We start from the raw sequence: 169,099 nt of genomic DNA on the forward strand, positions 1-169,099 counted from the left end.
GGTGGTCAAGGTGCTGGGCTCCGCGCCGAGCTGCGCCCGCCGCATCGAGGGCTCCGGCTTCGTGTACGCCGACGACCGGGTGATGACCAATGCGCACGTGGTGGCCGGCACCCGATCGGTGGCCGTGGAGCTGGACGGCAACCGGTACGACGGAGAGGTCGTCGTCTACGACCCCGACCGGGATCTGGCCGTGCTGCGGGTGCCGGGCCTGCCCGGCCCGTCCCTGCGCTTCGCCGCCGGCAACGCGGGCAGCGGAGCGGACGCGATCGTGCTGGGCTTCCCGCTGGACGGGCCGTACAACGCCCAGTCGGCCCGGGTGCGGGACGTCGACCGGATCACCGGCCCGGACATCTACTCCTCGGGCGACGTCACCCGGGAGATCTACACGATCCGGGCGCTGGTCCGCAGCGGCAACTCCGGCGGCCCGCTGCTCTCCTCGAACGGCCTGGTGCTCGGGGTGATCTTCGCGGCGGCGGCGGACGACCCGAACACCGGCTTCGCGGTGACCGCGGCCGAGGCCCGCCCGGTGGCGCTGGCCGGCGCCGAGCGTACCCGCGCCGTCGGCACCGGCGACTGCACCTGACGCGACCCGGCCCCGGTCAGGAGGCGGTGACCTTGGCCGTCCGGCCGGCGGCGGGCAGCTTCTTCCGGCCCCACCGCACCCCGCGGTCGAGCATCGCCCGCGCCATGATCAGCACGCAGGTGCCGCCGTTGAGGAACGACGCCACCACGTCGCTCGGGTGGTGCATGCCCCGGTACATCCGGGTCAGCGCGACGCCGACGGGCACCAGCACCAGCAGCGTCCACCAGGCGACCTTCGCCGGGGTACTGCGCGCCCGCAGGGCCAGCAGCACCGCGATGCCGACGTAGAGCGCCACCGCGGCCGAGGTGTGCCCGGACGGGAAGCTGGAGGTGGGCGGGGAGGTGTCCATGTGCTCGACCGCCGGGCGCCGGCGGTCGATGGCCATCGTGGTCAGCAGGAAGACCAGGGCCTGCGCGCTGACCGCCGCGCACAGGAAGACCGGTTCCCGCCAGCGGTGCAGCACCAGCCGCAGGACCACCGCCACGATCGCGGTGACCAGCACGATGGCCGGGGTGCTGGCCAGCGTGCTGAACACCAGCGAGACGTGGTTCCAGCCCTCCGTGCGGTCGGCGGCCAGCTCGCGGTTGACCGCGTCCTCGACGGTGAACGGCCAGGTGCGCTCGAACACCCGCGTGACGAGCACCCCGAGCAGCACCATGACGGAGAGCAGCAGGCCCACGGGGAGCAGCACCCGCTTGAGGCTTTGAACCAGCACATCGGACATGGCCCCGCCAGTACCCGACGGGGTCTGCCGCTACGCCTGCCCGCCGCCCGGGCCCGGCAGGCTCGCCCCGTCGGCCAGTTCGGGCTCGACGCCCTCCGTCGCCGGGTGCGACGGGCGGCGGCCCGTGCGGGCCCGCCAGGTGCGGAAGGCGGCCGTCGTGGCGGCCACCGTCGCAGCGCCCAACAGCCAGCCGCCGACCACGTCGCTGGTCCAGTGCACGCCCAGCGCGACCCGGCTCACTCCGGTCAGGCCGGCGACCACGACGGCGGCGGCCCACAGCGTCCACCGCGTGGCGGGACGCTCCCGGGCGTACGGGAGGAAGATCAGCAAGAGCACCCCGGCGGTCAGGGTGGCGTTCAGCGCGTGCCCGGAGGGGAACGAGTAGCCGGCGGCCCGGGCCACCGGGTCGAGCAGGTCCGGCCGGTCCCGGCCGACCAGCAGCTTGAGCAGCGCGTTGAGCAGCCCGCCCACGGCCATCGTGGTGACCGCCCACCAGGCCAGCCGCGGGGCGTGCCGGGCGAACAGCCACACCACCACGGCGAGCACGGCGACCCGCAGCGGGCCGGGGCCGAAGGCGTGGGTCCACACGGTCATGAATCCCACCCAGCCGGGATGGTCGACGGCATAGCCGTGCAGGGCGTGGGTCACCGAGGAGTCCAGCCGGTGCAGCGGTGCCCAGGAACCCAGCACCAGCAGGGCGAGCAGGGCGAACGGCACCAGGACCAGGAAGGCCGCAGCTGCGGCGAGGGTGAGCCGCAGCCCCAGCGACCGGTCCTGGTCGAGGCGGCGGGCCCGCCACGAGGGGGACGTCGACCCGGGGGCGTGCTGACCGGACGTGCTCATGCCATATCCCTACCCGGTCGGGTGCCGGATCAGGCCGACCGGCGCCGATGGAACCCGACGGCGGCGACCGGTCAGCGGACCGACCGGCGGAGGCGACGGGCCACCAGCACGGCCCCGGCGGCCAGGGCGGCGGAGACGGCGACGCTCGTCCAGACCCGTTCCGGGTCGGAGCCGTCCGGCCCGCCGGCCGGCCGGGCCGTCCAACGGGTCTGCTGTCGGGGCGCGGTGAAGCCGAGCGGGTCCGCGCCGGCTCCGGCGACCGGCTCCTCCTCGGTGGTGCCGGGTGCCGGGCCGAAGCCCACCACGCCCGGGGAGGAGTGGTCGTCGAGCGGGTTACGCCGCACCGACGGCACGTCTGCGGTGAGCGCGACGACCGGATCGACCATGCCGTACCCGAAGCGGTCGTCGCGGCCGGCGGGCCCGATGTCCCGCGCGGTGCTGATCAGGCGGTTGACCACCTCGCCGGCGGACATCTGCGGCCAGCGGGCCCGGACCAGGGCGGCGGTGGCGGCGACGAGCGGGGTCGCGAAGCTGGTGCCCTGCACCCGCCAGTACCCGCCCGGCCGGGCCCCGACCAGGCCGGTGGCCGGCGCGGTGAGGATCGTGGCGCGGCCGGTGATCGAGCCGGACCAGAGGTTGTCGCTGGCGCGTTCCAGGCCGGCGACGGCGATCACGCCCGGCTCGCGGGCCGGGTACCAGACCTTGGTGTCGGAGGACGCGGCCAGGTTGCCGGTGCAGGCGACCACCACCACGTCCCGGGCGAACGCGTAGTCCAGCGCCGCCGCCAAGGCGGGGCTGTCGCCGCCGCCGCCGAGGGACAGGTTGATCACCCGGGCACCGTTGTCCACGGCCCAACGGACCCCCTTGGCGACGATCATCGCGTCGTCGTACCGGTTCTCGTCGTCGAGGACCCGCACCGGGAGGATCTTCGCGTCGGGGGCCAGCCCGACCGCGCCGCGTTCGTCGTCGTCGCGCCCGGCGATCAGGCCGGCCACCGTCGTGCCGTGCCCGACCGGGTCCGGGCCGTCGTCGGTGTCGCCGTCGTCGACCAGGTCGATGCCGGGCAGCACCTGACCGGCCAGGTCCGGGTGCGAACCGTCCACCCCGGAGTCGATCACCGCCACGGTGACGCCGCGCCCGGTCGAGGTGCGCCAGGCGGTCGACGCCCGCAGCTCGTCGAGCTGCCACTGCTCGTCGCGGACCTGGTCGACCCGGGCCGGCGCGTCCACCGGCGACACCCGCCAGGGCGTCGCCCCGACCGGCGGCGCGGCGAGCGGGGCGTGGCGGGCCGGCGCGGCGAGCGCCGACGGCGGAACCGGACCGACGAGCGACACCGCGAGCGCCGTCGCGCCGAGCAACGCGTGGCGGGTGAGCCGTCGCGCCGTCGTCGAACAGCCCTGCCGATCCCCAGTCACATTCCCAGCCATTCATCGCGGCGGACACATGCTGCTCGGAGATTACCGGTTTTCCCCTCCGCCACACGCCGATCCCGCAACAGGTCACCGGAACGCCGCCGGCCCGGGGCGGTGCCGGCGTTCACTGCGGAGGGAGATGGGCGAGCTGGACCAGGCGTACGCCCTCCCGCCGGGTCACCAGCCGGGCCCGCCCGGGCGGGAGCGGGCCGGGGCGGACCTGGCCGACCAGCGGCCCCTCGTCCGGGCTGCCGGCCATCACCAGGCCGGGGGCGGACAGCTCGCGCAGCTGTTGGAGGAACTGGTCGTAGCCGCGGGTCGCGCCGCCGGCGCGGCGGGCCAGCACCAGGTGCAGGCCGATGTCCCGGGCCTGCGGCAGGTACTCCTCCAGCGCGCGTAGCGGGTTGACCGGCCCGCTGGCCACCAGGTCGTAGTCGTCGACCAGCACGAACAGTTCCGGCCCCGACCACCACGACCGCTCCCGCAGCTGTGCCGGGGTGATGTCCGGGCCGGGCAGCCGGCGCTGCATGTGCCCGGCGGCCGCCTCGACCAGATCGACGGTGCGGGCGGCGTCGGTGCCGTAGCCGATCTCGTGCTCCGTCTCGATGGCGCCGAGCAGGCTGCGCCGGTAGTCCACCAGGATCACCCGGGCCTGGTCGGGGGTGAACCGGTCCACGACGGTGGCGGCCAGCGCCCGCAGGAACGACGACTTGCCGCACTCGGCGTCCCCGAAGACCAACAGGTGCGGTTCGGTGGCGAAGTCGAGCACCACCGGGCGCAGGTCCGCCTCGGCGATCCCGACCGGCAGCGCCAGCCCGGACGTGCCGGCCAGGTCCAGCTCCGCGTACGGCAGCACCGGCGGGAGCAGCCGGACCCGGGGCGCGACCGGCCCGGTCCACGCCCCGGCGACCGCCTTCACCAGCGTGGCGGTCTCCCCGTCCGGCCCGGCCAGCCGGGGCAGCGCGGCGAGGAAGTGCAGGCCCTCACCGGTGATGCCCCGGCCGGGCGTCTTCACCGGCACGCCCGCCGCAACCGCCCGCCGGACCAGCAGCGAGTCCGACGGGTCGCCGAGCCGCAGCTCCAGTCGGGAGCCGAACAGGTCCCGGACGGCGGGGCGGAAGTCCGTCCAGCGCAGCGAGCCGGCCACCACGTGCAACCCGTACGACAGGCCCCGGGTGGCCAGCTCGGTGACCAGGGGCTCCAGGTCGTCGTACTCGGCGCGCAGGGCGCCCCAGCCGTCCACCACCAGGAACACGTCGCCGAACGGGTCGGTGGTCGGCTGGCCGGCGACGGCGAGGGCGGCCCGCCGCTGCCGGTACGCCGCCATCGACTCCACCCCCAGCGCGGCGAAGCGGCGCTCCCGGTCGGCCAGCAGCGTGGCCATCTCACCGACGGTGCGCCGCACGGCGGTCGGGTCGGTCCGGCCGGACACCCCGCCGACGTGTGGCAGGTCGCGCAGCGCGGCCAGCCCTCCGCCGCCGAAGTCCAGGCAGTACACCTGCGCCTCGCCGGGCGTGTGGGTCAGCGCCAGCGCGAGGACCAGCGTGCGTAGCAGGCCCGACTTGCCGCTCTGCGGGCCGCCGACCACGCCGACGTGCCCGGCCGAGCCGCCGAGAGCCAGCCAGAGCAGGTCCCGACGCTGCTCGAACGGCTTGTCGACGACGGCCACCGGCACCTGGAGCGCGCCGTGCAGCTCCGGGTTGGCGGAGCCCAGCCCGCGCGTCGGGTCGGCGCCGACCGGCCCGAGCAGCTCGTCGAGGGTGGGCGCGTCGCCCAGCGGTGCCAGCCACACCTGATGGGCCGGCGGGCCCTGCCCGGCCAGCCGTCCCACCAGCACGTCGAGCAGGCTCGCGGCACCGGTGTCCGCCGCGGCGGCGGCCGTCAGGGCGGGGACGGCCGGCTCCGACACCGGCACCGCATGGGTGGAGAAGGCGAGCAGACGGGGCACGCCGGCCCCGCCGCGCCCCGCCGCGCCGTCGGGGCGACGTAGCGCCCCGGACACGTACGCGGCCTTGAAGCGCACCAGCGGCTCGGTGCCGAAGCGCAGGTAGCCGTGTCCCGGCGAGCGGGGCAGCTCGTGCGCGTCGGGCACCCCGAGGACCGTCCGCGACTCCAGCGCCGAGAAGGTGCGCAACCCGATCCGGTACGACAGATGGGTGTCCAGGCCGCGCAGCCGTCCCTCCTCCAGCCGCTGACTGGCCAGCAGCAGGTGCACCCCCAGCGACCGGCCCAGGCGGCCGATCTGCACGAACAGGTCGATGAAGTCCGGCTTGGCCGAGAGCAGCTCGGAGAACTCGTCGCAGATCAGCAGCAGCGACGGCAGCGGGGCCAGCGGGTTGCCGGCGGCCCGGGCCCGCTCGTAGTCGCGCAGGCTGGCGAAGTTCCCGGCCCGGCGCAGCAACTCCTGGCGGCGGACCAGCTCCCCGTTGATGGCGTCGACCATCCGGTCCACCAGCGGCAGCGCGTCGGCCAGGTTGGTGATCACCGCGGCGGTGTGCGGCAGCCGGTCGAACGAGGCGAAGGTTGCCCCGCCCTTGAAGTCGACCAGGACGAAGTTGAGCTGCTCGGAGCTGTGCGTGGCGGCCAGCCCGAGGACCAGGGTGCGCAGCAGCTCGGACTTGCCGGAGCCGGTTGCCCCGATCAGCAGCCCGTGCGGGCCCATCCCGTCCTGGGCGGACTCCTTGAGGTCCAGCTCGATCGCCCCGCCGTCGGTGCCCACCCCGATCGGCACCCGTAACCGGTCCCGGGCCGACCGGGGCCCCCAGCCCTGCTCGGCGCTGAAGCCGGCCGGGTCGCCGATGCCGAGCAGCTCGGGCAGGCCCAGTTCGGCGTTGACCGGGGCGTCCGGCCCGCGTACGGCGGTGGCCAGCCGCAGTGGGGCCAGCCGGCGGGCGACCGCCTCCGCGTCGGCGAGCGCCAGCCGGTCGGCCGCACCCACCTCGGCGTGCCCCTCGACGGAGTGCGAGTCCAGCCGGCCGCCGCGCAGGTCGAGCAGGAGGGCGTACCGGTCGAGCAGGCGCGGCGGCGGGGTGTCCAGGTCGACGATGGTGACCGCGTCGATGCCGCCGTCGCCGACCAGGTCGGTGGCGCCGGTGAGGTCGCCGCCGTCGAGCACCACCACGACGTGCGGGCCGTCGGTGGCCGGGCCGGCCGGGCTGAACCGGGACCGGCTGGCCAGCACGTCGTCGAGGAGCCGTTCCAGCTCGGGGGCGGAGCTGGTGACCAGGCGGACCGCACCGACGGCGTCGACGCGGGTGGGGTGATGGGCGTGCGGCAGCCACTTCACCCACTCCCAGAGGGCCCGCCGCTCCGGGCCGGCGCAGACCGCGACCAGCAGCTCGTCCGGGGCGTGGAAGACCGCGAGCTGGGTGAGCACGGCCCGGGCCAGGGCCTGGGCGTCGGGCGAACCGGTGTCGGGCCGTACGCGCCCGTCGACGCGCCGGACGGCCGACTCGCCCCGGACGTAGACCCGGGCGAAGCTGCGCAGCGACAGCGCCACCGGCAGGCCCGGCACCACCGAGTACGCGTCCAGGAACCGGCGCAGCGCGCCGGCGGTCATCGGCTCCAGCTCCTCCAACGGCCGGGTGACCGGCGGGACCAGCGGGGTGGCCAGGGTCTGCGGGCCGAGGCCCACCCGGACCACGGCGAAGTCGGGGTCGGCCGGCCGGCGCTCCCAGACCCGGTGGCTGTCCACGGTCGACCAGAGCCGGCCCGGGTCGGGGTGCCGGTAGTGCAGCCCGGCCCGTTGCTGCCCGGCGGTCCGCCTGACCCGGCGGCGCAGCGCGGTGAGGTGCCGCAGGTACTCCCGCCGGGCGGCCATCATCTCCGACTTCTTCGGGGTGCCGGAGGCGCTGCCCCACGAGGTCACCAGCATCGCCACGGAGGACAACCCGAACATCCCCCCGACGACGTACGAGTAGGCCCCGCCGCCCCGCCCGAACATCATCGCCATCGCGACCGTCCCGCCCAGCATGGGCAGCACCATCAGTGCCTGCTGCCAGCGGCTGCCGGTGACGGCGGGGATCTCCGGCGGCGCCTCGACGGGCAGCTCGCCGAACGGGATCTCCGGCGCGGCACGCCGGGGCGGTCGCTTGATGACGACAGTGGACATACGCCCTCCCCAGAGCGCTCGGTAACCCGAGCCTGGCTCATCGTAGGTAAAGTCCTGTCGTCCGCGCAGCCGCCATCCCCCTCGATACGGAGAAGCGTCGATGACTACCGGGCTGGCCCGTGTCACGATCAGTGCCCCCCAGCGCCGGGTCGACGTCGCCCTGCCGGAACAGGTCCCCCTCGCCGAACTGCTGCCCGAGGTGCTCCGGCACGCCGGCGAGGGGTTGGCCGACGACGGGGAGCGGCACGGCGGCTGGGTGCTGCGCCGCACCGACGGCGCGGTACTGCTCACCGCCCAGGCGCTGCTGCCCCAGGGGGTCCGCGACGGCGAGGTGCTGCACCTGGTGCCGGCCCGCGCCGAATGGCCCGAGCTGGAGTACGACGACGTGGTCGAGGCGATCGTCGACGGGGCCCGCCGCCGGGGCGCGGCCTGGTCGCCGGCCGCCACCCGGGCCGCGGCCCTGGCCGGGGCGGCCGTCCCGCTCGCCGTCGGGCTGCTCGCCGTGCTCGCCGCCGGGCCCGGGCACCGGGCCGGCTGGCCGGTCGCGCTCGCGGTGGCGCTGCTGCTCACCGTCGCCGGCGCGGTCGCCTCCCGGGCGTACGGCGACGGCGCCACCGGTGCCACGTTGGGCGGCTACGCCCTGCCGTACGCCGCCACGGCCGGCGCCCTCGCGGTCAGCTCCGGCGACCAGGTCGGCGCGTTTGCGCCGCTGCGCTGGCTGGGTGCCCCCGAGCTGCTGGCCGGCTCGGTGGCGCTGCTGCTGGTGGCGATGCTCGGCCTGCTCGGGGTGGCCAGCCGGGTCCGGGTCTTCGTGGCCGGCGCGACCGTCGGGGCGGCCGGCGCGCTCGTCGCGCTCGGTGGGCTGGCGCTGCCGGCCGAGGGCGCCGCGTCGGTGCTGGTCTGCGTCCTGGTCTTCGCGCTGGGCGGGCTGCCGCTGCTGGCCATCCGGCTGGGCAGGATGCCGCTGCCGCCGATCACCCTGCCCGGCGACGGGAGCCCCGGTGCCGAGACCGCCCGGGACCTGCCGGACCGGGCTCGGGTGTACGCCGCCGTGGCCCGGACCGAGGAGATGCTGACCGGGATGCTGATCGGACACGCCGTACTGGCGGCCGGGGCGGCGGCGGTGCTCGCCGCGACGGGCGGGACGGCCGGCCGGTTGCTGGTGGCGGTCGCGTCCGTCGTGCTGCTGCTGCGTTCCCGGCTGTTCGTGGCGCTGCGCCACCGGGTGCCCCCGGTGGCCGCCGGGCTGGCCGGGGCCGCCCTGCTCGGCGGGGTGCTCGCCGTGGGCCCCGGTCCGGCCGGAGGGCTGCTGCTGGCCGTCGGCGGGCCGGTCGTGGCCCTGGTCGCCGTGGTCACCGGCACCACGTACGCCCGGCGGCCCGTGTCGCCGTACGTCGGTCGGCTGGCGGACCTGACCGACACCGCGCTGGTGGTCTCCGTGGTGCCGGTGGCCTGCGCGGTGCTCGACCTGTACGAACGGGCCCGGGGGCTGCTCGGCTGAGCGGCTCCCGGGCCCGTCGACGTCTGCCGGTGGTCAGTGCAGGGTCTCGCCCCGCTCCTCGGCCTCCTTGGCGCGCCGGTACGAGTTGTGGATCTCGGCCTCGGCCTCGACCCGGCCGACCCAGGTCGCGCCCTCGACCGACTTGCCGGGCTCCAGGTCCTTGTACACCTCGAAGAAGTGCTGGATCTCCAGCCGGTCGAACTCGCCCAGGTGGTGGATGTCGCGCAGGTGCTCCTGACGCGGGTCCTCGTAGGGCACGCAGAGGACCTTGTCGTCCCCGCCCTTCTCGTCGGTCATCCGGAACATGCCGATGGTGCGGCAGCGGATCAGGCAGCCGGGGAAGGTGGGCTCGGGGACCAGCACGAGCGCGTCCAGCGGGTCGCCGTCCTCGCCCAGGGTGCCCTCGATGAACCCGTAGTCCGCCGGGTACTGCGTGGACGTGAAGAGGGTGCGGTCCAGCCTGATCCGGCCGGTCGCGTGGTCCACCTCGTACTTGTTGCGGTGACCCTTGGGGATCTCAACCGTGACGTCGAAATCCATCTTCCACGCTCCCTCGTCTGCCCACGCTGGCTAACGGAAACCAGTGGCGCCGCTCTCCAGACAGGTGAATGCACACCCGCCTGCTCCGGCCGCCGCATAGTCTTCGGACCGAAGTAGTGTCACCCAAGCTGTTTTCCACCCGGGAGGAGGGGGCTGTGGGGAGGGAAGATTCACACTATCGCCCGGAGGGGGTTGACGGGCGGAAGGGCGGGCATCCGGGTTCCGGGAGCGCGACCGGGCGGGTCCCGGTGCCCGAGGCGCACCTGCCCCGTACCCCCGTGCCGCCCCCTGCCGACGACTTCGACCCCGAGGCCACGGCCCGGATAGTCGGGGCCGGGGAGCGGCCCTCGCCGCCCGTGTGGCGGCCCTCGGACCGGACGCCCGTGGCCGACTGGGCACCGGCGCCGGCCTTCCCGGCCGCCGGCTTCGACGCACCCAGGCCGGAACCGGCAGCGGCCGGTGGCGCCGGCGGCGGGCCGCCGGTCGGGCCGACTCCCGGGTACGACCGGCCGCCGGCCCGCCGCCGGCGTCTCCCGCTGGCCGTGCTGGCCACCGTGGTGCTGCTCGCCCTGGTCGGGGCCGGGCTGGCGGTGGTCCGGCCCGGTCCGGTCGCCGGTTGGCTCGGCGCGGACCGGGCCACCCCGCAGGCGACCGGCGAGGCCGCCGAGCCGGAACCGGTCCCGGTGCTCTCCGGCCCGGACGCCAACGCCCCCGAGCCCACCCCGGACGGGGTGCGCGCCGCCCTCGAACCGCTGCTGCGGGCCCCTGAGCTGGGCGGCCGGGTCAACGTGTCGGTGGCCGACGTGACGACCGGCCGGTCGCTCTACTCACAGGGCGGCGACGCCGGCACCGTCCCCGCCTCGGTGACCAAGCTGGCCACCGCCGTCGCCGTGCTGGAGGCCCGCGGGCCCGGCCACCGCATCCCCACCCGGGCGGTGGCCGGCGCGAATCCGGGCGAGGTGGTCCTCGTCGGCGGCGGCGACCCGACCCTCGCGGTGGACGGCGACGGCTTCTACCCCGACGCGGCCCGCCTCGACGACCTGGCCAAACAGGTCAAGCAGGCGCTCGGCGGCACCGCGCCGACCCGGGTCACCGTCGACTCCTCGCTCTTCCCCGGCCCGGTGTACGGCCCCGGCTGGGACTCGGACATTCCCACCGGCGGGTTCGGCGCGGCGATCAGCGCGCTGATGACCGACGGCGCGCGCCGGGACCCGCAGGCCGCGAAGAGGAACTTCGACGCCGGCCACGGCGGGGCGGAGCGGGTTCCGCAGCCGGACCTGGTGGCCGGCCGCGCCTTCGCCAGGCTGCTCGGGCTCACCGGCGCCGCCGCCGAGGTGAAGCGGAGCACCGCCCCGGCAGCCGGCGCGGCCTCGTCCGCCGCTGCCCCCGCGCCCGGCGCCGAGTTGGGCAAGGTCGAGTCGCTGCCGGTGATCCGGCTGGTGGATATTATGATCACCGACAGTGACAACGTGATCGCCGAGGCGATGGCCCGGCAGGTCGCGTTGTCCCGCGACCAGCCGGCGTCCTTCGTCGGCGGGGCGGCGGCGATGGACATCGTGATCGGCGAGCTGGGCCTGTCGGCCAACGAGATCACCCTCGCCGACGGCAGCGGGCTGTCCCGGAGCAACCGGATCAGCCCGTCCCTGCTGACCGACCTGATCTCGCTCGCCGGCAACGGCACCCATCCGGAGTTGGCCGCTGTCTTCGGCGGCCTGCCGGTCGCCGCCTGGTCGGGCACCCTCGGCGGGCGGTACCAGGTGCCGGCCACGGTGGCCGGGGCCGGCGTGGTCCGGGCCAAGACCGGGACGCTGACCCGGGTGCACGCCATCGCCGGGCTGGTCACCACCGTCGACGGCCGCCTGCTCACGTTCGCCGTGCTCACCGACCAGGCGCCGTCCGACTCGCTCGACGACACCCGGCGGGCCCTCGACCGGATCACCTCCGCGCTGGCCCGCTGCGGCTGCCGCTGAACCGGCCCGGCACCCTTTTGTGGAGGGATGTCCTGTCATCGGCGAAAGGTGGGGGTGTTCCGGCGCGGGTACGGTGGGGTGCATGGCGCAGTTCGTGGACTGGGATCTGGCCGCCGCGACCGCGGGGGCGTTGAGCAAGTCGGGGCCCCGGGTGTCGTACTCCGAGGCCACCGAGGTGGTTTCCGAGCTGCGGCGACTGACCGACGAGGCGGCCGGGCACGTGGCCGACTACACCGGGCTCCGCTCGCAGGTGGTGCACCCGCCGGTGCGCGTGGTGGACCGACGGGACTGGGCGGCGACAAACATCGCCGGCCTGCGCGAGGTGATCACCCCGCTGGTCGGCCGGCTCGCCGGCGACAAGCAACCCGGCCCGCTCACCGAGGCGATCGGCTCCCGGGTCACCGGAATCCAGGCCGGCACCGTGCTGGCGTACCTGTCGGGTCGGGTCCTCGGCCAGTACGAGGTCTTCTCCGGTGACCCCGGCCAACTGCTGCTGGTCGCGCCGAACATCGTCGAGGTGGAGCGGAAGTTGGGGGCCGACCCGCGTGACTTCCGGCTCTGGGTGTGCCTGCACGAGGTGACCCACCGCACCCAGTTCACGTCGGTGCCCTGGATGCGGGCGTACTTCCTCGGCGAGGTGCAGGCGTTCGTGGACGCCTCGCAGGGCGGCGAGCACCTGGTCGAGCGGCTGCGCCGGGGGGTGGCCACCCTCTCCGACGCGGTCAAGGACCCGGAGAGCCGGGCCAGCGTGCTGGACATCGTGCAGACCCCCGCCCAGCGGGCCGTGCTCGACCGGCTCACCGCGCTGATGACCCTGCTGGAGGGGCACGCCGAGTTCGTGATGGACGGCGTCGGCCCGCAGGTCATCCCCAGCGTCGAGCGGATCCGGGCCGCGTTCAACCGGCGTCGGGAGACGGGCAACCCGCTGGAGAAGGCGATCCGCCGGCTGCTCGGCGTCGACGTCAAGATGCGCCAGTACGCCGAGGGCCGCAAGTTCGTCCACGGCGTCGTCGAGCGGGTCGGCATGGACGGCTTCAACAAGATTTTCAACTCCCCGCTGACCCTGCCCCGGCTCGACGAGCTGGGCGACCCGGACGCCTGGGTCGCCCGGGTGCACGGGCCGGCCGGCGCCACCCCGACCGTCGGCTGACCGTACGCCGATGGCCGCGCTCGCCCCGTCGGTCGCCGCGGTCCGGCTCGCGGTCCGCCGCGCGCTGACCGGGCTGGTCGGGGACGGGCCGGTGCTGGTCGGCTGCTCGGGCGGGGCCGATTCGCTCGCCCTGGCCGCCGCCACCGCGTTCGTCGCGCCCCGGCTCGGCCGGCGGGCCGGACTCGTCACCGTGGACCACGCCCTCCAGGCCGGCTCCGACCAGCGGGCCGCCGCCGTGGCGGCCTGGGCCGCCACGGCCGGGTTCACGCCGGCCGAGGCGGTACGGGTCGACGTCGACGGCCGCCCCGGGGGGCCGGAGGCAGCCGCCCGCCAGGCCCGCTACCAGGCGCTGGTCGAGGCGGCCCGGCGGCACGGGGCGGCGGCGCTGCTCACCGGGCACACCCGCGACGACCAGGCCGAGACGGTGCTGCTCGCGCTGGCCCGGGGCGCCGGCCCGCGTGGGCTGGCCGGGATGCCGCCCCGACGGGACCTGTCCGGCGTGCCGCTGCTGCGCCCCCTGCTCGACGTGACCCGCGAGCAGACCCGCACAGCGTGCGCCGCCCTCGGGCTGACCCCGTGGGAGGACCCGCACAACACCGACCCGTCGTACGCCCGGGCCCGGGTCCGGTCCGACGTGCTGCCCGCGCTGGTCCGGGCGCTCGGCCCCGCCGTGCTGGACAACCTCGCCCGGACCGCCCGCCTGGTGGCCGCCGACACCGCCGCCCTCGACGCCCTGGCCGCCGACGCCCTGACCACGCCTGCACCTGCGGTACCGGCCGGTCCGGCTGCCGTCGGCGGGGCGAGGGGTCAGACGCCGGCGGGTGTGCGGGTGCCCGAGGGCGGGTTGTCGGTCGAGGCGCTGGCCGGGCTCGCCCCGGCAGTCCGGACCCGGGTGCTGCACGCCTGGGCCCGGGAACTCGGCGCGGCACCCGCCGCGCTGTCCCACCGGCACGTCGCCGCGCTGGACGCACTGGTCACCGACTGGCGGGGGCAGGGCGCGACCCATCTGCCCGGCGGCATCCGGGTGGTCCGCAGTGCCGGCCGGCTAAGCGTCGCCGACCCGCTCGCCTGACGGCTCGCCGCCGCAGGCCAGGGCCCGGCCTGCGGGATGGTCAGCCGATCGTGGCGCGGTCGCGAAAGGTGGCCCGGTAGGCGTGCGGGGTGGTGCCCAGCCGGCGGGTGAAGTGGTGGCGCAGGGCAGCCGCGTCGCCGAAGCCGGCCCGGCCAGCCACGCCCTCCACGCTCAGGCCGGTCTCCTCCAACAGCCGCCGGGCCAGCAGCACCCGCTGGTTGGTCAGCCAGTCGTGGGGCGTGGTGCCGGTCTCGGCGCGGAACCGGCGGGCGAAGGTGCGCGGGGTCATCCCGGCCCGGGTGGCCAGCCCGTCGACGGTGACCGGGCGGTCCAGGTGACCCATCAGCCACTCCAGCACGGGTTCCAGGGTGGGTGCCTCGGGGGCCTTCGGGATGGGTGCCTCGATGTACTGGGACTGGCCGCCGTCGCGGTGCGGCGGGACGACCATCCGGCGGGCCAGCCGGGTGGCGGTGGCCGAGCCGTGCTCCTGGCGTACCAGGTGGAGGCAGGCGTCGATGCCGGCGGCCGTGCCGGCGCTGGTGAGCAGCCGGCCGTCGGCCACGTAGAGCGAGTTGCACCGGACCCGGGCCCGGGGGTGGCGGCGCTGCAACTCGTCGACGTACCGCCAGTGGGTGGTGCACTCCCGGTCGTCGAGCAGCCCGGCCGCACCGAGCACGAACGCCCCGGAGCAGACGCTCAACATGTATGCGCCACGCGCGTCGGCCCGGCGCAGCGCGTCCAGTACGGCGGGGGACACGGTCGTGCAGTCGTTGTGCGCGGGCACCGCGACCAGGTCGGCGTCCTCGATGGGCCCGAGGTCGGCGTGCGGGGTGAGGTGGAACCCGGCGGAGGTGCGCACCTGGGCGCCGTCGGACGTACAGACGGTGAACCGGTAGCCGGGAAAGCCGTCGGCGGTCCGGTCGGTGCCGAAGACTTCGGAGAGCACTCCCAGCTCGAACGGGGCCACCCCGTCGAGCGCGAGGATGGCGACGGATCGGAGCATGTGACGAGGGTAACCGTGCTGGTGGCAGGAAATCGAGGCCCGGTGGCATAACTGCCACTGTCTGACAGGTGGGCAGGCGCGCAGACTGGTCCCAGTCCGGTGCGCACCGGCGGCGAAAACATCCGAGAACCCCGCGAAAGCGAGCGCCGCCATGGCATTCCTGTCGTTCCTGCTCTTCCTGCTCCTCCTCGTCGCCGCGTCGGCCTCCGGCCTCGGCGCCGACACCCGGGACTCGGCCGACTGGAAGCCCACCGACGAGGGCCGCCGGTGGCGATCCAGTATCTGCTGACCCGGTTCGCGCCGGATGTGGAGAAAATCCCGGCGGGACCGCGTCGAAAGGGGCGGCCCCGCCGACGGAGGGCATCCGGCATACGGCAGGCTAGGAGCCATGGCTGACGGCTCCTGGTACGACGCCGACATCGACCACGTGATCATTTCCGAGGCACAGATCCGCGAGAAGACGGCGGAGCTGGCCAAGCAGGTCTCGGCTGACTACGCGGGCGTCGACGGGCTCCTGCTCGTCTGCGTGCTCAAGGGCGCGGTCATGTTCATGGCCGACTTCGCCCGGGCGCTGGGCCGGCACGGTCCCCCCGCCGAGCTGGACTTCATGGCCATCTCGTCGTACGGCCAGGGCACCACCTCCTCCGGCGTGGTCCGGATCCTCAAGGACCTGGACCGCGACATCGCCGGACGGCACGTGGTGGTCATCGAGGACATCGTCGACTCCGGGCTCACCCTCTCCTGGCTGCTGCGCTACCTGGAGTCGCGCTCGGCGGCCAGCGTCGAGGTCGTCGCCCTGTTCCGCAAGCCGGACGCGGTCAAGGTCCCGGTGCCGGTGAAGTACGTCGGATTCGACATCCCGACCGAGTTCGTCGTCGGCTACGGCCTCGACTTCGGCGAGCGGTACCGCGAGCTGCCCTACGTCGGCGTGCTCAAGCCCGAGGTCTACGCACGGGCGTGAGGCCCGTTCGTGTCGGTACCCGTCAAGCGGACGTTCAGCGCGTTCTCAGCTGATCGGTCTACGGTAGGGGGCGGTGGCGTGGAGTAGCTCTCCACGCCCGGCCCTTCGACCCGTGTGACCGGGCGGTCGGGTGGCCGGGCGCGGAACTCCCGCCACGCCGGCTGAAACCCGGTTCGCCTTACGCGTAACTGCTGGGCTCGCAAGCTCACATGTCGCGCGCACGGTGTACCGTCGAGTGACCGTGGCGCGGCAGTTGCGCGCCCCGGGGTCGAGGCCGGCCCGCACGGCGGCTGCGGCTGCCGCCTCGGCGGCAACAAGCCATTCAGACGGTCAGGACGTCGATCAGGAGGATGCGGGCGTCTCGGCGCTCGACGACAGTATGGAACGTACGCGTTTCTTCCGCCGACCGGTGGTCTGGATCATCCTGGTCATCCTCGGCGCCGTTGTGCTCAGTCAGCTGTTCACCGCTGGTCCCAGCTACCACCGCGTGGACACTTCCGTTGCGCTCGACCAGCTGCATACCGCGAAGATCAAGAAGGCGGTCTTCCAGGACAAGGAGCAGACGCTCCAACTCGACCTGGAGAGCAAGACCAAGTTCGGTGACACCGACACCGACCGGATCGAGGCGCAGTTCCCGTACGAGGTGGGCGGCCAGGTCTGGAACGAGGTCCTCGACGCCAAGGCTGCCAACCGGATCACCGGACCGGCCGACACCAAGGTGTCGTCCGACAGCATCTGGGTGAGCCTGCTGGTCAACCTGCTCCCCATCGCGCTGCTCGTGCTCCTGCTGCTGTTCTTCATGTCGCAGATGCAGGGCGGCGGCTCCCGGGTGCTCAACTTCGGCAAGTCCAAGGCGAAGATGATCACCAAGGACACCCCGAAGACGACCTTCGCGGACGTCGCGGGCGCCGAGGAGGCCGTCGAGGAGCTCCACGAGATCAAGGACTTCCTGCAGAACCCGGCGAAGTACCAGGCCCTGGGCGCCAAGATCCCGAAGGGTGTGCTGCTCTTCGGCCCGCCCGGCACGGGTAAGACGCTCCTCGCCCGCGCCGTCGCCGGCGAGGCCGGGGTGCCGTTCTACTCGATCTCCGGATCCGACTTCGTCGAGATGTTCGTCGGTGTCGGGGCCAGCCGGGTCCGCGACCTGTTCGAGCAGGCCAAGACGAACGCCCCGGCGATCGTCTTCGTCGACGAGATCGACGCCGTCGGTCGTCACCGCGGCGCCGGCATGGGCGGCGGCCACGACGAGCGCGAGCAGACGCTCAACCAGCTGCTCGTCGAGATGGACGGCTTCGACACCAAGGGCGGGGTGATTCTGATCGCCGCCACCAACCGGCCGGACATCCTCGACCCGGCGCTGCTGCGCCCGGGCCGCTTCGACCGGCAGATCCCGGTGGACGCTCCCGACATGGAGGGCCGCAAGGCGATCCTGCGGGTGCACGCCAAGGGCAAGCCGTTCGCCCCCGACGTCGACCTCGACGCGGTGGCCCGGCGGACCCCGGGCTTCAGCGGCGCGGACCTGGCCAACGTGATCAACGAGTCCGCGCTGCTTACCGCCCGTAAGGACGAGCGGGCGATCAGCAACGACTCCCTGGAGGAGTCGATCGACCGGGTGATCGCCGGTCCGCAGCGTCGGACCCGGGTGATGGGCGACCAGGAGAAGAAGATCACCGCGTACCACGAGGCCGGGCACGCGCTGGTCGCCTGGGCGCTGCCGCACGCCGCGCCGGTGCACAAGGTGACGATCCTGTCCCGTGGCCGCTCGCTGGGCCACACCCTGGTGCTGCCGACCGAGGACAAGTACACCCAGACCCGCGCCGAGATGATCGACACCCTGGCGTACGCGCTGGGCGGTCGGGCCGCCGAGGAACTGGTGTTCCACGAGCCGACCACCGGCGCCGGCAACGACATCGAGAAGGCCACCGGGCTGGCCCGCGCGATGATCACCCAGTACGGCATGAGCTCCAAGCTCGGCGCGATCAAGTACGGCACCAGCGGGGACGAGCCGTTCCTCGGCCGGAACATGGGCCACGAGCGGGACTACTCCGACACGGTGGCCGCCGAGATCGACAACGAGATGCGGGCGCTTATCGAACTGGCCCACGACGAGGCCTGGGAGATCCTGGTGGAGTACCGGGACGTCCTGGACAGCATCGTGCTCGAGCTGATCGAGAAGGAGACCCTCTCCACGGCCGACATGGCCCGGATCGCTGGTCGGGTGGTGAAGCGCCCGCCGATGGCCCCGTACAACGGCTTCGGCAAGCGTCAGCCCTCCACCGAGCCCCCGGTGCTCACCCCGACCGAGAAGGACGCGCTCAAGGCGCAGGCCCAGGCCGACGGCGCGTCCGTCGGCGGCGGCACGCCCAGCTCGAACAACTCGGACGGTACGCACTGAGTACCGACCCGAAGGTCGGTCCCGAGGTCGTCCCCGCCCAGGGAGCCTCGTCGACCGAGCCCGACACCGATGGGCTGGACTACCTCGCCGCGCGCCTGGTCAACGGAAGGTTGACCGGGCGCCCGGTCGAGGAGGCCGTCGACCTGGCCCGGATCGAGAAAGCGGTACGCGAGATCCTGATCGCGGTCGGGGAGGACCCCGACCGCGACGGGCTCGTCAAGACGCCGGCCCGGGTCGCCCGCGCGTACGCCGAGCTCTTCGCCGGCCTGCGCGTCGACCCGGCGCAGGTGCTCAGCACCACCTTCGAGGCCAACCACGAGGAGTTGGTGCTCGTCAGAGACATCGACGTGATGAGCCTGTGCGAGCACCACCTGCTCCCGTTCCGGGGCAGCGCTCACATCGGCTACATCCCCGGAACGGACGGCCGGATCACCGGCCTGTCCAAGCTGGCCCGGCTGGTCGAGGTCTTCGCCCGCCGTCCCCAGGTGCAGGAGCGGCTCACCTCGCAGATCGCCGACCTGCTGATGAGCAAGCTGGCCCCGCGCGGCGTCGTGGTGGTGCTCGAGTGCGAGCACATGTGCATGGCGATGCGCGGCATCCAGAAGTCCGGGGCAAAGACGATCACCTCGGCGGTGCGCGGCACGCTCCAACACGACGCGAAGTCCCGGGCCGAGGCGATGGCGCTGATCATCCACCGCTGACCGCGGGGATTCCTCGGCGGACGACGCCGGGTCGCTGGACCTTCAAGGGGCCGCCCAGGACGGGACGGCCACGCCGCGTCCGGCCCGGCGAGCGGGTCAGCCGGCCAGCATCGCCAGAACGAGTCCCGCCGTGGTCGACACCGCCGGGACGAGGCAGACCAGGGCACCCCACCGGGGGGTCCGGTCCGACCGGCCACCGGTCGTCGGGTTCGGCACCGCCCCGAGGGTCATCGCCGTCGGATCGCCCACGGCACCGCCCCCACCGATCCGACCGCCTGACGCACGGACCGCCGCCAACGTCACGCCCGTCGGGTCTACCCGACGACGGGAGCCGGCAACCACCGGGACAGCGGGAGCGGACTCCGTCGGGCCGCCGGGCGTACCCGGGCTCGGCGTCCGGCGGGTGGCTTCCCCGGCCGCCGCGGGACCGGTCGGCCCGTCGAACAGCCGGCCGACGGCGAGCCAGCCGGTGACGAAGGCAGCAGCCGGCATCGGCACCCCACAGATCAGCGCGACCACGCTCGCTGGGCCGGTGCCGGTGGCCAGGTAGAGCACCACCTGGAGCAGCGGTACGACCAGGGCCAACGGCCCGTACACCAGCAGGTTGCGGACCTTCGGTGGCCAGGCCGCCGGGCGGAGCGGGCTGCGCGCGGCCAGCACGCCGTCCGCCGCGTCCGCCCAGCCCCGGGCCGACCGCAGCGTGCCCAGCACCGCCGTCGGCCCACCCACCATGCTCCGGGCCGCCTCCGTCAGCTCGGGCGGCGACGGCACCAGCACCATCGGGGGTACGCCAAGCTCTCGCAGCCGGGACCGCTGCGGGGCGAGTCGCTCGCGTACCGCGGTCAGTTCCTCCCGGGCGGCCCGGACCGCGCGGGCCTGCTCGGTCGCGGCGGTCGCCGCGCTCCGGCGCACCCCGTCGAGCTGCCGGGCCGCAGCGACGTACTCCGTCCAGGAGGTCGCGCCGTCGGCCGGACGGGGCGGCGCGGGATCGGCACCGGAACGCTGCCTGACCGGGGCGGCAGCCGTCGCCGCATCGGCGATGCTGGTCGGCTCCCGGCTCATGCGCTCTCCCCAGTCCCTGCGGCGTCGGCCCTGCTGCCGTTGCCGGCACTGCCTGTGGCCTCGGCCGCGTCCCCGCCTCCGGCTTCGATCGCGGCGTCGGTCTCGTTCGTGGCGTCGGTCTCGTTCGTGGCGTCGGTCTCGTTCGTGGCGTCGGGTCTGTTCGTGGCGTCGGTCTCGTTCGTGGCGTCGGGCCCGTTTTCGGTGACGGCCACCGCCGGGGACTCGGCGAACGGCACCAGGAGGACGCCCCGCTCGTCCGGGCCGTCCCAGAGCACGGCCCGGTTTCCGCGGGGACGCCACTGCACCGGGTGGCCCAACACCGCCGTGAGCTGCGTCCCCGGCACGCCCACCGCCACGACGGCAGCGAGTTTGTCGACCTCTTCCTCGGCCTCGACGACCGCCGTGAACGACGGCACCGTGCGCCACCAACCGAGCAGGTGCCGGCCCGTCGGGGGGCCCTCCCGCAGCAGCGTCCGCAGCCGGTCCGGCGGCAGCTCCTGCGGGGCGGGTCCGTCGAGACCGAAGACCACCAGGTAGCCCGGCTCGTCGGCGTCCAGCGCGGCGAGCAGGCCCGGCAGGCCGACCCGATAGACCCGGTGCTGGCCGGCGAGGTCGGCGGCGAGCGCGTCGGCCACCGGCACCGCATCGGCGCCGAGCGCGGCCACGACGAACCGTCCCGTGCCGGGCCGGTGGTGCGCGGCGACGCTGCGGGCTGCGGTCGCGAGCAGCGCGGCGGCCTCCACCCCCGGGCCCAGGACAGCGATGTTGCGGCCGGCGGCCGGGCCGAACGGCACCGCCACCGTCGACCGGGAGAGATCCACCGCACGGCCGAGCAGGGCGGCCGGGCCACGTACCCGGCCCGCGAAGGCTGCCCGGTAGCGGGGGTCGTTGCGCAAGAGCGGACGCGCCCAGCCGGCGAAGACGACCGGAGGCGCGGACCGCTCCGCCCGGGTCTCCCAGAGCCGGTGCCGCAGCTCCGCGATGCTCTCCGGGACCTCGTGCGGGTCGGGGAACCGGACCATCCGCTCGTGCCCCCGGGTCGCGCCCCGAGGCCCACCGAGCCCGCCCGCCGTGTTCACCACCGCGCTGCCCACCGGCAGGCCGGCGGCGGCGTCGTTGCTCGGCTCCAGCACCGGGCCGCCGCCGGCCAGCGCCACCCGCACCGGAAACTGCCCGAGCATCGAGTCCCGGGTCGTCTGCCCACCGGCGATCCCGACGTCGGCCTCCCCGGCCAGGACCAGGTGGACGCCGTACGCCCGACCCGAGCGCGCCAGGGCGTCCAACCGGGCTGTCGCCTCGGCGGCCAGCCGGTCCCGGTCCGCGAGGAGCAGCGGGAGGTTGTCGATCACGCACACCACGCGGGGCAGGGACTGGTGCTCCCGCAGCGCGGTGAACCGCTGCCCGCCGGCGCGCTGCCCGGCCTCCTCCCGACGCTGGACCTCCGCGGCCAGTTCACCGAGGAGGTCCAGCACGTACTCCCGGTCGGCGGCCATCCCCGCCGTACGGACCTGGGGCACCCAGGACCGGTCCCGCTCGGTCTGGAGAAACTCCGCGAACGACTCACCATCGCCGAGGTCGGCCAGGTGCAGGACCAGCTCGTCCGGGCCGTACCGGGCGGAGAGACCGAGCAGCACGTTGGTGAGGAAGGCGGCGCGGCCTGCGGCGGACCGGCCGCTGACCAGCCAGTGCGGGGTCAGCTCGGTGAAGCCGACGGTCACCGGCCGGCCGCCGGCGTCCCCGACAGTGGTGGCGATCCCCTCCGCCGAACTGGCCGTGCACAGTGGCTCGTCCGGGTCGGGGAGCAGGTCGGCCAGGCTGAGCCGGGAGCCGGCCTCCACCTCCTCGGCGAGCCGCCGGCAGACCTCGCCGACCAGCGCCGGGGGTGGATCCTCGTCGACGAAGACGGGCGAGTTGAGCCCCCCGGGCGGCTCCGCGCCCGGGCCGGCGAACGAGGTGCCGGGAGGGTCGCCCAACAGCGAATACGCGTTGCGTACGGACAATGTGGTGGCCTGCGGCAGGGGGGCGCGGGTCGCGTACGGACCGGCCGGGGGCCAACCCGCCACGACGAGGTGCAGCCCGGCGGCGCGTCCCTGCTCGGCCAGCGCCTCGATCCGCCCGAGGTCGGTCGGCCCGGTCAGCTCGGGTAGCGCGGCGACGACCAGCAGCAGCGTGCGGTCGTGGCGGCGCGGCCGGCCGGTGCCCGGAGCCACCCACTGTTCCGCCTCGGTGAGTACCGCCCGCAGCCCGGCGACGTCCACCGCCGGCGGGGGCAGCAGCCCGGCGTCCGCGAGCGCCGCGAACGGCGCGAAGGTGCCGGCCAGCGCCGCGGCCGGCCCGGCACCCGCGCTGGTGCGAATCGTGTCGTTGGTGCGGACCGTGTCGTTGGTGCGGACCGTGTCGTTGGTGCGGACCGCGTCGATGGTGCGGACCGCGTCGATGGTGCGGACCGCGTCGATGGCGCGGATCAGCAGGCAGCCGGCGGGCGTCGCGGCGAGCAGTCGAAGCAGGATCGCCCGGAGCAGCCCGGCCACCCGCGGGTCACGGACGTCGGTGTCGATCGCCAAGTGTCCGGTTCCGAGCAGCGGCACCAGCGCGGGGAAGCGCGCGTCCTCCAGCGGGGCGGCGGTGCCGACCCGGACGAAAGCCGGCGGCCCTTCGCCCGAGGGAGCCTCCGCGGCGACCGTCTCCAGTGGCTCCCCCGCCCAGCCGGGCGCCAGCAGGGCCGCCGCGCTACGGAGCCGGTCCGCGAGTTCGTACTGCCGGCGCTGGTCGGCAGGCGCGGGCCGGGTCTCGTCCAGAATGCCGGCCGCTGCGGTGGCCGTCGCCTCCGCCCTCCTGTGCAGGGCAGCAGCGCGGCTTGTGCGTGTCCTCGGACCGGCCACCGCGTCCACCCCTCTTCCCGAGGCTGGCAACCCCTCCCCGCGCAGTGACCGTATCCCAGGTCCGAGCCCCCCTCCGGGATGCGCCACGGCGCTGCGGCCACGTGCCGGGTGATTACCGGCACGGCGCTTCCCACTGATGGTGGTGGTGCGGGGCGGTTCCTCGCGTCGACAGCGCCGGTCCCCTCATCACGGCGCGGCCACGCCCCCGTCATCGGCGATCGGGCGCGCGGCGGGCCGGGCCAGTCGTGCCCGGTCATGATCGGTGGCGGCTGGGGCATTGGGTACGAGGCGTCCAGCCGATAGCCTCAAGGGGTGGAATCAGTGCAGCCCTCCGCCGGTTCCCAGGTCTCCCGCGTACCGGCGCAACGGACCCCGCCGGAGCAACTGGCGCCCCCGTCCGGGGCGCCGGCGCCGGTCCGTCCGCCGCGTCGGTGGCGCACCGTCCTCACCGTGGTCGCCGGGGTGGTCGGCCTGCTTATGCTCGGAGGCGTGGCGACCGCCTTCGTCCTGTATCAACGCGCCACCACCCCGGACCGCAGCGCCCCCGATGTGGTGGTCGACAACTACCTGCGCGCCTTCCTGGTAGACGGCAACGATGTCAGAGCCGAACAATTCACATGCTCCGCTAACCCTCCGCAGCTGAACGAGCTTCGCGCACTTCGCGACGACCTGCTCGCGCGAGAGAAGCGCTTCGCCACGACGATCTCGGTGAGCTGGGGCAGATTGGACGTCCAAGACCAGGGCGACATGGCTCAGGTGGATGTCGACTTGATCATCTCTGCGCACGTGGACGGGATTTCACAGAGCGATCGACAACCGTGGCAGTTCAACGTCAGTCGTGCGGATGACGGCTGGAAGGTGTGTAACGGAACTCCCGCTGGCTGAGGTGCGTCACTCGATCCAAAGCAGGTGAACCGGGACCTCCAGGGTCGTCGGGGGTTGTCCCCGCCAGGCCCAGCGGTACCACTCCAACTCCGGAGTGACCCGCACGCAGATGTCTCCGTCCGTGCCCGAGTAGGTCTCGGTCACCGCACGCAGGTCCCGTTGCTCGCCGGTGTCCCTGGCGTGCACGACTCGTCGCCCGGTGACGGTGCCGGCATCGAACACCGGGGTCGGCGCGCGGTGGGTCGGTGCGTCCAGGGACACCAGGTGGACACCGGATTCCTGGGGCGCTCCGCCGCCCGGCCGGGTTCCGACGGCCTCCACCCAGACCCGCTCGACCGGCACGAGCGGGGCGAACACCTCGACCTGCTCGGACTCGGCGCGATACCACTCCTGCTCCGGAATGACCGGAACGTACGTGCGGCTGTTCTGCACCACCCGCTCGTCGGCACGTAGGTCACCGCGCCAACCGAGACCCGGTAGCCCGATCAGGACCCGCTGGCCGCGCAGGTCGACCCGGACGGTCGCGGGCACGATCTCGATCGGCCGGGGTGGCAGAGGTGCCCAGTCGGGTTGGTCGGCGAAGGGGTCGGGGAATGGCCCGGTCATACGCGCCGGGGCCTCACGCCTTGCCGTTCAACGGCGCGCCCCGGTCCCGCATGAACGACACCGGGTTGACGGCACCTCGGCTGGACCGATCCCCGTCGAGGTGCACCTCGAAGTGCAGGTGTGGTCCGGAGGAGTTGCCGCTGGAGCCGACCTCCCCGATCACCTCGCCGGCCTTCACGAGCTGACCGGGAACGACCCGGGGCTTGACGATCATGTGGCAGTACCGGGTGACGTAACCGCCGGCGTGCAGCATGTCGACGAACCAGCCGCACCCGCCCTTGCCCGGCCAACCGTCCACGTCGCAGCTCCGGCCGCCGCGGTGGTCGGGGTCGCAGCGGGCTACCAGCACCCGGCCGGTGGCGGCGGCGCGGATCAGAGTGTGCTTCGACGCGCCGATGTCCACGCCGTTGTGGCTGGGCCGACTCGCGGTCCGGAACCCGGACCCGACGCCACCCGGGATCGGCGCGGTCCAGCCCGAGGCGGCGATCTGACCCCGGGTGGCCGCGTTGCAGATGTTCTGCTTCGCCACCTGCACCGTGCGGGCCGCGCCCCCGGCGAGCGCGTCCACGATCTTGCTGGCCAGTTCCTCGTGCTTGGCGTAGGCATCCGGGAAGGCGCTGACCTGCACCCGCTGGGCGGCCCGGGTCAGCGGTATCTGCTCCCAGTTGGGGACCTTCACCAGCTTCTCGTAGAACTTCCGGGACGTGTAGGCCGGGTCCTGCAACTGTTCCGGTGAGCCCCAGCCCTGGCTTGGGCGTTGTTGAAAGAGGCCCACGGAGTCGTGGTCGTTGCGGCTGCCGAGGTGGGGGAGGTTGCGCAGACCGGACTCCTGCATGGCGGTGGCGATCGCGACGACCCATCCCCGGGGCGGAACCTTCATGTCGGAGCCGACCTTGATGATGACGGCGGCGTTGCGGATCTGGCTGTCGCCGTACTGGGCGAAACGCGGCATCTTTCCTGACACGTTGACCTGGTGCGTCCGTCCGCAGCCGGACCGGGCCTCGGGGGAGAGGTCGTCCCCACCGCCGCTCAGTTCGGTGAGGAAGAACGCCGCCGTGCCGCCGGTGCAGCAGAGCAGCGTGAGGGCGGCAGTCAGCGCGGCGGCCAGGGCGCCGACGCGCAGTTGCCGGCGGCGGGGGGCCCCGCTTTCGAGGTGATCGCTCATGTCCGCTCCCAGTCCACAGCGTCGACCAGCCACTGCCCGTCCGGGGCCACGAGCTCCAGCCGTAGGCGCCCCGAGTCGAGCGGCACCAACACCTCCACGAAGCGCTCCGTCCGGAGCCGGAGGCTCGGTTCTCCGGTCGTCCGCTCCGCCGGGACCCCAACCGGATCGGCGCCGGCGAGCTCCTCGGTCAGTTTCGGCGTGGAGAGCGGGCGTAGGGCGGCATGCCATTGGTCGGCCCCGCCGTCGCGACCGCCGAGCCAGGCGGCGGTGAACCTGTCCGCGATCTGCTCGGGCGGCGGTGCACCCGGCCGGCTCACCGGTGACGGGGGCGTGGTGCTCCCGACCACCCCGTCGTCACCGGCAGTCGGGTCGACGGTGGTGATCGGCTCACCCGGTCGGTTGCTCAGGCCCGTCGCCGGGCCCACCGAACCGGAGAAGAGTCGCGCCGCCCCGAGAACGCCGACCACGAGGACGCCGATGGCCAACGCGATGCCCAGCCGGGACCTCAGCGCCTTCGTGAACAGAAATTCAATCGCCCGTCGCATCACCCTCACCGCGCCTCGGTGCGGATCCGCGGCGCGGTGGGCCGAGAGGTCGCGGGCTTGGTGGAGCCGGGACGGTAGATGACGAAGGACGGGTTCTCCTCTGGCACGTCCGGCTCGGTCCAGGTCGCTGGCTGGCGACGCCGGGGCTGGGGCGTGGTGGGACGCGCGGTGCCCCGCTGTTCGGGCGAGGCGGCCTCATCCGAGCGGTCGCTGCCGTCCGGCCGCTGTCGCTCGCTGGCCGTGCCGGTGGCGGTGGCGGTGGCGACCTTGGCCTGGCTCGGATCCTCGTGCCGGGCCTCCGGCCGGAGGCTGCGCTGCTCCAGCCCCACGCCTCGTCGCCGAGCCGGGGCCGGCTCGGCGGTGCCGCCCGGCTCGGCCACGTCCAGCCGGGCGGCCGTGCGCATGTCCCGGAAGAACCGACGATGCCACGAGCCGGCCGAACTGACGGCCTCGCTGCTGTCCTTGCCGCCCAGTTGGGTGATTCGCCGGTAGGGCCGCAGCAGCAGCCAGCCGACCACCCCGCAGAGCCACACCAGCACCACCTGGAGCCAGCCTGGCAGGGTCGCCGTGCTCATGATCAGGTCCACGGCGAAGAGGTAGATGGCGGCCCCGGTGCCGAAGATGGCGATGTTGAACACCGCGGCGACGACGGCGTTGGCCAGCCGCCGCAGTCCGGCACTCGCCGGACGCATCAGGCCCACGGTGCCCAGGATCGGGGCCGCGATCACCGCCCACCGGAAGATGAGGAAGCCCAGCAGGACCAGCAGCGAGGCGGTGAGGTCGAACATCGCGAAGAGCAGCGCGGCGAGCACCGCGATGAAGCCGGAACCGACCCGGTCCATGTCCCGGACGCCCTGGAGGTACTCGTACGCCTCCCGGTCCTCGTCCTTGATCTGCTGTGCGACCCGCGCCCACTGTTGCTGCTTGGCGTCGATGGTCGCGTCGCGCGTCTTCGGATTGGCCCGGAGCTTCTCCGCCTCCTCCCAGGAAATCGACTTCGCGTCGTAGAGCGCCGGCCCGTACTTCTTGGCCGTCTCGCTGTCGGCCGATCCGAGCACTCCACGCAGCCAGTTCCGGTAGAGCATGGACTCGGTGGCGGTGTCGCTGGCCCGGACCGCAGGGGGGCGCTTGTCGATGCAGGCATCAGGGCTCGGTAGAGCGCACTTGTCCGCTGGAATGTCTCTGGTCGCGGGTCCGACCGCGTCGTGGACGACGCCGAGGGTGGTGACGAGCGTGCCGTCGGCGATGTTCGCGGACTTGACCGGCCAGGCGGCCAGGGCCGTCACAGCCACCATCACCAGCAGGGCCCAGCCCGCAGTGGTCATGGCGTTGCTCATGTCGGACTGGCGGGAGCGCCAGAGCAGGTAGAGACCCACCACGCACAGCGTGACGATGCCGAAGACGCTGAACACCTTCTGGTAGACGGCCTTGGTGGCCTGCTCGACCAGCGGGTCGGCCCAGCCCCACATCGACCTGGGGTCCCAGGCCCGTTCTCTTAGCGCGTTCGAGCCGCCGATGATGGCGGTGGCGATCATGAACTCGCCGTTCGCCACGGTGGTGGTGAACTTGTATTCCGGGTGGATGATTGCAGAGGCGCAGCCGCCGATGTCGTACGTCGGGTAGCTGTACCCCGCGTACCCGTAGTCGCTGTAGAGGCCCTTCGGGCCGGGCAGCTTGGCGGAGTCCGGACGGGCGGCGAACCAGCCGGCGAGCCCGGAGTCGGGTGCCGCGGGGACCGGTGCGTTGAGGCACTTGACCTGGTCTTTGCTGACCGCGGTCAGCTTGTCGACGCAGGTGCGGAAGTTGGCCTGCCACTCCTGGGTGGTGCACAGATCCGCGCGGGCCTGGGCTGTCGGCGGCGCGGCGTACGCTGGGTCGCCCCCCACCACCGGCCAGGCGACGGTGGCCCCGGCGAGTACGCCGAGCGCGAGCAGGAACGCCGCTAACCGGGCCCGCACCCTCGCCATGTCACGCCTCCAGGTCCGGGAGATTGGTCGGCAGTTGCCCAGCCCTCGCGGCGACCGCGGCGGGGGTGGTGTCCAGGTGATCCAGCAGCCCGTCGACGTACGACACGTCCACCCGGACCTTCTGCACCCGCCCGTCGACGTCGCGCATGACGAACTCGCGGAAGCCGAGCCGGACGGACGAGGTGGCGTCCGCGGCCGACAGCGAGGCCAGGGTGGCCTCGTACCCGTCGTTGACCGGGACGCGGAGCAGCCGTAGCGCCTCGGAGGCGATCTCGGCGTCCTCGGCGATCCGGCCGACGAAGACGGTGGAGACGAGGTTCTGGACGTCGAGGCCGAGGATGTCCCGCGGGTTCTGCGAAGCGACCAGGGCGGCGAGGTTCCACTTGCGGGAGTCGCGGGCGAGTCGGACCAGGAAGGAACGGCCGGAGCGCCAACCCTCCATGAAGTGCGCCTCGTCCAGGCCGACCAGTTTCCGGGACGACATCGAACCGCCGTAGCAGCGGCGTACCGCCAGCCGGTGGGCGGTGTGCAGCATGGGCAGCGCGAGGGCCTCCTCGGCCGACCAGTACTCCCGTTCGATCTTGAGGTCGGGCAGCCGCAGCCCGGCCATGGTGATCACGGTGAGCGCCGCGTCGGCGCCGAGCAACCCCTCCGGCGGCCGGCCGAAGAAGAGCATGGCCAGCGGCATCTCGGCCGTGTCCAGCAGGAGGTTGGCGAGTTCCTTGCCGGCGTCGTCGTCGAGCTGACCCAGACAGGCGACCACGTCGTCCAGGGTGGACGTCTCCTCTGCCGGCACCTGGCGCACGGCGTGCCGGAACAGGGTGGCGGTGGATGCCTCCCGGGCCACCTGCGGCGGCACCAGCATCATGCAGATGTCCTGTACCAGCATGCGGCGCTCGGCGCGGGCGTTGGAGATCGCGATCTCGAATTCCCGGTCGCCGGTCGCGCCGGCGCTGAACTCGCTGCGTAGCGGGGTCGGGATGAGCGCGTACGGTGCCAGCGTCCCCTGCTCGGAGCCGGTCAGGTTGAGCACCCGCGAGTACGGTCGCAGCTCCGGCATGTTGCACAGCCGGGCCAGTGGCCCGGACGGGTCGAGCAGGGTCACCTGCACCCCGCGCCGGGCGGCGAGGTAGCCCAGCGCGCCGAGCAGCGTCGACTTGCCACCGCCCGGCTCGGCGACGAAGACCGCGAGCCCGGAGCGTTCCCGCACCTCCATCGGGAAGTGCATGTCGAGGAAGACCGGCCGGCGGCAGGTGCCGGCGGTCCGCCCGATGAGGTCGCCGCGCCGGTCGCCCACCGTCGACGCAGCCTGTGGCAGCGCGGCGGCGAGCAGGTTGACCGGCATCCGACGGACGTACCCGGTGTTGGCGATCGGCTCGCCGGGGATGAACTCCCGGGCCAGCCAGTCCTGGTTCTTCGGGTGTTGCAGCGAGACGCGCAGCTCCCGGGAGTAGAGCTGAATCAGCCGGCGGGCCCGTTCCAGGCACTCCTCCCGGGTCCGGCCGCCGACCGCGATCCGGTGCCAGCCGTGCGCCCGGGCGGAGTCCACCGGCAGGCCGGTGGTCATCTCGTCGCCGATCACCAGCGCCCGCTTGGCCAGTCGCTCCAGCTCGGGCGGGGCGTCGATGCCGTGTTCGGCGTAGTCGAGCTGCTGGGAGCGGATCATCCGCAGCCGGTGCTCAAGGTTGCGGAACGAGTCACCGGAGCCGAGGATGTCGACCCTGGTGGAGATCTCCATCGGCCAGGGCAGTCGCTCGTGGAAGTGCAGCCAGGGCTCGTGCCGCTCGGGGATCTCCAGCGGCTCCATCCGGCCGACCGCGAGCACGGCCACGTGCCGCTCCTCGCCGGTCATCCGGTTGACCAGCTTCACCGTCGACCCGTACGGGGTGCGGTAGCGCTCGACCTGCTCGGTGAGGGCGAGCAGGTCTCCGCGCTCCCACCGGCCGTCGGTGATCGGGGAGAGGGTGCCGGGTGGTGCCATGCACAGCGCGACCGAGCGGTAGAGCAGCCACTCAAGCTCCTGCGCGGTCACCCGCCGCCCGCGCATGCCGAACGCGCCCAGCACCTCGTCGAACTGTTCGACGGTGCGGCCGAGCTTGCGGCGCTCGCCTTCGGCGACGCCCCGACCGAAGGTGCGCAGCAGTCGCTCGGTGAGCGAGTCGCCGAGGGAGCGCCGGGCGAAGGTGACACCGAGGTACGTCTGCCCCTCGGCGTGGTTGACGGAGAGCAGGTGCCGCTGGGCCGCCACCAGGTGGTCGCCCCAGCCGGCGGTGCCCGGCACGTCGGGCAGCGGGGCCGAGGTGTGCGCGTCGATGGTGCGGGCCCACTCGTCGGCGGGGAAGGGCCGGGTGGTGCGGCGCAGGTGCAGCCGGAACCCGGCGAGCCCGGCGTACTGCTCGGAGATCGCGGCGAGCAGCGCCTCCCGTTCGGCGTCCGGCCGGAACGCCCAGCGCACCTCGGGCAGCCAGTACCAGGCGGTGACGGTGTTGGGGGTGAACGTCAGGTGGCCGGCGATCTCGGTGATGGCCAGCTCGACCGACGGGTCCCGGTCCCCGAACTTGATCTTCGGTGCCCGGACCGGCTTGGCCTGTCCGGCCGGCTTCGCGGCCTTCCCGGCCTTGCCGGGCCTGGCCGGCTTGCCTGGCCGGTCGCGCCGGTCGGCCGTGCGCTGGCGGGGTGGCGCAACCTCCAGGCCGGCAGGTGCCGGTTCGGGCGCGGGGCGGGTCGTCCGCTCCGGTTCCCGGTGCGGTTCGGGCACCCGGTGCGGGGGCAGCTCCGGCTCCCGGACGGCGGGCGGCGCGACGTCGCGCCAGCCGTACGTCTCGTCGTCGGGGTCGGCGACCTGGGTGACCTGGGCGACCGGGGGCGGAGGTAGATCGGGGGCCACGGCGGGACGGACCGCCGGGAGCCGGTCCGCAGGCTGCTGGGGGACCCGGGCCCGGCTCTGCGGGGCGGTCACCGGTGCCGGGGTGCGCTCGACCGGCGAGGGGGACCGCTCGACGGGGGCCGGCTGCACCTCCGCGCGGGCGGGCGGCGGCACGGCGGCCGTCTGCTGGTGGGGGATCGCGGGAAGGTCCCGGCCGGTCGGTCGGGGCGGGGTCGGCAGCGCGGGCCGGGACGCCCCCGGGTGGGCGCCGCCGAACAGGTCGAGGAACGGGGAGTCGATGTCCGCGTTCTCGGCGACCATCGGTGCGGGCGGCTCCGGTGGAGCCGGGCGTCCCGGCGCGGGACGTGGCGCCTGGAAGACCCCGACCCGGCCGTGACCGGGCGTGGTGGCGAGCGCCGGGTCGAGGGCGACTTCGTCCAGCTCCTCGCCCGCAGGGTAGTCGAACGAGCGCGCACGGTTACCCTGCGGTGCGGTGTGGCGTCCTGCCGGGGAACCCGGCGTGGAAGAGCGGCTCATGCCACCGCCTCACCCGAGTGCCACGACCGCCCGATCGGTGTACGCCCGGTCATGCCAGTTCCTCCCGGATCCTGATCCGGCTCGCCACCATGCGCGGGTCGCGCTGCTCGACGGCCGACTCCCGGGTGCGTCGCCAGTCGGTCAGCGCGGTACGGATCACCATGCGCGCGGGCCGGTCCGGGTCGACGTACCGGAAGATGAACGAGGTGCTCACGATGGCGAGGGCGATCTCCCAGGCCGGGAAGAGTTCGACCCGCAGCGTGAACAGCCAGTGGATGAACATGTAGAGGGGTACGAGCAGCATGAACAGGCCGTACTGGGCGTACGGCAGGTGCACGGGCAGGGTGTAGCCGGGCGGCCCGAGGTAGACCAGGCGGGCCCGGTAGATGTCGTCGTCGGTGCGCAGCCGCATTTGCCCGCGCCTATTCGAAGATCAGGTCGATCAGGTAGTCACCGATGAAGAAGAGTGTCGCCGCCCCGGCGATGAAGGCCAGCCCGACGATCGCGATCGCGGAGCTGGTCAGCACCTTGGAGATCTCGCCGCGGCTGGCCCGGCCGATGAAGATGACGCCGAGCACGGCCAGCAGGATCGGAGCGATCTTGCTGGCGAAGAAGGTGACGATGTTGTTGGTGTCGATGCCCTTGGGCGCCGGCTCGGCGAGTGGAGTCGACGCCAGGGTGTGGAGCGCGTGGCTGACGGCGGACGTCGTCGTCTCCATGAGCTCGATGGCGATCACTGGAACCTCCCCATGTCGCGGCCGGCGAAGCCGCGGCGGTGCAGTAGGCAAGCCTGGCGGGATGGTGCTCAAGAGGCGCAGCGTCGGCGACCCTGCGTCCGTTGCCCACCACGGAGGGTGGTGAGCTTTGGGGGGATTTTTCCCGCTTTGGCCCTCCCCTCCAGGCTTCGCCGTCTCACTGCTGGGCAATTCCAAAGGGTACGGGCCGCCCCCCTTTGCGACAAGCCGTGAAGACTCGACCCGGAACGACCCGGGCGTCCGATCGTACACCTGTTCCAATGCGCATGTCAGGGCCGTTCGCGTTGCGACGGACCGGGCCGCCGGGAGCCGCCGGAACGACCGGTACCGTGCAGTCGTGACCGATCTGGTGCGGGTGCAGGCCCCGGTGGTGATGGGTGTCCTCAACGTCACGCCCGACTCGTTCTCCGACGGCGGCCGGTACGCCGATTTCACCGCCGCCGTCGCACACGGGGTGCGACTCGCGATGGACGGCGCGCACCTGGTGGACGTCGGGGGCGAGTCGACCCGCCCCGGCGCGGACCGGGTGGACGCGGCGACGGAGGAGGCCCGGGTGCTACCGGTGATCCGGGAGCTCGCCGCCGCAGGCGTCGCGGTCAGCATCGACACCAGCCGTTCCCGGGTCGCCGAGGCCGCCCTCGCGGCCGGGGCCGCCGTGGTCAACGACGTGTCCGGCGGTCTGGCGGACCCGGACATGGCCCGGGTGGTCCGCGACGCCGGCTGTCCCTGGGTGCTGATGCACTGGCGGGGGCACTCCCGGGGGATGCGCGAGCTGGCCCGCTACACCGACGTGGTGATCGATGTCCGGGCAGAGCTGGCCCAGCGGATCGACGCCGCGCTGGCCGCCGGGGTGCCGGCCGATCGGATCGTCGTCGACCCGGGCCTCGGCTTCGCCAAGACCGCCGAGCACAACTGGCAGCTCACCGCCCGCCTGCCCGAGCTGCTGGAGCTCGGTTTCCCGCTGCTGTTCGGGGCCAGCCGCAAGTCGTACCTGGGCCGGCTGCTCGCCGACGCCGACGGCGTCCCCCGGCCGACCGCCGGGCGGGAGGCGGCCACCGTCGCCACCAGCCTGCTCGCGGTGGCGGCGGGCGCCTGGGGGGTACGCGTGCACGACGTGCTCGGCACCGTCGACGCGCTGGCCGTCTGGCGGGCCGGCGGCCGTCCCCGCCTCGTGTCCGACCGGGCCGGCGGGAAGCGGGCCGACGGAATCCAGACGGAGGGGGACCGGTGACCGACCGGATCACGCTGACCGGCCTGCGGGCGCACGGGCGGCACGGCGTCTACGACTTCGAGCGCGAGCGGGGGCAGGACTTCGTCGTCGACGCCGTCCTCGAACTGGACCTCGCGCCGGCCGCCCGCTCCGACGACGTGACCGACACGGTGCACTACGGCGAGCTGGCCGACCGGCTGGTCGAGGTGCTCACGGGGGAGCCCGTGAACCTGATCGAGACGCTCGCCGACCGGCTCCTCGCGATCTGTCTGGCCGACCCCCGGGTGGTCCGGGCGACGGTGACCGTGCACAAGCCCGAAGCCCCGGTCCCGCACGCCTTCACCGATGTCGCGGTGACCATGACCCGGACCCGTCCCGGCCCGCCGGCCCACCCGCCCGGCGGCGGCCCGGCATCGACCACCGGCGGCCCGGCGCCGGCGCAGCCCCAGCCGCAACCAGAACCGCCACCCCCGTCCGCCGGGAACGGGGGTGCGGTGTGACCCGCGCCCTGCTCTCCCTCGGCAGCAACCTCGGCGACCGCCTGGCCCACCTCCGCTCGGCCGTGGACACCCTCGGCGAGGCGGTGCTGCTGGTCTCCGGCGTCTACGAGACCCCGCCGTGGGGCGACGCGGACCAGCCGGCGTACCTCAACGCGGTGGCGCTGGTCGAGGACCCGGCGGCGGCCCCACGGGACTGGCTGACGCGGGCCCGGGCTGCCGAGCGGCGGGCCGGCCGCGAGCGCGACCCGCAGCGCCGGTTCGGCCCGCGCACGCTGGACGTCGACGTGGTCGCGGTGTGGGACGACGCGGGGGAGCCGGTGTGCAGCGACGACCCCGAGCTGACGCTGCCGCACCCCAGGGCCCACCTGCGGGCGTTCGTGCTGCGGCCGTGGATCGACATCCAGCCGTACGGGCGGCTGCCCGGGCACGGTTGGCTGACCGATCTGCTGAACGCCGAACCGTTGGCCGGTGACGCCCTGGAACTGAGTCCCCGGCCGGATCTGGCGTTAGAGTCGTCGACATGAGCCAGTGGAGCCGGCCGGCATGACCCAGGCACAGTCCCCGCCGCCGCGCGGGACGGACCCCGAACGGTCCCGGATGGGCCCCACCCGGATCTCCACCCTGGTCGTCGCAGGACTGGCCGCCGCGGCGGTGGCCTGGCTGGCGATCAGCGGCTTCTACTACGAGGGCTTCCCCCGCCTGCCGTGGCTGCCCGTCGTCACGCTGGCCGCGCTGGCGGTGCTCGAGGCGTACGCGGCGGTCAACACCCTGGGTCGGATCAAGCGCAGGCCGGGCCGCGACCCGGTCAACCCGCTGCTGGTGGCCCGGTTCGTGGTGCTGGCCAAGGCGTCCGCGTTGGCCGGGGCGATCTTCGCCGGCTGGTGCGCCGGGCTGACCGGGTGGCTCTTCGTGGAGCGCACCCAGGCAGCCACCGCGGACCGCCCGGCTGCCGGGGCGGGGCTGCTCGCCTCGCTCGCGCTGGTGGCCGCCGCGCTCTGGCTCGAGCGGGCCTGCCGGGTGCCGGACCAGCCGGAGGACGAGCGCGACACCGGCGACCGGGAGAGCCGCCCGGGTCGACGCTGAGCGCGGGGGTTACGCCCGGCCCGGCGCGCAGGTACCGTGCCTGGCGACCGGTGAGCAACGGCCGCCCCGGTCCGCCCGCGTCGGACCCTGCGGCCGTGACCTGGGGAGGGCACGCGTCATGGGGTACGACGATCCGGTGCAGCCCTCGTCGGGCGTGCCCGCGGCGGTGCTGGAGAACGTCTTCGACGACCCGACGCACGGCGAGCCGGGGCGGGATCGCGTCGCCGTGCACGTCACCTGGGAGCTGGTGCTCGCCGCCGGCCTGGCCGTGCTGACCTGGCTGCTGTGGCGGGACGACCCGGCCGCGCTGCGCGACGACGGCCTGCGGGTCCTGCTGGTCGACGTGGTGGCGGTGGGGCTGCTCGTCCTGGCCGCCGGCCTGAGCCTGCGGACGGCAGCGGTGAACCTGGCGGTGGGCCCGGTCGCGGTCGCCGCCGCACTGCACTTCGCCGAGCAGGGCGACCGGGGGGTCGAGGTCGCGGTGGGCCACGCCGCGGCGGTGGCCGCCGTCGGCGGTCTGCTGGTGGGGCTGGCCGTGGTCGTGCTGCACGTGCCGGGCTGGGCGGCGAGTCTGGCCGGCGCGGCCGGCGTGGTGGTCTACATCGAGCGGCGGGCCACGCCGGTCCTCGTGCAGGGCGGGTACGACCCCCGCGACAGCGCGTTCTACCTCTTCGTCGGCTTCGCCGCGGTGGCGGTGCTCGGCGGCTTGTTCGGGGCGATCCGACCGGTGCGCCGGCTGGTCGGGAGGTTCCGGGCGGTGGCCGACCCGGCCCGCCGCCGGGGCGGGGCGGCCGGTGCCGTCGTCGTGGTCTCGTTCGTCCTGTCCACCGTCCTCGCCATGCTGGCCGGCATCCTGATCGCCGGCAACGGCGCCGGGACGGTCGTGCCGACCGAGGGACTGGGCTGGACGGTGCTCGCCGTGGGCACCGCGCTGCTCGCCGGCACCAGCGCGTACGGCCGGCGCGGCGGGATCTTCGGGACCTTGCTCGCGGTGAGCCTGGTCACCGTCCTGCTCGCCTGGTCCGGGGCCCGGGGCTGGCAGGTCAGCCGGTGGACGGTGGGCGGGGCCGCGCTCGGCGTCGGCCTGGTGGTGACCCGGCTCGTCGAGGCGTACGGGCGACCCCGGTCGGCGGGTGCCGACGTGGAGGCCCGTCCGAGCGGCGACGGCGCCATCAGCTCCGGCTGGTCGGTGCCCCGGCCGGCACCGGTCGAGGACTGGCCGCCCGCCCTGCCCACCCGCTCCGACGACACGCCCGCGGACCCCTGGGACGCGTCCCGTTGGGACACCCAGCCTCCGCGCTGGGACGGCGGCGACCGCTGACGCCCGGCCCGTGCACCGCCGACGGACGCCCGGTGTCGGCGTCCGCCGGGTGGCCGCCCACGCCCGGCCCGCGCCGCGTCCGCCGCGCCCCCGGTGATCTCGGCGGTTAGGCTCGGCGGCATGACCGAGACACCTTCCACCGGTACCGGCAGGAACACGTTCGAGGAGCTGGACGCGCTCTCCACCGAGGAGCTGCGGGAGCGGGCGTTCGCGCTGGCCCGGGAGCGTCGCGACGTCGGGTTCTACTGGTCGGTGCTGCGCCACCTGCCCAACGCCGACGAGGCCGCCGCGCTGGACGGTGCGCCGAACTCGGTCGGTCCGACCATCGACGAGGCGGCCGCGCTGTGGCGGGAGCTGACCGGGCACGGCTACGAGGAGTCGGCTCCGCTGCTGCGGGCCAAGTTCATCGACTACCTGATGAAGCGCTAGCCGGGCCGACCATGGTGGCCCGCAGGTTTGCCAGTCGGGGCGCACCGGGAACTGGTCGCGCCATGCCTCCCACCAACCGCTCCGCGGCGGTCAGCAGGTACGGGACCGCGGCCGGCACCGGCATCCTCGCGGTGCTGGTGCTCGTCGGGGTCTGCGGCAGCCCGTTGTACGTCGGGTGGGCGGAGGACAACACCGACCCGAACGGGGCCGGCGGGTGGTTCCTGCGGCTGCTCGCCTGGCCGGCCTGGCGTCTCAGCTCAGACGACCCGGGGCAGGGGGTGTTCGCCACCGACCTGCGGGCCATCCTGCTGGTGATCCTGGCGGGGGCCCTGCTCTACCTGCTCCCGGCCTCGCAGGTGGCCCGGGTGCAGGGGTCGTTCAGCCAGTTCTTCTCCGGCTGGGGGGCGTACGTGCTGGCCGCCGGCCTGGCCGCGCTGGTCAGCACGCTGCTGGGGCCGGACCCGTCGCTGCTCGCCGCGCTTCAGGCTGCCGGCACCGGTGCCACCTACGGCTTCCTCTCCGGCTGGATCATCGGAACCGCCAGCCTGGGCGGCCGGGCCTGACCCGGCGGCCGGGGCCGGACTGCGGGCGGGGGAGCCGGCCGCCCGGCGCGGTCAGCGTCCCGCCCCCAGCGCGCGTTCCCGGGTGAGCACCCCGGCCGGCCGGCCGTCGGCGGTCACCAGCGCCCGGTCCGCCCCGGCGGTGAGCATCACGGCCAGCGCGTCGTACGCCGACGAGCCCAGCGCCACCTCGGGCAGCCCGGCGGGGTCGGCCGGTGCCGGGTCCAGCGCGTCCCGGGTGACCGGGGTCACGGCGAGCGCCCGGATGCCCCGGTCCTCGCCGACGAACTCCCGGACGAACGGGGAGGCGGGCGCCCCGAGCAGGGCCGCCGGGGTGTCGTACTGCTCCAGCCGGCCGCCCTCGGAGAGCACCGCGATCCGGTCCCCGAGCCGGACCGCCTCGTCCAGGTCGTGGGTGACCAGCACGATGGTCTTGCGAACCTCCGCCTGGAGCCGGAGGAACTCCTCCTGCAACCGGGTTCGCACGATCGGGTCGACGGCCGAGAACGGCTCGTCCATCAGCAGCACCACCGGGTCGGCGGCCAGCGCCCGGGCCACCCCGACCCGCTGCCGCTGGCCGCCTGACAGTTCGTGCGGGTAGCGGCGACCGAACTGCCCCGGGTCCAGCCCGACCAGCTCCAGCAGTTCCTCGGACCGGCGGCGCACCCGGTCCCGGGCCCAGCCGAGCAGCCGGGGGACGGTGCCGACGTTCGCCAGAACCGTCTGGTGCGGGAAGAGGCCGACGTTCTGGATCACGTAACCGATCCGGCGGCGCAGCTCGACCGGGTCGACCCGGGTCACGTCCTCGTCGCCGAGCAGGATCCGGCCGCCGGTCGGCTCGATCAATCGGTTGATCATCCTGAGCACGGTCGACTTGCCGCAGCCGGACGGGCCGATCAGCACCACCAGCTCTCCGGCCCTGACCTCCAGGCTCAGCTCGCGGACCGCCTCGGTGCCGTCCGGGTAGCGCTTACGGATGCCCTCCAGAGCGATCGACGCGGCACTCTGGCCGGCGTCACCGGTGGTTCCCGGGGTAACGTCCACGCATGTCCTTCCGCCTGAGCTACCGGGCCGACCCGGGTAACCCGTGGTTCTCCTGGCAGTTCGTGCGGGACAACTCTGACACGATCCTCGCCGCGCTGCGCGACCACGCCTCGCTGACCGCGCGGGCGGTGCTGATCGCCGCGCTGGTGGCCCTGCCGCTCGCCCTGGTGGCGCACCGGTTCCGCCCGCTCGCCGGCCCGATTCTCGCATTCACCGGCGTGCTCTACACGATCCCGTCCCTGGCGCTGTTCGCCTTCCTCGCGCCGTACCTGGGGATCGGGGCGGTGACGGTGCTCAGCGTGGTGGTGCTGTACGCGCTGATGGTCATCGTCCGCAACGCCGTCGCCGGGCTGAGCCAGGTCCCGCCCGAGGTCCGCGAGGCCGCCGAGGGCATGGGATACGGCCGGTGGGGCCGGCTGCTGAGGATCGAGCTGCCGCTGGCCCTGCCCGGCATCCTCACCGGTCTGCGGCTGGCCACCGTGTCGACCGTGGCGCTGGTGACCGTCGGGGTGGTGGTCGGCCGGGGCGGGCTGGGACAGCTCATCTTCGCCGGCTTCCAGAACAACTTCTACAAGGCCCAGATCATGACCGGCACGCTGCTCTGCGTCCTGTTGGCCCTGGTGCTGGACCTGATCCTGGCCGGGATCGGTCGGGCGGCCACCCCCTGGCTGCGCGGGACGCGATGAGCGGCCACCGGACGGGCCCGGCGGGCAGCCATGACACGCCCCCGGCGGGCAACCTGGGGGCGGGGCCGACGAACGACCGCGGGAGGACAGCCCGGTGAGCAACCCGGTCGGCCAGGCGGTGCTCTGGCTCAACGACCCGCTGAACTGGACCAACCCGGGCGGCGTCCTGGACCGGCTCGGCGAGCACCTGAGCATCTCGGCGGCGGCCGTGCTGCTCGGTTGCCTGGTGGCCTGGCCCGTCGGGCTCTGGCTCGGGCACACCGGGCGGGGCGGCGGGCTGGTCGTGCTCGTCTCCAACGTCACCCTCGCCGTGCCGACCCTGGCCCTGCTGACCATCCTGCCGCTGACCTTCCTCGGCTTCGGCCGACCGTCGGTGGTGGTCGCGCTGGCCGTCTTCGCGGTGCCGCCGCTGCTGGCCAACGCGTACACAGGGGTGCGCCAGGCCGACCCGGAGGCCCGGGACGCCGCGCGCGGAATGGGGCTGTCCGGCGGGCAGGTGCTGCGCCGGGTGGAGCTGCCGCTTGCGGTGCCGTACCTGGCGGCCGGCTTCCGGACCGCGACGGTGCAGGTGGTGGCGACGGCCGCGCTGGCGTCGTTCGTCAACGGCGGCGGCCTCGGCCAGATCATCCGGGCCGGCTTCGGCCTGGACATCGCCGCCGGGGGTGGGCAGATCATCGCCGGCGGCCTGCTGGTGGCCGGGCTGGCGGTGCTGGCCGAACTGGTGCTGGCGCTGGTCGAGCGGGTGGTCACCCCGCGCCCGCTGCGCCCGGCCCGGCGCCGGGCGAATCGCCGCGCCGCGGACGCAGTCGCCGGCACCTGAGGGCGGGGCCGTCCGACCGCCTCGTACGCCTCCGTTGTGACGATCCGGTGACAAAGCGCGCCTCGGGTTGGCGGGGTCGGCCGTCAGGATGTTGGGTGGGAGATCGCGGGCGATGAACAAGAGGGATCGCCCGTCGGACACGCGGCCGGCCCGAACGGGCCGCGCCGGGACACGGAAGGCGGGCTTGATGCGCGCACGTACACGCCTGGCAATCGGCGCGATCGGCGTCCTTACCGCGGCCGGGTTTCTCACCGGTTGCGGGGACGCCGGGTCCTCCGGGACCGAGGCGCCCGAGCAGGGCGCGTCGGGGGTCGGGTGCGCCCCGGTGGCTGGCGATCAGCTGGTCGTCCTGACGGATGACAAGAAGCTGCAGAACAGCGACAACATCCTTCCGGCGATCAACGCGAAGGTGGCCAAGCCGCAGCTGGTCGCGGCGCTCGACAAGGTCTCCGCGGCGCTGGACACCCCGAAGCTGATCGGCCTCAACAAGGCCGTCGTCGTCGACCGCAAGACCTCCAAGGTCGCCGCGGAGGAGTTCGCTGCGGCGAACAACCTCGCTCAGGGGCTGGAGAAGGGGCCGGGCGGCACGATCGTGGTGGGCGCCGGCAACTTCAGCGAGAGCGAGACCCTCGCCGAGCTCTACCGGATCACCCTCACCGCCGCCGGCTACCAGGTCAAGGTGCAGCAGATCGGCAACCGGGAGCTCTACGAGCCGGCCCTGGAGAAGGGCGAGATCCAGGTCGTCCCGGAGTACGCGGCGACCATGGCCGAGTTCCTGAACACCAAGGCCAACGGCAAGGACGCCCCGGCGGTCTCCTCGCCCGAGCTGGAGAAGACCGTGGCCGCCCTCAAGGCCGGCGGCGAGAAGGCCGGCCTCGCCTTCGGCGCGCCGTCCGCCGCCCAGGACCAGAACGCCTTCGCCGTCACCAAGGCCTTCGCGGACAAGTACGGGGTCACCACCCTCTCCGACCTGGCCGCCAAGTGCTCCGGCAGCGCCACCGTGCTGGCCGGCCCGCCGGAGTGCCCGCAGCGGCCGATGTGCCAGGCCGGCCTGGTCAAGGTCTACGACTTCAAGGCCGGCTCCTTCAGCTCGCTGGACGCGGCCGGTCCGCAGACCAAGAACGCCTTGACGACGGGGAACGCGAGCGTCGGTCTGGTCCTCTCCTCCGACGGGGCCCTCGCGGTCGGCTGATCCACCACCGGTCGTCGGCGGCCCCGCGCCGCCGGCGACCGGCACCCCTCAGGGGGCCGCCCCGTTCCCAGCCGCTGGAACTCTCGGTAGGCTGCACACCCATGCCCGACCCGGTTGCCGTCACCGACAGGCGTGAGTCCCGTCTGCTGCCCGTGCTCTTCTGGATCGGCGTGGCGTTCGCCCCGGTCGCGGCGCTGATCCTGTTGGTCGCCGACGGCAACGGGCCGCTTCGGTTCGCTGCCGTGCTCGCCGTCACGGCCGTGGTGCTGATCGGTCTCTCGATCGCACTGCGCCCGGACGGCGGCGGCAGCCGGGCCGAGATCGAGGCCCTGCACGACGACATCGAGGCCCTCCACGACGACATCGAGGAGCTGCGCCACGAACTGCGCGGCGAGATCGTCGCCGCCGCGCAGCGCGGCAACCAGGCGCTCGACGCGTCCCAGCGGGCCCAGGACCAGGCTGCGGCGCTGCGTCGCCGGCTCGACGCCGTGGCGACCGCCGCCGCCCCTGAGCCGTCCGCCGAAAGGCCGGCCGGCACCGGCCGCGCCCGGGTCCCGCTCGCCGAGGCGTACGACGACGCGCACCGCCCCCAGGACATCGACGAACCTCATTCCGGGCGGGTCCGGGTGCCCGGGACGGCCCCCGACGACGAGCCGCCCGGCCGCCGGCCCCGGCCGACCCCGCGTTACGGGGCCGAGCGGCCCGCCCAGCCCGGCGGCCCCGGACCGGCCGAGCCCGATGCCCGATCGTTCGGACCGGCCGCTCCCCGCCCGGTCGCCCCCGAGCCGGCCGCCCGCCCGGTCGGCGTGGTCCGGCACACCGAGACCGTGCACGTCACCACCCGGCACACCGTCGTCGACGGGCCGGAACCGGACATGGGCCTGTACGGCGCCGCTCCCGCCGGCCGGTGGCCGGTTACGCCGCAGGAGCGGCCGTGGGCCAGCGCGGTCGCCCCCGAGCCGGAGGATCACTGGGCCGGGCACGCCGGCTCGTCCGCCCGCGCCCGTCCCGAACCGCCCGACGACCGCCCCCGTCCGCCGCAGCTGCCCGAACGGCACGCGCCCGGCCGCCCCGCCGCCCGTGCGACACCCGCCTGGCCTGTCCCGGGCGAGGAACCCGCCTGGCCCGTCCCGGGCGAGGAACCCGCCTGGCCCGTGTCACGGGACGAACCGGGCCGGGCGTCCCCGCGCGGCGAGGCTCCGCGCGGGCCGGCATCGCGCGGGCCGGCATCGCGCGACGACGCCGGGTGGGCCGGCCGGCCCGACGACAACGGCGGGGCGCCGCACGCCGACCGGGGCTCGTGGGGTCCGCCGGGCGGGTCCGCCGGTGCTGGGCGTGCCCGCCCGTACCAGCCCGAGCCGGCCCCCGCCGGCCCCGGCCAGTGGTCGGAGCTGCGGGCCGGGGACCGCTGGGCGGAGGTGCACGACGACGATCGGGGCCGGGAGGTCCGGGTCGGTGAGCGGCGAGCCACGGCACACGCCGACGCCGACGGCAGCGGGTACCGGGTCGAGGACCGCTGGTCGTCGGTGCGGCGGAGCGAGTCCGGCCCCGGGCGGGGCCAGGGCGAGCGGCGGTGGGACGAGGATCCGGGCGGGCGACGACCGGACCCGGACCGGACCGGCCGGCATCAGCACGCCGACGGGGAGTGGTATCCGCCCCGCGACGACACGCCCCGCGCCGGTGGCGCCCGCTCGGCGGACCGCCGGCCCTGACCGCCGGCCGACCGGCCGCCGACGGAGCGCGGCGCACAGCACCCGGCTACTTGTCGATGTCGCCCACCACGAAGAACATCGAACCGAGGATGGCGATCAGGTCCGGCACCAGGCAGCCGGGCAGCAACGTGGCCAGCGCCTGCACGTTCGCGTACGACGCCGTGCGCAGCTTCAACCGCCACGGCGTCTTCTCGCCCCTCGACACGAGGTAGTAGCCGTTGATGCCGAGCGGGTTCTCCGTCCACGCGTAGGTGTGCCCCTCCGGGGCCTTCACCACCTTCGGGAGCCGGGTGTTCACCGGACCGGTGAGCCGGTCCACCCGGTCCAGGCACTGCTCGGCGAGGTCGAGTGAGGCGTACACCTGGTCGAGCAGCACCTCGAACCGGGCGTGGCAGTCCCCGGCGGTCTTGGTGACCACCGGCACGTCGAGCTGGTCGTACGCCAGGTAGGGCTCGTCGCGGCGCAGGTCCAGGTCCAGCCCGGAGGCCCGGGCGACCGGGCCGGACGCGCCGAACGCGGCGGCGTCGGCGGACGACAGCACCCCCACCCCGACCGTGCGGGCCAGGAAGATCTCGTTGCGTCGGATCAGGTTGTCCAGGTCCGGCATCCGGCGGCGCACCTCGCCGATCGCCGCCCGGGCCCGACCCGTCCAGCCGGCCGGGACCTCCTCCTTCAGTCCGCCGACCCGGTTGAACATGTAGTGGATGCGGCCCCCGGAGACCTCCTCCATGACGGCCTGGATGGTCTCCCGCTCCCGGAACGCGTAGAACATCGGCGTGATCGCGCCGATCTCCAGCGGGTACGAGCCGAGGAACATCAGGTGGTTGAGCACCCGGTTCAGCTCGGCCAGCGCCATCCGCAGCCAGGTGGCCCGCTCGGGCACCTCCATGCCCATCAGCCGTTCGACGGCCAGCACCACGCCCAGTTCGTTGGAGAACGCCGACAGCCAGTCGTGCCGGTTGGCCAACACGATGATCTGGCGGTAGTCGCGCACCTCGAACAGCTTCTCCGCGCCCCGGTGCATGTACCCGACGATCGGCTCGGCGGCGATCACCCGTTCCCCGTCGAGGACCAGCTTCAGCCGCAGCACCCCGTGCGTGGACGGGTGCTGCGGGCCGATGTTGAGCACCATGTCGGTGCCGAGCTGCTCCCCGCCGGCCCCGGTGCCGACGGTCAGCTCGCGCAGGTCACCGGTGTCCGTGGTCATGCCCGTCATCGTGCCATGAGCGGATCGACGGTGACGCCGACCGGCTGGAGCAGCCACTGGTGCCCGCCGAGCCCGGCCGGGTCGGTCAGCTCGGCGACCGCCGACGCGGCGGCGAGCGCCCGCACGTACCGGGCCGGGTCGGTGGCGGCCAGGCTCAGCGGCGGTCGCCCGCCGTCGGCCCCGAGCGCCCGCAACGCCTCCCGCTGCGCGAGCAGGGTGTACGCGCGACCCGCGACCCGCGCGCCGGCGGCGGCCACGGAGTCCATGGCGACGTGCGCGGTGACGTCGCAGGAGCCGTCGGGCACCGGGGGCACCTGTCGCCCGTCCCGGTAACCGGTCAGCGTCCGGCCGACGGGCCGGGACCGGCGCGCGTGCCCGTAGTCGACGGCCACGGCCAGCCCCCGGTCGAGGTGGCCCACGGCGCGGGCCCAGGCCTCGTCGCGTTCCCTGCCCAGCTCGACCTCCACCCCGTCGAGCGGGGGGCGCGTGGGCGCCCCCGGGACGGGCCACCACCGGGCGAGCCAGTCGGCGTCCTCGGCGCTGAGCGGGTCGCCGGTGGACTCGTCGCCCGTCGCCGGGTCCACCAGCAGGTAGCGCCAGCCGTCCCCGGTGGGCACGGCCAGGTCCAGCGGGACGTTGTCGAGCCACTCGGTGGCCACCAGCAGCCCGGTGATCCCGGCCGGGATCTCGTCCACCCAGCCGATCCGCGCCGGCAGGCCGTCCGGGCGGGGGGCCCTCTCGACGGCGGTGAGCCGGAGCCGTCGGGCCAGCGGCGCGGGCCCGTCGGGTTCCTCGGGAAGCGCCGCAAGCAGCGCCCGCAGCAGTTCGCCCCGGCCCGCGCCCACGTCCACCAGGTCCAGGGTGGGCGGTCGGCCGAGGGCCCGGTCGACGGCGCGCACCAGGCGCAGGAGGCAGGAGGCGAGCACCGGGGAGGCGTGCGTGCTGGTGCGGAAGTGGGCCGCCGGCCCGGGACCGGAGACGAAGAAGCCGCCGGGGCCGTACAGCGCCCGGTCCATCGCGTCCCGCCAGCGCGGCGACATCAGTTCATTCCACGTTCAGGGGCCGTCATCGTGCCGACCCTACGGTCTGGTGGCATGAGACGAATCGTGATCTCCGCGCTGGCGGTCGTACCCCTGCTGCTCGCCGGCCCCGCCGCCGCCGCGCCGCCAGCCGGCGGCACGCCGCGTCCGGTGCGGGCGGTGGTCGAGACCCCCGCCCTGTTCGACGACGCGGCCGGTGGCGACGCGGACGCCGACGACCCCGCGATCTGGGTGCACCCGACCGACCGGGGCGGCACGCTGGTGGTCGCCGCCGCCAAGAACGGCGGCCTGCGGGTGTACGACCTGGCCGGCCGCGAGCGGCAGGCGATCCCCACCCCGCCGGCCCCGGGCCCGGACGACGAGGCCGGCCGGTTCAACAACGTCGACCTGGTGGCCGGCTTCCGGCTGGGCGGCCGGCGGGTCGACCTGGCCGTGGTCACCGACCGGGGCCGCGACCAGCTCAGGTTCTACCGGATCGACCCGGCCACCCGGCTGCTGACCGACGTCACCGCGCCGGACGTGCCGTTCGCGTTCAGCCGGGACCAGTCCGAGGTGAACGAGCAGCGCACCGCGTACGGGCTGGGCACGCACGTCGACCCCGCCGGGGCCGCGTACGCGGTGGTCAGCCGGCGCAGCACCTCCCAGGTGGGGACGTTCCGGCTGGTCGAACGGGCCGGCCGGGTCTCCTACCGGCCCGTGGACCGGCTCACCCTGCCCGCCACGTTCACCCTGCCCGACGGCACCGCCTGGTCGCCGTGCACCGACCCGGGCGACGGGCCGCAGGTCGAGGGGACCGTAGTGGACCCGGACACTGGCGTGGTGCACCTGGCCCAGGAGAAGGTCGGCCTGTGGCGGACCCGGCTGGTCGGCGGTCGGTTCGCCGAGGCCCCCCGGTCGGTCGAGCGGGTCCGCGAGTACGGCGTCCCGGCCGCGTTCGACCCCGTGGCGGACGACTGCGTGACCGACCACGCGGCCGATCCCGGCTTCGGCGGCCGGATCGCCCAGGACGTGGAGGGGCTGACCATCCACCGGACGGGACGCTTCGCCGGCACCCTGATCGTCTCCAGTCAGGGCGACGACACCTTCTACACGTACGACCGGCGCACGGGCCGGCCGGTCGGGCGGTTCGCGGTGGTCGACGGGGCGGTGGACGGCTCCCAGGAGTGCGACGGGGCCGCCGTGGTCGCCACCGGGCTGCCGGGCTTCCCCGGCGGCCTGCTGGTGGTGCACGACGGCCGCGAGACCCCCGGGACGCCGGGCGCGGACGGCGCGGTCCGGCCGGCGACCAACTTCAAGTTCGTCGACGCCGGCTTCCTGCGTCGCCGCTGACCCCCTGGCCGGGTCGCCGCGCGTCCGCGCGGTGACCCGGCCCCGGCGGTGAAGGTTTTCACACACTCTTGTTCCGGCTCCTTGACCACGGCGCATACTTGCCATCGACCGGTACCCCCTTTTCGAGGACTGGATCGTTGCCATGAGCGCACCGCTGCGCCCGCGTCCGGCCGTCCCCTCCCGGGCCGCCGTACCCGCGGGCGGCGCCCCTGCCGGCGCCCCGCTCGTCTTTCCCCGCGTGCTCACCGTCGGCGTCATCGGCGCCGGCCGGGTCGGTGCCGTGCTGGGCGCCGCGCTCGCCGCCGCCGGGCACCGGGTGGTCGCCGCCTCCGGCGTCTCCGGGGTGGCCAAGGCCCGGATCGCCCTGCTGCTCCCCGACGCCCGCAACCGCTCCGCCACCTCCGTGGCCCGGGCCGCCACCGACCTGCTGCTGATCGCCGTTCCCGACGACGCGCTGGCCGGGGTGGTGGCCGGGCTCGCCGAGACGGGTGCGCTGCGGCCCGGCCAGGTGGTCGCGCACACCTCCGGCGCGCACGGGCTGGGCGTGCTCGCCCCGGCCGCCGCCGTCGGGGCCCGTCCGCTGGCCCTGCACCCGGCGATGACCTTCACCGGTACGCCCGACGACCTCGGCCGGCTCGCCGGAATCTCGTACGGGGTGACCGCCCCGGCCGAGCTGCGTCCGTTCGCCGTCCGGCTGACCGCCGACCTCGGCGGGGTGCCGGAGTGGGTGGCCGAGGTCGATCGCCCGCTGTACCACGCGGCGCTGGCGCACGGCGCGAACCACCTGGTCACCCTGGTGAACGAGGCGGCCGACCGGCTGCGCGACGCGGGGGTGGGCCAGCCGGAGAAGGTGCTCGCCCCGCTGCTGCGGGCGGCGCTGGAGAACGCGCTGCGGCTCGGCGACGACGCGCTGACCGGCCCGGTGTCCCGGGGCGACGCCGGCACCGTACGCCGGCACCTGGAGCGGCTGGCCGCGACCGCGCCCGAGTCGGTGGCCCCGTACCTGACCCTGGCCCGGCGGACGGCGGACCGGGCAATCGCGGCGGGCCGGCTGCGACCGGCGGACGCCGAGTCGCTGCTCGACGTGCTCAGTGGAACCCATCGGGAGGTGGCGGCACAGTGACCGAGTTGGTGCGGACCCGCGAGGAGCTGGCGAAGGCGCGCGCCGGCCTGACCGGCACGGTCGGGGTGGTGATGACCATGGGCGCGCTGCACTCCGGGCACGAGACGCTGCTGCGGGCCGCCCGGGAACGGGCCGACCACGTGCTGGTGACGATCTTCGTCAACCCGCTCCAGTTCGGCCCGAGCGAGGACTTCGACCGGTACCCGCGCACCCTGGCGGCGGACCTGGAGTCCTGCCAGCGGGCCGGAGCGGATCTGGTCTTCGCGCCGGACCGGGAGGAGATGTACCCGGACGGTGAGCCCCGGGTCCGGGTGAACCCGGGCCTGCTCGGCGAGGACCTGGAGGGGCTGAGCCGGCCGGGCTTCTTTGACGGGGTGCTCACCGTGGTGCTCAAGCTGTTCCAGCTCACCCGCCCCGACCTGGCGTTCTTCGGAGAGAAGGACTACCAGCAGCTCACCCTGGTCCGGCGGATGGCCCGGGACTTCGACGTGCCGGTCGAGGTGGTCGGCGTGCCGACCGTCCGGGAGCCGGACGGCCTGGCCCTGTCGAGCCGCAACCGCTACCTCTCGGCGCAGGAGCGGGAGGCGGCGCTGAGTTTGTCGGCCTCGCTGCGGGCCGGCGCGGACGCCGCCGACCGGGGACTGGACGCCGGCGCGGTGCTGGCCGAGGCCCACCGGGCGTTCGGCTCCGGCGCGGCCGGGGCCCGGCTCGACTACCTGGTGCTGACCGACCCGGACCTGGAACCCGGCCCGGTCGCCGGCCCGGCCCGGCTGCTGGTCGCGGCCTGGGTCGGCGCCACCCGGCTCATCGACAACGCGGCGATTCGGCTCGCCCCCCGCTCCTGACCTCTGCGCGCGCGAAAGGCACCCCGATGTTCCGCACCATGCTCAAGTCGAAGATCCACCGCGCCACGGTGACCCAGGCCGACCTGCACTACGTGGGCTCGGTGACGGTGGACCAGGACCTGCTCGACGCGGCCGACCTGCTCCCCGGCGAGCAGGTGGCGATCGTGGACGTCACCAACGGGGCCCGGCTGGAGACGTACGTGATTCCCGGCGAGCGGGGCAGCGGCGTGATCGGCATCAACGGCGCCGCCGCGCACCTGGTGCACCCCGGCGACCTGGTCATCCTGATCTCGTACGGGCAACTGGACGACGCCGAGGCGCGGGCGTACCGGCCCCGGGTGGTGCACGTGGACGCCGACAACCGGGTGGTCGAGCTGGGCGGCGACCCGGCCGCGGTGGCGCCGGGCACGGCCGGCGACCCGGTCCCGAGCCCGCTCGCCGTCGTCGGCTGACCGGCCGGTCGGGTCGGCCGTCCGGAACTTCTGCTCGTACGCGGTCTGTCACCGATGGTCATCTGTGGTTAGTCTGGGGTCGCCGTCGTGAGCTGGTGGCTGGGGAGGCCCGATGCGCCGTGCGATGACGACCCTGTGCGCGGCTATGGCCGTGGCGGTCGTGCTGGTCGGTTGTGGCACCGCCACGGGGCTCGACGGCGACCTCACCGACGACTGGGCGGTCCTCGCCCCGGCCAAGCCGTTCACCCCGGCCGCGGGGGTGTGTCAGGTCGCCGACTTCACCGAGACGGTCACCCTGGCGGCGTACGCGCCGGTGGACTGCGCCGTCGCGCACCGGGTGGAGACCGTGCACGTGGGCGCGTTCCCGGCGGAGCGGGCCGCCCCGCCGGCCGGGGGGTCGACGGAGCTGCGCGGCGCGTTCGCGGACTGCGACGCGAAGGCCACCGGGTACGTGGGCGACGACTGGCGGGCCGGCCGGCTCCGGCTGGCCGTGGCGCAGCCGTCGAAGCCCGGCTGGGCGTCCGGTGCCCGCTGGTACCGCTGCGACCTGACCGAGGTGAGCACCGCCGAGGCGGGGGCCGTGCCGGTCACCCGCACCGGCAGCCTGCGCGACGCGCTGAAGGTGGCGTCGCCGCTGCGGCTGGGCTGCCAGCGCACCAGGTTCGCCGGGACACGGGGGGCGCAGGTGCTGACGCCGGTCGGGTGCGCCACCCGGCACGACGCAGAGTTCGTCGGGGTGTGGAAGGCGCCGGACCGGCCGTACCCGACCCGGGACGCCGACTGGGCCCCCTTCTACGTCGGCTGCCGTTCCGTGCTCGCCCGCTACGTCGGCGTGCCGGACGACGGCGACCTGAGTTACCGCAGTGGCGTGATGATCCGCCCGCCCGGGGCGGGCCGGTGGCGGGTGGGCGACCGGGGCGTCCGTTGCTACCTGTGGCTCAGTGACCGATCGGTGACCGCTTCGCTCAAGGGGGCCGGCCCGGCGGGGATCCCGGTCCGGACGAAGTAGCGGCCCCGGGCGCGGTAGCCGAACCGCTCGTCGTGCCCCCGCCGCCCGGGGCGAGGAACCTTCGGGTTGACTGTGCCCATGGACGTACCGACCGTCGACCTGCCCGCCCTGCCGTCGCTGTTGGCCGCGCCCGCCCCCGGTTGGGTGGAGACCACCGACGTGGTCGTGGTCGGTTCCGGGGTGGCGGGGCTCACCGCCGCGCTGCACCTGCGCGAGGCCGGCCTGCACGTCACCGTGGTCACCAAGGTCAACATCGACGACGGCTCGACCCGCTGGGCGCAGGGCGGCATCGCCGCGGTGCTCGACCCGGCGGACACCCCGGCGGCGCACGCCTCGGACACCGAGCTGGCCGGCGTCGGGCTGTGCGACCCGGCTGCCGTGCGGGCGCTGGTGGCGGAGGGGCCGACCCGGCTGCGGGAGCTGATGCGCATCGGCGCGGAGTTCGACCGCCATCCGGACGGCTCGCTCATGCTCACCCGCGAGGGCGGGCACCGGGCGGACCGGATCGTGCACGCCGGCGGGGACGCCACCGGCGCGGAGGTGCAGCGGGCGCTGCACGCTGCGGTCCGCCGCGACCCGTGGATCCGGCTGTTCGAGCACGCCCTGGTGCTGGACCTGCTGCGCGCCCCCGGTGACGGCGCGGGCGGGCTCGGCCCGGCCTGCGGGATCACCCTGCACGTGCTCGGCGAGGGCAGCGAGGACGGCGTCGGGGCGATCCTGGCCCGGGCCGTGGTGCTGGCCACCGGCGGGATGGGGCAGATCTTCTCGGCCACCACCAACCCGGCGGTCTCCACCGGCGACGGGGTGGCCCTCGCCCTGCGGGCCGGTGCGACGGTCACCGACGTGGAGTTCGTCCAGTTCCACCCGACCGCGCTGATCACCCCGGCCGGGGCAGGGGTGCCCGGGGCCGGCCGGGCCCAGCAGCCGCTGGTCTCCGAGGCGTTGCGCGGTGAGGGCGCGCACCTGGTCGACGGCGACGGCAAGCGGTTCATGGTCGGCCAGCACGAGCTGGCCGAGCTGGCTCCCCGGGACGTGGTGGCCAAGGGCATCCACCGGGTGCTGCTGGCCACCGGCGCCGACCACGTGTACCTCGACGCCCGGCACCTCGGCGGGGACTTCCTCGCCGGGCGCTTCCCCACCATCGTCGCGTCCTGCCTGGCCATCGGGGTGGACCCGGCCACCGGCCTGATCCCGGTCGCCCCGGCCGCCCACTACGCGTCGGGCGGCGTCCGCACCGATCTGCGCGGTCGCACCTCCATCCCCGGCCTGTACGCCTGCGGCGAGGTGGCCTGCACCGGCGTGCACGGCGCGAATCGGCTGGCCAGCAACTCGCTGCTGGAGGGGCTGGTCTTCTCCCGCCGGATCGCCGAGGACATCGCCGCCGGCCTGCCCGACCAGGCCCAGCCGGCGGCCACCGGCGCGTGGGCCGGCGGGGGCGGCTGGGTGCTGCCCGCCGACGGGACGCCGGCCCTGCAACGGGCGATGACCCGGGGCGCCGGGGTGCTCCGCTCGGCGCGGACGCTCGCGGGCACGGCCGAGGACCTTCGCGAGCTGGGCGTCGGCCGGGGTGTGCCCCGCACCGTCGACTGGGAGGCGACGAACCTGATCACCGTGGCGTCGGCCCTGGTCGCCTCCGCGTACGCCCGTCAGGAGACCCGGGGCTGCCACTGGCGGGAGGACTTCCCGACGGCGGACGAGCGGTGGCTGGGCCACCTGGCCGGCGCGATCGGGTCACAGGGCCGGTTGACGTCCCGGTGGGAGGGGACATGGTGAGTTCTTGCGAGCCCCGTAGTCGCGAACCGAGGGAGTTTCAGTGAGGGAGACGACGGAGCAGGCGCTGCGGGCCGGCGGGCTCGACCCGGCCGATGTGCGGCGGGTGATCGTCAACGCGTTCACCGAGGACCTCGGCCCGGACTTCCTGGACGTCACCAGTGTCGCCACCATCCCGGCCACCCAGACGGACACCGCCGACCTGGTCGCCCGCGCCGACGGGGTGGTGGCCGGGCTGGCCGTCGCGGCGGCCGTGTTCGAGGTGGTCGGCGAGGTGACCGGGGCCGACGGGGGCGCAGGTGCCGCCGAGGTGTCGCTGGTGGCCCACGACGGCCAGCGGGTGGCCCGCGGCGACGTGCTGGCCACCGTGACCGGGCCCACCCGGCTGCTGCTCACCGCCGAGCGGACGGCGCTCAACCTGCTCTGCCGGCTGTCCGGGGTGGCCACCCACACCCGGGCCTGGGCGGACGCGCTGACCGGCAGCAAGGCGATGGTGCTGGACACCCGCAAGACCACCCCGGGCCTGCGGGCGCTGGAGAAGTACGCGGTGCGCGCCGGCGGCGGCACGAACAAGCGGATGGGCCTGTACGACGTCGCGATGATCAAGGACAACCACAAGTTCGCGGCCGGCGGTGTCGCGGCGGCCTACCACCGGGTCCGGGCGGCCTTCCCGGACGTGCCGGTGCAGGTGGAGGTGGACACCCTCGCCGAGGCGCTGGAGGCGGTCGAGGCCGGCGCGGACTTCCTGCTGCTGGACAACATGACCCCGGCCATGCTGACCGAGGTGGTGGCCGCGGTGGGCGACCGGGCCGAGCTGGAGGCCACCGGCGGGCTGACCCTCGATGTGGCCGCGCGGTACGCGGCGACGGGGGTGGACTACCTGTCGGTGGGCGCGCTGACCCACTCCTCGCCGATCCTGGACGTGGCGCTGGACCTGCGGACGGAGTGAGCCGGGCCAGGGTGCTGCCGTCGGCGTGCCGCCCGCGGGCGGCCGGTCCGTGCCGTCCGGCGGGCCCGGCGTCTAGGCTGCGTGCGTGCTGCTCTGCATCGACATCGGAAACACCAACACCGTGCTGGCGACCTTCGACGGCGACAAGCTGGTGCACTCCTGGCGGGTCAAGACCGACGCCCGCTCGACGGCGGACGAGCTCGGGCTGATGTTCCGGGGGCTGTTGGCCGGTGACGCCGTGGAGATCACCGGGGTGGCAGCCTGCTCGACGGTGCCGGCCGCGCTGCGCTCGCTGCGCAACATGCTGGCCCGGTACTACGCCGACCTGCCGAGCGTGATCGTCGAGCCGGGGGTGCGCACCGGCGTGCAACTGGCGATCGACAACCCCAAGGAGGTCGGCTCGGACCGGGTGGTGAACACGCTCGCCGCGTACACGCTCTTCGGCGGGCCGTCGATCGTGGTGGACTTCGGCACCACCACCAACTTCGACGTGATCAGCGGGCGGGGGGAGTTCCTCGGCGGCGCGTTCGCCCCGGGCATCGAGATCTCCTTCGACGCGCTCGCGGCCCGCGCCGCCCAACTGCGCAAGGTGGAGGCGACCAGGCCCCGGTCGGTGATCGGTAAGAACACGGTCGAGTGTCTCCAGTCCGGCCTGTACTTCGGCTTCGCCGGCCAGGTCGACCGGATCGTCGAGCGGATGGTCGAGGAACTGGGCGAGGTGAAGGCGGTGATCGCCACCGGCGGGCTGGCGTCGGTGGTGATCGGCGAGTGCCGGACCATCACCCACCACGAGCCGATGATCACCCTGATCGGGCTGCGGATGGTCTACGAGCGCAACGTCTGACCCGCTACCCGCCCTCCCGACGTGAGCGGGGACCCGCACCGCCCCGTTCCCGCCACCACGCGGCGACACCGAACGGCAGGGCGGCGGTGGGGCCGGTCATGGCGGGCAGGTTATCCCGTAACGACCGCCGGGGCGCTTGAGTACGCTCGGTCCTGACCCCGCCGAAATCTCCCTACTGAGGAAGCGTGCCGTGACCGAGCAGAACGCCGTGCCAGTCGACCCCGCCGATGACCTTCCCGAGCAGATGAAGGTCCGCCGGGAGAAGCGGGACCGGATGCTCGCCGAGGGCGTCGAGCCGTACCCCGTCGGATACCCCCGGACCAGCACGCTGGCGGAGATCCGTGAGAAGTACGCCGACCTGCCCACCGACACCGCGACCGGCGACCGGGCCTCGGTCACCGGACGGGTGATCTTCGTCCGGAACACCGGCAAGCTGTGCTTCGCCACCCTGCGCGACGGCGACGGCACCGAGCTCCAGGCGATGCTCTCCCTGGACCGGGTCGGCGCGGAGCGGCTGGAGGACTGGAAGCGCCTGGTCGACCTGGGCGACCACGTCGGGGTGACCGGCGAGGTGATCACCAGCCGTCGGGGTGAGCTGTCGGTGCTGGTCGAGCAGTGGGCGGTCACCGCCAAGGCGCTGCGCCCGCTGCCGGTGGCGCACAAGCCGCTCAGCGAGGAGGCCCGGGTCCGTCAGCGGTACGTCGACCTGGTCGTCCGCCCCCAGGCGCGGCAGATGGTGCGGACCCGGGCCGCCGCGGTGCGCAGCCTGCGTGACTCGCTGCACCGGCAGGACTTCATCGAGGTGGAAACCCCGATGCTCCAGTTGCTGCACGGCGGGGCCGCCGCTCGGCCATTTGTGACCCACAGCAATGCGTTGAACACTGATCTGTATCTCCGAATCGCGCCGGAACTGTTTCTCAAGCGGGCCGTCGTGGGCGGCGTCGACCGGGTCTTCGAGATCAACCGCAACTTCCGTAATGAGGGTGTCGACTCTTCGCACTCGCCCGAGTTCGCGATGCTCGAGGCGTACCAGGCGTACGGCGACTACGACACCATGGCCGCGCTCACCCGCAATCTGGTGCAGCAGGCGGCGATCGCGGTCGCCGGGTCGACCGTGGTGACGCACGCGGATGGTCAGGAGTTCGATCTGGGCGGCGAGTGGCGTTCGGTGACGCTCTTCGGGGCGCTTTCCGAGGCGCTCGGCGAAGAGGTCACGGTCCACACCGAGCGGGCCCTCCTGGTCGAGTACGCCGACAAGGTCGGCCTGGCCGTCGACCCGAAGTGGGGACCGGGGAAGCTGGCCGAGGAGCTCTTCGAGGAGCTGGTCGTGCCGGGGCTGCGAGCGCCCACCTTCGTTCGGGACTACCCGGAGGAGACCAGCCCGTTGACCCGGGCGCACCGCAGCGAGCCGGGCCTGGCCGAAAAGTGGGACCTGTACGTCCTCGGGTTCGAGCTGGGCACGGCGTACTCGGAGCTGGTCGACCCGGTGGTGCAGCGGGAGCGGCTGGTGGCCCAGGCGCAACTCGGCGCCCGGGGCGACGACGAGGCGATGCGGCTGGACGAGGACTTTCTCCGGGCCATGGAGTACGGAATGCCGCCGGCCGGGGGTATGGGAATGGGAATCGACCGGCTGCTGATGGCGCTCACCGGCCTGGGAATTCGGGAAACCATCCTCTTCCCGTTGGCCCGGCCCGAGTAGGGGTTCCGGGCCCCGGACGGTGTCGGATACCGCATCCTATTGACGTGACAAGCGTCGGGCGGGTTATTGTGCTGTCAGTTTGCAGGAACACCCTGCTCGAAAGGAATGTGGGACGTGGCCAAGCAGATCATTCACAAGCTGGTCGATGACCTGGACGGCGGGGACGCTGACGAGACAGTCAAGTTCGCGCTCGACGGTGTTCAGTACGAGATCGACCTCTCCAAGGTGAACGCCGAGAAATTGCGTGACGTTTTCGCGCCGTACGTCGCCGCGGGCACCAAGGTGGGCCGGGGCGGCGTGGTGGTCGGCGGCCGGGCCGCGCGCGGCCGGGGCGGCGCGACCGCCGACCGCGAGCAGAACAAGGCGATCCGGCAGTGGGCCAAGGGGAAGGGCAAGGACATCTCCGACCGGGGGCGCATCCCCCAGGAGATCGTCGACGAGTTCCACGCCACGCGCTGAGCGAGGACGTCGCGGGGTCACGGCCCGGGCGCCGAAGGGCGTGCCGGGGATCTCGGGGGCGGACCCGACACGGGGGACGCGGGCGACACCGACGCCGGACCGGAGCATGTCTCCGGCCCGGCGTCGCCGTTCCCGGGCCTGGCGTCCTCGTCGTCCCGACGGCTTGTCGGGTGGGAAGGACCGGGCCGGTCCGGGCGTTGTCCACAGCCGGTGGAGAATCTGTCCACAGCCTGTGGACAACCGTTCGTAGGGGCGACCGGAGCCGCCGCAGGGCCCCGGCGGGGCCTGTGGGGGGCGCGGAAGCCGGCCCGACCGGCGGTCCGAATTTCGCTCTGCGCGTACAGCCGGGGGTACCGGAACAGCGCCTGAGCGCGGACGGTTGTCAGAAAGGACGCTTACCGGGCTCCCGCCGAGGACACACGACCTCAGCGGAGTCGGTCCGCGGCGATAGAGTAAGGAGGCACGGACGCCCATCCCGGACGTCCGCGCACCGGCCCCGCCGAGATCTGACATCAAGGCGCACGGCACGTGAGGAGCACGAGGGCATGTTCGAGCGGTTCACCGACCGAGCGCGACGGGTTGTCGTCCTGGCCCAAGAAGAGGCCCGGATGCTCAACCACAACTACATCGGGACGGAACACATCCTGCTGGGCCTGATCCACGAGGGTGAGGGTGTCGCGGCAAAGGCCCTGGAGAGCCTCGGCATCTCCCTGGAGGGCGTCCGTCAGCAGGTCGAGGAGATCATCGGCCAGGGCCAGCAGGCGCCGAGCGGGCACATCCCGTTCACGCCTCGGGCGAAGAAGGTGCTGGAGCTGTCGCTGCGCGAGGCGCTGCAGCTCGGCCACAACTACATCGGCACCGAGCACATCCTGCTCGGCCTGATCCGCGAGGGCGAGGGCGTCGCCGCCCAGGTCCTCGTGAAGCTCGGCGCTGACCTGAACCGGGTCCGCCAGCAGGTCATCCAGCTGCTCTCCGGCTACCAGGGCAAGGAGCCGGCCGCCGCCGGGGCCGCCCCGGGCGAGGCCGCGCCGTCGACCAGCCTGGTGCTGGACCAGTTCGGCCGGAACCTGACCCAGGCCGCCCGCGAGGGCAAGCTCGACCCGGTCATCGGGCGCGAGAAGGAGATCGAGCGGGTCATGCAGGTGCTGTCCCGCCGCACCAAGAACAACCCGGTCCTGATCGGTGAGCCCGGCGTCGGCAAGACCGCCGTGGTGGAGGGCCTGTCCCAGAAGATCATCAAGGGCGAGGTGCCCGAGACGCTGAAGGACAAGCAGCTCTACACCCTCGACCTCGGCGCGCTGGTCGCCGGCTCCCGCTACCGCGGTGACTTCGAGGAGCGGCTCAAGAAGGTCCTCAAAGAGATCCGCACCCGCGGCGACATCATCCTGTTCATCGACGAGATCCACACCCTCGTCGGAGCGGGTGCGGCCGAGGGCGCGATCGACGCGGCGAGCATCCTGAAGCCGATGCTGGCCCGGGGCGAGCTGCAGACCATCGGCGCGACCACCCTGGACGAGTACCGCAAGCACCTGGAGAAGGACGCCGCCCTGGAGCGGCGGTTCCAGCCCATCCAGGTGGGTGAGCCGTCGCTGGCCCACACCATCGAGATCCTCAAGGGCCTGCGCGACCGCTACGAGGCGCACCACCGCGTGTCGATCACCGACGCCGCCCTGGTGGCCGCCGCGACCCTGGCCGACCGCTACATCTCCGACCGCTTCCTGCCCGACAAGGCGATCGACCTGATCGACGAGGCCGGTGCTCGGATGCGGATCCGCCGGATGACCGCGCCGCCAGACCTGCGGGACTTCGACGAGCGGATCGCCCAGGTCCGCCGCGACAAGGAGTCCGCGATCGACGCGCAGGACTTCGAGCGGGCGGCCCAGCTCCGCGACAAGGAGAAGCAGCTCCTCGGCCAGAAGGCGCAGCGGGAGAAGGAGTGGAAGGCCGGCGACCTGGACGTCGTCAGCGAGGTCGACGACGAGCAGATCGCCGAGGTCCTCGGCAACTGGACCGGCATCCCGGTCTACAAGCTGACCGAGGAGGAGACCTCCCGCCTGCTGCGCATGGAGGACGAGCTGCACAAGCGCGTCATCGGCCAGGAGGACGCGGTCAAGGCGGTCTCGAGGGCGATCCGGCGGACCCGGGCCGGCCTGAAGGACCCGAAGCGGCCGTCCGGCTCGTTCATCTTCGCCGGCCCGTCCGGCGTCGGTAAGACCGAGCTGTCCAAGGCGCTCGCCGAGTTCCTGTTCGGCAGCGAGGACGCCCTGATCCAGCTGGACATGTCCGAGTTCCACGACCGGTACACGGTGTCCCGGCTCGTCGGCGCCCCTCCCGGCTACGTCGGCTACGACGAGGGCGGGCAGCTGACCGAGAAGGTGCGCCGCCGGCCGTTCTCGGTGGTCCTGTTCGACGAGATCGAGAAGGCCCACCCGGACGTCTTCAACACCCTGCTCCAAATCCTGGAGGACGGGCGTCTGACGGACGGTCAGGGCCGGATCGTGGACTTCAAGAACACGGTCATCATCCTGACCACCAACCTGGGCACCCGTGACGTGGCCAAGGCGGTGTCGCTGGGCTTCCAGGCGTCGGACGACTCCGAGTCCAACTACGACCGGATGAAGCAGAAGGTCAACGACGAGCTCAAGCAGCACTTCCGGCCCGAGTTCCTGAACCGGATCGACGACACCATCGTCTTCCACCAGCTGCGTCAGCAGGAGATCCTGTCGATCGTTGACATCATGATCACCCGCATCGAGAGCCAGATGCGCAACAAGGACATGGGCCTGGAGCTGACCGACAACGCCAAGAAGTACCTGGCGCTCAAGGGCTTCGACCCGGTGCTCGGGGCGCGTCCGCTGCGTCGGACGATCCAGCGCGACATCGAGGACAACCTGTCCGAGCGGATTCTGTTCAACGAGCTGACCCCGGGTCAGATCGTGGTCGTGGACTGCGAGGGCGACCCGAACAACATCGACAAGTCCCATCTCGTCTTCCGGGGCACCGACCGGCCGGACGCCGTGCCGGACGCCGTGCCGGCCGACCTCGGCGGTACCGCCGCCGGTACCGCCGCCTCAGGCGCGGACGAGTAGACGACAGCGCTGGGGTAAAGTACCGCCGCCTCGGGCGCGGACGAGTAGACGACAGCGCTGGGGTAAACCGCAGCGCAAGAGGGCGACGGCCCCGGTCGGCGAGAGCCACCGGGGCCGTCGCCTTTCGTCGTGCGGCCTTGTCGTGCCGTTCCCACCCCGACGGGTCGTCCGGGGCGGAGGGCCGGGCCCTGGCCGGGGGTGGGTCAGCCGCCCGTGGGCAGCGCCGGTGCCGTGGGGCCGTCGCCAGCCAGACGGAACTCCGCCTCGCCGACCGGCTCCACCAGCCCGTCGGTGACCAGCCCGGCCAGCGCCCGGGAGCGCTGCACGTCGTCGGTCCAGACCTGGTCCAGCCGCTGGTGCGGCACCGGGCCGGTGGCCTCCCGCAGCACCGCCAACAGCAGCCCGCGTACCTGCCGGTCGGTGCCGGCGTACCGCTGGGGCCGGCGGGTCGGGCCGGCCGGGGCCGCCTGGCCGGACGCCCGCCAGGCGCAGACGGACTCCACCGGGCACCCCGGGCAGCGGGGCGAGCGGGCGACGCAGACCATTGCCCCCAGCTCCATGAACGCGGCGCTCGCCAGGGCGGCGGCGGCCGGCTCCGAAGGCAACAGCTCCTCGGTGGCCACCAGGTCGGCGGGGCGGGTGGCCGGGCCGGCGTCCGGCTCCCCGGCGATCGCCCGGCAGACCACCCGGCGCACGTTGGTGTCCACCACCGGGTGCCGCTGGCCGTACGCGAAGACGGCCACCGCGCGGGCCGTGTAGGTGCCCACTCCGGGCAGCGCCAGTAGCTGGTCCAGCCGGTCCGGCACCGCGCCGCCGTGCCGCTCGACGATCGTCACCGCGCAGTCGCGCAGCCGCACCGCACGGCGGGGATAGCCGAGCCGCCCCCACATCCGGATCGCCTCGGCGGGCGTGTCGTCGGCCAACGCGGCGGGGGTCGGCCAGCGGGCCAGCCACGCCTGGAAGGCCGGCAGCACCCGTACCACCGGCGTCTGCTGGAGCATGACCTCACTGACCAGGATCGCCCAGGCGCCCACACCGGGCGCCCGCCACGGCAGGTCGCGGGCGTTCTGCTCGTACCACCGGCTGACCAGGGTGGCGAAAGTGGGTTCGGACATCGCGTCGCCGATCATGTCACGGGCGATCTTCCCGTAGGTTGGGCGGGCCGGGCGGGGCGGTGCGGGGGACCGGACCGGATCGGGCAGAATGCCCGGATGAACGAGCTCGCGATCACCGTCATCGGCCGGGACCGGCCCGGCATCGTGGCCGACGTCGCCGAGGTGCTCGCCCGGCTCGGCGCGAACCTCACGGACTCCACGATGACCCGGCTGCGGGGTCACTTCGCGATGACCCTGATCTGCGTCGGTCCGGCCGCCGCCGACGTCGAGGCCGGGCTGGCCCCGCTCGCCGCCGACGGTCAACTCCTGGCCACCGTGCGGGCGGTCACCCCCGACGGCGCGACGCCGCCGACCGGTGAGCCGTATGTGCTCTCGGTGCACGGCGCGGACCGGATGGGCATCGTCGCGGCGATGACCCGGGTGCTGACCGACGTGGGCGGCAACGTCACCGACCTGAGCACCCGGCTGACCGGCTCGCTCTACGTGGTGGTGGCCGAGGTCGAGCTGCCGCCGGGTTCCTCCGACGAGGTGGCCGGCCGGCTGGCCCGTAAAGCCGCGGAACTCGGCGTCGGGGTCAGCCTCCGCCCGGCGGACTCGGACCTGTTGTGACCGCGGAGTACGTCGGCCTCGGCGACTGGACAGCCGAGGCGCTGGCGGCGTCCGGCGAGGTGCGCCCGGTGGTCTCCGCCCCGGACCCGGTGCTCGGCAGGCCCGGGTCGGAGGTGGACCCGACTTCCGACGAGGCGGTCCGCCTCGCTGCTGACCTGGTCGCCACGATGCGCGTCTCGCCGGGCTGCGTGGGCCTCGCCGCGCCCCAGGTCGGCGTGAGCGCCCAGATGTTCGCGGTCGACATCACCGGGCACCCGAAGGCGGTGACCGTGCACGGGACCTTCGTGCTGTGCAACGCCCGGGTGATCGAGGCGAGCCGGTGGAAGGCGGGCCGGGAGGGCTGCATGTCGGTGCCCGATCTGACGGGCGACGTCAAGCGGGCCAGCCGGTTGGTCGTCGAGGGGGTGCTCCCGGGCACCGGCGCGCCGGTGCGGCTGGTCACCGACGGGTTCGAGGCGCGGGCGTTGCAGCACGAGATCGACCACTGCGCCGGCCTGCTCTTCCTCGACCGGGTGGCCGGGGCGCACGCGATCTACCAGCGCAAGGTGTACCTGTGAGCCTTGCCGGGCGGGGCCCGGGCCTGCAGGCCGCCCGCCCGGCGGCGCGGGCGGCCCGGGGCGGGCGGTCGTCGTGAGTGGAGAGTCGTGCCGGTGAGCGGAGGGTGGTCCGGCGCGTCGCGCCGGACGAGGGTGGGGCACGCCGTTACGGTGGAGGCATCATGCGTCTGACGGTCGGCCCCCTGCCATCCGCTGTGTACTGGCGGCGTCGAGCCGTCGTGGTCGGAGCGGGGCTTCTCTTCCTGATTGTCCTGCTCTATTCCTGCAACAATGCGGGTAGCACCGGCACCCCGCAGTCGAAGGAGACCCCGACGCCGACTGCGGCCCCGGTGGCCGGCGACCCGTCCGCGGCCCCGGCCCCGAGCGGCTCGGTGCTGCCCCCGCAGACCGGCACCCCGTCCGGCGGCTCGGACGACTCCGGCTCGTCCGGCGCCCCGCGCGACCCGGGATCCTCGGCGGGTCCGGTCGGGAACGACGCTCCGGCAGCCCCGGACGCCGACGTCGGGGCGTGCACCGACGCGGAGATCTCGGTGACGCCGGTGGCGGCGCCGTCGTCGGCGCAGCGGGGTGCCGTGGTCAGCCTCCAGCTCAAGATCAAGAACAGGTCGAACCGCACCTGCAGCCGGGACGTCGGCGCGGACTTCCAGGAGCTGTACGTGAAGTCCGGCGCGGAGAAGGTCTGGTCCTCCGACACCTGCGGCAACGTGAAGGGCTCGGACGTGCAGTCGTTCACCCCGGGCTTCGAGCGGTCGTACCAGGTGGACTGGAACGGCAAGGACACCAGCCGCTGCAAGGACGGGCTGGCGAACGGCCCGTTCCCGCCGGCCGGGAGTTACCAGGTCTTCGGGCGGCTGGACACCAAGCTGAGCGAGCCGGTGAAGTTCACCGTCACGGGCTGAGCCGAACGGCCCGCCGCGCGGGTCGGGGCAGGCGGGGCGGGTCAGGGCGGGTCAGGTCAGACGTAGCGCTCCAGGATGGACGCCTCGGCGAGCCGGGACAGCCCCTCCCGGACGCCCCGGGCCCGGGCGTCACCGACGCCCTCGACGGCCTGTAGGTCCTCCACGGTGGCCCCGAGCAGCCGCTGGAGGCTGCCGAAGTGCAGCACCAGCCGGTCGACGATCGCCACCGGCAGGCGGGGGACCTTCGCCAGCAGCCGGAACCCGCGCGGGCTGACCGCCGCGTCCAGCGCGTCGGAGGCCGCCGGGTAGCCGATCGCCTTGGCCACCGTGACCAGGTCGATCAGCTCGGTGGAACCCAGCAGGTCCAGCTCGACCAGCGCCTCGTCCAACGTGCGGGGCTTGCGGCCGGCGGGCAGGTAGTCCCGGATGACCAGGGTGCGGTCGGCGTCCACGCCGGCCATCAGCTCGTCGAGCTGGAGGGCGAGCAGCCGGCCGTCGGTGCCCAGTTCCACCACGTAACCGGCGATCTCGTCGGCGATCCGGCGGACCATCTCCAGCCGCTGCACCACCGCCACCGCGTCCCGGACGGTGACCAGGTCCTCGATCTCCAGGGCGGACAGGGTGCCGGATACCTCGTCGAGGCGCAGCTTGTAGCGCTCAAGCGTGGCCAGGGCCTGGTTGGCCCGGGACAGGATGGCCGCCGAGTCGTCCAGCACGTGCCGCTGGCCGTTGACGTAGAGGCTGATGATCCGCATCGACTGGCTGACCGAGATGACCGGGTAGCCGGTCTGCCGGGCCACCCGCTCGGCGGTGCGGTGCCGGGTTCCGGACTCCTCGGTGGGGATCGAGGGGTCCGGCATCAGGTGCACGGCCGCCCGGACGATCCGGGTGCCGTCGCTGGACAGCACCACCGCGCCGTCCATCTTGCACAGCTCGCGGACCCGGGTCGCCGAGAACTCCACGTCCAGCGGGAAGCCGCCGGTGCACAGCCCTTCGACCACCTTGTCGTAGCCGAGGACGATCAGCGCGCCCGTCCGGCCGCGCAGGATCCGTTCCAGGCCGTCACGCAGCGCGGTGCCGGGCGCCATGAGCGCCAGGTTGGCCCGTAGCGGGTCGCCGCTCGCGCCGCTGGCACTCCCGGTCACGCTGACGCTGATCGGACGGGCGGGCGAGCCCAGGGCGCCGCTACGGGCGTGGGGTGTCGCGCCGGCGGTTTTGCTGGCATCGCGGTCGATCGGCACCCGCACAGTCTACGGACTGGCGTGCGGTGGGTGCTGTCGTGGTTACTGTGATGTGTCACGACGGCCCCCGACAGCCACGCCGGGCGCTCTGCCGCGCTTGTCCGGTATCGCACGTGCGGGTCCCGTCCGGCGGCCACCGTCGGTCACTCCGCGGATGCGCGGGCGGCACACTGGAGCGCCGAGCGCACGTCGGTGACCTCCATCACCCGCATGTTCTCCGGACCCGCCCCGACGCTCTCCGGGCCGCATCCGGTGGGGACGAGCGCCACCCGGAACCCGAGCCGGGCCGCCTCGGCCAGCCGGCGTGGCACCGCGCCGACCCGGCGCACCTCTCCGGTCAGCCCGACCTCGCCGATCGCCACCAGGTGCGGGTTGATGGCCAGGTTGAGCCCGCCGGAGGCGACCGCCAGGGCGACCGCGAGGTCGGCCGCCGGCTCCACCACCCGGATGCCGCCGACGGTGGCCGCGAAGACCTCCCGGTCGTGCAGGGTCAACCGCTCGGCGCGACGTTGGAGCACCGCCAGCACCATCGCCAGCCGGGCCCCGTCCAGCCCGGACACCGTGCGTCGGGGCGAACCCGCGACCGTCGCGCCGATCAGCGCCTGGACCTCGGTGACCAGCGCCCGCCGACCCTCCATCGCCACCGTGACGCAGGTGCCCGGCGTCGGCTCCGAGTAGCGGGTCAGGAACAGCCCGGACGGGTCGGCGAGGCTGCTGATCCCGCCCTCGTGCATCTCGAAGCAGCCGACCTCGTCGGCGGCGCCGAACCGGTTCTTCACGCCGCGGACCATCCGTAGCGAGGAGTGCTTGTCGCCCTCGAAGTGCAGCACCACGTCGACCAGGTGCTCCAACACCCGGGGGCCGGCCACCTGGCCGTCCTTCGTGACGTGACCGACCAGCACGGTGGCGAGGCCGCGCTCCTTGGCCACCGCGACCAGGGCGGCGGTGACGGCCCGGACCTGGGTCACCCCGCCGGGCACCCCCTCGGTGCCGGGGGTGGAGATGGTCTGCACCGAGTCGAGCACCAACAGGCCCGGCTTCACCGCGTCCAGGTGGCCGAGGACCGCGCCCAGGTCGCTCTCGGCGGCCAGCCAGAGCTGGTCGTGCAGGGCGCCCATCCGCTCGGCGCGCAGCCGCACCTGGCTGACCGACTCCTCGCCGCTGACCACGAGCGACGGGCTGCCGGCGGTGGCCGCCCACTGCTGGGCCACGTCGAGCAGCAGTGTGGACTTGCCCACGCCCGGCTCGCCGGCGAGCAGCACCACGGCGCCGGGCACCAGGCCGCCGCCGAGCACCCGGTCCAGCTCGCTGACCCCGGTCGGCCGGGCCTTGGCGGGGGCGGCGCTGATGGTGGCGATGGGACGGGCCGGCTCGGCCGGCATCCGGGAGCTGACCACCCGGCCGGAGACGGTCGGACCGGTCACGGTGCACTCGACCACCGAGCCCCACTCGCCGCACTCCGGGCAGCGCCCCACCCACTTCGGGGGCTGGTGCCCACAGGCGTCGCACTCGTAGGCCGGACGGGGCTCGCGGGCGGCCCGGCCCGCGCGCGGGGTCGCTCGGGAGGGTGTCGATCGGGGCGTCGTCACACCGGAACGCTAGTCCCCCCGTACGACGAAACACCGCCGGCGTGGCGGGTGCCACGCCGACGGTGCCGTCGACGGTCGGTGGTGCGGGTCAGCCGCCGTGGCCCGCGCCGGCCTCGGTGCCACCCTCCTGGCCGTGCGAGCCTTCGCGCTCGACGATCTGGGAGGGCTGCGGGAGCGGGGTCAGCGGGACGCCGATCGGGGCCGGGGTGCTGAGGGTCGTGCCGTTGCCGAAGTCGAAGGTCAGGTTGACCTGCTGCCCGACGAGCAGGGCCTCGTTCAGGCCGACGAGCTGGAGGGCCCGGCCGCCCTGCACGTTGAGCTGGACGTAGCCGAGGGCCGGGATCTCGATCCGGGCGGGCGCCCCGGCGGGGGCCGAAGGGCTGGCCGAGGCGGACGGGCTCTCCGACGCGCCCTCGGACGGGGACGGCGAGCCGCCCTCCGACGGGCTGGCCGACCCGGACGGGCTGGCGCTGCCCGACGGCGACGCGCTGCCCGACGGCGACGCGCTGCCCGACGGCGAGGCGCTCGTCGACGCGGACGGGCTGGCCGACCCGGACGCGCTGCCGGTGATCACGATCTCCCGCGCGCTGTCCGTCGTGACGGTCACCGTCACCGGGCTCTGCGTGTCGTTGTAGAGCACCGCGTTGACGGCGGCGTTCCCGCCGGACTGGTAGCCACCGCCGCCCGGGTGCTCGACGTACAGGCCGCGGACCTTGTAGGCGTTGTCCGGAGTCTGGACGTTGACGCCCTGGACCGACGGGCTCTTCTTGGCGGTCTCGGCCACCTGGCCGGCGCCGCAACCGGTCGCCAGCAGGCCGGTCGCCGCCGCCACGCCGGACAGCAGCAGGGCCGCCCGCCGGGAACCCCTGATCGAGCGCGTCACGTCGGTCCTCCTCGTCACGATCTTCACCCGGCCGTCACCGGGCACGGTGGCCATACCCGCGCAGACCGGCTTCAGGGTAGTTGGGGTTGATCGGGAGCCGCACGCCGACCCGGCACCACCACCTTCCCGGGGGCGCTCAGACCACCCGGCCGTTCGCCACCAGCAGCACCACGTCGATCAGCGCCACCAGCATCACCGCCCGGAAGGCGGCCACCCCCCGGCGGGCGCCGCGGCCGGCGTACCAGGTCAGGGGCGGCACCAGTGCGGCGGTCGCGACGGCCGACAGCCCCGCCCACGACGGCGGCCCGGGCGGCCCGGCGACCAGGGTGACGGTCGCCGCGAGCAGCAGCCCGGCGGCGGCCACGCGGCTGCCGGCCGGGCCGAGCCGGTGCGGCAGCCCGCGCACCCCGGTCCGGGCGTCGTCGGCCAGGTCCGGAAGCACGTTGGCGAAGTGCGCCCCGGCCCCGAGCAGGGCGGCGGCGGCCACCAGCCAGGCCGGCGGGGCGGGCGCGCCGGGCAGGGCCAGCACCACGAAGGCCGGCAGCGCCCCGAAGGAGACCGCGTACGGCAGCACCGAGACCCGGGTCGACTTCAGCGGCCAGTTGTAGGACAGCGCGGAGACCAGGGCCACGACCGCCCAGACCGCCGCCGTCCGGTTGGTCGTTGCCGCAGCCAGTCCGAAAGTGGCCAGGGCCGCCGTCCCCGCTGCCAGGCCGACCGCCCGCGCGCTGACCGCGCCGCTCGCGACCGGCTTGTCGGTACGGCCCACCGCGGCGTCCCGGTCGGCGTCCAGGTGATCGTTGGACCAGCCGACCGCGAGCTGGCTGGCGAGCACCGTCAGCGCCACCACGGCCACCCCGTACGGGCGGTGCCCCACTCCCTGGGCGAGCAGCCCGGCAACCACGGTCACCGCCACGGCGGGCTCGGGATGACTCGCCCTGACCAGCCCTAACACCGTCGTCGACATAAGGGAAGTCTGGTCGTTACCGTCCAGTCGTGCCACGCTCGGTGCCATGCGCGACGGTTCGTCCCGGGTGTCCGACCGCCCCCGCCTGCTACCCCCGAACGATCCACGGCAGTACGACGACCTGGCCGACGAGTGGTGGCGTCCCGACGGGGCGTTCGCCATGCTGCACTGGCTGGCCCAGGCCCGGGCGGCCCTCGTGCCGCCGGCCGCCCGGCCCGACGCACTCCTGGTCGACCTGGGCTGCGGCGCCGGGCTGCTCGCCCCGCACCTGGCCGGCAAGGGCTACCGGCACGTCGGGGTCGACCTCACCCGCTCGGCCCTGGCCCAGGCCGCGCGGCACGGGGTGACCCCCGTCAACGGCGATGCCACCGCCGTGCCGCTGGCCGACGGCTGCGCCGACGTGGTGGCCGCCGGCGAACTGCTGGAGCACGTGCCCGACTGGCGGCGGGCGGTGGCCGAGGCGTGCCGGCTGCTCCGTCCGGGCGGGCTGCTGGTCCTGGACACCCTGAACGACACCGCGTTGAGCCGGCTGATCGCGGTCGAGATCGGCGAGCGGCTGCCGACCGTGCCCCGGGGCATCCATGATCCACGGTTGTTCGTGGACCACCGGGAGTTGGTCGCCGAGTGCGCCCGGCACGGCGTCGACCTGCGGGTCCGGGGCATCCGCCCGGGGTTGGTCGGGACGCTGGCCTGGCTGCTGCGCCGGATCCGGTCCGGTGGTCGTCCACAGCCGACGACGGTCGGGCGGGTGCCACGGATCAGGCCGACATGGTCGACTTCGGTGCTGTACCAGGGGCGGGGGGTCCGGCGCGGGTAGCCGGGTCGGCATCGGGGTAGTGGGGGCGCCGGGAAGGCGCCACACGAGTGTCCCGCCCGCGACCCGGGCGGCGTCCCGGACCGCGCCGGCCCGGCCCCTCGTTGGTGAACGTGAGGAAGGCGGTCCCGTGGTCGTCGGACGGAGGCGACGCGGGGACGACATGGTTCGCGGACGAGAGGTGGGAACGTGGCCGTACCGGTGATCGCGGGCATGGGGACGGCGCAGCCGCCAGGTGCCGCGCAGGACGAGCTCTGGCAGGGCTTCTTCTCGAAGCACTTCTCGGGCCGGACCCGGGCGCTGGCAGAACGGATCTTCGCCAACTCCGGGGTGAACCGGCGGCAGGCGGCGGTCAACCCGTTGCTGGAGGACGTCTCGGACTGGTCGACCGAGCGCCGGCTGCGCCGCTACCAGGTCGAGGCGCTGCCGCTGGGCAAGGAGGCGGTCGGCCGGGCGCTCACCGCCGCCGGCCTGGACGCCCGCGACATCGGCCTGTTCGTGGTCTGCTCGTGCACCGGGTACGCCACCCCCGGGCTGGACATCCTGCTCGCCCGGGACCTGGGCATGGCCCCGGACACCCAGCGCATGTTCGTCGGGCACATGGGCTGCTACGCCGCCCTGCCGGGGCTCGGCGCGGCCGGTGACTTCGTCACCGCACGGCAGCGCCCTGCGCTGCTGCTCTGCGCCGAGCTGACCAGCCTGCACATCCAGCCGGCCACGGCCCGGCTGGACACCCAGCAGATCGTCTCCCACGCGCTCTTCTCGGACGCCGCCGTCGCCGCCGTGGTCCGCCCCGGTGGCCGGGGGTACGCGCTGCGCGAGGTCACCTCGGTCACGGACACCTCCACGGCCGACCACATGACCTGGGAGGTCACCGACACCGGCTTCCGAATGGGACTGTCGCCGCAGGTGCCGCAGGTGCTCTCGACCCACGTCCGGGGCCTGGTCGACGGCCTGCTGGCCCGGCACGGCACCCGGCTCACCGAGGTGGACGGCTGGGCGGTGCACCCGGGCGGCCCGCGGATCCTCGACGTGGTGGAACGCGAGCTGGCGCTGCCGTCGCAGGCGCTGGCCGCGTCCCGGGCGACGTTGCAGGAGCACGGCAACTGCTCCTCGCCGACGGTGCTGCTGATCCTCGACCGGCTGCTGCGGGCGGCGCAGCCGCCCGACCGGGTGCTGATGCTCGCCTTCGGCCCGGGCCTGACCCTCTACGCGGCCCTTTTCGAACGCTCCGCCTGACCGTTGCTCCGCCTGACCGCCCCGCCGGTTGCCCCGAGTGGGGCGCAGCCGGTCCGTTGGCGGCGTCGCGCGGTCGGCGGGGTGGCGGCGGTGGCGCATCCCGCGTCCCGCATCCCGCGTCCCGACGGCGGGCCTCGCGGTCTACGGGACCGGTGCCGGATGGCTAGGCTCGACCGCATGGTGGGCGGCGACGTGGTTGACCGGCTCCGGGGCGGAGGGCTCGCCGCGCTGGCCGTCCTCGTCGTGGCCGCCGGTGCCGGCTGGTGGCGGGCCGTGGCCCCGGCGGTCGGTTCGCCCGTCGGCCCCGCTGTGGCGGCCGGGGCCGACGAGCGGGCGCGCGATCCCGGTGACGGGACCGGGCGGACCGGGTCCGGGGCGACGTCCGGCGACCTGGGCCGGGTGCCCCCGGAGGAGGCTCCGCTGGTCATCACCGTCGACCCCGGCGGCCGGGTGACCTCCGGCATCGTCGCCATCGATCCGGCGACCGGGCGGGCAATCGAGCGGTACGACGCGGGCACCGGCTACGGCGAGGGCCCCGACGGCGGGCTCGGCGGGGTGACGGGGACCGTCTGGCAGACCCGGCTGGCGCTGCGCCCCGGCCAACCCACGCAGCGACGGGCCGTCGAGGCCACCACGGGAGCGCACCTGGTCCAGTACCGGTGCGTCGGTCCGGGGCAGCTCCTGCTGGTGGCCGACCGCTCCGGCCACCGAGACATCCGTCGGGCGACGTGCGACGGCTCGCTCACCACGACGTGGCTGAGCCGCGGGAACGGCCCGATCCGGATCGAGCTGGCCGCCGCCGCCCGGGGAATCGCCCCGATCGTGGTCGACGCCCGGGTGGTGGCCCTGGCGTTCTGGCGAGTCAACGGTCAGGAACCGAGGCGGGCCAGGTCGGCGCGGTAGTCGTCGGCGGAGCGCAGGTCCGGCACCACCCGGACCGGGTTACCGGTGCGGCCGACCAGCAGCGCGGTGGCGGTGCCGGGACGGGGCGGCACGCGCAGGAACGCGCGCAGCCCGCCGCCCGGATCGGCGAGTGGGCGCACGGTCGCGCCGGCCGGCACCGGGGTGGGACGCAGCGCGCGGGTGCCGTGGACGGTGACCACGGTGACCCCCGGCGGCGCGAGCGCGGCGGCCTCGGCCACCCGGTCGGGGCAGGGGCAGGCGTCCACCAGGATGATCACCGCGGGGAGCAGCGCGCGCAACGACACGATCGAGTCGTCGGCGTCGACCAGTTCCAGGGCGGGCAGCGCGCGACCGGTCAGGTCGGTCGCCGTCGGGTACGGCACGACGGTGGGGCGGTCGCCTGAGCGGGACGTGCGGGGCCAGGTGACGGCGAACAGTCCGGCGGCGGTGGTGAGCAACGCCACGAGCAGCACCAGCAGCGGCAGCCCGAGCGGCATCCGACCGTCCGGCCGGGAGGCCAGGCCGAGCAGCCGCCGCCACCGGTTCCGGCCGGCCCGCGGGCGCAGCTCGAGCCGGACCTGCGCAGCCTCCTCGGCCAGCGCGGATGCGTCGTCCGGCACCACCACCCGGCCCCACTCCGGGGGCAGACCGGGGAGCCCGTCGGAGGGGCCGTGACCATCTGCGTCGGGCATGCCCATCGGACCCCCTCGAACCGGCTCGGTGTGCGGACAGCGGTTCGCCTCAAGGGTCCCGCACCGGCCCCTCCTCCCGCTACATCTGAGCGGGGCTGGTGCGGCCGGGCTACCATGGAAAGAGCGCATCGCCCACAAATCCACGCTCCGCCAACCCTCCACCGGGGGGTCACCTAGCGATTACGGAGCGTGTTCAGACCATCGGTTTGGCCGCCTGTCAAGCTGAAGAAAGACCTCTCACAGGGCCCCTGAGCTGCGCCAACGGTCAGGACAGCGGTGGGACATCGGTGCCTGAGCGTGTTACCCTAGACACAGCGAAAGGGGTTTCGAACCTATGGTTTTCAGTGTCGGCGAGACCGTTGTTTACCCCCACCACGGGGCCGCACTCATCGAGGCAATCGAGACTCGGGTCATCAAGGGCGAGCCCAGGGAGTACCTCGTCCTGCGGGTCGCGCAGGGTGACCTGACGGTCCGGGTGCCCGCTGAGAACGCCGAGATCGTGGGCGTGCGTGAGGTGGTCGGCGAAGAGGGCCTCGGCAAGGTCTTCGACGTTCTCCGGGCTCCGCACACCGAGGAGCCGACCAACTGGTCGCGGCGTTACAAGGCGAATCTGGAGAAGCTGGCCTCCGGCAACCCGCTGAAGGTGGCCGAGGTCGTCCGCGACCTGTGGCGTCGGGAGCGGGAGCGGGGCCTGTCCGCGGGCGAGAAGCGCATGCTCGCCAAGGCCCGCGACATTCTCGTCGGCGAGGTCGCGCTGGCCGAGAAGAGCACCAAGGACGGGGCGGAGACGTTGCTCGACAAGGTGCTGACCGAGGGCTAGTCCGCACAGCTTCGTCGTACCCACTCCGCAGCAGAGAAACCCGAGGACCGCGACGTGACCGCGCAGCTCAATCCGCGCGGTGACGTCGCGGTCCTCGTGCCTGCGGCCGGTGCCGGCGTACGGCTCGGCCCGGGTGCCCCCAAGGCCCTGCGCCTGCTCGCCGGGGAGCCGCTGCTCGTGCACGCGGTACGGCGGATCGCCGCCGCCGGCTCCGTGCACACCGTCGTGGTGGCCGCGCCGGCCGGGGAGGTCGGGGCGGTCCGCCGCCTCCTCGCCCCGATAGCCCCGGTGCTGGTCGTCCCCGGCGGGGCGGAACGGCAGGCGTCGGTGGCCGCCGCGCTCGCGGCCGTCCCCGCCGGCCCGGGGATCGTGCTGGTGCACGACGCGGCCCGCGCCCTGACCCCGCCCGATCTGGTCGAGTCGGTGGGCGGGGCGGTCCGCTCCGGCCACGACGCGGTGATTCCCGTCCTCCCCGTGGTCGACACGATCAAGGAGGTCGGTGCCGGCGATTTGGTCCTCGGCACCGTGGACCGGTCCGCCCTGCGGGCCGTGCAGACGCCGCAGGGTTTCCGCCGGTCGGTGCTGGCCGCCGCCCACGCGGCGGCCGGCGACCCGCTCACCGACGACGCCGGCCTCGTGGAGAAGCAGGGCATCCCGGTGGTGTGCGTCCCCGGCTCCGAGTACGCGTTCAAGGTCACCCGCCCGTTCGACCTGGCGCTCGCCGAGCACCTGCTGGCTGCGGGCGCGTGACGCGTACCCTCGGCGCATGATCGTTCCTCGGGTGGCCATCGGCACCGACGTGCACGCCTTCGAGGCCGGCCGACCCTGCTGGGTGGCCGGCCTGCACTGGCCCGACCAGGACGGCCTGGCCGGTCACTCCGACGCCGACGTGGCCGCGCACGCGGCCTGCAACGCGCTGCTCTCCGCCGCCGGGCTGGGCGACCTCGGGTCGAACTTCGGGGTGGCCGAGCCGGAGTGGGCGGGCGCGTCGGGGGTGGCGCTGCTGACCGAGAGCGCCCGCCGGGTCCGGGCGGCCGGCTTCCAGATCGGCAACGTGTCGGTGCAGGTGATCGGCAACCGGCCGAAGATCGGACCGCGCCGGGCCGAGGCCGAGGCGGTGCTGTCCGAGGCGGTCGGCGCCCCCGTCACCGTCTCCGCCGCCACCACCGACGGGCTGGGCTTCACCGGGCGCGGCGAGGGGCTGACCGGGATCGCGGTCGCCCTGGTCCACCAGGCCCCTGCCGCCTAGGCCCGCGATGTCCAGCGACGCCACCGCCGAGGGGTATCTCCAGCGCGCCCAGCTTCTGGCCGACCTCGGGCGCTACGACGAGGCGGCCGGCGAGGTCGGCTTCGCGCTGGCCCTGGAACCGGCGAACGCCGCCGCGCTGACCACCCTCGGCCGCGTGCACCTCGCCGCCGGGCGGCCCGCCGAGGCGCGCGCCGCCGCCGACGCGGCCCTGGCCGTCGCCCCGGACGCGGTCGACCCGCTGGTGGTGCGCGGGCTGGCGCTGGCCGACCTGGGTGAGTACGCCGAGTCGGCGGGGACCGCCGACCGGCTCCTCACCGTCGGCCCCGCCGACGCGTACGCCCAGCGCAGCGCCGCCGGGATCCTGTCCGGCTCGCGCGGCGGGCAGGCGGCCCTCAACGCGGCCTGGCGGGGCGTGGAGTTGGCCCCGGAGGAGCCACAGGGGCATCTCGTCCTCGCCCTGGTCGCCGGCCGCCTGCGGCTCTTCGACCTGGCCGAGCGGGCGTACCGGGAGGCGCTGCGGCTCGACCCGGGGCTGGCCGGGGCCGGCGACGAGCCGGGCATCGTCCGGCTGGAGCGGCGCCGGTACGCCGAGGCGCTGGCGGAGCTGGCCGAGACCGTCCCGTTCACCCCAACGCCGTCCGACCCGAGCCGGAGCGGTGCCGACCCGCGTCGGGGCGAGGCCGACCCGCGGCGGGGCACCACCGATGAGCTGCGCCGCCTGGTGCTGTACGGGGCGGGCTGGTCGCTCGTGGGCACCGTCCTGGTGGCGATCGCGGCGGCCGGCGCGGCCGGCCCGTCCCGCTTCCTCGCGGTGCTGGTGGCGCTGAGCGGGGCGTTGGTGGGCTGGCTGCTCGCGGCGCGGGTGCCGGGGCTGACCCGTACCGTGCTGCCGGGCCTGCTGCGCTCGGACCGGTCGCTGGCCCTGGCCGTGTACGGGGTGGCCGCCGCGCCGGTGCTGCTCGTGCTCTACGCGGCGGTCGGCACGCCCTGGCCGCTGGTGCTCACGATCGCCGTCACCGCCGTGGCCGAGCTGGCCGTGTTCTCCCGTACCGTGCGCTGAGGCCGTGGCCGGCGGGCCGGGCCGGCCTCCTCGGCGCCCGTCCGCGCGGGTCCGGCGCAAGGCCGCCGATCGAACCTTCGTTGCGGACCAGCTCTGGACATTGACAGTTAACAAACCTAATAATTAGCCACCCGTCGATACGCCTCCGGCGGGGCGATCCCCTACCGGGAGGACCGGATGCAGCGCAGTCCCCGAACACCGCTCCTGGCCGTCCTGGCGGCCCTCGCCACCGCCGCCGCAGCGACCCTGACCCTCGCGACCCCGGCCCTGGCCGCCGGTCCCACGGCCGCCTTCACCAAGACCTCCGACTGGGGATCCGGCTGGGAGGGCCGCTTCACCATCACCAACGGCGGCCCGGGCGCCATCAACGGATGGCAGGTCGCCTTCACGCTGCCGACCGGCACGACGCTCGGCTCGTACTGGGACGCCACGGTGAGCAGCGCCGGCCAGCGGCACACCTTCACGAACCGGTCCTGGAACGGCACCGTCGCCCCCGGCGCCTCGGTGTCGTTCGGCTTCCTGGCCACCGGCGCGGGCTCCCCCACCGACTGCACCCTCAACGGGGCACCGTGCGGCGGCGGCACGCCTACCTCCCCGCCCACCACGACGGCGTCCCCCACCACCCCGCCGCCGACGACCCCGCCCCCGACGACCCCACCCCCCACCACTCCGCCCCCGACCACCCCACCCCCGACGACCCCGCCGCCGACGACCCCGCCGGGCGGTGGGCTGCCCAAGCACGCGCTGATCGGCTACCTGCACGCCAGCTTCGGCAACGGTGCGGGCTACGTGCGGATGGCCGACGTGCCCGCCGACTGGGACGTCATCAACCTCGCCTTCGGCGAACCCACCTCGGTCACCTCCGGCGACATCCGCTTCCAGCTCTGCCCCGCCACCGAGTGCCCCGGCGTGGAGACCGAGGCGGAGTTCACCGCGGCGATCCGGGCCAAGCAGCAGCAGGGCAAGAAGGTGCTGCTCTCGATCGGCGGCCAGAACGGGCAGGTGCAGCTCACCACCACCGCCGCCCGCGACACCTTCGTCCGATCGGTCTCCGCGATCATCGACCGGTACGGCCTCAACGGCCTGGACATCGACTTCGAGGGCCACTCCCTCTACCTCAACACCGGGGACACCGACTTCCGTAACCCCACCACCCCGGTCGTGGTCAACCTGATCTCGGCGATCCGCTCCCTCAAGCAGCGCTACGGGGCGGGCTTCGTGCTCACCATGGCCCCGGAGACGTTCTTCGTGCAGCTCGGCTACCAGTTCTACGGGTCGGGCCCGTGGGGCGGACAGGACCCCCGCGCCGGGTCGTACCTGCCGGTGATCCACGCGCTGCGCGACGACCTCACCGTCCTGCACGTGCAGGACTACAACTCCGGCCCCATCGTCGGGCTGGACAACCAGTACCACACCATGGGCAGCGCGGACTTCCACATCGCGATGACCGACATGCTGCTCACCGGGTTCCCGGTCGCCGGGAACGCCAACGCCGTCTTCCCCGCCCTGCGCGAGGACCAGGTCGCCTTCGGCGCACCCTCCTCGACCAGCGCGGGCAACGGATACCTCGCCCCCGCGGGCGTGCAACAGGCGGTGACCTGCCTGGTCAAGGGCCAGAACTGCGGCGGGTACGTCCCGCGCAGCGGGACCAACCCCGCCTTCCGGGGCCTGATGACCTGGTCGATCAACTGGGACCGGTTCTACTCCTGGGAGTTCCGGCTCAGCCACGGTCCGTTCCTCAAGGCGCTGCCCTGACCCGGAGCCCGAAGGGGACGCCCTGACCCGTCGCCGGCCGCCGCCCGCAGTGGTGGCGGCCGGCGACGACAGTCGGCCCGGTCACGGACCCCCGAGACCGGATGCGTCCTAGCCGCGGCGAGCCCAGGTCCAGGCGTAGCCCGGGTCCTCGCACTCGGTCGCGGCGTCGCACAGGTCGAGGGGGCGGAACGTGTCGACCATGACGGCCAGCTCGTCGAAGAAGTCGACGCCGATCGACCGCTCGACGGCCCCGGGCTGGGGGCCGTGGGTGAAGCCGGACGGGTGCAGCGAGATCGAGCCCTGCTCGATGCCGGAGCCGCGCCGGGCCTCGTAGTTGCCGCCGGTGTAGAAGAGCATCTCGTCGGAGTCGACGTTGTGGTGGTTGTACGGGACCGGAATGGCGTCGGGGTGGTAGTCGACCTTGCGCGGCACGAAGGAGCAGATCACGAAGTTCGGGCCCTGGAACGTCTGGTGCACGGGCGGCGGCTGGTGGATCCGGCCGGTGATCGGCTCGAAGTCGTGGATGGAGAACGCCCACGGGTAGAGGTGCCCGTCCCAACCGACCACGTCGAACGGGTGGTTGGCGTAGACGTACCGGGTCCACCCGCGCCGGTGCCGGACCAGCACCTCCACGTCCTCGCCGTCCACCTGGAACGGCGCGTCCGGCCCCCGGACGTCCCGCTCGCAGTACGGCGAGTGCTCCAGGAACTGGCCCCGCACCGACAGGTAGCGCTTGGGCGGGCCGATGTGCCCGGTGGCCTCGACGGCCAGCAGCCGGACGGGTCGGTCGCCGGTCGGCACGAGGCGGTGGATGGTCGAGGTGGGGATGACGACGTAGTCGCCGGCGACCGCGTCCAGCACGCCGAACGGCGACTCCACCCGCAGTGCGCCGGACTCGACGTACAGACACTCGTCGCCGGTGGCGTTGCGGTAGAGCGGGGACGGCCGGTCGGCGAGCACGTACGCGATCCGGACGTCGTCGTTGGCGAGCAGGTACCGCCGGCCGAGCACCGGGTCGGCCCCGGTCCCGTCGAGCTTGTGGGTGCGCAGGTGGCGGGGCTTGAGCGGCAGGTTCGGCGCGCGGGTGACGGCCTGCGGGGTGTACTCCTCGGCGGCGACGATCGCGGTCGGGGCGTACCGGTGGTAGAGCAGGGACGAGTCGGAGGAGAAGCCCTCCTGGCCCACCAGTTCCTCCGCGTAGAGGGTGCCGTCGGGTTGCCGGAACTGGGTGTGCCGCTTCCGGGGCACCTCGCCGACGCTGCGGTAGTACGGCATGTTGCCTCCCGATTCGTCCCGTTCACCGGCCGTTGATGTCCGATAATCGGACACTATTGTCCGTTCCTTGTAGCGTCCCGTAAGTTCTTGTGTCGTGTCAACGCAGGTGCCCCGCCTCTTCGCCGGACTCGTCGACGACGCCGCCGTCTTCCCGCCCGGCAGCGCGACGCTGCCCGACGCGGTCGCCGCGCACCGCGGGCACCGCGACTCCTGGCATGCCGGCCTGGTCGGCCCGCTGCTCGTCCCCGCCTCGGCCGTCGTCGCCGGCGAGCTGGACCCGCTCGTCGATCCCGCCGAGGGTTTCGTGGTCGGGCTGATCGGCGACACCGGGGTCGAGGGGCTGCCCCTCGCGCTGTCGTTCCTGGCCCCGGCCGGCGTCACCGCCCGCCAGGTCGAGGTGGCGGTCGCCCGGCGCGGCGAGGACCCGCAGCCCGGCCTGACCGAGCTGCTGAGGCTGACCGGGCGGTGGGACGGCGTCGACGTCTACGCCGAGATCCCGCTGACCTTCGGGCTGATGGGGGCGCTGGACACGGTCGCCGCCGCCCGCGCCGAAGGGCTGCCGGTCGCGGCCAAGTTCCGCACCGGCGGGCTGGCCGCCGAGCTGTTCCCGACCCCCGTCGAGCTGGCCGCCGTCATCTGCGCCTGCCGGGACCGGGAGCTGCCGTTCAAGCTGACCGCCGGGCTGCACCACGCCGTGCGGCACCGGGACCCGGAGACCGGCTTCACCCACCACGGCTTCGGCAACGTGCTCGCCGCGACCCTCACCGCCGCCGACGGGGCCGAGGTTGCCGAGGTGGCCGCCCTGCTCGCCGCGACCGACCCGGTGCCGCTGGTCGAGCGGGCCCGCGCCGGGCGGGACGGCGACCGGCCGCTGTGGGTGGGCTTCGGCTCGTGCAGCATCGAGGAACCACTGACCGATCTGATCCGGCTGGGGCTGGTGAACGGGGGGTACGACGCATGACCTGGGTGACGGAGGCCGAAGGTTCGGCGTACGGGGTGCGCAACCTGCCGTACGGGGTGTTCCGGTGGGGCGGGGACGATCCCCGGATCGGCGTACGCATCGGGAACTTCGTGCTCGACCTGGCCGGCGCCGAGGCGGCCGGGCTGGTGCTGGCCGCCGGCGCGTTGGGCCGGCACTCCCTCAACGCGTTCCTGGCGCTGGGTCGTCCGCAGTGGACGGCCGTGCGGCAGCGGGTGACCGAGCTGCTCACCGACGAGGCTCACCGGGCGGCGGTGGAACCGCTGCTCGTCCCGCTCGCCGAGGTCGAGCTGTTGCTGCCGTTCGAGGTGGCCGACTACGTCGACTTCTACTCCTCCGAGCACCACGCCGGGAACGTCGGGCAGATCTTCCGCCCCGGCCAGCCGCCCCTGTTGCCGAACTGGAAGCACCTGCCGATCGGATACCACGGCCGGGCCGGCACCGTAGTGGTCTCCGGCACCCCGATCGTCCGCCCCACCGGGCAGCGGGCCACCCCGCAGGGCCCGGTCTGCGGCCCGTCCGTACGCCTCGACATCGAGGCCGAGGTCGGCTTCGTCGTCGGCGTGCCGAGCGCGCTCGGTGACCGGGTCGCGGCGGCCGACTTCGCCGACCACGTCTTCGGGGTGGTGCTGGTCAACGACTGGTCCGCCCGGGACATCCAGGCCTGGGAGTACCAGCCGCTCGGGCCGTTCCTCGGCAAGTCCTTCGCCACCTCCGTGTCGGCCTGGGTGACCCCGCTCGACGCGCTGGCCGATGCGTTCGTGCCCGCGCCGGACCAGGACCCGCCGGTCGCGGAGTACCTGCGCGACGTGCCGCACGTCGGGCTGGACCTGCGGCTGGCAGTGGAGTGGAACGGTGAGCGGGTCAGCGAGCCGCCGTTCGCCACGATGTACTGGACCCCCGCTCAGCAGCTCGCCCACCTCACCGTCAACGGCGCGTCCCTGCGCACCGGCGACCTGTACGCCTCCGGCACCGTGTCCGGACCCGAGCGGGGGCAGGTCGGCTCGTTCCTGGAGCTGACCTGGGGCGGTGCCGAGCCGGTCAAGGTCGGTGGCGAGACCCGGACCTTCCTGGAGGACGGCGACACCGTCACCCTCACCGCCACCGCGCCCGGCCCGGACGGCACCACCGTCGCCCTCGGCGAGGTCACCGGGACCGTGCGCCCGGCCCGCTGACCGGGGGCCGATCCGCCCCGCCGCGCCACCGGAACGCCGCTTCGACGCATCACCGAACCCCGATCGCACCCGCTGTGCGACCGGGGTTCGGCGTATCCGCGTTGACCGTCCGGGCTCGTCCGTCGCGGCGGCCCCCGGCCGGTGGCCCAGCGGCGCCGGCCGTCGTGGACGTCTCAGCGGACAGAAGGTAACGAGCATGACCGATCTTGCGGGCGCCGTCTGGCGCACCAGCAGCCGCTCCAACGACCAGGGACTGTGCGTGGAGGTGGCGGACAACCTGGTCGACACCGTCGGCGTGGTCGCGATACGCGACTCGAAGAACCCGGCCGGGCCGGCACTGGCAGTGAGCCCGCCGGGCTGGACCGCCTTCGTCGACGCCATCCGGGTCGGGCGGTTCCGGGTCTGATCATCACCCCGGGGGAGGCCCGGTGCCGCCTCGTCCCGGGACGGCCCCCAGCGGCGGAATTCCCGCCGCTGGGGCCCCGCCGTGCGCTCACTCACCGTACCGTGGAGGACACGGGAGGTGTCATGTCGACGGTCACGGTCACCCAGTTCATCCAGGCGCCCGCCGTCGACCTGTGGCGGATCCTGGTCGACCTGCCGGCCCGCGCGGACTGGCTCTGCACGGTCGGCCAGGTCGAGCTGCTCACCCCGGGCCGGCTCGCCCCGGGCACGGCCTGGCGGGAGATTCGCACCCGGCCGGACGGCGGCGGGCAGGCCGAGGAGTTCGTCGTGCTGGAGGCTGTGCCACCCCGCCGGCTGGTGCTCACCTCGCTCGGCACCGGCGTGAGTTACCGGACCACCTGGACGCTGCATACCGTGCGGCGCCGCCGCCGGTCCTGCACCGCCGTCACGGTGCGCCAGGAGGCGGCGTCCACCGCCCCGTACGGTCGCGTCCTGGCCCTGCTCTTCGGCGGCTTGGCCGCCCGCGCGGTCGAGGGCGCCTTCCGCCGGGACCTCGCCGACCTCGCCCGCGCCGTCGACCCGGCGGCTGCCGCGGAGGCGGCCTGACCGGGGCGACGGCGGCCCTTCTGGGTAGGGTGCCGGTCGGAGGTGCGGCATGGGGTTCGCGAGGGGGCGGCGGCGGGTCGCGATGGCGGTCGCGGCGCTGGTCGGTGCCGGGGCGGTCGCGGTGGTCGTGCACCGGGTGCTCGCTCCCGCCGAGGTCGACACGCCCGCCCGGGCCGGCTACCCGGCGGCGGTCACCCCCGCGGTCGGGGTGGTGGGCCGGCTGCCGGTGGCCCCGCTGATCGTGGACGGCCGGCTCCGCGTCTACGCCGCCACCCGTCAGGTGTACGCCGACCAGCCGGCCGACAGCCGGTACCGGGTCACCCCGTACTGGTCGTACCGGCGCTGGCCGGCCGAGGTCAGCGGGGTGGTGGCGGAGGGGACCACCGTGGTCAGCCGATGGTCGGACGGGAAGCTGGTGGCGCTGGACGCGCGTACCGGCGGGGTGGCCTGGGAGGCCGACGGCCCCGCGCCCGCCGAGGGCTGGACCGCCCGCCGCACCGGGGCCGGGGCGGTCTGGGACCCGCCGGGGCTCTACCTCGCCCGGGCCGCCGACAGCCGGCCGGTGCTGGTGGTCTCCGGGGCGGACGGGGTGCGCGGCATCGCGCTCGCCGACGGCCGGCAGCTCTGGTCGGCGGACGTGGACGGCGGGTGCCGTACCGACGTGGCCACCACGGCGGCCGGGCAGTTCGTCGCCGTGGACCGCTGCGCCGCCGGGCCGGCCACCGTGGAGTTCCGAGACGTGGTCACCGGGGCGCAGACCACCCGCTGGGCACCCCCGGGGGCGACCGCCGAACTGGCCGTCACCCCGGTCGGGTGCGTAAGCCACCGCTCCCGGTGCCGGGGCCTGCGGACCACCGGCCCGGCCGACGGGGCGGGGCATGGCTGGCTGGTCGGCGAGGGATCGCCGGTGGCCGCCCCGGCCCTGGATCCGGCGGGGTCCGAGCTGGACGGTGAGCGGGTCGTCGCGGTGGCCGACGGGGCGGTGACCGGGCGGGCGGCCCGGACCGGCGAGGAACTGTGGCGTCGGGCCGACCTGGGGTCGGCCCGGATCGTCGCCGCCCAGCCCGGCCGGGTGCACCTGCTCACCGAGGCGAACGACCTGGTCACCCTGGACCCGAGCTCGGGCGCGGAGCGCTCCCGCTTCTCGCTGGACGTGGGCCGGGACGGCATCGGCTGGGCACCGGGTCTGGCGTACGCGGGGGGCGGCTACGTGGCGGTCGAGCGGCTCCGCGAGCCGGTCGACCCGGACGCCGACGACCAGCGCTACTTCCTGACGTCCGAGCCGGTGGTGCTCGCCGCCACCTGAACGGGCCACATCTTCGACAAATCGGACATCAGCTTCTAAAGTGTCACCCGTGCGAGTGTTTCCGGCCGTGCTCGGCCCTCTGTTGCTCCTCGGCGGCGTGCCCCCGCTCGGCCAGGCGGTTGGCCATCGGGTCGCGGCGCTGGCCCGGGTGGAGGGGATCGACATCACCGTGCCCGTGTCCGTCAGCCTCGGCTCGGGATTCGTCGGCGGCACGCTGACGGAGAGTCTCGGCACGGTGGAGGTGACCGACTTCCGCGGCCCCGTCAATCCCAACACCTGGATCGCCACCGTCACCGCGACCGCCTTCGTCGCCGGTGCCGGCGGTGCCGGTCGCACGATCGCCAACGGTCGGGTCTCCTACTGGTCGGGGCCGGTGGTCAGGAGCACCGGGGGTGGCACGCTCGTTCCGGGGCAGGTCACCTCGGCGCAGGCGGTCACCCTCGGCGTCCCCAGGCCGGCGTTCAGCAAGACCTCGGGAAACGGCAACAACAAGGTGAGTTGGGCGCCGACCCTCCGGATCGCCATCCCCTCGGGCGTGGTGGCGGGCACCTACATCGGCACGGTGACCCACTCTGTCGCTTAAGGGAAAAATGGTTGGTCTGTCCGGTTAATGACTTGATGTCCGTTAGGCTGCTGGCCATGAGGAAACCACTTCTTGCCCTGGCAGCCGGGGCCGCGCTGCTGGCCGTGGCGTCGCCAGCGGCAGCCGCGCCCTCGGGCGACACCATCGTCACCTTCACCGTCTCTACCGCCAACCTGGACATCAACGTGCCGCCCGCGGTCAACCTCGGCGCCGTGTTCGCCGGTTCCACCGACACCGGCCAGCTCGGTAACGTCACCGTCAGCGACAACCGGGCGGCGCTCTCGGCCACCTGGCGGGTCACCGTGAGCAGCTCCGCGTTCACCACCGGCGGCGGCACCGGGCCGGAGACGATCCTGCCCAATCTCGTGGCCTACTGGTCGGGCCCCGCCGTGGCCACCACCGGCGGCGGAACCGTCGTGCCGGGGCAGCCCACGGCCGCCGACGCCGTGACGCTCGACGTCCCCCGGATCGCCTTCTCCAAGACCTCCGGCAGCGGCGACAACACCGCCACCTGGAACCCGACCCTGCGCATCACCGTCCCGGCCGGCGCGGTCGGCGGCACGTACACGGGGGTGATCACCCATTCGGTGGCATGACCGCACGCTCGTCCGATCCCTTGCCCTGGCCGTGACCGCAGTGGTCGCGGCCGGGGCGCCGATGCCGGCCCTCGCCGGCCCTGCGGCCCCCGGCCGCGCGCCGGCCGCCCCGCCCGGCCCTGTGCTGCCCGAAGCCGGGCGGCCCGACGTCGAGGAGGCTCATCGGGACGGGCCGGCGCAGCCCACGGCCGAACCGGGCGGGCAGCCGGCCGGCCGGGTCGGCATCCGGCTGCTCGACGCCCCGCTGGACCGACGGGACGACAGCCGGGCGCACAAGTACATCGTCGACCACGTCCGTCCGGGTACCACTGTCAAGCGGCGCATCGTGGTCAAGAACTCGTCGGAGATCCGCCGGAAGATCACCGTCTACGCCGCCGCGGCCGACGTCGGCGGGCAGGGTTTCGAGTTCGCCCCCGGGCACACCCAGAACGAGCTGAGCAGCTGGGTCCGCGTGGAGCGCGGCGAACTGGAGCCCGCCCCGGACGAGGAGGTCGTCCTCCCGGTGACGATCACCGTGCCCGCGCGGGCCTCCGCGGGCGAGCGGTACGCGGTGGTCTGGGCCGAGCTGTCCGACGTCGGGGGGCGGAGCGTGCGCCAGATCGGCCGCGCCGGCATCCGGGTCTACCTGTCGGTCGGGCCCGGCGGCGAGCCGCCGTCCGGCTTCGAAACCGGGCCGCTCGGCGGTGCCCGGGACGCCGACGGAGTTCCGGTGGTCACCACCGAGGTACGCAACACCGGCCGGCGCGCTTTGGACCTCACCGGCGAGCTGTGGCTCTCGGACGGGCCCGGCGGGCTGTCGGCCGGGCCGGTGAGAGCCGAGGCGAAGACCCTCGCCGTGGGCGACACGACCACCGTCCGGGTCGTGCTGGACCGCCGGCTGCCCGACGGCCCGTGGGCGGCGAAGCTCGACCTCGCCAGCGGCTGGACGAAGCGCACCACCTCCGGCACGGTCGCCTTCGGCGGGCAACCCGTCGCGACCGGCGGCACCGACCGGTCGTCCCAGGTGCTCACCGGGGGACTCGTCACCTCCGGCCTGGTGCTGGCCCTGTTCGCCGCGTACGCGTACCGCAGGCGCGGCCGGTTCCGGGCCCCCGTGCCGGCGGCGTGACGGCACCCGTGGCGTCCCTGACGGGCAGGGGCCGGTCGACCGGCTCACGGACGGGCAGGGGCCGGTCGACGCGAGGCGTGGACCGGCCGGCCCCTGCCGTCACGACAGGGCGGACTCGGCCACCGCGAGGAAGGCGTCGTTCTCCGCCGGGGTGCCGATGGTGACCCGGACACCGTCGCCCGCGAACGGCCGGACGATCACCCCGCGCGCCTCGCAGGCCCGGCCGAACTCCACCGCCCGGTCGCCCAGCGGCAGCCAGACGAAGTTCGCCTGGCTCGACGGCACGTCCGGGACGAACTTGCGCAGCGCCTCGGTGACCCGGTCGCGCTCGGCGACGACCAGCGCGCATCGCCGCTGGACCTCGTCGGCCTGGGCCAGCGCGGCGAGCGCACCGGCCTGGGCGGCCATGCTCGTGGAGAACGGGGTGACCACCTTGCGCACGGCGGCGGCCACCTCGGGGGCGGCGACGAGGAAGCCGATCCGTAGGCCCGCCAGCCCCCACGCCTTCGACAGGGTGCGCAGCACCACCACGTTCGGCCGGTCCAGGTAGGTCAGGCCGTCCGGCACCTCGGGGTCGGTGACGAACTCCCGGTACGCCTCGTCGATGACCACCAGCACGTCCTCGCCGACCGAGTCGAGGAACCGGTCCAGCTCCGGCCCGCGCGCCGCCGTGCCGGTCGGGTTGTTCGGGTTGCAGACCAGCACCATCCGGGTCCGGTCGGTCACCGCCGCGGCCATCGCCGTCAGGTCGTGCCCGTGCCCGACGTCGTTGGGCACCCGCACGCTGGTCGCGCCGCTGGTCGCCGCGATGATCGGGTACGCCTCGAACGAGCGCCACGAGTACAGCAGCTCGTCGCCGGGCAGGCAGGTGACCCGGACCAGATGCTCGGCCAGCGCCACCGACCCGCAGCCGGTGGCGATCCGGTCGGCGTCCACCCCGTACCGCTCGGCGAGCGCCGTGCGGAGCGCCACCACGCCCATGTCCGGGTACCGGTGCGAGCCGGCGACCGCCTCGGCGACCGCCTCCACCACGCCGGGCAACGGGCCGTACGGCACCTCGTTGCTGGCCAGCTTGATCGCCTCGGCCAGGCCCAACTCGCGGGCCAGATCGGCGGGGCTGCGGCCGGGCACGTAGTTCGGCAGCGCGTCGAGGTCGGCGCGGGTCAGCCGCAGCGGCGGCCGCTGACGTCCGGTGTCGGTCATGAGGTGTCTCCCGGGGGGTTGGCGGGGTCTTTCGGGGCGGCGGAGCCACTGCGGGCACGGGGGACGCGGGGAAGCTGGACCACCACGGTCTGCGCGCGCTTGTCGTGCAGCGCCTGGCGCAGCGGATGGTCGAACAGCGGCGACAGCGCGTCGACGAGCTGGAGCAGCAGGCCGAAGCCGCAGCAGTACCAGAGCAGGGTGGGCAGGCCCAGCGTGCTCCACCGGCGCAGCGCCCGGCCGAAGCCGAGCGGCTGGTCGGCCTCGACCGGCACGGCCCGCACGCCCACCATCCGCTTGCCGAGGGTCTGGCCGTTGCCGGCCATCGTCGGCACCTCGTAGGCGAACCAGAGCGCGGTGGCGATCAGCAGGATGGCGACCTGGAGCCCGCCGGCCTGCTCGCCCGGTTGGGGCAGCCCTTCGGTGGACGAGTCGCCGGCCATGGCCCGGCGCAGCACCTCCCGGAAGTACGGGGTGATCTCCTCGACGTACCGGTAGACGAACCAGCCGTTGACGACCGCGTTGAGCAGGAACACGACGCCGAAGTCGATCAGCCGGGCGACCAGCCGGGCACCGAAGGAGGCCAGCGGCAGCCCGTGCGGGCGGGGCACGGGCGGGCGCCCGGGCCAGTTCGGGTACGGCCAGCCGGGCGGCGGCCCCTGCGGGTGCCCGTACCCGGGTGGCGGGCCGTACCCGTGTCCCGGACCCTGCGGTGGACCGCCGACCGGTCCCTGCTGCGGGCCGGGTCCCGGCCAGCCGGGGAACGGGCCGGGCCCGGACGGCCCAGGGGCGCCGGGCGGCGCGGGGTGCTGCCCCGGGGGCGTTGCCTGCTGGCCGTGCGGTGCGGCGGGGCTGGCCGGGGGCGGGGGCTCGACCGGGGGTGGGCCCTCCGGCGGGGTGGCGTCGACCGGGATCGGCGCACCGATCCAGCCCGCACCGTCCCAGTACCGCCTGGTCTCGCGGTCGGCGGGGTCGACGTACCAGCCTGGTTGCACGCTCACGGAGCAACCTTAACGACGACCGTCCGGGCGAACTTGTCGTGGAGGCACTGCTGCCAGGGCTTGTCCCACAGCTGCCAGAGCCCGTCGACGTAGCTGAGCCCGGGCACGAACATGCTCCCGACGAACTGCACCAGGTACCGCCGGCCGGCAATGCCACGGTCCAGCGTCCGGGTCGGGTCGAGCGGGACGACCCGGATCTTCATCACCTTCTTGCCCAGCGTCTGCCCGGTCCGGCGCAGGTACTCGACGTGGTAGAGCCAGTAGAGCCCGAGCATCAGGACCAAGAGCCCCAGCTCGACCAGGAGCAGCGGCAGTATGAAGCCGGTGATGAAATCGCCCGCGTCGGCCGCGTAGTACGTGCCGGCCGGGTGGGCCTGGTCGATGCCGCCGAGGATCCTGAACGAAAAGATCATGATGACCGGCACGAACAGCACCGCGGCGACCACGCTGGCGAGAGCGCTGTCGATCAGGAAGGCCAGCAGGCGGTCGCCGAAGCTGGCCAGCGGCTGCCCGCCGGGGCTGACCGGTACCGGCGCGAACCCGGGACGTGGCGGCGGCGGGGCCCAGCCGGGGGGCGGGGCGTAGCCGGGCGGGCCGGTCCAGCCGGGCGACGGCGGCGGGCCGGCGGAGGCGCCCGGCGGGGCGTAGCCGGTGGGGCCGGGCTGCGCCGGAACGGCGTACCCCGGCGGGGCCGGGGCGGGGGGCGGCGCGACGCCACCGGCGGCGGGCGGCTGCCCACCGGCCGGCGGCGTCGGGTACGTCGGAGGCTGGGTCACGCTGGACAGTGTCGCAGGTGGGCTACAGGTTGCCCCGCTTCTCCTGCTCCCGCTCGATGGCCTCGAACAGGGCCTTGAAGTTGCCCTTGCCGAAGCCCAGCGAGCCGTGCCGCTCGATCAGCTCGAAGAAGACCGTCGGGCGGTCCTGCACCGGCTTGGTGAAGATCTGGAGCAGGTAGCCGTCCTCATCCCGGTCGACCAGGATCTTGCGGGCCTTCAGCTCCTCGATCGGTGCCCGGACGTTGCCGATCCGGGCGCGCAGCTCCGGGTCCTCGTAGTACGAGTCCGGGGTGTCCAGGAACTCGACGCCGGCCGCGCGCATCGCGTCGACGCTGCCCAGGATGTCGTTGGTGGCCACGGCGATGTGCTGGGCGCCGGGCCCCTGGTAGAACTCCAGGTACTCGTCGATCTGCGACTTCTTGCGGGCCACGGCCGGCTCGTTGAGCGGGAACTTCACCTTCCGGGTGCCGTTCGCGACGACCTTGCTCATCAGGGCCGAGTAGTCGGTGGCGATGTCGTCGCCGATGAACTCCGCCATGTTGGAGAAGCCCATCACCCGCTTGTAGAACTCCACCCATTCGTCCATCCGGCCCAGCTCCACGTTGCCGACCACGTGGTCGACGGCCTGGAAGAAGCGCTTCGGCTGGAGGCCGGCGTCGATCATCGGCTGCCGGTCCACGATCGGCCCCCGGGCCACGAAGCCGGGCAGGAACGGGCCGGTGTACCGGGACCGGTCGACCAGGGTGTGCCGGGTGTCGCCGTACGCGGCGATGGCCGCCATCCGTACGGTGCCGTGCTCGTCGGAGACGTCGTGCGGCTCGATCAGGCCGGTCGCGCCCTGCGCGGTGGCGTGCGCGTACGCGGCGTCGACGTCCGGCACCTCCAGCGCGATGTCGCTGACGCCGTCGCTGTGCTTCGTCACGTGGTCCGCGCCGGCCGCGTCCGGGCGCACCGCGCCGGTCAGCACGAACCGGGCCGAGCCGCTGGTCAGCACGTACTCGGCGTGGTCCCGGTAGCCCTGCTCCGGCCCCCGGTACGCCACGCAGGTCATGCCGAACGCGGTCGAGTAGTAGTGCGCGGCCTGCTTGGCGTTGCCGACCAGGAAGTGCAGGTGGTCGAGCCCCCGGACCGGGAACGGGTCGCGGCTGATGTCGTGGTCGACTGCGCCGACCAGCACGTCGACGTCGAAGTCCTCGGTCGACTGGGGTCGGTCGATCGCCTGGGTCATGGTGACCTCCCTTGCGTACCGGCCGGCCTCGCGGGCCGCCGTCGGTGGGTTGTCTGGCGAGGATCGCCGGATTGCGGGTGATTGGGCAACAGTTAGCCGAATCCCTGGTCAGGTTGCGCATTCGGTATGGTCTGCACCCGTGACCGCTGTGCAGGGTGTCCAGCTCGACGAACTCGACGCGCGACTCATCGGGCTGCTCGCCGACGAGCCCCGGATCGGGGTGCTGGAGTGCTCCCGGCGGCTCGGGGTGGCCCGGGGAACCGTCCAGGCCCGGCTCGACAAGCTCGTCGACCGGGGCGTGATCGGCGGCTTCGGGCCGGACGTCTCCCCGGCCGCGATCGGCTTCGGGGTGACCAGCTTCGTCACCCTGGAGATCAGCCAGCGGCTCGGGCACGACGCGGTCACCGCGCACCTCGCGGCGATCCCCGAGGTGCTGGAGGCGCACACCATCACCGGCTCCAGCGACCTGCTCTGCCGGATCGTCGCCCGGTCCAACGCCGACCTCCAGCGGGTGATCGACCAGATCGTCTCGTACGAGGGCATCCGCCGGGCGTCGACGATCATCGCGCTCGCCCAGCAGATCCCGTACCGGGTGCTCCCCCTCGTCCGCTCCGCGGCCCGGGAGACGAGGGCACCCGCTTGACGCCTCCGGTGGAGCAGGGGCCCTCTTAACACGTCCGCGGCGCAGAAAGCACCGCGACACGGGCGCGTGGGCATTCGGCCCGGCGGTGATCGTCGTTACCGTGTCCGGTGTGGCGAAGGTGGGCGGCCTCAGGTTGCGTGGCTGGCTGCTGCTCGCCCTCGTCACGGTGGTCGTCCTCGCCGCCGCCGGGGTGTGGAACCCGTGGCCCGGGGTGTGGGACTGGGTCGACCGCAGCGAGCCGATCTCCGAGCCCGACGTGGTCTGGCAGCAACGGATCGGCGGGACCCCGAAGAGCGTCACGATCGCCGGCGGCGCCGTCGTCGTCGAGCAGCGCACCCGGGTCGAGGCGCGCAGCCTCGCCACCGGCGTCCAGCTCTGGGAGCGCAAGGCCGACTGGTCCGCCGTGGCCGGCGGCGACCGCGACCCGGTCGTCGCCGTGGGAAAGCTCCTGGTCAAGGGGTACGAGCTGCTCGACCCGACAACCGGGGCGACCCGCCGCCGCGACGCCGACGCGGTGGCCGTGTGGACGTACCGGAACCTGCTGCTCGACGCCCGGTGCACCGAGGCGACCGACTGCACACTGAGCGCCTGGGACCCGCGCGGCACCGCGCCCCTGTGGACGGCGTTCCTGCCCGGCGTCAGCACCGGCCTCTTCGCCGACAACCCGGACCTGCTCGGCACCCGCCGGCTGAGCACCACCCGGGTCGACGACGGGGTGGCCGGCCCGGAGGCGGTGCCCCCGCTGCTCGGCTTCCCGGTCGACGGCCGGGTGCACGTCGTGGACACCGCCACCGGGCGGGTGCTCCAGGACGTCGAGCCCGGGCGGGACGAGCGGCTCGCGGTGGTCGGCGGCCGGATGCTGCGGATCCGGGCGGTCTCGCAGGACGGCGCGTGCGCGTTCACCCTCACCGCCCACGACCCGACCACCGGCCGGCAGGTGTGGCGGCGCACCGGGATCAACCTGCGCACCGCCGACAGCGCCGGCTGCGCCCAGCGGGAGGACCCGCAGGGCGCGCGGAACGTGTTGATCGGCGTCGCCCCGAACGGTCGGGAGGCCGTCATCGACGGGTACGACGGCCGGCTGCTCCAGGTCAACGGCGAGGGGGAGAAGCTGATCGCGGTCGACGACCGGTACGCGCTGGTCCGCACCGCCGACAAGCGGTCGATCGTCGCCCGGGAGTTGGGCGTGGACCGGACCCGGTGGACCCGGGCGGCCGGTGGCCGGAGCGGTGGGACGCTCACCCCGTACGCGGCGGTGCTCGCCGAGGAGAAGCCGAACCGGCTGATCGCGCTGGACCCGCGTACCGGAAAGGAACTGGTGGTGCTGCGGACCTCGGCGAACGCCCTGGCCATCGGCCCGGCCGGCATGGTCATCGGCGAGGGGCGGGAGATCGGCTACGTCCGCTTCGGCGCGGGCGGGACGGCCCCCACGCGGCCGCCGGGCGACGGTGGCGTCCCCGGCCCGGGTGACCGCGGCCCGGGTGACCCCGGCGGGGGCACCGACGGGGGCCCCGGCGACGACGGCGACTGCGGGCCGAAGCGGGAACTCTGCCCCGAACAGGACGACAAGGACGGCTGAGCGCGACGGGTGAGAGCGGCGTCCCAGGACCGACCCGTCGGGTGTCCCCGATCCACCCGCCTGCCCTAGGCTTTCCGCTCATGAGCAGTGCCGCGTTCTCCTACGCTCCCTTGCTGCCGACCGGGCCCGACCAGACCGAGTACCGCCTGGTCACCGACGAGGGCGTCGACGTCGTCCACGGGCCGGGCGGGCGCCGGTTCCTGACCGTGGAGCCGGCCGCGCTGACCGCGCTGACCGCCGAGGCGATGCACGACATCGCCCACTACCTCCGCCCCGCGCACCTGGCCCAGCTCCGGTCGATCATCGACGACCCGGCGGCCTCGCCGAACGACCGGTTCGTCGCGCTGGACCTGCTGCGCAACGCGAACATCGCCGCCGGCGGGGTGCTGCCGATGTGCCAGGACACCGGCACGGCCATCGTGATGGGCAAACGCGGCCGGCACGTGCTGACCGACGGCGGCGACGCCGAGGCGATCTCCCGGGGCGTGTACCAGGCGTACACGAAGCTGAACCTGCGCTACTCGCAGCTCGCCCCGCTGACCATGTGGGACGAGCGGAACACCGGCAGCAACCTGCCCGCGCAGGTGGAGATCTACGCCGAGGACCCGGACGGCCATCCGGACGCGTACAAGTTCCTGTTCATGGCCAAGGGCGGCGGCTCGGCCAACAAGTCGTACCTCTACCAGGAGACCAAGGCGCTGTTGAATCCCACGCGGATGATGCAGTTCCTGGAGGAGAAGCTGCGGCTGATCGGCACCTCGGCCTGCCCGCCGTACCACCTGGCCGTCGTCATCGGCGGCACCAGCGGCGAGTACGCCCTCAAGACCGCCAAGTACGCCTCGGCGAAGTACCTCGACGCGCTGCCCACCTCCGGTTCGATGACCGCGCACGGCTTCCGGGACCTGGAGCTGGAGGCCGAGGTGCTGGAGCTGACCCGCAACTTCGGCATCGGCGCGCAGTTCGGCGGCCGGTACTTCTGCCACGACGTGCGGGTGGTCCGGCTGCCCCGGCACGGCGCGTCCTGTCCGGTGGCGATCGCCGTGTCCTGCTCGGCGGACCGGCAGGCGGTCGCCAAGATCACCCCGTCGGGCGTGTGGCTGGAGCGCCTGGAGACCGACCCGGCGCGGTACCTGCCCGACGTCACCGACGAGACGCTCGACGCGTCCGAGGTGGTCCGGGTCGACCTCAACCGGCCGATGGACGACATCCGCGCCGAGCTGTCCAAGTACCCGGTGAAGACCCGGCTGTCGCTGACCGGCCCGCTGGTCGTCGCCCGGGACATCGCGCACGCGAAGATCGCCGAGCGGCTGGACGCGGGCGAGGCGATGCCGCAGTACCTGCGCGACCACGCCGTCTACTACGCCGGCCCGGCCAAGACCCCCGAGGGGTACGCCTCCGGCTCGTTCGGCCCGACCACGGCCGGCCGGATGGACGCGTACGTGGAGAAGTTCCAGGCAGCCGGGGGCTCGATGGTGATGCTGGCCAAGGGCAACCGGTCCGCCCAGGTGACCCGCTCCTGCCAGCGGCACGGCGGCTTCTACCTCGGCTCGATCGGCGGCCCGGCGGCCCGGCTCGCCCAGGACTGCATCCGCCACGTCGAGGTGCTCGAGTACGCCGAGCTGGGCATGGAGGCGGTCTGGAAGATCGAGGTGGAGGACTTCCCGGCCTTCGTCGTCGTCGACGACAAGGGCAACGACTTCTTCGCCGAGGTCACCAAGCCCGTGCTCACCGTCGGCCGCCGCTGACCGGTCGGGCCACCGAAGTCGTCGCACGCGAAAGGGGCGCCGGGCGGAAGCCCGACGCCCCTTCGTCGTCAACCTGCGTCAGGTCGCCCGGCCGACGAGGAACGTGCCGCTGAGGGTCTCCGACACGACCCCGTCGCCGGTGCGGGTGTAGACGGCGACCCGGTGGATGGTGGCGGTCGTCGGGGTGTAGGTCACCGACGCGGAGCCGTCCGTGCCAGCGGCGACCGTCTGGGCGGGGCGCCCGTCGAACGAGTAGACGTACTCCGTCACCCCGGCCATCCCGGGCCCGAAGACGAACGTGCCGGGCGTTCCGGCCACCGCGCCCAACTTGCCGATCGGGTACTCGACGGAGCTGACGGTCGGCTTGGTCGCCAGGTAGAAGCGATGGTGGGCCTCGCCCGAGGGCAGGTCGCCGGCCGTGCGGCTGCGCACGTACACGTCGTTGTAGCCCGGCCGGGTCGGCGTGACCGTGACCGTGGCCGTGCCGTCGACGGCCGCGCCCACAATCTGCTCCGGCCCGTCGTTGAGCCGGTAGGTGTACTCGGCCACGTCATCCATGCCCGGCGCGAAGGTCAGGGCACGCGGCTGGCCGTACCCGGCGGTCGGGTTGCCGTCGGTGATCATCGGGCTGGTGACGCGTACCCGGAACGTGTAAGTGGTGGCGGGCGACACGTTGCCCGCCCGGTCCACCGCCCGCACCGACAGGACCCGCGGCCCGTCGTCGTCCGGCGTGATGGTGACCGTCGCCGAGCCGCCCGGCTGGTCGGGGGCCACGTAGCTCGTCGGCCCCCCGGACAGGTCGTATCGGAACTTGTCGGTGTCGGTGTCGCCGTTCGCCGCGAAGGTGAACTGGCCCGGGATGCCCGGCCCGCCGTACCAGCCCAAGTCGGCCGGGTAGTCCGGCGAACTGACCGTCGGCTGAGCCGGTTGGGTGGTGTCGACGGTGAACCGACACTCCGCCGACCAGGCCGAGGCGGCATCGGCCGAGTCGGTGGCCCGCACGGCGAACGCGTACGTCCCGCCGTCGACCAGGGAACCAGCCGGGACGTCGTACCGGAACTGGCCCGGCGCGGCCTTCGCCGAGGACGTCCACTCGGTCCGCTGCGTCGGCTGCTCGACGGGCCACCAGGCGAAGGTCGCGGTGACCTGTTCCATGGCCGCCGGCTGCGCGTCCGGGTCGCTGACGGTTGCCCTGAAGTACGGCGTGGTGGTGCTCACGGCCAGGCCGGCGGCACAGGTCAGGTCGGCAACGCTGAGGTTGCCCGGCACGTCGGGCGCGGTGTTCGCCGACGCGGTGGCCGGGCCTGCGGTGGCCAGTGCCCCGGTGCCGGCGAGTAGGGCGGCGAGCCCTACGGTGACGAAGCGGCGCGGCATGCGCCGGGGACGTTTGGAAGGTACCCCGCTGGAACCCCCGTTGACCTGCACGATGCTGCCCTCCACTGAGGTCGAGATGGTTGAACGATCTTAACTTCGTGAGTGTTTTTCCGTGCAGATATTTCGGCTGGCATCGATGCTTCGGCCATCTGGGAAGGAGATGCGGTGGGGCCGGTGAAAGAGGGAGAAAGTCAGGCGGCGACATCGGTGCGCCCGCCCACCTAAGTGGACGGGCGCACCGCCCCCGTCGGATGCCGTCGCCGACAACCGTGACCGATTGTGCGGTTTGGCGCTGCCGATCCGCTCTCATCTCGCTATCGGCCTGCACGTGGCGGCCCGTTATCATCGGGTTACGCTGCTGGAAGTTCCACGAGGTCAGCGGGGGGCATCCGGTCATGCGGTTCGGAATCCTGGGACCACTGCGGGTGGGCGGCGGCGAGGCCACCGTCACCGCGGCCCGGGACCGCACCGTGCTCGCACTGCTCCTGCTGCGTTCCGGCCGGGTGGTGCCGGCGGAGGAGCTGATCGACGCGGTGTGGGAGGACCGGCCCCCGGCCACCGCCCGGGCGCAGCTCCAGACCTGCGTGTCCCGGCTTCGCCGGCGCCTCACCGAGTTGGGCATGCCCGCCGACCTGATCCTCACCGACCCGGCCGGCTACGGCATCCGGGTCGCCCCGGCCGAGCTCGACGCGGAGCTCTTCGCCGAGCGGGTCGACGCCGCCCGGGCCGCCGTGGCGGCCGGCCGGCTGCCGGAGGCGCAGCGCCTGTTCCGGGCCGCGCTCGGCCTGTGGCGCGGGGCCGCCCTGAGCGGTGTCACCAGCCGCACGGTCCGACGCCGCGCCCAGGTCCTCGACGAGCAGCGGACCGCCGCGCTGGAGGAGTGCGTCGACGTCGAGCTGCGGCTCGGCCACGCCGCCGATCTCGTCGACGAGCTGACCGAGGCGGTGGACCGCAACCCGCTGCGGGAGCGGCTGCGCGGCCAGTCGATGCTCGTCCTCTCCGCGGTCGGTCGGCAGGCCGACGCCTTGGCCGTCTACCGCGAGGGCCGACGGCTCTACACCGAGGAGCTGGGCATCGAGCCCGGCCCGGCGTTGCAGGAGCTGCACCAGAGGGTCCTCGCCGGCGACCTGGCGCTGGCCGGGTCCGGTCGAGGGCCGGCCGCCCCGGTGCGGGGTCTGCCCCGGGCGATCAGCGACTTCACCGGCCGGCAGCAGACAATCGCCCGGCTGGTCAAGGAGATCGAGGAGGACGACGCCCGGGTCCAGCTCATCGACGGGATGGCCGGCAGCGGCAAGACGACCCTCGCGGTGCACCTGGCTACCGCCCTCGGCGACCGCTACCCGGACGCGCACCTGTTCGTCGACCTGCACGGGCACAGCGAGCGGGAGCCGCTGTCGCCGGCCGCCGTGCTGGCCGGGCTGCTGCGCCAACTCGGCGTGCCCGGCGAGCGCGTCCCCAGCGACGCCGACGAGCGGGCCGCGCTCTGGCGCAGCGAACTCGCCGGCCGGCGGGCCGTGGTGGTGCTCGACAACGCGGCCAGCGCCGCGCAGGTGGCACCGCTGCTGCCAAGCGGCCGGGGCTGCCTCACCCTGATCACCAGCCGGCGGCGGCTGACCGGTCTGGACGGCGGGAAGCCCTCCTCGCTGACCGTCCTGGAGCCGGACGAGGCGGTCGAGCTGCTCGCCCGGGTGGTGGGCGTCGACCGGGCGGCCGCCGAGCCGGTCGCCGCCGCCGAGGTGGTCCGGCGTTGCGGCCACCTCCCGCTGGCGATCCGGCTCGCGGGCGCCCGGCTCGCCCACCGGCCGAGCTGGCGGGTCGCCGACCTCGCCGGCCGGCTGGCCGCCGGACGCGACGCCCTCACCGAACTGGTCGCGGGCGAACGCTCCGTCGGCCAGGCCTTCGCCCTGTCGTACGCGCAGGTGAGCCCGGCGGCGCAGCGGATGTTCCGGCTGCTCGGGCTGCACCCGGGGGCGTTCTTCGACAACCGGGTGGCGGCGGCGGTGGCGGACCTGCCCCTGTCCGACGCGCAGGACCTGCTCGACGACCTGGTCGACGCGCACCTCGTCGAGGAGCCGGAGCGGGGCCGGTTCCGCTTTCACGACCTGGTCCGCGACTACGCCCGGCACCGGCTGGCCGAGCCGGGGGCGGTCAGGGCGCGGGGGGCGGCGTTGGAGCGGCTGCTCAACTTCCACCTGCACACCGGCGCGGAGCTCGCCCGCCTGGTCAACCGGTCGGCCAGCAACGCCCCCTTCGCGCTGCCGCCGGTGGGGCGTCCCGACCTGGTCCGCTCCTGCCTGACCGATGGCCAGGACTGGCTCGACGAGAACCGGGCGACGCTGGTGGCGCTGGTACGGCTGGCCGAGCAGGAGGGCCACGACCGGTACTGCTGGCAGTTGGCGCGGGCCTGTTGGAGCTACTGGTTCTCCGAGGGGCACCTCGACGAGCTGATCGAGGCGCACGAGGCCGGGCTGCGCGCCGCCGAGCGGCTGGGCGACGACGTCGCGATCGCCACCATGCACAACTACCTCGCCTCCGGCCACCACCGCCTCGGCCGCTACCCGGAGGCGCTGGCGTCGATGAAGGTCGCCCTGCGGTTGAGGGAACGCCTGGGCGACCGGATCGGTCAGGCGGGCACCCACAAGAACGTGGCCGCGGTCCTCTCGGTCACCGGCGACCTCACCACGGCACTGGCGCATCTGGACATGGCGCTGGCGCTGCTGCGGGCCGAGGGGCACGACGGCGGAATCGTCGCCACCTTCACGAACCAGGCGTCGATCCTGCTGATGGCCGGCCGGCCGGAGGAGTCACTGGCGGTCTCCCGCCGGCAGCTCGCCCTGGCCCGGTCCGGCGGCACCCTCTACGACGTGGCGAACGCGGTGGGACACGTCGGCATGGCCCGGGCCCGTCTGGGGCACGGCGAGGTGGCCGTGCGTCGCCTGCACGTCGCGCTGCGACTCAAGCACCGGCTCGGCAACCGGTACGGCGTCGGCGAGCTGCTCAACGAGATGGGCGTCATCGAGCGTGCGGCGGGTCGTCCCGAGGGCGCGGCGGCCCGGCACCGGGAGGCGCTGGTCGCCATGACCGAGGTGGGCGACCGGGCCGGGCAGTGCGCGTCCCGCAACCTGCTGGCCCGGGCGCTGCTCGACGAGGGGGACCGGGCCAGCGCGCTGGACCTGTACCGCCGGGTGCTCGGCGACGCGCTGCGGCTCGACGTCCGCTACGAGCAGGGCCGGGCGCTGGACGGCATTGCCCGCTGCCTGCGGCCCGTCGACCCGGCCGCCGCCCGGTCCCACTGGCACCGGGCCCTGGGACTGTTCCGGCAGCTCGGCTCACCGGACCGGCACGAGGTCGAGCGGCTGCTCGCCGGGTTGGACTGAGCGATCATCTGCGGCCCGGCGGCGGTCGGGGCAGGATGGTGGGCGTGACGACTCCAGAGGCAGCGGGCTACCGGATCGAACGCGACTCGATGGGCGAGGTGGAGGTGCCCGCCGAGGCGTTGTGGCGGGCGCAGACCCAGCGCGCGGTGCAGAACTTCCCGATCTCCGGGCGGGGGATCGAGCCGGCCCAGATCAAGGCCCTGGCCCAGATCAAGGGCGCGGCTGCCCAGGTGAACGGCGAGCTGGGCGTGATCGACGCGGACGTGGCCGCCGCCATCGCCGCCGCCGCCGCGCACGTGGCCGACGGCGGGTACGACGACCAGTTCCCGATCGACGTGTTCCAGACCGGCTCGGGCACCTCGTCCAACATGAACACCAACGAGGTGATCGCCACGCTGGCCGGCCGGGAGCTGGGCCGGGACGTGCACCCGAACGACGACGTGAACGCTTCCCAGTCCAGCAACGACGTCTTCCCGTCCTCGATCCACCTGGCCGCCACCCAGTTCGTCGTGGAGGATCTGGTGCCGGCGCTGACCCACCTCGCCGAGGCGCTGGAGGCCAAGTCGGCCGAGTTCGAGACCGTGGTCAAGGCCGGCCGCACCCACCTGATGGACGCCACGCCGGTCACCCTGGGTCAGGAGTTCGGCGGGTACGCCGCCCAGGTCCGCTACGGCGTCGAACGGCTGGAGGGGGCGCTGCCCCGACTGGCCGAGCTGCCGCTCGGCGGCACCGCCGTGGGCACCGGGATCAACACCCCGTTCGGCTTCGCCGCGGCGGTGATCGCCAAGCTGCGCGAGTCCACCGGCCTGCCGCTCACCGAGGCCCGCAACCACTTCGAGGCGCAGGGTGCCCGGGACGCGCTGGTGGAGACGTCCGGGCAGCTCCGGACCATCGCGGTCGGCCTCTACAAGATCGCCAACGACATCCGGTGGATGGGCTCGGGCCCCCGGGCCGGCCTGCGCGAGCTGCGCATCCCGGACCTCCAGCCCGGCTCGTCGATCATGCCGGGGAAGGTGAACCCGGTCGTCGCCGAGGCCGTCCGGCAGGTCTGCGCCCAGGTGGTCGGCAACGACGCCACGGTCGGCTTCGCCGGCTCACAGGGCGACTTCGAGCTGAACGTCATGCTGCCGGTGATGGCCCGCAACCTGCTGGAGTCGATCCGGCTGATCGCCGCGTCGAGCCGCCTGCTCGCCGACCGCTGCGTGGCCGGCCTGGTCGCGAACGCCGACGTCTGCCTGGCGTACGCCGAGGGCTCGCCGTCGATCGTCACCCCCCTGAACCGTCACCTCGGGTACGACGAGGCCGCCTCGATCGCCAAGGAGGCGCTGGCCAAGGAGATGTCCATCCGGGACGTGGTGATCGCCCGGGGCCACGTGGCCGACGGCAGGCTCACCGCGGACCAGCTCGACGAGGCCCTCGACCTGCTCCGGATGACCCACCCCTGACCCCGGCCGCCCGGCCTGGCTCGGGTTCTGCCTGGCGGGGGGTGCAACCCCCCGGTCGTGCGGGGGCCGGGGCACGGATCGGCCTCCCTCGACAGTCAGATGATCGGTAAAGTAGCCGACGGCTGCGGGATCCGTTTTGTGCCGGGCCTTCCGCAGGCTGCGGAGCGTCGGCGTGGATCACTATCGGTGTGGAGGGCGGTTGCCGATGATCGATGAACAGACGACGGCGTCGGCCTTCCTGGTGGCGGAGCCGGGCCGGCCGCGGATACGTCACGGCCGGAGTAAGGACCCGACGGGGCCGGTGCTGACCGTCGGCCCGGCCTCGTGGCTGGCCCTCGTCGCGGCGATGCCGCAGTGATCGGAGAGATAGTGCTCGATCCGGAGATCCTGGAGCGGCTCGAGCGGGAACGGATCGTCTGGCTGTGCACGGTGCGACCGGACGGATCGCCGCACGTCACGCCGGTCTGGTTCCTGTACCGGGACGGCGAGTGGTGGATCTGCACGCAGGAGCGGAACCGGAAGACCCGTAACATTGTTGCCGATCCCCGGGTGTCGCTGGCGCTGCCGGACGGCGTGTACCCGGTGGTGGCGGAGGGCGCGGTCACCATCGTGCGCTCGTCCTTCCCGGAGTGGGCCGTCGACGGGTTCCGCCGCAAGTACGACTGGGACGTCACCGCCCCGGCCGGGCCCGCCGGGGACAATGTCCTGCTTCGCGTCGCCGTCTCCCGTTGGCTCATGACGGATACTTCCTCCTGACCACGCTTCCCCGGCCGCCTGCCGATTGATCGACTCCGCGTCGATGACGCGGCGGCATCAAGGCGTCGCGAATCCCGCCTTGAGGGCGGGTGGCGGCGCGACGTGGGTCAGGGGCGGGCGGTGGCCCTGCGGGCCCGGTAGGCGGTGACCGCGGCGCGGTTCCCGCAGCTCGCGTCGCAGTACCGCCGGGAACGGTTCTTCGACAGGTCGACCAGCACGTTGTCGCAGTCCGGGTGGTCGCACCCGCGCAGCCGGCCCAGCTCGCCGCTGCGTACCAGGTCGGCCAGGGCCATCGCGGCCTCGACCGCCATCCGGGTGGCCAGCGGTGCGTCCCTGGGCACGGCGTGCAGGTGGTACGGCTCGTCGTCGTGCCGGACGAGCTGCGGCAGCGCCCCGGCCTCGCGCAGCAGCCCGTTGACGATGGCGACGATCCCGTCGGTGTCGGCGTGCCAGATCCGGCGCAGCCGGGGGCGCAGTTCTCGGACGGCCCGCAGCTCCGCCTCGGTGTGCTCGTGCCGGCCGGTCCAGCCGTGCGCGGCGAAGAACGCGTCCAGGGCGGCCACGTCGGGTAGCGCCTCGCCGTGGCCGCCGGTGGTGTTGACCAGGGCGGCGGCGGCGATCAGCCCGCACTCGGTGTCATGGGCGAAAAGCAACTTGACCCCTGTCAGGTGACCCGCCTAGCGTCATTGGCGTAAGGCTACTTCACTCATGACGTACTGGGGAATTCGATGCGTCCACGACCCGCCGCCGGCACCGGTCTCGGCCTGGTGCTGCTGTCGGCCGTCACGTTCGCCACCTCGGGCACCTTCGCCCGGTCGCTGATCGAGGCCGGGTGGTCCGCGGAGGCTGCGGTGGTCGCCCGGGTCGGCCTCGCCGCCGCCGTCCTCGCGGTGCCCGGGGTGCTGGCCGTGCGCGGCCGGTGGGGCGTGCTGCGGCGCAACCTCGCCCCGGTCGGCGTCTTCGGGCTCCTCGGCGTCGCGCTCGCCCAGGCGTGCTTCTTCAACGCCGTCCGCTACCTCCCGGTCGGCGTGGCGCTGCTGCTGGAGTACCTGGGCATCATCCTCGTGGTCGGCTGGATGTGGTTGGTCCACGGGCAGCGCCCGCGCCGGCTGACCGTGGCCGGGGCGGTCGCGGCGCTGGCCGGCCTCGTCGGCGTCCTCGACCTGACCGGCGCCGGCCGCCTCGACCCGGTCGGCGTGCTCTGGGGGCTGGGCGCGGCGGTCGGGCTGGCCGGGTACTTCGTGATCGCCGGCCGCCTCGACGACGGCCTGCCGTCCGTGACGATGGCCAGCGCCGGTATGGCCGTCGGCGCGGCGGTCCTGCTCCTGCTGGGCCTGGCCGGGGCGCTGCCGCTGCGGGCCACCTTCGGTGAGGTGACCTTCGCGGGGCAGCGCACCAGCTGGCTGGTCCCCATCGCCGGCCTGTCACTGGTCGCCGCTGTGGTCGCGTACCTGGCCGGGATCGCCGGGACCCGGATTCTCGGGGCCCGGCTCTCCTCGTTCGTCGGGCTGACCGAGGTGATGTTCGCGGTGCTCATCGCCTGGCTGGTGCTGGGCGAGCTGCCGACCGTCGTGCAACTGTTCGGCGGCGCCCTGATCGTCGCCGGGGTCGCCCTGGTCCGCCTCGACGAGCTGCGCGGGTCGCCCGTCGACGACCGGCCGGGCCGCCGTCCCGTCGAGCCCGCGCTCGCCGCCGAGGGCTGACGCCCCCACGATCGCGCCGGTGGGTGGAAGTCTGGCCGGATGCTGACCCATGTCGTGTTCGACGCCGACGAGACCCTGATCGATCTGCGCCCGGCGGTCACCGGCGGGCTGGTGGCCGTACTGGAGGAGATGCGGAGGCTGACCCCGGCGGCGGCCGGGATCAGCCTCGCGGAGCTGGAGTCCGACTGGCACGCGGTGTTCGCCGCGATGAGCGCCGCCCCCGTCCTGGAGATCCGGCGGGCCGCGCTGGCCCGGTCGCTCGCCCGGGCCGGCCTCGACGCGCACCTGGACGACATCGCGGCGGTCTTCTTCGCCCGGCGCTTCGCGCTGACCCGCCCCTTCCCCGACGTGCTGCCTGCGCTCGCCGCGCTGCGCGGCCGGTACGCCCTGGGCTACGCCACCAACGGCAACAGTCGCGCCGAGCGCTGCGGCCTCGCCGGCGAGTTCGCCTTCGAGTTGTACGCCCACGAGAACGGCCTGCCGAAGAAGCCCGCCCCCGAGTTCTTCGCCGCGGTGGTCGAGGCTGCCGGGGTGCCGCCGGAGCGGATCGTGCACGTGGGCGACTCGCCCAACCTCGACGTGCTCGGGGCCCGGCGGGCCGGCCTGCGGGCGGTCTGGCTCAACCGCCTCGGCCTTCCCCGCCCGCCCGGTGTGCCGGCCGACGCAGAGGTCTCCACCCTGGCCGACCTGCTGGACGCGGTCGACCGGCTCTGCGCCGGCCGCGAGATGAGCGAGGCGTAGCTCCTCCCACGCCGGGACGCCCGTTTGACGCCGCGACGACAGCGAGCCGACGAAAGCCTGAATGACGTGCAATACGGACTCCCAGCTGGCGGAACGCCCATCGGTGATATGGGATGACTGCCACGTCCCTCAACGAGAGGATCTGATGTGGTGAGCAAGCGCTTCACCGCCGGTGCCGTCGCGACCGCAACGGCGTTGGCACTCACGGTGACCGGCGTGGTGGGCACGGCGAACGCCGAGCCGACCGCGACCCGGGAGTTCACCGTCGTCGCGAAGGCCGGCGTCTCCGCCGACACGGCGATCGCCGCCATCACCGCCGCGGGCGGCACCGTGGTTTCCCGCACCGACGAGGTCGGGCTGTTCCAGGTCACCAGCGACCGCACCGACTTCGCCGGCCGGGCGACCGCGAACGCGGCCCTGCTCGGCGCGGCCGAGCGGAAGGCGATCGGCCGCAAGCCCAAGCTCGACCGGGTCGAGCAGGAGCACCTCCTCGCCCAGGCCAAGGCCAAGGCCAAGGGCGCCGTCGCCAAGCGGGGCAAGAAGATGGACCCGCTGGACGAGAAGCTCTGGGGACTGGAGATGATCCGGGCCGACGAGGCCCGCAAGGTGGAGCCGGGCGACCGTCGGGTCACCGTCGGCATCCTGGACACCGGTGTCGACGCCACCAACCCCGACCTCGCGCCGAACTTCAGCTGGTCCCTGTCGCGCAACTTCGCCCCGGACATCCCCGAGGTCGACGGGGAGTGCGAGGTGGCGAGCTGCCTCGACCCGGTCGGCACCGACGACGGCGGCCACGGGACCCACGTCGCCGGCACCATCGGTGCCGCCGCGAACGGGTTCGGTCTCTCCGGCGTCGCCCCGAACGTCACCCTGGTCGAGCTGAAGGGTGGCCAGGACTCCGGCTACTTCTTCCTCGACCCGGTCGTCAACGCCCTGGTGCACGCGGGCAAGGTCGGTCTCGACGTGGTGAACATGTCCTTCTACGTCGACCCGTGGCTCTACAACTGCACCGCGAACCCGGCCGACTCGCCGCAGGCGCAGACCGAGCAGCGGGCGACCATCGAGGCCATGAAGCGGGCGCTCGACTTCGCCCACCGCAAGGGCGTCACCCTGGTCGGCTCGCTGGGCAACAACCACGAGGACCTGGGCGCGCCGCGCACCGACACCTCCAGCCCGGACTACGGCGCCGACCCGTACGACCGTCCGATCGACAACGCCACCTGCTGGGACCTCCCGGTGGAGGGCCCGCACGTGATCGGCGTGTCGGCGGTCGGCCCCTCCGGCAAGAAGGCCGACTACTCGAACTACGGCACCGAGCAGATCTCGGTCGCCGCGCCGGGTGGCTGGTTCCGCGACGGTTTCGGCACGGACACCTACCGCCTCGACGCCAACATGATCCTCTCCACGTACCCGAAGCACGTGCTCCAGGAGGAGGGGTCGGTCGACGAGAACGGCAACATCGTCGAGGGCTTCGAGGAGTCGGTGTTCAAGCAGTGCAAGGCCAACGGCGACTGCGGGTACTACACCTACCTTCAGGGCACCTCGATGGCGTCGCCGCACGTCAGTGGCGTCGCCGCGCTGATCGTCAGCAAGTACGGCAAGAAGACCCGGGACGGCCTGGGCATGGACCCGGCCAAGGTCGAGCGGCAGCTCTACCGCACCGCCACGGAGCGTGCCTGCCCGGAGCCGCGTCTGCAGACGTACACCAACGAGGGCCGGGACGCCGAGTTCAACGCCTACTGCGCGGGTGACTCGAAGTTCAACGGCTTCTACGGCCACGGGATCATCGACGCGTACGCGGCGGTGAAGACCCGCGGGTGACCACCGGTGCCACCGGGAGGGCCCGGGCGACCACGGTCGTCCGGGCCCTCGTCGTCCCGGGGATCAACGCCGCCAACCCCGGGCGGCCAGGGCGGCATGGACCTCCCGCGTCAGCGCGGGGAAGTCGTGCCGTAGGCGGCGGCCCGGCGCGTGCAGCACGATCCATCCCGCGCAGACGAGCTGGTTGAGCCGCCGGCGGTCGCGGTGCAGCTGCTCGGCGTCGGCGTGCGGGTTGCCGTCGTACTCGACCGCGACGCGGAACTCCGGCCAGGCCAGGCCCGGGTGCAGGACGAGCCCCGGGGCCAGCCGGACCGGGTGCCGGGCGACCGGGCGGGGCAGCCCGGCGAGCACCAGCCGGACCCGCAACTCGGACTCCGGCGGTGACTGCGCCCCGGGATCGGCCAGGCCGAAGACCCACCTCGCCCGCCGGCCCCCGGGCCGGTCCGCGTGGCGGACCCCGATCGCGGTCAACGCGTCCCGGGTGGTCAGGCCCTTGCGGAGCAGGCTGTCGACGATCCCGACGGCCCGGAGGGGCTCCAGCCAGACGGCGGTCTCCCAGGCCGCCGTCGCCGGATCGGTGCGGGGGAGCGCCCACGCCGCCGCCGCGACCGCGATCGGCGTCGCCCCGGCAACGGTCAGGTCTTCCGGACGCACCGCGACAGCCGCGCCACCCTCCCCACCCGCGGCGCCCCGGCCGATCCGCAACCCGACGGCGCGAGCGGCGTCGCGCGGTGGTGGCGTCGATCGGGTGGCGCCGCGCGGCTGTGGCGCCGTGCGGACGGCACCCGGGGCGGGCGATGGTGCTGCCCCGATCGTGGCCGGACCGTGGGCCGGCAGCGAGGAGCGGGCGGACAGCGGTACGTGGGCGGACAGCGGGGCAGGGGCGGGCAGCGGGACGGGAGTGAGCAGCGCTGCGGGGGCCGGTGGCGGGGCGGGGGGCCGCAGGTCGGTCAGGTGCACCCGGAGCCCCCGCTGGCTGCGCAGCCCCGCTGTGCGGGGGCTGGCCACGTGCACCTCGTCGGAGAACTCGGCGGCGTGCTCGACCCCGTACAGCAGCGCCGCCGACGGGCCGGCGAGCGCCGAGCCCGGGGGCAGTTGCAGGGACGCCGCGCGGCAGGCCAGCGTGTGGTCCAGGTCGAGGCGCGAGTCGGCGTAGATGTCGCGGCGCAGGTTGACCCACGCCGAGCTGCGTAGCTTGTGGGCGGTGACGAGGCCCAGCCGGATCGCCTCGGAGGCACGGAAGACCTGCCAGGCGAGGGCGGACGGGCGATCAGGGTGTCGGGGCATGCGCCCAGGCTCCCGGCAGCCGCCGCGCCTGGATACCCCTGTGGACAACGCCTCGCCCGGTCGACCCATCCCCCTGTGGACAACCAGCCGGGTGCCCTCCGGCTGTGCTAATGGCGTCCTCCCGACCGACGCGTCGGGCCCGGCGGCCGGCGTCAGAAGGCGAGGGCGGTGGCGACGGCGGTGGCCGCTGCGAGCACCTGCCCGCCGACCACCTCCGGGTCGAGCGGGGCCAGCGCGACCACCCCGACGCTCGCCTCCAGGCCCGGTACGCCGAGTACCGGCGCGGCCACCCCGTACGCGCCGGGCTGCAACTCGCCGCTGGTACCCACCGGCTCGGCGGAGCCCGACCGGCCGCCGAGGATGGCCCGACCGGCCGCTCCCCGCTCCAGCGGGTGCCGCGTCCCCGTCCGGTACGCCACGTGCAACGACGTCCAGCTCGGCTCCACCACCGCCAGTGCGACCCCCTCGCCGCCCTCGACCACGGTGAGGTGGGCGGTCGCGCCGGCCTGCTCGGCGAGCCGGCGCAGGGCGGGCAGCGCGCCCTCGGCGAGCAGCGGCTGGGCCCGGCGGGCCAGGTTCAGCACCCCCGCGCCGAGGCGCAGCCGGCCGTCGCCGTCCCGCCGCACCATGCCGTGCCCGCTCAGCGCGCCGACCAGCCGGTAGACGGCCGCCCGGCCGATGCCCAGCAGGTTCGCCGCCTCGGTGACGGTCAGCCCGCCCGGGGCGTCGGCGACCAGGTGCAGCAGCCGCAGCCCCCGGTCCAGCGTCTGGGCCGTCTCGCCCCCGCGCAGCCCGTCGCCGGGTCGGGCCGTCGTGCCGTACTCCCGTGCCGCCTCATCCACGAGGGCAGCGTACGACCCGGCACCGGGCGACCCGGGAATGCGTGGACGGCTACGCTTGTGAGGTGACGCTACGCCTGTATGACACCGCCACCCGATCGGTGCGGGACTTCGTCCCGCAGGAAGCCGGCAAGGTGGGGGTCTACCTGTGTGGTCTCACCCTCCAAGCACCCCCGCACATCGGTCACCTTCGCTCCGGCGTCAACTACGACGTGCTGCGCCGCTGGCTGCTGGCAAAGGGGTTCGAGGTCCGGTTCATCCGCAACCTGACCGACATCGACGACAAGATCCTGGTCAAGGCCGTGGAACAGGGCCGGCCGTTCTGGTCGATCGCGTACGCCAACGAGCGGGCACTGACCGGCGCGTATCAGGCGCTGAACGTGCTGCCGCCGACGTACGAGCCGCGGGCCACCGGGCACGTCCCGGAGATGCACGAGCTGATCGCGAAGCTGATCGACACCGGGCACGCCTACCCGGCCACCGACGGCTCCGGCGACGTCTACTTCGACGTGGCCTCCTGGCCGGCCTACGGCGCGCTCTCGGGCCAGTCGCCCGACGCCATGCAGGCCGCCGGCGACGCCCCGGAGCGGGGCAAACGTGACCCGCGCGACTTCGCGCTGTGGAAGGGCGCGAAGCCCGACGAGCCGGCCGACGCGTACTGGCCCTCACCGTGGGGCCGGGGGCGGCCCGGCTGGCACATCGAGTGCTCGGCGATGTGCTGGCGCTACCTGGGCGCCGAGTTCGACATCCACGGCGGCGGGCTCGACCTGACCTTCCCGCACCACGAGAACGAGGTCGCCCAGTCGCAGGCCGCCGGCCTGCCGTTCGCCCGCTACTGGGTGCATCACGGGCTGCTCAGCATCGGCGGCGCGAAGATGGGCAAGTCGGCCGGCAACGCTCTCGACCTGGCGTACGTCGCGTCGCTCGGGGTGCGCCCGATCGAGCTGCGCTACTACTACGCGGTCGCGCACTACCGTTCGTTGATCGACTACACCGAGGACTCGCTGCGCGACTGGGCGACCGGCTTCCGGCGGATCGAGGGGTTCGTCCAGCGGGCCGCCGAGCGGGTCGGCCCGGGTGACTTCGGGGAACTGCCGGAGGCCTTCGTCGCGGCGATGGACGACGACCTGAACACCTCGGCCGCCTTCGCGGTGCTCCAGGAGGTGACCCGGGACGGCAACAGCGCGCTGACCTCCGGCGACGATGTGACCGTCCGCACGGCGCTCGCCTCCGTGCGGGCGATGCTGGATATCCTCGGGATCGACCCCCTGGACGAGGCCTGGACGGGCGGCGGTCGCGTGGATGACCTGCGCGACGTGATGGACTCGCTGGTCGCGCTGGCCCTGGAGCAGCGCGCGCAGGCCCGCAGCCGCAAGGACTGGGCCGCCGCGGACGCCGTCCGCGACCAGCTCAAGCAGGCCGGCGTGATGATCGAGGACACCCCCCAGGGCCCCCGTTGGACTATTGGAGAGCAGGACTGATGGCCGGCAACTCGCAGCGCCGTGGCCGGCGACTGACGTCGAAGGCAGGCGCCCCGAAGGGCTCCGGAGGCAAGAACAAGGACTCCCTCGCGGGCCGGGGCAGGACCCTGCCCGCCGACGAGCGCCCCTGGCACAAGGGGTACTCGGGCACCGAGAAGCTGCCGCAGCGCACCGCCTGGAAGCAGGACAAGGAGCTCCGGGCGGCGAGCGAGGAGGGGCGTGCCCCGAAGATCGGCAAGCCGGGCACCAAGGACACCACCTGGGGCAGGGGCGGCGGTCGGGGCGTTCCGGTCGGTCGGGGCGGCGGGGCCGCCGGCCGGGGCGGCAAGCCGACCGGCCGCACCGGCCCCCGGGTCGCGCCGGGCCGCAAGTCCAACCCGGCGAAGGACAGCCCCGAGCTGCTGGTCGGGCGGAACCCGGTGCTGGAGTCGCTGCGTACCCAGGTGCCGGCCACCGCGCTCTACATCGCCCAGGGCATCGAGAGCGACGACCGGATCAACGAGATCGTCCGCACCGCCGCCGACCGGGGCATCGCCCTCCTGGAGATCAGCCGCGCCGAGCTGGACCGGATGACCGGCGGCGTGCTGCACCAGGGCGTCGGCCTCCAGGTGCCGCCGTTCGCGTACGAGTCCTTCGACGACATGGTCGCCGCGTCGCTGGAGCAGACCGCCCCGCTGCTGGTGGCGCTGGACGGCGTCACCGATCCGCGCAACCTCGGTGCGGTGATCCGGTCCGCCGCCGCGTTCGGCGCGCAGGGTGTCTTCGTACCGGAGCGGCGGGCTGCCGGGATCACCGCGACCGCCTGGCGGACCAGCGCCGGCGCGGCGGCCCGGGTGCCCGTCGCCCAGGTCACCAACCTGACCCGGTCGCTCAAGGCCTGCCGGGACGCCGGCTTCATGGTCGTCGGCCTGGACGCCGACGGCGAGACCGACCTGTACGACCTGGAGGCCGCCGTCGGGCCGCTGGTCGTGGTGGTCGGCTCGGAGGGGCGTGGGCTGTCCCGGCTGGTCGGCGAGACCTGCGACCTTACCGTGAGCATCCCGATGATCTCCGAGGTGGAGTCGCTCAACGCCAGCGTCGCCGCCGCGGTGGCCCTCGCCGAGGTGTCGCGCCGCCGGGCCGCCGAGGGCTGATCCCGCAGACACGGAAAGGGGCGGTCCGCCGAGATGCGGGCCGCCCCTTCCGCCTGTCCGGGGCCTACAACTGCCGGCTCCGTTCCACCACCCCGCGACCGACCGCCCCTGGCCGTGCCGGCGTACCGGCACCTCGATGATCACCCGGATACCGGCCCGGAGACGACGATGGGGGCGCCCACCGATCGGCGGGCACCCCCATCTTGCGTCGTACGTCAGATCCGCTTGCCGGTGGCGGCGTTGAAGACGTGGGTACGGCCGGTCCGCGGCTTCACGAACACGGTGTCGCCCATGTTCGGCATGGTGCGCCGGTCGGTGCGGACCACGAACCGCTCGTTGTGGCCCTCCATCGCGGCGTGGCCGTAGACGTTGACGTCCGAGCCGAGGTCCTCGACCAGCTCGACCACGACGGGCATGCCGCCCTCGGTCGGGCTCACCATCTCGCAGTCCTCCGGGCGGAAGCCCACGGTCACCTTGCGGTCGCCGCCCTCGGCGCGGGCCGCCTCGACCTGCTCGCGGGTCAGCGGGATGTTCAGCTCCGCGAACGTCGCGCCCTGCTCGTTCAGCGGGACGGTCTTGATGTTCATGGCCGGGGAGCCCATGAAGCCGGCGACGAACACGTTGGCCGGGGTGTCGTAGAGCGCCCGGGGGGTGTCCACCTGCTGGAGGACGCCGTCGAGCATGACGGCCACCCGGTGGCCCATGGTCATGGCCTCGACCTGGTCGTGGGTGACGTAGACCATGGTGATGCCGAGCTTCGCCTGCAGCGACGCGATCTGGGTACGGGTCTGCACCCGGAGCTTGGCGTCGAGGTTCGACAGCGGCTCGTCCATGAGGAAGACCTGGGGCTCGCGGACGATCGCCCGGCCCATCGCGACCCGCTGGCGCTGGCCGCCGGAGAGGGCCTTCGGCTTGCGGCCGAGGAAGTCCTCCAACTGGAGGAGCCCGGCCGCCTCCTTGACCCGCCGGTCGATCTCGGCCTTGGGGGTCTTGCGCAGCTTCAGCGCGAACGCCATGTTCTCGTACACCGACATGTGCGGGTAGAGGGCGTAGTTCTGGAAGACCATCGCGATGTCGCGGGACTTCGGCGGGAGGTGGGTGACGTCGCGCTGGTCGATGTAGATCGCGCCGTCGTCGACGTCCTCCAGGCCGGCGAGCATGCGCAGGCTGGTGGACTTGCCGCAACCGGAGGGGCCGACGAGGACGAGGAACTCGCCGTCGCCGATCTCGAGGTCGAGCTGGTTCACTGCGGGACGCTCGGTGCCCGCGTAGATGCGGGACGCCTTCGCGTAGGTGACCGTAGCCATGGTGGAGCGCTTCCTTTCACCGGCAGGAACGTGCCGGACGATCCGAGTGAAGGAGCAACCGGCGCCCTGTGACGCCGGCGGTCCGGGCGACGCTCCGGGCAGCGGGGGCCGCCGGAACTGTCATCCGTGTCACTGCACCGTAAACGGCTTTCCGCAACCTGCCAACACGAGAAGCGTCGGATGGGACGGACGGCATTCACATTCCGGGCAGTCGGGCACAGCCAGGCATCAATCTCCGCGTGGTTCCGCCCGCCCGCCGGCGGATGACAGCCGACAGGGTCGGCAAATCGGCGTTTTCCGTGCTGGGAGGGCCTGCCGAGGGACAACTCCCGAGGTCTGTCGCTTATGCTGGCCACGCACGACCTGCCCCTGTAGCTCAGCTGGCCAGAGCACTCGCCTTGTAAGCGAGATGTCGCCGGTTCGATCCCGGCCGGGGGCTCCAATTTCACAAGGCGTTCGGTGGCACTCGCCGCCGTTGCTCGCCGGAGTGTCGGCAGCGCCGACAGTAATCGGGCTCACGGGCGGCGGGACGGACAAGCGGCTGCGGTTGGTTGACCCCTTCGGGGTGCCGCCACCTCTGCCAATCAGATCGCCGGTCCGATCCCGGCCGAGGCTCCACAGTTTTGCCGGTGTCCTGGAGAACGGCATGCCGGTGCCGCGTCGGCGTTCGCCCGCGCAGGACGGAGGTGGGATGAGCCGCGCGGTGGAGGAGTCCAACCGGGCCATGCTCCGCGCCCGGGACGCCATGGACCGGGCGTACGCCGAGTTGCTCGACATCCCCGCCCTGGCCCGGATCGCGCACGTCTCCGAGGCGCACTTCATCCGCACCTTCCGCGCCACCTTCGGCGAGACCCCGCACCGGTACCTGCAACGGCGTCGGGTCGAGCGGGCCATGTACCTGCTCGCCCAGACCGACCGGGACGTCACCGAGGTCTGCTTCGCGGTGGGGTTCAACAGCCTCGGTACCTTCAGCCGGACGTTCCGCCAGATCGTCGGCGAGTCACCGACGGAGTACCGCCGGCGCAGGGTGCCGGCGGACGTGCCCGCGTGCTTCGCCAAGGCCTGGATGCGACCTAGCAGTTTTGGATAAGCAGCAGGTCGGGGCGGTCGAATAGCGTTCTCGGCATGACGATGAACGCGATCAGCCGCTCCCAGATCTACGTGCTCGACCAGGACGAGGCCCTCGACTTCTACGTCGGCAAGCTCGGCATGGAGGTCAACACCGACCAGGACCTCGGCTTCATGCGCTGGCTGACGGTCAACCTGCCCGGCGACCCGGAGCGGGAGATCCTGCTGGAGACGCCCGGCTCGCCGGCCCTGGACCCGGCCACGGCCGAGCAGGTCCGCGAGCTGCTCACCAAGGGGGCGCTGGGCGGCTACCTCTTCATGACCACCGACGACGCGCACAAGACGCACGAAGACCTGGTCGCCAAGGGCGTGGAGATCACCGACGAGCCGACCGAGCGCCCGTACGGCATCGACTTCGGCATCCGGGACCCGTTCGGCAACAAGATCCGTATCGGTCAGATGTTCCCGCGCGGCTGAGCGGGGCGGGCGGGTCGGGAGGCGCGGGTTAGCATCGCGCCTCCCGACCCGTACGAGGTGACGATGGCGAGCCGCCTGCTGTTCCTGGCCCGGCACGGTGAGCAGGACCGGCCCGCCGGCGCTACGGACGACCCGCCGGAGGTGGGGCTCTCCGCCCGGGGCCGGCGGCAGGCGGCCCTGCTCGGCGAGCGGCTGGCCGGGGTGCCCTTCACCGCCGTCCACCACGGGCCGCTGCCCCGGGCCGCGCAGACCGCAGGCCTGGTCGCCCGGTCCCTGCCCGGGATCCCGGTGTACGCGACGGAGCTGGCCGGCGACCACCTGCCGCACGACACCGACCCGGCCGGCCTGCCTGCGGCGTACGCGAGGCTTCTGGCGGGGTTCTCCGCGAGCGAGCGGGTCGACGGGCCGCGGCTGACGGCGGCGGCCGTCGCGCGCTTCGCCGCCCCGCCGGCCGACGGAGACGACCTGGTGCTGGTGGTCACCCACACGTTCCTGATCGCCTGGCTGGTCCGGCACGCGTTGGACGCCCCGCCCGGGCGTTGGCTGGGGCTGAACCACCACAACGCCGGGCTGACCGTGATCCGTTACAGCTCGGCCGGGCCGCCGACCCTGGTCGCCGTCAACGACGTCGCCCACCTGCCGGCCGAGCTGCGCGGCACCGGGCTGCCCCCGGACTACCGGTTCTGACGCCCGCCGGGTTGGAGCCCGCCTCGATGAAGCGCTCCTCCGGCCCGGCGGCGGGTCAACCGGCGGCGGTGAGCACGAGCGCGGCCAGCGCCGAAGCGGCCTGCGGTGGCGTGCCCGCGACCGGGCAGTCGGTCCAGTCGATCGTGGCGGTGCCGACGGTGAGTCGGTATTCGTAGGCGTCGGAGCAGCGGCCGGCGGCGTCGGCGGTGCCGCCCTCGGTGAGGCGCGGCTCGGCGGCGAGCCGCCGCAGCCGGTCGAGGTCCGCGGCCGTGAGCCGGCCGGTGCGCCGGGTGCCGGCGCGGTCGACCGCCGTCCATCGGCCGTCCGGTTCGACGGTGACCGTGTCGCTCTGCCCGGCGAAGCCGCCCGTGCGTCGGACGACCACCCGGGCGGCCCGGGACGCCTCGGGCGGGGCACTGGCGTCGGGGGTTCCGGCGGTGGGGCCCGGGGAGGCGGTCGCGGCGGGCGGCGAGACGGGAGCGGACGGTGGCGGCGCGGGGGTGCCGGGATCGCCGGCCGCGCACCCGCTCGCCGCCAGCAGCGCGGCGATCATGGCGATGCGGAGGGGGGTCGATCTCATGCCCGTCGGACGTGTCCGGACTCCGCCCGGTTCCGTCACCTTGTCCTCCTCATCCGTTCGGCCAGTGTTGGAGTCCGGAAGTGGTCGCCCCCTTCCCCTTTCGTCGGGAGATCACTATATCTACATGCGTGACTACCCCCGTCACACATTCCTTGCCAGGAGGGCACGTGAAGAAAACCCTCGCCGCCGCTAGCGCAGCGCTGCTTACCGGCGGCCTGCTCACCTGCGTCGCCACCACGGCGCAAGCGGCAGCCCCCACCCCGGACCCGTCGGCGGCCCGTGCCGACTCGGTCCTCCGCAGCAACCCCGGCGCCGTCCAGGGTGCCAGCGGAGAGGCATACCAGGCTGTTCGGACCAAGGTGGACGCCGACGGCGCTTCGCACACCCGCTACTCCCGGACCTACCAGGGCCTGCGGGTCTACGGCGGTGACTTCGTCATCCACGCCAAGGCGAACGGCGAGTACGCCGGGGCCTCGGTGGGCCTCGCCGCCCCGCTGACCCTCGCCGCCAGCCCGAAGGTCACCTCGGCCAAGGCCAAGGAGGCCGCGCGCAAGGAGTTCTCGGGCTCGCTCACCGCCGTGGGCGTCCCGGAGCTCTTCGTCGACGCCAGCTCCGGCAAGGGCCGGCTCGCCTGGGAGACCGTCGCCTCCGGCTGGAAGGCCGACAAGCAGACCCCCTCGAAGCTGCACGTCATCACCGACGCGGTCACCGGCAAGGTGATCGGCTCGTACGACGAGATCGAGACGGTCACCGGCAGCGGCACGGGCATCTACACCGGCACGGTCAGCGTCGACACCACGCTCTCCGGCAGCACGTACCAGATGATCGACCCGGTGCGCGGCAACGGCCGTACCTGTGACATGAACAACGGCACGTCGACCTGCACCACGTTCACCGACGCCGACAACGTCTGGGGCACCGGCGCCAACACGAACCGGCAGTCCGCCGGCGTGGACGCCCACTTCGGCGCCGCGATGACGTTCGACTACTTCAAGAACGTGCACGCCCGCAACGGCATCTTCGGCAACGGCGCCGGCGTGCCGAGCCGGGTGCACTACGGCAACGCCTACGTCAACGCGTTCTGGGACGGCGCGCAGATGACCTACGGCGACGGTTCCGGCAACTCCCGCCCGCTGGTCTCCCTCGACGTGGCCGGCCACGAGATGAGCCACGGCGTCACCGAGGCGGTCGCGGGCCTGGTGTACTCCGGCGAGTCCGGTGGCCTCAACGAGTCCACCAGTGACATCTTCGGCAACATGGTGGAGTTCTACGCCAACGCGCCGAGCGACCCGGGCGACTACCAGGTCGGCGAGAAGATCAACATCAACGGCAACAACACGCCGCTGCGCTACATGTACAACCCGACGCTGGACGGCTCGTCCGACTCGTGCTGGTCGACCAGCACGAAGAACAAGGACGTGCACTACTCCTCCGGCGTGGGCAACCACTTCTACTTCAACCTCGCCGAGGGCACCGGCGCCACCGCGTACGGCACCTCGCCGGTCTGCGGCTCCGCCCCGGCGGTGACCGGCATCGGCCGGGCCAAGGCCGAGAAGATCTGGTTCCGGGCGCTCGACGTGTACTTCACCTCCAACACGTCGTACGTCAACACCACCACCCCGGCGAACACCTCCCGCGCGTACACCCTCAAGGCAGCGACCGACCTGTACGGCAACTGCTCCACGGAGTACAAGGCCGTCCAGGCGGCGTGGACCGCGGTGAACGTGGCCGGCAACGACGCGCCCTGCTCGTCGACCGGTAACGACTTCTCCGTCACGCTGTCGCCGACCTCCGGTTCGGTCGCCCCGGGCGGCTCCGTCGCCACCACCGTGGCCACCGCCACCACCAGCGGCACCGCCCAGACCGTGACGTTCTCCGCGTCCGGCCTGCCGACCGGCGCGACCGCGTCGTTCAACCCGGCCTCGGTGACCTCGGGCGCCTCGTCGACCCTCACCATCGCCACCACGTCCGGAACCCCGGCGGGCACCTACACCGTCACCGTCACCGGCACCGGGACGGTGCCCCACAGCGCCACCTACACGCTGACCGTCACCGGCACCGGCGGCTGCACCGGCGCGGGCCAGAAGCTCGGCAACCCCGGCTTCGAGTCCGGCAACACGGTGTGGACGGCCAGCTCCGGCGTCATCGCCCAGCACGGCACCAGCCAGCCGGCTCGCACCGGCACCTACAGCGCCTGGCTGAACGGGCGCGGCACCACCAACACCGAGACGCTCTCCCAGTCGGTGACCCTGCCGGCGGGCTGCACCTCGTACAACTACAGCTTCTGGCTGCACATCGACACGACCGAGACCACCACCAGCATCCAGTACGACAAGCTCTCGGTGCAGGTGCTCAACTCGTCCGGGACCGTGCTGGCGACCCTGGCCACGTACTCGAACCTGAACAAGGCCGCCGGGTACAGCCAGAAGTCGTTCTCGCTGGCCTCGTACGCCGGCCAGACCGTCACCCTGAAGTTCACCGGCACGGAGGACGTCTCGCTCCAGACCTCCTTCGTCGTCGACGACACCGCGGTCAACGTCGCCTGACGTAGCCGTACCCCGGCGGGCCCGGCGGCCACCCCACACGGGTGGTCGTCGGGCCCGCCTCGTTATGGTCGCCGCACCGGCCCGGCGAGCTCGCGCTGCGGACCGGGGCCGGCGAGGCGAGGGAGTTGGTGGGGGTGTCGGACGCGGAGCTGACCGTCGGGACGGCCGGACCGGTGGCCACGATCGTGATTTCCAGCCCGGGGCGGCGCAACGCGATGACCGCGGCGATGTGGCGGCAACTGCCGGTGCTGCTGGACCGGCTGGAGGCGGACGAACGGGTCCGCGTGCTGGTGCTCACCGGCGCGGGCGGCACCTTCTGCGCCGGGGCCGACCTGGGCGACCTCGACGAGCTGCTGGACGCCGGGGACGCCAGCATCGCCGTGGCTGCCGAGGAACGGCTCGCCGCCTTCGCCCGGCCGACCGTGGCCGCGATCGAGGGCGCCTGCGTCGGGGGTGGCTGCCAGCTCGCGGTCGCCTGCGACCTGCGCCTCGCCGCCGCCGAGGCCCGGTTCGGCGTGCCACCGGCCCGACTGGGCCTGGTCTACCCCGTGCCCACCACCCGGCGACTGGCCCGGCTGGTCGGCCCGTCAGCCGCGAAGCACCTGCTCTTCACCGCCGAGCTGATCGACGCCGAGCGGGCCCTGCGGATCGGGCTGGTCGACGAGGTGCTGCCGCCCGACGGGCTCGCCGCCCGGGTGGGTGCGGTCACCGCCGCGATCGCCGAACGCTCGCGGCTCACCGTCACCGCCGCCAAGGAGATCGTCGACGAGCGGGCGGACGAGGACCGGATCGCCTGGTGGCACGGGCAGGTCCGGGTCAGCGGGGAGGCCCGCGAGGGGGTGGCGGCGGCCAACGAGCGCCGGCCGCCCCGGTTCGGCTGGGCCCCGCCCGCCGCCGGCTGAACCGGGGCGCGACCGCCAGGGGCCGGCGGGTGCCGCGCCGGGGCGTACCCCTGACGCGGCCCCCCGTTCCCGCCGGCCGGTCCGTCACCGCCCGGCGAGCGCCGCCCAGCTCGGCACGACCGGCTCGCGCCGCAGCGGCATGCCCGCCTCGGCCGGCGTCCGGTCGCCCTTGCGCTGGTTGCAGCCGTAGCAGGCGGCGGTGGTGTTCCGCCAGGCGTTCCGGCCGCCGCGCGAGCGGGGCAGCACATGGTCGACAGTGCCGGCCGGCCCGCCGCAGTAGGCGCAGCAGCGGCCGTCGCGGCGCAGCACGCCCGCCCGGGACCAGGCCGGGCCGGCGCTGAACCGCCAGCGGGTCACCACGTACCGGACGAGGCGGACCACCCGGGGGACCGGGAAGATCCCGATAACGCGGTCCGGCTCGGCCTCGTGGATCTCGGCGACCCGCCGGCAGAGCATCCGGATCGCGTGTTGCACGGTGACCCGGTGCAGCGGGCCGAGGTCGGCGTTGATGACGAGAACGGCGTCCACCGGGCACTCCCTCCAGGATCGGCGGTGGGTGGGCCGGCCGGCGAGGAGCCGTCCGGTCCGGCGGGGGACGGGACGGCTCGACGCGTGCGGGTACGCGTCAGCCGGGCCACCCGTCCCGGGGGGCCTCACTGCGACAACCATCGACGGGCGGCACTGTCGGCGCGGTGTTGAAGTGCGACAACGGCATGACTTGCTCCCGCCGGGCTGGTTGACCTTGCGCGATCACGGTAGGTCTGCGGGGGTGCGGCCGGCAACGCATTTCGATCCGCCGACGACCTCGCCCGGCCCGCGCCGGCGGCGGGACCGGGCGGTGGCGCGGGCGGTGGCCAGCGGCCGGGTCACCCGGTCGGCCATCCGGACGGTCAACTCGACCTCCAGCAGCGGCCGGTTCACCTCCCCGGCCACCGCGAGGGCCGGCCCGGACACCGTCCGCCAGATCGCGGTCAGCCCGGCGCCCAGGCCGACCAGGGCGACGGCGGCCCGGGCGGCGGGGGAGCCGGTCGAGGCGGCGGCGCTCACCCCGACCACGGCGAGGAGCACCACCAGCAGCGGGGCCAGTACCGGCCAGAAGATGCCCCGGGCCGCCCGCGCCACCAGCTTCCGGTCCCGGATGATGACGTTTCGCGCGACGACCGCGTAGTCCTCCTCGTCGAGCAGGTCCCGGGGGTGCAGCCCGCCGGTCAGCACGCTGCGCCACAGGTCGCCCTGGTTGCGCAGCTCGCGGGCCAGCTCGGCGAGGCCGGCCTCGGCCGGGTCGCCGACCCCGGCCCGGGTGACCGCGTCGGCCCACGCCCGCAGCGACCGGCGCACCACCGCGGCCGAGTACGGCGGCAGCACGGTGGCCAGCTCGTCGAGCCAGCGGCTGATCTCGACCTGCCGGCCGGCGAAGCGCCACGGCACCTGGTCGGCGTCGCCGCGCCGGACGGTGTCGGCCAGCGACCTGCCGAGCCGGTAGGCCAGCCCGACCCGGTGGTTGGTCGCCATCGCCCAGCGCAGCACGTCCACGTTGAGGTCGTCGAGGGCCAGCAGCAGCGTCCCGGCCCCGGCCGGCAGGGCGGCCCGGGTGTCCCCGGTGGACGGGACGCCGCCGCCCGGGGCGAGCGTGGGCGGCGCGGTGGTGCCGCCGCGGGTCAGCCCGGCGATCTGGGCGAGCGCCACGTCGATCCCGTCCAGGTACATCCCCAGCCGCCGCCGGCCGGACATCTCGGTGAAGTTGGTCAGTTTCGCCGGCGGCTGCGCCGGCCGCCCGTCCGTCGACAGGTCGGCCGTCCGGGCGTGGTGGTACGCGTCCGCCAGCCACCAGCCCAGCCGCAGCGCCGTCACGATGCAGGCGCGCTCGTCGCGCAGCAGCCCGTACGCGTCGTCGTACCGGTCGCCGCCCGCCTCGTCGCCGGGCGGCCCGCCGGCCGCGTCGCGCCGGTGCACCGTGGACACCCTCTCGACCTCCCGTGCCGGCGACGCCGGTGGATGTCAGTCGAGGATAGATCAGATTTACGGCAATTCGTGGCGAATCAGGGCCTTTGTGGTCATCGCCGCGCGAGCAGGCCGCGCGGGCGGATCGAGCGGACGGGCTCGGCCGCCGCCCCCTCGGCCCGCAGGACGTGGTTCGCCGCGATGATCCCGGTCGCCGCCGACCGCTCCATCAGCGCACTCGGGAAGTCGGTCCGGATGCCGTCGCCGGCCAGGTAGAGCCCCTCGGCGCCGGTGTGCACCCCCGGCCGCCACGCGTGACCGCCCGGGGCGAACGCCGGGGCCCGGGCCTCCACCCGGGCGCGCAGCTCGCGCACCCGCAGCCGGGCCGCCTCCGGCCAGAGCGCGACCAGCTCGACCCGCATCCGCTCGGCCAGCTCCTCGGCCGGCACCCCCTCGTCGCAGGCGTACGCGTGCAGCTCCACCACCGAGCCGCCGGTGCGCTCCGCCCAGCGGCGCGACTCGTCCTCCAGCCGGTGGTACAGGGTCACCGAGTCCAACGTGGGCTGCCGGGACACGCCGCTGAACACCGCCCGCCCGGCGTCGACGTCCCCGTCGCACCAGTACCGCGCCACCGCGTACGGCGGGCCGGGGGCGCCGAACGCGGGCATGGCCGCCACCAGCTCCGGGGCGGCCCCGGCGAGCACCGGCGAGGCGCCCACCAGCAGGGCCAGGGCCGGTGGGTCGACGGCCAGCACCACGTGCCCGGCCTGGTACACCGCGCCGTCGGTGACGGTCACCCGCCACCCGTCCGGGCCCCGGTCCAGCCGGGCCGCGGCGGCTCCGGTGACCACCCGCCCGCCGTGCTTCACCACGTGCCGGGTCAGCGGCTGCCAGATCGCGGTGGCGTAGTCCGCTCCCGGGCAGTCGAAGGCCAGTCCCTCAGGGTTGCCGAGCAGGTAGAAGTGGAACTGGGCGATCATCTCGGCGGCCGACATCTCCGCCTCGTGATTGAAGAACGAGTGGGAGAAGACCTCGAACAGCATCGCCCGGGCCCGGTCCGGCAGCCGCAGCGAGGTGAGCAGTTCGTCGGCGGTGGCGTTGTCGAACTCGGCGTACGTGCGCACCGGGTCGTAGGTGAGCAGCGGCAGCGCGGCGTCCCGGTCCATCCCGCGCAGGTCGGCCAGGCGCAGGCTCGGGCTGCGCAGCAGCAGGGCGAGCAGGTTCGCCGGCGGGGCCGGCGGCAGCTTCCCGAACTCCTCCGTCGGCCACTCGGCGCTCAGGACCGGGTACCCGGGAACCGGCCTGAGGAACGCCAGCCCCGGGTCGATCCGGCGCAGGATCGACCGCCAGTTGTAGTACTGCCGGAAGAACGCGTGGAAGCCGTGCTCGTTGATCTGGGTGCCGTCGGCCAGCGGCTCCGGCCACGCGCCCAACCGGCCGCCGAGGGTCGGCGTGGCCTCCAGCACGGTCACCCGCACCCCGCGCTCGGCGAGCACCACCGCCGCCGACATGCCGGCGATCCCGCCGCCGACCACCACGGCCTCGACCGGGCGCGGCACGCGCGGGGCGGCACCGCCGCCCGGGTCCACCACGTGTTCCCGTACGCCGATGAACCGGCCCACCAGCCGCGACAGCGCCACGCGACTCAGTCTGCCCGAGGGGCGGGGGATGGTGCGCTTCCGACGCGGGGCGGCCGTCGAGGGCCGTTCACGCCGGGCGGCACTGCGGCTCGCGGTCGGAGGCGGGCCAGACGTACTCCAGGTCGGGCCCGACGTCGTCGAAGAACGGACGGTAGTGCTCCGGGTCCTTGCGCAGCAGCGAGGAGCGGTGGCTGCGGTGCAGGTCGTCGCGGCCCAGCCAGGGCGGCAGCTCACCGGCCTGCGCCAGCACCTCCTGGGTGCGCACGGTGGCGACGCCGCAGGCGGCGGCGAGGTCGGTGGCCAGCGTCGCGGCGCAGGTGTCGGCCCGGCCCGGCTCGCACCACACCGCACAGATGTCCAGGCCGTAGCGGACCAGGGCCTCCTCGTACCCGGCCCACATCTTGACGGCCGGGTGGTTGCGCCAGCCGTACCCCGGCCAGGTCAGCCCGCGCAGCACCTGGATGGCCTCCACCCGCTGCTTGCCCAGCCGCCTCTGGTCCAGCGTCCGGGCGCTGGCCAGGAAGTCCGGGTACGGCAGGAACGTCTGCATGCCGCTGCTCTACCCGTCCCGGGCCGCGACATTCGTTCATGATCGTGTGGGGCTGCGCGGTCGCCCGTCGGCTGACTACGATTCGGCGCATGGCGGAGCCCCTGCGTGACCGCGCGCGTCGCGCCACCGGGTGGCGACTGCGGATGAACGGGGAGAACCGCCCGCACTTCGTCGTCTGCGGGTCGGACCCGCTGGCGTACTGGGTGGTGCGGGCGCTGCTCGCCACCGAGCTGGACACCGGCCGGATGCGGATCACCCTCGTGGTGCCCGAGCGGCGTCGCTCCGAGGGCCCGGACGGCCGGGACGTCGACGGCATCCAGGTCGTCCGGGCGGACCGGCTCGACGAGGCGACGTTCCGCCGGGCCGGGCTGGCCGGCGCGGACGGGCTGGCCCTGCTGCACCAGGACGACGTCGGCAACATGCACGCCGCACTCTGCGCCCAGGAGGTGGAGCCCCGGCTGCGGCTGGTGGTGCGCATGTTCAACACCAGCCTGGCCAACGGGGTGCGGCAGCTCTTCCCCGACTCGGCGGTGCTCTCCGACGCGTCGATGGCCGCCCCCGCGTTCGTGGCCGCCGCGCTCGGCGAGGTCGCCCTGACCCACTTCCGACACGGCGGACGCACCCTCTACGTGGCCCGCCGCACCGACGTCCGCCCGCAGGACGTGGTGTGCGGGGTGGCCGACACCGGCGACCCGGCCCGGCCCCGGGTGCTGCCCGCCGACGAGGCGACCGCCGACGTGGTGCTCGCCGAGGCGACCGGCCAGCCGCCCGGCACCGAGCTGGCCGCCCGCAGGCTGGTCCGCGCCCGGCGTCGTCGTCAGCCGGTCGCGGTGCTGCTCCGCGCGGTCCGCAGCTTCGCCACCCGCAAGATCGGCATCGCGGTGCTGGTGCTGCTCGCGGTCATCTCCGCGCTGGGCTGGCTCAACTCCCGCGCGGCCGGGGTCAACTGGGCCGACGCGCTCTACCTCACCCTGGTCACCACGCTCACCGGCGAGGACCCGGACGTCACCAAGCCCGTCGCCGCGCAGGTCATGCAGGTGGTGCTCAACCTGGCCGGGCTGGCGCTGATCCCGCTGATCACCGCCGTGGTGGTCGACGGGATCGTCAACGCCCGGCTGGCCCTGCACGCCGGGCGGATCCAGCCCGACCGGTCCGGGCACGTGGTGGTCGTCGGGCTGGGCAACATCGGCACCCGGGTGATGGCCCAGCTGAACGACTTCGGCGTCGAGGTGGTGGCCATCGACCGGACGCCGGACGCGCGGGGCGCCTCGCTGGCCCACCGGCTCGGGGTGCCCGTGGTGGTCGGCGACGCGGCGCTGGAGGAGACCCTGCGGTCCGCCTCCGTGGAGACCTGCCAGGCGCTCGTCGTGGCCTCCACCGACGACGGGGTCAACCTGCGGGCCGCGCTGAACGGTCGGGGGCTCAACCCGGACCTGCGGGTGGTGCTGCGGCTGTTCGACGGCGACTTCGCCGAGCGCATCCAGAAGGCGTTCGGGATCGGCATCTCGCGCAGCGTGTCGTACCTGGCCGCGCCCTCGTTCGCCGCCGCCCTGCTGGACCGGGCGGTGATCGCCACCATCCCGGTGGGCCGGCACGCGCTGCTGGTCACCGAGGTGCCGGTGGCAGCCGGGTCGCCGCTGGACGGCCGCCCGCTCTCCGCCGTGGCCCACCCCGGCGAGGTACGCCTGCTCGCGCACGCCCGCGCCGGGCTGAAGGCGGACTGGTCGGCCGATCCCCGCCTGGTGATCACCGCCGGCGACCGGCTGACCGTGGTGGCCCGCCGGGCCGGGCTGACCGCCCTGCTGCGCGAGACCACCCCGCCACCGTCGGAGCACCCGTCCGACGCGCCCGCCGGCCCGCCCCCGCCCCGGGCGAGCGGGGAATGAGCTAGCGGGCCGGGGTGAACAGCGCGGGCCGGTTCCAGGTGCCCAGCCGTCCGGGCAGCGGCACGTCGTCCCACGGCACCCGGCGCAGCAGCCGGTCGAGGAACAGCCCGAGCAGCAGCCCGGCGACCGAGTCGGTCAGCCAGTGCCAGCCCAGGTACGTGGTGGTGCAGAGCACGACCACCGGCGGCACCGCCCGGACCACGGTGACCAGCGACGGCGGGACGGTTCGATTGAAGGTGGCCAGCAGCGGCGCCAGCAGCAGCGCGATGACGCCGTACCAGACGATCGCGTTGGCGACGTGCCCCGACGGGTAGGACTGGGCGAACCGCACCGGCAGGTCGTGCTGGAACAGTGGCAGGGTCGCCTCGGCGGGCAGGAACGGCTCCTTGACGCCGGCGCTCGGCGCGGGCCGGGCGGTCCACACCTTCAGGGGGCCGATGGTGAGGTACGTGAGCATGAAGGCGAGCACCGGCGGCAGCACCGGCCGTACCGACCGCGCCCGGACGGCCAGCAGCACCCCCATGCCCAGCGCGATCAGGGTCAGCGGGCTGCCCTGGCCCAGGTAGTTGAACACGACCGCGACCCAGTACGCCGCCGTGGGCCGGTGCGCCTCGGCCCAGTCGGCCACCGCCCGGTCGACGCCGAACAGCCGGTCGGCGGCGAGCGCCGCCGTCAGGCCGACCAGGGCGGCGACCAGCAGCCCGTCCCACCACCAGCCCGCCGGCCGTACGGGCCTGAGCTGGACCTTCCGCCGTACCGCCTGGGTTTCCCGCACGCGGCCACGCTACCGGCCCGCCGCCCGCCGGCTGTGGGGCGAGCCACGAAGGGAGGCGCTCGGCCTGGTTACCCGGCATGCTTGTCGGCGTGCGGATCACCTCTGCCCTTGTGGACCCGGCGTTGCTCGACCTCCCCTGGTCGACCCCGCTGGAGAACTGGCCTGCCGAGCACCTGGTGGCGCTGCCGCAGGGCATCTCTCGGCACATCGTCCGGTTCGTCCGGTTAGGTGAGTACGTGTATGCGTTCAAGGAGACCCGCGAGCGGATCGCCGAGCGGGAGTACGACCTGCTGCGGGCCCTGGAACGGATCGACTTCCCGTCGGTCGAGGCGGTGGCGGTCGTCGCCGACCGGCAGACCGAGGACGGGGAAACCCTCGAATCGGTGCTGATCACCCGGCACCTGCAGTTCTCGCTGCCCTACCGGGCGCTCTTCTCGCACACCCTGCGGCCGGAGACGATGAGCCGGCTGCTCGACGCGCTGGCCGCCCTGATCGTCCGGATGCACCTGACCGGCTTCTTCTGGGGCGACTGCTCGCTGTCCAACACCCTGTTCCGCCGGGATGCCGGCGCGTTCGCCGCCTACCTCGTCGACGCCGAGACCGGGGCGCTGCACAACACCCTGTCCAACGGCCAGCGGGGCGAGGACCTGGAGATCGCCCAGGTGAACATCTTCGGCGAGGCGCTCGACCTCCAGGCGGCCGGGCTGCTGCACGAGTCCATCGACCCCGAGGTGGTCTGCGAGGAGGTCGTGCAGCGCTACGAGCGGCTCTGGCACGAGATCACCTACGAGCAGCAGATCGAGCGGGAGGCCCGGCACGACATCGAGGGCCGGATCCGCCGCCTCAACGAGTTGGGCTTCGACGTGGCCGAGGTGGCCCTGTCCACCATCGCCGACGGGCGGTACCTGATTCGGCCGAAGGTGGTCGACGCGGGCCACCACCACCGCCGGTTGCTCCGTCTTACCGGCCTGGACGCCGAGGAGAACCAGGCCCGCAGGCTCCTCAACGACCTGGACGCGTACCGGGCGGAGAGCGACCTGTCCGACGAGCAGCAGGCCTCCCACCGCTGGCTGACCGAGGTGTTCGAGCCGGTGGTCCGGGCGGTGCCGGCGCACCTGCGCCGCAAGTTGGAGCCGCAGGAGCTGTTCGCGCAGATCATCGAGCACAAGTGGCTGCTGTCCGAGCGGGCCGGCCGGGACGTCGGCATGGGCCCGGCGGTGCAGTCGTTCCTGTCCGACGTGCTGGTGCACCGCCCCGACGAGCAGGCCGTCCTCGGGGTTGAGGTCGAGACGCTCGGCTGACCGACCGGCCGCTGTCGTGCCACCTGCCCGTGGGTGGGTGCCGCGGCGGGCGGACCCTGGCGGGAGCGGGTCAGGTCACCCGGGTCACTCCACCCAGGAGCCGCCCTTCATCACCCGGACCACGTTCAGGTCCTCGTCGAGGACGACCAGGTCGGCGCGGAGGCCGACCTGGAGCGCGCCGACCCGGTCGCCGAGGCCGATGGCCCGGGCCGGGGTGGTGGCCACCATCCGGCAGGCGTCCGCCATCGGGATGCCGGCGTGCACGGCGTGCCGCAGGGCGGCGTCCATGGTGAGGGTGCTGCCGGCGATCGCGCCGTCCCGGGCCAGCCGGGCCACCCCGTCGGCCACGGTGACGGACTGGCCGCCCAGCTCGTACTCGCCGTCGGCCATGCCGGCGGCGGCCATCGCGTCGGTGATCAGGGCGGTCCGCTCCGGGCCGGCGGTCGAGGTGGCGAAGGTGAGCATCCCGTCGTGCAGGTGCACCCCGTCGGCGACCAGCTCGCAGACCACGCTCGGGGCGTCCAGCAGGGCCACCACCGGGCCCGGCTCGCGGTGGTGCACCGGGCGCATGCCGTTGAACAGGTGGGTGCCGACGCTCGCGCCGGCCGCCACCGCGGCCCGGGTCTGGTCGTACGTGGCGTCGGTGTGGCCGACCGCGGCGACCACCCGGTGCGCGGTGAGCAGCTTGATCGCCTCCAGCGCGCCGTCCCGCTCCGGAGCCAGGGTGACCATCCGGACCGCGCCGCCGCCCAGCTCGACCAGCGCGGCCAGCTCGTCGGTGGACGGGTCGCGCAGGAACTCCGGGTTCTGCGCGCCGCACCGGGCCGAGGAGAGGTACGGCCCCTCGAAGTGGACGCCGGCCAGCACCCCCTCCTCGACGAGCGGCCGGAACGCGGCGGTGGCGTCCCGCATCAGCTCGTACGGTGAGCTGACCAGGCTGGCCAGCAGTGTGGTGGTGCCGTGTCCCAGGTGGAAGGACGCCGCCTGTCGGGCCGAGTCGGCGTCGCCGGTGGTGAAGGTGTGCCCGCCCCCGCCGTGGGTGTGCATGTCCACGAAGCCCGGCACGATCCAGTGCCCGTCGCGCGCGGACGGATACTCGGCGACGGCGGTGATCCGGTCGCCGTCCAGCTCCACGCAGCCCTGCCGGACCACGCCGGTCGGGGTCACCACCTTGCCGTTCACCCGAAGCGCCATCACTTCTCCATACTGTCGAGGGCGAGCAGGGCGGCGCCGAGGCAGCCGGCCTCGTCGCCGAGGGCCGCCGCGACGAGACGCGGCTCCCGGTGGAAGGTCATCCGCTCGTGCAGCGCCGCGCGCAGCGGGTCGAACAGGAGGGGCCCGGCCTGGGCCAGGCCGCCGCCCACCACGACAGTCTGCACGTCGAACAGGGACTGGCCGGTGGCGAGGCCGTCGGCCAGCGCCTCGACGGCCTCCGCCCAGACCCGGGCCGCCGCCGGCTCGCCTGCTGCGGCCCGGTCGGCCACCTCGGCGGCGGTCGCGGGGACGCCGGTCACTTCGGCGTACCGGCGGGCGATCGCCGAGGCCGAGGCGACCGCCTCCAGGCAGCCGTGCCGGCCGCAGCCGCAGCGCGGGCCGCCGGGGCGTACCAGGATGTGGCCGATCTCCCCGGCGGCGCCGTGCGCGCCGGTGGCGGCCGACCCGTCGACCACGTGCGCGGCGGCGATGCCGGTGCCGATCGCCACGAACAGCACGTGCCCGGTGCCCCGGCCCGCGCCGAGGCGGGCCTCGGCCAGGCCACCGGCGCGCACGTCGTGGCCGAGCGCCGTGGGCAGTCCGAGCCGTGCCACCGCCAGGTCCCGCAGCGGTACGTCCCGGAAGCCGACGTTCGCCGACCACACCGCCACCCCGGTGGCCTCGTCGACGACGCCGGGGACGGCGACGCCGAGCGCGACCGGCTCGAACCCGTCGGCCCGCGCCTTGCCGGCCAGCCCCTCGGCGACGTCCAGGATGGTGTCGACCACCGCGTCCGGGCCCCGGCCCGCCTCGGTGGGGTGGCGCTCGGCGCGCACGGTGGCGCCGTCCGGGCTGACCAGGGCGCACTTCATTCCGGTGCCGCCGACGTCCAGCGCGACGACGACGTCGGCCGGGCTCACGTGAGCACCACCGAGCGGCTCAGGTGCCGGGGCGCGTCCGGGTCGAGGCCTCGGCTGGTGGCCAGGGCGACGGCGAAGCGTTGGGCGAGGATCAGGTCGGCCATCGGGTCGACCGGGGTGCGCCCGGCCGCCCAGCTCGTGAGCACGGTGTGGCAGCCGTGGGTGCGACTGTGCACGAAGGCGGCCCCGGTGGCTGCGACGTCCTCGGCCAGCCCCTCGGGGATGTCGCCGAACGCCCAGACCAGCCGGCCCGGGGCGGCGATCGAGATCGGGCCGTGCCGGTAGTCCATGGCCGGGTAGGCCTCGGCCCAGAAGGTGGCCGTCTCGCGGCACTTCAGCGCGGCCTCCTGGGCCAGGCCGACCGTCCAGCCCTGGCCGAGGAAGGTGACCTGCTCGACCTGGGCCGGGTCGATCGGCAGCGGGGCCCGGACGGTGACCTCGGCATCGGCGGCGAGCGCGGCGAGGTTGTGGCCGAGGTGGGCGCGGAGCAGGGCCAGCGCGGTGGTCGCGAACCGGGTCTGCACGACCGAGCGTTCGTCGGCGAACGGCATGGTGATGGCGGTGGAGGCGAACTCGACAGCCGGGGAGCCGGGGTCGCCGACGATGACGGTGGTGGGGAGCTGGCCGCGCAGCGCGGCGAGCAACTCCAGCACCTCGGTGGTGGTGCCGGAGCGGGTGATGGCGATCAGCCGGTCGTAGCGGCGGCCGGGCGGGAACTCGGACGCCTGGAAGGCGTCGGTCTCGCCGTGGCCGGCGGCCTCCCGCAGCCCGGCGTACGCCATCGCCATGAACCACGACGTGCCGCAGCCGACGATGGCGACCCGCTCCCCGGGGCGCGGCAGGTGCTCGGCGACCGTGGGGGTCAGCAGCGCAGCCTCCCGCCAACAGTCGGGCTGACTCGCGATCTCCGTGTGGACGAACGCCATGAGAACTCCTCGCCGGGAGGCCGTGCGCAATACGGCGCATTATGGCCGTCTTTCGCGCGTTATTCTGCGCGAGACATCGCGACCCTGGCAACCGGCGGCCCGATCGCGCAGGGCGAAGTTTTGCGCCCACGTAGTTTCGCGCACTACTGTGCACGCAATCAATCACCCTTCGTGCAGAGTCGGTGGAGGCACCCGCGGTGGACCGGTACGCCCGATGGAACGCGCTGCTGGAGATGCTCACTGACAACGGCCGGGTGAGCGTCGAGGATGCCGCGGGGCGGCTCGACGTCTCCCAGGCCACCATCCGGCGCGACTTCGACCAGCTCGCCCAGCAGCAGATGATCACCCGGACCCGGGGCGGCGCGGTGGCCAACGGTGTCTCCTACGACCTGCCGCTGCGTTACAAGACCGCCAAGCACTCGGCCGAGAAGCAGCGGATCGGCGCCGCCGCCGCCGCGCTGGTCTCCCCGGGCACCGTGGTCGGCCTCAACGGCGGCACCACCAGCACGGAGGTGGCCCGGGCGCTGGCCGTCCGGCCGGACCTGAACACCAACGCCGAGGGCGCCCAGCTCACGGTGGTCACCAACGCGCTCAACATCGCCAACGAGCTGCTGGTCCGGTCCCGGATGAAGGTGGTGGTGGCCGGCGGGGTGGTCCGGCCCAAGTCGTTCGAGCTGGTCGGCCCGCTGGGCGGGGCGCTGCTGCGCGAGGTCACCCTGGACGTGGCCCTGCTCGGCGTGGACGCGATCGACCCGCAGCTCGGCGCCGCCGCCCACCACGAGGGCGAGGCGGCGATGAACAACCTGATGGTGGCCCGGGCGAAGCGGGTGGTGATCATCGCGGACTCGTCCAAGCTGGGCGGGCACGCGTTCGCCCGGATCTGCCCGGTCGACCGGGTGGAGACGCTGGTGACCGACTCCGGCGCGGATGCCGGGTTGGTCGACGCGTTCCGGGCGGCGGGCGTGCACGTGATCTGCGCCTGAGCTGGTCGACACGCCGAACTGCATACCGGGTATTGCCGGCCGGTGTATACCGCGTATGGTGTGCCTCGTCACCTGCAGCTATCGGGGGAGGCGCAGCTTTGCCGGCTGTCCTGGAAATAGAAGGTCTACGTAAGACGTACAAGAGCCGACGCCGGGGCGTGCGACATGCCCTGGACGGCTTCGACATGCTGGTCGAGCAGGGCCAGGTGCACGGCTTCCTCGGCCCCAACGGGTCGGGGAAGACCACCACCCTGCGTACCCTGCTCGGCCTGATCCGGCCCAACGGCGGCCGGATGGCGATCCTCGGTCAGGAGGTGCCCGCCGCGCTGCCCGCCGTGGTCAGCCAGGTCGGCGCGATCGTGGAGAGCCCGCAGTTCTTCCCGCACTTCTCCGCCCGCGACACGCTGTCGCTGCTCGCCGGGGCCGGCGAGGTGCCGCAGAAGCGGGTCGACGAGGTGCTGGAGCTGGTCGGCCTGCGGGACCGCGCCGGCGAGCGGGTCAAGACGTACTCGCTGGGCATGAAGCAGCGGCTCGCGGTCGCCTCGGCCCTGCTCAAGAAGCCGAAGCTGCTGATCCTGGACGAGCCGGCCAACGGCCTCGACCCGGGCGGCATCCGGGAGATGCGCACGCTCACGCGCGATCTGGCCGCCTCGGGGATGACCGTGGTGCTCTCCAGCCACATCCTCGGCGAGATCCAGCTCATCTGCGACTCGGTCACCATCATCTCGCTCGGCCGGCGGGTCGCGTTCGGCCCGGTCGACGAGGTGCTCGCCGAGCACTCCGGCGGCGCGGTGCGGGTCCGCCTGGAGGCGGCCACCGACCTGCCGAGGGCGGCCGACGCGCTGACCCGGGCGGGCGTGGCGGTGACCGCCCAGCCCGACCACCTGATGCTCGCCGGGGTCGACAAACCGGCCATGGTGAGCCGGCTGCTCGCCGAGCAGGGCCTCTACGTCAGCGAGTTGGCCCCGGTCACGGTCGACCTGGAGAGCGTCTTCCTGGAGCTGACCGCGACCGCCCCCGTGCCGGGGCAGCACCGCCAGGTCGACGAGTCCACGAAGGTCGACGGCGCGGGTCAGCCCGGCGCCGTCGGAGGAGGTTGGGGCGCATGAGCCTCTATCGCACGGAGCTGCGCCGGCTGGGCAAGCGGCGCTTCACCCGCTGGGCGACGCTGCTCGGCCTGCTGGTCCTCGGGGCGGTGATCGTCGGGGTCTTCTTCACCAACCAGAAGATCGGTCCCGACCAGCAGGCCGCCGCCGAGCGCCAGGCGGAGCAGCAGTACCAGGAGCAGGCGCGCTGGGCCGAGCAGGAACGGGCCGCCTGCGTGCAGGCCAAGGCGTCCGGCCAGGAGCAGTCGGAGGGCCGGTACCCGCCGGACTGCGCGATGATCGAGGGTCCGCCACGGGAGAGCATCCAGGCGGAGTGGTTCCTGCCGTCGACGTTCGACTTCCGCGGCAGCTTCGAGGAAATGATCGTCACGTTCACCGCGATCCTGGCGCTGATCGGCTTCGTGGTCGGCGCCTCCTTCGTCGGCGCCGAGTGGAGCTCCGGCGGGATGATGAACCTGCTGCTCTGGCGGCCCCGGCGGCTCACCGTGCTGCTGACCAAGCTGGCGGCGCTGCTGACCGGGCTGGTCGCCCTGACCGTGGCCGCCGCTGCGGTCTGGACCGCCGGGTTCTGGCTCGTCGGCTCACTGCGCGGCAGCACCGCGAAGATGACCTCCGGGGTGTGGCAGTCGTTCGCGCTGACCGGGCTGCGCGCGCTGGTGCTGATCGTGGTCGCGGCGACCATCGGGTTCGCGCTCGCCTCGCTCGGCCGGCACACCGCGATGGCCCTCGGCGGGGCGATCGGGCTCGTCGTGGTCGGCCAGTTCGGCATCGGCATCCTGCTGTCGATGGCCGGGGCGCGGTTCATCGAGGCGTGGCTGCTGCCGACGTACGCGCTGGCCTGGATGCAGAAGAAGGTCACCCTGGAGAACTACGAGGCCTGCAACGGCCCCTACTACGGGGAGTGCAAGCCGGACACCCTCGACCTGACCTGGCAGCACGCCTCGATCCTGCTCGTCGTCGGGCTGGTGGCCGCCCTCGGCGCGGCGCTGGTCACCATGCGCCGCCGCGACATCGCCTGACCGGGCTCCGCCGGGGCGACCCGGACCGCACGTCCGATGCGGTCCGGGTCGCCCCTGGTTAGGCTGGTGATCCCCTGGTCGGCGCGCCTCTGCCGGCCCTTCGCACGCCCGCGTGAGGAGCGCCATGCCGCCTGCCGACGCCTCCCCGGCCGCCACCGACCGGCCCGAGCCGGGGCGCCCCGGCGACGGCGACCGGGCGATTCCGGGCGCGGATGCTCCGGAGGGCGCGGGCGGCCGGGAGCAGGTCGTCCCGCTGCCCCGGTCCGCGCCCGATTCCGTCGCGCCGGTGTCCGCGCCCGAGTCCGTCGCGCCGGTGTCCGCGCCACCCGCGCCGGCCGCCACCCCCGCCGGCCTCACCGAGCGCGAGCGGCGCATCCTCGCCTTCGAGCAGCAGTGGTGGCGGCACGCCGGCGCAAAGGAGCAGGCGATCCGGGACGGCTTCGGCCTCTCCGCGACGCGTTACTACCAACTGCTGAACGCGCTGCTGGACAATCCGGCCGCGCTGGCCGCCGAGCCGGTGCTGATCGGCCGGCTGCGCCGCCTGCGCTCCTCGCGGGCCCGCAACCGACGGCGCTGACCCGGCCCGGCCGGCCTCGCGGCTCGCCCCTGCCGGGAATGTCCCCGGCAGGGCCGGGTAGCCGGCGCGGTGGCGGAAGGAGCAGAGGATGACGGCAGGGCATCGGGGCGTACCGGCCGGCAGGGATCGTGCCGGGCGGGCGGGCACCACGACGGCGGAGGCGGCGGCCGGGCCGGGTACCCGCGCCGGGTCGGTGGGGCCGATGATGCGGGTACGGTCGGCGTCCGCTCCGGCCCCCGGCCGAGCGGTCAACGAGGACCTGGTCTTCCGGTTCGGTCCCCTGGTCGGGGTCCTGGACGGGGCGACCGTGCCGGAGGGCTTCGACACGGGCTGCCGGCACGGGCCGGCCTGGTACGTCCGGCACCTCGCCGCCCGGCTCGGGCTGGCCATCGCCGCCCGCCCGGCAGCCACCCTCATGAGCAGCCTCGCGGCGGCGATCCTGGCGGTTCGGGCGGACCACGGCGGCGACTGCGACCTCGACCACCCCGGTACACCCTCGTCGACGGTCTGCCTGCTGCGCGCCGAGGGGAACGAGGTCGACTGGCTGGTGCTCTGCGACAGTCCGCTGGTGCTCGACGTCGGCGGCCGGGTCGATGTGATCGCCGACAGCCGGCTGGAGACCGCGATGGCCGACCTGCGTCGGACGGTGGCCGCCCTGCCGGAACCGGCCGACGACGGCGACCGGACCGACCGGTTCCGTCGGGCCGTGAGGCTGCAACGGGAGCGGATGAACCGCACGCACGGCTACTGGGTCGCCGCCGCCGACCCCGACGCCGCGTACCACGCGCTCACCGGGACGGTGCCGCTGCGCGGGCCGGGCGGGCTGCGCCGCGCCGCCCTGCTCACCGACGGCGCCTCCTGCGCGGTGGAGCAGTTCGGGCTCTTCGACTGGGCGGGGTTGCTGGACCTGGTCACCGCCGAGGGGCCGGGTGTGCTCGTCGACCGGGTCCGCGCCGCGGAGCGCGACCGGCCCGACCGGCTGCGCCGGCACAAGCCCACCGACGACGCCTCGGCCGTCCTCTGCGAGTTCGACCCGGCGTGACGGTCGCCGGGCGGCGACCGATGCCCGCCTCGGCCGGGCCGTCGCCGCCCGGTTGCGGCGGGGCGCAGACCGGGGCTGACCAGGCCGTACCCGCGCCGGACCGGGGGAGCGGCACGGCAAAGGGTGGACTCGGGCGGGTGCGGACCGGCAGACTGCGGCACGTGACGGGTGCGGTACGGCTGGAGCCGGTGGGCGAGCGGAACCTCGAACCGCTGCTCTCGGTGGCGGTCGCCGAGGCCGAGCCGGACGACGTGATGCCCCCGGTCGACGCGCCGGCCGGGTGGTCGCACGCCCGCCGGCAGGCGTTCCGCGACTACTACCGCACGGGCTTCGCGGGCCTCGCGGGCCCGTCCCGCACCGCGATGTACGCCGTGCTGGTCAGCGGCGAGGTGCTGGGGATGATCCGGATGACCCGCCGCGCCGAGCCGGGGACGGTGGAGGCGGGCGTCTGGCTCGGCCGGTCCGCCCGGGGGCAGGGCGTGGGCGCGGCGGCCCTGCGTGAACTGCTCAACCTCGCGGCGGCGGCCGGAATGCACACCGTCGTGGCGGAAACCACGCGGGACAACGCCGGAGCCATTTCCATGCTTCGCAGATGCGGCGCGAAACTGGTCGAGGACGGCGACGCGGTGCGGGCGGAAATAAGCCTCGACGCCACCCCGCCCACTTTCTGATACCACTCCGAATCAATTTTTTCCCGTGGCAGGGATCGTTCCGTCTGTCGTCTTGATCCTCTCCCGTGAGGTATCCGACCGGCCCTCCTGATGCGCCCGTCCGGCCCGCCCAACAAGTGCGACCCGACGTTTCACGGAAACGTCGACGGGTACTGCCCGCCCGTCCGCTTGAAGCGGGACGTCCAGGTGGAGGCCGCTGTTGCGCTGATCCCCGACAGCTGTTTCCCGGCCTTTCTCGAAATGGACGTCCCCGCCTACCGGGGAGCTTAGGAGAACTGATGAAGAGCGGAGCACGAATCGGACTCGCGGTGGGTTTCGGCTATCTTCTCGGTCGCCGGCGGAAGCTGCGCACCGCCCTCGTCCTGGCCGGCGCCGTGGCAGCCGGGCGGGCCAGCCGCAGTCCCGGTGCGCTGTTGAATCAGGGCCGGGAACTGCTTCAGTCGTCCCCCCAGTTGAGCGGCCTGAGCCGCCTCGGTGGACCCCTCGTCTCGGCCGGCAGGGCCGCCGCGACGGCCGCGGCCGGCAACGGCATCGACGCCGTGAGCGGCCGGTTGCGCGGCAGCGCGGACGCCCTGCGCCGGAGGTCGTCCGGCGCGTCAGGGGGCGACGACGGCCGACGCGAAGAGTCGGGCCAGGGCCAAGGCCAAGGCCAGGGCCAGGACCAGGGCCAGGATCAGGGCCAGGGCCAAGGTCAGGGCCAAGGTCAGGGGGACGGGTCGAAGCCCGGAACCGAGGACGCCGGCAGCCGGCGGGGACGGTGACCATGGCCGAGAACATGAAGCCCGGTGGCCTCGCCAGCAGGGCCTGCGACCAGCTCGGCGGCGCGCTGGGCAACCTCGCCTCGGCGATCGGTGAGCGCGTGGTGACGGCGGTGACGGAGAAGGTCACCGGCGCGACCGGGCGGCTCAGCGAGTACGCCCAGCAGGGCGGCGGCCCTGGCCTGATCGCCGCGGCCACGGGCACCCAGAAGCTCGCCGAGGGCAAGACCCCGGTGAAGGCCATGTTCCATGCCGGCCTCGCCGGCGGTAAGGAGAAATTGATGTCGGCCCTCGGCAGAGGCGGCAAGGGAGGCGGCAAGGGCGGCTCGAAGAAGCTCAAGGTCACCAACATCGTCGAGTCGATCGAGGTGGGCGTGCCGATCCGGGTCGCGTACGACCAGTGGACGCAGTTCGGCGACTTCCCGAGCTTCATGAAGAAGGTCGAGACCGTCGACACGGGCGGCGACGAGAAGCTGACCTGGAAGGCGCAGGTGCTCTGGTCGCACCGGACCTGGGAATCGACCATCGTCCGGCAGATCCCGGATCGGCTGATCCACTGGCGCTCGAAGGGCGAGAAGGGCTCGGTGGACGGCACCGTCAGCTTCCACGAGCTGACCCCCGACCTGACCCGCATCCTGGTCGTTCTGGAGTACCACCCGCAGGGCTTCTTCGAGCACACCGGCAACCTCTGGCGGGCCCAGGGCCGGCGGGTGCGGCTGGAGCTGAAGCACTTCGTCCGGCACGTGATGACGCAGACGGTCCTCGACCCGGATTCCGTGCAGGGCTGGCGCGGCGAGATCGAGGACTCGGAGGTGGTGCGGGACCACGAGACCGCCCTTCGCGAGGAGCGCGAGGAGCGCGAGCAGCGCGAGGAGGGGAAGCAACGCCCCCGCCCCCGCCCCCGCGACGAGGAGTACGACGAGTACGCGGACGAGGAGTACGACGAGGAGGAAGCGGAAGAGGAGGAGGAGCCGCCGCGCCGCCGCCAGCCGGAGCGGGCCCGCCGCCCGCAGCCCCGCGAGGAGCCGGAACGTCCCCGCCGCCGAGAGCCCCGGGAGGAACCGGAGCCCCGGGAGGAGCCGGAACGTCCCCGCCCGGCGGCCCGCCGCCGCCCGGAGCCGCCCTGGCGACCCGTGGTCCGACGCCGGCGACAGGAGCAGGGCGAGTGACGGTCGCCACGGGAGGCGCCGGGGGCGGCGGCGCGCTGGAGCAGGCCGGCGGCGCGGTCGGGGGACTGGCCGACGTGGTGGAGACCGTGCTCGACAAGGGCGTGGTGATCGACGCCCAGGTCGCCGTCGGAGTGCTCGGCATCCCGCTGCTGGAGATCAACGCCCGGGTGGTGGTGGCGAGCATCGAGACGTACCTGCGCTACGCCGAGATGGTGGACCGGCTGGACATCTCCCCCGCCGAGGGCGCCGGGCTCGCCGGCCTGGCCGGGAACGTCACCGAAGCCGTGCGGGGCTTACCGCCGGCCCCGGCGACGCGGCCGGCGGAACCGCCCGAGAACTTGGTGGAACCGCCCGGGAGCGGGGCGGCGCGACCGGCGGCGTCGGGGAGGCGGCCCGGCGAGCACACCGGGGGAACGGGGGGCGGTGACGTGGCCGACGGGACGGGACTGTTCGTCTACGGCATCGTGCCGTCCGACGTGGAGCCGACCCCGGACGCCGCCGGGGTCGGCGACCCGCCGGGCGAGGTCGCGGCGATTCGGCACGGCGAGCTGGCCGCGCTGGTCAGCGAGGTGGGGCTGGGGGAGCCGCTGGGCCGGCCGGCCGACCTGACCGCGTACCAGGAACTGCTGGACGGGACGGCGGCGGTGGCGCCGGTGCTGCCGGTGCGCTTCGGCACCGTGGTCACCGGCCCGGCCGCGGTGACCGAGCTGCTCACCGCCCACCACGACCGGTTCGCGGCGGCCCTCGACGGGCTCGAGGACCGGATCGAGTACATGGTGCACGGCCGTTACCACGAGCAGCCGCTGCTCGGGGAGCTGCTCGCCGCCGACCCGGAGGCTGCCGATCTGGCTCGGCAGGTACGCGGGCAGCCGGAGGTGGCGACCCGGCCGCAGCGGATCCGGCTCGGCGAGATCGTCAGCCAGGCGGTGGAGCTGCGGCGGGAGGCGGAGAACCGGCACGTCCTGGACGCCGTGACGTCGCTCGTGGTGGACAGCGCGGCCCGTCCGCCGAGCAGTGAGCTGGACGCGGTGAACCTGGCGTTCCTGGTGGACTCCGCGCGGGCGGACGAGTTCGTGGACGCGCTGGAGGCGTACGCCGGGCAGCGCCGGGACCTGCTCCGGATGCGGCTGCTCGGCCCGCACGCCCCGTACGACTTCGTCGCCGAGCACCAGCTGGCGGGGTGACCGGTGGACATCCTCTGGGCGCTGCTGACCCTGCCGTACGCGCCGGTGCGGGGGCTGACGGCGGTGGTGAAGGTGATCGCCCGGGAGGCCGAGTCCCAGCAGCACAACCCGGCGAACGTGCGCCGGGAGCTGGAGGAACTCGACCGGGCGGCGGCGGCCGGCGACATCACGGAGCAGGAGCGGGACCGGGGCCAGCAGCGGGTCCTCGACCGGCTGACGCCGACGGGCGGGCGCGGGACGAGGCGGGCCGACGGCGGCGCGCGGCGGCGGGCCGGCAACGGCGGGCAGAAGCGGTGACAGGGAGGTGAGCGGAATGACCCAGGGACGGATCCGGGACGTCGGCGCACCGGCGGACGGGCGGCCGGGGGAACGCGACGACGACCGGTACGACGACGAGGAGTACCGCGACCCGCTGCCGGCGGCCGAGGCGGCGCGCGAGGGCCTGCGCCTGATCACCACCCTCGCCGGCCGGGAGCCGCAGGGCGTCGTCTCGCTGGAGTCCACGGACGAGGGCTGGCGGGTGGGGGTGGAGGTGGTCGAGGACCACCGGATTCCCGCCTCCACCGACCTGCTCGGCCTGTACGAGATCGACATCGACGTCGACGGGGAGCTGCTCGGGTACCGGCGGGTGCGCCGCTACCAGCGCGGGAAGGGCGAGGTGGGCTGAGATGACCAGTCCGTCGGTGGTGCAGAACTCCGGCCAGGTGCTGCCGGCCGGCCACGAGCCGGCGAACCTCGGCGACATCCTCGAACGGGTGCTCGACCGGGGCATCGTGATTGCCGGCGACATCCGGGTGAGCCTGCTCGACATCGAGCTGCTGACGCTGAAGCTGCGCCTGGTCATCGCGTCGGTCGACACCGCGCGGCAGATCGGCATCGACTGGTGGGAGCACGACCCGTGGCTCAGCTCGCGGGCCCGCCCGCCGGTGGAGCCGGGCCCCCGGGACCCCGAGGAGGTCGAGGCCGAACGGCGGCCCCGGGTGGCCCGGCGGGCCGCCGTGCTGGGGGAGGACCGCGATGAGCGCTGAGCCCGTTCCGGGTGACCCGGGGCCCGCCGGGTACTGGCTGCACGGGGTGGCCCGCGAGGCCGACCCGGCCACGCTGGCCGCCGTCACCGGGATGGACGGCGGGCCGCTGCGGGCCGTGCCGGCCGCCGGCCTGGTCGCCGTGGTGAGCACCGCGCCGCCGGCCGAGTACGGCGAGGAGGCGCTGCGCCGCAACCTGGAGGACCTGACCTGGCTGGAGCGGGCCGCGCGCGCGCACCACGAGGTGGTGGCCGCGCTGTCCCGGGCCGGCGCGGTGGTGCCGACCCGGCTCGCCACCGTCTACCGCGACGAGCGGGGCGTCGCCCGGCTGCTCGCCGAACGCCGGGCCGAGCTGGCGGCCACCCTCGACCGGCTCACCGGCCGCGCCGAGTGGGGCGTCAAGGGGTACGCCGTGCCGGGCGCCACCGCCCGCGCCGCCGCGGGCGGCGGGGCCACGCCCGAGGGGGCCGGGGCCGCGTACCTGCGGCGACGCCGGTCCGAGCTGACGGCCCGGGACGAGGGGCAGCGGGCCGCCGCCGAGGCCGCCGCGGCCGTGCACGACGCCCTCGCCGGGTACGCCGTGGCCGCCCGCCGGCACGCCCCGCAGGACCGCCGACTCTCCGGTGCGCCCACCGCGATGGTGCTCAACGGGGCGTACCTGGTGGACGTCCCCACCCTCGGCGGGTTCACCGGCCTGGTCGCCGCGCTGGCCGGCCGGCACCCCGAGGTGCGCCTGGAGCTCACGGGCCCCTGGCCGGCGTACTCCTTCGCCGAGGACCGCCCGCCGGAGCCGGCGCTGACCGTCAAGGGGCCGGCATGGTGACCACCGACCTCCCGCCGAGCAGCGCGGACGACCCGCTGGCGTACCGGTCGGTGGCGCTGGTGGACGTGCTCGACCGGGTGCTCGCCCGGGGCGTGGTGGTCTCCGGGGACATCACCATCGCCATCGCCGACGTCGATCTGGTGCGGATCTCTCTGCGGGCGCTGGTCGCCTCGATCGGCGCGCTCGTCCCGCCGGAACCGCCTGTGACAGCGGGGCCGTACCCGTCCGGCCTGGCCGACGGGGCGGCGGAATGACCGGGACCGACCCCGGTCGGGACGCCGGAGCCCGGCGGGACGGCACGGCCGGGCCGGGCGGCATCGTCCGGTGGGAGGAGGCGAGGGAGCTGGCCGCCGCCCTCGACGACGCCGCCCTCGACGAGCCGCAATGGCGGGCGCCCCGGGTGACGCCGCTGAATCGGCGGCTCGCCGTGGACCCGGACTCCGTCGAGCGGGGGCTGGCCAGCCTCGTGCTCACCGTGATCGAGTTGCTGCGACAGCTCATGGAACGCCAGGCGCTGCGCCGGGTCGAGGTGGGCGACCTCACCGGCGAACAGGTGGAGCGGATCGGCGTCACGCTCATGGCGCTCGAGGAACAGATGACCGGGTTGCGGGAGTACTTCGGCCTGGCCCCCGAGGACCTGAACCTGGACCTCGGCCCCCTCGGCCCGCTGCTGCCGACGGACTGACCACCCGGGCCCGCTGCTGCCGACGGACTGACCACCCGGGCCCGACCGGCCGATCGCGCGGCGGACCGACCCGGCCGCGACCGGCCGATCGCCGCCGCGCCGGCCCGTCCTCAGCGCGCCGCCCGGCCCTCCGCGTACGCCGCCAGCCAGGCGACCTGGCCGGGGTCCAGGGACGGCCGGACCCGCCGCCGCGCGGACTCGACGTGCCCGGCGGTGACCGTCGACGCGGTCAGCGACTCCCGCATCGCGGCGAGCGCGGCCTCCCGGACCAGCGCCGCGCAGTCGGCGGCCGAGAAGCCGTCCAGGCCGTCGGCGAGCGCGGCTAGGTCGACGTCGTCGGCCAGCGGGACGTTGCGGGCGGCGGCGCGCAGGATCTCCGTCCGGGCCGCCCCGTCCGGCGGGGGCACGTACACCAGCCGCTCCAGCCGGCCGGGCCGCAGCAGGGCCGGGTCCACCAGGTCGGGGCGGTTGGTCGCACCGACCACCACCACGTTGCGCAGCGACTCCACCCCGTCCAGCTCGGTGAGCAGGGCGGCGACCACCCGGTCGGTGGTGCCCCCGTCGCTGGCCTGCCCGCGCACCGGGGCGAGCGCGTCCACCTCGTCGAGGAACACCAACGTCGGGGCGGCCTCCCGGGCTCGGCGGAACAGCTCCCGGACCGCCCGCTCGCTCTCGCCGACCCACTTCGACAGCAGCTCCGCGCCCTTCACCGAGAGCACGTTCGCCCGGCCCGACCCGGCCAGCGCCGTGACCAGGTACGTCTTGCCGCAGCCGGGCGGCCCGTAGAGCAGCACCCCGCGCGGCGGCTGCACCCCGAGCCGGGCGAAGGTGTCCGGGTAGGTCAGCGGCCAGAGCACCGACTCGGTCAGCGTCTCCTTGACCTCGACCATGTCCCCCACGTCGTCGAGGGTGACGTTGGCGAGCTCCAGGGTGGAGCCGGCCATCGTGGTCGGCCGGACCACCTCCAGGGCGGCGGTGAAGTCGGTCATCGCCACCGTCGGCGACTCGGCCGATTTCTGCCGCAGAGCCGCCCGTACCCCGGCCTCGCGGACCAGCGCGGCCAGGTCGGCGGCGACGAACCCCGGGGTACGCCCGGCGACCTCGTCGAGCCGGACGTCCCCGGCCAGCGGCACCTGTCGGGTCAGCACGGTGAGCTGCTCCCGGCGCAGTGCCTGGTCGGGCAGGGGGACGGTGATCCGCAGCGAGAGCAGGTCCGGCGCGCGCAGCGCGGGGTCGACCGCCTCGGGGCGGCTGGTCGTGCAGACCACCGCCGTCCCGGCCCGAACGGTCTCGGCGAGCAACTGCCGGAAGACGGTGGACAGCGGCCCGGGGTTCTCGGCGGGGGCGAGCGCCTCCACGTCGGTGACCAGCAGCACGGCCGGGCCGTTTCCGCGTACCTCGTCGGCGGTGGCGCGCAGCCGTCGCGCCGCCGCGTCGTTGGTGAGCGCCGCCAGCTCGGGGGCCCAGAGCGGGCGGACGGTCGCGCCCACCCGGGCGGCGACGGCCCGGACCAGCGCGGACTTGCCCGACCCGGCGGGGCCGGCGATCAGCACCCCGAGCGACACGGCGGTGCTCAGCCGGCCCAGCACCTCCCGGTGGTGGAACCCGAGGTCGAGCAGCTCGGTCAACTCCTCGGCCTGGGCCCGCAGCCCGGGCAGCTCGTCCACACCGGGTGCGTCGTCGGCCCCGCCCGCGTCGTCGGCCGGCTCGTCGGTCCCGGCGACCCGGTCGGCCGAGGCGTCGGTCCGTCCGGCGCGGTCGGCCGTACCGCCGTCCGGCCCGGTGCCGGGCCGGGCCGCGCCGGGCCGACCGCCGGTCCGGGTGGTCTGGCCGTGCTCCCAGCCGACCACCGTGTCCATGGTGACCAGCGCCCCGAAGCCCGGCTCGGCGGCGGTCACGGTGAGCAGGGTGCTGGTCCAGGCGTACCCGACCGTGCTGGAGAGGCTGCGCCGGGCTGCCTCGACGAGGGTCCGCACGGAGGCGTCCGGCAGCACGTCCTGGGGCAGCAGGGAGACGTCGTCCCCGGCGGTCACCACCTTGCCGAGCAGGGCGAGCCGTAGCATCTCCGGGGAGACGGCGGCGACCACCTGGACCGGCCCGGCCAGGGTCACCCGGCGGGCGGGGACCACCGGCACCCGGCTCACCGTCACCTGCCCGCCGTCGCGGATGCCGAGGTTGCCCAGCAGCAGATCGTCGGCGTAGAGCAGGGCGGTGCTCGCGGCCGGCCCGGCCGGGGCGACGATGCCGGCGGTCACCCGCCGCCCGGCCAGCCGGACCGGGTCGCCGGGCCGCAGCGCCAGTGCGGTCAGCACCTCCGGGTGCAGCCGGACAACGCCGCGCCGGGCGTCCAGCGCGGCGGGGCGCAGGCTGGCGGTGAGGGTCAGGTCGGGTGCGGCCATCGCCCGAGGGTAGCCGCCGGGAAAAGGAAGACCCCGCACAAGCGTCGCCGGGCGGGGGCCGGGCCGCCCCAGGCCGTCGCCCACACGTTCGTCGCCGGTCGGTGTCGGCCGTCGGAGGAGAGCGGTGGGGTTCAGTGCGGTGGAATCAGGGGCGGTCGTCGGGGTCGCCGGGCAGGGACTGGTCGCGCCGGATCAGCTCCGCAAGCCGGGCCGCCGGGTCCGCCGTGAGCCGGTCAGGTTCGGGCACCCAGGCCGGCACGGTCCTGACCGACAGCGGCCAGACCGGCGGCGGGACGGTGGCCGCCTCCGCGCCGACCGTCACCTGCCCGCCCGACCAGCCGACCCGCAGCGGGTACGCCTGCCCGTCGTGCTCCACCCGGACCGTGACCGTCACGCCGGGATGCGTCGCCACCACCCGGGCGACCGCCTCGGCGACCTCCGCCACCGGGTCCCGCCCGACGGAGGCGGCCGTCGTGCCGCAGGCAGCCCCTGCCGTGCCGCCCGTCGTGCCGCCCGTCGTGCCGCCCGTCGTGCCGCCCGTCGTGCCGCCCGTCGTGCCGCCCGTCGTGCCGCCCGTCGTGCCGCCCGTTGGGCCGCCTGCCGTGCCGCCCGTTGGGCCGCCCGGCAGGGCGCGGAGGACCCTTGCCCGGCCCGGCGAACCGGCCAGCCGGTTTGCGTCCCCGCCCGACCGGTCCGGCGGGGTGCCGGTCGCCGTCCCGCTCGGGCCGACGTCACCGCCCTCCGGGGGGACCGGGACGGGGTCGCTCGCCGGCCGGCTCGGGGCGGTTGCCCCACCCGGCCGGCCCCGCCCGGCGTCGCTTCCCGACGGCACCCCGGCGGGGTCGGCGGCGGACGGGGCTGCCGTCTTCCGGTCGGGCTCCTCGGCCGGCTCGGCGCCCCGCCGCCGGAGTGCCTCCTCGCGCCGGGCCAGCCGGGCGAGTGTCTCGTCCAGGTCGCCTCTCATGTCGCCACCCCTTCCGGTGAATCGGATCCCGAGGCAGGGCTCGTTCAGTCCCGGCCCTCCCGGGTGGCCCGGTCCAGCGCCCGGTCCAGGACGACCAGCAGGGCGTCCCGCACCGAGAGCCGGTCCCGGGCGTCGAACCGGATCAGGGGCACCTGGTCGCCGATGGCCAGGGCCCACCGGATCGAGGTGAGGTCCAGGGCCAGCCGGCCGTCGAAGGCGTTCACCCCGACCACGAACGGCAGCCCGGACCGCTCGAAGAAGTCGATCGCCGGATAGCAGTCGTCCAGCCGGGTGCTGTCCACCACGACCAGCGCGCCCAGCGCTCCCCGGGCCAGGTCGTCCCACATGAATCCGAACCGGGCCTGGCCGGGGGTGCCGAAGAGGTAGAGCTTGAGGCTGCGGTCGATGGTCACGCAGCCGAAGTCCATCGCCACCGTGGTGGTGGTCTTGCCGGACCGCCCGCCCGGGTCGTCGACGCCGATCCCGACGCTGGTCATCTCCGCCTCGGTGGTCAGCGGCGTGATCTCGGAGATGGCCCCGACCGTGGTGGTCTTGCCGACCCCGAACCCGCCGGCAATGAGGATCTTGACCGGGATCGGTGGGGCGACCCGGCTGGGACCGCGGTCCGGCGCGGCGTGCTGCGGCCCGGCCGGCGGCCGGTACGGCGACGGTGGAGCTGTCGGGGGCGGGTCCGACGGGGTGGCCCGTCCGGTGGCCGGCGCGGTGCCCGCCGGAGTGCCGTAGCGGGTGGTGGCGCTGTTGGCGGCGAGCCCGCCGAGCGGGGCCGCCGGCCATTCAGGAGATCGCACGGAGTCCATCAATCACTCGCAAAATGATGTCGGGGTCAAGGGCGTCCTCGGCCGTGCCGACGTGCACGTCGAGGTGGCCGGCGCCCCGCAGGTCGCCGACCAGGACCCGGGTGACGCCGAAGTGCATGCGGGTCCGGGCCGAGATCTCGGCGACCGAGATCGGCTCGCCGCAGAGCGCGATGATCGCCTGGAGCTCCGGGGCGAGCCGGGACGCGGGTGCGGCGTGCCACCCGCCGGCCTCCACCCGGGCGGTCACCTGGGTCTCCAGTCCGATCGCCGGGTCCGCCCCGGCCACCCGGCCGGCGGTCAGCACGAACGGGCGCGGACCGGCCGGCCGCTCCGGCCCGGGGCCGGGCGGCGCGCCAGGGACGCCGCCCGGCCCGCCGTCGCCGCCCGGGGACGACGCCCGCAGGTAGGGCCGGATCCGGACCGTGGGTTCCGGATCCGGCCCGGTGCCGGCGGCGTCCGAACTCACTGCTGGACGGCGTTCTTCAGCTCGACGATCAGTCGTGGGGTGAGGGCGCCGCCGGCCCGCCCGGCGAAGAGGGTCATCTCGTACGCCACGGTGCCGAGGTTCGCCGACCGGTCGGCGACCACCCCGAGCACGGATCCGCTGCTGATCGCGCTGATCAACAGGTAGCCGTCGGTCATGTCGACGATCACCCGGTTCAGCCCGCCGAGGGCGTACCAGCTCGCCGCGCCGCCGGCGAGGCTCGTCATGCCGGAGACCACGGCGGCGAGGCGTTCGGCGTTCGACCGGTCCTTGATCGCCGACATGGCCATCAGCAGCCCGTCGGAGGAGACCGCGATCGCCTCCATCACCCCGGCGGTGCTGGAGGTGAAGGAGTCCAGCAGCCAGTTGAACGTCCGTGCCTCGGGGCTGAGGTCCCCGGCGTCGGGGTGGTTCTGGTGCTCGACGTTGTCGTGCAGGAACGGGCTGGTCACCGTGTTGATCCCTCTTCATGACGGCGGGCTGGACAGACTTCGCGCAGAGCACGGGCGACGCCCGCCTCGAACTGGTTGATCAGGTCCCGCACCTCGGCCGGGTCGCCGGGGTCGGAGACCGGCAGGGGTCGGGGCGGCGAGACGGTCAGGTTGGCGCCGGGGACCCGCCGGCTCAGCCGGGGCGAAACCGGCGGCGCGTCCGCCGCGGCCGGGTCGCCGGTCGGGGTCTGCAGCCCCGCCCGGCGTACCCCGGCCTCGAACTCCTCGACCAGGGCGCGGGCGGCGGCCGGATCGGCGGTGGACGCGTCCACCGGGCCGGCCGCCGGCCCGGTGCGGGGCAGGCTCGCCCCGGGGACACGCTGCCGGATGCCCGAGCCGCCGCGCAGGGCACCGGCCACCGACCCACCCGGCCCGGCGACCAGCGGGGCCGACCCGGCGCCCGCTCCCGCCCGGGGCGGGGGCCCGGTCTGCGGCCCGGCCGGTGGCCCAGTCTGCGGCCCGGCCGGTGGCCCGGTCCGGTCGCTGGGCCTGCCGAACAGCGGCCCGGCGGGGAAGGATGTGCCCCGGGTCCGCACGGGCAGCGGCGGCGCTCCGGCGGGGCCGGCCCCGCCGACCGCCGCGCCGTCACGGGGCGGCCGGGCCGCGCCGGAGGCCGCCGGGGGAGCGGCGGCACCGGACACGACCGGCGTGACGTCGGCGGTCGGCGGGGTGATCACGGGTGGCGGCGGGCCGGCGGCGGGAGCCCCGGTCCGGTCCGGCCCGGCGGCCCCGGCGGCCCCGGCGGTCAAGGCCCCGACGCCGGCCCCGAAGGCGTTCCAGGACTGTCCGGACTCCATGGACCGGGTGGCCCGGCTGAGCAGCCCGGGGTCGAACCCGGGCGACGCCGTCGGGTCGAGCGGGTCGGCCCCGACCGTCGGGTGGGGCGACGCGGCGACGGCGGCCAGGGGGCGCCTGGGGCCGATCGGCTCCGGCCGGGCGGGGCTGGTCCGTCGGTCCCGGTCCGGCACCGACGCCCGGGCCATGTTGGCCCCCGCCCGGTCGGCCGGCGGGACGACCAGCAGCGCCGACGGGATCTCCAGCCGGGCGGTGACCCCGCCGACAGCGGTCGGGACGAGATCCACGGTCCAGCCGTGCCGGCGGGCCAGCCGGCCCACCACGAACAGGCCGAGCACCTCGGTCGGGGCGAGGTCGAGCCGCTCCCGGCGGGTGAACCGGGCGTTCGCCTCGGCCAGCCGCTCCTCGGTCATCCCGATGCCCCGGTCCACCACCGACAGCCGGACCCCGCCCTCGGTCGGCGCGGCGGTGACCGTCACCCGGGTGTGCGGCGGGGAGAAGACGGTGGCGTTCTCCATCAGCTCCGCCGCCGCCAGCACCAGGTCGCCGACGATCGCCGGTGCCGCGGACACTCCGGGCGGGATCTGCACGTCGACCCGGGTGTAGTCCTCGATCTCGCCGAGGGCGAGGCGCACCGCGTCGGCCAGCGGCACCGGGGCGACGTGCCCGTCGGCGTCGGCCGACCCGGAGAGCACGACGAGGCTGCCGGCGTTGCGGCGCAGCCGGCTGGAGACGTGGTCGAGGCGGTACAGGTGCTCCAGCCGGGACGGGTCGGTCTCCTGCCGTTCCAGCTGGTCGATGAGCGCGAGCTGCCGGCCCACCAGGTTCTGTGTGCGGCGTCCCACGTGCCCGAACATCTGCGCCACGTTGCGCCGCCCGGCGACCTGCCGCTCCACCAGCCGCGCCGCGGTGGTCTGCACCCGCTCGAACGCGCGGGCCAGTTCACCGACCTCGTCCCGCCCCCGGACGTCGACCGGATCGAGGCGGATCGGCGGGACGCTCTCGATCTCGTCGTCGGCGATCCGGACCAGTTCGGCCTCGGCGGCTCGGGCGACCCGATCGGCGCTGTGGGTGAGCCGGGTCAGCGGGCGGGCCACCGTCCGGGCCACCGCCACGCTGAGCAGCACCACGACCAGCAGGATGACGAACGCCGCGTCGCCGACCAGCCAGGCGGCGACGAGCGCCCGCTGCTCGTCGGCCCGTACCTGCGTGGTGACGTCCGCGATGATCTTCTTCTCGACGAACTGGCCGAGGGTGATCATCGAGCGGACCGACGGGAAGAGCGTGTCCAGCGGGATCATCGAGATCGCGGCGACGGGGTCCCGCACGCTGTGGGCGAGGAACGCCGGGCTGGTCCGGGCGGCCACCGCCGCGTCGTCGAGCAGGGCCAGCTGGCGCTGCTCCGGGGTGATCAGGCTGCGGAACCGCTCGTTGTTCACGTTCAGCTTGGCCATGCAGGCGAGGTAGCTGGCGGAGACCTGCGGGTCGCCGGTGGCCCGGACCAGGACGATCAGGGTGGCGCACGCCCCGATCCACTCGTCGGCGCGCAGCAGGGCGTCCAGGGCCAGCACCTGCTGGCCGATCGTGGTGGTGGTGTCGACCTGCCAGGGCAGCCGCAGCGACTCGATCAGCGTCATGGAGACCGGGCCGAAGATCTCCATGACCTGCGTGGGGGTGGCCCGGCCGGCCAGCACGGCGGTACGCAGGTCGGCCAGTCGTCGTACCCCGTCCAGGGCGCCGGCGACCCGGGCGGGGAGCTGGTCGCCCAGCTCGGCGCGCAGGTCGGCGACCCGGTCGTCCACGGCGGCCGACGCCTGGATCAGCTCGGTGCGGGTGACCCGGCCGAGCAGCAGCCCGACCGAGAGCAGGCGCTCCTGCTGGATGTCCTGCACCAGCGTGCCGACCCGGCTGGCCACCCGGACGCTCTCGGCGGTGTCCGCGGCCCGCCCGGCGGCGGCGATCCGGTCGAGCACCACCGGCACGGCGAGCCCGACCATGCTGAGCAGCGGGATGATCACCAGCAGGGCGAGCTTGCCCCGGATGCGGAGCCTACCGAGCAGCATCGAAGGGCCCCCACCGTCCGGTGCCGGCGGCGTGCCCTCGCCCTGCCGGCTGGAGCGTCCGGGGCTCGGCCGGGGCGAGCGTGCCGAGCGGGGCGGGTCCCCGGGGCTCGCCCGGCGGCTCCCAGCCCGTGCCGCCCGGCGACGCGCCGGCGTTCTCGTCGGCCCGGTGCTCCCCGACGGCCCGCCGGCGGGCGCGACGGTACGCGGCGAGCAGCATCGCCCCGAGCGCGGCGACCAGCAGGACGGCCGCCCCGAGAGCCGCCCCGGCCAGCCACCGCTCCCGGTCGATCCCGTCGATCCGTTCCCGCAGCAGCACGTCCAGCTCGTCGAGGATGACCGGCTGGAGCTGCCTGGCGGCGCTCTGCGCGTTGTTCCGGGCGGCGGTGAGTTCGGTCAGCCCGCCCAGCCCCGGGGCATCCTCGGTGCCGGTCTGGCCGGTCGGGGCGGAGAGCGCGGCGAGCCGCTCGACGGCCCGCTGGTAGTTGTCGAGCGGGGTGAGCACGTTGGCGCCGAGTTTGGTGCTCTCCGTGCTGTCGACCGCCGCGCGCAGGTCGGCGACCAGGTCGGTGGCGGGAGTGAGGGCGGCCACCCGCAGGCCGGCCAGCTCGGGCCCGGTGCGGATCCGCTCGGCGGCGGGGCGGCGGGCGGCGAGGGTGGCCAGGTCGGTGAGGCGGCCGGCGGTCACGAGCGCCTCGGGCAGCTCCTCGCTGACGGCGTCCTGGAGGAAGAACGAGTCCGACTGCGGGTCCCGCATCAGCCCGGAACCCTCCCGCACCTTGCGGTGCAGGGCCAGCAGCAGGTCGGTGACCTCGCCGTATGCGACGAAGGCCGCCTCCGGATCGGTCAGCGTCCGGTCGGGCAGCGTCCCCAGCTTGGCCCGTAGGCCGGTCCACCGGTCGTGGGTGCGTAGCTGGTCGCCGATGCGGGTGTCCAGCGAGGCGGCATCCTGCACCGCCCGGTTCAGCGCCTCGCGGGACGCGGTCCGCCCGGCGACGGCGGCTGACTGGGCGTCGACCAGGGCCAGGGTGACGGGGCCGAGGGCCCGCAGGTACTCCACGCCCATCCGCTCACGGACCGCCAGCCCCCGGGCGTCGTCGGTGAGCCGCCGTTGTTGGGCGAAGAGGAACGCCACCGGCACGAGCAGTGCCACGACGAGCAGCAGCGGCAGCACGCGACCCGGGAGGGCGGGCCGTCGAGGGACCCGCTCCGCAGGGACGGTCATGGATGGCTCCTCCGGCGACGGCGGGGACGGGCAGGTGTCGGGGGTCGCCGATGCAGTCCCGCTCACCGGACCGGAAAACTAACCGACCAGGCAGGGCCGGCAGAGCCGCCGGTCGGTCAGTTCTGCGTCACTTCGAGCGATGTCACACCCTGTGTGGTCCGGTTGCACTCTTGGTGTCGACGGTTCGGTTGACATGGATGGATCGGATGTGATTTTGGGAGGAACATCGGAATTCACGTGATCCGAATTCATCTCACTGGGCCGCGCCGTACCCTGCGCGGTCGATCCGATCCGGCCGCCGATCGGCCTCACCGGACGGACGTACGGAGGATCTCAGCCAACGCTCAGGAATTGCCCCGTACCGTTGTGCCCCATGAGATCGCCGTTGCCGGTCGCGCCGGTCCGACGGGCCCTGGGCACCCGCCGCCGCCGGATCGTCGCCGGGTCGGCGGCGGCCGTGCTGGTGGCCGCCGCCGTGGTGTGGGCGACCCGGCCCGACGAGGCCGGCTTCCGCACCGAGACCGCGCTGGTCACCGTCCGGTCCGGGCCGGCAGGCGACGAGCCGGTGGACCTGGACACCACGTTCTACCTGCCGGACGACGCGTCGGCCGGCCGCAAGGTGCCCGCGGTGCTGCTCGCGCACGGCTTCGGCGGCACGAAGGAGTCGGTCCGGGCCGACGCCGAGGACCTGGCCGCCCAGGGGTACGCCGTGCTCGCCTGGACCGCCCGGGGCTTCGGCCGCAGCGGCGGCCAGATCCACCTGGACAGCCCCGACCACGAGGTGCGGGACGGTGAGCGCCTGCTGGACTGGCTGGCCGCCCGACCGGAGGTGCGCACCGACGCCCCCGGCGACCCCCGGGTCGGCGTGGTGGGCGGCTCGTACGGCGGCGGCCTGGCCCTGCTGCTGGCCGCCCAGGACCGGCGGGTCGACGCGATCGTCCCCATGATCACCTGGAACGACCTGTCCCGCGCGTTCCTGCCGGAGAGCACCGGCAGGGACGCCACCTCCGGCGTGTTCAAGAAGGGCTGGGCCGGGATCTTCTTCGGCGGCGGCGGCAACGCCGGCTCCGGCCCCGCCGGGCTCTCCGGCACCTCGGCCGCCGAGCCGGAGGGCGCCCCCGCCTCGGCCGGGCCGCCCAGCCCGGCCCCGGGCTCGGGGCCGGGCACCGGCTCCGGGCGCACCCCGGCGGGCGCGGCGGACCCGGCCTGCGGCCGGTTCGCCGCCGACGTCTGCGCCGCGTACCTGCGGATCGCCACCACCGGGCGGGCCGAACCGGCCGACGTGGAGCTGCTGCGCCGGTCCAGCCCGGCCCCGGTGCTGGACAAGATCAAGGCGCCGACCCTGTTGGTGCAGGGGGAGGCGGACAGCCTCTTCCCGATCGCCGAGGCGGACGCCAACGCGCGCGGCATCGCGGCGAACGGCACCCCGGTCCGGGTCGCCTGGTACACCGGCGGCCACGACGGCGGCGCGGGGCCGCGCAACGACTCCGACCGGGTGAAGTACCTGACCGTCCAGTGGCTCGACCACTACGTCAAGGGCGAGGGGTCGGCCCCGGGCGACGACTTCACGTACTCCCGGATCGCCGGCTTCGACGCCCTCGACCGCGGCCTGGTCGCCACCGGTTTCCGCACCGCCGACTACCCCGGCCTGGCCGGCGACGGACGCCGCGAGGTCGCGGTGACCGGCCCGGCCCAGCCCGTCGCGAACCCGCCGAACGGCAACCCGGCGGCCATCTCGTCGGTGCCGTTCGCCGGCGCGCTCGGCTCGCTGCTGGACGGGGTGGCCGGCGACGTCCCCGGCCAGCACGCCCGGTTCGAGTCGGAGCCGCTGGCCGAGGCGGTGGACGTGGCCGGCGCGCCGACGGTCTCGATCCGGGCGGCGTCGCCCACCGGCGAGGCGGTGCTGTTCGTCAAGCTCTACGACGTCGACCCGACCGGCGCGGCGACCCTGCCGAACGGGCTGGTCGCCCCGGTCCGGCTCGCCGGGCTGCCGACGGAGGTCGGTGCCGCGACGCCGGTCACCGTGACGCTGCCGGCGATCGTCCGCCGGATCGAGGCCGGGCACCGGCTGCGGATCACGGTGGCCACCACCGACCAGGCGTACACCACGCCGGTCGCGCCGACCGTCTACACCGTGGCGGCCGGCGACGGCCCGGTCGTGCTGCCCACCGTGGCCGGCGAGCCGATCCCCACCACGGCTGTCGTCTGGCGCTGGGTGCTCGCCGGGCTGCTGGCCGCGATCGCCGTCGGGCTCGTCGCGGTCGTCCTGCTGGCCCGCCGCCGGCACCGCCGCCAGGACAGCTCGGTCCACCCCGAGTACGCGGGCGTCCCGCTGGCCGTCCGGCAGCTCCGCAAGGAGTACGCCGACGGCTTCGTCGCCGTGTCGAACGTCGACTTCGAGGTGCACCCCGGCCAGGTCGTCGGCCTGCTCGGGCCCAACGGCGCGGGCAAGACCACCACCCTGCGGGTGCTGATGGGGCTGACCCAGCCGACCGCCGGGGAGATCTACGTCTTCGGCCGCCGGCTGGTGCCCGGCTCGCCGGTGCTGTCCCGGATCGGGTCGCTGGTCGAGGGCCCCGGCTTCCTGCCGCACCTGTCCGGCCTGGACAACCTCAAGGCGTACTGGCGGGCCACCGGCCGGCCGTGGGCGGACGCGCACTTCGACGAGGCGCTGGAGATCGCCGGGCTCGGCGACTCGGTGCACCGCAAGACCCGTAAGTACAGCCACGGCATGCGGCAGCGGCTGGCCATCGCCCAGGCCATGCTCGGCCTGCCCGAGCTGCTGGTGCTCGACGAGCCGACGGACGGCCTGGACCCGCCGCAGATCGCCGAGATGCGCCGGGTGCTCCAGCGCTACGCCACCGACGGGCGGGCCGTGCTGGTCTCCAGCCACCTGCTCGCCGAGGTGGAGCAGACCTGCACCCACGCCGTGGTGGTCAACAAGGGTCGGATCGTGGCGTCCGGCCCGGTCGAGGACATCGTCGGCGAGTCGCCGAGCGTGCTGCTCGACGTCACCGACCCGGCCGCCGCGCGCGACGTGCTGGGCCGGCTCGACGGGGTCACGGTGCTGCCGGACTCCGACGGGAACCTGGTGGTGGACACCAACGGCACCGCGCGCAGCGAGGTGGTGGCCGAACTGGTCCGGGCCGGGATCGGGGTGGACCGGGTGGTGCCGCGCCGCCGCCTGGAGGACGCGTTCCTCGCCCTGGTGGGCGAGAACTCTCGGGGAAGCGGGGACCGGTGATGGCGCAGTCGTCCTCCACGGTGGGCGCGGCGGCGGGCTACCGCCCCTCGGCCACCCTGCCGTTCGCGGCGGAGTTCCGCCGGCAGGCGTCCCGGCGGCGTACCCAGCTCGCGCTCGGGTTCATGGTGCTGCTGCCGTTGATCATCCTGATCGCGTTCCAGTTCGACTCCGGCGAGGACGACCGCAACGGCGGGGGCGAGTTCGCCAGCCTGTCCGACCTGGCCACCTCGGGCGGGCTGAACTTCACCCTCTTCGCGCTGCTGGTCTCGGCATCGTTCCTGCTGGTCGTGGTGGTGGCGCTGTTCTGCGGCGACACGGTGGCCAGCGAGGCGAGCTGGGGCAGCCTGCGCTACCTGCTGGCCGTCCCGGTGCCCCGGGCCCGGCTGCTCGCGGTGAAGCTGGTGGTCGCGCTCGCGTACTCGGGGCTGGCCCTGCTGCTGCTCGCCGGCACCGCCCTGCTCGCCGGCACCCTCCGGTACGGCTGGGAGCCGCTGAGCAGCCAGGTGGCGGCCCAGTTGGAGCCGGGGGAGGGGCTGCTGCGGCTGCTGGCCGTGCTCGGCTACCTGGCGGTCGTCCTGCTGGCGGTGGCCGGGCTGGCGTTCCTGCTCTCGGTCGTCACGGACGCGGCACTCGGCGCGGTCGGCGGTGCGGTGCTGCTGTGGATCCTGTCCAGCATCCTGGACCAGATCACCGCGCTCGGCGGGATCCGGGCGTTCCTGCCCACCCACTACGCCAACGCCTGGCTGGGGCTCCTGTCGACGCCCGTGCAGACCGACGACGTGGTGCGCGGCTGCATCTCGGCGATCGCCTACGCCACGCTGTTCTGGTCGCTGGCCTTCTGGCGGTTCACCCGCAAGGACATCACGAGCTGAGCTGACCGCCGCTTTCGCGGGCCGGCTGCGCGGGTGAGCCGGCCCCGTAGACCTCCACCGCGACTAGGCCGGGGCCGTACTCCAGCGTCACCCCGCAGTCGCCGATCACGGTCTGCTCCTTCCGTAGGTCGGTGCCGCCCGCCGTCGCGGGCCCGCCCCGGGGCAGGTGGCCGTCCAGCCACGACGCGAGGGCGGTCCGGTTCGCCCCGGCGGGGTAGGCCCGCACCACGCAGTCGTCGAGGAACCGCCAACCCTCGGCGCTGAGCGGGCCCCCGTCGGCGTTGCCCGCCCGGCAGACCAGGGTCCGAAGTCGGTGGTCCTGGTCGGCGACGACGATCGCCTGCCGATGACCGTGTTCCTTGTTCTGTCGTCCGCCGGACCTGCGGGTGCCCACCCCGTACAGGTCGCTCAAGACGAAGGTGAGCTGCCACCGTCGGGCCAGTTCGGACACGATCGCGTCGGGGTCGACGCCGGGAACTGGCGGCCGGCCCTGGAAGTTGAACGAGCGGCCCGGAACCGGAGTGGCGACGGGGTCCGACGGGCGCGACGCGGGCGCCGTCACCGACGGTGCCGAGCCGGGGCCGCTCGTCGTGCTCGGGCCGTTCGTCAGGTCGGGGCGTGGTGCGGCGGCGGAGTCTCCGGCCGGGGCGGCGTCGCCGGGCCGGCCGTCGTGGCCGGTGAGCCCCACGGTGGCGGCCAGCACGCCGGCCAGGGCGGCGGCCACCACGCCACCGGCAGCAGCGAGCAGGAGCCGGCGGTGGGACCGGGCGGGTGGCTCGGGTGTCGCGGCCGGTGCGTCGTTTGTCGTGGGCTGTGCGTCGTCGGACCCGGACGTCATGTCGGCATCGTCAATTCGTTCTCCCCCGTTGCGCGCCGGCCGCCGGGACGGCAGGCGAGTCGATGTCTATCACAGCCATGACCTTCATACAACCCTGTCACTGTGTCGCTGTGTGCCGATACGGTAACCGTCAGTTTCCTACTCATGCCACGGGGGTATGTCGATGGGCCGAACACGCCTGCACGCGGTGCTGACCGCACTCCTGACCGCTCTCCTCATCGTCACCACGACCGCTGTCGCCTCGGGGCCTGCCCAGGCGGTGCCCGGATGCAGCGGATGGGAGTGCAACGGTAACTGGCCCGGCGAATGGGGCTGCCGGGACGACCAGGTGAAGGTCAGGGAGATCGACATGGGCTCCCTCGACGTCAATGGACGCGCCACCATCTACCGGTCCCGGGGCTGCCAGGCGGCCTGGGGGGAGTTCGTCTTCCAACGCGATCCCAGCGACTTCAATTACCTGATCCTTCAACTGTGGTCGCAGCCGCAGTACGGCGGCAAGGGGGCGATCCAGCGCCACGGCTCCGGCGCGCACTTCACGCTGGTGGCCGGGACGACCAAGACGTACCGCACGGTCATGGCCAGCTGGGACTACTCGGTGAAGATCTGCTACGCGGACCTGTACCCGACCCCGCAGGACATCGACCCCGACCCGGAGAGCACCGGCGCGGGCGCAAGCGGCGGATGTTCCAACTGGCACTGATGTCAGTCGTCACCCCGCCCTGGTCTCCCTCGCCCTCCAGGAAGGACCCCTTCATGCGTGCCACCCGCCTTCGGGCGTTGATGTCGACACTCGTACTGGGCGCGACGGTCGCCGTCGCCCCGCAGACCGTCTCCGCCGCCGCGCCGGCCGCCCCGACGCCGGGCACCGGCAGCCAGGCGTCCATCGCTGACCCGGTCACCGCGCTCGGTCGGGGCTACCAGAGGTCGTCAGACCTGCTGGTCGCCGGGGCCGGCGACACCAATGGCTTCCACGTCTACCTGGCCCGGGAGAAGGACGCCTTCGCCTGGTCCACTCTCGCCACCCTCAACGACGGCCAGAACGGGGTCGGCAGCTGGACCGGTTACGTCTGCCTCACCGGCTCCGGCCGGTACGCCGCCGTGGTGTACGCCCCTGTGATCGCGACCAACAAGCCGGCCCGCATGCTGGCCGGCGCGTACGCCGCCGTGGTCGACGTGCGGACCGGCAAGACCCGCCAGGTGGTCCGTGGCGTCCAGCTCGCCTACTTCAACCCGGCGTGCGGTCCCGGGGACCGGGTCCTGCTCACCCGGGCCATCGGTCGTGACCACCAGGAGACCGACCTGCTGACCGTCGACGCCGCGGCGGGCCGGGTCACCGAGACCCGGCGGATCAAGGCCCAGTTCACCACCCCCGCGCCCGCCGCCGACGGTGACTACGGTGTGGTCCGCGGCGGACTGGTCCGGGTCGGCAAGGGCGGCCGGCTGACCCGGCTCGCCACGCCGGGCGGACAGCCGTACGCCGTCCGGGCGACCGCCGACGGCGCTGTCGACCTGCTGACCGTCAAGCCCGACGGCGCGGCGGAGCGGTCGGCGGCGTACCGCTATCGGGCGGGCCGGCTGACCCACCTCGGCACCTCCCGGGGCAAGCAACTGGAGTTGCTCGGCCTTTCCGGGGGACGCAACGCCCTGATCGGGGAGATCGACGGCCTGGCGAAGGGCTCGGCCGCGGATCTCGTCCTGCTGCCCAGCAGCCGGTCGGCGCTTGCGGTCTCCCGCGAGGGGCACCTTGTCGTGCAGGGCATGATCACCGAGCAGCATGACGCGCGGATGTCCGGACGGGCGACGGGGGCCGGTGAGCTGCGGGTCACCGTACAGGCGCCGAAGGCTGGCGCGGTCCGGTCGGGTCTGGTCCGCACCGAGCGCCGGGCGGCGGCGGATGCGACGGCGATGGCCGGGCCGGTGGCTGCGGGGATGGCGGCCCTCACCGTTCCGACCGATCCGGGTCAACCGAAGTGTGTGATCCCCCGCAACAACCCGTACTACCAGGTGTTTCAGCCCAGCGCCAACCAGGTCGAGTGGGCCGTCGACCTGGCGGTGAACAACCTGCTGCGCGTCGATCGGACCATCCCGGGAATCCCGACCTACAAGCCGCAGGTGATGTTCAACCTGCCGGCGGGCTCGCCGCTCGTTCCGGCCCAGCTCATGCTGGCGATCCTGGCCCAGGAGACGAACCTCGCGCAGGCGTCGTGGCACGCGGTGCCGGGTGACGCCGGCAACCCGCTGATCTCCGACTACTACGGCAACCGCCCGCACGGCGAGAACATCAAGATCATCGACTACGCCCAGGCGGACTGCGGCTACGGCATCTCCCAGGTGACCGACGGGATGGCCAGCGGGCAGACGACGTACAACTCCTCCCAGCAGCAGGCCATCGCAGTCGACTACATGGCGAACATCGCCGCCGGGCTGAAGATCCTGGTGCAGAAGTGGCAGGAGGTCCAGGCGACCGGTTCGCAGCTGAACAACAACGACCCGCGGTACATCGAGAACTGGTTCCTCGCGGTCTGGGGGTACAACTCCGGGGTCTACCAGAACACCGGCGGCCCGTACGGCGTGGGCTGGTTCAACAACCCTGCCAACCCGACCTACAAGGCGAACCGCACCCCGTTCCTGCGCGCCTCCCTGGACGACGCCAGCCACCCGGCCGACTGGTCCTACCCCGAGAAGATCATGGGATGGGCGGAGACCCCGCAGTGGCAGTGGATTCCTCCGCTGACGAAGTACGAGAAGCCGAACTTCGGCGTGGGCTCCGGCAACCTTCTACAACTGCCCGGTCGCTTCCAGTTCTGCGGGTCGGTCAACTACTGCACGCCCAACGCCGCCGACCCGTGTCCCTCCTGGAACTCGAACTGCTGGTGGCACGGCACGACCAGTTGGGGCGACGGTTGTGCGGCCAAGTGCGCCACCGGGAAGCTGGCCCACTCGCTGACCGCGCCCGAGCCGCCGGTCATCTACGTGTACTCGCCCTCGTGCACGCCGTTCCAGGCGGACATCGGTACGGTGGCGGCCGTCATCGACAACCTCAACAGCGAATCGGGCGTGAACCGGCTCGGGTGCGCGGGCCGGCCCAGAGGCGGGAAGTTCACCCTGCGCACCGGTAAGCCGTTTGGCTCTCCGGCCGGGCTTTACGGGCAGGTCGACCTGCACCAGTTGGGTGCCGGCTACCTCGGCCACACATGGTTCACGCACTCGTACGACGGGCAACAGAACCAGGGAAAGGATGCGATGCACCACCGCGTCCTGGGGACGTGGACGACCGACCTGCCCTCCGACGACTACGAGATCATCGTCCACCTGCCCTCGCACGGGGCGAACGAACAGGTGGAGTATGTGATCTCCCAGGGCAACGGTGGGGCCGGCGGGACCGACACCCAGGTCATCTGCGAAATCGACCAGAACGTCAGCGCGTCTGACGACAAGTGGGTCTCGCTCGGCTGGATGTGGCTCTACCCCGGGGCCAAGGTGCAGCTCGACAACATCATCGCCGGAGCCGACGGCACCGTGGACGTGGCGTACGACGCGATCGCCTTCGTCAACGTGCCCGGCTACGCCAACGGTCGTAGCTGCGGCTCGCCGTACCCGATGAACTGACGGGTCTAGCCACTGGGCGGTCGGGGCGGGCGGATGCCCGTTCCCGACCGCCCCGCGGCCTGCCGGGGTCTTGCGTCGCCGGTTAGGTCGAGCGCGTTCTCGGCGTTGCGTCGGGCCAGTCGGATCGCCGGGTGCGCGCATCCGCGCTCGCGGCGGGCACCGCGAACTCCGGCTGTGTGTCCGCCGTATCGGAATCCGGGCATCCCCGTATTTCGATCGCCGCGCCCCGGCCGGCGCCGGAGCGGCCGACGCGTCACCGTGGGAGCGTTCCCACAGGGAGGGATGCCGTGGACACCCCCCGCCCCTTCTCGCATGCTGGACGCATCGATCAATGTCGTTGGAGGTGTCGCATGAAGTTCGACCGACTCGGTGGACTCGTCCTGTCCCTGTTCCGCATGGTGGTCGGCCTGCTCTTCCTGTGCCACGGGCTGTCGTCGCTGTTCGGCGTGCTCGGCGGTGCCCGGGGCACCGGCCAGGCCGTCCCGTTCGGCGAGTGGCCGGGCTGGTGGGCGGCGCTGATCCAGGCAGCCTGCGGCGTGCTGGTGCTGGCCGGGCTGTTCACCCGGCCCGCCGCGCTGGTCGCCTCGGGCTCGATGGCGTACGCCTACTTCGTGGTGCACCAGCCCGACGGGCTGCTCCCGCTGCGCAACGGCGGCGAGCTGGCGGCGCTGTTCTGCTGGTCGTTCGCGCTCGTCGCGGTGCTCGGCCCCGGCACTTGGGCGTTGGACAGCCTGCTCCGCCGCCGTCGGGAGCCCGCCGTCGCGGCCCCGGTGCCCGGCAAGCGGTCAGTGCCGGCTTGAGTCGTCCCCCCGCCGCTACGGTTTGTACGGCTCGTCGGTGTGGCTGACCTCGGTGAACGTGCTGCCGGAGAGCTGGTAGTGCGAGGTGCGCCGGATGTCCAGCTCGGCCATGCTGCGCTCGGCGGAGCGGGTCAGCCAGACGACCTTCGCCCGGCCGCCCGACACGGTGATCGAGACGACCGGGGTCCGGTCGTCCAGTTCGGCCAGGCTCTGGTAGACCGGCTCACCGTCGGCGTTGCGCCACACGACGAGGGTGTAGAAGGTGCCGCTGCCCCCGCTCTTGAGGGCGACCGCGCCGACCGCGTCCGCCGCGCCGTCGCCGTCGAGGTCGCCGATCCCGCAGGGCTTCTGGAGGGTGACCGTGTCGCCGTCCTCGCCGGACCAGACGCCCTCGGCCAGCGGGAGGTAGTCGGCGTATCCCTGGTAGGGGACCTTGGTGCTGCCGACGTGGGCGCCGGCGAGCTGCTTGCAGGTCAGGGCGGGCACCTTCTTCGGAGCGGGCAGCGGCGGCGCGGCGGTGGTGCCGGCGACGGTCGGCTCCGGCGGTGCGGCGGGGCCCGTCGTCGCCGGGGCCTGCTCCGGGCCGTCCTCCGCCGGGTCGGCCGGGTCGTCGGCGGCCGGGGCGGTGGTCGTACCCGCCGAGGAGGTCGACCCCCCGGGGTCGCAACCCGCGGTCAACAGGCAGGCCAGGGCGAGGATCGCGAGGCTGGGCAGGGTCCGGCGCATCGGCCAGTTCCTCTCTCGGGGGGTGGGCTTCCCGCACCGTAGCGGCCCCGCGCCACCCGGGCGATCAAGGCCCCGGCCGGCCCCGTCGACGCAGGGGCCCGGCCGGCGGGGGCCACCCGGTCAGCCCCCGCAGACCCGCCAGTCGCCACCCTCCTTGACCAGGCTGATGACCCTGTTCCGGTTCGCGATCCTGACGGTCACCTCGGCGCTGGTGTCGCCGTTGCTGGTGTGTACCTGGGTGTTGGTGACGCGGTACTCGTCCAGGGGCGGCTCGGCCTGCCGGGCCCGGGTGAACTGCGCCTCGGTCTGCCGGCTGCGCAGTCGCTCGCAGAGCCGGGCGTACGCGGCCGGGTAGTCGCCCGCCTTCGTGTCGTCCAGGTAGGCGGTCGCGGCGTCCCGTGCCGGGGTGATGGTGCCCTGCACGGTGCGGAACAGCCAGAGGCCGCCGCCGATCGCGCCGGCGCAGCAGAGCAGTGCCACCACGGCGACCACGATGATCACGGTGCGGGTCGTCCGGCTGAGCCCGCGGGACTTCTGGGGCGGCCCGGGGAAACCGGGTGTCGGGGGGTACGTCACGCGGTGAGCGTAGAAACCCCAGGCCAGCCCCCATGCGGGTCCCCCCTTGGAATTGATCAAGGCCAACGTCGCGGATGGTGTTGATGCCGATTCCCACGGTGACGGTGTGATCAATTCAATGCCCCGAAGCGGCCCACACGCTGGAACCTTCAGTGGCGGAGCCGGCGATCCGCCGTAGACTCGGGCGCACAACTGAATACCTCATCCAGAGGGGCAGAGGGATACGGCCCGACGAAGCCCCGGCAACCACCCGCGCGCGCTCGACGACGAGCGGTGCGGACAGGTGCCAATTCCGTCCCCGCCGCAGGGTGCGATGCGGGGAAAGATGAGAGGACCTCCTCGACATGACGTCGACCCTCGCCGCCTCCGGCATCGACACCACCGCCAGCCCCGCCCGCGCCCTGGTCTGCCGGGCCTGCACCGCGCGCTACCCGCTCGCCGCGCAGCACGCCTGTTACGAGTGTTTCGGCCCCCTGGAGGTCGACTACGACGCCGCCGCCCTGGCCCGGGTGACCCGCGAGCAGATCGAGGCCGGACCGCAGAACATCTGGCGGTACGCCGCCCTCCTCCCGGCCGGCCAGGACCCCGCCACCCGGGTCACCGTCGACCCGGGGCTGACCCCGCTGGTCGCCGCGCCCAACCTCGCCGCCGAGCTGGGCATCACCGCCCCGCTCTGGGTCAAGGACGACAGCGCGAACCCCACCCACTCCTTCAAGGACCGGGTGGTCTCGGTGGCCCTCACCGCCGCCCGGGCGCTCGGTTTCACCCGGTTCGCCTGCGCCTCGACCGGCAACCTGGCCAACTCGGTCGCCGCCCACGCGGCCCGCGCCGGGGTCCCCTCGGTCGTGTTCATCCCCAGCGACCTGGAGGCGGGCAAGGTGGTCACCACCGCCGTCTACGGGGGCGAACTGGTCGCCATCGACGGCTCCTACGACGACGTGAACCGGCTCTGCGGCGAGCTGGTGGAGACCGACGAGTTCGAGGACACGGCGTTCGTCAACGTCAACGTCCGCCCGTACTACGCCGAGGGCTCCAAGACCCTCGGGTACGAGGTGGCCGAGCAGCTCGGCTGGCGCATCCCGGCCCAGGTGGTCATCCCGATGGCCAGCGGCGAGCTGCTTACCAAGATCGACAAGGCGTTCAGCGAGCTGGTCGAGATCGGCCTCGTCGAGGCCCCGGTCGGTGGCTGGAAGGTCTTCGGCGCCCAGTCCGCCGGCTGCAACCCGATCGCCGCCGCCCTGCACGCCGACACCGACATCATCACCCCGGTCCGGCCGACCGGCATCGCCAAGTCGCTCAACATCGGCGATCCGGCCGCCGGCCTGTACGCCCTGGAGGCGGTCCGGCGCACCGACGGCTGGATGGAGTACGCCGACGACGACGAGATCCGCGACGGCATCCGGCTGCTGGCCCGGACGACCGGGGTGTTCGCCGAGACGGCCGGCGGGGTGACCGTGGCCGTGCTGCGCAAGCTGGTCGAGTCCGGCCGGCTCGACCCGACGGCGGAGACTGTGGTGTTCAACACCGGCGAAGGCCTGAAGACCATCGACGCCGTCGCCGGCCAGGTCGGCCCGACCCACCGGATCAAGCCCTCGCTGCGGGCCGCCCGGGACGCCGGCCTGCTCGGCTGACCTGCTCGACCGGCCCTGGTGCGGCATGCGGCCCTTCCCTGCCCCGGCCCGGAAGCGCGCCGTATGCCGTCACCGCCGGCCCTGCCCGCCGCCCCGACCGTCCGGTGGATGGGTGGATCGCCCGGACGAGGGATAGGGCGGATCCACCGAGTAACCGACTTTTTGCCCTGGGTGAGAGAAACCCGCCGGCGAGGACTTGACGGCACGAACCGGACGGCGCAAGATGCTCCGTGCGGGAGGGCGTTTCGCCGAAGACTTTCAGTTCTTGCGACCCAACGCCGAAGGCGTTGTGCGATCGTCCCTCCCGACCACGTCCGATCGGGCCGGCGATTAATTCGCTGGCCCGATCGTCTTTGCCGGGTCACCCTCAGCCCATGGGCATCACCATCACGCCGATCGACCCGGCCGACCAGAGCGCGGTCGACGCGGCGTACCGGATCAGGGCGGCGGCCGACGCGGCGGACGTCCCCGACTTCCCGCCGCTGTGCCGGCGACGGCTCGAGGCCGCGCTCCGCCACCCGATGCCAGGCTGCGTGCCGGTCTGGGCGCTCGCCCACCGCGACGGCGTGCCGGCCGGCTACCTCGCCCTGGACCTGCCGCAGCTCGACAACACCGACAACGCCGCCATGTACCTGTTCGTCGACCCCGCGCGCCGCCGGCACGGGGTCGGCCGGGCACTGCACGAGCACGGCCTGCGGGTGCTGCGCGAGCGGGGGCGCAAGCGGATGGTCGGGATCGCCGTCTCGGCCCTGCCCGACGGGCCGGGACGCGACGGGGCCGGCGGAGCGTTCGCCGCCGCGGTGGGCGGGCGACCGGCGCTCGCCGAGGTCCGCCGCCGGCTCGACGCCGCCCGGCTCGACCCGGCCGCGCTCGACGCCCTGCTCGCCGAAGCCCGGCCCCGCGCCGCCGGCTACCGCACCGTCCGCTGGCGGGGGCCCGCCCCCGAGGAGTACGTCGCCGACGTGGCCCACCTCGAAGGCCGGCTGATGACCGACGCCCCGCTGGGGGACCTGGACTGGGAGCCGGAGCGGATCGACGTCGAGCGGATGCGGGGCATGGAACGGGCGCTCGACGCCCGGGGCCGCCGCCGCTACCACCACGGGGCGGTGCACGTGGCGTCCGGCCGGCTGGTCGCCTGGACGCTGCTCGACGTCGGCCCCAGCGCGTCGTGGCACGCGTTCCAGCAGATCACCATCGTCGACCCGGCGCACCGGGGGCACCGGCTCGGGCTGCTGGCGAAGGTGGAGAACCTGCGGTACGCCCTCGCCCACGAGCTGGAGCTGCGCTTCGTGGACACCTTCAACGCGGTGGCCAACGGGCACATGATCGCCATCAACGAGCGGCTCGGCTTCCGCCCCGTCGACGCCTGGACCGACTGGCAGCTCACCCTCTGACCGGCCCGCCGTCGCGGCGCCCGGCTGCCCGGCCCCGCGCCGGCCGGGGCGGCGTCCGGCACGCCGGCGGCGGTCGTCGGCCCCTACTGTCCGGTTCGCGGCTGGGGCATGATGGCGGGCATGACGGAGACCCCGCATCCCCTGCACGACAGGCACGCCGACACCCTCAACCGTGCGCTGACCGCGATCGCGGAGCGTGGGCACTGGTCCGCCTACCCGGAATCACCCAGCCCCCGGGTGTACGGCGAGACCGCCGCCGCCGACGGCAAGGCGGCCTTCGAGGCGTACCTGAACGGCGACTTCCCGCTCGACCAGCCGGGTGCCGGCGACCGGGTGGCCACCGAGGCGAGCCCGTTCGGGCTGGAGCTGAACGTCAGTTATCCGCACGCCGGCGCCGACGAGCTTGTCGCCGCCGCCTCCGCCGCGCTGCCGGCCTGGCGCGACGCCGGCCCGCAGGCCCGGGCGGGGGTCTGCCTGGAGATCCTCGACCGGCTGCACAAGCACGTCTTCGAGCTGGCCAACGCGGTGCAGTTCACCAGCGGACAGGCGTTCGTGATGGCCTTCCAGGCCGGCGGGACGCACGCGCTGGACCGGGCGCTGGAGGCGATCGCCTACGCGTACGCGGAGATGACCCGGCTCCCGGGGACGGCCGGCTGGGAGAAGCCCGCCGGCAAGGGCGACCCGCTGCGGATGACCAAGACGTTCCACGTGGTGCCGCGCGGGGTGGCCCTCGTCATCGGCTGCAACACCTTCCCGACCTGGAACTCGTACCCGGGGCTGTTCGCCTCGCTGGTCACCGGCAACCCGGTGGTGGTCAAGCCGCACCCGCGCGCGGTGCTGCCGCTGGCCATCACCGTGCGCTACGCCCGGGAGGTGCTCGCCGAGGCCGGCTTCGACCCGAACCTGGTGCTGCTCGCCCCCGAGGCCCCCGGCGAGAAGCTCGCCTCGACGCTCGCCCTGCATCCGGCCGTGAAGATCGTCGACTTCACCGGCTCCACCGAGTACGGCGACTGGCTGGAGGCCAACGCCCGGCAGGCGGCGGTCTACACCGAGAAGGCCGGCCTGAACACGGTGGTGATCGACTCCACCGACGACTTCGCCGGGATGTGCCGCAACCTGGGCTTCACGTTGACCCTCTACAGCGGCCAGATGTGCACCACCTCGCAGAACATCCTGATCCCGTCGGGCGGCATCGCCACCGACCAGGGGCACAGGAGCTTCGACGAGGTGGCCGCCGGGATCGCCGCGGCGGTCGGCAAGATCACCGCCGACCCGGCCCGGGGGGTCGAGCTGACCGGGGCGATCGTCAACGACGGGGTGCTGGAGCGCCTCGACGAGGTCACCAAGGTCGGCGAGGCCGTGCTGGAGTCGCGGGCCGTCGAGCACCCGGCCTTCCCCGGCGCGGTGGTCCGCACCCCGACGATCGTGAAGCTGGCGGCCGGCGACACGGGGACGTATTCGCGGGAGTGGTTCGGGCCGATCTCGTTCGTCATCGCGACCGACTCCACCGCGCACGGCCTGGAGATCCTGCGCTCCACGGTGGGGGAGAAGGGCGCGCTGACCGCGGCCGTCTACTCCACCGACGAGGCGGTGCTGGATGCCGCCGAGGCGGCTGCGGTCGACACCGGGGTGCACCTGTCGTGCAACCTGACCGGGGGCGTGTTCGTGAACCAGTCGGCGGCGTTCTCCGACTTCCACGGCAGCGGGGCCAACCCGGCCGCCAACGCGGCCCTGACCGACGGCGCGTACGTGGCGAACCGGTTCCGCGTCGTGCAGAGCCGCCGCCCCGCCTGACGGGGGCGCCCAGGGGCCCTCCCGGCGCACGGGCGTCGGCCGGGCCCCTGGGCATCCCCACCCCTGGGCACCGGGGCGCTCAGGCCGGGCGGCGCATCTGGAGCTCGTGCAGGGCGGGAATCACCGGGTGGGGAACCCGGACGCCCGTGTCCACGAAGCCCAGCCTCTGATACGCCCGGTAGGCGCGGTCGTTGCCGACCACCACCTCCAGCATGAGCTCGGGCCGGCCGCACTCGCGGGACCAGCCGGCCACCGCGTCGATCAACTCCGCGAGCAGGCCGGTGCCCCGCCGCTGCGGGGTTACGTAGACGGCGTACACCACGGTCAGGCCCGGCTCGTCCGGGGCGACCGTGCCGCCGGCGTGCCCCAGGAACCGGCCGACGGGACCGCCGGGGCGGCCGGTGCCCGGGTCGGCGACGAACTGCGCGGTGTGCCGGCCGACGGCGACCGAGGCGATCCGGGCCGCGTAGTCCGCGTGCGGGCGGGCGGCGGCGTCCGCCAGGGTCTCCAGGAAGGCCAGCGGGGCATCGGCGAGCATCTCCAGCCGCAGCGCGCGCATCCGGGCCGCGTCCCACGGAGTCACCCGGCGGACGACGCCCGCCCGCGTGGCCGGGGCGACCGTCCTGTCCGGCGCGGGACGCCCGGCGGCCGACGGGCGGGGACCTGCTGTCATCCCGCATGCTTACCGCAGTGACGCCCGCCTATGTGGCTCCGGGTCGAGGTCGGTCCGATATCGCATGATTTGCGGTCGTGCGCCTGCGTGACGGCTCGTGTACCGTGCGATTTTGGTCACTGAATTCGGGGTCGCCGTCGACCCTGGAACCGGTGGTCCGGGGCCGCCGGTTCGCGCCGGCGTCCCGCCGATTTCTGGCAGGCCGCGCGACGTGAGGAAGTGCACCGTGGCACAGGGCACCGTGAAGTGGTTCAACGCCGAAAAGGGCTACGGCTTCATCGCCGTCGACGGGGGGCAGGACGTCTTCGTCCACTTCTCCGCGATCGAGATGGACGGCTACAAGGCGCTGGACGACGGACAGCGGGTGGAGTTCGAGATCGCCCAGGGGCAGAAGGGCCCACAGGCCGAGCGGGTCCGCGTCGTCGCCTGACGCCCCGATCAGGTCCGGGGCCCGTGGCTGGGCGGGCCCGGGCCCACCCGCCCGCGACCGCGGCGGACGGGGCAGCCAAGCCGGATGCGTCAGTCGGATTCCGTGGCCGGATGCGGTGGCCGGGGCGTTTGGCCTGATGCGGTGGCCCGGGGCAGGACGGCGACGCGGGACTGGGTCCCGACGCGGGGCTGCCTCTCCGCCGCGCCGGCTGCTGCGCCCCGCCGCGCCCCGCCGGCTGCTGCGCCCCGCCCCGCCCCGCCGGCTGCCCACCCGTCGGCGCCCGGTCGGACCCTGACGACGTCCTTGCCGGCGCCCGCGCTGCTGCTGGCGGCACGCCCCGTACCTTGATTCCCGGCCGCACTCCGGTCCCGCCGCCGGCACCTCACGCCGCCCGGCGTCCCATGCCCCCCGGTGCGCCCCGGGCCGGGCCCGCAGCCCGCCGGTTGCCTCAAGCTTCCCCCTGCCTGCCTGCCTGCCGGTCCGTGACGGGCCGCGTGGAGCCGGTTCGGCCCGGTGGCGCCCTTCGAGTTCGGCACCGCCGGTCCTGCCCGCGTCAGTTCCACGTCGTCGGCCCTGCCCCGCCCGCCGACCCGGGTCCACCAATTCGCCCCGCCCGCCGGCCGACGCGGCGCGGCCGGGAACTCCCGTACGCGATCCGGACGTCCCGCCCACCTGACCGTCCCGGTCGTCGCGTACCCGGGCGACGGCGTGCGGTGGTCCGGTGACCGCCGCCGGCAGGCGGGTGAACTTGGCCGAGCCGACGGCCGGACAGCGCTGGTCAGGGCTCGCGGACCGGGTCCGGACGCGGCATCGTGCTTGCACTCGGCAAGGCAGAGTGCTAAACAAGTCATTGGCACTCGCATACCGTGAGTGCCAATGGTCGGGACGGTGGGGCCACGGGCTCCCAGCGGGCAACCGCGGGGTGGCGCATGGCCGGTCGTCGCGGGCTATCCGGCCCGGCCGAGGAGACGTCGTCGTCGCCAGGTGGCGACGTCCCAAGGTGCGTACACCAGGCGGTTCATCCGGGACACACACTCGGGTGGCCCGTGAGTGTCCAGGAGGACAACGCCGTATGGCCAAGATGATCGCGTTCGACGAAGAGGCTCGCCGTGGCCTCGAGCGGGGCATGAACCAGCTCGCCGACGCCGTGAAGGTGACCCTCGGCCCCAAGGGCCGCAACGTGGTGCTCGAGAAGAAGTGGGGTGCCCCCACCATCACCAACGATGGTGTGAGCATCGCCAAGGAGATCGAGCTCGAGGACCCGTACGAGAAGATCGGCGCTGAGCTGGTCAAGGAGGTCGCGAAGAAGACCGACGACGTCGCCGGTGACGGCACGACGACGGCGACCGTCCTGGCCCAGGCCCTGGTCCGTGAGGGCCTGCGCAACGTGGCCGCCGGCGCCAACCCGATGGCCCTGAAGCGGGGCATCGAGGCCGCCGTGGCCAGCGTCTCGGAGGAGCTGTCCAAGCTCGCCAAGGACGTCGAGACCAAGGAGCAGATCGCCTCCACCGCCTCCATCTCCGCCGGTGACAGCACCGTCGGCGAGATCATCGCCGAGGCGATGGACAAGGTCGGCAAGGAAGGCGTCATCACCGTCGAGGAGAGCAACACCTTCGGCCTGGAGCTTGAGCTCACCGAGGGCATGCGCTTCGACAAGGGCTACATCTCCGCGTACTTCATGACCGACCCGGAGCGTATGGAGGCCGTCTTCGACGACCCGTACCTCCTGATCGTCAACAGCAAGATCTCCTCGGTGAAGGACCTGCTCCCGATCCTGGAGAAGGTCATGCAGTCGGGCAAGTCGCTGCTGATCATCGCCGAGGACATCGAGGGCGAGGCCCTGGCCACCCTCGTGGTCAACAAGGTCCGTGGCACCTTCAAGTCGGTCGCCGTCAAGGCGCCGGGCTTCGGTGACCGCCGCAAGGCCATGCTGGCCGACATCGCCATCCTCACCGGTGGCCAGGTCATCAGCGAGGAGGTCGGCCTCAAGCTGGACGCCGTCGGCCTCGACATGCTGGGCCGCGCCCGCAAGGTCGTGGTGACCAAGGACGAGACCACCATCGTCGACGGTGCCGGCGACGCCGAGCAGATCCAGGGCCGGGTCAACCAGATCCGGGCCGAGATCGACAAGAGCGACTCCGACTACGACCGCGAGAAGCTGCAGGAGCGCCTGGCCAAGCTGGCCGGCGGTGTTGCGGTGATCAAGGTCGGCGCGGCCACCGAGGTCGAGCTCAAGGAGCGCAAGCACCGCATCGAGGACGCCGTTCGCAACGCGAAGGCGGCCGTCGAGGAGGGCATCGTCCCGGGTGGTGGCGTCGCGCTGGTGCAGGCCGGCAAGACCGCCTTCGAGAAGCTGGACCTGACCGGCGACGAGGCGACCGGCGCGCAGATCGTCAAGATCGCGCTGGACGCCCCGCTGCGGCAGATCGCCGTCAACGCCGGCCTTGAGGGTGGCGTGGTCGTCGAGCGCGTCCGCAACCTCGACCCGGGCCACGGCCTCAACGCCGCCAGCGGCGAGTACGTGGACCTGCTGGCCGCGGGCATCATCGACCCGGCCAAGGTCACCCGGTCGGCGCTGCAGAACGCCGCCTCCATCGCGGCGCTCTTCCTCACCACCGAGGCCGTCGTCGCGGACAAGCCGGAGAAGACCCCGGCTGCCCCGGCTGGCCCGGGTGGCGGGGACATGGACTTCTGAGTCCAGCTCCACCGAACGCCGAAGGGGCGGGCCGCTGACACGGCCCGCCCCTTCCGTCGTCTGCCGGCCCGCCGGTCACGTCGGCAGGTGTCGCTGGTTGCGTCGCTTCCGGGTCCGGTCGTACGGCGGGTGGATGCGGATCGGCTCGTCCACCAGGACCACCTGCTCCTCGGCCGGGGGCGCGTCGTCCTCCGTCATCTCCGCGAGCTGCTCGGCGTCGCCGTAGTCCAGCCGGTCGAACGGCAGCTGCCCCGGGATCTCCTCGACCGGCACCCAGGTGGCGCGCTGCGCGTCGTCGGTCTGCTCGTTGTCCGTGGTCATGACCGCCTCCTCTACCCAGACGGTAGGGGCCGTCGATGGCCGACGCGGCCGAACGGCGCTATACAGGCCCATGCCCGTTTCGCCGCCGGCCTGCCACGCACCCCGCCGCCCGGCCTGCCACGCAGCACTCGGCGGCCCGGGCGTCCCCGCTCATCCGGCGGGCGGCAGCGCCTTGCGGTACAGGAAGAAGACGCGCTCGATCCTGGCCCCCGCGCTGCCCGAGTAGAAGGGCACCGGGCCGACCCAGCCGATCTGGGCGGATTGCACCCCCTCGGCCCGCTGGTCACGCAGGCACCGGCGTAGCAGCACCCCGCCGATCCCCGTGCCCTCCGCCTCCGGGGCGGTGCCCATGGGGCCGAACCAGCTCGGCCGGGACGAGCCCCAGGCGGCGAAGCCGAGAACCGTGCCGGCCCGTTCCGCCAGGTGCGCCCCGGCGCCGGGGCGTCCCAGCGAACCGGCCAGCTCGCCGTCCCACGCGCCGCCGAAGGTGGACCGGGCGAACGCGGCCAGCGCCGGCAGGTCCGCCGGCTCCGCGCGCCGCACCGTGACGCCCCGCTCGGCCAGCCGCCGCTCCGCCGGCTCCGTCGTCCGCAGCGCGGGCGATTCGTCGTACGACAGGTCGGCCGTCATGTTCCACGCCGTGCGGTCCTGGGCGTAGCCCAGCGCCAGCGCGGCGCAGACCGCCGGGGTGTACCGCACGTCGATCCCCGGCCAGGCGTAGTACGGCGGGTTGCCGGCCAGCAGCACCTCGGTCGCGCCCCGCCCGGCGAGGAGGCGCTCGGCGCGGGTCAGCAGGGCCCGCCCGACGCCCCGGCGGCGCCGCTCGGGGGCCACCGCCACCAGGTCGACGTGCCCGACCGGGGGCTCCCCGCCGGAGAGCGAGGCGATCAGCGCGCCGACGAGCTCCGCCCCGTGGTACGCGCCCAGCCCCAGCACCGTCCGGTCCGCCCCGGCGCGGGTGTGCAGGGTGTCCACCACGGCCTCCGCCTCGGCCGCGTCCTCCGGCAGGTCCAGCGCGCGCCGGCACAGGTCCACCACGGCGGGCAGCGCGTCGGGGGTCAGCTCGGCCAGGGTGGTCTCCACGTCCATGGTCGCCGACCCTAGATCAACGACCCTCCCGCCGCACCTGCCACGACGTCCCGCCGTACCTGCCGGCGGTCTGTCGCCCCGGCGGGCGGGTGCCGGCGGGGGCGAGAGGCACCTCCCGCGCCGGGGCGTCGACGAGGGCCCCCACTGGTCATCCGCCGCGGGCGGCGCGGACGGCCGCGTACGCGTCGACGAGACCGGCGCCGGTGATGTTCGCGTCGCCGCCGCAGGCGTCCGCCGGGTTGCGGGAGCGGTACGTCGCGCCGGCCGGGGTGGCGGTGTCCCGCAGGATCCGCCGGGTCCGGTCCAGGTCGCCCACCAGTGCCGGGTTCGCCGACCACATCAGCGCCACCACCCCGGCCACCTGCGGGGTCGCCATCGAGGTGCCGTCCAGCGTGGCGTACGTGCCGCCCGGCATCGCGGAGAGCACCCCGACGCCCGGGGCGACCAGGTCCGGCTTGCTCCCGCCGGGCACCGGCCCTCGGCTGGAGAAGGAGGCGACCTCCCGGTCCCGGTCCACCGCCCCGACCGTGAACACGTCCGGGTACGGCGCCGGGGGGTCCTCGATCGACCCGCAGCCCGGCCCGGTGTTGCCGGCCGCCGCGACGACGAAGATGCCGGCCGCGTCCAGCGCCGCCGTCGCCGGCCGCAGCGCAGCCGGGTCGCAGCCCTCGATCGGCGGGCAGCCCCACGAGTTCGTCAGTACCTGTGGGGCCCGCTCGGGCCGCCCGTCGGTGAACGGGTCGCCGCCGGTCGGGAACGGGGCCAGCATGAACTGGAGACAGTCGAGGTAACGGGCCGGGCTGCCGAGGTTGCGGTCCAGGTTCACGCAGCCGACCCAGCTGGCCCCCGGGGCCACCCCGATGCCGCCGCGCCCCACCGCGCTGCCCGTCGTGTGCGTGCCGTGCCCGCCCTGATCGGTCGGCGCCGTCGTGCGGTCCCACGGGTCGTACCAGGAGTCGTCGCCGCCCCGGAAGCCGGCGGCCAGCGCCGGGTGCCGGCCGTCCACCCCGGAGTCGGAGCTGCCCACCACCACGCCGGCGCCGGTCACCCCCAGCCCGGACCAGACCCGGTCCGCGCCGATCAGGGACACGTTCCAGGCCGGCCCGGCCGGTGCCGGCGCGTCGCCCCGGCTGGTCGGCGCGGCGGCCGGCAGCGGGCGCAGCCGCTGGCTGACCAGCACCCGGGCCACCTCCGGCCGGCCGGACAGCCAGGCCCGCACCGCTGGGCCGCCGTCCACCTCGATCGCGTTGACCAGGTAGTACGGCGTCGGGTCGAGCCGCAGCCGGGCCAGGTCGCGGCGCAGGTCGGACTGGGTGCGCTCGGCCGTGGCGACGAGCCGCCGGTAGACCTCCCCGGCCCTGGCGTCCCGGCCGGCCCGGCCCGGCACGCCGGCCTGGATCCCGCGCAGGTCGGCCTGCTCGCGCAGCACCACCAGCAGCCGCTCGCCGTGCAGGCCGGGCCGGCCGGGCCCGAGGTACACCGCCGCCGCCCCGGCGAGCAGGACCACGGCGGTCGCCGCCGCCACCGGCCGGCTGGGCGTCCCGCCGCGCGGGCGGGCCAGCAGCACGCCGTACGCGACGGACAGCACCGCGGCCACCGCGAGCCCGGCGGCGGCGGTGGCCGCCACCCAGTACGGCACGTCGCGAGTGGCCGCCAGAATGAGGGTGATCTCCTCCGGGTCGGCGAAGGCAAGCGGCCCGAGAACGCCGAGCCCGACGAGCCAACGCGCCGGGCCGGGCCCGGCGGACCCGCCCGCGCGGGCGGCGGGGGCCTGGAGGGCGGCCAGCACGAAGCCAAGCGGCGGCAGGGTCAGCAGGGCGGGCAGTTGGGCCCCGGACTGCCCGACCCCGGCGGCGACGACCAGCAGCGCCACCCCGGCGACCAGGCCGCCGACCAGCACCAGCCGGGCCGGCCGGGGCGGACGGCCGGCCGCGAAGTGCGCCCAGAACCGGGCGTCGAGCAGCGCGCCGGCGAGGACGCCGACCGCGGCGGCGGCGACCGCCGCGAGGACGGTCTCCAGCAGCCCACCGAGCGCCCCGAGCCACGCCCAGGGCAGCACGGTCGCCACCCCGGCGGCCACCGCCAGCAGCGTCACCGTCCCGTTCCGGCCGGCGGCCGGCGGCGTCGCGGCGGGCCGTCCGGACGTGCCCGATTCACCGACCGTCCCGGCACCAGGGACTGTCCCGGCGGGTTCCGCGTCGCCGGCCGGCCGGCCGGTTCCGGTGCCCGGAGACACCTGGGCGCGGCCCCGGGCGAGCCGGCCGAGC

The 169,099-nt window shown here is 74.1% G+C and carries 151 protein-coding genes, 1 tRNA gene, 1 pseudogene and 1 riboswitch (1 of these 154 only partly in view); of the genes and pseudogenes, 96 read left to right on the plus strand and 57 right to left on the minus strand.

Annotated features, from left to right (window positions below; all coding sequences use genetic code 11):
* Window positions 1-583 carry the 3' end of a MarP family serine protease gene (locus ABT023_RS03755; protein ID WP_350881339.1) on the plus strand. 596 nt of this gene lie to the left of the window's left edge, so 583 of the gene's 1,179 nt are visible here — the last part of the coding sequence; its start codon lies off the left edge, out of view; it ends in the stop codon at window positions 581-583.
* 16 nt (window positions 584-599) lie between these two features.
* Here the strand turns inward: ABT023_RS03755 and ABT023_RS03760 are convergent, their stop codons facing one another.
* The 4 genes from ABT023_RS03760 to eccCa form a co-directional block, all read right to left on the minus strand.
* Window positions 600-1,274, minus strand: a complete 675-nt coding sequence (locus ABT023_RS03760) for a phosphatase PAP2 family protein (RefSeq protein WP_350881341.1) — start codon at window positions 1,272-1,274, stop codon at window positions 600-602.
* Window positions 1,275-1,337: 63 nt separating this feature from the next.
* Complete coding sequence (locus ABT023_RS03765; RefSeq protein WP_350881343.1) at window positions 1,338-2,150, minus strand: phosphatase PAP2 family protein; 813 nt, start codon at window positions 2,148-2,150, stop codon at window positions 1,338-1,340.
* Between the two features lie 71 nt (window positions 2,151-2,221).
* The gene (gene mycP / locus ABT023_RS03770) at window positions 2,222-3,577 is read right to left on the minus strand and encodes a type VII secretion-associated serine protease mycosin (RefSeq protein ID WP_350881345.1); all 1,356 of its coding nucleotides are present in this window, start codon (window positions 3,575-3,577) and stop codon (window positions 2,222-2,224) included.
* Between the two features lie 109 nt (window positions 3,578-3,686).
* Window positions 3,687-7,673 carry a type VII secretion protein EccCa gene (gene eccCa, locus ABT023_RS03775; RefSeq protein WP_350881347.1) on the minus strand — a complete coding sequence of 1,329 codons (3,987 nt, stop codon included), beginning with the start codon at window positions 7,671-7,673 and terminating at the stop codon, window positions 3,687-3,689.
* 100 nt (window positions 7,674-7,773) lie between these two features.
* Between eccCa and eccD the strand changes: the two genes are divergently transcribed.
* A complete protein-coding gene (eccD, locus tag ABT023_RS03780) occupies window positions 7,774-9,174 on the plus strand; it encodes a type VII secretion integral membrane protein EccD (protein WP_350881349.1) in 1,401 nt (466 codons plus the stop codon).
* A gap of 33 nt (window positions 9,175-9,207) precedes the next feature.
* Here eccD and ABT023_RS03785 read toward each other — a convergent pair whose 3' ends face one another.
* Window positions 9,208-9,714, minus strand: a complete 507-nt coding sequence (locus ABT023_RS03785) for an inorganic diphosphatase (protein WP_350881351.1) — start codon at window positions 9,712-9,714, stop codon at window positions 9,208-9,210.
* A gap of 542 nt (window positions 9,715-10,256) precedes the next feature.
* Here ABT023_RS03785 and dacB point away from each other — a divergent pair.
* From dacB to tilS, 3 genes are all read left to right on the plus strand, one after another.
* On the plus strand, window positions 10,257-11,684 hold the full coding sequence (dacB, locus tag ABT023_RS03790) for a D-alanyl-D-alanine carboxypeptidase/D-alanyl-D-alanine endopeptidase (protein WP_350881625.1): 1,428 nt from the start codon (window positions 10,257-10,259) through the stop codon (window positions 11,682-11,684).
* 82 nt (window positions 11,685-11,766) lie between these two features.
* Complete coding sequence (locus tag ABT023_RS03795; protein WP_350881353.1) at window positions 11,767-12,834, plus strand: Rv3626c family coenzyme F420 biosynthesis-associated protein; 1,068 nt, start codon at window positions 11,767-11,769, stop codon at window positions 12,832-12,834.
* A 10-nt stretch (window positions 12,835-12,844) separates the two neighbouring features.
* Entirely contained in the window at window positions 12,845-13,906 is a 1,062-nt protein-coding gene (gene tilS, locus ABT023_RS03800; RefSeq protein WP_350881355.1) for a tRNA lysidine(34) synthetase TilS, read from the plus strand.
* Between the two features lie 40 nt (window positions 13,907-13,946).
* On the opposite strand, the gene ABT023_RS03805 is transcribed toward tilS, so the two are convergent.
* On the minus strand, window positions 13,947-14,909 hold the full coding sequence (locus ABT023_RS03805) for a GlxA family transcriptional regulator (protein WP_350881357.1): 963 nt from the start codon (window positions 14,907-14,909) through the stop codon (window positions 13,947-13,949).
* A 151-nt stretch (window positions 14,910-15,060) separates the two neighbouring features.
* On the opposite strand from ABT023_RS03805, the gene ABT023_RS03810 reads away from it, so the two are divergent.
* The 4 genes from ABT023_RS03810 (at window position 15,061) to folE (ending at window position 18,966) form a co-directional block, all read left to right on the plus strand.
* Window positions 15,061-15,198, plus strand: coding sequence for a hypothetical protein (locus ABT023_RS03810; RefSeq protein WP_350881359.1), 138 nt, complete (start codon window positions 15,061-15,063; stop codon window positions 15,196-15,198).
* A 99-nt stretch (window positions 15,199-15,297) separates the two neighbouring features.
* Window positions 15,298-15,870, plus strand: coding sequence for a hypoxanthine phosphoribosyltransferase (gene hpt, locus ABT023_RS03815; RefSeq protein WP_350881361.1), 573 nt, complete (start codon window positions 15,298-15,300; stop codon window positions 15,868-15,870).
* 379 nt (window positions 15,871-16,249) lie between these two features.
* Window positions 16,250-18,265 (plus strand): ATP-dependent zinc metalloprotease FtsH, encoded by a 2,016-nt coding sequence (gene ftsH / locus ABT023_RS03820; protein ID WP_350881364.1) that lies wholly within the window; start codon window positions 16,250-16,252, stop codon window positions 18,263-18,265.
* Window positions 18,266-18,339: 74 nt separating this feature from the next.
* Complete coding sequence (gene folE, locus ABT023_RS03825) at window positions 18,340-18,966, plus strand: GTP cyclohydrolase I FolE (protein WP_350881627.1); 627 nt, start codon at window positions 18,340-18,342, stop codon at window positions 18,964-18,966.
* Window positions 18,967-19,062: 96 nt separating this feature from the next.
* Here the strand turns inward: folE and ABT023_RS03830 are convergent, their stop codons facing one another.
* Together ABT023_RS03830 and ABT023_RS03835 are read right to left on the minus strand one after the other, a co-directional pair.
* Complete coding sequence (locus tag ABT023_RS03830; protein ID WP_350881366.1) at window positions 19,063-20,028, minus strand: hypothetical protein; 966 nt, start codon at window positions 20,026-20,028, stop codon at window positions 19,063-19,065.
* Window positions 20,025-22,919 (minus strand): FtsK/SpoIIIE domain-containing protein, encoded by a 2,895-nt coding sequence (locus ABT023_RS03835; RefSeq protein WP_502890580.1) that lies wholly within the window; start codon window positions 22,917-22,919, stop codon window positions 20,025-20,027. The genes ABT023_RS03830 and ABT023_RS03835 overlap by 4 nt, the downstream gene beginning before the upstream one ends.
* A 312-nt stretch (window positions 22,920-23,231) precedes the next feature.
* On the opposite strand from ABT023_RS03835, the gene ABT023_RS03840 reads away from it, so the two are divergent.
* Window positions 23,232-23,795 (plus strand): Rv0361 family membrane protein, encoded by a 564-nt coding sequence (locus ABT023_RS03840; RefSeq protein WP_350881629.1) that lies wholly within the window; start codon window positions 23,232-23,234, stop codon window positions 23,793-23,795.
* Window positions 23,796-23,801: 6 nt separating this feature from the next.
* Here the strand turns inward: ABT023_RS03840 and ABT023_RS03845 are convergent, their stop codons facing one another.
* Genes ABT023_RS03845 through ABT023_RS03875 form a run of 7 tightly spaced genes read right to left on the minus strand, consistent with a single transcriptional unit; the run spans window position 23,802 to window position 32,218 of the window.
* A complete protein-coding gene (locus ABT023_RS03845; protein ID WP_350881368.1) occupies window positions 23,802-24,401 on the minus strand; it encodes a hypothetical protein in 600 nt (199 codons plus the stop codon).
* Between the two features lie 13 nt (window positions 24,402-24,414).
* Entirely contained in the window at window positions 24,415-25,566 is a 1,152-nt protein-coding gene (locus ABT023_RS03850; protein ID WP_350881370.1) for a M23 family metallopeptidase, read from the minus strand.
* Complete coding sequence (locus tag ABT023_RS03855; RefSeq protein WP_350881372.1) at window positions 25,563-26,120, minus strand: hypothetical protein; 558 nt, start codon at window positions 26,118-26,120, stop codon at window positions 25,563-25,565. The genes ABT023_RS03850 and ABT023_RS03855 overlap by 4 nt, the downstream gene beginning before the upstream one ends.
* A complete protein-coding gene (locus tag ABT023_RS03860) occupies window positions 26,117-28,078 on the minus strand; it encodes an MraY family glycosyltransferase (protein ID WP_350881374.1) in 1,962 nt (653 codons plus the stop codon). Before ABT023_RS03860 ends, ABT023_RS03855 begins: the two co-directional genes overlap by 4 nt.
* 1 nt (window position 28,079) lies before the next feature.
* Window positions 28,080-31,481 (minus strand): ATP-binding protein, encoded by a 3,402-nt coding sequence (locus ABT023_RS03865; protein WP_350881376.1) that lies wholly within the window; start codon window positions 31,479-31,481, stop codon window positions 28,080-28,082.
* Window positions 31,482-31,530: 49 nt separating this feature from the next.
* Complete coding sequence (locus tag ABT023_RS03870; RefSeq protein WP_350881378.1) at window positions 31,531-31,893, minus strand: hypothetical protein; 363 nt, start codon at window positions 31,891-31,893, stop codon at window positions 31,531-31,533.
* A 10-nt stretch (window positions 31,894-31,903) separates the two neighbouring features.
* Window positions 31,904-32,218, minus strand: coding sequence for a hypothetical protein (locus ABT023_RS03875; protein ID WP_350881380.1), 315 nt, complete (start codon window positions 32,216-32,218; stop codon window positions 31,904-31,906).
* Between the two features lie 355 nt (window positions 32,219-32,573).
* Here ABT023_RS03875 and folP point away from each other — a divergent pair, with 355 nt between their 5' ends.
* The 7 genes and pseudogenes from folP to ABT023_RS03910 all read left to right on the plus strand — a co-directional run bounded on the left by folP (window position 32,574) and on the right by ABT023_RS03910 (window position 37,342).
* On the plus strand, window positions 32,574-33,467 hold the full coding sequence (gene folP, locus ABT023_RS03880; protein ID WP_350881382.1) for a dihydropteroate synthase: 894 nt from the start codon (window positions 32,574-32,576) through the stop codon (window positions 33,465-33,467).
* A pseudogene (gene folB / locus ABT023_RS03885) lies at window positions 33,464-33,817 on the plus strand (dihydroneopterin aldolase); the annotation flags it as partial. The gene folP and the pseudogene folB, both read left to right, overlap by 4 nt.
* 125 nt (window positions 33,818-33,942) lie before the next feature.
* Entirely contained in the window at window positions 33,943-34,470 is a 528-nt protein-coding gene (gene folK, locus ABT023_RS03890) for a 2-amino-4-hydroxy-6-hydroxymethyldihydropteridine diphosphokinase (RefSeq protein ID WP_350881384.1), read from the plus strand.
* 19 nt (window positions 34,471-34,489) lie between these two features.
* Window positions 34,490-35,029, plus strand: a complete 540-nt coding sequence (locus tag ABT023_RS03895; RefSeq protein WP_350881386.1) for a DUF3180 domain-containing protein — start codon at window positions 34,490-34,492, stop codon at window positions 35,027-35,029.
* Window positions 35,030-35,147: 118 nt separating this feature from the next.
* On the plus strand, window positions 35,148-36,350 hold the full coding sequence (locus tag ABT023_RS03900) for an ABC transporter permease (RefSeq protein WP_350881388.1): 1,203 nt from the start codon (window positions 35,148-35,150) through the stop codon (window positions 36,348-36,350).
* Between the two features lie 120 nt (window positions 36,351-36,470).
* Window positions 36,471-36,779 carry a hypothetical protein gene (locus tag ABT023_RS03905; RefSeq protein ID WP_350881390.1) on the plus strand — a complete coding sequence of 103 codons (309 nt, stop codon included), beginning with the start codon at window positions 36,471-36,473 and terminating at the stop codon, window positions 36,777-36,779.
* Between the two features lie 62 nt (window positions 36,780-36,841).
* Entirely contained in the window at window positions 36,842-37,342 is a 501-nt protein-coding gene (locus tag ABT023_RS03910; protein WP_350881392.1) for a hypothetical protein, read from the plus strand.
* A 51-nt stretch (window positions 37,343-37,393) separates the two neighbouring features.
* On the opposite strand, the gene ABT023_RS03915 is transcribed toward ABT023_RS03910, so the two are convergent.
* Window positions 37,394-38,383: an ABC transporter ATP-binding protein gene (locus tag ABT023_RS03915; protein WP_350881394.1), complete on the minus strand. Its 990-nt coding sequence runs from the start codon at window positions 38,381-38,383 to the stop codon at window positions 37,394-37,396.
* A 2-nt stretch (window positions 38,384-38,385) separates the two neighbouring features.
* Between ABT023_RS03915 and ABT023_RS03920 the strand changes: the two genes are divergently transcribed.
* The 4 genes from ABT023_RS03920 to ABT023_RS03935 all read left to right on the plus strand — a co-directional run bounded on the left by ABT023_RS03920 (window position 38,386) and on the right by ABT023_RS03935 (window position 42,793).
* Window positions 38,386-39,069, plus strand: a complete 684-nt coding sequence (locus ABT023_RS03920) for an ABC transporter permease (protein WP_350881396.1) — start codon at window positions 38,386-38,388, stop codon at window positions 39,067-39,069.
* Window positions 39,070-39,163: 94 nt separating this feature from the next.
* Entirely contained in the window at window positions 39,164-39,889 is a 726-nt protein-coding gene (locus tag ABT023_RS03925; protein WP_350881398.1) for an ABC transporter permease, read from the plus strand.
* Window positions 39,890-40,214: 325 nt separating this feature from the next.
* Window positions 40,215-41,081 carry a glycine betaine ABC transporter substrate-binding protein gene (locus ABT023_RS03930; RefSeq protein WP_350881400.1) on the plus strand — a complete coding sequence of 289 codons (867 nt, stop codon included), beginning with the start codon at window positions 40,215-40,217 and terminating at the stop codon, window positions 41,079-41,081.
* 101 nt (window positions 41,082-41,182) lie between these two features.
* Complete coding sequence (locus tag ABT023_RS03935) at window positions 41,183-42,793, plus strand: hypothetical protein (RefSeq protein WP_350881402.1); 1,611 nt, start codon at window positions 41,183-41,185, stop codon at window positions 42,791-42,793.
* A 46-nt stretch (window positions 42,794-42,839) separates the two neighbouring features.
* On the opposite strand, the gene ABT023_RS03940 is transcribed toward ABT023_RS03935, so the two are convergent.
* Window positions 42,840-44,009, minus strand: coding sequence for an NADH-quinone oxidoreductase subunit D (locus ABT023_RS03940; RefSeq protein ID WP_350881404.1), 1,170 nt, complete (start codon window positions 44,007-44,009; stop codon window positions 42,840-42,842).
* Complete coding sequence (locus ABT023_RS03945; protein ID WP_350881406.1) at window positions 44,006-45,040, minus strand: SAM-dependent methyltransferase; 1,035 nt, start codon at window positions 45,038-45,040, stop codon at window positions 44,006-44,008. Before ABT023_RS03945 ends, ABT023_RS03940 begins: the two co-directional genes overlap by 4 nt.
* A gap of 54 nt (window positions 45,041-45,094) precedes the next feature.
* Between ABT023_RS03945 and ABT023_RS03950 the strand changes: the two genes are divergently transcribed.
* The 11 genes from ABT023_RS03950 (at window position 45,095) to ABT023_RS04000 (ending at window position 58,608) form a co-directional block, all read left to right on the plus strand.
* The gene (locus ABT023_RS03950; protein WP_350881408.1) at window positions 45,095-46,369 is read left to right on the plus strand and encodes a phytase; all 1,275 of its coding nucleotides are present in this window, start codon (window positions 45,095-45,097) and stop codon (window positions 46,367-46,369) included.
* 142 nt (window positions 46,370-46,511) lie between these two features.
* Window positions 46,512-47,492 (plus strand): Rossmann-like and DUF2520 domain-containing protein, encoded by a 981-nt coding sequence (locus ABT023_RS03955; protein WP_350881410.1) that lies wholly within the window; start codon window positions 46,512-46,514, stop codon window positions 47,490-47,492.
* Window positions 47,489-48,337 carry a pantoate--beta-alanine ligase gene (gene panC, locus ABT023_RS03960; RefSeq protein ID WP_350881412.1) on the plus strand — a complete coding sequence of 283 codons (849 nt, stop codon included), beginning with the start codon at window positions 47,489-47,491 and terminating at the stop codon, window positions 48,335-48,337. Before ABT023_RS03955 ends, panC begins: the two co-directional genes overlap by 4 nt.
* Before the next feature lie 26 nt (window positions 48,338-48,363).
* Entirely contained in the window at window positions 48,364-48,789 is a 426-nt protein-coding gene (gene panD, locus ABT023_RS03965; protein WP_350881414.1) for an aspartate 1-decarboxylase, read from the plus strand.
* Window positions 48,790-48,901: 112 nt separating this feature from the next.
* A complete protein-coding gene (locus ABT023_RS03970; RefSeq protein WP_350881416.1) occupies window positions 48,902-49,798 on the plus strand; it encodes a septum formation family protein in 897 nt (298 codons plus the stop codon).
* Window positions 49,799-49,876: 78 nt separating this feature from the next.
* A complete protein-coding gene (locus ABT023_RS03975) occupies window positions 49,877-51,571 on the plus strand; it encodes an L-aspartate oxidase (protein ID WP_350881418.1) in 1,695 nt (564 codons plus the stop codon).
* 40 nt (window positions 51,572-51,611) lie between these two features.
* A complete protein-coding gene (gene nadC, locus ABT023_RS03980) occupies window positions 51,612-52,517 on the plus strand; it encodes a carboxylating nicotinate-nucleotide diphosphorylase (RefSeq protein WP_350881420.1) in 906 nt (301 codons plus the stop codon).
* An 85-nt stretch (window positions 52,518-52,602) separates the two neighbouring features.
* A complete protein-coding gene (locus ABT023_RS03985; RefSeq protein ID WP_350881422.1) occupies window positions 52,603-53,361 on the plus strand; it encodes a type III pantothenate kinase in 759 nt (252 codons plus the stop codon).
* A 190-nt stretch (window positions 53,362-53,551) separates the two neighbouring features.
* Window positions 53,552-55,060 (plus strand): lysine--tRNA ligase, encoded by a 1,509-nt coding sequence (lysS, locus tag ABT023_RS03990; RefSeq protein ID WP_350881424.1) that lies wholly within the window; start codon window positions 53,552-53,554, stop codon window positions 55,058-55,060.
* Window positions 55,061-55,174: 114 nt separating this feature from the next.
* On the plus strand, window positions 55,175-55,519 hold the full coding sequence (locus ABT023_RS03995) for a histone-like nucleoid-structuring protein Lsr2 (RefSeq protein WP_350881426.1): 345 nt from the start codon (window positions 55,175-55,177) through the stop codon (window positions 55,517-55,519).
* A 545-nt stretch (window positions 55,520-56,064) separates the two neighbouring features.
* Complete coding sequence (locus ABT023_RS04000; protein ID WP_350881428.1) at window positions 56,065-58,608, plus strand: ATP-dependent Clp protease ATP-binding subunit; 2,544 nt, start codon at window positions 56,065-56,067, stop codon at window positions 58,606-58,608.
* A 203-nt stretch (window positions 58,609-58,811) separates the two neighbouring features.
* On the opposite strand, the gene ABT023_RS04005 is transcribed toward ABT023_RS04000, so the two are convergent.
* Complete coding sequence (locus tag ABT023_RS04005) at window positions 58,812-59,723, minus strand: HhH-GPD family protein (RefSeq protein ID WP_350881430.1); 912 nt, start codon at window positions 59,721-59,723, stop codon at window positions 58,812-58,814.
* A gap of 96 nt (window positions 59,724-59,819) precedes the next feature.
* Between ABT023_RS04005 and ABT023_RS04010 the strand changes: the two genes are divergently transcribed.
* The 3 genes from ABT023_RS04010 to ABT023_RS04020 all read left to right on the plus strand — a co-directional run bounded on the left by ABT023_RS04010 (window position 59,820) and on the right by ABT023_RS04020 (window position 61,788).
* The gene (locus ABT023_RS04010) at window positions 59,820-60,332 is read left to right on the plus strand and encodes a glycine cleavage system transcriptional repressor (protein ID WP_350881432.1); all 513 of its coding nucleotides are present in this window, start codon (window positions 59,820-59,822) and stop codon (window positions 60,330-60,332) included.
* Window positions 60,329-60,889, plus strand: coding sequence for a peptide deformylase (locus ABT023_RS04015; RefSeq protein WP_350881434.1), 561 nt, complete (start codon window positions 60,329-60,331; stop codon window positions 60,887-60,889). The genes ABT023_RS04010 and ABT023_RS04015 overlap by 4 nt, the downstream gene beginning before the upstream one ends.
* A gap of 161 nt (window positions 60,890-61,050) precedes the next feature.
* Window positions 61,051-61,788 (plus strand): hypothetical protein, encoded by a 738-nt coding sequence (locus ABT023_RS04020; protein ID WP_350881437.1) that lies wholly within the window; start codon window positions 61,051-61,053, stop codon window positions 61,786-61,788.
* 56 nt (window positions 61,789-61,844) lie between these two features.
* Here ABT023_RS04020 and disA read toward each other — a convergent pair whose 3' ends face one another.
* From disA to ABT023_RS04040, 4 genes are all read right to left on the minus strand, one after another.
* A complete protein-coding gene (disA, locus tag ABT023_RS04025) occupies window positions 61,845-63,029 on the minus strand; it encodes a DNA integrity scanning diadenylate cyclase DisA (protein ID WP_350881439.1) in 1,185 nt (394 codons plus the stop codon).
* A gap of 143 nt (window positions 63,030-63,172) precedes the next feature.
* Window positions 63,173-64,618 carry a DNA repair protein RadA gene (radA, locus tag ABT023_RS04030; protein ID WP_350881441.1) on the minus strand — a complete coding sequence of 482 codons (1,446 nt, stop codon included), beginning with the start codon at window positions 64,616-64,618 and terminating at the stop codon, window positions 63,173-63,175.
* An 88-nt stretch (window positions 64,619-64,706) separates the two neighbouring features.
* Entirely contained in the window at window positions 64,707-65,501 is a 795-nt protein-coding gene (locus ABT023_RS04035) for a hypothetical protein (RefSeq protein WP_350881443.1), read from the minus strand.
* Between the two features lie 136 nt (window positions 65,502-65,637).
* Complete coding sequence (locus ABT023_RS04040; protein ID WP_350881445.1) at window positions 65,638-66,468, minus strand: UbiA family prenyltransferase; 831 nt, start codon at window positions 66,466-66,468, stop codon at window positions 65,638-65,640.
* A gap of 46 nt (window positions 66,469-66,514) precedes the next feature.
* Between ABT023_RS04040 and ABT023_RS04045 the strand changes: the two genes are divergently transcribed.
* From ABT023_RS04045 to ABT023_RS04055, 3 genes are all read left to right on the plus strand, one after another.
* Window positions 66,515-67,285, plus strand: coding sequence for a methyltransferase domain-containing protein (locus ABT023_RS04045; protein WP_350881447.1), 771 nt, complete (start codon window positions 66,515-66,517; stop codon window positions 67,283-67,285).
* 210 nt (window positions 67,286-67,495) lie between these two features.
* Entirely contained in the window at window positions 67,496-68,521 is a 1,026-nt protein-coding gene (locus ABT023_RS04050) for a type III polyketide synthase (RefSeq protein WP_350881631.1), read from the plus strand.
* Window positions 68,522-68,698: 177 nt separating this feature from the next.
* Window positions 68,699-69,424, plus strand: a complete 726-nt coding sequence (locus tag ABT023_RS04055) for a hypothetical protein (protein WP_350881449.1) — start codon at window positions 68,699-68,701, stop codon at window positions 69,422-69,424.
* Here the strand turns inward: ABT023_RS04055 and ABT023_RS04060 are convergent.
* Window positions 69,391-70,122, minus strand: a complete 732-nt coding sequence (locus ABT023_RS04060; protein ID WP_350881451.1) for a hypothetical protein — start codon at window positions 70,120-70,122, stop codon at window positions 69,391-69,393. The two genes, ABT023_RS04055 and ABT023_RS04060, sit on opposite strands and share 34 nt — an antisense overlap.
* 328 nt (window positions 70,123-70,450) lie before the next feature.
* Between ABT023_RS04060 and ABT023_RS04065 the strand changes: the two genes are divergently transcribed.
* The 5 genes from ABT023_RS04065 (at window position 70,451) to ABT023_RS04085 (ending at window position 75,000) form a co-directional block, all read left to right on the plus strand.
* Complete coding sequence (locus ABT023_RS04065; protein WP_350881453.1) at window positions 70,451-70,936, plus strand: CarD family transcriptional regulator; 486 nt, start codon at window positions 70,451-70,453, stop codon at window positions 70,934-70,936.
* 54 nt (window positions 70,937-70,990) lie between these two features.
* Complete coding sequence (gene ispD / locus ABT023_RS04070; protein WP_350881455.1) at window positions 70,991-71,686, plus strand: 2-C-methyl-D-erythritol 4-phosphate cytidylyltransferase; 696 nt, start codon at window positions 70,991-70,993, stop codon at window positions 71,684-71,686.
* Window positions 71,687-71,702: 16 nt separating this feature from the next.
* Window positions 71,703-72,185 carry a 2-C-methyl-D-erythritol 2,4-cyclodiphosphate synthase gene (gene ispF / locus ABT023_RS04075; protein ID WP_350881457.1) on the plus strand — a complete coding sequence of 161 codons (483 nt, stop codon included), beginning with the start codon at window positions 71,703-71,705 and terminating at the stop codon, window positions 72,183-72,185.
* A 7-nt stretch (window positions 72,186-72,192) separates the two neighbouring features.
* On the plus strand, window positions 72,193-73,245 hold the full coding sequence (locus ABT023_RS04080) for a tetratricopeptide repeat protein (RefSeq protein ID WP_350881459.1): 1,053 nt from the start codon (window positions 72,193-72,195) through the stop codon (window positions 73,243-73,245).
* 177 nt (window positions 73,246-73,422) lie between these two features.
* On the plus strand, window positions 73,423-75,000 hold the full coding sequence (locus tag ABT023_RS04085; protein WP_350881461.1) for a chitinase: 1,578 nt from the start codon (window positions 73,423-73,425) through the stop codon (window positions 74,998-75,000).
* A gap of 108 nt (window positions 75,001-75,108) precedes the next feature.
* Here the strand turns inward: ABT023_RS04085 and ABT023_RS04090 are convergent, their stop codons facing one another.
* Window positions 75,109-76,275, minus strand: coding sequence for a homogentisate 1,2-dioxygenase (locus ABT023_RS04090; RefSeq protein ID WP_350881463.1), 1,167 nt, complete (start codon window positions 76,273-76,275; stop codon window positions 75,109-75,111).
* Window positions 76,276-76,369: 94 nt separating this feature from the next.
* Between ABT023_RS04090 and ABT023_RS04095 the strand changes: the two genes are divergently transcribed.
* The 8 genes from ABT023_RS04095 (at window position 76,370) to ABT023_RS04130 (ending at window position 83,033) form a co-directional block, all read left to right on the plus strand.
* Complete coding sequence (locus tag ABT023_RS04095) at window positions 76,370-77,236, plus strand: hypothetical protein (protein ID WP_350881465.1); 867 nt, start codon at window positions 76,370-76,372, stop codon at window positions 77,234-77,236.
* Window positions 77,233-78,429, plus strand: coding sequence for a fumarylacetoacetase (gene fahA / locus ABT023_RS04100; RefSeq protein WP_350881467.1), 1,197 nt, complete (start codon window positions 77,233-77,235; stop codon window positions 78,427-78,429). Before ABT023_RS04095 ends, fahA begins: the two co-directional genes overlap by 4 nt.
* A 196-nt stretch (window positions 78,430-78,625) precedes the next feature.
* Window positions 78,626-78,835 (plus strand): DUF397 domain-containing protein, encoded by a 210-nt coding sequence (locus ABT023_RS04105; protein ID WP_350881469.1) that lies wholly within the window; start codon window positions 78,626-78,628, stop codon window positions 78,833-78,835.
* A 122-nt stretch (window positions 78,836-78,957) separates the two neighbouring features.
* Window positions 78,958-79,440: an SRPBCC family protein gene (locus tag ABT023_RS04110; protein WP_350881471.1), complete on the plus strand. Its 483-nt coding sequence runs from the start codon at window positions 78,958-78,960 to the stop codon at window positions 79,438-79,440.
* Between the two features lie 49 nt (window positions 79,441-79,489).
* Window positions 79,490-80,746, plus strand: coding sequence for an outer membrane protein assembly factor BamB family protein (locus ABT023_RS04115; protein ID WP_350881473.1), 1,257 nt, complete (start codon window positions 79,490-79,492; stop codon window positions 80,744-80,746).
* Between the two features lie 49 nt (window positions 80,747-80,795).
* A complete protein-coding gene (locus tag ABT023_RS04120; RefSeq protein WP_350881474.1) occupies window positions 80,796-81,329 on the plus strand; it encodes a hypothetical protein in 534 nt (177 codons plus the stop codon).
* A gap of 56 nt (window positions 81,330-81,385) precedes the next feature.
* Complete coding sequence (locus ABT023_RS04125; RefSeq protein WP_350881476.1) at window positions 81,386-81,925, plus strand: hypothetical protein; 540 nt, start codon at window positions 81,386-81,388, stop codon at window positions 81,923-81,925.
* 31 nt (window positions 81,926-81,956) lie between these two features.
* Window positions 81,957-83,033, plus strand: coding sequence for a COG1361 family protein (locus tag ABT023_RS04130; RefSeq protein ID WP_350881478.1), 1,077 nt, complete (start codon window positions 81,957-81,959; stop codon window positions 83,031-83,033).
* A 99-nt stretch (window positions 83,034-83,132) separates the two neighbouring features.
* On the opposite strand, the gene hisC is transcribed toward ABT023_RS04130, so the two are convergent.
* From hisC to hppD, 4 genes are read right to left on the minus strand one after another with little or no spacing between them, the layout of a single operon-like run.
* Window positions 83,133-84,236, minus strand: coding sequence for a histidinol-phosphate transaminase (hisC, locus tag ABT023_RS04135; protein WP_350881480.1), 1,104 nt, complete (start codon window positions 84,234-84,236; stop codon window positions 83,133-83,135).
* The gene (locus tag ABT023_RS04140) at window positions 84,233-85,234 is read right to left on the minus strand and encodes an RDD family protein (RefSeq protein WP_350881482.1); all 1,002 of its coding nucleotides are present in this window, start codon (window positions 85,232-85,234) and stop codon (window positions 84,233-84,235) included. The genes hisC and ABT023_RS04140 overlap by 4 nt, the downstream gene beginning before the upstream one ends.
* Window positions 85,231-86,010 (minus strand): RDD family protein, encoded by a 780-nt coding sequence (locus ABT023_RS04145; RefSeq protein WP_350881484.1) that lies wholly within the window; start codon window positions 86,008-86,010, stop codon window positions 85,231-85,233. The genes ABT023_RS04140 and ABT023_RS04145 overlap by 4 nt, the downstream gene beginning before the upstream one ends.
* A gap of 22 nt (window positions 86,011-86,032) precedes the next feature.
* The gene (gene hppD / locus ABT023_RS04150; RefSeq protein ID WP_350881486.1) at window positions 86,033-87,238 is read right to left on the minus strand and encodes a 4-hydroxyphenylpyruvate dioxygenase; all 1,206 of its coding nucleotides are present in this window, start codon (window positions 87,236-87,238) and stop codon (window positions 86,033-86,035) included.
* Between the two features lie 139 nt (window positions 87,239-87,377).
* On the opposite strand from hppD, the gene ABT023_RS04155 reads away from it, so the two are divergent.
* The 3 genes from ABT023_RS04155 to ABT023_RS04165 all read left to right on the plus strand — a co-directional run bounded on the left by ABT023_RS04155 (window position 87,378) and on the right by ABT023_RS04165 (window position 91,205).
* Window positions 87,378-87,881 carry an Lrp/AsnC family transcriptional regulator gene (locus ABT023_RS04155; RefSeq protein WP_350881488.1) on the plus strand — a complete coding sequence of 168 codons (504 nt, stop codon included), beginning with the start codon at window positions 87,378-87,380 and terminating at the stop codon, window positions 87,879-87,881.
* Between the two features lie 109 nt (window positions 87,882-87,990).
* Complete coding sequence (locus ABT023_RS04160) at window positions 87,991-89,460, plus strand: outer membrane protein assembly factor BamB family protein (RefSeq protein ID WP_502890581.1); 1,470 nt, start codon at window positions 87,991-87,993, stop codon at window positions 89,458-89,460.
* Window positions 89,461-89,540: 80 nt separating this feature from the next.
* Complete coding sequence (locus ABT023_RS04165; RefSeq protein WP_350881490.1) at window positions 89,541-91,205, plus strand: fumarate hydratase; 1,665 nt, start codon at window positions 89,541-89,543, stop codon at window positions 91,203-91,205.
* Window positions 91,206-91,283: 78 nt separating this feature from the next.
* On the opposite strand, the gene ABT023_RS04170 is transcribed toward ABT023_RS04165, so the two are convergent.
* Window positions 91,284-92,579, minus strand: coding sequence for an Ig-like domain-containing protein (locus tag ABT023_RS04170; RefSeq protein ID WP_350881492.1), 1,296 nt, complete (start codon window positions 92,577-92,579; stop codon window positions 91,284-91,286).
* A 395-nt stretch (window positions 92,580-92,974) separates the two neighbouring features.
* Between ABT023_RS04170 and ABT023_RS04175 the strand changes: the two genes are divergently transcribed.
* The 4 genes from ABT023_RS04175 (at window position 92,975) to ABT023_RS04190 (ending at window position 98,157) form a co-directional block, all read left to right on the plus strand.
* On the plus strand, window positions 92,975-95,956 hold the full coding sequence (locus ABT023_RS04175) for an AfsR/SARP family transcriptional regulator (protein WP_350881494.1): 2,982 nt from the start codon (window positions 92,975-92,977) through the stop codon (window positions 95,954-95,956).
* Between the two features lie 35 nt (window positions 95,957-95,991).
* Window positions 95,992-97,401, plus strand: coding sequence for a class II fumarate hydratase (locus ABT023_RS04180; RefSeq protein WP_350881497.1), 1,410 nt, complete (start codon window positions 95,992-95,994; stop codon window positions 97,399-97,401).
* A gap of 205 nt (window positions 97,402-97,606) precedes the next feature.
* The gene (locus ABT023_RS04185; protein WP_350881499.1) at window positions 97,607-97,759 is read left to right on the plus strand and encodes a DUF397 domain-containing protein; all 153 of its coding nucleotides are present in this window, start codon (window positions 97,607-97,609) and stop codon (window positions 97,757-97,759) included.
* Window positions 97,756-98,157: a pyridoxamine 5'-phosphate oxidase family protein gene (locus ABT023_RS04190; protein ID WP_350881501.1), complete on the plus strand. Its 402-nt coding sequence runs from the start codon at window positions 97,756-97,758 to the stop codon at window positions 98,155-98,157. Before ABT023_RS04185 ends, ABT023_RS04190 begins: the two co-directional genes overlap by 4 nt.
* Window positions 98,158-98,264: 107 nt before the next feature.
* Here the strand turns inward: ABT023_RS04190 and ABT023_RS04195 are convergent, their stop codons facing one another.
* Complete coding sequence (locus tag ABT023_RS04195; RefSeq protein WP_350881503.1) at window positions 98,265-98,810, minus strand: CGNR zinc finger domain-containing protein; 546 nt, start codon at window positions 98,808-98,810, stop codon at window positions 98,265-98,267.
* Window positions 98,811-98,885: 75 nt separating this feature from the next.
* On the opposite strand from ABT023_RS04195, the gene ABT023_RS04200 reads away from it, so the two are divergent.
* From ABT023_RS04200 to ABT023_RS04210, 3 genes are all read left to right on the plus strand, one after another.
* The gene (locus ABT023_RS04200; RefSeq protein WP_350881505.1) at window positions 98,886-99,860 is read left to right on the plus strand and encodes an EamA family transporter; all 975 of its coding nucleotides are present in this window, start codon (window positions 98,886-98,888) and stop codon (window positions 99,858-99,860) included.
* Window positions 99,861-99,899: 39 nt separating this feature from the next.
* Window positions 99,900-100,601: an HAD family hydrolase gene (locus ABT023_RS04205; RefSeq protein WP_350881507.1), complete on the plus strand. Its 702-nt coding sequence runs from the start codon at window positions 99,900-99,902 to the stop codon at window positions 100,599-100,601.
* A 150-nt stretch (window positions 100,602-100,751) separates the two neighbouring features.
* Window positions 100,752-102,422, plus strand: coding sequence for a S8 family serine peptidase (locus ABT023_RS04210; protein WP_350881509.1), 1,671 nt, complete (start codon window positions 100,752-100,754; stop codon window positions 102,420-102,422).
* Between the two features lie 63 nt (window positions 102,423-102,485).
* Here ABT023_RS04210 and ABT023_RS04215 read toward each other — a convergent pair whose 3' ends face one another.
* Window positions 102,486-103,709, minus strand: coding sequence for an endonuclease domain-containing protein (locus ABT023_RS04215; protein WP_350881511.1), 1,224 nt, complete (start codon window positions 103,707-103,709; stop codon window positions 102,486-102,488).
* Between the two features lie 152 nt (window positions 103,710-103,861).
* Window positions 103,862-104,551: an IclR family transcriptional regulator gene (locus ABT023_RS04220; RefSeq protein WP_502890582.1), complete on the minus strand. Its 690-nt coding sequence runs from the start codon at window positions 104,549-104,551 to the stop codon at window positions 103,862-103,864.
* A gap of 62 nt (window positions 104,552-104,613) precedes the next feature.
* Here ABT023_RS04220 and cysS point away from each other — a divergent pair, with 62 nt between their 5' ends.
* Window positions 104,614-106,029 carry a cysteine--tRNA ligase gene (gene cysS / locus ABT023_RS04225; RefSeq protein ID WP_350881513.1) on the plus strand — a complete coding sequence of 472 codons (1,416 nt, stop codon included), beginning with the start codon at window positions 104,614-104,616 and terminating at the stop codon, window positions 106,027-106,029.
* Window positions 106,029-107,162: a 23S rRNA (guanosine(2251)-2'-O)-methyltransferase RlmB gene (gene rlmB / locus ABT023_RS04230; protein ID WP_350881515.1), complete on the plus strand. Its 1,134-nt coding sequence runs from the start codon at window positions 106,029-106,031 to the stop codon at window positions 107,160-107,162. Before cysS ends, rlmB begins: the two co-directional genes overlap by 1 nt.
* 215 nt (window positions 107,163-107,377) lie before the next feature.
* On the opposite strand, the gene ABT023_RS04235 is transcribed toward rlmB, so the two are convergent.
* A complete protein-coding gene (locus ABT023_RS04235; RefSeq protein WP_350881517.1) occupies window positions 107,378-108,469 on the minus strand; it encodes an ABC transporter ATP-binding protein in 1,092 nt (363 codons plus the stop codon).
* A 365-nt stretch (window positions 108,470-108,834) separates the two neighbouring features.
* On the opposite strand from ABT023_RS04235, the gene ABT023_RS04240 reads away from it, so the two are divergent.
* The 4 genes from ABT023_RS04240 (at window position 108,835) to ABT023_RS04255 (ending at window position 110,701) form a co-directional block, all read left to right on the plus strand.
* A tRNA-Thr gene (locus tag ABT023_RS04240) sits at window positions 108,835-108,911 on the plus strand.
* A 249-nt stretch (window positions 108,912-109,160) separates the two neighbouring features.
* Window positions 109,161-109,559: a helix-turn-helix domain-containing protein gene (locus tag ABT023_RS04245; RefSeq protein ID WP_350881519.1), complete on the plus strand. Its 399-nt coding sequence runs from the start codon at window positions 109,161-109,163 to the stop codon at window positions 109,557-109,559.
* Between the two features lie 35 nt (window positions 109,560-109,594).
* Entirely contained in the window at window positions 109,595-110,014 is a 420-nt protein-coding gene (locus ABT023_RS04250) for a VOC family protein (RefSeq protein WP_350881521.1), read from the plus strand.
* A gap of 63 nt (window positions 110,015-110,077) precedes the next feature.
* Complete coding sequence (locus ABT023_RS04255; protein WP_350881523.1) at window positions 110,078-110,701, plus strand: histidine phosphatase family protein; 624 nt, start codon at window positions 110,078-110,080, stop codon at window positions 110,699-110,701.
* Between the two features lie 55 nt (window positions 110,702-110,756).
* Here ABT023_RS04255 and ABT023_RS04260 read toward each other — a convergent pair whose 3' ends face one another.
* A complete protein-coding gene (locus ABT023_RS04260) occupies window positions 110,757-111,281 on the minus strand; it encodes a hypothetical protein (RefSeq protein ID WP_350881525.1) in 525 nt (174 codons plus the stop codon).
* 167 nt (window positions 111,282-111,448) lie between these two features.
* Between ABT023_RS04260 and ABT023_RS04265 the strand changes: the two genes are divergently transcribed.
* The gene (locus ABT023_RS04265; RefSeq protein WP_350881528.1) at window positions 111,449-113,827 is read left to right on the plus strand and encodes a M4 family metallopeptidase; all 2,379 of its coding nucleotides are present in this window, start codon (window positions 111,449-111,451) and stop codon (window positions 113,825-113,827) included.
* 128 nt (window positions 113,828-113,955) lie between these two features.
* Complete coding sequence (locus ABT023_RS04270) at window positions 113,956-114,729, plus strand: enoyl-CoA hydratase/isomerase family protein (RefSeq protein WP_350881637.1); 774 nt, start codon at window positions 113,956-113,958, stop codon at window positions 114,727-114,729.
* 84 nt (window positions 114,730-114,813) lie between these two features.
* Here ABT023_RS04270 and ABT023_RS04275 read toward each other — a convergent pair whose 3' ends face one another.
* The 4 genes from ABT023_RS04275 to ABT023_RS04290 form a co-directional block, all read right to left on the minus strand.
* A complete protein-coding gene (locus tag ABT023_RS04275; RefSeq protein ID WP_350881530.1) occupies window positions 114,814-115,257 on the minus strand; it encodes an HNH endonuclease in 444 nt (147 codons plus the stop codon).
* 222 nt (window positions 115,258-115,479) lie between these two features.
* Window positions 115,480-116,691: a hypothetical protein gene (locus tag ABT023_RS04280; RefSeq protein ID WP_350881532.1), complete on the minus strand. Its 1,212-nt coding sequence runs from the start codon at window positions 116,689-116,691 to the stop codon at window positions 115,480-115,482.
* A 92-nt stretch (window positions 116,692-116,783) separates the two neighbouring features.
* On the minus strand, window positions 116,784-118,310 hold the full coding sequence (locus ABT023_RS04285; protein WP_350881534.1) for an FAD-dependent oxidoreductase: 1,527 nt from the start codon (window positions 118,308-118,310) through the stop codon (window positions 116,784-116,786).
* 67 nt (window positions 118,311-118,377) lie between these two features.
* Window positions 118,378-118,860 carry an MSMEG_6728 family protein gene (locus ABT023_RS04290; protein WP_350881536.1) on the minus strand — a complete coding sequence of 161 codons (483 nt, stop codon included), beginning with the start codon at window positions 118,858-118,860 and terminating at the stop codon, window positions 118,378-118,380.
* Between the two features lie 89 nt (window positions 118,861-118,949).
* On the opposite strand from ABT023_RS04290, the gene ABT023_RS04295 reads away from it, so the two are divergent.
* Window positions 118,950-120,746, plus strand: a complete 1,797-nt coding sequence (locus ABT023_RS04295; RefSeq protein WP_350881538.1) for a potassium channel protein — start codon at window positions 118,950-118,952, stop codon at window positions 120,744-120,746.
* Window position 120,747: 1 nt separating this feature from the next.
* Here ABT023_RS04295 and ABT023_RS04300 read toward each other — a convergent pair whose 3' ends face one another.
* A complete protein-coding gene (locus tag ABT023_RS04300; protein ID WP_350881540.1) occupies window positions 120,748-121,521 on the minus strand; it encodes a phosphatase PAP2 family protein in 774 nt (257 codons plus the stop codon).
* 77 nt (window positions 121,522-121,598) lie between these two features.
* Here ABT023_RS04300 and ABT023_RS04305 point away from each other — a divergent pair, with 77 nt between their 5' ends.
* Entirely contained in the window at window positions 121,599-122,822 is a 1,224-nt protein-coding gene (locus ABT023_RS04305) for a DUF4032 domain-containing protein (RefSeq protein WP_350881541.1), read from the plus strand.
* An 84-nt stretch (window positions 122,823-122,906) separates the two neighbouring features.
* On the opposite strand, the gene nagA is transcribed toward ABT023_RS04305, so the two are convergent.
* Genes nagA through ABT023_RS04320 form a run of 3 tightly spaced genes read right to left on the minus strand, consistent with a single transcriptional unit; the run spans window position 122,907 to window position 125,862 of the window.
* Entirely contained in the window at window positions 122,907-124,016 is a 1,110-nt protein-coding gene (nagA, locus tag ABT023_RS04310) for an N-acetylglucosamine-6-phosphate deacetylase (protein ID WP_350881543.1), read from the minus strand.
* Window positions 124,016-124,888, minus strand: coding sequence for an ROK family protein (locus ABT023_RS04315; RefSeq protein WP_350881639.1), 873 nt, complete (start codon window positions 124,886-124,888; stop codon window positions 124,016-124,018). Before ABT023_RS04315 ends, nagA begins: the two co-directional genes overlap by 1 nt.
* Before the next feature lie 44 nt (window positions 124,889-124,932).
* On the minus strand, window positions 124,933-125,862 hold the full coding sequence (locus tag ABT023_RS04320) for an SIS domain-containing protein (RefSeq protein WP_350881545.1): 930 nt from the start codon (window positions 125,860-125,862) through the stop codon (window positions 124,933-124,935).
* A 197-nt stretch (window positions 125,863-126,059) separates the two neighbouring features.
* Here ABT023_RS04320 and ABT023_RS04325 point away from each other — a divergent pair, with 197 nt between their 5' ends.
* The 15 genes from ABT023_RS04325 to ABT023_RS04400 all read left to right on the plus strand — a co-directional run bounded on the left by ABT023_RS04325 (window position 126,060) and on the right by ABT023_RS04400 (window position 136,904).
* On the plus strand, window positions 126,060-126,845 hold the full coding sequence (locus ABT023_RS04325; protein WP_350881641.1) for a DeoR/GlpR family DNA-binding transcription regulator: 786 nt from the start codon (window positions 126,060-126,062) through the stop codon (window positions 126,843-126,845).
* Between the two features lie 185 nt (window positions 126,846-127,030).
* On the plus strand, window positions 127,031-127,954 hold the full coding sequence (locus tag ABT023_RS04330) for an ATP-binding cassette domain-containing protein (protein WP_350881643.1): 924 nt from the start codon (window positions 127,031-127,033) through the stop codon (window positions 127,952-127,954).
* The gene (locus ABT023_RS04335) at window positions 127,951-128,970 is read left to right on the plus strand and encodes an ABC transporter permease subunit (protein WP_350881547.1); all 1,020 of its coding nucleotides are present in this window, start codon (window positions 127,951-127,953) and stop codon (window positions 128,968-128,970) included. Before ABT023_RS04330 ends, ABT023_RS04335 begins: the two co-directional genes overlap by 4 nt.
* A 124-nt stretch (window positions 128,971-129,094) precedes the next feature.
* Complete coding sequence (locus tag ABT023_RS04340) at window positions 129,095-129,547, plus strand: DUF3263 domain-containing protein (protein WP_350881549.1); 453 nt, start codon at window positions 129,095-129,097, stop codon at window positions 129,545-129,547.
* 88 nt (window positions 129,548-129,635) lie between these two features.
* The gene (locus tag ABT023_RS04345; RefSeq protein WP_350881551.1) at window positions 129,636-130,589 is read left to right on the plus strand and encodes a hypothetical protein; all 954 of its coding nucleotides are present in this window, start codon (window positions 129,636-129,638) and stop codon (window positions 130,587-130,589) included.
* A gap of 161 nt (window positions 130,590-130,750) precedes the next feature.
* The gene (locus ABT023_RS04350) at window positions 130,751-131,260 is read left to right on the plus strand and encodes a GNAT family N-acetyltransferase (protein WP_350881553.1); all 510 of its coding nucleotides are present in this window, start codon (window positions 130,751-130,753) and stop codon (window positions 131,258-131,260) included.
* Window positions 131,261-131,538: 278 nt separating this feature from the next.
* Window positions 131,539-132,021: a hypothetical protein gene (locus ABT023_RS04355; RefSeq protein ID WP_350881555.1), complete on the plus strand. Its 483-nt coding sequence runs from the start codon at window positions 131,539-131,541 to the stop codon at window positions 132,019-132,021.
* A 2-nt stretch (window positions 132,022-132,023) separates the two neighbouring features.
* Window positions 132,024-133,187 (plus strand): SRPBCC family protein, encoded by a 1,164-nt coding sequence (locus tag ABT023_RS04360; protein ID WP_350881557.1) that lies wholly within the window; start codon window positions 132,024-132,026, stop codon window positions 133,185-133,187.
* Complete coding sequence (gvpJ, locus tag ABT023_RS04370) at window positions 133,184-134,371, plus strand: gas vesicle protein GvpJ (RefSeq protein WP_502890583.1); 1,188 nt, start codon at window positions 133,184-133,186, stop codon at window positions 134,369-134,371. Before ABT023_RS04360 ends, gvpJ begins: the two co-directional genes overlap by 4 nt.
* 3 nt (window positions 134,372-134,374) lie before the next feature.
* Complete coding sequence (locus ABT023_RS04375) at window positions 134,375-134,668, plus strand: gas vesicle protein GvpG (protein ID WP_350881559.1); 294 nt, start codon at window positions 134,375-134,377, stop codon at window positions 134,666-134,668.
* Between the two features lie 16 nt (window positions 134,669-134,684).
* The gene (locus ABT023_RS04380) at window positions 134,685-135,038 is read left to right on the plus strand and encodes a gas vesicle protein GvpO (protein WP_350881561.1); all 354 of its coding nucleotides are present in this window, start codon (window positions 134,685-134,687) and stop codon (window positions 135,036-135,038) included.
* Between the two features lies 1 nt (window position 135,039).
* Complete coding sequence (locus ABT023_RS04385; RefSeq protein ID WP_350881563.1) at window positions 135,040-135,399, plus strand: gas vesicle protein; 360 nt, start codon at window positions 135,040-135,042, stop codon at window positions 135,397-135,399.
* Window positions 135,389-136,219 (plus strand): GvpL/GvpF family gas vesicle protein, encoded by an 831-nt coding sequence (locus ABT023_RS04390; protein ID WP_350881566.1) that lies wholly within the window; start codon window positions 135,389-135,391, stop codon window positions 136,217-136,219. Before ABT023_RS04385 ends, ABT023_RS04390 begins: the two co-directional genes overlap by 11 nt.
* Entirely contained in the window at window positions 136,213-136,473 is a 261-nt protein-coding gene (locus ABT023_RS04395; protein WP_350881568.1) for a gas vesicle protein, read from the plus strand. The genes ABT023_RS04390 and ABT023_RS04395 overlap by 7 nt, the downstream gene beginning before the upstream one ends.
* Window positions 136,470-136,904 (plus strand): gas vesicle protein K, encoded by a 435-nt coding sequence (locus tag ABT023_RS04400; protein WP_350881570.1) that lies wholly within the window; start codon window positions 136,470-136,472, stop codon window positions 136,902-136,904. The genes ABT023_RS04395 and ABT023_RS04400 overlap by 4 nt, the downstream gene beginning before the upstream one ends.
* Window positions 136,905-137,014: 110 nt before the next feature.
* Here ABT023_RS04400 and ABT023_RS04405 read toward each other — a convergent pair whose 3' ends face one another.
* The 7 genes from ABT023_RS04405 to ABT023_RS04435 form a co-directional block, all read right to left on the minus strand.
* Window positions 137,015-139,303: an AAA family ATPase gene (locus tag ABT023_RS04405; RefSeq protein ID WP_350881572.1), complete on the minus strand. Its 2,289-nt coding sequence runs from the start codon at window positions 139,301-139,303 to the stop codon at window positions 137,015-137,017.
* A 145-nt stretch (window positions 139,304-139,448) separates the two neighbouring features.
* Window positions 139,449-140,267 (minus strand): hypothetical protein, encoded by an 819-nt coding sequence (locus ABT023_RS04410; protein ID WP_350881574.1) that lies wholly within the window; start codon window positions 140,265-140,267, stop codon window positions 139,449-139,451.
* Between the two features lie 44 nt (window positions 140,268-140,311).
* Window positions 140,312-141,085, minus strand: a complete 774-nt coding sequence (locus ABT023_RS04415; RefSeq protein WP_350881576.1) for a GTP-binding protein — start codon at window positions 141,083-141,085, stop codon at window positions 140,312-140,314.
* Window positions 141,063-141,551: a DUF742 domain-containing protein gene (locus tag ABT023_RS04420; RefSeq protein WP_350881578.1), complete on the minus strand. Its 489-nt coding sequence runs from the start codon at window positions 141,549-141,551 to the stop codon at window positions 141,063-141,065. Before ABT023_RS04420 ends, ABT023_RS04415 begins: the two co-directional genes overlap by 23 nt.
* Entirely contained in the window at window positions 141,548-142,021 is a 474-nt protein-coding gene (locus tag ABT023_RS04425; RefSeq protein WP_350881580.1) for a roadblock/LC7 domain-containing protein, read from the minus strand. Before ABT023_RS04425 ends, ABT023_RS04420 begins: the two co-directional genes overlap by 4 nt.
* Window positions 142,018-144,918 carry a sensor histidine kinase gene (locus tag ABT023_RS04430; RefSeq protein WP_350881582.1) on the minus strand — a complete coding sequence of 967 codons (2,901 nt, stop codon included), beginning with the start codon at window positions 144,916-144,918 and terminating at the stop codon, window positions 142,018-142,020. Before ABT023_RS04430 ends, ABT023_RS04425 begins: the two co-directional genes overlap by 4 nt.
* A complete protein-coding gene (locus ABT023_RS04435) occupies window positions 144,905-146,140 on the minus strand; it encodes a hypothetical protein (protein WP_350881584.1) in 1,236 nt (411 codons plus the stop codon). The genes ABT023_RS04430 and ABT023_RS04435 overlap by 14 nt, the downstream gene beginning before the upstream one ends.
* Before the next feature lie 373 nt (window positions 146,141-146,513).
* Here ABT023_RS04435 and ABT023_RS04440 point away from each other — a divergent pair, with 373 nt between their 5' ends.
* Together ABT023_RS04440 and ABT023_RS04445 are read left to right on the plus strand one after the other, a co-directional pair.
* Window positions 146,514-149,384: an alpha/beta fold hydrolase gene (locus ABT023_RS04440; protein WP_350881586.1), complete on the plus strand. Its 2,871-nt coding sequence runs from the start codon at window positions 146,514-146,516 to the stop codon at window positions 149,382-149,384.
* The gene (locus ABT023_RS04445; protein WP_350881588.1) at window positions 149,384-150,256 is read left to right on the plus strand and encodes an ABC transporter permease; all 873 of its coding nucleotides are present in this window, start codon (window positions 149,384-149,386) and stop codon (window positions 150,254-150,256) included. Before ABT023_RS04440 ends, ABT023_RS04445 begins: the two co-directional genes overlap by 1 nt.
* Here the strand turns inward: ABT023_RS04445 and ABT023_RS04450 are convergent.
* Window positions 150,246-151,094: a hypothetical protein gene (locus ABT023_RS04450; protein WP_350881590.1), complete on the minus strand. Its 849-nt coding sequence runs from the start codon at window positions 151,092-151,094 to the stop codon at window positions 150,246-150,248. The two genes, ABT023_RS04445 and ABT023_RS04450, sit on opposite strands and share 11 nt — an antisense overlap.
* Window positions 151,095-151,257: 163 nt before the next feature.
* Between ABT023_RS04450 and ABT023_RS04455 the strand changes: the two genes are divergently transcribed.
* The 3 genes from ABT023_RS04455 (at window position 151,258) to ABT023_RS04465 (ending at window position 155,503) form a co-directional block, all read left to right on the plus strand.
* Window positions 151,258-151,794 (plus strand): hypothetical protein, encoded by a 537-nt coding sequence (locus tag ABT023_RS04455; RefSeq protein WP_350881592.1) that lies wholly within the window; start codon window positions 151,258-151,260, stop codon window positions 151,792-151,794.
* Between the two features lie 53 nt (window positions 151,795-151,847).
* Window positions 151,848-154,703 (plus strand): hypothetical protein, encoded by a 2,856-nt coding sequence (locus tag ABT023_RS04460; RefSeq protein WP_350881594.1) that lies wholly within the window; start codon window positions 151,848-151,850, stop codon window positions 154,701-154,703.
* Window positions 154,704-155,053: 350 nt separating this feature from the next.
* On the plus strand, window positions 155,054-155,503 hold the full coding sequence (locus ABT023_RS04465) for a DoxX family protein (RefSeq protein ID WP_350881596.1): 450 nt from the start codon (window positions 155,054-155,056) through the stop codon (window positions 155,501-155,503).
* Between the two features lie 15 nt (window positions 155,504-155,518).
* On the opposite strand, the gene ABT023_RS04470 is transcribed toward ABT023_RS04465, so the two are convergent.
* Both ABT023_RS04470 and ABT023_RS04475 read right to left on the minus strand, forming a co-directional pair.
* Complete coding sequence (locus ABT023_RS04470) at window positions 155,519-156,229, minus strand: hypothetical protein (RefSeq protein ID WP_350881597.1); 711 nt, start codon at window positions 156,227-156,229, stop codon at window positions 155,519-155,521.
* Between the two features lie 120 nt (window positions 156,230-156,349).
* Window positions 156,350-156,805 carry an Rv0361 family membrane protein gene (locus tag ABT023_RS04475; protein ID WP_350881599.1) on the minus strand — a complete coding sequence of 152 codons (456 nt, stop codon included), beginning with the start codon at window positions 156,803-156,805 and terminating at the stop codon, window positions 156,350-156,352.
* A gap of 198 nt (window positions 156,806-157,003) precedes the next feature.
* Window positions 157,004-157,137, plus strand: a riboswitch (SAM riboswitch).
* A 12-nt stretch (window positions 157,138-157,149) separates the two neighbouring features.
* Between ABT023_RS04475 and thrC the strand changes: the two genes are divergently transcribed.
* From thrC to paaN, 3 genes are all read left to right on the plus strand, one after another.
* Window positions 157,150-158,436 carry a threonine synthase gene (gene thrC, locus ABT023_RS04480; RefSeq protein WP_350881601.1) on the plus strand — a complete coding sequence of 429 codons (1,287 nt, stop codon included), beginning with the start codon at window positions 157,150-157,152 and terminating at the stop codon, window positions 158,434-158,436.
* A 374-nt stretch (window positions 158,437-158,810) separates the two neighbouring features.
* The gene (locus ABT023_RS04485) at window positions 158,811-159,830 is read left to right on the plus strand and encodes a GNAT family N-acetyltransferase (protein WP_350881603.1); all 1,020 of its coding nucleotides are present in this window, start codon (window positions 158,811-158,813) and stop codon (window positions 159,828-159,830) included.
* A gap of 120 nt (window positions 159,831-159,950) precedes the next feature.
* Window positions 159,951-161,624, plus strand: a complete 1,674-nt coding sequence (gene paaN, locus ABT023_RS04490) for a phenylacetic acid degradation protein PaaN (RefSeq protein ID WP_350881605.1) — start codon at window positions 159,951-159,953, stop codon at window positions 161,622-161,624.
* Between the two features lie 79 nt (window positions 161,625-161,703).
* On the opposite strand, the gene ABT023_RS04495 is transcribed toward paaN, so the two are convergent.
* Window positions 161,704-162,297: a GNAT family N-acetyltransferase gene (locus ABT023_RS04495; RefSeq protein WP_502890585.1), complete on the minus strand. Its 594-nt coding sequence runs from the start codon at window positions 162,295-162,297 to the stop codon at window positions 161,704-161,706.
* 226 nt (window positions 162,298-162,523) lie between these two features.
* Here ABT023_RS04495 and ABT023_RS04500 point away from each other — a divergent pair, with 226 nt between their 5' ends.
* A complete protein-coding gene (locus ABT023_RS04500; protein WP_007073263.1) occupies window positions 162,524-162,727 on the plus strand; it encodes a cold-shock protein in 204 nt (67 codons plus the stop codon).
* A 1,072-nt stretch (window positions 162,728-163,799) separates the two neighbouring features.
* The gene (groL, locus tag ABT023_RS04505; RefSeq protein ID WP_350881607.1) at window positions 163,800-165,422 is read left to right on the plus strand and encodes a chaperonin GroEL; all 1,623 of its coding nucleotides are present in this window, start codon (window positions 163,800-163,802) and stop codon (window positions 165,420-165,422) included.
* A 75-nt stretch (window positions 165,423-165,497) separates the two neighbouring features.
* Here the strand turns inward: groL and ABT023_RS04510 are convergent, their stop codons facing one another.
* The 3 genes from ABT023_RS04510 to ABT023_RS04520 all read right to left on the minus strand — a co-directional run.
* Window positions 165,498-165,743 (minus strand): hypothetical protein, encoded by a 246-nt coding sequence (locus ABT023_RS04510; protein WP_350881609.1) that lies wholly within the window; start codon window positions 165,741-165,743, stop codon window positions 165,498-165,500.
* Between the two features lie 150 nt (window positions 165,744-165,893).
* On the minus strand, window positions 165,894-166,832 hold the full coding sequence (locus ABT023_RS04515; protein ID WP_350881611.1) for a GNAT family N-acetyltransferase: 939 nt from the start codon (window positions 166,830-166,832) through the stop codon (window positions 165,894-165,896).
* A 148-nt stretch (window positions 166,833-166,980) separates the two neighbouring features.
* On the minus strand, window positions 166,981-169,099 hold a 2,119-nt coding region (locus tag ABT023_RS04520), incomplete at its 5' end, for a S8 family serine peptidase (protein WP_350881613.1).

It is taken from the genome of Micromonospora sp. NPDC002296, assembly GCF_040296145.1.
Lineage (GTDB): Bacteria > Actinomycetota > Actinomycetes > Mycobacteriales > Micromonosporaceae > Micromonospora.

Coding starts and splice junctions, on each gene's coding strand:
- ABT023_RS04495 (WP_502890585.1), bottom strand. CDS start 162,297: ATGACAGCAGGTCCCCGCCCGTCGGCCGCCGGGCGTCCCGCGCCGGAC.
- ABT023_RS04360 (WP_350881557.1), top strand. CDS start 132,024: ATGGCCGAGAACATGAAGCCCGGTGGCCTCGCCAGCAGGGCCTGCGAC.
- ABT023_RS04380 (WP_350881561.1), top strand. CDS start 134,685: ATGACCCAGGGACGGATCCGGGACGTCGGCGCACCGGCGGACGGGCGG.
- ABT023_RS04050 (WP_350881631.1), top strand. CDS start 67,496: ATGGGGACGGCGCAGCCGCCAGGTGCCGCGCAGGACGAGCTCTGGCAG.
- ABT023_RS04430 (WP_350881582.1), bottom strand. CDS start 144,918: ATGCTGCTCGGTAGGCTCCGCATCCGGGGCAAGCTCGCCCTGCTGGTG.
- ABT023_RS04510 (WP_350881609.1), bottom strand. CDS start 165,743: ATGACCACGGACAACGAGCAGACCGACGACGCGCAGCGCGCCACCTGG.
- ABT023_RS04255 (WP_350881523.1), top strand. CDS start 110,078: ATGGCGAGCCGCCTGCTGTTCCTGGCCCGGCACGGTGAGCAGGACCGG.
- ABT023_RS04405 (WP_350881572.1), bottom strand. CDS start 139,303: ATGGCCGCACCCGACCTGACCCTCACCGCCAGCCTGCGCCCCGCCGCG.
- ABT023_RS03860 (WP_350881374.1), bottom strand. CDS start 28,078: ATGGCGAGGGTGCGGGCCCGGTTAGCGGCGTTCCTGCTCGCGCTCGGC.
- ABT023_RS04355 (WP_350881555.1), top strand. CDS start 131,539: ATGAAGAGCGGAGCACGAATCGGACTCGCGGTGGGTTTCGGCTATCTT.
- ABT023_RS04345 (WP_350881551.1), top strand. CDS start 129,636: ATGACGGCAGGGCATCGGGGCGTACCGGCCGGCAGGGATCGTGCCGGG.
- tilS (WP_350881355.1), top strand. CDS start 12,845: ATGGCCGCGCTCGCCCCGTCGGTCGCCGCGGTCCGGCTCGCGGTCCGC.
- eccD (WP_350881349.1), top strand. CDS start 7,774: ATGACTACCGGGCTGGCCCGTGTCACGATCAGTGCCCCCCAGCGCCGG.
- ABT023_RS03940 (WP_350881404.1), bottom strand. CDS start 44,009: ATGACGGGCATGACCACGGACACCGGTGACCTGCGCGAGCTGACCGTC.
- ABT023_RS03950 (WP_350881408.1), top strand. CDS start 45,095: ATGAGACGAATCGTGATCTCCGCGCTGGCGGTCGTACCCCTGCTGCTC.
- ABT023_RS03870 (WP_350881378.1), bottom strand. CDS start 31,893: ATGCGGCTGCGCACCGACGACGACATCTACCGGGCCCGCCTGGTCTAC.
- ABT023_RS03805 (WP_350881357.1), bottom strand. CDS start 14,909: ATGCTCCGATCCGTCGCCATCCTCGCGCTCGACGGGGTGGCCCCGTTC.
- fahA (WP_350881467.1), top strand. CDS start 77,233: ATGACCTGGGTGACGGAGGCCGAAGGTTCGGCGTACGGGGTGCGCAAC.
- ABT023_RS04390 (WP_350881566.1), top strand. CDS start 135,389: ATGAGCGCTGAGCCCGTTCCGGGTGACCCGGGGCCCGCCGGGTACTGG.
- ABT023_RS04110 (WP_350881471.1), top strand. CDS start 78,958: ATGTCGACGGTCACGGTCACCCAGTTCATCCAGGCGCCCGCCGTCGAC.
- ABT023_RS04000 (WP_350881428.1), top strand. CDS start 56,065: ATGTTCGAGCGGTTCACCGACCGAGCGCGACGGGTTGTCGTCCTGGCC.
- ABT023_RS04340 (WP_350881549.1), top strand. CDS start 129,095: ATGCCGCCTGCCGACGCCTCCCCGGCCGCCACCGACCGGCCCGAGCCG.
- ABT023_RS03905 (WP_350881390.1), top strand. CDS start 36,471: ATGACCGAGACACCTTCCACCGGTACCGGCAGGAACACGTTCGAGGAG.
- ABT023_RS03970 (WP_350881416.1), top strand. CDS start 48,902: ATGCGCCGTGCGATGACGACCCTGTGCGCGGCTATGGCCGTGGCGGTC.
- ABT023_RS03785 (WP_350881351.1), bottom strand. CDS start 9,714: ATGGATTTCGACGTCACGGTTGAGATCCCCAAGGGTCACCGCAACAAG.
- ABT023_RS03975 (WP_350881418.1), top strand. CDS start 49,877: ATGGACGTACCGACCGTCGACCTGCCCGCCCTGCCGTCGCTGTTGGCC.
- ABT023_RS04450 (WP_350881590.1), bottom strand. CDS start 151,094: ATGACGTCCGGGTCCGACGACGCACAGCCCACGACAAACGACGCACCG.
- ABT023_RS03865 (WP_350881376.1), bottom strand. CDS start 31,481: ATGAGCCGCTCTTCCACGCCGGGTTCCCCGGCAGGACGCCACACCGCA.
- ABT023_RS04080 (WP_350881459.1), top strand. CDS start 72,193: ATGTCCAGCGACGCCACCGCCGAGGGGTATCTCCAGCGCGCCCAGCTT.
- ABT023_RS04250 (WP_350881521.1), top strand. CDS start 109,595: ATGACGATGAACGCGATCAGCCGCTCCCAGATCTACGTGCTCGACCAG.
- ABT023_RS04445 (WP_350881588.1), top strand. CDS start 149,384: ATGGCGCAGTCGTCCTCCACGGTGGGCGCGGCGGCGGGCTACCGCCCC.
- ABT023_RS04165 (WP_350881490.1), top strand. CDS start 89,541: ATGAGCAGTGCCGCGTTCTCCTACGCTCCCTTGCTGCCGACCGGGCCC.
- ABT023_RS04010 (WP_350881432.1), top strand. CDS start 59,820: ATGAACGAGCTCGCGATCACCGTCATCGGCCGGGACCGGCCCGGCATC.
- ABT023_RS04200 (WP_350881505.1), top strand. CDS start 98,886: ATGCGTCCACGACCCGCCGCCGGCACCGGTCTCGGCCTGGTGCTGCTG.
- ABT023_RS03945 (WP_350881406.1), bottom strand. CDS start 45,040: ATGTCGCCGCGCTGGCGGGACGCGATGGACCGGGCGCTGTACGGCCCC.
- ABT023_RS04385 (WP_350881563.1), top strand. CDS start 135,040: ATGACCAGTCCGTCGGTGGTGCAGAACTCCGGCCAGGTGCTGCCGGCC.
- ABT023_RS03955 (WP_350881410.1), top strand. CDS start 46,512: ATGAGCGCACCGCTGCGCCCGCGTCCGGCCGTCCCCTCCCGGGCCGCC.
- eccCa (WP_350881347.1), bottom strand. CDS start 7,673: ATGTCCACTGTCGTCATCAAGCGACCGCCCCGGCGTGCCGCGCCGGAG.
- ABT023_RS04290 (WP_350881536.1), bottom strand. CDS start 118,860: ATGCAGACGTTCCTGCCGTACCCGGACTTCCTGGCCAGCGCCCGGACG.
- ABT023_RS04400 (WP_350881570.1), top strand. CDS start 136,470: ATGACCGGGACCGACCCCGGTCGGGACGCCGGAGCCCGGCGGGACGGC.
- ABT023_RS03910 (WP_350881392.1), top strand. CDS start 36,842: ATGCCTCCCACCAACCGCTCCGCGGCGGTCAGCAGGTACGGGACCGCG.
- ftsH (WP_350881364.1), top strand. CDS start 16,250: ATGGAACGTACGCGTTTCTTCCGCCGACCGGTGGTCTGGATCATCCTG.
- ABT023_RS04305 (WP_350881541.1), top strand. CDS start 121,599: ATGCTTGTCGGCGTGCGGATCACCTCTGCCCTTGTGGACCCGGCGTTG.
- ABT023_RS03830 (WP_350881366.1), bottom strand. CDS start 20,028: ATGAGCCGGGAGCCGACCAGCATCGCCGATGCGGCGACGGCTGCCGCC.
- ABT023_RS04395 (WP_350881568.1), top strand. CDS start 136,213: ATGGTGACCACCGACCTCCCGCCGAGCAGCGCGGACGACCCGCTGGCG.
- ABT023_RS04215 (WP_350881511.1), bottom strand. CDS start 103,709: ATGCCCCGACACCCTGATCGCCCGTCCGCCCTCGCCTGGCAGGTCTTC.
- ABT023_RS04330 (WP_350881643.1), top strand. CDS start 127,031: ATGCTGGTCGAGCAGGGCCAGGTGCACGGCTTCCTCGGCCCCAACGGG.
- thrC (WP_350881601.1), top strand. CDS start 157,150: ATGACGTCGACCCTCGCCGCCTCCGGCATCGACACCACCGCCAGCCCC.
- ABT023_RS04040 (WP_350881445.1), bottom strand. CDS start 66,468: ATGTCGACGACGGTGTTAGGGCTGGTCAGGGCGAGTCATCCCGAGCCC.
- ABT023_RS04320 (WP_350881545.1), bottom strand. CDS start 125,862: ATGGCGTTCGTCCACACGGAGATCGCGAGTCAGCCCGACTGTTGGCGG.
- ABT023_RS04085 (WP_350881461.1), top strand. CDS start 73,423: ATGCAGCGCAGTCCCCGAACACCGCTCCTGGCCGTCCTGGCGGCCCTC.
- ABT023_RS04005 (WP_350881430.1), bottom strand. CDS start 59,723: ATGTCCGAACCCACTTTCGCCACCCTGGTCAGCCGGTGGTACGAGCAG.
- ABT023_RS03850 (WP_350881370.1), bottom strand. CDS start 25,566: ATGAGCGATCACCTCGAAAGCGGGGCCCCCCGCCGCCGGCAACTGCGC.
- ABT023_RS03935 (WP_350881402.1), top strand. CDS start 41,183: ATGCCCGACCCGGTTGCCGTCACCGACAGGCGTGAGTCCCGTCTGCTG.
- ABT023_RS04455 (WP_350881592.1), top strand. CDS start 151,258: ATGGGCCGAACACGCCTGCACGCGGTGCTGACCGCACTCCTGACCGCT.
- ABT023_RS04185 (WP_350881499.1), top strand. CDS start 97,607: ATGATCGATGAACAGACGACGGCGTCGGCCTTCCTGGTGGCGGAGCCG.
- hpt (WP_350881361.1), top strand. CDS start 15,298: ATGGCTGACGGCTCCTGGTACGACGCCGACATCGACCACGTGATCATT.
- ABT023_RS04515 (WP_350881611.1), bottom strand. CDS start 166,832: ATGGACGTGGAGACCACCCTGGCCGAGCTGACCCCCGACGCGCTGCCC.
- ABT023_RS03900 (WP_350881388.1), top strand. CDS start 35,148: ATGGGGTACGACGATCCGGTGCAGCCCTCGTCGGGCGTGCCCGCGGCG.
- ABT023_RS04440 (WP_350881586.1), top strand. CDS start 146,514: ATGAGATCGCCGTTGCCGGTCGCGCCGGTCCGACGGGCCCTGGGCACC.
- ABT023_RS04105 (WP_350881469.1), top strand. CDS start 78,626: ATGACCGATCTTGCGGGCGCCGTCTGGCGCACCAGCAGCCGCTCCAAC.
- ABT023_RS04470 (WP_350881597.1), bottom strand. CDS start 156,229: ATGCGCCGGACCCTGCCCAGCCTCGCGATCCTCGCCCTGGCCTGCCTG.
- ABT023_RS04465 (WP_350881596.1), top strand. CDS start 155,054: ATGAAGTTCGACCGACTCGGTGGACTCGTCCTGTCCCTGTTCCGCATG.
- ABT023_RS04045 (WP_350881447.1), top strand. CDS start 66,515: ATGCGCGACGGTTCGTCCCGGGTGTCCGACCGCCCCCGCCTGCTACCC.
- ABT023_RS04055 (WP_350881449.1), top strand. CDS start 68,699: ATGGTGGGCGGCGACGTGGTTGACCGGCTCCGGGGCGGAGGGCTCGCC.
- ABT023_RS04205 (WP_350881507.1), top strand. CDS start 99,900: ATGCTGACCCATGTCGTGTTCGACGCCGACGAGACCCTGATCGATCTG.
- paaN (WP_350881605.1), top strand. CDS start 159,951: ATGACGGAGACCCCGCATCCCCTGCACGACAGGCACGCCGACACCCTC.
- ABT023_RS03810 (WP_350881359.1), top strand. CDS start 15,061: ATGGCATTCCTGTCGTTCCTGCTCTTCCTGCTCCTCCTCGTCGCCGCG.
- ABT023_RS04065 (WP_350881453.1), top strand. CDS start 70,451: ATGGTTTTCAGTGTCGGCGAGACCGTTGTTTACCCCCACCACGGGGCC.
- hisC (WP_350881480.1), bottom strand. CDS start 84,236: ATGACCGACACCGGACGTCAGCGGCCGCCGCTGCGGCTGACCCGCGCC.
- ABT023_RS04485 (WP_350881603.1), top strand. CDS start 158,811: ATGGGCATCACCATCACGCCGATCGACCCGGCCGACCAGAGCGCGGTC.
- ABT023_RS03920 (WP_350881396.1), top strand. CDS start 38,386: ATGTCCTTCCGCCTGAGCTACCGGGCCGACCCGGGTAACCCGTGGTTC.
- ABT023_RS04460 (WP_350881594.1), top strand. CDS start 151,848: ATGCGTGCCACCCGCCTTCGGGCGTTGATGTCGACACTCGTACTGGGC.
- ABT023_RS04295 (WP_350881538.1), top strand. CDS start 118,950: ATGGCGGAGCCCCTGCGTGACCGCGCGCGTCGCGCCACCGGGTGGCGA.
- ABT023_RS04335 (WP_350881547.1), top strand. CDS start 127,951: ATGAGCCTCTATCGCACGGAGCTGCGCCGGCTGGGCAAGCGGCGCTTC.
- ABT023_RS04260 (WP_350881525.1), bottom strand. CDS start 111,281: ATGAGATCGACCCCCCTCCGCATCGCCATGATCGCCGCGCTGCTGGCG.
- ABT023_RS04235 (WP_350881517.1), bottom strand. CDS start 108,469: ATGGCTACGGTCACCTACGCGAAGGCGTCCCGCATCTACGCGGGCACC.
- nagA (WP_350881543.1), bottom strand. CDS start 124,016: ATGGCGCTTCGGGTGAACGGCAAGGTGGTGACCCCGACCGGCGTGGTC.
- ABT023_RS04115 (WP_350881473.1), top strand. CDS start 79,490: ATGGGGTTCGCGAGGGGGCGGCGGCGGGTCGCGATGGCGGTCGCGGCG.
- ABT023_RS04060 (WP_350881451.1), bottom strand. CDS start 70,122: ATGGGCATGCCCGACGCAGATGGTCACGGCCCCTCCGACGGGCTCCCC.
- ABT023_RS04435 (WP_350881584.1), bottom strand. CDS start 146,140: ATGACCGTCCCTGCGGAGCGGGTCCCTCGACGGCCCGCCCTCCCGGGT.
- ABT023_RS04020 (WP_350881437.1), top strand. CDS start 61,051: ATGCGTCTGACGGTCGGCCCCCTGCCATCCGCTGTGTACTGGCGGCGT.
- ABT023_RS04245 (WP_350881519.1), top strand. CDS start 109,161: ATGAGCCGCGCGGTGGAGGAGTCCAACCGGGCCATGCTCCGCGCCCGG.
- ABT023_RS04170 (WP_350881492.1), bottom strand. CDS start 92,579: ATGCCGCGCCGCTTCGTCACCGTAGGGCTCGCCGCCCTACTCGCCGGC.
- ABT023_RS03795 (WP_350881353.1), top strand. CDS start 11,767: ATGGCGCAGTTCGTGGACTGGGATCTGGCCGCCGCGACCGCGGGGGCG.
- mycP (WP_350881345.1), bottom strand. CDS start 3,577: ATGGCTGGGAATGTGACTGGGGATCGGCAGGGCTGTTCGACGACGGCG.
- ABT023_RS04180 (WP_350881497.1), top strand. CDS start 95,992: ATGGTGGGCGTGACGACTCCAGAGGCAGCGGGCTACCGGATCGAACGC.
- panD (WP_350881414.1), top strand. CDS start 48,364: ATGTTCCGCACCATGCTCAAGTCGAAGATCCACCGCGCCACGGTGACC.
- ABT023_RS04125 (WP_350881476.1), top strand. CDS start 81,386: ATGAGGAAACCACTTCTTGCCCTGGCAGCCGGGGCCGCGCTGCTGGCC.
- rlmB (WP_350881515.1), top strand. CDS start 106,029: ATGGCCGGCAACTCGCAGCGCCGTGGCCGGCGACTGACGTCGAAGGCA.
- ABT023_RS04415 (WP_350881576.1), bottom strand. CDS start 141,085: ATGGACTCCGTGCGATCTCCTGAATGGCCGGCGGCCCCGCTCGGCGGG.
- ABT023_RS03765 (WP_350881343.1), bottom strand. CDS start 2,150: ATGAGCACGTCCGGTCAGCACGCCCCCGGGTCGACGTCCCCCTCGTGG.
- ABT023_RS04315 (WP_350881639.1), bottom strand. CDS start 124,888: ATGAAGTGCGCCCTGGTCAGCCCGGACGGCGCCACCGTGCGCGCCGAG.
- ispF (WP_350881457.1), top strand. CDS start 71,703: ATGATCGTTCCTCGGGTGGCCATCGGCACCGACGTGCACGCCTTCGAG.
- hppD (WP_350881486.1), bottom strand. CDS start 87,238: ATGACCCAGGCGATCGACCGACCCCAGTCGACCGAGGACTTCGACGTC.
- ABT023_RS04410 (WP_350881574.1), bottom strand. CDS start 140,267: ATGAGAGGCGACCTGGACGAGACACTCGCCCGGCTGGCCCGGCGCGAG.
- ABT023_RS04090 (WP_350881463.1), bottom strand. CDS start 76,275: ATGCCGTACTACCGCAGCGTCGGCGAGGTGCCCCGGAAGCGGCACACC.
- ABT023_RS04175 (WP_350881494.1), top strand. CDS start 92,975: ATGCGGTTCGGAATCCTGGGACCACTGCGGGTGGGCGGCGGCGAGGCC.
- ABT023_RS03895 (WP_350881386.1), top strand. CDS start 34,490: ATGACCCAGGCACAGTCCCCGCCGCCGCGCGGGACGGACCCCGAACGG.
- ABT023_RS03845 (WP_350881368.1), bottom strand. CDS start 24,401: ATGACCGGGCCATTCCCCGACCCCTTCGCCGACCAACCCGACTGGGCA.
- groL (WP_350881607.1), top strand. CDS start 163,800: ATGGCCAAGATGATCGCGTTCGACGAAGAGGCTCGCCGTGGCCTCGAG.